The 227417-nt window shown below is 61.1% G+C and carries 213 protein-coding genes, 6 tRNA genes, 1 pseudogene and 1 riboswitch (1 of these 221 cut by a window edge); of the genes and pseudogenes, 140 read left to right on the top strand and 80 right to left on the bottom strand.

Annotated features, from left to right (window positions below; all coding sequences use genetic code 11):
• Positions 1-91: the 5' end (the start) of an ABC transporter ATP-binding protein gene (locus R3O64_RS08560; protein WP_070563153.1), read on the bottom strand. Its footprint begins 902 nt before the window's first position; 91 of the gene's 993 nt are visible here — the first part of the coding sequence; the start codon lies at positions 89-91; its stop codon lies off the left edge, out of view.
• A 111-nt stretch (positions 92-202) separates the two neighbouring features.
• Between R3O64_RS08560 and R3O64_RS08555 the strand changes: the two genes are divergently transcribed.
• Complete coding sequence (locus R3O64_RS08555; protein ID WP_339016686.1) at positions 203-1675, top strand: DNA polymerase IV; 1473 nt, start codon at positions 203-205, stop codon at positions 1673-1675.
• Here the strand turns inward: R3O64_RS08555 and R3O64_RS08550 are convergent.
• Complete coding sequence (locus R3O64_RS08550) at positions 1672-2607, bottom strand: asparaginase (protein ID WP_339016685.1); 936 nt, start codon at positions 2605-2607, stop codon at positions 1672-1674. The genes R3O64_RS08555 and R3O64_RS08550 overlap by 4 nt on opposite strands.
• Before the next feature lie 106 nt (positions 2608-2713).
• Between R3O64_RS08550 and R3O64_RS08545 the strand changes: the two genes are divergently transcribed.
• Positions 2714-3343, top strand: a complete 630-nt coding sequence (locus R3O64_RS08545) for a hypothetical protein (RefSeq protein ID WP_070519893.1) — start codon at positions 2714-2716, stop codon at positions 3341-3343.
• Between the two features lie 125 nt (positions 3344-3468).
• Here R3O64_RS08545 and R3O64_RS08540 read toward each other — a convergent pair whose 3' ends face one another.
• Positions 3469-4407, bottom strand: coding sequence for a DUF6263 family protein (locus tag R3O64_RS08540; protein ID WP_339016684.1), 939 nt, complete (start codon positions 4405-4407; stop codon positions 3469-3471).
• 41 nt (positions 4408-4448) lie between these two features.
• Here R3O64_RS08540 and lspA point away from each other — a divergent pair, with 41 nt between their 5' ends.
• The 4 genes from lspA to R3O64_RS08520 are packed head-to-tail and all read left to right on the top strand — an operon-like array spanning position 4449 to position 6771.
• Complete coding sequence (gene lspA, locus R3O64_RS08535) at positions 4449-4964, top strand: signal peptidase II (protein ID WP_070533290.1); 516 nt, start codon at positions 4449-4451, stop codon at positions 4962-4964.
• Positions 4964-5887: an RluA family pseudouridine synthase gene (locus tag R3O64_RS08530; protein ID WP_046647986.1), complete on the top strand. Its 924-nt coding sequence runs from the start codon at positions 4964-4966 to the stop codon at positions 5885-5887. The genes lspA and R3O64_RS08530 overlap by 1 nt, the downstream gene beginning before the upstream one ends.
• Positions 5884-6483, top strand: coding sequence for a hypothetical protein (locus tag R3O64_RS08525; protein WP_339016683.1), 600 nt, complete (start codon positions 5884-5886; stop codon positions 6481-6483). Before R3O64_RS08530 ends, R3O64_RS08525 begins: the two co-directional genes overlap by 4 nt.
• Before the next feature lie 18 nt (positions 6484-6501).
• On the top strand, positions 6502-6771 hold the full coding sequence (locus R3O64_RS08520) for a type II secretion system protein (protein WP_046647988.1): 270 nt from the start codon (positions 6502-6504) through the stop codon (positions 6769-6771).
• On the opposite strand, the gene rarD is transcribed toward R3O64_RS08520, so the two are convergent.
• Positions 6768-7673, bottom strand: coding sequence for an EamA family transporter RarD (gene rarD / locus R3O64_RS08515; protein ID WP_046647989.1), 906 nt, complete (start codon positions 7671-7673; stop codon positions 6768-6770). The genes R3O64_RS08520 and rarD overlap by 4 nt on opposite strands.
• Before the next feature lie 65 nt (positions 7674-7738).
• Here rarD and dnaE point away from each other — a divergent pair, with 65 nt between their 5' ends.
• Together dnaE and R3O64_RS08505 are read left to right on the top strand one after the other, a co-directional pair.
• Complete coding sequence (dnaE, locus tag R3O64_RS08510) at positions 7739-11314, top strand: DNA polymerase III subunit alpha (RefSeq protein ID WP_339016682.1); 3576 nt, start codon at positions 7739-7741, stop codon at positions 11312-11314.
• A gap of 85 nt (positions 11315-11399) precedes the next feature.
• The gene (locus R3O64_RS08505; protein ID WP_144014611.1) at positions 11400-12596 is read left to right on the top strand and encodes a cobalamin-independent methionine synthase II family protein; all 1197 of its coding nucleotides are present in this window, start codon (positions 11400-11402) and stop codon (positions 12594-12596) included.
• A gap of 87 nt (positions 12597-12683) precedes the next feature.
• Here the strand turns inward: R3O64_RS08505 and R3O64_RS08500 are convergent, their stop codons facing one another.
• A complete protein-coding gene (locus R3O64_RS08500) occupies positions 12684-13310 on the bottom strand; it encodes a hypothetical protein (RefSeq protein ID WP_339016681.1) in 627 nt (208 codons plus the stop codon).
• Between the two features lie 112 nt (positions 13311-13422).
• Positions 13423-15336: a choice-of-anchor I family protein gene (locus R3O64_RS08495; RefSeq protein ID WP_070533384.1), complete on the bottom strand. Its 1914-nt coding sequence runs from the start codon at positions 15334-15336 to the stop codon at positions 13423-13425.
• A 178-nt stretch (positions 15337-15514) separates the two neighbouring features.
• Here R3O64_RS08495 and ilvA point away from each other — a divergent pair, with 178 nt between their 5' ends.
• From ilvA to R3O64_RS08475, 4 genes are read left to right on the top strand one after another with little or no spacing between them, the layout of a single operon-like run.
• Positions 15515-16798: a threonine ammonia-lyase IlvA gene (gene ilvA / locus R3O64_RS08490; protein WP_070533280.1), complete on the top strand. Its 1284-nt coding sequence runs from the start codon at positions 15515-15517 to the stop codon at positions 16796-16798.
• Entirely contained in the window at positions 16798-17436 is a 639-nt protein-coding gene (locus R3O64_RS08485; RefSeq protein WP_070533278.1) for a YigZ family protein, read from the top strand. Before ilvA ends, R3O64_RS08485 begins: the two co-directional genes overlap by 1 nt.
• 34 nt (positions 17437-17470) lie before the next feature.
• The gene (locus R3O64_RS08480) at positions 17471-17707 is read left to right on the top strand and encodes a hypothetical protein (RefSeq protein WP_070533276.1); all 237 of its coding nucleotides are present in this window, start codon (positions 17471-17473) and stop codon (positions 17705-17707) included.
• A gap of 6 nt (positions 17708-17713) precedes the next feature.
• Positions 17714-18100: an RNA-binding S4 domain-containing protein gene (locus R3O64_RS08475; RefSeq protein ID WP_070533274.1), complete on the top strand. Its 387-nt coding sequence runs from the start codon at positions 17714-17716 to the stop codon at positions 18098-18100.
• Here the strand turns inward: R3O64_RS08475 and R3O64_RS08470 are convergent.
• The 5 genes from R3O64_RS08470 to R3O64_RS08450 all read right to left on the bottom strand — a co-directional run bounded on the left by R3O64_RS08470 (position 18097) and on the right by R3O64_RS08450 (position 24157).
• Complete coding sequence (locus R3O64_RS08470) at positions 18097-19101, bottom strand: GTP pyrophosphokinase (RefSeq protein WP_070533272.1); 1005 nt, start codon at positions 19099-19101, stop codon at positions 18097-18099. The genes R3O64_RS08475 and R3O64_RS08470 overlap by 4 nt on opposite strands.
• A gap of 49 nt (positions 19102-19150) precedes the next feature.
• Positions 19151-19759, bottom strand: coding sequence for a hypothetical protein (locus tag R3O64_RS08465; RefSeq protein WP_339016680.1), 609 nt, complete (start codon positions 19757-19759; stop codon positions 19151-19153).
• A gap of 140 nt (positions 19760-19899) precedes the next feature.
• The gene (locus tag R3O64_RS08460) at positions 19900-21285 is read right to left on the bottom strand and encodes an exonuclease domain-containing protein (RefSeq protein WP_070533269.1); all 1386 of its coding nucleotides are present in this window, start codon (positions 21283-21285) and stop codon (positions 19900-19902) included.
• Positions 21286-21374: 89 nt separating this feature from the next.
• Complete coding sequence (glgX, locus tag R3O64_RS08455) at positions 21375-23570, bottom strand: glycogen debranching protein GlgX (RefSeq protein WP_070533268.1); 2196 nt, start codon at positions 23568-23570, stop codon at positions 21375-21377.
• Positions 23571-23590: 20 nt separating this feature from the next.
• Entirely contained in the window at positions 23591-24157 is a 567-nt protein-coding gene (locus R3O64_RS08450) for a TetR family transcriptional regulator (RefSeq protein ID WP_070533266.1), read from the bottom strand.
• Between the two features lie 176 nt (positions 24158-24333).
• Between R3O64_RS08450 and R3O64_RS08445 the strand changes: the two genes are divergently transcribed.
• Both R3O64_RS08445 and R3O64_RS08440 read left to right on the top strand, forming a co-directional pair.
• Positions 24334-25071 carry a hypothetical protein gene (locus tag R3O64_RS08445; RefSeq protein WP_070533264.1) on the top strand — a complete coding sequence of 246 codons (738 nt, stop codon included), beginning with the start codon at positions 24334-24336 and terminating at the stop codon, positions 25069-25071.
• Positions 25072-25220: 149 nt separating this feature from the next.
• Positions 25221-25622, top strand: coding sequence for a hypothetical protein (locus tag R3O64_RS08440; protein ID WP_227485693.1), 402 nt, complete (start codon positions 25221-25223; stop codon positions 25620-25622).
• Here R3O64_RS08440 and R3O64_RS08435 read toward each other — a convergent pair.
• Positions 25619-26542 (bottom strand): YbjN domain-containing protein, encoded by a 924-nt coding sequence (locus R3O64_RS08435; protein WP_070533262.1) that lies wholly within the window; start codon positions 26540-26542, stop codon positions 25619-25621. The genes R3O64_RS08440 and R3O64_RS08435 overlap by 4 nt on opposite strands.
• A gap of 151 nt (positions 26543-26693) precedes the next feature.
• Here R3O64_RS08435 and hisD point away from each other — a divergent pair, with 151 nt between their 5' ends.
• The 14 genes from hisD to pyk all read left to right on the top strand — a co-directional run bounded on the left by hisD (position 26694) and on the right by pyk (position 39139).
• Complete coding sequence (hisD, locus tag R3O64_RS08430; protein ID WP_250224148.1) at positions 26694-28043, top strand: histidinol dehydrogenase; 1350 nt, start codon at positions 26694-26696, stop codon at positions 28041-28043.
• 3 nt (positions 28044-28046) lie between these two features.
• The gene (locus R3O64_RS08425; RefSeq protein WP_250224147.1) at positions 28047-29150 is read left to right on the top strand and encodes a histidinol-phosphate transaminase; all 1104 of its coding nucleotides are present in this window, start codon (positions 28047-28049) and stop codon (positions 29148-29150) included.
• Between the two features lie 56 nt (positions 29151-29206).
• Complete coding sequence (hisB, locus tag R3O64_RS08420; RefSeq protein WP_070533257.1) at positions 29207-29839, top strand: imidazoleglycerol-phosphate dehydratase HisB; 633 nt, start codon at positions 29207-29209, stop codon at positions 29837-29839.
• 6 nt (positions 29840-29845) lie between these two features.
• Positions 29846-30028, top strand: a complete 183-nt coding sequence (locus tag R3O64_RS08415; protein ID WP_070519941.1) for a hypothetical protein — start codon at positions 29846-29848, stop codon at positions 30026-30028.
• Between the two features lie 50 nt (positions 30029-30078).
• Complete coding sequence (locus tag R3O64_RS08410; RefSeq protein WP_250224175.1) at positions 30079-31299, top strand: MFS transporter; 1221 nt, start codon at positions 30079-30081, stop codon at positions 31297-31299.
• The gene (gene hisH / locus R3O64_RS08405) at positions 31296-31931 is read left to right on the top strand and encodes an imidazole glycerol phosphate synthase subunit HisH (RefSeq protein ID WP_143334926.1); all 636 of its coding nucleotides are present in this window, start codon (positions 31296-31298) and stop codon (positions 31929-31931) included. Before R3O64_RS08410 ends, hisH begins: the two co-directional genes overlap by 4 nt.
• A 30-nt stretch (positions 31932-31961) precedes the next feature.
• A complete protein-coding gene (gene priA, locus R3O64_RS08400; protein ID WP_070519945.1) occupies positions 31962-32744 on the top strand; it encodes a bifunctional 1-(5-phosphoribosyl)-5-((5-phosphoribosylamino)methylideneamino)imidazole-4-carboxamide isomerase/phosphoribosylanthranilate isomerase PriA in 783 nt (260 codons plus the stop codon).
• 4 nt (positions 32745-32748) lie between these two features.
• The gene (locus R3O64_RS08395) at positions 32749-33552 is read left to right on the top strand and encodes an inositol monophosphatase family protein (protein WP_070533252.1); all 804 of its coding nucleotides are present in this window, start codon (positions 32749-32751) and stop codon (positions 33550-33552) included.
• Positions 33553-33681: 129 nt separating this feature from the next.
• On the top strand, positions 33682-34446 hold the full coding sequence (gene hisF, locus R3O64_RS08390; RefSeq protein ID WP_250224146.1) for an imidazole glycerol phosphate synthase subunit HisF: 765 nt from the start codon (positions 33682-33684) through the stop codon (positions 34444-34446).
• The gene (gene hisI, locus R3O64_RS08385) at positions 34443-34844 is read left to right on the top strand and encodes a phosphoribosyl-AMP cyclohydrolase (protein WP_070685352.1); all 402 of its coding nucleotides are present in this window, start codon (positions 34443-34445) and stop codon (positions 34842-34844) included. Before hisF ends, hisI begins: the two co-directional genes overlap by 4 nt.
• A complete protein-coding gene (locus R3O64_RS08380) occupies positions 34837-35466 on the top strand; it encodes a TIGR02234 family membrane protein (RefSeq protein ID WP_185963198.1) in 630 nt (209 codons plus the stop codon). The genes hisI and R3O64_RS08380 overlap by 8 nt, the downstream gene beginning before the upstream one ends.
• A 172-nt stretch (positions 35467-35638) precedes the next feature.
• Positions 35639-36466: an indole-3-glycerol phosphate synthase TrpC gene (locus tag R3O64_RS08375; protein WP_070519958.1), complete on the top strand. Its 828-nt coding sequence runs from the start codon at positions 35639-35641 to the stop codon at positions 36464-36466.
• 41 nt (positions 36467-36507) lie between these two features.
• A complete protein-coding gene (gene lgt / locus R3O64_RS08370) occupies positions 36508-37413 on the top strand; it encodes a prolipoprotein diacylglyceryl transferase (RefSeq protein ID WP_144675235.1) in 906 nt (301 codons plus the stop codon).
• Between the two features lie 304 nt (positions 37414-37717).
• Positions 37718-39139, top strand: coding sequence for a pyruvate kinase (gene pyk / locus R3O64_RS08365; RefSeq protein ID WP_070520168.1), 1422 nt, complete (start codon positions 37718-37720; stop codon positions 39137-39139).
• Between the two features lie 160 nt (positions 39140-39299).
• On the opposite strand, the gene R3O64_RS08360 is transcribed toward pyk, so the two are convergent.
• Positions 39300-41690: a glycogen/starch/alpha-glucan phosphorylase gene (locus R3O64_RS08360; protein ID WP_339016679.1), complete on the bottom strand. Its 2391-nt coding sequence runs from the start codon at positions 41688-41690 to the stop codon at positions 39300-39302.
• 142 nt (positions 41691-41832) lie between these two features.
• Positions 41833-43041, bottom strand: coding sequence for an amidohydrolase (locus R3O64_RS08355; RefSeq protein ID WP_339016678.1), 1209 nt, complete (start codon positions 43039-43041; stop codon positions 41833-41835).
• Positions 43042-43077: 36 nt separating this feature from the next.
• Between R3O64_RS08355 and R3O64_RS08350 the strand changes: the two genes are divergently transcribed.
• Positions 43078-43476 (top strand): hypothetical protein, encoded by a 399-nt coding sequence (locus R3O64_RS08350; RefSeq protein WP_154761818.1) that lies wholly within the window; start codon positions 43078-43080, stop codon positions 43474-43476.
• A 33-nt stretch (positions 43477-43509) separates the two neighbouring features.
• Here R3O64_RS08350 and R3O64_RS08345 read toward each other — a convergent pair whose 3' ends face one another.
• Positions 43510-44628: a glycerate kinase gene (locus R3O64_RS08345; RefSeq protein ID WP_257964702.1), complete on the bottom strand. Its 1119-nt coding sequence runs from the start codon at positions 44626-44628 to the stop codon at positions 43510-43512.
• Between the two features lie 172 nt (positions 44629-44800).
• Here R3O64_RS08345 and gdhA point away from each other — a divergent pair, with 172 nt between their 5' ends.
• Together gdhA and R3O64_RS08335 are read left to right on the top strand one after the other, a co-directional pair.
• On the top strand, positions 44801-46147 hold the full coding sequence (gene gdhA, locus R3O64_RS08340) for an NADP-specific glutamate dehydrogenase (RefSeq protein ID WP_070533237.1): 1347 nt from the start codon (positions 44801-44803) through the stop codon (positions 46145-46147).
• A gap of 115 nt (positions 46148-46262) precedes the next feature.
• Positions 46263-47009 (top strand): DivIVA domain-containing protein, encoded by a 747-nt coding sequence (locus R3O64_RS08335; RefSeq protein WP_070519973.1) that lies wholly within the window; start codon positions 46263-46265, stop codon positions 47007-47009.
• A gap of 29 nt (positions 47010-47038) precedes the next feature.
• Here the strand turns inward: R3O64_RS08335 and R3O64_RS08330 are convergent, their stop codons facing one another.
• Positions 47039-47677: a hypothetical protein gene (locus R3O64_RS08330; RefSeq protein ID WP_232755531.1), complete on the bottom strand. Its 639-nt coding sequence runs from the start codon at positions 47675-47677 to the stop codon at positions 47039-47041.
• 133 nt (positions 47678-47810) lie between these two features.
• Between R3O64_RS08330 and R3O64_RS08325 the strand changes: the two genes are divergently transcribed.
• The 18 genes from R3O64_RS08325 (at position 47811) to R3O64_RS08240 (ending at position 70536) form a co-directional block, all read left to right on the top strand.
• Complete coding sequence (locus tag R3O64_RS08325; RefSeq protein WP_070519975.1) at positions 47811-48350, top strand: YceD family protein; 540 nt, start codon at positions 47811-47813, stop codon at positions 48348-48350.
• Positions 48347-49117 (top strand): ribonuclease III, encoded by a 771-nt coding sequence (gene rnc / locus R3O64_RS08320; RefSeq protein WP_070519978.1) that lies wholly within the window; start codon positions 48347-48349, stop codon positions 49115-49117. The genes R3O64_RS08325 and rnc overlap by 4 nt, the downstream gene beginning before the upstream one ends.
• A gap of 14 nt (positions 49118-49131) precedes the next feature.
• Complete coding sequence (mutM, locus tag R3O64_RS08315; protein ID WP_070533235.1) at positions 49132-49965, top strand: bifunctional DNA-formamidopyrimidine glycosylase/DNA-(apurinic or apyrimidinic site) lyase; 834 nt, start codon at positions 49132-49134, stop codon at positions 49963-49965.
• Positions 49966-50014: 49 nt separating this feature from the next.
• On the top strand, positions 50015-51541 hold the full coding sequence (locus R3O64_RS08310) for an alanine/glycine:cation symporter family protein (protein WP_070533234.1): 1527 nt from the start codon (positions 50015-50017) through the stop codon (positions 51539-51541).
• Entirely contained in the window at positions 51542-51850 is a 309-nt protein-coding gene (locus tag R3O64_RS08305; RefSeq protein ID WP_070533232.1) for an acylphosphatase, read from the top strand.
• A gap of 10 nt (positions 51851-51860) precedes the next feature.
• Complete coding sequence (gene smc / locus R3O64_RS08300; protein ID WP_339016677.1) at positions 51861-55364, top strand: chromosome segregation protein SMC; 3504 nt, start codon at positions 51861-51863, stop codon at positions 55362-55364.
• Between the two features lie 74 nt (positions 55365-55438).
• On the top strand, positions 55439-57328 hold the full coding sequence (gene ftsY, locus R3O64_RS08295) for a signal recognition particle-docking protein FtsY (RefSeq protein ID WP_339016676.1): 1890 nt from the start codon (positions 55439-55441) through the stop codon (positions 57326-57328).
• Positions 57329-57516: 188 nt separating this feature from the next.
• Positions 57517-60498, top strand: a complete 2982-nt coding sequence (locus R3O64_RS08290) for a DUF4040 family protein (protein ID WP_143335777.1) — start codon at positions 57517-57519, stop codon at positions 60496-60498.
• Complete coding sequence (locus tag R3O64_RS08285) at positions 60495-60932, top strand: sodium:proton antiporter (protein ID WP_070519992.1); 438 nt, start codon at positions 60495-60497, stop codon at positions 60930-60932. Before R3O64_RS08290 ends, R3O64_RS08285 begins: the two co-directional genes overlap by 4 nt.
• Positions 60933-62474 carry a monovalent cation/H+ antiporter subunit D family protein gene (locus R3O64_RS08280; protein WP_339016675.1) on the top strand — a complete coding sequence of 514 codons (1542 nt, stop codon included), beginning with the start codon at positions 60933-60935 and terminating at the stop codon, positions 62472-62474. It begins immediately after the preceding gene.
• On the top strand, positions 62475-63029 hold the full coding sequence (locus tag R3O64_RS08275) for a monovalent cation/H+ antiporter subunit E (protein ID WP_070519997.1): 555 nt from the start codon (positions 62475-62477) through the stop codon (positions 63027-63029).
• Between the two features lie 14 nt (positions 63030-63043).
• On the top strand, positions 63044-63316 hold the full coding sequence (locus R3O64_RS08270) for a cation:proton antiporter (RefSeq protein WP_029158995.1): 273 nt from the start codon (positions 63044-63046) through the stop codon (positions 63314-63316).
• Between the two features lie 4 nt (positions 63317-63320).
• Positions 63321-63689: a Na+/H+ antiporter subunit G gene (locus R3O64_RS08265; RefSeq protein WP_070519999.1), complete on the top strand. Its 369-nt coding sequence runs from the start codon at positions 63321-63323 to the stop codon at positions 63687-63689.
• Between the two features lie 157 nt (positions 63690-63846).
• Positions 63847-65232 carry an ammonium transporter gene (locus tag R3O64_RS08260; RefSeq protein WP_339016672.1) on the top strand — a complete coding sequence of 462 codons (1386 nt, stop codon included), beginning with the start codon at positions 63847-63849 and terminating at the stop codon, positions 65230-65232.
• A 3-nt stretch (positions 65233-65235) separates the two neighbouring features.
• Positions 65236-65574, top strand: a complete 339-nt coding sequence (locus R3O64_RS08255) for a P-II family nitrogen regulator (protein ID WP_070520003.1) — start codon at positions 65236-65238, stop codon at positions 65572-65574.
• A 3-nt stretch (positions 65575-65577) separates the two neighbouring features.
• Positions 65578-67677 (top strand): [protein-PII] uridylyltransferase, encoded by a 2100-nt coding sequence (locus tag R3O64_RS08250; RefSeq protein WP_339016669.1) that lies wholly within the window; start codon positions 65578-65580, stop codon positions 67675-67677.
• 49 nt (positions 67678-67726) lie between these two features.
• Positions 67727-69331 (top strand): signal recognition particle protein, encoded by a 1605-nt coding sequence (gene ffh / locus R3O64_RS08245; RefSeq protein WP_070596881.1) that lies wholly within the window; start codon positions 67727-67729, stop codon positions 69329-69331.
• Positions 69332-69429: 98 nt separating this feature from the next.
• Positions 69430-70536, top strand: a complete 1107-nt coding sequence (locus tag R3O64_RS08240; protein WP_339017553.1) for a TIGR04053 family radical SAM/SPASM domain-containing protein — start codon at positions 69430-69432, stop codon at positions 70534-70536.
• A 9-nt stretch (positions 70537-70545) separates the two neighbouring features.
• Here the strand turns inward: R3O64_RS08240 and R3O64_RS08235 are convergent, their stop codons facing one another.
• Positions 70546-72807, bottom strand: a complete 2262-nt coding sequence (locus tag R3O64_RS08235) for an acyltransferase family protein (protein ID WP_339016664.1) — start codon at positions 72805-72807, stop codon at positions 70546-70548.
• A 294-nt stretch (positions 72808-73101) separates the two neighbouring features.
• Here R3O64_RS08235 and rpsP point away from each other — a divergent pair, with 294 nt between their 5' ends.
• Positions 73102-73611 carry a 30S ribosomal protein S16 gene (gene rpsP, locus R3O64_RS08230; RefSeq protein ID WP_070520013.1) on the top strand — a complete coding sequence of 170 codons (510 nt, stop codon included), beginning with the start codon at positions 73102-73104 and terminating at the stop codon, positions 73609-73611.
• Positions 73612-73654: 43 nt separating this feature from the next.
• Here the strand turns inward: rpsP and R3O64_RS08225 are convergent, their stop codons facing one another.
• Together R3O64_RS08225 and R3O64_RS08220 are read right to left on the bottom strand one after the other, a co-directional pair.
• Positions 73655-74323: a TetR/AcrR family transcriptional regulator gene (locus R3O64_RS08225; RefSeq protein WP_070562773.1), complete on the bottom strand. Its 669-nt coding sequence runs from the start codon at positions 74321-74323 to the stop codon at positions 73655-73657.
• A gap of 23 nt (positions 74324-74346) precedes the next feature.
• Positions 74347-74745, bottom strand: a complete 399-nt coding sequence (locus R3O64_RS08220; RefSeq protein ID WP_339016659.1) for a cupin domain-containing protein — start codon at positions 74743-74745, stop codon at positions 74347-74349.
• Between the two features lie 33 nt (positions 74746-74778).
• Here R3O64_RS08220 and rimM point away from each other — a divergent pair, with 33 nt between their 5' ends.
• Genes rimM through R3O64_RS08200 form a run of 4 tightly spaced genes read left to right on the top strand, consistent with a single transcriptional unit; the run spans position 74779 to position 78832 of the window.
• Entirely contained in the window at positions 74779-75279 is a 501-nt protein-coding gene (rimM, locus tag R3O64_RS08215) for a ribosome maturation factor RimM (RefSeq protein ID WP_339016657.1), read from the top strand.
• A complete protein-coding gene (gene trmD / locus R3O64_RS08210; RefSeq protein WP_070562779.1) occupies positions 75276-76118 on the top strand; it encodes a tRNA (guanosine(37)-N1)-methyltransferase TrmD in 843 nt (280 codons plus the stop codon). The genes rimM and trmD overlap by 4 nt, the downstream gene beginning before the upstream one ends.
• 1 nt (position 76119) lies before the next feature.
• On the top strand, positions 76120-76488 hold the full coding sequence (locus tag R3O64_RS08205; RefSeq protein ID WP_339016655.1) for a hypothetical protein: 369 nt from the start codon (positions 76120-76122) through the stop codon (positions 76486-76488).
• 40 nt (positions 76489-76528) lie between these two features.
• Complete coding sequence (locus tag R3O64_RS08200) at positions 76529-78832, top strand: Tex family protein (protein ID WP_339016653.1); 2304 nt, start codon at positions 76529-76531, stop codon at positions 78830-78832.
• 215 nt (positions 78833-79047) lie between these two features.
• On the opposite strand, the gene R3O64_RS08195 is transcribed toward R3O64_RS08200, so the two are convergent.
• Positions 79048-80184 carry an HNH endonuclease signature motif containing protein gene (locus R3O64_RS08195; protein WP_339016651.1) on the bottom strand — a complete coding sequence of 379 codons (1137 nt, stop codon included), beginning with the start codon at positions 80182-80184 and terminating at the stop codon, positions 79048-79050.
• A gap of 332 nt (positions 80185-80516) precedes the next feature.
• Here R3O64_RS08195 and R3O64_RS08190 point away from each other — a divergent pair, with 332 nt between their 5' ends.
• Entirely contained in the window at positions 80517-82706 is a 2190-nt protein-coding gene (locus R3O64_RS08190; protein WP_339016649.1) for a YhgE/Pip domain-containing protein, read from the top strand.
• Here R3O64_RS08190 and R3O64_RS08185 read toward each other — a convergent pair.
• The 6 genes from R3O64_RS08185 to thiC form a co-directional block, all read right to left on the bottom strand.
• Positions 82703-83761 carry a ThiF family adenylyltransferase gene (locus R3O64_RS08185; protein WP_339016647.1) on the bottom strand — a complete coding sequence of 353 codons (1059 nt, stop codon included), beginning with the start codon at positions 83759-83761 and terminating at the stop codon, positions 82703-82705. The two genes, R3O64_RS08190 and R3O64_RS08185, sit on opposite strands and share 4 nt — an antisense overlap.
• 25 nt (positions 83762-83786) lie before the next feature.
• On the bottom strand, positions 83787-84566 hold the full coding sequence (locus R3O64_RS08180) for a thiazole synthase (protein ID WP_339016646.1): 780 nt from the start codon (positions 84564-84566) through the stop codon (positions 83787-83789).
• 7 nt (positions 84567-84573) lie between these two features.
• Positions 84574-84771, bottom strand: a complete 198-nt coding sequence (thiS, locus tag R3O64_RS08175; RefSeq protein WP_144675197.1) for a sulfur carrier protein ThiS — start codon at positions 84769-84771, stop codon at positions 84574-84576.
• A complete protein-coding gene (gene thiO / locus R3O64_RS08170) occupies positions 84768-85913 on the bottom strand; it encodes a glycine oxidase ThiO (protein WP_339016643.1) in 1146 nt (381 codons plus the stop codon). Before thiO ends, thiS begins: the two co-directional genes overlap by 4 nt.
• A complete protein-coding gene (locus R3O64_RS08165; RefSeq protein ID WP_339016641.1) occupies positions 85910-86560 on the bottom strand; it encodes a thiamine phosphate synthase in 651 nt (216 codons plus the stop codon). The genes thiO and R3O64_RS08165 overlap by 4 nt, the downstream gene beginning before the upstream one ends.
• The gene (gene thiC / locus R3O64_RS08160; RefSeq protein ID WP_070533188.1) at positions 86553-88355 is read right to left on the bottom strand and encodes a phosphomethylpyrimidine synthase ThiC; all 1803 of its coding nucleotides are present in this window, start codon (positions 88353-88355) and stop codon (positions 86553-86555) included. The genes R3O64_RS08165 and thiC overlap by 8 nt, the downstream gene beginning before the upstream one ends.
• Positions 88351-88465: riboswitch (TPP riboswitch) on the bottom strand. Its footprint overlaps the gene before it by 5 nt.
• A gap of 173 nt (positions 88466-88638) precedes the next feature.
• Between thiC and rplS the strand changes: the two genes are divergently transcribed.
• From rplS to R3O64_RS08115, 9 genes are all read left to right on the top strand, one after another.
• Positions 88639-88983 carry a 50S ribosomal protein L19 gene (rplS, locus tag R3O64_RS08155; RefSeq protein ID WP_070533187.1) on the top strand — a complete coding sequence of 115 codons (345 nt, stop codon included), beginning with the start codon at positions 88639-88641 and terminating at the stop codon, positions 88981-88983.
• A gap of 228 nt (positions 88984-89211) precedes the next feature.
• Positions 89212-89907, top strand: coding sequence for a signal peptidase I (lepB, locus tag R3O64_RS08150; protein ID WP_227485687.1), 696 nt, complete (start codon positions 89212-89214; stop codon positions 89905-89907).
• On the top strand, positions 89885-90586 hold the full coding sequence (gene lepB / locus R3O64_RS08145; RefSeq protein WP_193629157.1) for a signal peptidase I: 702 nt from the start codon (positions 89885-89887) through the stop codon (positions 90584-90586). The genes lepB (R3O64_RS08150) and lepB (R3O64_RS08145) overlap by 23 nt, the downstream gene beginning before the upstream one ends.
• Complete coding sequence (locus R3O64_RS08140) at positions 90583-91233, top strand: ribonuclease HII (RefSeq protein WP_339017552.1); 651 nt, start codon at positions 90583-90585, stop codon at positions 91231-91233. The genes lepB (R3O64_RS08145) and R3O64_RS08140 overlap by 4 nt, the downstream gene beginning before the upstream one ends.
• A gap of 87 nt (positions 91234-91320) precedes the next feature.
• Complete coding sequence (locus R3O64_RS08135; protein ID WP_005528899.1) at positions 91321-91626, top strand: DUF2469 domain-containing protein; 306 nt, start codon at positions 91321-91323, stop codon at positions 91624-91626.
• 221 nt (positions 91627-91847) lie between these two features.
• On the top strand, positions 91848-92285 hold the full coding sequence (locus tag R3O64_RS08130) for a YraN family protein (protein ID WP_193633942.1): 438 nt from the start codon (positions 91848-91850) through the stop codon (positions 92283-92285).
• Positions 92272-93795, top strand: a complete 1524-nt coding sequence (locus R3O64_RS08125) for a YifB family Mg chelatase-like AAA ATPase (RefSeq protein WP_070562816.1) — start codon at positions 92272-92274, stop codon at positions 93793-93795. The genes R3O64_RS08130 and R3O64_RS08125 overlap by 14 nt, the downstream gene beginning before the upstream one ends.
• The gene (dprA, locus tag R3O64_RS08120) at positions 93792-94970 is read left to right on the top strand and encodes a DNA-processing protein DprA (RefSeq protein WP_070533175.1); all 1179 of its coding nucleotides are present in this window, start codon (positions 93792-93794) and stop codon (positions 94968-94970) included. Before R3O64_RS08125 ends, dprA begins: the two co-directional genes overlap by 4 nt.
• A 15-nt stretch (positions 94971-94985) precedes the next feature.
• Positions 94986-95897, top strand: coding sequence for a tyrosine recombinase XerC (locus R3O64_RS08115; protein WP_070562821.1), 912 nt, complete (start codon positions 94986-94988; stop codon positions 95895-95897).
• On the opposite strand, the gene R3O64_RS08110 is transcribed toward R3O64_RS08115, so the two are convergent.
• On the bottom strand, positions 95860-96366 hold the full coding sequence (locus tag R3O64_RS08110; RefSeq protein WP_070686156.1) for a M23 family metallopeptidase: 507 nt from the start codon (positions 96364-96366) through the stop codon (positions 95860-95862). The two genes, R3O64_RS08115 and R3O64_RS08110, sit on opposite strands and share 38 nt — an antisense overlap.
• A 393-nt stretch (positions 96367-96759) precedes the next feature.
• Between R3O64_RS08110 and rpsB the strand changes: the two genes are divergently transcribed.
• The 5 genes from rpsB (at position 96760) to R3O64_RS08085 (ending at position 101246) form a co-directional block, all read left to right on the top strand.
• Positions 96760-97587 carry a 30S ribosomal protein S2 gene (gene rpsB, locus R3O64_RS08105; RefSeq protein ID WP_070533169.1) on the top strand — a complete coding sequence of 276 codons (828 nt, stop codon included), beginning with the start codon at positions 96760-96762 and terminating at the stop codon, positions 97585-97587.
• A 254-nt stretch (positions 97588-97841) separates the two neighbouring features.
• Positions 97842-98654 carry a translation elongation factor Ts gene (gene tsf / locus R3O64_RS08100; RefSeq protein WP_070533167.1) on the top strand — a complete coding sequence of 271 codons (813 nt, stop codon included), beginning with the start codon at positions 97842-97844 and terminating at the stop codon, positions 98652-98654.
• A gap of 244 nt (positions 98655-98898) precedes the next feature.
• On the top strand, positions 98899-99636 hold the full coding sequence (pyrH, locus tag R3O64_RS08095; protein WP_070533165.1) for a UMP kinase: 738 nt from the start codon (positions 98899-98901) through the stop codon (positions 99634-99636).
• Positions 99637-99706: 70 nt separating this feature from the next.
• Positions 99707-100264 (top strand): ribosome recycling factor, encoded by a 558-nt coding sequence (gene frr / locus R3O64_RS08090; RefSeq protein ID WP_070533163.1) that lies wholly within the window; start codon positions 99707-99709, stop codon positions 100262-100264.
• Positions 100265-100391: 127 nt separating this feature from the next.
• Positions 100392-101246, top strand: coding sequence for a phosphatidate cytidylyltransferase (locus R3O64_RS08085; RefSeq protein ID WP_180952038.1), 855 nt, complete (start codon positions 100392-100394; stop codon positions 101244-101246).
• 3 nt (positions 101247-101249) lie between these two features.
• Here the strand turns inward: R3O64_RS08085 and R3O64_RS08080 are convergent, their stop codons facing one another.
• A complete protein-coding gene (locus R3O64_RS08080) occupies positions 101250-101657 on the bottom strand; it encodes a LapA family protein (RefSeq protein ID WP_070562827.1) in 408 nt (135 codons plus the stop codon).
• A gap of 93 nt (positions 101658-101750) precedes the next feature.
• On the opposite strand from R3O64_RS08080, the gene rlmN reads away from it, so the two are divergent.
• From rlmN to R3O64_RS08065, 3 genes are all read left to right on the top strand, one after another.
• Positions 101751-102857, top strand: coding sequence for a 23S rRNA (adenine(2503)-C(2))-methyltransferase RlmN (rlmN, locus tag R3O64_RS08075; RefSeq protein ID WP_070533381.1), 1107 nt, complete (start codon positions 101751-101753; stop codon positions 102855-102857).
• 71 nt (positions 102858-102928) lie between these two features.
• Complete coding sequence (locus R3O64_RS08070) at positions 102929-103750, top strand: ABC transporter ATP-binding protein (protein WP_070533159.1); 822 nt, start codon at positions 102929-102931, stop codon at positions 103748-103750.
• The gene (locus R3O64_RS08065; RefSeq protein WP_246818426.1) at positions 103747-105336 is read left to right on the top strand and encodes an ABC transporter permease; all 1590 of its coding nucleotides are present in this window, start codon (positions 103747-103749) and stop codon (positions 105334-105336) included. The genes R3O64_RS08070 and R3O64_RS08065 overlap by 4 nt, the downstream gene beginning before the upstream one ends.
• Positions 105337-105425: 89 nt before the next feature.
• Here the strand turns inward: R3O64_RS08065 and R3O64_RS08060 are convergent, their stop codons facing one another.
• Positions 105426-105875 (bottom strand): DUF2631 domain-containing protein, encoded by a 450-nt coding sequence (locus R3O64_RS08060; RefSeq protein ID WP_070533158.1) that lies wholly within the window; start codon positions 105873-105875, stop codon positions 105426-105428.
• Positions 105876-106066: 191 nt separating this feature from the next.
• Here R3O64_RS08060 and dxr point away from each other — a divergent pair, with 191 nt between their 5' ends.
• The 5 genes from dxr (at position 106067) to map (ending at position 112532) form a co-directional block, all read left to right on the top strand.
• Positions 106067-107233, top strand: a complete 1167-nt coding sequence (gene dxr, locus R3O64_RS08055; RefSeq protein ID WP_070686157.1) for a 1-deoxy-D-xylulose-5-phosphate reductoisomerase — start codon at positions 106067-106069, stop codon at positions 107231-107233.
• Positions 107234-107248: 15 nt separating this feature from the next.
• Entirely contained in the window at positions 107249-108457 is a 1209-nt protein-coding gene (locus R3O64_RS08050; RefSeq protein WP_339016607.1) for a site-2 protease family protein, read from the top strand.
• Between the two features lie 64 nt (positions 108458-108521).
• The gene (gene ispG, locus R3O64_RS08045) at positions 108522-109685 is read left to right on the top strand and encodes a flavodoxin-dependent (E)-4-hydroxy-3-methylbut-2-enyl-diphosphate synthase (RefSeq protein ID WP_070445607.1); all 1164 of its coding nucleotides are present in this window, start codon (positions 108522-108524) and stop codon (positions 109683-109685) included.
• Between the two features lie 57 nt (positions 109686-109742).
• Positions 109743-111593 (top strand): penicillin-binding transpeptidase domain-containing protein, encoded by a 1851-nt coding sequence (locus tag R3O64_RS08040; protein ID WP_339016603.1) that lies wholly within the window; start codon positions 109743-109745, stop codon positions 111591-111593.
• 69 nt (positions 111594-111662) lie between these two features.
• Complete coding sequence (gene map / locus R3O64_RS08035) at positions 111663-112532, top strand: type I methionyl aminopeptidase (RefSeq protein ID WP_339016601.1); 870 nt, start codon at positions 111663-111665, stop codon at positions 112530-112532.
• Between the two features lie 125 nt (positions 112533-112657).
• Here map and R3O64_RS08030 read toward each other — a convergent pair whose 3' ends face one another.
• The 6 genes from R3O64_RS08030 to R3O64_RS08005 form a co-directional block, all read right to left on the bottom strand.
• The gene (locus R3O64_RS08030) at positions 112658-113092 is read right to left on the bottom strand and encodes a hypothetical protein (RefSeq protein WP_339016600.1); all 435 of its coding nucleotides are present in this window, start codon (positions 113090-113092) and stop codon (positions 112658-112660) included.
• 47 nt (positions 113093-113139) lie between these two features.
• Entirely contained in the window at positions 113140-113493 is a 354-nt protein-coding gene (locus R3O64_RS08025; RefSeq protein ID WP_070562839.1) for a hypothetical protein, read from the bottom strand.
• A gap of 309 nt (positions 113494-113802) precedes the next feature.
• Positions 113803-114201, bottom strand: a complete 399-nt coding sequence (locus R3O64_RS08020) for a hypothetical protein (protein ID WP_070533149.1) — start codon at positions 114199-114201, stop codon at positions 113803-113805.
• Positions 114202-114241: 40 nt separating this feature from the next.
• Entirely contained in the window at positions 114242-114673 is a 432-nt protein-coding gene (locus tag R3O64_RS08015; protein ID WP_070533147.1) for a hypothetical protein, read from the bottom strand.
• Between the two features lie 340 nt (positions 114674-115013).
• Positions 115014-116390 carry a mycothione reductase gene (mtr, locus tag R3O64_RS08010; protein WP_154761834.1) on the bottom strand — a complete coding sequence of 459 codons (1377 nt, stop codon included), beginning with the start codon at positions 116388-116390 and terminating at the stop codon, positions 115014-115016.
• Positions 116391-116457: 67 nt separating this feature from the next.
• Positions 116458-117459 carry an alpha/beta hydrolase gene (locus R3O64_RS08005; protein ID WP_230307821.1) on the bottom strand — a complete coding sequence of 334 codons (1002 nt, stop codon included), beginning with the start codon at positions 117457-117459 and terminating at the stop codon, positions 116458-116460.
• Positions 117460-117760: 301 nt separating this feature from the next.
• Here R3O64_RS08005 and mqo point away from each other — a divergent pair, with 301 nt between their 5' ends.
• Positions 117761-119263, top strand: a complete 1503-nt coding sequence (gene mqo / locus R3O64_RS08000) for a malate dehydrogenase (quinone) (RefSeq protein ID WP_070565585.1) — start codon at positions 117761-117763, stop codon at positions 119261-119263.
• Positions 119264-119552: 289 nt separating this feature from the next.
• On the opposite strand, the gene R3O64_RS07995 is transcribed toward mqo, so the two are convergent.
• Positions 119553-120941: a protein adenylyltransferase SelO family protein gene (locus R3O64_RS07995; RefSeq protein ID WP_339016589.1), complete on the bottom strand. Its 1389-nt coding sequence runs from the start codon at positions 120939-120941 to the stop codon at positions 119553-119555.
• The gene (locus tag R3O64_RS07990; RefSeq protein WP_144014447.1) at positions 120934-121749 is read right to left on the bottom strand and encodes a PhzF family phenazine biosynthesis protein; all 816 of its coding nucleotides are present in this window, start codon (positions 121747-121749) and stop codon (positions 120934-120936) included. The genes R3O64_RS07995 and R3O64_RS07990 overlap by 8 nt, the downstream gene beginning before the upstream one ends.
• 51 nt (positions 121750-121800) lie before the next feature.
• On the opposite strand from R3O64_RS07990, the gene R3O64_RS07985 reads away from it, so the two are divergent.
• Positions 121801-123114, top strand: coding sequence for a DUF4921 family protein (locus tag R3O64_RS07985; protein ID WP_185963332.1), 1314 nt, complete (start codon positions 121801-121803; stop codon positions 123112-123114).
• A gap of 10 nt (positions 123115-123124) precedes the next feature.
• Here the strand turns inward: R3O64_RS07985 and R3O64_RS07980 are convergent, their stop codons facing one another.
• Both R3O64_RS07980 and yaaA read right to left on the bottom strand, forming a co-directional pair.
• Complete coding sequence (locus R3O64_RS07980) at positions 123125-124249, bottom strand: ATP-binding protein (RefSeq protein ID WP_070520090.1); 1125 nt, start codon at positions 124247-124249, stop codon at positions 123125-123127.
• 93 nt (positions 124250-124342) lie between these two features.
• The gene (gene yaaA / locus R3O64_RS07975) at positions 124343-125065 is read right to left on the bottom strand and encodes a peroxide stress protein YaaA (RefSeq protein ID WP_154761837.1); all 723 of its coding nucleotides are present in this window, start codon (positions 125063-125065) and stop codon (positions 124343-124345) included.
• Between the two features lie 32 nt (positions 125066-125097).
• Here yaaA and R3O64_RS07970 point away from each other — a divergent pair, with 32 nt between their 5' ends.
• Together R3O64_RS07970 and R3O64_RS07965 are read left to right on the top strand one after the other, a co-directional pair.
• Positions 125098-126867 carry a proline--tRNA ligase gene (locus tag R3O64_RS07970; protein WP_339016578.1) on the top strand — a complete coding sequence of 590 codons (1770 nt, stop codon included), beginning with the start codon at positions 125098-125100 and terminating at the stop codon, positions 126865-126867.
• Positions 126868-126894: 27 nt separating this feature from the next.
• Positions 126895-127290 carry a DoxX family protein gene (locus R3O64_RS07965; protein ID WP_070520097.1) on the top strand — a complete coding sequence of 132 codons (396 nt, stop codon included), beginning with the start codon at positions 126895-126897 and terminating at the stop codon, positions 127288-127290.
• A 30-nt stretch (positions 127291-127320) separates the two neighbouring features.
• Here the strand turns inward: R3O64_RS07965 and R3O64_RS07960 are convergent, their stop codons facing one another.
• A complete protein-coding gene (locus R3O64_RS07960; protein ID WP_070520099.1) occupies positions 127321-128175 on the bottom strand; it encodes a hypothetical protein in 855 nt (284 codons plus the stop codon).
• A 37-nt stretch (positions 128176-128212) separates the two neighbouring features.
• Here R3O64_RS07960 and rimP point away from each other — a divergent pair, with 37 nt between their 5' ends.
• The 9 genes from rimP to R3O64_RS07915 all read left to right on the top strand — a co-directional run bounded on the left by rimP (position 128213) and on the right by R3O64_RS07915 (position 137506).
• On the top strand, positions 128213-128779 hold the full coding sequence (rimP, locus tag R3O64_RS07955; RefSeq protein ID WP_339016574.1) for a ribosome maturation factor RimP: 567 nt from the start codon (positions 128213-128215) through the stop codon (positions 128777-128779).
• A gap of 3 nt (positions 128780-128782) precedes the next feature.
• A complete protein-coding gene (gene nusA, locus R3O64_RS07950; protein ID WP_070533127.1) occupies positions 128783-129799 on the top strand; it encodes a transcription termination factor NusA in 1017 nt (338 codons plus the stop codon).
• A 120-nt stretch (positions 129800-129919) separates the two neighbouring features.
• Positions 129920-130255 (top strand): YlxR family protein, encoded by a 336-nt coding sequence (locus R3O64_RS07945; protein WP_083304493.1) that lies wholly within the window; start codon positions 129920-129922, stop codon positions 130253-130255.
• Positions 130256-130364: 109 nt separating this feature from the next.
• Entirely contained in the window at positions 130365-133118 is a 2754-nt protein-coding gene (gene infB, locus R3O64_RS07940) for a translation initiation factor IF-2 (RefSeq protein ID WP_339016570.1), read from the top strand.
• 149 nt (positions 133119-133267) lie between these two features.
• The gene (gene rbfA, locus R3O64_RS07935) at positions 133268-133711 is read left to right on the top strand and encodes a 30S ribosome-binding factor RbfA (RefSeq protein ID WP_070520108.1); all 444 of its coding nucleotides are present in this window, start codon (positions 133268-133270) and stop codon (positions 133709-133711) included.
• Positions 133712-134674, top strand: a complete 963-nt coding sequence (locus R3O64_RS07930; protein WP_070520110.1) for a DHH family phosphoesterase — start codon at positions 133712-133714, stop codon at positions 134672-134674.
• Positions 134675-135973, top strand: coding sequence for an MATE family efflux transporter (locus tag R3O64_RS07925; protein ID WP_339016567.1), 1299 nt, complete (start codon positions 134675-134677; stop codon positions 135971-135973).
• A gap of 44 nt (positions 135974-136017) precedes the next feature.
• Positions 136018-136839: a metallophosphoesterase family protein gene (locus R3O64_RS07920; protein ID WP_070520114.1), complete on the top strand. Its 822-nt coding sequence runs from the start codon at positions 136018-136020 to the stop codon at positions 136837-136839.
• Positions 136832-137506: a 4'-phosphopantetheinyl transferase family protein gene (locus R3O64_RS07915; RefSeq protein WP_070533120.1), complete on the top strand. Its 675-nt coding sequence runs from the start codon at positions 136832-136834 to the stop codon at positions 137504-137506. Before R3O64_RS07920 ends, R3O64_RS07915 begins: the two co-directional genes overlap by 8 nt.
• On the opposite strand, the gene truB is transcribed toward R3O64_RS07915, so the two are convergent.
• On the bottom strand, positions 137503-138396 hold the full coding sequence (truB, locus tag R3O64_RS07910; RefSeq protein ID WP_339016563.1) for a tRNA pseudouridine(55) synthase TruB: 894 nt from the start codon (positions 138394-138396) through the stop codon (positions 137503-137505). The genes R3O64_RS07915 and truB overlap by 4 nt on opposite strands.
• A gap of 37 nt (positions 138397-138433) precedes the next feature.
• Here truB and R3O64_RS07905 point away from each other — a divergent pair, with 37 nt between their 5' ends.
• The 4 genes from R3O64_RS07905 to R3O64_RS07890 all read left to right on the top strand — a co-directional run bounded on the left by R3O64_RS07905 (position 138434) and on the right by R3O64_RS07890 (position 143094).
• Positions 138434-139414 (top strand): bifunctional riboflavin kinase/FAD synthetase, encoded by a 981-nt coding sequence (locus R3O64_RS07905; protein WP_339017551.1) that lies wholly within the window; start codon positions 138434-138436, stop codon positions 139412-139414.
• A complete protein-coding gene (locus tag R3O64_RS07900; RefSeq protein ID WP_339016561.1) occupies positions 139415-140332 on the top strand; it encodes a nucleoside hydrolase in 918 nt (305 codons plus the stop codon). It begins immediately after the preceding gene.
• A gap of 80 nt (positions 140333-140412) precedes the next feature.
• A complete protein-coding gene (gene rpsO / locus R3O64_RS07895) occupies positions 140413-140682 on the top strand; it encodes a 30S ribosomal protein S15 (protein WP_010190317.1) in 270 nt (89 codons plus the stop codon).
• 141 nt (positions 140683-140823) lie between these two features.
• Positions 140824-143094, top strand: coding sequence for a polyribonucleotide nucleotidyltransferase (locus R3O64_RS07890; RefSeq protein ID WP_070707995.1), 2271 nt, complete (start codon positions 140824-140826; stop codon positions 143092-143094).
• Positions 143095-143184: 90 nt separating this feature from the next.
• On the opposite strand, the pseudogene R3O64_RS12875 reads toward R3O64_RS07890, so the two are convergent.
• The 3 genes and pseudogenes from R3O64_RS12875 to R3O64_RS07875 form a co-directional block, all read right to left on the bottom strand.
• A pseudogene (locus R3O64_RS12875) lies at positions 143185-143422 on the bottom strand (AMIN-like domain-containing (lipo)protein); the annotation flags it as partial.
• Positions 143423-143642: 220 nt separating this feature from the next.
• Positions 143643-144032, bottom strand: a complete 390-nt coding sequence (locus tag R3O64_RS07880) for a VOC family protein (protein WP_269948076.1) — start codon at positions 144030-144032, stop codon at positions 143643-143645.
• A gap of 257 nt (positions 144033-144289) precedes the next feature.
• Entirely contained in the window at positions 144290-145573 is a 1284-nt protein-coding gene (locus R3O64_RS07875; protein ID WP_339016554.1) for an HNH endonuclease signature motif containing protein, read from the bottom strand.
• 307 nt (positions 145574-145880) lie between these two features.
• Between R3O64_RS07875 and dapB the strand changes: the two genes are divergently transcribed.
• The 7 genes from dapB to R3O64_RS07840 all read left to right on the top strand — a co-directional run bounded on the left by dapB (position 145881) and on the right by R3O64_RS07840 (position 155740).
• Positions 145881-146627, top strand: a complete 747-nt coding sequence (gene dapB, locus R3O64_RS07870) for a 4-hydroxy-tetrahydrodipicolinate reductase (RefSeq protein WP_070524515.1) — start codon at positions 145881-145883, stop codon at positions 146625-146627.
• Positions 146627-147376: an FAD-dependent thymidylate synthase gene (gene thyX / locus R3O64_RS07865; protein WP_339016550.1), complete on the top strand. Its 750-nt coding sequence runs from the start codon at positions 146627-146629 to the stop codon at positions 147374-147376. Before dapB ends, thyX begins: the two co-directional genes overlap by 1 nt.
• Positions 147377-147447: 71 nt before the next feature.
• Positions 147448-148356, top strand: coding sequence for a 4-hydroxy-tetrahydrodipicolinate synthase (dapA, locus tag R3O64_RS07860; RefSeq protein WP_070531446.1), 909 nt, complete (start codon positions 147448-147450; stop codon positions 148354-148356).
• Between the two features lie 2 nt (positions 148357-148358).
• The gene (locus R3O64_RS07855; RefSeq protein ID WP_193634504.1) at positions 148359-150428 is read left to right on the top strand and encodes a ribonuclease J; all 2070 of its coding nucleotides are present in this window, start codon (positions 148359-148361) and stop codon (positions 150426-150428) included.
• Positions 150429-150471: 43 nt separating this feature from the next.
• Complete coding sequence (locus tag R3O64_RS07850) at positions 150472-151113, top strand: TIGR03085 family metal-binding protein (protein ID WP_070562887.1); 642 nt, start codon at positions 150472-150474, stop codon at positions 151111-151113.
• A gap of 77 nt (positions 151114-151190) precedes the next feature.
• Complete coding sequence (locus R3O64_RS07845) at positions 151191-154442, top strand: DNA translocase FtsK 4TM domain-containing protein (RefSeq protein WP_339016545.1); 3252 nt, start codon at positions 151191-151193, stop codon at positions 154440-154442.
• Between the two features lie 179 nt (positions 154443-154621).
• The gene (locus R3O64_RS07840; RefSeq protein ID WP_339016542.1) at positions 154622-155740 is read left to right on the top strand and encodes a TerC family protein; all 1119 of its coding nucleotides are present in this window, start codon (positions 154622-154624) and stop codon (positions 155738-155740) included.
• A gap of 42 nt (positions 155741-155782) precedes the next feature.
• Here R3O64_RS07840 and R3O64_RS07835 read toward each other — a convergent pair whose 3' ends face one another.
• Positions 155783-156073, bottom strand: coding sequence for a YciI family protein (locus R3O64_RS07835; protein ID WP_070524508.1), 291 nt, complete (start codon positions 156071-156073; stop codon positions 155783-155785).
• 47 nt (positions 156074-156120) lie between these two features.
• Between R3O64_RS07835 and pgsA the strand changes: the two genes are divergently transcribed.
• The 4 genes from pgsA to R3O64_RS07815 all read left to right on the top strand — a co-directional run bounded on the left by pgsA (position 156121) and on the right by R3O64_RS07815 (position 158529).
• Positions 156121-156711 carry a CDP-diacylglycerol--glycerol-3-phosphate 3-phosphatidyltransferase gene (gene pgsA / locus R3O64_RS07830; protein ID WP_180952027.1) on the top strand — a complete coding sequence of 197 codons (591 nt, stop codon included), beginning with the start codon at positions 156121-156123 and terminating at the stop codon, positions 156709-156711.
• Entirely contained in the window at positions 156708-157193 is a 486-nt protein-coding gene (locus tag R3O64_RS07825) for a nicotinamide-nucleotide amidohydrolase family protein (RefSeq protein ID WP_070531433.1), read from the top strand. The genes pgsA and R3O64_RS07825 overlap by 4 nt, the downstream gene beginning before the upstream one ends.
• Positions 157194-157238: 45 nt before the next feature.
• Entirely contained in the window at positions 157239-157586 is a 348-nt protein-coding gene (locus R3O64_RS07820; protein WP_070531432.1) for a helix-turn-helix domain-containing protein, read from the top strand.
• A 106-nt stretch (positions 157587-157692) separates the two neighbouring features.
• A complete protein-coding gene (locus R3O64_RS07815; RefSeq protein ID WP_070531429.1) occupies positions 157693-158529 on the top strand; it encodes a PspA/IM30 family protein in 837 nt (278 codons plus the stop codon).
• 2 nt (positions 158530-158531) lie between these two features.
• On the opposite strand, the gene R3O64_RS07810 is transcribed toward R3O64_RS07815, so the two are convergent.
• From R3O64_RS07810 to R3O64_RS07800, 3 genes are read right to left on the bottom strand one after another with little or no spacing between them, the layout of a single operon-like run.
• A complete protein-coding gene (locus R3O64_RS07810) occupies positions 158532-159146 on the bottom strand; it encodes an energy-coupling factor transporter transmembrane component T family protein (protein WP_070531425.1) in 615 nt (204 codons plus the stop codon).
• 5 nt (positions 159147-159151) lie between these two features.
• Positions 159152-159844 carry an ABC transporter ATP-binding protein gene (locus R3O64_RS07805; protein WP_339016533.1) on the bottom strand — a complete coding sequence of 231 codons (693 nt, stop codon included), beginning with the start codon at positions 159842-159844 and terminating at the stop codon, positions 159152-159154.
• Between the two features lie 5 nt (positions 159845-159849).
• Positions 159850-160425, bottom strand: coding sequence for a biotin transporter BioY (locus R3O64_RS07800; RefSeq protein WP_070524504.1), 576 nt, complete (start codon positions 160423-160425; stop codon positions 159850-159852).
• Between the two features lie 228 nt (positions 160426-160653).
• Here R3O64_RS07800 and R3O64_RS07795 point away from each other — a divergent pair, with 228 nt between their 5' ends.
• The 6 genes from R3O64_RS07795 (at position 160654) to R3O64_RS07770 (ending at position 166369) form a co-directional block, all read left to right on the top strand.
• On the top strand, positions 160654-161058 hold the full coding sequence (locus R3O64_RS07795) for a hypothetical protein (protein WP_339016529.1): 405 nt from the start codon (positions 160654-160656) through the stop codon (positions 161056-161058).
• Positions 161059-161296: 238 nt separating this feature from the next.
• On the top strand, positions 161297-162430 hold the full coding sequence (gene recA / locus R3O64_RS07790) for a recombinase RecA (RefSeq protein WP_070524502.1): 1134 nt from the start codon (positions 161297-161299) through the stop codon (positions 162428-162430).
• A gap of 9 nt (positions 162431-162439) precedes the next feature.
• On the top strand, positions 162440-163039 hold the full coding sequence (gene recX, locus R3O64_RS07785) for a recombination regulator RecX (RefSeq protein ID WP_070686205.1): 600 nt from the start codon (positions 162440-162442) through the stop codon (positions 163037-163039).
• Between the two features lie 8 nt (positions 163040-163047).
• Positions 163048-164598 carry a tRNA (N6-isopentenyl adenosine(37)-C2)-methylthiotransferase MiaB gene (miaB, locus tag R3O64_RS07780; protein WP_083304483.1) on the top strand — a complete coding sequence of 517 codons (1551 nt, stop codon included), beginning with the start codon at positions 163048-163050 and terminating at the stop codon, positions 164596-164598.
• Positions 164599-164619: 21 nt separating this feature from the next.
• The gene (locus R3O64_RS07775; RefSeq protein ID WP_070524499.1) at positions 164620-165252 is read left to right on the top strand and encodes a hypothetical protein; all 633 of its coding nucleotides are present in this window, start codon (positions 164620-164622) and stop codon (positions 165250-165252) included.
• Positions 165253-165280: 28 nt separating this feature from the next.
• The gene (locus R3O64_RS07770) at positions 165281-166369 is read left to right on the top strand and encodes an alkene reductase (protein ID WP_339016522.1); all 1089 of its coding nucleotides are present in this window, start codon (positions 165281-165283) and stop codon (positions 166367-166369) included.
• Here the strand turns inward: R3O64_RS07770 and R3O64_RS07765 are convergent.
• Together R3O64_RS07765 and R3O64_RS07760 are read right to left on the bottom strand one after the other, a co-directional pair.
• Positions 166351-167427, bottom strand: coding sequence for a GNAT family N-acetyltransferase (locus tag R3O64_RS07765; RefSeq protein ID WP_339016520.1), 1077 nt, complete (start codon positions 167425-167427; stop codon positions 166351-166353). The two genes, R3O64_RS07770 and R3O64_RS07765, sit on opposite strands and share 19 nt — an antisense overlap.
• An 18-nt stretch (positions 167428-167445) precedes the next feature.
• Positions 167446-168762 carry a DUF349 domain-containing protein gene (locus R3O64_RS07760; protein ID WP_143334822.1) on the bottom strand — a complete coding sequence of 439 codons (1317 nt, stop codon included), beginning with the start codon at positions 168760-168762 and terminating at the stop codon, positions 167446-167448.
• Between the two features lie 131 nt (positions 168763-168893).
• On the opposite strand from R3O64_RS07760, the gene R3O64_RS07755 reads away from it, so the two are divergent.
• From R3O64_RS07755 to dapF, 3 genes are read left to right on the top strand one after another with little or no spacing between them, the layout of a single operon-like run.
• Positions 168894-169526 (top strand): hypothetical protein, encoded by a 633-nt coding sequence (locus R3O64_RS07755; RefSeq protein ID WP_143334823.1) that lies wholly within the window; start codon positions 168894-168896, stop codon positions 169524-169526.
• The gene (gene miaA / locus R3O64_RS07750) at positions 169526-170452 is read left to right on the top strand and encodes a tRNA (adenosine(37)-N6)-dimethylallyltransferase MiaA (protein WP_239249617.1); all 927 of its coding nucleotides are present in this window, start codon (positions 169526-169528) and stop codon (positions 170450-170452) included. The genes R3O64_RS07755 and miaA overlap by 1 nt, the downstream gene beginning before the upstream one ends.
• 11 nt (positions 170453-170463) lie before the next feature.
• On the top strand, positions 170464-171300 hold the full coding sequence (gene dapF, locus R3O64_RS07745) for a diaminopimelate epimerase (RefSeq protein WP_144675119.1): 837 nt from the start codon (positions 170464-170466) through the stop codon (positions 171298-171300).
• 17 nt (positions 171301-171317) lie between these two features.
• Here dapF and R3O64_RS07740 read toward each other — a convergent pair whose 3' ends face one another.
• Together R3O64_RS07740 and R3O64_RS07735 are read right to left on the bottom strand one after the other, a co-directional pair.
• A complete protein-coding gene (locus R3O64_RS07740; protein ID WP_070524492.1) occupies positions 171318-171851 on the bottom strand; it encodes a hypothetical protein in 534 nt (177 codons plus the stop codon).
• 21 nt (positions 171852-171872) lie between these two features.
• Complete coding sequence (locus tag R3O64_RS07735; RefSeq protein ID WP_239249615.1) at positions 171873-172655, bottom strand: hypothetical protein; 783 nt, start codon at positions 172653-172655, stop codon at positions 171873-171875.
• 122 nt (positions 172656-172777) lie between these two features.
• Here R3O64_RS07735 and hflX point away from each other — a divergent pair, with 122 nt between their 5' ends.
• Both hflX and R3O64_RS07725 read left to right on the top strand, forming a co-directional pair.
• Complete coding sequence (gene hflX / locus R3O64_RS07730) at positions 172778-174256, top strand: GTPase HflX (RefSeq protein ID WP_070686213.1); 1479 nt, start codon at positions 172778-172780, stop codon at positions 174254-174256.
• A gap of 34 nt (positions 174257-174290) precedes the next feature.
• Positions 174291-175571, top strand: coding sequence for a uracil-xanthine permease family protein (locus R3O64_RS07725; RefSeq protein WP_339016507.1), 1281 nt, complete (start codon positions 174291-174293; stop codon positions 175569-175571).
• A 362-nt stretch (positions 175572-175933) separates the two neighbouring features.
• Here the strand turns inward: R3O64_RS07725 and R3O64_RS07720 are convergent, their stop codons facing one another.
• Genes R3O64_RS07720 through R3O64_RS07710 form a run of 3 tightly spaced genes read right to left on the bottom strand, consistent with a single transcriptional unit; the run spans position 175934 to position 179352 of the window.
• On the bottom strand, positions 175934-176203 hold the full coding sequence (locus R3O64_RS07720; RefSeq protein WP_010190265.1) for an HPr family phosphocarrier protein: 270 nt from the start codon (positions 176201-176203) through the stop codon (positions 175934-175936).
• Between the two features lie 58 nt (positions 176204-176261).
• The gene (locus R3O64_RS07715; RefSeq protein ID WP_339016501.1) at positions 176262-178358 is read right to left on the bottom strand and encodes a fructose-specific PTS transporter subunit EIIC; all 2097 of its coding nucleotides are present in this window, start codon (positions 178356-178358) and stop codon (positions 176262-176264) included.
• A gap of 22 nt (positions 178359-178380) precedes the next feature.
• Complete coding sequence (locus R3O64_RS07710) at positions 178381-179352, bottom strand: 1-phosphofructokinase (RefSeq protein WP_339016499.1); 972 nt, start codon at positions 179350-179352, stop codon at positions 178381-178383.
• 237 nt (positions 179353-179589) lie between these two features.
• Here R3O64_RS07710 and ptsP point away from each other — a divergent pair, with 237 nt between their 5' ends.
• Entirely contained in the window at positions 179590-181284 is a 1695-nt protein-coding gene (gene ptsP / locus R3O64_RS07705; protein WP_339016497.1) for a phosphoenolpyruvate--protein phosphotransferase, read from the top strand.
• A gap of 98 nt (positions 181285-181382) precedes the next feature.
• On the opposite strand, the gene R3O64_RS07700 is transcribed toward ptsP, so the two are convergent.
• The gene (locus tag R3O64_RS07700) at positions 181383-182165 is read right to left on the bottom strand and encodes a DeoR/GlpR family DNA-binding transcription regulator (protein ID WP_070524475.1); all 783 of its coding nucleotides are present in this window, start codon (positions 182163-182165) and stop codon (positions 181383-181385) included.
• Between the two features lie 366 nt (positions 182166-182531).
• Positions 182532-183254, bottom strand: a complete 723-nt coding sequence (lexA, locus tag R3O64_RS07695) for a transcriptional repressor LexA (RefSeq protein ID WP_070531375.1) — start codon at positions 183252-183254, stop codon at positions 182532-182534.
• A gap of 756 nt (positions 183255-184010) precedes the next feature.
• Between lexA and nrdR the strand changes: the two genes are divergently transcribed.
• A complete protein-coding gene (gene nrdR / locus R3O64_RS07690) occupies positions 184011-184469 on the top strand; it encodes a transcriptional regulator NrdR (RefSeq protein WP_010190258.1) in 459 nt (152 codons plus the stop codon).
• Here nrdR and hrpA read toward each other — a convergent pair.
• A complete protein-coding gene (hrpA, locus tag R3O64_RS07685) occupies positions 184466-188341 on the bottom strand; it encodes an ATP-dependent RNA helicase HrpA (RefSeq protein ID WP_339016492.1) in 3876 nt (1291 codons plus the stop codon). The two genes, nrdR and hrpA, sit on opposite strands and share 4 nt — an antisense overlap.
• Positions 188342-188449: 108 nt before the next feature.
• Here hrpA and R3O64_RS07680 point away from each other — a divergent pair, with 108 nt between their 5' ends.
• Entirely contained in the window at positions 188450-189517 is a 1068-nt protein-coding gene (locus tag R3O64_RS07680; protein WP_339016490.1) for a hypothetical protein, read from the top strand.
• Between the two features lie 140 nt (positions 189518-189657).
• Here R3O64_RS07680 and R3O64_RS07675 read toward each other — a convergent pair whose 3' ends face one another.
• On the bottom strand, positions 189658-190617 hold the full coding sequence (locus tag R3O64_RS07675) for a hydrogen peroxide-inducible genes activator (protein WP_070531365.1): 960 nt from the start codon (positions 190615-190617) through the stop codon (positions 189658-189660).
• Positions 190618-190790: 173 nt separating this feature from the next.
• On the opposite strand from R3O64_RS07675, the gene R3O64_RS07670 reads away from it, so the two are divergent.
• Positions 190791-191384 (top strand): peroxiredoxin, encoded by a 594-nt coding sequence (locus R3O64_RS07670; RefSeq protein WP_070524465.1) that lies wholly within the window; start codon positions 190791-190793, stop codon positions 191382-191384.
• Between the two features lie 43 nt (positions 191385-191427).
• Positions 191428-191961 carry a carboxymuconolactone decarboxylase family protein gene (locus tag R3O64_RS07665; RefSeq protein ID WP_070524463.1) on the top strand — a complete coding sequence of 178 codons (534 nt, stop codon included), beginning with the start codon at positions 191428-191430 and terminating at the stop codon, positions 191959-191961.
• A gap of 109 nt (positions 191962-192070) precedes the next feature.
• On the opposite strand, the gene R3O64_RS07660 is transcribed toward R3O64_RS07665, so the two are convergent.
• From R3O64_RS07660 to R3O64_RS07640, 5 genes are all read right to left on the bottom strand, one after another.
• Positions 192071-192781 carry a VIT1/CCC1 transporter family protein gene (locus R3O64_RS07660; protein ID WP_101735667.1) on the bottom strand — a complete coding sequence of 237 codons (711 nt, stop codon included), beginning with the start codon at positions 192779-192781 and terminating at the stop codon, positions 192071-192073.
• 104 nt (positions 192782-192885) lie between these two features.
• Entirely contained in the window at positions 192886-193263 is a 378-nt protein-coding gene (locus R3O64_RS07655) for a hypothetical protein (protein ID WP_070531451.1), read from the bottom strand.
• A gap of 28 nt (positions 193264-193291) precedes the next feature.
• Positions 193292-194317, bottom strand: a complete 1026-nt coding sequence (locus R3O64_RS07650; RefSeq protein ID WP_232748462.1) for a PTS sugar transporter subunit IIC — start codon at positions 194315-194317, stop codon at positions 193292-193294.
• 167 nt (positions 194318-194484) lie between these two features.
• On the bottom strand, positions 194485-197058 hold the full coding sequence (locus tag R3O64_RS07645) for a DEAD/DEAH box helicase (protein WP_339016482.1): 2574 nt from the start codon (positions 197056-197058) through the stop codon (positions 194485-194487).
• A 101-nt stretch (positions 197059-197159) separates the two neighbouring features.
• Positions 197160-198179 (bottom strand): PAC2 family protein, encoded by a 1020-nt coding sequence (locus R3O64_RS07640; RefSeq protein ID WP_070521987.1) that lies wholly within the window; start codon positions 198177-198179, stop codon positions 197160-197162.
• Positions 198180-198529: 350 nt separating this feature from the next.
• Between R3O64_RS07640 and R3O64_RS07635 the strand changes: the two genes are divergently transcribed.
• Entirely contained in the window at positions 198530-199684 is a 1155-nt protein-coding gene (locus tag R3O64_RS07635; RefSeq protein ID WP_070531347.1) for a DUF4192 domain-containing protein, read from the top strand.
• Here the strand turns inward: R3O64_RS07635 and galE are convergent.
• The 6 genes from galE to R3O64_RS07605 all read right to left on the bottom strand — a co-directional run bounded on the left by galE (position 199641) and on the right by R3O64_RS07605 (position 205385).
• A complete protein-coding gene (gene galE, locus R3O64_RS07630) occupies positions 199641-200624 on the bottom strand; it encodes a UDP-glucose 4-epimerase GalE (protein WP_070596688.1) in 984 nt (327 codons plus the stop codon). The two genes, R3O64_RS07635 and galE, sit on opposite strands and share 44 nt — an antisense overlap.
• A gap of 4 nt (positions 200625-200628) precedes the next feature.
• Complete coding sequence (locus R3O64_RS07625; protein WP_143334833.1) at positions 200629-201309, bottom strand: metal-dependent transcriptional regulator; 681 nt, start codon at positions 201307-201309, stop codon at positions 200629-200631.
• A 283-nt stretch (positions 201310-201592) separates the two neighbouring features.
• The gene (locus tag R3O64_RS07620; protein WP_010190233.1) at positions 201593-202588 is read right to left on the bottom strand and encodes a sigma-70 family RNA polymerase sigma factor; all 996 of its coding nucleotides are present in this window, start codon (positions 202586-202588) and stop codon (positions 201593-201595) included.
• Positions 202589-202726: 138 nt separating this feature from the next.
• Positions 202727-203203, bottom strand: coding sequence for a D-aminoacyl-tRNA deacylase (gene dtd / locus R3O64_RS07615; protein WP_070531341.1), 477 nt, complete (start codon positions 203201-203203; stop codon positions 202727-202729).
• Between the two features lie 79 nt (positions 203204-203282).
• Positions 203283-204824: a DUF7059 domain-containing protein gene (locus R3O64_RS07610; RefSeq protein WP_180952039.1), complete on the bottom strand. Its 1542-nt coding sequence runs from the start codon at positions 204822-204824 to the stop codon at positions 203283-203285.
• A 78-nt stretch (positions 204825-204902) separates the two neighbouring features.
• Positions 204903-205385, bottom strand: a complete 483-nt coding sequence (locus tag R3O64_RS07605; RefSeq protein ID WP_339016470.1) for a DUF3099 domain-containing protein — start codon at positions 205383-205385, stop codon at positions 204903-204905.
• A gap of 48 nt (positions 205386-205433) precedes the next feature.
• Here R3O64_RS07605 and R3O64_RS07600 point away from each other — a divergent pair, with 48 nt between their 5' ends.
• The 6 genes from R3O64_RS07600 (at position 205434) to R3O64_RS07575 (ending at position 210603) form a co-directional block, all read left to right on the top strand.
• The gene (locus R3O64_RS07600) at positions 205434-205685 is read left to right on the top strand and encodes a DUF3039 domain-containing protein (RefSeq protein ID WP_012715089.1); all 252 of its coding nucleotides are present in this window, start codon (positions 205434-205436) and stop codon (positions 205683-205685) included.
• A gap of 94 nt (positions 205686-205779) precedes the next feature.
• Positions 205780-207570, top strand: a complete 1791-nt coding sequence (locus R3O64_RS07595) for a DEAD/DEAH box helicase (protein WP_070522009.1) — start codon at positions 205780-205782, stop codon at positions 207568-207570.
• Positions 207571-207677: 107 nt separating this feature from the next.
• Positions 207678-208679 (top strand): dihydroxyacetone kinase subunit DhaK, encoded by a 1002-nt coding sequence (gene dhaK, locus R3O64_RS07590; RefSeq protein WP_339017550.1) that lies wholly within the window; start codon positions 207678-207680, stop codon positions 208677-208679.
• Between the two features lie 2 nt (positions 208680-208681).
• Positions 208682-209347 (top strand): dihydroxyacetone kinase subunit DhaL, encoded by a 666-nt coding sequence (gene dhaL, locus R3O64_RS07585; protein ID WP_339016463.1) that lies wholly within the window; start codon positions 208682-208684, stop codon positions 209345-209347.
• Positions 209348-209350: 3 nt separating this feature from the next.
• Complete coding sequence (gene dhaM, locus R3O64_RS07580) at positions 209351-210061, top strand: dihydroxyacetone kinase phosphoryl donor subunit DhaM (protein WP_339016461.1); 711 nt, start codon at positions 209351-209353, stop codon at positions 210059-210061.
• A gap of 119 nt (positions 210062-210180) precedes the next feature.
• A complete protein-coding gene (locus tag R3O64_RS07575; RefSeq protein ID WP_070563185.1) occupies positions 210181-210603 on the top strand; it encodes a hypothetical protein in 423 nt (140 codons plus the stop codon).
• Between the two features lie 87 nt (positions 210604-210690).
• Here the strand turns inward: R3O64_RS07575 and R3O64_RS07570 are convergent, their stop codons facing one another.
• Complete coding sequence (locus R3O64_RS07570; RefSeq protein WP_070686229.1) at positions 210691-212163, bottom strand: RNA polymerase sigma factor; 1473 nt, start codon at positions 212161-212163, stop codon at positions 210691-210693.
• Between the two features lie 201 nt (positions 212164-212364).
• Positions 212365-213162, bottom strand: coding sequence for a polyphosphate--glucose phosphotransferase (ppgK, locus tag R3O64_RS07565; RefSeq protein WP_339016458.1), 798 nt, complete (start codon positions 213160-213162; stop codon positions 212365-212367).
• Positions 213163-213481: 319 nt separating this feature from the next.
• Here ppgK and R3O64_RS07560 point away from each other — a divergent pair, with 319 nt between their 5' ends.
• Positions 213482-213772, top strand: a complete 291-nt coding sequence (locus tag R3O64_RS07560) for a DUF4193 domain-containing protein (RefSeq protein WP_070531301.1) — start codon at positions 213482-213484, stop codon at positions 213770-213772.
• 27 nt (positions 213773-213799) lie between these two features.
• On the opposite strand, the gene R3O64_RS07555 is transcribed toward R3O64_RS07560, so the two are convergent.
• Complete coding sequence (locus R3O64_RS07555; RefSeq protein ID WP_144014957.1) at positions 213800-214327, bottom strand: DUF3093 domain-containing protein; 528 nt, start codon at positions 214325-214327, stop codon at positions 213800-213802.
• A 132-nt stretch (positions 214328-214459) separates the two neighbouring features.
• Between R3O64_RS07555 and dut the strand changes: the two genes are divergently transcribed.
• The 5 genes from dut to dxs all read left to right on the top strand — a co-directional run bounded on the left by dut (position 214460) and on the right by dxs (position 220137).
• On the top strand, positions 214460-214936 hold the full coding sequence (dut, locus tag R3O64_RS07550; protein ID WP_070522035.1) for a dUTP diphosphatase: 477 nt from the start codon (positions 214460-214462) through the stop codon (positions 214934-214936).
• Between the two features lie 111 nt (positions 214937-215047).
• Positions 215048-216004: a DUF3710 domain-containing protein gene (locus tag R3O64_RS07545; protein ID WP_339016457.1), complete on the top strand. Its 957-nt coding sequence runs from the start codon at positions 215048-215050 to the stop codon at positions 216002-216004.
• 130 nt (positions 216005-216134) lie between these two features.
• Positions 216135-216845, top strand: a complete 711-nt coding sequence (locus tag R3O64_RS07540; RefSeq protein WP_425248921.1) for a DUF3159 domain-containing protein — start codon at positions 216135-216137, stop codon at positions 216843-216845.
• Entirely contained in the window at positions 216838-218133 is a 1296-nt protein-coding gene (locus tag R3O64_RS07535; protein ID WP_339016456.1) for a class I SAM-dependent RNA methyltransferase, read from the top strand. Before R3O64_RS07540 ends, R3O64_RS07535 begins: the two co-directional genes overlap by 8 nt.
• Positions 218134-218238: 105 nt before the next feature.
• On the top strand, positions 218239-220137 hold the full coding sequence (gene dxs, locus R3O64_RS07530; RefSeq protein ID WP_339017549.1) for a 1-deoxy-D-xylulose-5-phosphate synthase: 1899 nt from the start codon (positions 218239-218241) through the stop codon (positions 220135-220137).
• A gap of 19 nt (positions 220138-220156) precedes the next feature.
• On the opposite strand, the gene R3O64_RS07525 is transcribed toward dxs, so the two are convergent.
• Complete coding sequence (locus R3O64_RS07525) at positions 220157-221380, bottom strand: HRDC domain-containing protein (protein ID WP_070531282.1); 1224 nt, start codon at positions 221378-221380, stop codon at positions 220157-220159.
• A 1-nt stretch (position 221381) separates the two neighbouring features.
• Positions 221382-222047 (bottom strand): DUF3000 domain-containing protein, encoded by a 666-nt coding sequence (locus tag R3O64_RS07520; protein WP_070531279.1) that lies wholly within the window; start codon positions 222045-222047, stop codon positions 221382-221384.
• Positions 222048-222172: 125 nt separating this feature from the next.
• Between R3O64_RS07520 and hemQ the strand changes: the two genes are divergently transcribed.
• Positions 222173-222874, top strand: a complete 702-nt coding sequence (hemQ, locus tag R3O64_RS07515) for a hydrogen peroxide-dependent heme synthase (protein ID WP_070531276.1) — start codon at positions 222173-222175, stop codon at positions 222872-222874.
• Positions 222875-222930: 56 nt separating this feature from the next.
• Here hemQ and msrB read toward each other — a convergent pair whose 3' ends face one another.
• From msrB to R3O64_RS07490, 5 genes are all read right to left on the bottom strand, one after another.
• Positions 222931-223344 (bottom strand): peptide-methionine (R)-S-oxide reductase MsrB, encoded by a 414-nt coding sequence (msrB, locus tag R3O64_RS07510; RefSeq protein WP_070522057.1) that lies wholly within the window; start codon positions 223342-223344, stop codon positions 222931-222933.
• Positions 223341-224537: a glycosyltransferase family 87 protein gene (locus R3O64_RS07505; protein ID WP_339016454.1), complete on the bottom strand. Its 1197-nt coding sequence runs from the start codon at positions 224535-224537 to the stop codon at positions 223341-223343. Before R3O64_RS07505 ends, msrB begins: the two co-directional genes overlap by 4 nt.
• 11 nt (positions 224538-224548) lie before the next feature.
• Positions 224549-225199 (bottom strand): dihydrofolate reductase family protein, encoded by a 651-nt coding sequence (locus R3O64_RS07500; RefSeq protein ID WP_339016452.1) that lies wholly within the window; start codon positions 225197-225199, stop codon positions 224549-224551.
• A gap of 66 nt (positions 225200-225265) precedes the next feature.
• The gene (locus R3O64_RS07495; protein WP_269948106.1) at positions 225266-226153 is read right to left on the bottom strand and encodes a TDT family transporter; all 888 of its coding nucleotides are present in this window, start codon (positions 226151-226153) and stop codon (positions 225266-225268) included.
• Between the two features lie 269 nt (positions 226154-226422).
• Positions 226423-226497: transfer RNA gene (locus R3O64_RS07490), tRNA-Val, on the bottom strand.
• Between the two features lie 356 nt (positions 226498-226853).
• On the opposite strand from R3O64_RS07490, the gene R3O64_RS07485 reads away from it, so the two are divergent.
• From R3O64_RS07485 to R3O64_RS07465, 5 genes are all read left to right on the top strand, one after another.
• A tRNA-Gly gene (locus tag R3O64_RS07485) sits at positions 226854-226929 on the top strand.
• A 59-nt stretch (positions 226930-226988) separates the two neighbouring features.
• Positions 226989-227060 (top strand) — tRNA-Val (locus R3O64_RS07480).
• A 38-nt stretch (positions 227061-227098) separates the two neighbouring features.
• Positions 227099-227174: transfer RNA gene (locus tag R3O64_RS07475), tRNA-Gly, on the top strand.
• 31 nt (positions 227175-227205) lie between these two features.
• Positions 227206-227276 (top strand) — tRNA-Cys (locus R3O64_RS07470).
• 32 nt (positions 227277-227308) lie between these two features.
• Positions 227309-227380, top strand: a tRNA-Val gene (locus R3O64_RS07465).
• The last annotated feature ends 37 nt before the right edge of the window (positions 227381-227417 follow it).

Below are 227417 nucleotides of genomic sequence, written 5' to 3'. Positions count from 1 at the left end.
GACCAGTGTTGTCCGCGAACTCGCGCTTAATGCCGGTAACGACCACGTGGGCCTGGGAGGCAGGTGGTTGGGGCGAGAGTTGAGAAGTCACGGCGGAAAAGGTTAGGGCGATAAAGTAAGCGGATGGGGGCGTTGAAGTTACGAAGGTGGTAAAGAAACATGAATAATGGGTGACGGACATGCGGTGTTTAAACTGGAGCACATGCAGCGCTGGGTTCTTCACATCGACATGGACGCGTTCTTTGCGTCGGTGGAGCAGCTCACCCGCCCTACCTTGCGCGGCCGGCCTGTGTTGGTGGGTGGAACGAGCGGACGCGGCGTCGTCGCCGGTGCCTCTTATGAAGCCCGCGCATATGGAGCTCATTCCGCAATGCCCATGTTCCGCGCGCAGCAGCTCGTGGGTTATAAAGCCGTGGTGGTGCAGCCGCGCCGGGCGGTGTATGTGGCGGCCTCGCGCCGGGTATTTGGAATTATTGCGCAGCATGCGGGGGTCATCGAACAGCTCTCCATCGACGAGGCCTTCATGGAACCGGCCGCACTCGTCGGAGCCACGCCCGCCGAAGTCCGTGAGTGGTCGGAGAATTTGCGCCGAGTGATTCGAGCCGAGACGGGCCTTCCCAGCTCCATCGGCGCCGGTGCAGGAAAGCAAAGCGCGAAGATTGCGTCAGGGGAGGCCAAACCGGACGGTACTTTCATCGTGCCCCAGGAGCGCTTCGATGAGCTCATCCACCCGCTGCCGGTGGGCAAGCTTTGGGGAGCGGGCCCAGTCACCCAGCAGAAGCTCGCAGCTATCGGCGTGGAGACTATCGGCCAGCTGGCGGCGATGAGCCGCAAGGAAGTCGAGGTCTCACTGGGGAACGTGGTGGGCGTGCAGCTGTGGGAGCTCGCCCAAGGGATTGATGAGCGTCCGGTTGCCCCGCGCGCGATTGCTAAACAAATCTCCACCGAGTTCACCTACCCCACGGACCTACGCACGGCGGCGGAGGTGGATGCGGCACTAATCCGCGCGGCGCAGGGCGCGCATTCCCGCCTGCTCAAGGATGGCCGCGGCGCGCGCACGGTGACGGTGAAGCTGCGGATGGCGGATTTCCACATCGAATCCCGCTCGGCCACGCTGCCCTATGCCACGGATGACCTGAAGGTCCTCGAGGCTAAGGCCTTGAGCTTGGCGCGCTACCCGGAGGAGCTCGGGCCCATCAGGCTGGTGGGGGTGAGCTACTCGGGGTTGGAGGAGGCCCGCCAAGACGTGCTATTTCCTGAGCTCGACCGCGAGGTCGTGCGTCCAGCTCCGGATACGGATTACGAGACTGGCGTCAGCGACCACCTGCCCGGCGCGCCGGAAACGGAGACGGAGCCCAGAGCAGAGTCGGAATCGCTGGGAGAAGCGGAATCGGATTCGATGCGCCGCTGGCACGCTACCCAGGACGTCTACCACTCCGAGTTTGGCCACGGCTGGATTCAAGGCGCCGGCCACGGGGTGGTCAGCGTGCGCTTTGAAACTCGCGCTACGGGCCCGGGGTTTGTGCGCTCTTTCGCGGCTGAGGATGAAGACCTCCACCCGGCCGATCCATTGGACTCACTGGCCTGGGAGGGGGCGCTGCCAGGCGACGCCACCGAGGCCGATGATCCTGTGACTGACACCGCTGGGGAGGAACCGCCACGCGAGGATAGCTAGCCCGCGGTATAAGCAGTGGCGGAGGGGGCAGTGCTAAACATCTCTGCCACCGGTGTGTCGGTAGCGAGTGCCGCGGCGAGCATAATGCGGGCTTGGCCGGCTCGGAATCCACCGGAGGCTACCGCACCCATCTCGCCCAAGGTGGCACCGCCACCTGCGCCGCCATAGGCCAGCTTGGTAGTTCCGTAGGGCGTGCGGGTGCTAATCACCACGGGCACGCCCGCTTGCAGCGCGCGGGCAACCCCAGCTCCCATCTCTTCACCCATGTTCCCCGAGCCCATGGCTTCGATGACGAGGCCATGGGTGTGGTTGAGGGAGGCGTCGACAAGCGCGGCGCCGGCACCCGGGTAGGCGGCGATGATCTCAACGGGGTGTTGCGCCATGGGGGAGAGCGGCAACGGCGCCAGAGCGGAGTCACCCACCGGTAGCTCCTCAAAGCCGTTGAGCTGCGAAGTATGCCACTTGCGCGCGCCGCGTCCGGGAATGGTCTTGCCGCCGAATTGCACCCACACGCCGGCCTTTCCGGAACACAGGAGCTCATAGGAATCGCGCAGATTGCGCGGGCCATCACCAGCCGGGTGGTCGAAGGCGCGCTGCGCACCAGTGAGCACGATGGGCCCCTCGCCGAGGTCGAAGAGGGATAACGCCAGCGCGGTTTCCTCCATGGAATCGGTGCCGTGCGTGATGAGGACGCCATCAATCTCTGGGCGCGCAAGGTGCTGGCGCACACACAGCAGTAGCTCATCGAGGTCTGCCAAAGTAATCGAGCTGGAATCCAGCGCACGGAATTCCACCACCTCAATGTCGTGTGTTCCGACTTCAGCGTCGAGGAATTGGGCTAGCTGTTGCCCACTGACGGTGGGGACCAGGGATCCGTCACGGACCGTCGTGCAGGCGATGGTGCCACCGGTGGCGATGAGGGCGAAAGTCATGACAGCAGGCTACTACAGGCACGCACCTGCGCGGGAACCCCAGGGCGGCGGTCGTGGACGCTAAAGTAAAAGGGATAAACCACGATCCCCTACGTGAGGAGTATTTGTGAAATCCTTCAAGCTGAGCGCCGCCGTTGTGGCCCTGGGCGCCGCGACTGCCCTGGCTGCCTGCTCGTCTTCCGAGGATGCAGACACCGAGAACAGCACCGCCGCTAAGCCTTCGGGCGAAACCTCCGCATCGCAGGTGGCCTCCACCGAGATGCCTACCGTGGAGCAGCTCAATGAGATCCTGACCAAGGCCGCCGACCCGAACCTTCCGCAGGAAGAGAAGGTCCAGCTGGTCCAGGGCAGTGAGACAGCGCCGGAGCTTTTCGACGTCATGTCGCAGTCTCAGGCCGAGTCCGGTGCCACCTTCGAGGTTGTTGCCCCGGTCATTCCGGGCCTCGTGCCGGATTCCGCGCTGGCCACCGTCCACATCAATACCCCGGACGGCCAGCAGCAGACCGCTGACCAGGTGGAGTTCATCAACGAGGGCGGCACGTGGAAGCTGTCCAAGACGTGGGCCTGTGTCCTGGTCACCAACATCGTCCCGCCGGAAGAGGTGCCGGAGATGTGTGCTGATTCCGTACCGGAAGGCGCAGAGGCGCCTGCCGACGCCCCGGCAGAAGGTGCCGAAGCTCCTGCCGACGCTCCGGCAGAAGGCGCAGAGGCCCCGGCCGACGCCCCGGCTCAGTAAGACTGGGATTCAAGCTTCAGCGCCCGCCACCACACTGGATTGAGAGCCAGTGGGTGGCGGGCGCTGCGCTGTCCGAAGGTCGGCGCGCGGTTGCCTGATGCGGGGCAGGCTCGGCGCGCAGCGGACTAGTCGGTGGTGAACGTCATATCGGTGGCGCTGGTTTGCACCACGCGAAGATCGGAGCTGTCCGCACCATAAGAAATGGCAGTAGTCACGGAGACATCGCCGGCGGTGGGAAGCGGTTTGGTCAGATCAACGGTGACCGTGCCCTTCGACGTCGACGTGGTGTCCATGACCTTGAGCTCTTTGCCCCGCAGCTCCTCGGGGGCGTCAGCGCCGTCGAAGGAGAGCGCGCCCAGGGACGGCCGCTGCTCAACCTCGACGTTGAGCGTGGCGATATCCCCGTCGAGCTTGTCCAAGGTATAGGTCGTGGTTTGCAGCAGTGTGGACTCGCCGGTAACGCGCGATTCCACGACCCACTGAGCACCGGAGCCAATTTCCTCATCCGGGAAGACGATGGGCAGCGAGGTCAGGCTGGTGATGGCGCGCTCCACAGTGCTGCGGGCCTCGTCGGTTGCGGCCTGCGGGGCGGCAAGGCGCAGCGAGTTCATTTGCCCGCTATCCGTGCCGCGCCACCCAAACTGGAAACCCTCGGCGGAGGAGACGTCCGCGCCTTCGGCCGCGGGTTTGCCCACGGTAACGAAGGCGTTGCGGCTGGCCGGCAACTGGCCCTCAACATCCTCGGTGGCAGCCTCCACCGAGGCCTGCAGCGGAAGGGTGACCTTGTCCTTGGCAGCTGGTGCAGGAGCCGAGCTGCCGTCCTTGCGCAATTGCTGGTCAAAACCCGTGGCGACCTCATAGGTCAGCTCCTGAGTGGCATCGAGATCCTTATACGCCACAACGCGGCTTGCGTCGTCACCGGGTTCTAGGAGGGTGACGCGCGGGGCGTCGAGGGCTAAGCCCACTGGCTCCTCGACTGGCTTGGCCGGCTGGGAATAGGAACAGCCGGCGAGCGCGCCGCTGACTCCCAAGACGGTGGCGGACAGGACTGCTAGAGCTCTCACACGAAACACGCATTCCAAATTACCGGATGAGCCTGTTTAGAATGGAACGGGTGAAAGCAAGGAGTTATATCGGAGTGATGGTTGCGGTGGTGCTCGGTGTGGCCGCCGTCGACCAAGCCGTGAAGGCACTGATGCTGTCCATCCTCACGGAAGGCGAAGCCCTACCGGTAATCGGTGACTGGTTCCGCTTCTACCTTCTTTTTAACCCCGGCGCCGCCTTCTCCATGGGAGGGGAGGGCTCGACGTGGCTGTTTACCACTATCCAACTCGCCTTCGTTGTTGGTGTAGCAATCGCCGCCCCGCGCATTCATGACAAGTGGCAGGCCATCGGGCTGGCGATGATCGCCGGCGGCGCTTTGGGCAACCTCATCGACCGCCTCGTGCGCGAGCCAGGGTTTTGGTTCGGCCACGTCGTGGATTACATCTCCGTGGGCAGCTTCGCTGTTTTCAATATCGCGGATGCGGCCATTACCTGTGGAGTCGTGGTCTTCATCATTGCGATGTTTTGGGCGGAGATGCACGAGAAAGCTGAAGAAAAGGAAACGGGGGGAGAGTAATGCGCGAAAGCCGTAGGTTGCCGGTGCCCGAAGGGCTCGATGGCATGCGCGTGGATGCCGCCTTAGCCAAGCTCCTGGGCATTTCCCGCGCCCGCGTGGCCCAGCTGTGCACGGCGGGTGACGTGGAAATCGACGGTGCGGCCGTGGGCAAGTCCGAGCGCTTAAGCGCCGGTGGCTGGATCGACGTCATGATGCCAGCGCCCGAGGAGCCGCTCATCCCCAAGGAGGAGCTGGTGGAGGGCATGGATGTCCTCTACGCGGACGAGGATGTCATCTGCGTGTTCAAGCCCGTGGGTGTGGCCGCGCACCCGACTTTGGGCTGGGATGGGCCCACCGTCATCGGCGGGCTGCGGGCGGCGGGCTATGCGCTTGCCGACGCCGGCCCTACCGAACGCAAGGGCATCGTCCACCGCCTCGACGTGGGAACCTCAGGCGTCATGGTGGTAGCCGCTAGTGAGCGGGCCTACTCGCAGCTCAAGAACGCCTTCCGCGAGCGCACCGTGAAAAAGACCTATCACGCCGTGGTCCAAGGCCTGCCCGATCCCATCGTCGGCACCATTGATGCGCCTATCGGGCGCCATCCTTCCGCGGGGTGGAAGTTTGGGGTCATTGATGACGGCAAGCCGGCGGTGACGCACTACACGCTGCTCGAGGCCTTCCGCGAGGCCAGCCTCCTCGAAGTCCACCTGGAGACCGGCCGCACCCACCAGATCCGCGTGCACATGTCCGCCACCGGGCATCCCTGCGTGGGCGACCCGATGTACGGCTGTGATCCGAACCTGGCGAAGCGCGTGGGGCTTAACCGCCAGTGGTTGCACGCGGTCGAGCTCGGTTTTACCCACCCCGGAACTGGCAAGTGGTTTGAATGCACCGCACCCTACCCGGACGATCTGAAGCACGCCGTGGAGGTATTGCGCGGATGAGCCCGCAGCGGAGCACGCGCCAGCGCATCTACCGGCGCCGCCGTGCCGCAGCGTTAGTGCTGCTGGCCGTGCTGGCGCTGGTGGTGATTGTCCTTTTCGGTCTGCTTGGCACGCAGCCTCGCTCGGCGTTGCAGGGAGACCAGCTGGGCCCGGATGGAACCGAGACTGCCGCCGAATACCGCGAGCGCGCGGAGGCCTCGCTGGCGCAGGCGGATAAGCCAGCCTATGCGCTGGTGGGTTTTAATAAGCCGCTGAGTCCACACGACGTCTCTGAGGCCCTGCAACCAATCCAGCGGATGGATGCCATTGTGATTGGCTTGGCTGCGCCCATCGCTGTTCCCGAACCCGTCTCAGGAGCCGAGCGCGCCGACGTCATCGAGGCGGTGTTCGCCCGCGTGGCTGCGCAAGCCAATGGCATGGGCGAGGAAGTCCCCACGCACGTTGATGCGGTGGTGGTCTATTCTGCGGGCACCCAACTGCGCGCCCTCGCCGCCGACCCGCGGGTCGAGACGGTCGAGGTTGCCCCCGACGATGCCGCCTGGGGATCCTTCGGCGTGCGCCCGCCCGCTAACGTCGGACAGAACGAGAACCGCTAAAACAGTCAAGGAGAAGACATGCGTTTGTTTCCGAACACCTCTACGTGGCCGCCGAACTACCGCTTTGCTTACCTCTTGATGTGGGCGGGCGCATTCATCGCCTCCGGAGCTGCCATCGCGCAAGGTATCTGGGGTGCCGACAAGCTCACCTTCGGCATTCTCGTCGTGGTGGCCATCTACTGCATCGCCATGGCCATTCTCATGCCGCGGTGGGCGCTGAACGCGCGCGAGGAATCCGCCCGGCGCGCCCAGGCTAAGCAAGCGCGCGAGGAGCTGAAGCGCCGCTAGTCCTCTGCGGTGGCGCGTGACTCGCCAGCGGGGTGGAGGCGGGCGCGGCGTCGAGAAGCGCGGCCCATGCGTACCAAGTCTGCAAGGTAGATGATCACCGCAACCCAGATGATGGCGAAGCCGATCCAGCGTTCGGTGGACATGTGCTCCTGGGTCACGAACAGCGCCCACAGCATCTGCATGATGGGGGTCATGTACTGCAACATGCCGAGGGTAGACAGGCGCAGGTGCTTAGCACCCTGCGCGAAACACAGCAGCGGTAGGGCAGTGACGAGGCCGGAGGTAATCAGCAGTGCGACGTGCCCGGGGCCTTCGGTAGTGAAGGTGGATTCGCCCTGTGCTTGGAGGTAGCCCAGGTAGATGAGTGCGAAGGGGAGCATGACAATTGTTTCCGCGGCCACCGACCCCATGGAGGAGACCGTGATGCGCTTTTTAAGCAGGCCGTAGATACCGAAGCTGAAGGCTAGGGCCAGTGAGTAGTAGGGGGCCTGACCGGTCATGAAGGTTAGCCACAACACGGCGATGAAGGCGATGCTGACCGACGCCACCTGCGCCTTCGTCAGCTTTTCCTTGAGGAAGATGATTCCTAGGGCCACGGAGACGAGCGGGTTGATGAAGTAGCCAAGTGCGGCATCGGCCACGTGGTCGCTGTTGATGGCGATGACGTAGGTTCCCCAGTTGATGGTGATGGCCACGCCGCAGGCGAGCATCCACCCCCAGGTGCGCAAGCTGAACGCGCGTAACTCGCGCCAGCCGCCGGTTACCAAGAGCATTGCGGTGACAAGAACCGCGGTCCACACGATGCGGTGGGCCAAGATCTCGAAAGGGCTGGCGGGGCGCAGCAGCGGGAAAAACGCCGGGAAGAAGCCCCACATGAGATAGGCAGCAATGGTGTAGAACATTTAAGAAAATGTACCTCAGCGAGGACCTACGGGCGAAGTTTGACGTCCCCGCTAAGATGAGCCGCATGGCCAAAAACTCCTCCTTCGTCCACCTGCACAACCACACCGAGTTCTCCATGCTGGATGGCATGGCCAAGGTGGATATGTTGGCGGATGAGGTGGTTCGCCAAGGAATGCCTGCCGTCGGCATGACAGACCACGGCAACATGTATGGCTCCAATGCCTTCTACCAAAGGATGACGAGCGCTGGCGTGAAGCCCATCATCGGCATCGAGGCCTATCTTGCGCCCGAGTCACGCTTCAACAAGAAACGCGTGCTGTGGGGAACCCCGGACCAGAAGCGCGATGACGTCTCCGCTTCCGGTGCCTACCTGCACCAGACCATGCTGGCGGAAAATGAGACCGGCCTGCGCAACCTGTTCACGCTGTCCTCCCTGGCCTCCTATGAAGGCCAATTGGGCAAGTGGCCGCGCATGGACGCGGAATTGATTGCCGAGCATGCCGAGGGCATCATCGCCACCACCGGCTGCCCGTCGGGTGACGTGCAGACCCGCCTGCGCCTGGGCCAGTTCGATGAGGCGCTAGAGGCGGCCGCTATGTGGCAAGACATCTATGGCAAGGACAACTTCTTCTTGGAGCTCATGGACCATGGGCTGGACATCGAGAAGCGCACGCGCGATGGCCTGTTGGAAATCGGCCGCAAGCTGGACCTGCCGCCGCTGGTGACCAATGACTGCCATTACGTGCTGGAAACCCAAGCCCCCGCGCACGAGGCGATGCTCTGTGTGCAAACCGGCAAGACCTTCATGGATCCGGACCGCTTCAAGTTCGACGGCACCGGCTACTACATCAAGTCCGCCGCGCAGATGCGTGAGCTGTGGGATCATATGGTGCCGGAGGCTTGCGATAATACCCTGTGGATTGCCGAGCGCGTGCAGGACTATGGCGCGATTTGGGAGGAGCACACCCACGACCGCATGCCGATTGCCGACGTCCCCGAAGGCCACACCCCAACCTCCTGGCTGACCCATGAGGTTATGGAAGGACTCAAGGATCGCTTCCCCGGTGGAGATGTTCCGCAGGAGTACATCGACCGTGCTGAATACGAGATCAGCGTCATCGATATGAAGGGCTACCCGTCCTACTTCCTCATCGTGGCCGAGCTCATCAAGCACGCGCGGTCCATCGGCATTCGCGTTGGTCCGGGACGTGGTTCGGCGGCCGGTGCACTCGTGGCCTACGCGCTGACGATTACCAACATTGACCCCATCGAGCACGATCTCCTCTTCGAGCGATTCCTGAACCCGGAGCGCCCCTCCGCGCCGGATATCGATATCGACTTCGATGATCGCCGCCGCGGCGAGATGATTACCTACGCCGCCGAGAGGTGGGGCGAGGACAAGGTGGCGCAGGTGATCACCTTCGGCACCGTGAAGACGAAGCAGGCTATTAAGGACTCCGCGAAGGTCCACTTTGGCCAGCCCGGCTTCCAGATGGCCGACCGCATTAACGGCGCTCTGCCACCGGCCATCATGGCCAAGGACATCCCGCTCGCCGGCATCATGGACCCAGAGCACGAGCGCTATTCGGAGGCGGCCGAGGTCCGGCAGATGATTGAGACCGACCCGGACGTCAAGAAGATCTACGAGACCGCCCGCGGTCTTGAGGGCGTGGTCCGCCAAGCCGGCGTGCACGCGTGTGCCGTGATTATGGCTTCGGTGCGCCTCATGGACCACATTCCGATGTGGAAGCGCCCAGCCGACGGCGCCTACATCACCGGCTGGGACTACCCGGCCTGCGAGGCCATCGGCCTGCTGAAGATGGACTTCCTGGGCCTGCGCAACCTCACCGTGATTGGTGACTGCCTGGAGAACATCAAGAAAAACCGTGGCGAGGAAGTGCACCTCGAAGACCTCCACGCCGACGATCCGAAAGCCTCGAAGGTCTATGACCTGCTCTCGCGCGGCGATACCCTGGGCGTGTTCCAGCTGGACTCGGGCGGCATGCAGGAGCTGCTCAAGCGCATGAAGCCGACGGGTTTTAAGGATATTGTGGCCTCGCTGGCGCTCTACCGCCCGGGCCCAATGGGCGTGAACGCGCACTGGGATTACGCGGACCGCAAGAATGGGCGCAAGGAAATCACCCCGATCCACCCCGAACTGGAGGAGCCGCTCAAGGAAATCCTCGATGAGACCTACGGTCTCATCGTGTACCAGGAGCAGATCATGCGTATCTCGCAGAAGGTGGCGAACTATACCGCCGGCGAGGCAGACGGCTTCCGCAAGGCCATGGGTAAGAAGAAGCCCGAAGTCTTGGCGCAGCAGTACGACAAGTTCTGGGGCGGCATGAAGGACAACGGCTACTCCAAGGAAGCGATGGACGCTTTGTGGGGCACCATCGAGCCCTTCGCCTCCTATGCGTTCAACAAGTCGCATGCCGCAGGCTACGGCTTGGTGTCCTTCTGGACGGCCTACCTCAAGGCCTACTATGCGCCGGAATACATGGCTGCGCTGTTGACCTCGGTGGGTGACAAAAAGGATAAGTCCGCCATCTACCTTGCCGACTGCCGCCACCTGGGCATCCGTGTGCTTTCCCCGGATGTCAACGAATCGGTGGAGACCTTTCAGGCCGTGGGCGATGATATCCGCTTCGGCATGGGCGCTATCCGCAACGTTGGTGGGGACGTGGTGGATTCCATCGTGAAGACTAGGCGGGAGAAAGGCGCCTATGCGTCCTTCTCCGACTACCTGGACAAGATTGAGCTGGCGGCCTGCTCGAAGCGCGTCACAGAATCCCTGATCAAGGCCGGTGCCTTCGATTCTTTGGGTCATCCGCGTAAGGGACTCATGCTCATCCACGAAGATGCCGTGGATTCGGTGCAGACGACGAAGAAGGCAGCCGACAAGGGTCAATTCGATCTCTTCGCCGGCTTTGGCGGGGAGGAAGGGCAAGGCGAGTCCGCTTCCGCCTTCGCCATCGATATTCCGGACGAGAACTGGGACCGCAAGCACGAGCTGGCCCTGGAGAGGGAAATGCTGGGCCTGTATGTCTCCGGCCACCCGCTCGACGGATTCGAGGAAGCCCTCAACGCGCAGACCGATACCCCGATTACGAAGATTCTCAACGGTGAGGTGGGCAATGGCCAAGAGCTGGTGATTGGCGGCATCATCTCGGGTGTTGACAGGCGCTTTTCCAAGCGTGATGGCTCGCCCTGGGCCATCGTCAGCATGGAGGACCACAACGGTGCACAGGTGGATATCCTCGTGTTTAACCAGGTGTATTCGTTGGTGGCCGCGCAAATCGCGGAAGATAACATCATCCTGGCCAAGGTGCAGGTGAAGATCCGCGATGAGCGCATGTCCCTGTTCTGCTCCGATATCCGCATCCCCGATCTTGGCCCCGGCAACGGTGCCGGCCTGCCGCTGCGCCTGACCATGCGCACGGATCAGTGCACGATGGACAACATTGCGCGCCTCAAGCAGGTCCTAGTCAACAACAAGGGCGAGTCGGATGTGTACCTCACGCTTGTCGACGGCGAAGAGTCCACCATGATGGTCCTTGGTGACCACTTGCGCGTGGAGCGCTCCAGCAATCTCATGGGTGATCTCAAAGCGACAATGGGTGCCGGCATCCTCGGGTGAATTTATCTTCGCTTTCGCTATGGGTAGACGGGCCTTGACAGCTAGGCTAGACAGCACAGTCTAGAAGAAAGGAACCCCGTTTCCCATGGTCAATAAGATTCGCACCACCCACGTTGGCTCGCTGCCACGCACGAAGGAGCTGCTGGAGGCAAACCTCGAGCGCTCTGCAGGCACCATCTCCGATGAGAAGTTCCACGAGATTCTTCAGCGATCCGTCGCGGACGTCGTCAAGCGGCAGGTCGACCTTGGCGTCGACATCATCAACGAGGGCGAGTACGGCCACATCACCTCCGGCGCCGTCGACTATGGCGCGTGGTGGAACTATTCCTTTACCCGCCTGGGCGGCCTGACCATGACGGATAAGGACCGTTGGGAAATCGGTGACAAGATCCGTTCCGAGCCGGGCAAGATTCGACTCTCTTCGATGAAGGATCGCCGTGACCGCGCTCTGTTCGCCGAGGCCTACAATGACCCGGATTCGGGTATCTTTACCGGCCGCAAGAAGGTTGCCAACCCGGAGTTCACCGGCCCGGTTACCTACATCGGCCAAGATCAGGTGGAAGCGGACGTCAAGCTGCTTGCCGACGCCCTGCCTGATGGCACCGAAGGCTTCGTCGCCGCCCTATCCCCAGGCGCAGCGGCACGCCTTCCTAACAAGTTTTACGAGGACGAGTCTGACCTCCTGCGTGCCTGCGGTGAGGCGCTCAAGGTGGAGTACAAGGCGATTACGGATGCCGGCTTGACCGTGCAGTTCGACGCCCCGGACCTGGCTGAAGCCTGGGACTCGGTGGTTCCGGAGCCGACGGTTGAGGACTTCCAGGCCTTCCTACGTGAGCGAATCGATGTGCTCAACGAGTCCATCAAGGACATCCCGCGCGAGCAGACTCGTCTGCACATCTGCTGGGGTTCCTGGCATGGCCCACACGTGACGGATATTCCGTTCGAGGACATCATTGAGGAGATCCTGCAGGCCAAGGTCGGCGGATTCTCCTTCGAGGGTGCCTCGCCGCGTCACGCCCACGAGTGGCGCTTGTGGAAGGACCACAAGTTGCCGGAGGGCACCGTCATTTACCCGGGTGTGGTTTCTCACTCCACCAATGCTGTGGAGCACCCACGCTTGGTAGCAGACCGTATCATCCAGTTCGCTGAACTGGTCGGCCCAGAAAACGTGATTGCATCGACGGACTGTGGTCTCGGCGGCCGTCTGCACCACCAGATCGCGTGGGCCAAGCTGGAGTCCCTCGTGGAGGGTGCGCAGATTGCCACCGAGGAGCTGTTCTAATCAGCGAGCGGCCATGAACCAGTGAGCAAACTAAATAAACGCGCGAACCTCCTTGGTTCGCGCGTTTAATTTTTGGTGGGGAGGCGGTTACTTCGCAGCCGCTTTCTCGCCTTCCTTCTTCTGGGAGTTATCCCAGTAAAAGCCGTGGCTCTTGAGGAAGGCGCGCAGACCATCGAGAACGGATGGGTCGAATTGTGCGACCACGGTCAGCGCATTAATAGCGACGGCGACCAGAGCGATAATGCCGCCGACCCACGCAAAGACCTCTTCGGCTGTGTCATTGGGGCGGGCGGACTGTACCCATTCGGGCATCTCGTCCCATTCCTTCTCCAACTCGGCGTCCTTTTCCGCTTGGACGCAGTCTGGCTCTGCTGGCATGCCAGAGGAACCATAACCGTTAAGGATGCCGAGCCCCAGCTCCTGCGGCCCCATGAAGGAAGAACCTGCGGTGCCATCAGCCACCGCCTGCTCGTGCTCCTCACGCGCCTTGTGCACAGCGTCCGCACATTCCTTGGAGAGATCGGAGGTGTCGATGTGACCGACGTTCATCGAGCTTCCACCGTTGGGGCCCTGAGAGCTTCCGCCACTAGAGCTTTGGCTCTGGGAGGAAGCGGGGGACTGGCTGCTCTCAGCGGAGTCAGCGGCTGTGGCCAACGGGGTGACCAGGGCCATCGTCGTCGCGCACACTGCGATAAGGGAGGTGGAAAGGCGCATAATCAGGAGTTCTCCTTGAAAGAAGGTGCGAAGGGGGTGCGAGAAAAAGGGGTGGGCTAGCTTGTCCTAAGCCCACTTCAATGTAGCAGCCCGCCCCGAGGGAAGGTAGGGATTACAGGAACTTCTCCAGCTGCTCGCGCAGCGGTGCTGGGGCAAGGCTGAGGACTGTTTCGCGGACACCCGGAGCGTTCAGCAGGCCGACTGCGGCAGCCACCGCAGCGATGACACCGATGACAGAACCGGCGATGATGCTCGCAGTGGATGAGTGGGAGCTGTGGGTATTCTTGTCCTCGTCGTCCTTGTCACCGGTAGAGTCTTCGTCGTCAAGCAAATCTTCAACAGAGTAGACAGTGGTGGTTCCGGAGACTTCGTTGCCCACGATGAGCAGGTGCTCGCCGTTGGGGGAGTCGGCTTTATCGACGAAGGCGAAGCCCTCCGGGCCCAGGTCACCGGCAGCGGCGAACTCATCGGTGGAGAAGTCGCGGTTGTTGACGTAGGTGACGAAGGAGGCATTGGCCGGGTCGGTGACGTCATAGACGAAAACGCCGCCGACGCGCTCGGCGCCAACGAAAGCATAGGTGCGATCCCCAACCTTGCCGATTGTCAGGGCCTCCGGTTCAGGGCCCTTGTTGTCAGAGCGGTCATCAAACTCGGCCGCTTCGTTGTCGGCGTTGTGGTGGAACACTCCCGGTTCATTCAGCTCAGCGGTGATCTTTTCAAAATCGCTACCGGAGTCGAAGACGACCGTGCCGTTGGCGTCGTAGATGCTGAAGGAGCGAGAGCCGAAGGAATAGAGCTCGTCGAAGCAGCCCTTCTCTTCATTCCACCCGGAGGCGTTGCTGAGCTTCAGGTTGCCGGCCTGCTTCTTGTCGGCGAGCTCGTCCGGATTGACGTCGCCCAGCGCGCCCTCGCACACCTTGCCGTCCTCGATGAGGTCCTTGAGCTCGACTTCATCGGTGTAGACGCCGGAACCACCGTCCTTTTCCTTGACACCCCACTCGCGGGCGTCGCCCTCATTCGCGGTGGCGAAGTAGGTCTGGCCGCCGGCGGTGAAAGCACCGATGGAGTCCGGCATGGACAGACCCTTGACCGGGATGGTGCGCAGCTCGGCGGCGTCATCCTTGTTGGAGGAGTCGAGTGCTACCTGCGAGTGATCCGCAATGTGAGCCGGCAGGATCTTCTCCACTGTGGCGGATTCAATATCGATGACCCCAATGGCATTGGCCTCCTGCAGCGTCACGTATGCCTTGCCCGCCTGGGAGGAGATGTACTCCGGTTCGAAGTCAATGGAGGGCTTCGCCTCGTGCCCGGAGGGACCAAAGACGCGCACGCCCTCAGGCAGTGGCTTGCCGTCGAAAGCCGTGAAATCAGCGATGCGGGCATCCGCCTGAGTCGGCGCCGCAACTCCCGCCGGCAGCTTGATAACGGAGACGGAACCTTCTGGGTCGGCGACGTAATCGGTGCCCTCGGCGTTGAGCTCGTTCGACGGCTCGCCCTCGTTGGCCACGAGAGCGTAGCTTCCGTCCGCGGTGAGGTGGACGTTATCCGGCAAAGCACCCACCGCCACGCGCCCCAGCTCGGCGGTGGCTAAGTCCTCGGCCGCAGCGTTGAAGAAGAGCGCCTCGCCGTTCTCGGTCTTGTCCGCCTGCTGGACGGCGGCCACAGCCAGGCCATCAGGGCGTACGGCTACGGAGTTGATCTCTTTGCCTTCACCGGCAGAAATGGAGCCGATCAAGGTGGGCTTGGCTGGGTCAGCGGCGTCGAGGACGTCGATCTGGCCCGCGTGCGCGTTAACCGTAAGGATGCGCTTGGAGGCTGGGTGGAAGGCCACGATTTCCGCGGCTGATTCTGCGTACACGCCGGACTCATAGGTGCCGATCGGGGTCACCTTGAGGCTGGCGTCAGCGGCGGAATGCTCGATGACGTTGTCCACAATCGCGGCCGAGGATGCCGGCACGGTCAGGCTAAGGCTAGTCGCGGTCGCAGCACACAGCGCGAGAGCGCGGCGGGAGAAAGAGCGAGACATTGAGAAAGACTCCTTGAAGCGGAACGAAAAAGTTTCCGAACCACCGTACGTACCGCCCATGGTGCTTTTGGGGAACGCAGCGTTGCAAACAAACGATATCTAGGTAAACGTTGGGTGAATCGGTCGAATGCTAGGTAATGTGCGACGCGAGAGAGCTGGGGCGCTAAAATGAGCCACCATGACAAGCACCCCGCAAGACTTCGAGCCAATCCACGCCTCTGATATCCAACTGGCACAATCGCGAATTAGCTCGGAGATTGCCCCGACTCCGCTGCAGTATTGCCCGCGCCTGTCCCAAGAAACCGGCTATGAGGTGTACTTAAAACGCGAAGATCTGCAGGACGTGCGCTCCTACAAGATTCGCGGCGCTCTGTACGGCATGTCGAATTTAAGCGAAGAGCAGCGGAAGCAGGGGATTGTTACAGCCTCTGCCGGCAATCACGCCCAAGGCGTGGCTTATGCCTGCCGCACCATGGGGATCCACGGCAAGATCTTCGTGCCGGAGCCGACCCCGAAGCAAAAGCGCGACCGCATCCTGGTCCATGGCGGTGACGTCGTGGAACTCGTTGTCACCGGCGCCAACTTCGATGAAGCAGCTGCCGCCGCGCACGCGGATGCTGCGGAGCGCGGTGCCTTCTTTATTGAGCCTTTCGACGCACGCGATACCGTTACCGGCCAGGGAACCGTCGCCGCGGAAATCGTGTCCCAACTGTCGTCCATCGGTAAATCCCTCGACACCGTGGTGGTCCCCGTGGGCGGCGGTGGCCTGATCTCCGGCATCACCTCCTACCTCGCTGACATGGCCCCGCGCACCGCGGTGGTGGGCATTGAGCCGGCTGGGGCGGCGTCGCTCAGCGCTGCATTCGCTGCCGGCGAGCCGGTAACGCTCGACACCGTGGATCCTTTCGTCGATGGGGCTGCGGTCAAGCGCATCGGTGAGCTGCCCTTCAAGATTTTGGAGGCCAATCAAGGACGCTTGCACTGGGATGTCGTCTCCGAAGGTGCTGTGTGCACTGAGCAGTTGGCGCTGTACCAGAACGAAGGCATCATCGCCGAGCCCGCCGGCGCGCTGAGCGTGACCGGCCTGCGCACGCTGAACCTGCAGCCGGGCTCGACAGTCGTCTGCGTTATTTCCGGCGGCAACAATGACGTGCTGCGCTACGCCGAAATCATGGAGCGCTCCCTAGTGCACCGCGGCCTCAAGCACTACTTCCTGGTGAACTTCCCACAGGAGCCAGGCCAGCTGCGCCACTTCCTGCAGGATGTTCTCGGCCCTGAAGATGACATCACGTTGTTCGAGTACCTCAAACGCAATAACCGCGAGACCGGCGCGGCGCTGGTAGGCATCGAACTGGGCAGCGCAGCGGGCATCGATGGCCTGCTGGAGCGCATGGAGAAGTCGAAGGTGAATTGCCAGCAGCTTAAGCCGGGCACCCCTGAGTACGACTTCCTCGTCGCATAATGCTGGAGAGTTATCAGCGCCCGGTCGGAGGTGACGTCGTCGAGCACGAGATTGAGATCAAACGCTCGCGGTTTATCACCCTCATCGGCCGCGCCACGAACGAGGCGGAAGCACGCGCGCTTATCGACGCCGCCCGCGACCGTTACCCCGACGCCCGCCACCACTGCTCGGCGTATATCTATCACGTCGATGGCTCGAATCCGGTGGAGCGCTCCTCCGATGATGGCGAGCCTTCCGGCACCGCCGGTAAACCGATGCTTGATGTTTTGAAAGGCTCGGGGCTGCTTGATATCTGTGCAGTGGTCGTGCGCTACTTCGGCGGTATCAAGTTGGGCGCGGGCGGGCTCGTTCACGCTTATGGCGGCGCTGTGAGCGAGACGATGGAGCAGGTTGAGCATGTCACGCGCGCCTTGCGCGAGCTCTATACCGTCGAGGTTTCCCACGCGGAGGCCGGCCGGCTGGAGGCGGAGTTGCGCAACCGCGGCGTCGACATGGTGGATACCGCTTATGGCCAGGCGGTGACTTTCACCGTGTCCGTTGAGCCCGGCGGTGAGGAGAAACTCGCTGCAACGCTCGCGGCACTGACTCAGGGTGGGGTAGAGCCGAAGGAAGCCGGAACAGCCTGGGTGGAGCTTTAATGTTGCGGGCTTCTGGCTATGTAAAATAAGCCCCATGACTATGCAGCGACGCCCCAACAATCCCATTGAGCAACGCAAACAAGCCGTACGCACCCACGCACGCAACGGCGCAGTGTGTGTCGTGGGAGGCGTCGCCGGCGGCATCCTCCTGGGTTGGGCATTGACTGGTTTCTGGACCTGTATGGCCATTGGTCTCATCGTCGCCGTGGTCGGCGGCGCTTACAACTGGGTAAAGATCCAGAAGATCGTCAACGAAAACCACAACCTTTAAGCGCCTATGGTGAATCAGCCCGACGGGCGGCCCGTCCGCATTGACGTCTGGGTCTGGTCCGTGCGCATGTTCAAGACCCGGTCAGAAGCTGCCACGGCGGTGCGCGCCGGGCACGTCAAGCTCAACGGCAACGCCACCAAGCCCGCGCAGCAGGTTGTCCCCGGCGACCGCGTGCGCGTGTGGCGCAACCACCACGAACATGATCTCGAGGTGCTCGCCACCGTGTCCAAGCGCGTGGGCGCTCCCATCGCGCGGACCTGCTACATCGACCACGCACCGCCGCCACCGCCGAAGGAGTTTTTACCCTCGGTTCCGGTTCGCCCGCGCGGTGCCGGCCGCCCCACGAAGAAGGAGCGTCGGCAGATGGACAAGTTCCGCGGCGGATTCCGCTAATTATTCCGGAAGTTTTTTAAGGCCTTCAGGCGCGCGTTCAGACGACGCTTGCGATCCTTGCGGTCGCCGGCTTGGGCGGTGGCCTCGATGTGCTGGGCGCCGAACTTGTTGAGCAGCAAATCGTCGATAAGCCTGACCTGGCCCGGGCGGAAGCGGTAGCGCATGGCGTCATGCACGTGGGCGATAGCGTCTTCATCGAGGAGCTGCTTGAGCTGGCTTAGACGATTGATGCCGTTGTTTTCTAAAAGCTCCGCTAGGAAGCGATAGTGCTCCGAGCGTGAACGCGGAAAGCGGTTACCCAGAATGATGGCGAGGACGCCGGGGAGGGTCTCTGCCGTGATTTCCACGTCATCGTCCGCCTCGGAGCTGGGGGCCTTAAGCGCCGCAATCTCATCGAACTGCTGGTCCGCCAACTCAATGAGGCCCGCAGCGAGCGTGAAGAGGCGATCCACCTGTGGGGATGGCGGGTTTGGTCCCTGCTTGTACCGGATATCGTGCTCAAATTCCGCCCAGGCGTGCTGCAGCACAGTGCGGATTTGAATCTCAAAGGTCCAGCCAACATAGGCTTCAAGTTCCTCAAGGGCAGCGGCACTATCTTCAGAAACCTTGAGCACTAGGTGGTGTGAACCATAGCCAAAGCCGCCGGAAATCCGCGTTTCTGCTGCCTTGTCCACCGAGCGAAGCACGGTGAAGGTTTCTCCCAGAACTTCGAGGGCCTCCGGAATAACCGTGGAGTGGAAGACGGTAATCCGCACGCCCAAGACATCGTGGATATCCTCCCACGGAGTGGGGTACATGAGCTCGCCGTTGCCGCGACGCTTCTTTGCCTTGGCCTTCAGGGACGGCCATTGCTTCACACGGGTAGCTACGCGGTCGAAGATAATTCCGGCGTCGTTAAGCAAGTCCTCGATGGCATCGCGGAAGTCCTGCGCCGCAGTGGGATGCGCGTGCACCCAGGAATGATACTGGTTGCTCAAGCGGGACATGGATGATTCAGCCATCGTGAAACGTGACTCCTTTCGGCCACGGCGGAAAAGTGCGGGGGTGTGTCTACACCTCCAACGGGAAGCCGTTAGCTAATACTAGCGGTTGCATGCTGAGCGGGGCTCGATGGCGCGGACGCAATTCAGCAGCGCGCCACGCTAACTCCGTGGCGCGATGCGGGCATACGTTGAACAACGCATAAAGAGTGTGCGCATCAGGCACGAGGTACGTGATGCTTCGAGCCTGGCTGAGCCTCTGAAGATGATTGTCTAGGATAACGAAAGCCTGCGGATGGGCCAACCAGGACGATATCGTGCAGCGATGAGCACGCACCTCGAGGCCTGCCTCGGCCCCCATGAAGCCCAGCTCGGCAGGGCGGGTGAAGAACCGCAGTCCCTGCTCCGTCAACGCTCGCCGCTGCAGATTCAGCGCTGCGGAATCCCATGCCTGGCGTACGGTCAAGCCCATATCATCCAGAGCGCGCTGGCTCACACGCTTGGCCTCCGTACCCGTGCCGCGCACTATGGACATCGATAGCGTGCGCGATAACTGGAGGCTAGCAGGTGAGTCCCCAAAACCATCATCACACAGCTTATTTCCGGTCAGCTCTTCGCTCGGGCAGAGCGAGGGGAGAAGGCGATCGACGTGGAGGGAAGTGGATAGCGCGATGGACATAAGGATTTATCTCCGTAACGGTTGGGCAGGTGCAGATTCCTTATGCTTATTGGACTGCGCTCCACGCCCACCGGTTCCCAGCGAAGAGGAGAATTCCTTTGGATTGGGCTTATCGCGGGTGCCTTGAGACCAATCGCGGGTTAAAACGGAGGTGCTTCATCGAGTTGAAGCTCCTCGAGGAGCTTGTCTGTCTGCCAGATCTCAATATTCTGGCCCTTGCCTTGTAGCTCTTCGGCGCGCTTTTCCTTCGATGTCTTGGTGGCCCACTGGCCTACGACGAGGATGGTGGTCTTCTTCGTGACGTTCTTGCCCACCTTTCCACCGCGCTCAGCAATCTTGGACCACAACAGACCTTTATCAAAAGGTTCGAAGTCACCAGTGAGGGTGACATTCTGGCCAAACAATGCGCCTTCTGGATCGGCGTCGGGGTTCGGATCCGGGATGGTGTCTGGCGTGGATACGGACTGCCATGGGGCCGGCCCGCGGCGCTGTGCGGTCCCGGAGCTCTTCTTTTTCGCACCCGAGGTCGTCCCCGCCATGCGCGTCTTGTCGCGGAAATCCGTGCCGGCGCCTAAGTCCGCTGCAGACAACGGAGCAGTGTTGGCGCGCAGAACTGGGATGACGGACTCCTCGCTCAAGGTGCCCAGGGCAAAGTCCCGGGTGGTGAACAAGTCCTCGATGGAACCAGAGTGACCAAAGCGCTGGGCCAGGGCACTAATAATTTCGCCGGCTGCCCGGGCATCCGCTGTGGCTTCGTGGTGGTGGAAGTCCTCGGCCCCGATGTAAGAGGTGACGGTCGGAAGCTTATGATTGGCCACGTCGATGACGCCGGCGCGGGAGGCATCGCGAGCCAGGGCCAGCGAGCACGCCAAGCGAATCTCCGGAACCGGCGCCGCAGATTTCATAAGGCCGCTGCGCAAGGCCGTGGAATCGAACTGTGCGTTGTGGGCCACCATCGTGTCAGAGCCGAGGAAGTCGAAGAGCTCGGCAGCAGCATCCGCAAAGGGCGAAGCATCAGCGACGTCATCTGGCGTGATGCCGTGGATACTGATGTTGACGTCGTCGAAGTGCTCTAGGCCCGGCGGGGGAGTGCACAACCACGTACGGGACTCGGTCTCTTCGCCATCGCGGAAGCGGACCGCGCCGATCTGGCACACCGAACCCCAGTTGTCATTGGCCGTTTCCACATCGACGGCGGTGAAGTTCAATCCCTGAACACGAGTGCTGGCGGCCGGTGCTTCGCCGCGCAAGGCAGCCTCCACCGCCTGCGCGAAAGCCGTGGCATCCTGGCCGGGTGCAAAACGGATGACCGTGTCACCAGCACCACCTTCGGCACCGCTAGTGCCGTGAACGATGACCTGCCCAAAACCCGTTGCCGTCGGCTCCGTGCATTCCACGCCCGTGGCTCCAGCGAGGGAGAGACTCTCGTGGGCTGGTGCGCCGAGGGAAGAAGCAAGCAAAGAGCGGCGGAAAACAAGGGCTTCGGCGGTGACATCAATGACGGCACCGTGGGCAGTGTAGGACACGGATTCCTTTCAAAGCATGGTGTTGGTGGTGGAGAGCAAGCGGTGAAGAAGCAGCCAAAGCTTCAGCTGCTTCTTGCCGAAGCAACCGATTATGCAGATTCGTCGTTGTCGTCGAAGACCGGGGGCTCGGTCTGGCGCAAGATCAGCGTGGAGCGCGGCTGCACCATGATGGTTCCTGCGGCAGCGATCAGCTTTTCCTCGTCCGGGTATCCGCCGGAATCAGAAGTATCGACGATGAGCCGCCAGCTAGCACCCAAGTCCTTCTTCGGCAGGGTGAACTCAATGTCCTCGTGGTGAGCGTTGAAAATCATGATGAAGGAATCATCCGTGATGCGCTCACCGCGGGCGGTGGTCTCCGTAATGGCGTTGCCGTTGAGGTAGACCATGAGGGCCTTGCCGAACTCAAAATCCCAGTCCTCCGGAGTCATCAGCTTGCCGGAAGGCACGAGCCATGCAATATCGCGGTCTTTCACCTCAGAACCAAAGGGTCCACCGGCCAAGAAACGCTGGCGACGGAACACCGGGTGGTTCTTGCGGATGTTAATCAGGCGCTTAGTAAAACCGTGCATGGCGATGTTCTTTTCCTGCTCCAACATCGACCAATCGATCCAGGAAATCTCGTTGTCCTGGCAGTACACGTTGTTGTTGCCGCCCTGGGTGCGGCCTAGTTCATCGCCGTGGCACAGCATCGGGGTGCCTTGGGAGAGCAGAAGGGTAGTGAGGAAGTTGCGGACCTGGCGGCGGCGGAGCTTCTTAATTTCTTCGTCGTCAGTCGGGCCCTCCACGCCGTGGTTCCACGAGCGGTTGTGGGATTCACCGTCGCGGTTGTCCTCCCCGTTGTCCGCGTTGTGCTTTTCGTTGTAGGACACCAAATCACGCAGCGTGAAGCCGTCGTGAGCGGTGATGAAGTTAATGGATGCGGTGGGGCGGCGGCCGTTGTTGGCATACAAGTCGGAGGAGCCGGTCAAGCGTGAGGCAAACTCACCCATCTTCGACGGTTCCCCGCGCCAGAAATCACGGACGGTATCGCGGTACTTACCGTTCCATTCGCTCCAAATGGGCGGGAAGTTACCAACCTGGTAGCCGTTATGGCCCACGTCCCAGGGCTCGGCGATGAGCTTGACCTTGGAGACCACCGGGTCCTGCTGCACCAGATCGAAGAAGGTGGCGAGCTTGTCGACGTCATCCAGCTCGCGTGCCAGAGTAGACGCGAGATCGAAGCGGAAGCCATCCACGCGCATTTCCGTCACCCAATAACGCAGCGAATCCATAATCAGTTGGAGGGAGTGCGGGTGGCGGACATTGAGGGAGTTACCGGTGCCGGTGTAGTCCATGTAGTGCTCGGGATTGTCATCGACCAAGCGGTAGTAGGCATGGTTATCAATACCGCGGAAGGCAATGGTTGGCCCCATGTGGTTGCCTTCGGCGGTGTGGTTGTAGACGACATCGAGGATGATCTCGATTCCAGCCTCGTGGTAAGCGCGAACCATAGCCTTGAACTCAGCCACTGCCTCACCTGGCTTCTTGGCGTAGGCGTAGTCCGCATGCGGAGCGAAGAAGCCGAAGGTGTTGTAGCCCCAGTAGTTACGCAGGTCCAGCTGGCGCAGACGGTCATCCTGGAGGAACTGGTGGACCGGCAGCAGCTCGACGGCCGTCACACCCAAGTCCTTGAAGTAGTTGATGATCGCCGGGTGCGCCATGCCGGCGTAGGTGCCGCGCAGCTCCTCTGGCACATCCGGGTGCGTCATCGTCATGCCCTTGACGTGGGCTTCGTAGATGATGGTCTCGTTATCCGGGGTATGCGGCCGGTTGTCGCCGTGCCACTCGAAGAAGGGGTTGATGACCACCGACAGCATCGTGTGGCCCAAGGAATCATCCTCGTTGCGCCCGGTGCCAGGCTCTTCAGCGAAGATATCGTAGGAGTACAGCGAGGCATCGCCGTCAAAATCACCGTCGAAGGCGCGGGCATAAGGATCGACAAGCAGCTTCGAGGGATCGCAGCGCAAGCCGTGCTCTGGTTCATAAGGGCCGTGGATGCGGTAACCGTAGCGCTGTCCGGGGCTGACGTTGGGGAGGTAGGCGTGCCAGACATGGGCGGTGACTTCGGTCAACTCAATGCGCTCTTCGCTGCCATCGTGGTCGATGAGGCAGAGCTCAACCTTTTCCGCGATTTCGGAAAAGATAGCAAAATTAGTTCCGGCTCCATCGAAGGTGGAGCCGAGCGGGGAGGGGGAACCAGGCCACACCTGGCGAGATGGCGTTAGATCAGCACGGGTCTCAGTCATGAGGCTCAGCTTAGTCAATTCTATTCGCAGCGATCGGTTCGCAGTGACTTTAGACCGGCAACCATGAGTTCCGCGGCGCGCACAGAGGTGGCGTCCACGGGCGCGGTGCCCGGAGAAGGAGAGGCCGTGCTGGGCGACGCCCCACTGAGCTGCTCGCGGGATTGCTCCATGAACGTAGCCCCGAGTGTGTAGTGGATCAGCGTACGAGCGGCGACGGCGATATCCTCCGGTGACGCATCGGGGGCTTCTTTCTGCAGCGTGGTTGTGAATAACTCTTCTAAGTCGGTGCTGGCTGAAGACTCTGGGAAAGCGGCGCCAGCGATGGCTACCTCGGCTCCATCGCGCCAGCGGCGCAGCTCCCGGTGCAGCGAGCTGACCAACTCCGCCGTGGTTTCACCCGCGACGGGGGAGAGGATCTCAGCGGTCATGGCGGCGATGAGCGATTGCTTGTTAGCTACATGCCAGTACAAGGCGCCGGGAGCCACGTCGAGGTTGGTGGCGACGCGGCGCATGGTGACGTCGGCAAGCCCGTAGCGGGTCAAGAGTTCGAGGGCGGTGGAAACGATAGCGTCGCGAGATAGATGCACACGACCAACTCTACGCGGCGCAAGAAACCCCTAGTGGGGCTCACAGGAAGCTTCAAGGTGTAAAATATGATTTCTTCAAACAGCCCTTGTTAGGGTTGTCGGAGATGCCCAAGAGCAACCACCACGCCTAGCGTGGATTTACCTATCGCTCTCTATTTAATTTGAGGAGTTATCCCTTGTCCTTTTTGACACCTGCCAAGAAGTCCCTCATCGCTGTTGCACTCGTTGCACCGCTTTCCTTGGCTGCTTGTGGTTCCGATGACGAGAACGCAGGCGACACCGCTTCCTCTGCGGCAAAGACCACCACGACGACGAAGTCCAAGGAAAAGACGTCTGAGAAGAAGACGGAAGAGAAGACTTCTGAGGAAAAGAAGGAGGGGGAAGAGAATAAGGACGGCGAGAGCGCTGCTCCGAAGCCGGAGGGAGAGAATCCTGAGGGCGGCAACCAAGCCGTGGCCAACCCCTTCGAAGAGGGCGCTGACCCGTTCCAGAACATGCCAAAGGTTGAACCGGTTCAGGGCGAGGCCGCAAGCCAGGAGGATATCGACGGTATCAACACCCTGGTACGTGGCATGTATGAGCAGCAGACCATGCGCTCCTTTGTGAAGTACCTTCCGGAGCACACCTGCGCGGCCGTGCGTAATGATCCGAACTCCGGCCTCGACCAGGTGGACTACAACCAGGTCCCGGATGTGCCGATGAACCAGCTCAAGGACATGATGGCCGCAGCTGGCCAGGACACCTCCCAGATGGAGGGCTTCGACTGGTCCAAGACCGGCGTTGAGTCCATCAACGATGTCGTGGTTAACGGCGATGACGCCTCCGCGACCGTGAACGTCAACACCAGCCAGGGCATGGATAGCTCCACCATGCGCTTCAAGCGCGAGAACGGTAACTGGACCTTCTGCGGCTAGAGATTATCGTGCCTGCACTGCGTGCACCTAGCTTTCATATACCCCGCGCCATTGGATTCGGCGCGGGGTTGCTCGCGTTAGCGCTCCTTGGTTTCTCCGCTGTTGGCGCTGTCTGGGGGCTGTGGCGGCCTACTCTGGAGGGCCATCGCATGGAGGATGGCGGCTATGTCCTGCGCAACGTTGCCGACGTGCAATTCGATTCTTATATCACCTTCGTGCTGATCACCGGAGTCCTCGGTATGGCCTTGGGAGCAATCGCCCACCGCTGGGGAGAGCGCTACCGTGGCGTCGGTGTGCTGCTGTGGGTGGCGCTGGCGGCTTTGGCCGGTGCGGCGTCCTTCTATGTCTTCGGTGGGGCGACGGCCACTGATGTTCCGGAGAACCCCGGGGAATTCGTGGAGTTCGTGCCGAAGTTTTCGCCCGGCATCGCGTGGCTTGTGGGACCATTTATGGCCATGTTTGTCTACTGGTCCGCGCTGTTCTTTGAGCCGCCCAGCGTGGCGCTCGAAAGTGAAACGGAAGAAAATGAGGCAGCGGTCGACGTGCGCTAGGGCCACGCGACGGGGGAGGAGCCCACGGCATCGCGTGAAATGTCATCGATGCCGTGGAGGACGTGCTTGATGCCGCGGCCGAGGGCGGTTATCAGTTGGGCGTCGGAAAGCCCGGCGCCCGTCATGACCGCGTAATCAATGCGCACCTGCAGCCCGTCAACGTTGGAGTGGCAGAAGGCCGAGGCCGAGTGATTGTTCCGGTTCCAATCATTGCAAATAAGGAAAATCCTGGAGAACTCGCTGCCCTGTAGGTTCGGGTCCCAATGGCCTTTGATGATGAGGCTTGGGCCGGAGTCAATGGCGAAGGCAAAGAGGACGTCATTGATCCAGGCATAAACTGCTTCATCGCCATCTGATTGGAAGCGCGAAATTCCCAGAGCGGGTAAGAGGGCTTCGAGGCGGTCCGTATCGACGCTGGCGACGGGGCCGTCGAGTTCTGTCTGTTCTTCCGGGACTGCCGGGCGGGGAAGCGTGAGAACGGGGAAAAGTTTAGCCAGTTCTTCGAGGCAGGCCGCGGCGTTGTGGAGCGCTGGCACTACCGAAGCGGAGAGTTGGGCGCTTGTGGGTTTCTGGTGCACCACGAGGAAGGAGTGACCCCACACTTCGACTTCGGTAGGGGAGGAATAGTTGAGCACGAGGTGCGGCGAGAGGCAGTCGTGGTTCCAGTCGTTGACGAACTCGCTGAGACTGGGGATATCGCCGAAACCAAGAATGCCATGGTGGGTGGTGTAGAAACGCAGGATCGGCTCGCCCTCAGTGTCCATGAAAGCGCGGGTTTCCCCGAGTGGCGAGTGCGGGAAGAGGAGCTCGTGTGCGGTTACCCGTATGCAGTCAAGGTTTTCCCGGCGCGTGAGGCGTTCGACGCGGGCAAGCAGGTCTGACGGGGACTGGCGGTCCAGGCCGTCGGCGCCGTTGCTCATTTCGCCACCTCCCTCTACCGATTCGGGATGCCGGAATGTGTTACTAGTGGCACATTCTATAACCCGCACCTGCCGGTTCGCTGGCTTTTCGGTCCGGGTATAGTAATGGGAAGGTATAGAAACCACTGCATATTATAAAAGAGGTCCCAGCATGCTACGAACCATCGACCTGCGTGGAGAGGCACTTACTACCTCCCGTTTGCGCCGAGTATTGCCGCGAGGGGGCACGGACGTGTCCTCGGTGATGGGCACTGTTATCCCCATGGTGGAGAAGGTCCGTGACGGCGGAGCGGCGGCCGCCCTCGACTTCGGCGAAAAATTTGACGGCATTCGCCCGGCCGCGGTGCGAGTTCCTCAGGAGGAGCTAAAGAAAGCAGTCGATGAGCTGGACCCGAAAGTGCGGGCAGCCATCGAGGAATCCATCGCGCGCGTGCGTGCTGTCCACGCTGACCAGAGGCCGGATTCGCACACGACCACCCTGGCGCCGGGGGCAACGGTCACCGAGGTCTTTCACCCCATCGAGCGGGTGGGGCTGTATGTCCCAGGCGGCAAGGCGGTGTATCCGTCTTCCGTCATTATGAACGCCGTCCCCGCCCAGGAAGCGGGCGCTGAGGCGATGGTCGTGGCCTCCCCACCACAGAAGGAGTTTGGTGGTCTGCCGCACCCGACTGTCTTGGCAACGTGTCACATGCTCGGCGTGGACGAGGTGTGGGCAGTAGGCGGCGGGCAAGCCATTGCCCTTCTGGCCTATGGCGATGATGAACCGGTTACCGGTGAGGAAGCACTGGAGCCTGTCGATATCATTACCGGCCCAGGCAACGTGTTTGTTGCCGCTGCTAAACGCGCAGTGCAGGGCGTGGTGGGCATTGATGCGGAGGCCGGGCCCACGGAGATCGCCATTTTGGCAGACGATAGCGCCAACCCCGTCTACGTGGCCTATGACCTCATCTCCCAGGCAGAGCATGATCCCATGGCTGCTTCCGTGCTCATTACTGATTCAGAGGAGTTTGCCGCCGCCGTGAACGCGGAGGTAGCGCAGCGTTATACCGCCACCGCCAATGCCGAACGCGCCGCCGAGGCGCTGCGCGGTGAGCAGTCGGGCATTGTCGTGGTTGAGGACCTTGAGACGGGAATCGCCGTCGCGGATGCCTATGCCGCCGAGCACTTGGAGGTGCACACGATAAACGCCCGGGCAGTTGCGGAGCGCATTCGCCACGCCGGTGCCATCTTCGTTGGCGACTATTCTCCCGTACCTCTTGGTGATTACACCGCGGGTTCCAACCACGTTTTGCCAACCTCTGGAACCGCGCGGTTTAGCGCCGGCTTGTCGACGCACACCTTCCTTCGCCCAGTAAACCTCATCGAGTATGACCGCGCGGCACTCGGCGAGGTATCAGAGAACGTTATCGCCTTCGCCACAGCGGAGGCGCTGCCCGCCCACGGTGAAGCAATCGCCGCACGATTCGCCGAAGACACAGATGCCCAGAAAGGAGAGGCTTAAACCATGGCTGAGCTGAAGGATCTTCCCCTTCGTGAAGAATTGCGTGGTTCCAGCGCCTATGGCGCCCCGCAGCTGACGGTAACCAACCAACTCAATACCAACGAGAATCCTTATCCGCCGTCGGAGGCGCTGGTGAAGGACATGGTGGAGGCCGTCGAGAAGCACGCACGCCAACTCAACCGCTACCCGGAGCGCGATGCCGTCGAGCTGCGCACGGCGCTGGCGGAATACGTCAGTGAGCAGACCGGTGTCACCGTGGGCGTGGAGAACGTGTGGGCAGCCAACGGTTCCAACGAGGTGCTCCAGCAGCTGCTGCAGGCCTTCGGTGGGCCGGGCCGCAGCGCGCTGGGATTTACGCCGAGCTACTCCATGCATCCGATCCTGTGCGCAGGTACACAGACCGAATTCATTTCCTGCCCGCGCGATGAGGACTTCCGCATCGATGAGGAGGCGGCTTTGGGGGCCGTCGCCAAGCACAGCCCCGACGTCGTCTTCATCACCACCCCGAACAACCCCACCGGTGATGTCACCCCGATCGAACTGGTGGAGAAGATCGCGCAGGCCGCGCCGGGCATCGTCATCGTGGACGAGGCCTACATGGAATTCTCGCCCTCGCCCTCAGCTACAACACTGCTGGCGAAGTACCCGACCAAGCTCGTAGTCTCGCGCACGATGTCCAAGGCCTTCGATTTCGCCGGCGGGCGCTTGGGCTACTTCGTGGCGGATCCCGCTTTCGTGGAAGCCGTGATGCTCGTCCGCTTGCCGTACCACCTCTCCGTGCTATCCCAGATCGCGGCCACAGTGGCTCTTGCTCACAAGGAGGAGACCTTGGGTACCGTGGCGAAGCTTTCGGCGGAGCGGGATCGGGTTGTCGCACGGCTCCAGGAACTTGGCTATTACGTGGTGCCGAGCGAATCCAACTTCGTCTCCTTTGGACGCTTTGCCGACCAACACGCGGTGTGGCAGGGATTCCTCGACCGCGATGTGCTGATCCGAGACAACGGCGTGCCGGGTCTCCTGCGCGCCACGATTGGGCTGCCCGAAGAGAATGACGCCTTCCTTTCGGCCGCGGCGGACTTGGCAGATACAGTAGAGATGACTAACTGAGAACTGAAACTTGAGCCCAGGCAAAGGCTCATGATGAAAAGAAGGAGCGTGGGACAATGAGCGCTGGTGAAGCTACACGCCACGACTTAGGCGACCGCATTGGCCGCGCAGAGCGCGTCACCGGGGAGACAAAGATCTCCGTCGAAATCAACCTCGATGGCACCGGCCAGGCGGATATTTCGACGGGGCTGCCGTTCTTTGACCACATGCTCAACGCTGTGTGTACCCACGGCTCCTTTGACCTTCAGGTGCACGCCGAAGGTGATATCCACATCGATGCCCACCACACGGTGGAAGACACCGCGATTGTGCTAGGCCGCGCTTTCCTCGAAGCGCTGGGGGATAAGTCCGGCATCCGCCGTTTCGGCTCCCAGCTTCTGCCCATGGATGAAACGCTGGTGGAGGCCGTCGTTGACATTTCTGGGCGGCCCTACTTTGTCATGAATGGCGAGCCGGAGAACTTGGAGTGGCAGGTTATTGGCGGGCACTACGCCACGGTGATCAACCGGCACTTCTTCGAAACCTTTGCCACACACTCGGCGACGACTCTGCACGTCAACGTGCGCTATGGGCGCGATCCGCACCACATCACGGAAGCCGAGTACAAGGCAGTGGCCCGCGCCCTGCGCCAGGCTACCGAGCGGGATCCGCGAGTAACCGGAGTTCCTTCGACGAAGGGAGCACTCTAAGACGCTATGAATGTCATGGTTCTCATTCTCTTTCTCGTCGCCGGTCTGCTCGTCGGCGGCGCGTGGGCGGCGTATCAGAACGGTTCAGTATTGCTGACTGTGGTCGCGGGCGCGCTCGCGGCGGTCGCCGTGGCCGCCGCGTTGGTCTGGTTCCTCGACATCTTTTCGGCAGGATTGGCGGCAAAGTGACAGATAACGCCCCTCAGAGTGTGTGGAAGGTTGCCGGCTTCAAGGAAACCATGATCGCGGTGGTTTCCGCCTTCGGCGCGTGGTCAGTCTTGCTACCCGTGGTGCCGTTGGCTGTGTTGGATTCCGGCGGATCGGCCACGCTGGCTGGCGCCACAACCGGCGTATTCATGCTGGCCACGGTGCTCACCCAAATGGCGACTCCGATGCTGCTGCGCATCTTTGGCTACCGGCCGATCATGGCGGCGTCGGCGCTGCTCTTGGGCGTGCCGGCGTTGGGCCACATGCTGGGCGACGCCGCCCCAATCGCCCTAGGCTTTTCCGCACTGCGCGGTATTGGCTTTGGTGCCCTGACGGTGTCAGAAAACGCGCTCATCGCGGAAATCACGCCGCGGCGCTTGTTGGGCAAGGCCACTGGAATCTTCGGCCTTTTTATCGGCGCGGCACAGATGGCCTTCCTGCCCGTCGGCCTTGCCGTCGCCGCAGCGTACAACTATAACGTGGTGTACCTCTTGGCCGCCGGCCTCGGCCTGCTGGGTTTCTTCACCTGCATCTTGGTACCGCAGATCAAGGCTGCCCCAGTGGGAGTGCCGGACCCATCGGATACCACTCCGCGTGCCCCAATGTGGAAGCTTGTGCTCGTGCCCGCACTGGCGTTGATGAGCTTCTCCGTGAGCTACGGCGTGGCTTCGAATTTCATTTCGCCGGCCGTGCGCGAATTGGATCCTGAACGCGGAGCGGTTTTGGGCGGCTTCATGCTGTCCGTGATTGGTGGCGCGGGCATGGTTGCGCGCTACGTCGCCGGTGTCGTGGCGGACCGGGTGGGCAAGCCTGGCACACTCATGATTCCGGCCCAGGCTTCCTCGGTTGTGGGTGTGGGACTCATCGCCGCCGTGCTGTGGCAAGAGTGGTCGGTATGGCTGCTCGTGTTCGGTACGGTCATCTACGGTGCCGGCTTCGGCATCGTTCAAAACGAGGCGCTGCTGTCGATGTTTGACCGCCTCCCACGCGAGCGGCTCTCCGAGGGTTCTGCGGTGTGGAACATCTTCTACGACGGTGGTACTGGCCTTGGTTCGACGGTCCTTGGCGCCGTCGTGGCGATGTCAGGATACAAAGGCGCTTTTTCCGCAGGTGCCGCCATCATTGCGGTGGGCTTGCTCATGACGGCTGCTGACCTAGCTTTGGGTAAGACCCGCGTGAGCGAACTCAATGACATCCAAACGCGCTTGCGCAGGATTAGAAGGCCGAGGAGGCCCGGAAAGGAGCCACGATGAGCTCACACGACGTAGTTGTCCTTGATTATGGTGCCGGCAACGTCCGCTCGGCTGTGCGCGCACTGGAACGGGTCGGCGCCACCGTGACGGTGACCGCAGACCCGAAGCTGGCGGTGGAAGCCGATGGCCTGCTGGTACCCGGCGTAGGCGCCTTCGCCGCCTGCATGGAAGGCCTGCGTGCGGCCCAGGGCCCACGGATCATTGGCCAACGCCTAGCTGGCGGCCGCCCAGTTCTCGGTATCTGCGTAGGAATGCAGATTCTCTTTGAGTCCGGTACAGAACACGGCGTTTATACGGAAGGCTGTGGTGAGTGGCCGGGGGAGGTGACCCGCTTGCAGTCGCCGGTTCTGCCCCACATGGGCTGGAACACCGTTGAGCTTCCCGACGATAGCCTTATGTTCCATGGCGTGAGCGCGCAGGATCGCTTCTACTTCGTGCACTCCTATGCCGCGCGGAGCTGGGAGCTCGAGACTGAAATCACTGAGCCGCCGAAGGTGGCGTGGTCCGAATATGGCGGTGACCGTTTTGTCGCCGCGGTAGAAAACGGTGCGCTATGGGCCACGCAATTTCATCCGGAGAAGTCGGGTGACGTCGGCTCGCAGCTGCTAAAGAACTGGATTGGAACGCTTTAAAGAGCCCACTCGAAAGGTAGACTACCCACCATGAGCTTTACACTGTTGCCCGCGGTTGATGTCGTCGACGGTCAGGCGGTTCGCCTTGATCAGGGAGAGGCCGGAACTGAAAAGCCCTATGGCTCGCCGCGTGAGGCCGCCCTTAAGTGGCAGGCCCAAGGCGCGCAGTGGCTGCACGCAGTAGATCTGGACGCAGCCTTTGGCCGCGGCTCCAACCACGAGCTGCTCGCTGAGATCACCACGAGCGTGGACCTTAACGTGGAGCTGACCGGAGGTATCCGGGATGATGACTCCTTGGCCCGTGCACTCGCCACCGGAGCCCGCCGCGTCAATATTGGTACCGCGGCTTTGGAGAACCCCGAATGGATTGCCAAGGTCTTGGCAGAGCATGGTGACCGCATCGCGGTTGATCTCGCAGTCCGGATGGTGGACGGCGAGTGGCGCACGCGCGGCAACGGCTGGGTTTCCGATGGTGGCGACCTCTGGGAGGTACTCGAGCGCCTCGACGCCGCTGGTTGCACTCGCTTCGTGGTGACGGACGTGTCCAAGGACGGGACGCTGCAAGGCCCCAACATCGAACTGCTGCGTGAGGTTGCGGCCGCCACGGAGGCAAAGGTAACAGCCTCCGGTGGGATTTCCACCCTTGATGATCTGCGTGAATTGGCCCTCTACGAAAATGAGGGAATTGATTCCGCCATCATCGGCAAGGCTCTCTATGAGGAGCGCTTCACACTGGAGGAGGCGCTCGCGGCGGTTGCGGAAGTTACTCCGTTGCCGGGCGAAGAATACATTGACCCGATCGAGGAGAGGTAGGCCAATGGCCCCGATGTCAGGAACCTCCGCGTCGGATCCGCGCGAACTCGTGGCCTTTGCAGAAGCAGCGGTGGACCAGGTTGATGATCTCTTCCGCCGGGGCCTCGGTGCAGCGCCCGCGCGTTTCAAGGGCGAAGGGGACTTTGCCACCGAGGTGGATTTGCTGATTGAACAGCAGCTGCGACTGACGCTGAACCAGCTCACCGGTATCCCGGTACTCGGTGAAGAATCAGGCGGCAGCCTTGAAGAAACGGTGTGGGTTGTGGATCCCGTGGATGGAACCGCGAACTACTCAGCCGGGAATCCATGCTGCGGCATTCTTGTCACGCTTATCCACGAAGCAAAGCCGGTTGTTGCAGTAGCGGATTTCCCTCTGCTACACCGCCGCGTCGTTGCGGCGCAGGGCATGCAGCTGCGAACCAGCGGCGGCCCCTCCACTGGTTTCGGTGGTGGCGAAGAAGCCCAGGGATTCGACGAGGCTCGTGGCCACGTGGGCTGCTCCTCGCACCTGCCGACGGGCCTGTTCAATGATCTCCGGGAGACCGGGCTGCGTCCCCGCATGACCGGGTCCGTGGGTCTGGATAATGCATTTGTGGCTCAAGGCGTGTTTGACGGCGCGGTGAATTTCTCGCCGCACCCGTGGGATAACGCGGCGGGTGCTCTCATGATCAAGGCTGCCGGTGGCCGCGTGAGTGATCCAGAAGGCAACGAGTGGACCGCGCATTCACAGGGATTCGTGGGCGGTACCCCGCAGGTGCATGCCACGATCTTGGATGCCATCGCCCGAAACCCCCGCGGAAGCCGTTGATAGGCGCTTGGCTTGCCTAGGACGCTAGCGCTCGTCGCTAGCGCCGCATACCGGACTTGAATTTCATCAATCGGCAGTTCGATTCGAGCTGCCTTTCATTTCGCTTTGAGCTTTAGGAGGATTGTCACCATGGCTCTTGCCGTGCGAGTGATCCCGTGCCTTGACGTTGATAATGGCCGCGTGGTCAAAGGCATTAACTTTGAAAACCTGCGTGATGCCGGCGACCCAGTCGAGTTGGCCGCCCATTACGACCGCGTGGGTGCTGATGAGCTGACTTTTCTCGACGTGTCAGCGTCGAAGGACGGCCGCGGTACCATGCTTGACGTCGTACGCCGCACCGCCGATCAGGTCTTTATCCCGCTGACCGTTGGCGGTGGAGTGCGGTCTGTCGACGACGTCCGCGAACTGCTGCGTGCCGGCGCCGATAAGGTCTCCGTCAACTCCTCTGCCATCGCGCGCCCAGAGCTACTGCGCGAGCTCGCGGATGTGTTTGGCTCGCAGTGCATTGTGTTGTCGGTGGATGCGCGCCGTGCTGCAGATTTCCCCAGCGGATTCGAGGTCACCACGCATGGCGGAACGCGTTCTGCGGGCCTCGATGCCGTGGAATGGGCCAAGCGCGGTGAGGACTTGGGCGTCGGCGAAATCTTGCTGAACTCCATGGACGGCGACGGAACCAAGGCGGGCTTCGATATCGAATTGATCGAGGCAGTGCGCGAGAAAGTTTCCGTTCCGATCATCGCCTCCGGCGGTGCGGGAAAGGCCGAGGACTTCCCACCGGCTGTTGACGCTGGAGCAGATGCGGTGCTGGCCGCCAGCATTTTCCACTTCGGAGAAGTGGGGATCTCCGAGGTCAAGCAGGCGCTAGCTGCGGCAGGCAAGGAGGTGCGACAGTGACGAGGAACAGCGACAACCCCACCACCGACCCAACGGCTGTCGGGGCTTATGAGCTGAGTGATGAGATTGCTCAGCAACTTAAGCGCAACGAGTTGGGGCTTGTTCCAGCCATCGTGCAGTCGGAGCGCGGTGAGGTGCTCATGTTGGCGTGGATGGATGACCATGCCTTGGCCTACACGTTGGCGACGCGCCGCGGAACCTACTATTCACGTTCCCGCCGCGAGTATTGGATCAAAGGCCTAACATCCGGCAACACCCAAGAGGTGGTCGGCGCGCGCTTGGATTGCGATGGTGACACCATCCTGCTCACCGTTCGTCAGCGCGGCGGGGCATGCCATACCGGTGACCGGACCTGTTTCGATGCACGTGATCTCTTAGGGGAGGAGAATGATGGCTAAGCGCATTGGGCCCTTGTTGATGTTTGTCGGTGCCATCCTATTGTGGCTGTCTTCCCGCATGACGTGGGTAAAGGCTGCGGTTGAGGATGATAAGGCCGGCTCCAGCGTTGCGGAGCTATCGGGTTCCTTGTGGTCCCTCGAGCTCATCGCGTTGAGCGTTGTGGTCCTCGCTGGCGGTGTTGCGGCCTTCGCGCTACGGCGCACCGGCCGCCGAATCGTATCTGGCCTCACAGCACTTGCCGCGGCGGCTGCGGGATGGCGGCCTGTTGCGTTGCTGACCGCCGGCCCGGAGGCGGAGCGCGCCGAGGAACTGCTGCAGGGAGGCACGAATGATACCTCCGTGGAGTCCACGACCATTTCTGACTGGGCCACGGTGCTCTCCGCGGATGCCTCGACTGCCGGCCCTGTCCTCGCCCTCGTCGGCGCTGCACTCGCGCTCTTTGGTGCGGTCATGGTGGCCAGCAATCCGGGAGGCGATAAGCCCCGCTCCGCCAAATATGAGACACCAGCTGTACGGCAGGAGCGCCTGCAGGAAGATCTAGAAACCTCCCAGGATTCTGGCCGCGTGATGTGGGACGCTTTGGACGCCGATATCGACCCCACAGATCCTCGCACCACCTAGGGGAGGTGGCGGCACGAGCCACCGGCTCGTCTCATCTCCACCACGGGGTGTTGCGCTGATAGAAGGGGACCCCGGATTTCTGGTTGGAGGTAAGAGCGCGCTAGCCTAAGTGTGATCTCGAACTCCATCCTGTTTCTTTCATTGAGTTTCCTTCGGGGAAGGGAGGTGCTCCATGCCTACCCCGATTGCCGTCGATCACCTCGTGGCCGGCGTACTAGCTGATGTCGCCGCGCGGGAGGCCCGCGTTCCCTTCAAGGAAGTAAAGGCGCGTTCCCGAGACATGGATGCCCCGCGCGATGCTGCACAGGCTTTGCTGCGTCCGGGATGCTCTATCATTACCGAAATAAAGCGCGCCGTACCTTATGGCGGTGAAATTGCGCATTTGGAGAGCCCGCAGTCCGTGGCAGCGTTGGCGCATAGCCTGGAGGAAGCCGGAGTGCATGTGATGGCGTGTCAAACGGATCGCCGCCGCTTCCACGGTTCCCTCGAAGACATGCGGGCGGCCCGGTCCGCCGTTGACATACCGATGCTATGCCGCGACACCATCGTCGACCCCTATCAGATCCATGAGGCGCGGTGCTATGGGGCGGATGCGATTCCCCTGCAAGTGGAGCTGCTCGACCAGGCTCGCCTCGAGTCTCTCCTAGACCGCGTGGAATCTCTCGGCATGACCGCCATCCTGGAAGTTCGTACGTGCGCTGAGGTGGATCGCGTCATTAAGGCAGGGGGAACTGTCGTGGCGATCAACGCGTGGTCTTTGGCCTCCGATGCTATTAATCGGGAGGCCTTTTCTACTATTTCGCCGGGTCTTCCTGAGAGCATGACGCGCATCGCGGTGGGTGGGGTCAATAGCCCGCGAAACGTGTTGTCTTATGCTTCTCAGGGCGCTGATGCCATCTTGGTCGGTGAGTCCATCATGGCTGCCCAAGACCCCATGGCCTTGGCGCGTTCTTTGGTGGCTACCGGCCAGCATCCGGCGTGCCCTTCGCGCAGGACCTAGACGCGTTGTAGTGGGCGTTATTTTCAGGCACACTGTTTCCCGTGCAAATTTACAATCTCGCCAACATTCCCTCTCCGCCGCAAGGCGTGTGGCATCTAGGTCCGGTCCCAATTCGCGCTTATGCCATGTGCATCATCGTCGGCATCCTCGTTGCGATGTGGATGACGCTGCGCCGCTATACTGCCCGCGGTGGAAACCCGGATGTGGTGTGGGATGCGGCCTTGGTGGTGATACCGGCCGGAATTATTGGTGGGCGCCTCTACCACGTGATTACGGATAACGAAAAGTACTTCTGTTCCACGTGCAATCCAGTTGATGCGCTGAAGATTACCAACGGCGGCCTCGGCATTTGGGGCGCAGTGGCGCTGGGCGCAATAGCGGTGTGGATCATGTTCAAGGTTAAAGGCATCCCATTGGGGCCATTTGCGGACGCCGTCGCGCCCGGACTTGTCTTGGCCCAAGCTATCGGGCGCTTGGGTAATTGGTTCAATCAGGAGCTCTACGGCCGTGAAACCACGGTTCCGTGGGCCTTGGACATCTACTACCGAGTAAATGACAGCGGCGCGTACGCACCAATCAGCGGACGCTCGACCGGGGAAGTAGTGACCTCAGTGCATCCGACCTTCCTCTATGAACTGCTGTGGAATGTGGCGGTGTGTGTGTTCCTGCTGTGGGCGCACAAGGCGTTCAAACTCGGCCATGGGCGTGTGTTCGCGCTGTACGTTGCCGGATACACGGCGGGGCGGTTCGTTGTAGAAAACATGCGCGCTGATGAGGCCACGCACATCTTCGGGTTGCGCGTCAACGTCATCGTTTCGGTGGTCTGCTTCGTTGTTGCGCTCATCGTGTACTTCCGGTTGCCACGTGGGCAGGAGTCACCGGAGGAAGTGGATCCCGCTCGTTCCGCGGAAGTTGACAAGAATGGTGGCTCCGCAGGCTTTAATTAGGTACGGCTTTCGTAGCGTCTGCCTGTTTTAGGCGCTGAAAACAGAAAAAGTAGCCGGGATCACACACGGTGTTTTTGAGCTCTTATTCGGAAGCCTGAGGTTCCGAATGATGAGTACGAAATGCCCAGATGTGCCCGGGTATTCCCGTTTGTTGCCGAATATTTGGGGCTTTGCTCAGTCCTGGAGAGCACTCGGGACGAGGCTTGAAAACGCGCTATGAGCGTCATTCGTAGTGGCCGAGACCAGTAAACCGGGGTAGTTTGGGAACCGTTAGAAGCTCCCGATGTGAGTAAGGCATTCCATGTTGGATAGAAGAACCAAAATCGTTTGTACGTTGGGTCCCGCGGTAGCAAGCAAGGAAGGAATCCTTGGCCTCGTTGAAGCGGGCATGGACGTGGCGCGTCTGAACATGTCTCACGGCGAGCACGCGGATCATGAAGCGAACTATCGCTGGGTCCGCGAGGCCACCGATGAGACCGGCCACGCCGTCGGTGTGTTGGCGGACTTGCAGGGTCCGAAGATCCGTCTGGGTCGCTTCATCAACGGTGAAGAGATGTGGAAGGACGGCGAGATCGTCCGCATCACTGTTGAGGACGTGGAAGGCACGCACGACCGCGTGTCCACCACATACAAGAACCTGGCGAAGGACGCGAAGCCGGGTGACCGCCTGCTTATCGACGATGGCAAGGTCGCCGTCGTGTGCAAGGAAGTCGATGGCAACGACGTCGTCTGTGAGGTCACCGAAGGCGGTCCGGTCTCGAACAACAAGGGCGTGTCCCTGCCGGGCATGGACATTTCCGTCCCGGCCCTGTCGGAAAAGGACATCGCAGATCTCCGCTTCGCCTTGAAGCTTGGTGTCGACCTGATTGCTCTGTCCTTCGTGCGTTCCCCGGCCGACGTGGACAAGGTCCACGAGATTATGGATGAGGAAGGCCGCCGCGTTCCGGTCATCGCCAAGCTGGAGAAGCCGGAAGCTGTCGATGCCCTCGAATCCATCGTGCTGGCATTCGATGCCATCATGATTGCCCGCGGTGACCTCGGCGTCGAGGTGCCGCTGGAGCAGGTTCCGCTGTTCCAAAAGCGAGCCATCCAGATTGCGCGTGAGAACGCCAAGCCGGTAATCGTGGCAACACAGATGCTCGATTCCATGATTTCCAATCTGCGGCCGACCCGCGCGGAGGCGTCCGACGTTGCCAACGCAGTGCTCGACGGCGCCGATGCAGTCATGCTCTCCGGCGAGACGTCCGTGGGCATCGACCCACAGAATGTCGTGCGCACCATGTCCAAGATCGTCGCGAATGCCGAGCAGGGTGGCCGCGTTCCTCCGCTGACGCACGTTCCGCGCACCAAGCGCGGTGTCGTGTCCTACTCCGCACGCGATATCGCTGAGCGCCTTAACGCGAAGGCAATCGTGGCGTTCACCACCTCCGGTGATACCGCAAAGCGCGTGGCTCGTTTGCACTCGCCGCTGCCGCTGCTTGCCTTTACCCCGCATCCGGCCGTGCGCTCGCAGTTGGCTTTGACCTGGGGCGCCGAGACCTTCCTGAGTGAATCGGTGGAGTCCACCGATAACATGATGGAAGCCATCGATGAGGCGCTGCTGGGGATGGATAAGTACAAGGAAGGCGACATGATCGTCGTCATCGCCGGTACGCCTCCTGGAATCTCCGGTAACACCAACATGATTCAGGTCCACGAGCTGGGTCAGACGCTGCGCGATAAGTAGGGCTCTCGCGCAGTAAGGCAACGCCGCCTCACTCGGCCTCTTTCCCGCAATTGCGGAAGGGGGGGAATTGAGTGGGGCGGCGCTTTTGCCTTGAAGGAGTCTTGAAGGACTACCCATCTAAGGGTTAATAGGCACTAGCGCGCCTATTAACCCCGTCTACCTAGACGTTGGCGATGGGAGTCGGGGCCAGCTTCCACACCTCGTTGGCGTAGTCGGCGATTGTGCGGTCAGAGGAGAAGCGGCCGGAGTAGCAGATATTAAGCCATGCCTTCTTGGCCCATGCCAGCTCATCAGCGTCATAGTCGGCTGCCATGCGGTCACGGGTCTCGCGGTAGTCGGCAAAGTCCCCAAGAACGTAGTAGGTGTCCTGGGCGTGCTCGCCAAATCCATCGAGCAAGGAGGAGCGAAGATCTCCAAACATGCCCGCATTTTCAGAGCCCAGCGTGCCATCGGTGAAGGCGTCGAGGACGCGTGCCAAGCCCGGAACCGTGTTGTAGAGCTCACCTGGGTTGTACTCGGCGCGCAGCTGCGGGATCTCCTCGTTGCGGGCACCGAAGATGTAGGCGTTTTCTTCGCCCACTGCCTCGACGATCTCCACGTTGGCGCCGTCCATGGTGCCCAAGGTCAGGGCACCGTTCATCATGAACTTCATGTTGGAGGTACCGGAGGCTTCCTTGCCAGCGACGGAAATCTGCTCGGAGACGTCAGCGGCCGGGATGATGTGCTCGGCGGGGGAGACGTTGTAGTTCTCAACGAAGACCACGTTGAGCACGTCCTTGGTGGCTGGGTCGTTGTTGACCACGTCGCCGATGGCGTTGATGAGCTTGATGATGGCCTTGGCGCGGACATAGCCCGGGGCGGCCTTCGCGCCGAAGATGAAGGTGCGCTTCGGGACGGTTTCGCCGTCGACCTTGATGCGGAAGTACAGGTCCAGGATGTAGAGTGCGTTCATCAGCTGGCGCTTGTACTCGTGCAGGCGCTTAATCTGGACGTCGAAGATGGAATCCGGGTCTACGGATGCGCCTTGGTGCGCGTCAATCCAGGCGGCGAAATCCTGCTTGTTGGCGCGCTTGATATTGATGAGTTGGCGCAGTACCTTCTCATCCTCTGCCAAAGGAGCCAGCTTCGCCAGCTCAGTCAGATCGGTGACCCAGGCATCGGAGCCAGCTTGTTCTGTGAGCAGGTCGGACAGGCGCGGGTTGCACATGCGCAGCCAGCGGCGCGGGGTCACACCGTTGGTCTTGTTGTTGAACTTCTCCGGCCACAGCTCGTGCCACTCGGAGAGCGTGTCCGCCTTGATGATTTCGGTGTGCAGGGCAGCGACGCCGTTGATGGAGTACGCGGCATAGCAGGCGATCCACGCCATGTGGACGTGGCCGTCGGATACCGGGGCCATGTAGTCGATGCGGCCCCGATCCAAGCCGCGTTGGGCCATGTCCTCGCGGAAGCGGCGGTCGATCTCTTCCACCAGTTCCCAGATGCGCCAGAACAGCTTCTGGAAGATGGACACTTCCCAGCTCTCCAGGGCCTCAGCCAGCACCGTGTGGTTGGTGTAGGCGAAGGTCTCGGTGACGACCTTCCAGGCTTCATCCCAGCCCATCCCGTGTTCGTCGAGAAGCAGGCGGAGCAATTCCGGGATGGCCAGCACCGGGTGGGTGTCATTGAGCTGGATGCAGTTGTACTCAGCGAAGCCGGTGAGGTCCTCGCCGTGGTGCTCGATGTAGTTATCGATCATCTGCTGCAGCGAGGCCGATACGAAGAAGTACTGCTGACGGACGCGCAGGACCTTGCCCTCGTAGGTGGTGTCGTTGGGGTAGAGCACGCGGCAGATGTCCATGACGCGCTCGCGCTCCACGATGGCCTCGGTGAAGCGCTGCGAGTTGAAGGCATCGTAATCGAATTCATCGATGGGTTCGGACTTCCACAGGCGCAGGGTGCCCACGTTATCGGTGCCATAACCGGTGATCGGCATGTCATAGGGGATGGCGCGCACGTCCATGTCGTCGAAGTGGACTAGGCGCTGCTCGGAAGCGCGGCGAATGATGAAGTCGTAGCCGTTTTCCATCCATGCATCCGGCTCCTCGCGCTGGAAACCGTTGTCGAAGGACTGGCGGAACAAGCCATAGCGGTACAAGAGACCATAGCCGGTCACCGGGTAGTCCTGGGTGACGGCGGAGTCGAGGAAGCAGGCGGCGAGGCGGCCCAAGCCGCCGTTGCCGAGTGCGGCATCGTGCTCGGCTTCGAGGACATCAGCCAACTCGTGGCCCGCAGCCTTAGTAGCGGCGCGGGCCTCATCGACGAGACCGACGTTGGTGAGGTTGTTGAGCAGGGCACGACCCTGCAGGAACTCAGCGGAGAAGTAGTGCTGCTGACGAGTGGCAGCGTAGGCGCTGCGGGTGGCCTCCCAATTGTCTGCAATCTGCTCCATCACCGAGGAAGACAGACCGGACCAAAACTTGCGGTCGGTCGCACGAGAGGGGGAGACGCCGGCTGCGGCGCGAACGTGTCCAGGAACTGCGGATTGGAAATCGGAGTGCTGGGGTTGGCTCATGAGAATCCCTTCACTTGAGGCATATAAATGCGGAAAAAATACCAACTCCCAAGCTTAACCAGTTCTGTATGCACCTGCAGACCAGGACACTGACCAACGTTTCACGCAGACCGTGACGCCGAGTGGCGTTGGGCACAGAGGCTTAGCGGCCGAGGAAAGACAGAACGGCGGCGGCCCCGGCGCGAGTGGCCGAGCGCATCGTGGGCTCATAGTCCGGTAGGAAGGTGGCCTGGTGGTTAACGGGCGGGTTGTCGAGGAGGTTTTCCGGTGTGGAGCCGATGAACCAGAAGTAATAAGGCACGCCCCAGGCCTGCGGGAGATAGCAAAAGTCCTCGGAGACGGTGGAGGGTGCGGCGGTGACGGAGAGCTTGCCGAAGACCTCGTCGAAGGCGGCGCGAACAGCCTGGTGGGTGGCAGCGTCGTTATCGGTGACCTCGCCGTGAGCGAAGTATTCGAAGGTCGGTGCTGCCGGGCACCCGGACGCCTCGCATTCGGCGCGCACCATGCGCTCGAGGGAGGCGTAGACGCGCTCGGCCAATTCCGGTTTGTAATAACGCGTGTTGAGCACTAGCTCGGCGCCACCTGGAATGATGTTGTTCTTATCACCCGAATGTAGCTCGCCCACCGAGATGACGAAGAAGTCATGGGGAGGAACTTCGCGGCCGACGATGGCCTGCAGACGCGTGACCACCATGGCGGCCACATAGGAGGGGTCGATGGCTTCGTGCGGCATGGAGGCGTGCACCGAGCGCCCCGTGATGCGAATGCGAAGGGAGTCGCAGCCGGCCAGGATGGGGCCGGCGGTGGATTGGACTTGCCCGGCGGGGCCCGGCATGACGTGCTGGCCGAAGCACACATCCGGTGCAGGGACGCGCTCGGTGAGCCCGTCGGCGATCATGTATTTGGCACCCATGGACGATTCTTCGGCGGGCTGGAACAGTGCTAGGAAGGTGCCGCGCCAGGCGTTGCGGTGGGCGTCGAGAATCGCGCACGCGCCGAGCAACGCGGTGGCGTGCACATCGTGCCCGCAGGCATGCATCGCGCCGTTGGTCGAGGCGAAGGGGACGCCGGTTTCCTCGGCTACGGGGAGGGCATCGAAATCGGCCCGCATCAGCGCGGTGGGGCCATCCCCATTGCGGAAGATAGCGACGATACCGTGTCCGCCGATGCCGGTGACGAGTTCACAATCGTAGTTTTCTAGTTGTTCCAGAATCCGCCCGGCGGTGCGTTCCTCTTCATGGGAAAGCTCAGGGTGGGCATGCAGATCCTCGTAGAAGGCCCGTTGCCAGCTGAGATCGACGGAATCGTCCACTAAGAGCTCGGTCAGACGCGAAAGTGTGGGATCTGCCATAGTTACTGTCCTCCAAGTTTGGGTAGGGTTACCTACATGCCATTGATTCACTTTGATGTTCTGGTGCCGGATGCCCAAGCCGAGCGTGTGGCCGAAAACTTTAGTACTGCCACCCACAAGCTGGTGGACAATAACTCGCTGGCCTCTGCTGAGGTTACTCGCGTGCACGAGCCCGCACTCCCGGAGGGGCTGGAAGAGCAGCTGCGCCAAACCTACCGGGAGGAGCATGAAGAACGTGACCTCGAAGACGCAAATGTTTACCGCTACGCCATCGACGTCGATGGCGTGAAGGGGTCCGTTAACCAGCTGACCATGGTCCTCGCGCGCCTGTTAACTCCGCATTCGGTCTTGCCGAAGGATCACGTGTTGCTGGAGGATGAGCTCGCCCACGAGCGTCCGGCCATCTTCCCGTGGGCGGTGCAGGTAACCCCTTAGTCCTGCAGAGAAGCTTTAGCCCCTTGCAGAGAGCTAGCTCTGTAGAAAGCTGTGGACGAGGCGTTCGGCTGCGGAGCTCAAGCGCTGGGCGACGTCCCCGCGTTCATCCCCGTCGAGCTCCTCTAGGAGCGCGCCTTGCGGCGCCGGTGCCGTAGCGGAGCCAGCGATGATGCCCAGCGTCGGCGGCCCGGTCATCTCCGCCAGCGTGCCCACGACTTTTCCGGTGAGCGATTGATCGTCGAAGCGCCCCTCACCGGTGAGGACGAGATCAGCCTCGGCGATGCGCGCGGGCAGGTCGAGCGCCTCGGCCACATAGCGCCCGCCGGGAACGATGCGGCAGTGCTCCGCCGTGCCCCACAGTGTGCGTGAGAGCCAGCTTAAGGCGATGGGGATGCCGCCGGCGGCACCCAAGAACTCCGCTTGCAGGTCGGTATCCGTGACCTCGCATAGCTTCAGCATCGCGCCGGCGAGCAGCGCCACCTGTTCGCCCTCGGCGCCCTTTTGAGGGCCGTACATCGTCGCGGCCTGGATGGGAACGGCGCGCGTGTCGGTGACCAAGGTGTAGTCCAGCATGGCCGCCTTCATGTTGAGCTGTGCGGTGTCAATGTGATCGAGGTTGACCAGCGGGGCGCCGCCTTTGGGCAGGGCGTAGCCGCGGGAATCGTGGGCGGCGGCGCCGAGCGCGGCGAGGATGCCGAGCCCGCCGTCGATGCTGGCGCTGCCGCCAAGCCCCAAGACGATGTGCTTGGCGCCGCGCGATTCGGCGTCGGCAAGCAGCACTCCCGTGCCATAGGAATCCGCGTGGAGCGGATCGAGGGCGTCGGAGACAGCGGGCAGGCCGGTGGCCGCCGCGACGTCGATGAAGGCCGTGTCACCCACGAGCTGGTAGCTGGCCTCGGTGAGGCGCCCGATGGCATCGGTGGTGGGCAGCGTAATGGTCTGGCCCGCCGTACCGTCGCGGTGAACGGCAGCGCTGGCGAGTACCTCCGCGGTGCCCTCGCCACCATCGGCCATAGGGAGAGTGGTTACCTGTGCCGTAGCGGCGTGCGGGGAGGAGCCGAGGGCGCGGCGCGCGCCCAAAGCAATGGCGGCAGCGGCTTCGGCGGCAGTGGCGGTGCCTTTAAAAGAGTCGGGGGCAACAAGTATGCGCATGTTCATGAGTATATGGAAGCGGAAACGGGAAAAAATTTTCGCCCTCTGACCTGCCTTTAATAAATTTCCCCGTACGCTCGTCTTGCAATTTAGGTCGATTGATAGAAAACTAGCGGTTGTTCAACGGAGGACGCACCAGCAGCTAAACACGGTGCCGAATGAAAGGATTGCCATGTCCATCGACCAGCAAATCTCCGACTATTACAGCAAGCTTCTCAAGCGTAATGCTGGTGAACCGGAATTCCACCAGGCGCTCGCTGAGGTCCTGGATTCCCTCAAGATCGTCCTCAACAAGGACCCTCACTACGCTGATTATGGCTTGGTCGAGCGGCTGTGCGAACCCGAGCGCCAGCTCATCTTCCGTGTCCCGTGGGTGGATGACAACGGCCAGATTCAGGTCAACCGCGGCTTCCGCGTGCAATTCAACTCGGCCCTCGGCCCGTACAAGGGCGGCCTGCGCTTCCACCCGAGCGTGAACCTGGGCATCATCAAGTTCCTTGGCTTCGAGCAGATTTTTAAGAACTCGCTGACCGGCCTTCCCATCGGCGGCGGCAAAGGCGGTTCTGACTTCGACCCGAAGGGCAAGTCCGAAGCCGAGGTCATGCGCTTTTGCCAGTCCTTCATGACGGAGCTGCACAACCACATCGGTGAGTACCGCGATGTGCCGGCCGGCGATATCGGCGTGGGCGGCCGCGAAATCGGATTCCTGTTTGGCCAGTACCGCCGCTTAGAAAACAAGCACGAGTCCGGGGTCCTCACGGGCAAGGGGCTGACCTGGGGTGGCTCCCTCGTGCGCACTGAGGCCACCGGTTACGGCCTGGTGTATCTGACCTCGGAGATGATGAAGACCCACGGCGAGTCCTTCGACGGCGCCAAAGTCATTGTTTCCGGCTCCGGCAACGTTGCTATCTACGCCGCCGAGAAGGTTCAGCAGCTCGGCGGAACCGTCGTGGCGATGTCCGATTCCTCCGGCTACATCACGACGCCGAACGGCGTGGACTTGGAGCTGCTCAAAGACATCAAGGAAGTACGCCGCGAGCGCATCTCTACCTACGCCGGCGAGGCTGGCGCGGGCGTGGAGTACCACGAGGGCGGCAACGTATGGGAGGTCAGCGCCGACGTTGCCCTGCCGTGTGCGACCCAAAACGAGCTCGACGGCGATGACGCCAAGCTCCTGGTAAAGAACCACATCCGCTACGTTGCTGAGGGTGCAAACATGCCGTGTACCCCGGAAGCCGCGCACTACTTCGGGGAGAGCGGAATCGCCTTCGCGCCGGGCAAGGCCGCGAATGCGGGCGGTGTGGCAACCTCCGCGCTGGAGATGCAGCAGAACGCATCCCGCGACTCCTGGTCCTTCGAGTACACCGACCAGCGCCTGCATGAGATCATGTCCAATATCTTCCGCAACATCGACAAGACCTCCAAGGAATACGGCCTGGAAGGTGACTACGTGGCGGGCGCCAACATTGCCGGCTTCAAGAAGGTGGCCGACGCCATGCTGGCCCAAGGCGTAATCTAGCCGTTTCCTTATCTCTGTATCCGCGCTTAACCTCCTCGCTTGCCGGGGAGGTTTTCGCCATTTCTTCCCGCGTGGGATACGTCGCAGTGTGCGTGCGCTTGGATAGGCTGGTGCCATGTACCGCGTATTTGAGTCCCTCGATGAACTTGTTCGCAATCTGGAACAGGCCTATGCCGTTCCCATGACCTCCAACTGCATGGTTCCGCGCCACGAAATGCTGGCGCTTCTCGACGATCTTCGCAACGCCCTCCCCGTTGAAATGGATGACGCCCAGGACGTCCTAGACAAGCAGGACGAGATCCTCCAGGGTGCTGAGGAGCGCGCGGAGCAGATTATTTCTGAGGCCACCGCCGAGGCCGATGACACCGTTGCCCGTGCGCGTGAGGACTCAGACGCCATGCTTGCCGACGCTCAACACCGCGCCACCACCTTGGTAGCCCAGGCGGAAGATGAGGCCACCAACCTCGTAGAGAACGCACGCTCCGACGCCGAGCGCACCCGCGCCCAGGCGGATGAGGAGTACCAGCGCGCCGTCGCAGCAGGCCAAGCCGAGCAGGACCGTTTGGTCTCCGAATCCGAGGTTGTGCGCCGCGCCGACGATGAGGCGCACCGCATTGTGGAGACCGCGCACTCTGAGTCCAACCGCCTGCGCACCGAGTGCGATGAATTCGTTGACGCCAAGCTCGGGGAGTTCGAGACCACCTTGTCCGATCTCTTGCGTACCGTCAACAACGATCGCTCCGCGCTGCGGCGGGGCGCCGGCGTGCGTTCCCGCGGTGAATCACATGGTGAGGGACGAAGCGCTGTGCGCGAGACCCGGGAGCCTGTGCGCCGTGCGCCGCGTGCGCCCCGTGATTACTAAGCCGAATTGTTGAATTAAGGTGCGGGCAACTACCTAGTGGTGACGCTTCGGCGTAGCCGAAGCGAGGTCGAGTGAAGCGAGGTAGAGTCCTGCGCCGCAGCGCGCGCCTGTTCCGCGCGGCGAATCCGGGCGGCTTCCTTGGCCGGCATGGTGCTTAAGGCTGCGGCCAATCCCGCGGCGACGAGGCCCGGCAGTGCATAAAGCACCCACATAATGCCGAAGTCCGTGCCCGTGGTGTGAGGCTCGGGGATGGGGCCCCAGGCGGCGTCGACAAGCAACAGCACCACATCGACCGCACCGACGGTCAGCATCATCACACCAATCCCCATGCCGGCGGCAGAAAAGGACTCGCGCGCGCTCCACGCGATGAGCGCGGCACACAGCGAGAACAGCGCCGATGAGAGTATGACGATAGGCCCAAAATGCAGGGGAAGAAAGGACACCGCGCCCACGGCCAATCCCGCAAGGGCGCTGGCGAGGGCCGCGCGGTGCAGGGAGAGGCCGGCATCGCCGAAAATGCTGGGGCGGACTCGCGTGATGAGGTGGCGGCAGGTCACTCCTACGACGGTCAGGACCACGGCGGGGACAAGGCACTGCAAGGGAAAGCTGAGCGCGAGTTCACGTGCCGTGGCGCCCAGAGACGCCGTGTCGGTCGCGGTGTAGCTCATGGAGTTTTAGGCTAAAAGCCACAGGCGAAAGAATCGAGCCTTGTGGGCAAGCGCTTAAGCGGCTATGACCCAACATTCAGGCCCTTGCCAGTCTAGGGCGCGTGGGTCAGCACAGGGTAAGCTGGTGGGCGTTATGAAATCACCATTGAAGTTCGACGTGACGGAATTGCTCCGCAGCCAAGGAGCTGAAGCGCTGCCTGAGCACCGCGTGCAAACCGGACCCGCCCCCGAGCGCATCGGCGTGGAAATGATCGGCATCCCGGAAGGTGCTGAGGTTAAGGTGGACGCCACCTTGACGCCGTTGGGCTCCGGCGTGTTGGTGGACGCTGATATCACCGGCACCCTCAGCGGCGAATGCGCACGCTGCTTAGCTGAGCTACATCCAGCACTAGATCTCCACGTATCCCAGGTTTTCTCCGCGGATGAGTCCTTCATCAGCGGAGATGAAACAGAGGAAGAGGATCGCGGTTCCGGCGATGAGATCCCCGAGATTGAGGACGGTGTCCTTGACCTCCTGCAGACCGTGATCGATGAGGCAGGTTTGGTGCTTCCTTTCGCGCCGACGTGTGAGGATGGCTGTGAAGTAGATGTTCCCGAAGGCGTGACCACGGGGGTCTCCGGGGAAGAAGAGCGCGTCGATCCGCGGTGGTCTGGGTTGGAGAAATTCCTATGAGCAAGAAGAAGAAACTCACCGGCGAGCAGGCACTTGCCGTAGCATTCGCGGAGGTAGACCACGGTCCGCTGCTCAAGGCACTCGGCGTGGAACTCAACGATGAGCTGCTGTGTTTGGCGCTGACGCACCGTTCCTTTGCCAACGAGAACGGTCACCTGCCCAACAATGAGCGTCTGGAGTTCCTCGGGGACGCGGTCTTGGGCTTGTCCATCGCGGCCAAGCTCTACGAAAAGTTCCCATCGCGCCCCGAATCGGACATCTCGAAGATGCGCGCTTCCATTGTTTCGCGCTACGGCTTGTCTGACGTAGCCCGTGAAATCGGGGTGGGCCAACACGTCCTGTTGGGCAAGGGTGAACAATCTACCGGCGGCCGTGACAAGGACTCCATCTTGGCCGATACCACCGAGGCCATCTTGGGGGCCATCTACCGCCAGCATGGTTTCGAAGTCGCCCGCGGGGTGGTGCTGCGGCTGTTTGCCGCCAAGGTTGAGAACGCCGTGGTATCCGGCCGCCACATGGACTGGAAGACGACCTTGCAGGAGCTGTGCGCCGAGCTGAAGGCAGCGATGCCCGTGTATTCGGCCACCTCGACCGGCCCCGAGCACGATCAGACCTTTAATGCCGTTGCCACGGTGGCCGGTTTGACCGTGGGTAGGGGAACGGGACACAACAAGAAGCTTGCGGAGCAGCAGGCGGCGGAAGAAGCCTGCCAGGCGCTGCGTGAGACCCCGTTGCTGGTGCAGGGCACCGCCGGCAAAGAGAACTAACCCACGAGGACTCGATGCCAGAGCTGCCTGAAGTTGAGTCCGTCCGCCGCGGGCTCGAGCCCTACGTCGTGGGGCGATCCTTCGCGGCGGTCGATGTCCTTCACCCGCGCGCCAATCGCAAGCAGGAGGCACCGCTGTCCGCGCTGCTCGTGGGCAGGAGGATCGCCGCGGTGGCGCGCCGCGGCAAGTTCATGTGGCTGGAGTTTGCCGATGAGGACCGCACTGATCCTGCCCGCGATGTGCTCTTTATCCACCTCGGAATGTCGGGGCAGGTGCGGATCGGTGAGGTGGATTCACCCCACGTGCGCATCGCCGCCGTGCTTGACGACGCCACCCGCATCAGCTTCGTCGACCAGCGCACTTTTGGCTATTGGCATCTCGGCCCGTGGCTCACCATGGCGCATATCGCGCCCGATCCCCTCGAAGCAGACTTTGACCTCACCGCGGCGGGGAGGCGCCTGCGCGCAAAACGTACGGCGGTGAAAGTTGCCCTGCTGGATCAAACTGTGCTCAGCGGAGTGGGCAATATCTATGCGGATGAGGCGCTGTGGGCGGCTCAGATTTCTCCGTTGAAGAAGGCCAGCGCCCTGCGGCAGCGCGATGCCGTCGCGGTGATTTCCGCGGCCACCGACGTTATGCGCTCCGCCCTTGAGGTTGGCGGGACCAGCTTTGACGCGCTGTACGTCAACGTCAACGGCGAATCCGGGTATTTTGACCGTTCCTTGCATGCCTATGGGCGTGGCGGGCAGCCCTGTGATCGCTGCGGCGAGGACATCGTGAAAACCGTGTTGGGCGGGCGCGGTACCCACTATTGCCCGTCCTGTCAGCGCCGTGGGGTGGGGAAGTAGTTAGGCTCCAACTAGGCCGATGGCGGGGGTTGTCACTAGTGTGTAACGTATGCAAGAAATCTTCAGCACCGTGATCGGTGTCATTAACGACAGCCTGTGGTCCTATGTCCTGCCATGGCTGCTTATCGCTGCTGGCCTTTACTTCGGTATCCGCACCGCTTTGGTGCAGGTCCGCATGGTGCCGGATATGTTCAAAGCGGTCGTCGAAAAGCCCAAGGGGGTCGGCGTCGATGAGGACGCCGATTACGGCGGTATTTCTGCCTTCAAGGCGTTCACCATCTCGGCGGCGTCGCGTGTGGGCACCGGCAACGTCGCGGGTGTGGCCGTAGCAATTTCTGTGGGCGGGCCCGGCGCTGTGTTCTGGATGTGGCTCATCGCCATCCTGGGTGGCGCAACTGCGTTCGTGGAGTCCACGCTGGCCCAGTTGTGGAAGGTCCGCGAGGGGGATACCTACCGCGGCGGCCCGGCCTACTACATGTCCCGCGGTCTGGGCTGGAAGCCCTTGGCAACCATTTTCTCCGTCGCCATCGCCATTACTTTTGGTTGGTTCTACAACGCTTTCCAGACCAACGCTATCTCTGATTCCTTGGCGGCCTCCTTCGGACAGGATTCCGGTGCCTTCAAGGCGGGCGTGGGTATTGCCGTCGTTGCCGTAGCTGGCCTCATCATTATCGGTGGTGTTCAGCGCATCGCCTCGATGACTCAGTTCATCGTGCCGTTTATGGCCGGTGCCTACCTCATCATGGGCTTCATCGTGGTGGTCCTTAACTTTGACAAGGTGCCGGACATGTTTGTCTCCATCGTCGGCTCTGCCTTCGGCTTCCGTGAGGCTGCTGGCGCGACACTGGGCATGGCCATGCTGAAGGGCATCCAGCGCGGCCTGTTCTCCAACGAGGCCGGCGAAGGTTCGGCGCCGAACGCGGCAGCAACGGCGACGGTCTCCCACCCCGTGAAGCAGGGCCTTGTGCAGACCCTCGGCGTGTACTTCGACACCCTGGTGGTGTGTACGATTACTGCCTTCATCATTCTGCTGGGCACCGAGTTCGAGACCTTTGGCTCCGACGCGATTGAGGGCGTGACCCTCACCCAGAACGCGCTGTCCAATGTGGTCGGCGAGTGGGGCATCCACTTCGTCACGTTCATCCTGTTCTTCTTGGCATTCTCCTCGATTCTGGGTAACTACTACCTTGCAGAGTCCAACGTGGAGTACCTCTCCGGGAAGAAGTGGGTACTGTGGGCCTTCCGCCTCATCGTGTTGGCCTTCGTCTTCTACGGCGCGGTGGCCCCGCTGGGTACCGTGTTCGACCTGGCGGATACGGGTGCCGCCATCATGGTGCTGCTCAACGTGTGCGCCATCGTGCCGCTGTGCGGCGTGGCCATCAAGCTGCTGAAGAACTACAACGAGCAGCGCCGCAAGGGCCTGGATCCCGTCTTCCACCGTGATATGCTGCCGGAACTGCAGAACGTCGAGTGCTGGGATGGTACCGATCCTGTGACGCGCCGCAGCGCGGAGGACCGCCGCCGTCTCGATCACGAATTTGACTTGAGCGACCGCACAAACTTGAGGGAGTACTAGATGGCAGACACGGCAGCAGCCTCTGCGGGTCATGAACGCCTCACAGCTTTCGTACTTGGCCACGTCCAAGGCGTGGGCTTTCGCTGGTGGACGCGTTCCCGGGCCCTCGAACTAGGGCTGGCTGGGCACGCGACGAACCTTCAGGACGGACGCGTCCAGGTGGTTGCTGAAGGCCCGCGAGCTGACTGCGAGAAGCTGCTGTCCTTGCTGCGCGAAGAGCCGTCAACCACGCGCCGCCCGGGCGTTGTGAACGCCGTGGTGGAGCAGTGGGCCGCACCGCGCGGTGAGTCGGGCTTCATCGAGCGCTAAACTAAGTCGAATGCACCTCAAATCGCTCACGCTCAAGGGATTCAAGTCTTTTGCGTCCGCGACGAACCTGAAATTCGAGCCCGGTATCTGTGCCGTGGTGGGCCCGAATGGCTCGGGTAAATCTAACGTCGTCGACGCACTGGCGTGGGTCATGGGTGAAGGCAGCGCCAAGACGCTGCGCGGCGGCAAGATGCAGGACGTCATCTTTGCCGGCGCCGGTGAGCGCAAGGCCCTTGGCCGCGCTGAGGTCACACTGACCATCGATAACTCCGATGGCGCATTGCCCATCGAGTACTCGGAAGTCTCCGTCACCCGCCGCATGTACCGGGATGGCGCGAGCGAGTATGAGATCAATGGGTCAAAGGCCCGCCTCATGGATATCCAAGAGCTGCTGTCGGATTCCGGCATTGGCCGCGAGATGCACATCATCGTGGGCCAGGGAAAACTGGCGGAGATCCTGGAGTCCCGACCAGAAGATCGTCGCGCCTATATTGAGGAAGCCGCGGGCGTGCTTAAGCACCGCCGCCGTAAGGAAAAGGCGCAGCGCAAGCTCACGGGCATGCAGGCCAACCTGGACCGCCTGCAAGACTTGACCGATGAGCTGGGTAAGCAGCTCAAGCCGCTGGCCCGCCAGGCGGAGGCCGCCCAACGTGCAGCCACTGTGCAAGCGGATTTGCGCGATGCCCGCCTGCGCCTCGCCGGTGACCGCGTGGTGCGGCTGCGCGCCACGTTCGAGGATGCCGAGAAGCGCGCTGTGGTGCTCGCCGAACAGGTCGAGGAAGTCACGGCGCAGCTGGAAGAGGCCACGGAGATTCAGCTCGAGGTAGAGGCCGAGTTGGGGGATGTCACTCCGCGCGCGGAGGCCGCGCAGAAATTGTGGTTCGAGCTATCGACGCTGAGCGAGCGGATCTCTGCCACGCAGCGTATTGCGGCCGAGCGCGCCAGCAACGTCGGATCCCAGGTGGCCTATGCCGGCCAGGATCCGGAGGAGCTGGAGGCACGCGCCCAGCGTGCCGACGAGGAGCACGACGAGCTGCTGGCCGCGGCCGAAGAAGCAGCGGAGCGCTTGGAATCGATCCGGGAGGAAGTGGCTGAGCGCCGGGAAGCTTTCGAGGCCGCGGACAAGGAACATATGGCGCAGCTGCGCGCCATTGCGGATCGCCGCGAAGGCGTGGTCCGCCTCATCGCGGCCGAGGAAAACCTGGCGGGCCAGGTAAACTCCGCGGAATCCGAGTTGGCGCGCCAGGAAGAAACCCTGGCGAACACGAAGGCGCGCACCAGGGGAGCGCAGGCGGAGGCCGATGAGGTAGCGGACAAACTAGAGCACCTGGCTGCCGAGCGTGAGCCGCTGGAGGAAGCGCACGTACGCGCGGCCAGCGAGTCCGCCGCGGCCGATAAACGCTTGGAGCAGCTGCGCGATGCCCAGCGGGAGCGCGAGCGCACCGTGTACAGCCTGCGAGCCCGGATCGATACACTGGGCCAGACCGCTCCGGAAGCGCTCGAGCTGGGGGAGGGTTTTAAGCCTCTCGCGGAGTTCATCTCTACGCGTTATGAAACGGCCGTCGCGGCGGCACTCGGCTCCTTCGCGGAGGCGCAGGCCGGTGCGGTGAGCGGGGACATCGTGGGTGAACTCGCTGAGGCGAGCCGCACTCCGCTGATCGACGTCTCCACGGAACCTACTGGTTCAGCCTGGCGCCTTGACGCGGACTTGCCTTCCGGTGCTAGCTGGCTGCTCGACCAGATGGTCTTGGTCCCGGAAGTATCGGCGGCGGTGACGCGGTTGCTCTCCGACGTCGTTCTGGTGGATGACTATGCCGCGGCCCGCGAGCTCATTGCCGAGGATCCGCGCCTGCGGGCCGTCACCGCCGAGGGCTTGCTGGTTGGCGAAGGCTGGGTCGAGGCCGGAACTGGTGCCGTCTCCACGGTCGAGGTGAGCGGCCAGATTACAGAAGCCGAGCAACAGTTGGAAACCGCCACCCACGAGCTGGAGGAGCTATCAGGCACGCTGGAAGGCGCGAAGCTAGCCGCCGATGATGCCCGGGTAGGCGCGGCGAGCGCTAAGGCCGCGCTGCGCGAGCACGATCACGAGCTCGAGGCGTGGAAGCGCGACCACCAGCGCTTGCTCAAGCAGTATGAGGCGAACAAGGCGGAGCACGAAAAGGCCGCCGCTCGCGCCACGGACATCGAGGTGCAGTTGGCCCGCCTGCGCGAAGAACTCGCTGAGGCTCGTGACCGCTTGTCGCGCGTGGACGCTGATAAGCAAGCGGATGAACCTTCCTCGGTGGAACGCGATGCAGCCTCGGCCGCCCTTGAGCAGGTCAAGGCCATGGAGGTAGAGGCTCAACTGGCGGCCCGCAGCGCGGAGGAAAAAGTAGGCCAGGCAGCTGGCAAGGGAGAGGCCCTGCGGCGCCAAGCCCAACATGAGCGCCAGGCCAAGGCACGCCACGATCAGGCGATGGCCCGCCGGCAGGCGCAGGCGCGGTTGGCGGGGGCCGTCGACAAGCATGCCCAGGACCTAGCCGCCCGCACCACCCAGGCACTTGAGCGCGCAGCTGAGGAACGCGATGAGCTAGTGACCCAGCGCGGCGTGCTGCAGGGGCGTGCGCAGTCGGCGAAGCAGGCGGTCTCCGCGACCCGCCAGCAGCTCGATCGCCTGACCGATTCCGCGCACAACTCGGAGATTGCCCGCAGCCAGGCACAGGTGCGCGTGGATGAGGCCGAGGGCAAGATCGTGGAGCAGCTGGGCATATCTATCCCGGATTTGCTCAAGGACTACACGCCGGGCGAGGACTTCGATCGCTCCGCCGAGACCAAGCGGTTGAAGCAGGCCGAGAAGGACCTCAACTCCTTGGGCAAGGTGAACCCGCTGGCCTTGGAGGAGTACAAGGCGCTGGAGGAGCGCTATAGCTTCCTGTCCACGCAGCTCGATGACGTGATTCAGGCGCGCAAGGATTTGGCCGGAGTCATTGAGGACGTTGACGCGCAGATCTTGCAGCTGTTCACGGATGCCTGGCACGACGTGGAGGCGGAGTTTCCCAAGGTCTTCCAAACGCTTTTCCCCGGCGGCGAGGGCCGGCTCATCCTCACTGAGCCGGATGACATGCTGGCCACCGGCATCGAGGTGGAGGCCCGCCCGCCGGGCAAGAAAGTCAAGCGCCTGACGCTGCTGTCGGGCGGCGAGAAGTCACTGACCGCGCTGGCGATGCTCGTGGCTATTTTCCGCGCGCGCCCCTCACCGTTCTACGTCATGGATGAGGTGGAGGCCGCACTGGACGACGTCAACCTGCGCCGCCTCATCGCCCTCTTCGAGGAATTGCGCAAGGATTCTCAGCTCATCGTCATCACTCACCAGAAGCCAACGATGGACGTGGCCAACGTCCTTTACGGCGTGACGATGCGCGGTGATGGTGTCACGCGCGTGATTTCACAGCGCATGACCCGTGCGGGTGAGGCGCCGGGCACGGCTCAGGCGGCGGAGGACGCCACGCGCCTTGGTGTGGACGCTCCGCGCTAACGGCGCGGTGCCAGACCGAGGCTTTCGCCCTCCTCATCGTGCCGGGCGCGAACAACCCTGGCACTATGGAGGGCATGAATACTACTTTTCTGTGGATTGCGATAGCAGTCATCGTCCTGATTTTGCTGGTGGTCTTGTTCGTTGTTCTGGGCAAGAAGCGCGGCGAGTCGAAGAAGGTCTCCTTCGAAAAGCCCGCGGAGGAGCCGAAGGAGCTGACCCAACAGCAGAAGTCCGGCAACTACCAGGCCAAGTCTGGCTTTAACTTTGCCCCTGCTGGTGGCGGTACAACTAAGGAGCCTGTCACCGCCTCGAAGCCCGAGCAGCCCGCGCAGGCCCCGGCTGAGCCCAAGCCTGAGCCGCAGGCGGAGCAGCGTGATGCCACTGAGCTGGCGAATGCGCAGTTAGAGGGCACCGAGGAAACACCGAAGGTCACGAAGCCTAAGGCGGAGCCGGAGGCGGAGGCACAACCAACGGTAGAAGCTAAGCCCGAGGCGGAGGCTAAGGCTGAGGTTAAGCCGGAACCGGCGGCAGAGGCCAAGCCAGTGAGCGAGCCGGAGCCGGCAAAGGAAGAAGAGGAAAAAGACTCTTCCGCTGGCGTTGTCGCGGCAGGTGCCGCGGGCGCCGCAGCCGCTGGTACTGCCGTGACCGGAGCCGCTGCCGCTGACAAGGATGATAAGGACGCTCTAGAAGAAGGCGCGGAGGACGATGCCCCAGCCGCCGAGCAAGAAACCACTGAGCCGGAGCCCGAAGCTCCCGAAGCTGCTGAGGCAGAAGCAGTGGACGAGGCCCCGAAGGTAGAGGAGGAGCCTTCTGCTCAGTCTGAAGCCGAAGAAGAGGCAGCGGAAGAGGTAGAAGTACAGCCTGAACCAGAAGCGCAGCCCGAGCCAGAGGAGGCTGAAGCAGAGGAAGCCGCTGCGGCGGCGGGGGCGCAGGCGGCGTCGGCAAGCGCGGCGCTCGAGGCTGAGCCCGAGGAGCTGGAAGTTTCCGAGGACGCCGAGGTCGTTGAGGCCCCGGCATCTCAGCCGCAGGAGGATATCGCACCGGCCGCCGGCCGCTTGGGCAAGCTGCGTGGGCGCCTGTCCCGCTCGCAGAACGCCATCGGCCAAGGCCTCATGGGCATTCTTTCCGCTGGTGATCTGGATGATGATGCCTGGGAAGAGATTGAAGACACCCTCATCATGGCTGATCTGGGCACCAAGTCCACGATGAAAGTCACCGACTCCCTGCGCGAGAAGATCGCTGAACGCGGCGTGAGCTCCGAGGCGGAAGCACGCGCCATGCTGCGCGAGGCACTCATCGAGGTTGGCCATCCGGAGATGGACCGCTCCATCAAGGCCATGCCGAACGACGGCAAGCCTGCCGTCATCATGGTCGTTGGCGTCAACGGCACCGGCAAGACCACTACGACGGGCAAGCTCGCGCGCGTGCTCGTGGCGATGGGCCACAACGTTTTGCTCGGCGCGGCGGATACCTTCCGTGCAGCGGCAGCTGATCAGCTCGAGACCTGGGGTCGCCGCGTAGGCGCATCGACGGTGCGCGGCAAGGAAGGCGCGGACCCGGCTTCCGTGGCCTTCGATGCCGTCGCCGCTGGTGTGGACCAGGGCGTGGACGTGGTCCTCATCGATACTGCTGGGCGTCTGCACACCTCCGTTGACCTCATGGACCAGCTGGGCAAGGTCAAGCGCGTGGTGGAGAAGAAGACCGAGGTCGACGAGGTCCTGCTTGTCCTGGACGCGACGGTGGGGCAGAACGGCCTGACGCAGGCGCGCATTTTCCGCGATGTCGTCGACATCACTGGTGTTGTCCTGACCAAGCTCGATGGCACGGCAAAGGGCGGCATCGTCTTCCAAGTTCAGGAAGAACTGGGTGTGCCGGTCAAGCTCGTGGGCCTCGGCGAAGGAGCCGATGACCTCGCGCCGTTTGAGGTTGAGGGATTCGTCGATGCCTTGCTGGGGGAGAAGTAAGACCTTATAGATCCCTGGGCTATACCTAAGTTCTTTCGAGACGCAGCGCCTCCTTTGTGAGGCGCTTTCGTCGTCTCCATCCCATTAAAGATGTGCTTTGGGGGAGGTCACAATGGTAGTCTAGGACAGTCCTGTCTATGTGAGGCTGAGTTTTCAGCCCTAACAACGGTTCGTGAGGCTACTCTTTCGTGACACTCTTGTATGTCGTCCTCCTCGCAGCTGTCGCAGTGGCGCTAGCACCGGTAGCCGTCAAGGTTGCTGATCGCGCAGCCGGCTACCCGCTAGCCGGCATTTTTATTATCGCAGCGGCACTGTTGGCTAAAGAATTTCCGGCACTGGCCCGTGGCGAAGAACTGTCCTATTCCGTGACGTGGGTGCGTGATGTCATCGCACCAGGCGTCGACGTTAACCTCGCCTTCCGCGGCGATGCGCTGGGCGTTTTCTTTGCGATGTTGGCTCTCATCATCGGCGCGGTGGTTTTTACCTATTCCGCTGCCTACCTGCCCAAGGGGAAAGGCAACGTCAGCTTTTATGTGCTGATGACCGCGTTTACGCTGTCGATCCTCTTGCTCGTGCTGGCTAATGACGTCGTCGTGCTCTTCCTGGCGTGGGAGCTGGTATCGCTGGCGTCGTTCATGTTGATCGCACGCAGCGGCAAGTCCGGTGAGGCCGGTTCGCAGCGCACACTCATCCTGACCTTCATCGGCGGCCTCACCTTGTTGACAGGTGTGGCGATTGCCGCGACGGCAGCGGGGACGACGAACCTGGAAGACATCCTCGCCTCCGATGTATGGGCCGAGCGCCCAGGCCTGACCACCGGGGTTGCCATTCTCATCGCGGCCTCGGCATTCACCAAGTCCGCGCAGTTCCCCTTCCACTTCTGGCTGCCGGAGGCCATGGCGGCTGCCACGCCGGTCTCGGCCTTCCTGCACGCGGCGGCCGTAGTCAAGGCCGGCGTGTACCTGTTGATTCGTTTCTCTACTATCTTCCATGATGTTGCAGCGTGGAACTGGCTGCTCATCGTGGTCGGCATGGGTACCGCCGTCATGTCGGCGGTCTTCGCCGTGCAGAAGACGGACCTGAAGAAGCTGACCGCGTATTCCACCGTGTCCCACCTGGGATGGATCGTGGCCACGATTGGTGTTGGCACGCCCTTCGCCATCGCAGCGGCCCTCGTGCACACGCTGGCACACGCGCTGTTTAAGTCCTCCATCTTCATGCTCATCGGCGTGATTGACCATGAGGCTGGTTCACGTGACATCCGCCGCCTCGGCGTGCTGTGGAACAAGATGCCGTGGACCTTTGGCTCCATGCTCATCGGCGCTGCCTCCATGGCTGCGGTCCCGCCGCTCTTCGGTTTCGTGTCGAAGGAAGGCATGCTGACCGCTTTCGAGGACGCGCCCATCGGATCGGCCGGACAGGTGCTCTTGCTCATCGTTGCGGGTGTGGGTGCGTTCTTCACGTTTACCTACTCCGCCAAGATCGTCTTTGGTGCTTTCTTCGACGGCCCGCGCGATATGTCCAAGGTCCATGAGGCGCCGGTGCGGTTGTGGCTGCCCGCGGCTCTTCCCGGCGTGATGTCGGTGCCGATCATCTTCGTCATGGGCGCGCTCGATGGGCCGCTTGATGACGTCGTGGCGGCCATCGGCATGGAGGGGCATACTCACCTTGCGCTGTGGCACGGCCTGAACGTCCCGCTGCTTATTTCTGTCGTGGTTCTCATCTCTGGCGTCGTCGGTTTGTTCTTCCGCACGCCGCTGTGGACCGCGATGGAGGAGCGCCAACTGTTGCCGCGCACTGGTAACCAAATCCTGAAGTGGATTCAGGACGAGTGCGCAGCCTTCGGACGTTTCGTCGGCCGCATGTCGGATACCCACAACCCGTCGAAGCTCATCCTGCCGATTGTCCTCCTCGTCATCATTCTTGCGGGCTCCACTCTGGTGTCGACGGGTGTCGACGGCGTGGCCTTGAACCCGCGCGTGGATGGCCTGGACAACCCGTGGGATCTGCTGCCGCTGGGCATCGTGGCGCTGTCGATGTTTGGCTTGGTTCGTACCCGCAACCGCCTCACGGGTGCGGTCATGATTGGTACCGCGGGTACCGGCGTGACCTTGCAGATGTTCCTGCTGGGTGCACCGGACGTTGCCTTGACTCAGTTCACGGTGGAGGCGCTGTCCGTCATCGTCATGATGATGGTCCTGCGCTACCTGCCGGAGAAATTCCACCCAGTACAGAACACCAACCGCAAGGTTGGCTCCATCGTGGTGGCGGTGCTCGCGGGTATCACCGCATTCCTCGGTGTGTGGGCGCTGATGGGCCGCCACGAGCGCTCCGACTTGTCCATGTGGTACCTCAATAACGCCCCAGACATCACTGGCGGCGATAACGTCGTGGCCACCATCATCGTGGAATTCCGTGCGCTTGATACCTTGGGCGAGCTGTCGGTGCTCGGCATGGCCGCCGTGGTGATCGCCGCGGTCACCTCGACGCTGCCTCGCTTCCCGTTTACCTCCGGTACGCGTCCGGCGCCGTTCGGTCAGTCGCAGCTCAACTCGGTTCCGCTGCGTAAGGGAATTTCCATTGCCATCCCGATTCTGGTGGTCATGTCCTTCATCGTGTTCTACCGCGGGCACCAGGCTTCCGGCGGCGGCTTCCCGGCTGCTCTCATCATGGGCGCGGCCATCGGCCTGACGTATCTCTCACGCGGCACCGATGAGATCGTCTTCGGCCGCATGACCCCAATTCACCTCACCGGCGTGGGCATCATCGTTGCGCTGACGGCTGGATTCATCGGCTACATTCCGACTTCGCACGGCTCCGGTGGTTTCTTGACTGCCATCCACGGCCACGCCCTGGGGCAGCACTGGACCACGTCGCTCATCTTTGACCTGGGTATCTACCTGGCGGTCCTGGGCATGCTCACCATGGCCATCAACGCCTTGGGCGGCTACTTGCGCCCGGGCACTGAGCGGGACTTCCTGCCGTGGGTCCACGATGATGACTCGGCGCTGCCGAATACGCCGCGCGTGGTGATGGAGGACGTCGATGATCCGTACCCCGAATCCATCAACCCATCCTCGGATCCACTGGCCTTGCTCAATGAAGCCGAGGCGCGCCACCGCGCGTCTTCGCCCCACCACACTCCGGCTACAGAGGAGAAGAATTCATGATCCTCGCACTGACTATTGCACTGCTCATCGGTAGCGCTGTCTACCTCATTCAGCAGCGCGGCTTGGTCCACATTGTGTTGGGCATGATGGCCTTTGGCCACGGTGCCAACCTCATGCTCTTGGCCACCGGCGTGTACTCCTACCGCGGAGAGTCCTTCCCGTCACAGGTACCGGCAGACCAAATGGCGGACCCGCTGCCGCAGGCATTCGTTCTGACCGCCGTGGTGATCTCCATGGCCACCTCCACGATTCTGCTGACCATGGCGGCGATGGGCGCCAACGATGACACGGATGTCGTGGAGCCCGTTGATGACAACACCATTGACCACGCCTTCTCCACGCTGGGCCGCGATACCCAAAACCGGGAGATTCTGCAGCGTTCGGCCAACAAGATGGACCGTCTGAAGGAACTTGACCACGAGGGGGAGAAGTAAATGTATGACACTGTAAGCGCTCTTCTTCCGCTCTTCCCAGCGGTTCCACTGGTATCGGCGGCGCTGGCGCTGCTCGCGCCGTGGCACCGTGTGCGCGATGCCATCATGCTCATCGTGCCGGGCGTAGGCATCTTCGCCTCCTTCGCGCTGCTGCTCTACACCATGAACAATGGCGTGGTGGCGCACACGGTGGGCAATTACGTGGGCAACGCGGGTATCGCTTTTGCTGCCGACACCTTCTCGGCTCTCATGCTCATCACGACGATGATCGTGGCCTTCGGCGCCAACTGGTTCGCCATCGTTGGCGGTGAGACCAAGTCGCGCTATTACCCGTCGCTGACCCTTATCCTGATCACCGGTGTGTGCGGCGCTCTGCTCACCGCTGACCTCTTTAACTTCTTCGTGTTCATTGAGGTCATGTTGCTGCCGTCCTACGGCCTCATCACGATGTCGGGTACGTGGTCGCGCCTAGCCGCAGGACGCGCTTTCGTGCTGGTCAATCTGTTCGCCTCCACGCTGCTTGTGGTGGGCGTGGGCTACATCTATTCGGTTACGGGCGTGGTCAACTTGGCGGCGCTGACGGGCGCTGCTGCCGGCAACGGTCCGGTGACGGTGGCCTCCGGAATCATCGTTATCGCCATCGCCGCGAAGGCCGGCGTATTCCCCGTGCAGTCGTGGCTGCCGCGCACCTACCCGGGCACGTCGGCTGCCGTCATGGGCCTGTTCTCTGGCCTGCATACCAAGGTCGCGGTGTACATGCTCTACCGCCTGTGGGTGCAGCTCTTTGATATGGACCAGTGGTGGGGGACACTCATCATCGTCATCATGATCATCTCCATGCTGGTTGGTGCTTTCGGCGGCTTGGCTGAAAACTCCATCCGCCGCGTGCTGGGCTACCAGATGCTCAACGGTATGCCCTTCATCCTCGTGATGATGGCCTTCACTACCCACGATGCGCAGCGCGCGTTGGCTGCCGGCATTCTCTACACGATTCACCACATGCTCACGGTGGGCTCCCTCATCTTGGCCTCCGGTGCCATCGAGGAGACGTACGGTACGGGCAGGCTCAACAAGCTTTCTGGCTTGGCGCGCCGTGATCCGATTATCGCGTGGATCTTCGCCGCCGGTGCCTTCTCCGTCGTGGGCTTCCCGCCTTTCTCCGGTATGTGGGGCAAGGTCCTCATCGTCGCGGAAATCGCCCGTACCGGCGGGGGATGGGCCTGGACCGTTATCGCGGTGATTATCATCGCCTCCTTCGCAGCGTTCCTGGCCATGTTGCGCGTGTGGCGCCGCGTCTTCTGGGGCAAGGACCTGCCCAAGGAGAAGGTGCCCGATGAACTTGTGATTCGCAAGAAGCTGATGGCTCCCTCGGCGGCGTTGATCTTGGGCTCGCTGACCATGTTCATCCTGTCCGGTCCGGTCATTAGTGTCACCATGGAGGCATCGGAGGATTTGTTGGACACGGAGGCCTACGCACACGCAGTGCTTGGCGACGACCCCGTAGCCCTACCCGATATCGACTCCCTTCAGGAGGGCCGTTAAATGAAGAGTGCTGTGCATGCCGTTGTTTACGCGTTGTGGCTCATTAAGGAGATCTTCGTCGCGGGCTTTTCGCTCGCCATGGAATCCTTCAAGCCGCATAACAACTATCGCCCAGTGGTGCTTCGGTACCCCTTGCGTGTGACGAGCGCCTGGGAGATCTTCTGGTTCACCTCGTCCATTACCGCAACGCCGGGCACCTTGTCGTTGGGCTTGCGCGAGCCGGTTGCCGAAGGCCTTCCGCGCATCGTGCTGGTCCAAGCCGTGATGGGGGATGACCCGGCCAGTGTCATGGCGGACCTCGCGGACATGGAGGAGCGCTTGGCGCCACGAGTGAAGGGCATCGATTATGGCGTGCCTGGCCAGGGCCCGACGGAGGAGCTCGCCCCGACGTTCTACGAGTATCCGCTGGATACGCTGGGCCGTCATATGCGCGCCCCCGATATCGCGAAGGCGGACGATACCCCGCTGGCAGCGAACGACGTGGAGAAGTATTCCGTGTGGCCGCTGCGTCAGGTCGTGCCGGGCAAGGACGCCCGAAAGGATGATAAGAAGTGATTGATTTTTCCTCGATGAGCGCCTTTCAATGGGTTGTCTTTGTCTGTGTGTTCCTCATTGGCGCATCGGTGTGCTCGGCGTTGGTGCTGGCGTTGCGCTCTCGCGATGAGCTCACCCGCACCGTGATGAGTGACATGGTCTTCTACGGCATGATGTGCATGTACTTTGCATGGGCCATGACCAATCACGCGTCCATCGTCTACGACATCGCGATGCTCGCGGGCATCGCGGCGGGCGTGCTGCCGACGTTGTCGATGGCCCGCATCATCTCGAAGGGCAGGAGGTAAAACCATGACTATCGCGGAGATTATTGCTTCGGTTCTGCTGGTTGTGGCCACGGTCCTGGTTATCGCGACGGCCATCGCTTTGTGGCGCGCGCCCGATGCTCTGACCCGAGTCAACCTACTGGGACCGACGGTCGGGTTGGCCGTTCCTCTTCTGCTCGTGGCGAAGCTGGTCGTTGACTTTGCCGAGAACGGGTTCTCGCTGTGGTCGCTGGTCCGTGTCCTCATTGCTTGTTTCGGCGTGTGGATCATCGGTTCGGTGGGCTCTTTTTACATGGGCCGTTCCATCTACGGCGTGACCGTCACGGATGTGAAGTACGCCAAACGTATGCGCCAGCAAGCGCAGACCGTGGAAGCGTCCGAGGAGGAAATCTAGGGCGCACGTTTAAGTGAGCGGCGAGGGCAACAATGCCCTCGCCGCTTTTTTGGATCCCAAATGTGATCTAGGACTCATCCTTCTTCCCAAAACTATAGAGCTAAAGATATTTTGGGAATTGTACCTATCAAGCTATAGAAAAGGGGTTAGTTGAAGTATGACTCCTGATGCATTCTCTTCCGGTGATGCAGCGTGGATGCTGATCAGCGCATCATTGGTGTTGCTCATGACCCCCGGATTGGCGTTGTTTTATGGCGGCATGGCGGGCAATCGCCATGTCCTTAACATGATGATGATGTCCTTCGGCGCGCTCGCGCTTGTGCCTGTGCTCTATGTCTTGTGGGGCTGGTCCATGTCCTATGCGGGAAGCTCTTTTGCAGGTATCGTGGGCAACCCGTTTGAAGCGTGGGGCTTGCGTGGCCAGATTGCAGGACCTTCCAACGAGTATCTCCTTGGTAGTTCTGGTTACCCCGCCGTCATCGATATCGGCTTCCAAGCCACCTTCGCCATTATTTCGACGGCTATTATCTCCGGTGCCATCGCCGGCCGCGTGAAGTTTTCGGCCTGGTTAACCTTCGTGGGTATCTGGGTAACCTTCGCCTACTTCCCGCTCGCCCACATGGTGTGGGGCGGGGGAATTCTCTCCCACGCCCCGCGCTCGCTCGCGGCGTGGCTCTTCGGTGTCTCGAAAGGTGAGGCGCTCATCGCTCCCATCGACTTCGCGGGCGGTACCGTCGTGCACATTTCTGTCGGCGCAGCTGCCCTAGTTCTGGCCATCGTCGTGGGCCCGCGCGCGGGCTTCCCGAAGCACGTCGATAGGCCGCACAACCTCCCGATGGTGATGCTCGGCGCCGCGTTGCTGTGGTTCGGCTGGTTCGGTTTCAATGGCGGTTCTGCCTTCGCTGCGGATGGCCTTGCAGGTGTGGCGTGGTTGAATACCACCGTTGCTGCGGCCGCCGCGATGCTCGGCTGGATGTTGGTGGAGCGAATCCGTGACCGTGCCGCCACTTCACTCGGCGCTGCATCCGGAGCTATCGCAGGCCTCGTCGCCATCACCCCGGCGGCAGGAGCACTGAATCCGCTCGGTTCCATCGCCCTCGGCTTCCTCGGCGGGATTATCGCCTGCCTGTGCATCAGCCTGAAGTACCGCTGGGGCTTTGATGATTCCCTGGACGTCGTCGGGGTGCACCTGTGCGCAGGACTGTGGGGCACGATTGGCCTAGCCTTCTTCGCTACGGATAACGGCATCCTCACCGGTCACTTCACTGAAGGGCTCAAGCTGCTCGTCGTTCAAACGCTGATTGCGGTTGTGGCGATGCTGGTGTCGGGGCTCGTCACCCTGCTTGCGGCGCTCCTCATCCGCGCCACCATGGGCTGGCGAATCGAGGATGAAGCACAGGGTATCGACCTGGGCGAGCACCGCGAAACCGCATATGATTTCTGCGAATCCGTGGCGTCGCACCGCCGCCACGCCCACGACGCTAGGATTAGTCCTGCACCAACCGTCCAGCCGCGGGTCGACACCGCCGGAGCTAAGGAGTAACAGATGAAGCTCATCACTGCCATCGTCAAACCGTTCACGCTGCCGGACATTCGCGAGGCCCTCGAACAGCACGACGTACACGGCCTGACGGTGACCGAGACCCAAGGATTCGGCCAGCAGCGCGGCCACAGTGAGGTCTACCGCGGCGCCGAGTACGCCACCGATTTCGTTCCCAAGGTCAAGCTCGAGGTGGTGACCTCTGACGAACAGGTCGAGGATATCCTCTCCACTATCGTGGACGCCGCCTATACCGGAAAGATCGGTGACGGCAAGATCTGGATCACTCCTATTGAGGACGTCATCCGCGTGCGCACCGGCGAGCGCGGCGAGGCGGCCCTGTAACACGTGTCTACGGCCGCTCAACTGCGTGAGGACGCTTATGCCTCGGCGATGCGCCTCACGCAGTCCCTGCAGCTTCCGACCGGCTGTGCGCTTGCAGCCACCGGTTCCTTCGCGCGCCGCGCGATGACCCCATTTTCCGATCTCGACCTCATCCTCCTTCACCCGGATGACACGGAGTTGCCCGAGGAAGTCGTTTCCGAGGTCTGGTATCCCATCTGGGACGCCAAGTATCGGCTCGATTATGCAGTGCGCACCCCGCACGAATTCGGCGCCATCGCCGGTTCCGATCCCGCCGCCGGCTTCGCGCAACTCGATCTGGCCTTCGTCGCCGGAGACAAGCAGCTGGTGGACTCCACCCGCGCCCAGGTCTATGCCTCGTGGCGCCGCCTGTTGCAGAGCAATTTCGACGCCTTCGTTGATCTAGCCATTGCGCGCTGGCGCCGTTCTGGCACCTTGGCCACGATGACCCACCCGGACATCAAGAATGGGCGCGGCGGTCTGCGCGATATCCAATTCCTCCGGGCCCTCGCCCTAGGAAACCTCGCGGACGCCCCAGCGCTCGAGGAGGAGCAGGGCCTGCTTCTCGACGTCCGCACGCTCCTCCACGTCACCGCCCGCCGCCACCGCGACATCCTCGACCCAGAATTCGCCGCGGAGATTGCACACGAGATGGGCTTTGCCGACCGTTATGAATTATCAGCGGCCGTCGTCACCTCCGCCGCGGCGGTGGATAGGGCCGTTGAGAGGGCGCTCGCGACGGCTAGGGGAGTGGTGGCCAAGCGCAGCCACAACCGCACCCGCAAGCCACTCGACATCGGCGTCGTGGATGTGGGCGGCGAAATCAGGCTCGCCCGCACCGCAGACCTAGACGAGCCGTGGCTACTCCTGCGCGTCGCCGCCGCAGCAGCACGCTCGGGCAGGAGCGTGCCCGCCCACGTTTGGGAACAACTACGCGAGCTGCCAGACCTGCCGCAGCGCTGGCCCGCAGGAGCAACGGATGCCTTCTTCAGCCTGTTGTCCTCACCGCTCAATACCCCGCGCCTTATCCAAGAGATGGACGCCCATGGTTTGTGGGAGCGAGTCGTTCCGGAGTGGGAGCACATCCGCGGCTTGTTGCCGCGGGAGCGCACGCACTCTCATACCGTGGACTATCACTCCATCCTTACCGTCGCTCGGTGCGCTGAAGCTCGCACGTCCGTAGCGAGGCCCGATCTACTGCTCTTGGTGGGGCTCTACCACGACATTGGCAAAGGTTACGGCCGCCCGCACGAACTCGTGGGAGCTGAGATGGTGGCGTGCGCTGCCGCCAAGCTGGGCCTCGACCTGGCGGATCGCTCCCGCGTGCAAACCGTGGTGGCAGAGCACACGACTCTGGCGCGCATCGTCTCCCGCACGGACCCTTACTCCGACGAAGCCCGCGATGAGCTTCTCGAAGCCGTGCGTTATGACTACCTGACCCTGGCGCTCCTCGTCGTGCTCGCCCGCACCGATGCCGAATCCACCGGCCCAGGCGTGTGGAACCGCAGGCTCGAGAATGGAATCGAGGCGGTCAGCGCCCGCGCTTTTGCGCAGCTGGAGGCCCTGAGTCCGGTGCGGCCGCTGGTGGCCGTTGACCGCGACATCGGCCTGCGCCACAACCCGGAGGATGATAGCTTCACCGTCCTGTGGCGCGGCAGCTACCAGCGGGAGGCTGTGCGTCCGCTAGCGCTTATCGCTGCCTTGGGATGGAACATCCTGTCCTCGCGCTTGGTGCGCACGGAGGAGGGCTACGCCGGCGAGTTCGATATCCGCGCGCTCCACGGCGCCATCGATCTCGCGACGGTGGAGGAGCGCTTGGTGCAGTCTTATAAGTCCGGAACCTATACCGTGCTGCCCGATTTCGTACCGGGACCTGCAACCGCCATGTGGACCAGAGGCGTCTTCGAGCTCAGAATCGATGACTACCCGGGTACCCTCGGACACGTGCTCGCGCTGCTTCCGGAGTGCGAGTGGCTATCCACCACCACACCGGGCGCCACGATGGTGCTTCACGCCGTGCCGCTTGGCGACGTCCCCCGTGCCACCCTCGTCCGGAATGTGACCCAAGCACTGGTCAACGGCTAAGCTGGGGAAGTTATAAATTTATCCACGATAGTTGAGGGAGCACTCTAACGTGTTTGAGTCTTTGTCTGACCGCTTGCAATCAGCCCTGTCCGGCCTGCGCGGCAAGGGCAAGCTGACCGAGGCGGACATCAACGCCACAGCGCGCGAAATCCGCCTTGCGTTGCTGGAGGCGGACGTCTCGCTCAACGTCGTGCGCGGCTTCATCAAGCGCATTAAGGAGCGCGCGGCAGGCGCCGAGGTCTCCGAGGCGCTCAACCCTGCGCAGCAAGTGGTCAAGATCGTCAACGAGGAACTCATCGAGATCCTCGGCGGCGAGACCCGCCGCCTGAACCTAGCCAAGAATCCGCCGACGGTCATCATGCTCGCCGGCCTCCAAGGTGCTGGTAAGACCACCTTGGCGGGCAAGCTGTCCAAGCACCTGGCTTCCAAGGGGCACACCCCGATGCTGGTGGCCTGTGACCTCCAGCGCCCGGGTGCGGTGCAACAGCTGCAGATCGTCGGCGAGCGCGCCGGGGTCGATGTCTACGCTCCGGATCCGGGCACCTCCCTGGATTCCCACGAGCATGAGATGGGTACCTCGCACGGGGATCCGGTGGACGTCGCCAAGCGCGGCATTGAGGAAGCCAAGCGCACGCAGCACGATATCGTCATCATCGATACCGCCGGCCGCCTCGGCATCGATGAAACCCTGATGACGCAGGCCCGCAACATCCGCGACGCCGTCAACCCGGACGAAGTCCTCTTCGTCATCGACTCGATGATCGGCCAGGATGCCGTGCAGACCGCCGAGGCCTTCCGCGACGGCGTGGACTTCACTGGCGTCGTTCTGACCAAGCTGGACGGCGACGCCCGCGGTGGTGCAGCCCTGTCCATCCGTGAGGTGACCGGCAAGCCCATCATGTTCGCCTCCACAGGTGAGAAGCTCGATGACTTCGACGTCTTCCACCCGGAGCGCATGTCCTCGCGCATCCTGGGCATGGGTGACCTGCTGACGCTTATCGAGCAGGCGGAGTCCAAGCTGGATCAGTCCAAGGCGGAGGAAGCCGCCAAGAAGATGGGCTCCGGCGAGATGACGCTCAATGACTTCTTGGACATGATGCTCATGGTCCGCAACCTGGGGCCGATGGGCAATCTGCTCAAGATGATGCCGGGCGGTAACAAGATGAACCAGATCGCCGACATGGTCGACGAGAAGCAGCTCGACCGCATCCAGGCCATCATCCGCGGTATGACCCCGGAGGAGCGCGAGAACCCGAAGATTCTCAACGCTTCGCGCCGCAAGCGTATTGCCCTTGGTTCTGGTGTGAGCGTTTCTGACGTCAACCAGCTCATCGAGCGTTTTACCGAAGCTAAGAAGATGATGTCCCAGATGGCCGGCCGTTTCGGCATGCCGGGCATGGGCGGCGGGCGCTCGGCTACTAAGAAGAAGCCGAAGGGCCGCAAGGGCAAGAACGGCAAGCGTAAGCCGCCGAAGCGTCGCGGTGGCGGCGGCATGCCAGGCATGGGCGGCGGTATGCCGTCGATGCAGGAGCTGCAGAAGATGCAGGAGCAGCTCGGCGGCGGCATGCCCGGGCTAGGCGATATCAAGATGCCGAAGGGCATGGAGAATATCGACCTCAACAACCTGGATTTTGGCCAAGGCAAGAAGAAGTAGGAGATTACCCACGCGACAATATGTCCGACTAAAGTTGGATAAAACTGTTCTCGCGTGGAAAGGTCCTCACTGTGAAGGCCAGCCCTGTGGTGCGCCAGATGCGCCACGACATCACTACCAAACCGTTCATCGCCATCTGGGAGGTCACCCGTGCCTGCCAGCTGGTGTGCCAGCACTGCCGGGCCGACGCCCAGCACGACCCCGCACCGGGCCAGCTCACTACCGCCGAAGGCAAGGCACTGCTGGATTCCCTGGCCAGCTACGACAAGCCACGCCCGCTCGTGGTGCTCACGGGAGGGGATCCGTTTGAGCGCGGCGACCTGGAAGAGCTCACCGCCTACGGCACGTCCCTGGGACTCAACGTGTCGCTTTCGCCGTCGGTCACGCCCCGTTTGACGCGCGAGCGCCTCGAGGGCCTGCGCGCGGCGGGAGGGTCCGCGCTGTCGCTTTCTCTCGACGGCGCGAGCGCTGCAACCCACGATTACTTCCGCGGCTTCTCCGGCATCTTCGACCGCACGATTGAGATGGCCAGCGTGGTCACCGACGTGGGCTTCCGCCTCCAAATCAACTCCACCATCACGAAGAACAACGTCCATGAGGCCCCGCAGCTGTTGGCGCGGGTTATCGAGATGGGTGCCAAGCTCTGGAGCGTGTTCTTCCTCGTGCCCACCGGCCGCGGTACGGGCGTGGAGGCGCTGACCCCGCAGGAGCGCGAGGACGCGATGCAGTGGCTGCACAGCGTGTCCACGCGGATTGCCATTAAGACCACGGAGGGGCCGCAATATCGGCGCATCGTCCTACAAGCCCAGCGGGGAGAGAAGTACGAGGGCGGCGAACTATACCGCTTCCTTACCGCGGAGACCGAGCGGATTTTGGGCCCCGATCCCCACACGCGCCGCCCGCGGCCGCCGATGGCCATCAACGCGGGCTCCGGCTTCGTCTTCATCGACCACGTGGGGGACGTCTACCCGAACGGCTTCCTGCCGCTGCACTGCGGCAACGTCAAGAGTCACCTACTGCCGGACATCTACGCCAACTCGCCAGTGTTTAAGAAGCTTAGGGATCCCAACGCGTGGAGCGGCAAGTGCTCCGTGTGTGAGTTTGCTTCTGTGTGTGGCGGCTCGCGGTCCACGGCTTTTGCCATGACGGGCGACCCGCTCGCGTCGGACCCCACCTGCGCCTACGTGCCCGAAGCTCTGCGCTAGCGGCGGCTACTAGATGGCCTCGCCCGCAGGGAAGGCAGGGTAGGGGACCGGGTTGGCGGGAGTCGGCGCCGCCGCGGTGGACGGCGCTGGGCCCGCCTTCGTCGTGGAGGTAGACGTGGCGGTTTCCGGGGGCTGCTGTTGGACGGTCTCGCCATTGAGGAACGGGGTGATCGCTTCACGGATGAGCGGGATGGCCGAATCCGCGAATGCCGTGGTGAAGTGGTGCATATCGCGATACACCATGATATTGCCGATGATGACCGGGCAATCGCCGTTGGCATCGCAGAACCACTTCGAGGTGTCTACGGCCAGCATGTTCTTGTACTGGGAGAGGACCTCTGCGCCCGGATCGTAGGGCGCATAAACCTCCTCGAAGCGCATACCGCACCCGAGGGAATCCTGGGTGGCCACGTAGCACTCATCAAACTGGCGGCCATTGCCGTGCTCGTCGAATCCCCACGGGTTATCGCGGAAACCGAGGAAAGGAATATCGTGCTTGGCCAGTTCGTCCCAGAAGGCCTGATATCCCGGCGGGACGGCGTCCGGGCCGTGGCCTAGGGCCTGCCCGGGGCGTGTCGAGTTCGACACCACGAGGGCTGGGTCCGCGTCGATGATGCGCTTGACCACTTCCTTGCTCCACTCGGCGCAGGATGGCTTGACGCTGAGCTCATCGCCCAACTCGATGGGGCAACCCACGCGGGTGAGCGGCACCAGCTTGAATCCCATCTCGCGGCCCAAGTGATCCAGGGCTGAGGAATACTGCTCCGCGTGCGAACCGCCCACCAAGTAGACCTCAACGTCGGAGTTGACGTCGCCGAAGACACACGGCGTTACGCCGTCCTTTTGCGTCTCGATGAAATAGTCCGACGGCTCCTGCTCTGGAATGAAGCACCAGTTATCGGCAACCGGTGGCTGGATGCCGCGCGCGAGAATCGGATCGGGCTTGATTTCGACGTTCTCAGGCGGGGTGATGTTCTCAATGAAGGTCGTTGCCCCAGGGTAGAGCTGCGGATCAAGAATCTCTTGGTTTGCCTCCTGGAGGCTGCGCTGCCACAGCGGTTGAACGGCTACGAGCGCAACGGTGCACGCCGCGACGACAACTCCACCGACGCCGCGGATGGCGCCGGTGCGGGTGCGGAGGTCGGCGAGGCCTCGGTGGACGGGGAGGTCGTCGGCAAGCGGGCGCTTGCGGTGCTGGCGCAGGGGCTTCTCGACGAATCTGTGCGTCACATCCGCCAAGCCCAGGGACACCGCGATGATGATGGCTCCGAGCCACCATGGCGGGGTTTCAAAGCCGAGGGCGGCGGTGGAGATGATGAGGAGCGGCCAGTGCCACAGGTAGAGCGGGTAGGCGATATCACCGAGCCAGCGGGAGGGACGAACCGTCAGCACCCGCGAGAAGGAACCACCGGAACCAATAATGATGAGCACCGCGCCGCCGATGGGCAGAAGCGACAGCGGGCCCGGGAAAGCCAAGCTGTCGGAGATGAGCATGCCAGTGCCAGCCAGGGCGGCTAGGCCGAGGGCGGTGGCGACGTTGGACAGGTGCTGCGGCATCTTTAGGCGCGAGCCGTAGATGACGAGAACCGCGCCCAAGGTTAGCTCCCACGCGCGAGACCACGTGGAGTAGTAGTTCTCGGGGGTTCCGTAGAGACCGTCGCGCGAGGCGTAGGCAAAAGAGGCGACGGTGATCACGAGGAGGATCGGGCCGGCGATGGAATTTACGGAGGGGAAGCGCTGCGCTTTAAGCCCCGACTTCTTCGGGCGCAACCGCATAAAAGCGGCCAGGCCCAGGGCGAAAATGATGCCCATGAGATAGAACTGCCCCTGGACCGCCATGGACCACATGTGCTGCAGCGGCGACGTGGTTGCGGAGGCGGCAGCGTAGTCGGCGTTTTGCCGTGCTAGCTCCCAGTTTTGGTAGTAGAAGACTGTCGCCGTGATCTGCTTGGTGAGCTCGGTGTTCATGAGCTTCGGGGTAAATACCCGAACAAGCACGTAGCTCACACCGATGACGAGCACGAGGGAAGGCACCAACCTGCGCAGTGTGCGCCAGATGGGCCACCACGGGTTCAGGGAGGCGTTCGGCCGCGCGGCATAGCGCAGCTGCGAGCCCAGGAAGAAGTACCCGGACAGGAGGAGGAAGACATCGACGCCACCGGAAACACGACCGACGAAGACGTGGTATAAAACAACCAAAGCGATCGCGATGCCGCGGAGGCCATCGAGGTCGTAGCGGTAGCGGAATGTAGATGGGGCTTGTTTATTCATAAAAAGAGGTTTGTGTGGCAGCGAAATAACCGCATTACAGGCTACCCCTTTCGCGGGGTAAGGCCTAACCATGCAAGCGGTAGGGGGGATTTCCTATTTTGCGTGCGTACCGCTAAAATCATTGGGGTTGTCCATGTGCAGCATGGAGGACACCTAAAACTTCATTTCTGCGTAACGCCGGTACCGCCCACGGACGGCCGGCATGTCACGCGCAGGATAAATCCAAGGGTTGAACCGGCGCGCCACCAAGCGGCGCGTGTCTGAACTGCCCGGTGACTAGAAAAGGAGCCAATCATGGCCGTTAAGATCAAGCTGCAGCGTATGGGTAAGATCCGCAACGCTGAGTACCGCATCATTGTTGCTGATGCACGCACCCGCCGCTCCGGCAAGGCTATCGAGAACATCGGTATCTACCAGCCGAAGCAGGAGCCGTCCCTGATCCAGATCGATTCCGAGCGCGCTCAGTACTGGCTGGGTGTCGGCGCGCAGCCGACCGAGCCGGTTCTCGCACTGCTCAAGGTGACCGGTGACTGGCAGAAGTTCAAGGGCCTGCCGGGCGCAGAGGGCACCCTGAAGGTTGCTGAGCCGAAGCCGTCCAAGCTGGATCTCTTCAACGCCGCTCTGGCTGAGGCCAACAATGGTCCGACTATCGAGGCCATCACCGAGAAGAAGCGCAAGGCCAAGGAAGAGGCTGAGGCAAAGGCTGCCGCTGAGAAGGCTGCTGAGGAAGCCGCTGCCGCTGAGGCTGCAAAGGCAGAGGAAGAGGCTGCTGAGGCTGACTCCGCTGAGGAGTCCGCAGAGTAAACTACTCGCCTAACAGAAACTCCCCGCTGGTGCGGGGAGTTTTCTAGTTTTGCGGGGCGGCGGGGCGTGCTTCTAAGGGGTTCTCGAAATCCAAACCGCGGATAGCAGAAGCGATGACCGACTGCGCAATCCTTTCCATCGATTCTTCCGATACTGATGCCAAGTGGCCGCTCAAACACAACACCGTAAAGCCGTGTACCGTGGACCAGCCAGCAAGACAATTTTGCATCATGAATTGCCGGTTAGGCTCCTGCCCAATGTAGCGTGCGTACTGCTCCATGTAGTCATAGAAGTTGAACGTGGCCTGGACCCGCGGATCCTCTCCCGGCCCCTCGGCGGCCGCAGCCAGCGCACCAGGGATGTCAAAGCCGCTCGTGGCCATCATGCACTCAAAGAAGCTTTGCTCCTCCAAGGCATAGTGGTAGTAGGCAAAGCCAGCCGCCATCATCTTGTCGACAATGCTGCCCTCCGTGTCCTGGAAGGCAGCGCTGAGCTTGGTGATGAGTTCGAAGGTGGCGACGTCTGCGACGGCGTCGAGAAGCGCGGCCTGATCCTTGAAGTGGCGGTAGGCGGCGGTGGGGGAGACGCCGACCGCGCGCGTCGCCGCGCGAATCGTTACTGCCTCTGGTCCACCCTCCCGGCCGAGCTTGATGGCCTCCTGGAGGATCTCTTCATGCAAATTTCCATGGTGATACGGCTTTGAACTACTCACAATCTAAAAATAATACTAAAAGTCTAGACATTCACGCCAGTGTTTGGCGTCAACATTGTGAGCAGCATTAGCGCAGGTTGATCGCTGCAGGACACCGCATGTGGGACATACGCTGGAAGGTGTACGATGCGCCCGGGAACGAGCACGTGCTCTTCATCTCCGCAACTAAAAGTCACCGCGCCCTGTAGCACCTGGACGGTGATGGGGTGCGCGGCTTTGTGATCGGGCAGGACCTGCCCGGGCAAGAATGAAAAGAGGATGAGGTTCGCTCCGTCGGCACTGAGGACTCGCTTAACGGCTGGTCTCGGGCGCGATGGGCTCGGCTTAGGGGTCTCATCGAGCAAATTTAGCGTTGTGAGCGCGGCGCTGTCATGGGAGGCGGCACCAAAGGTGGCTGCATCATTGATCGGAAGCTCAGTCATGCCACTCCAGCGTAGCCCGTTAAGCTAGCAGTCATGGAACTACTCATTGGTCGCGTGGTGAAATCCCACGGCATTAAAGGCGAGGTCTCCGTCGAGGTGACCACCGATTCCCCCGAGACCCGTTTCGCCGTCGGCGAGGTTCTCCACGGCAAACAAGGCAAGAAGGAACACGAGCTCACCATCACGGCGGTGCGCGCTCATAAGGGGCGCCTGCTCATCACCTTCAAGGAAATCCCGGACCGCACGGCCGCAGATTCCCTGCGCGGCACCCAGTTCTTCGCCGAACCTTTGGATGATCCCGAGGATGACGGCTTCTATGACCACGAACTGGAAGGTCTGCGCGTTCTCCTCGATGGCAAAGAGGTAGGCGAGGTGACCGGCGTGACGCACGGTCCTACGCAGTCCCTCCTGGAAATCACGCTCACCGGTGGCAAAGAGGCGTTGGTCCCCTTTGTTGAGCAGATCGTGCCCGAAGTCGATCTGGAGGCCGGGACCTGCACCATCACCCCGCCGGAGGGGTTGCTCGACCTATGAGGATAGACGTTCTCACCATTTTTCCGGAGTACCTCGACCCGCTGCGCCACGCGCTGCTGGGCAAGGCCATCGAGCAGGGAAAGCTCGCGGTGGGCGTGCACGATCTGCGCCAGTGGGCCACCGACGTGCACAAATCCGTCGATGACTCACCCTACGGGGGCGGCCCAGGAATGGTCATGAAGCCTGAGGTGTGGGGGCCGGCGCTTGACGACGTCTCCTCCGGCACCGCCTCCACCCAGGACCTCCAAAGCGCGCTGCCGCACCTGAGCAAGCCGCGCCACGACGATATCCATGGCGTCGAGGCGCGCTCCTATGGTGAAAGCGAGGGTTCGGATAAGCCGCTGCTCATCGTGCCGACACCTGCCGGAACGCCCTTTACTCAGGCCGACGCGCAAGCCTGGTCTAACGAGGAACACATTGTCTTTGCGTGTGGGCGCTACGAGGGCATCGATCAGCGCGTCGTCGAGGATGCCGCGCAGCGCTACCGCGTGCGCGAGGTGTCCATCGGCGATTACGTGCTCATCGGCGGAGAGGTCGCCGTGCTGGTCATTGCTGAAGCGGTGGTGCGCCTCATCCCAGGCGTGTTGGGGAACCGGCGCTCGCACGAGGAGGACTCTTTCTCCGATGGCTTGCTGGAAGGTCCTAGCTACACCAAACCGCGAGAGTGGCGCGGCCTGGCAGTTCCGGATGTACTGACTTCCGGGGATCATGCCAAGGTGGACCGGTGGCGCCGCGAGCAGTCGCTGGCCCGGACGTGGAAGCGCCGCCCGGAGCTGCTGGACGCGGCGGACCTGAGCGATGCCGACCGCGCGTACGTGGAATCCTTGAAGGAGGAATGAGATGGACATCAGTACTGACTTGTCAATACTTATGACCGAAACCGAATGGGACAAGGTTCTCAAAGATATGCCGCAGCGTTTGCGCGAAGGCGGCGTCGAGCCGCTCGATATCAACGCAGAGATCATCTCCTTTACCTGCGAGCCCGACAATATCCTGGTCAACGAGTACATGGATAAACACGGCCAGCCGCCGGTGGGTGAGCATGTGTGGAGGGTCATCGTCAACGGCTCCTCTGAGCTGCCGTTGACCAAAGTCACCGCGGCCGTCGCGGACTGCTTGCCGCCGCACACGCTGTGGTACGGCACCTCCGAAATCGGCCACACCGAGTTTGGGTTGGGTACTTCCTGTGCGTGGCAGGGTGGGGTATAGGGTAGGAAGGTCTTTTAGTCCCCGACCAAAAAGAGGTTTTGTGAATATCGCAGCCACCATCGCCGGAGAGCTGGGTGTTAAAGAAGCACACGTTGACGCCGCCCTGAAACTCATGGCGGAGGGCAATACCGTCCCGTTTATTGCCCGTTACCGCAAGGAAGCCACCGGCGGGCTGGATGACTCCCAGCTGCGTATCATCGAGGAACGCTCGACGTACCTGCGCGAGCTGGAAGAGCGCAAGGAAACGGTGCTCGCCGCGATTGAGGAACAGGGCAAGCTCACCGATGAGCTGCGCGCACTGATCCAGGGCTGCGAGACCAAGGCGCGCCTGGAGGATCTGTACCTGCCGTATAAGAAGCGCCGCAAGACCAAGGCGGATATCGCGCGCGAGGCAGGGCTGGAGCCGCTGACGGACAAGCTCATCGAGGACCCCTCGGCGGACCCGACCGAGCTGGCGGGGGAGTATCTCACCGAAGGTTTCGAGGAAACGAAGAAGGCCCTCGACGGCGCCCGCGCTATTCTGGTGGACCGCTTCGCACTGGATGCGGATCTGGTGGGCGAGGTGCGCGAGCGCATGTACACCAGCGGTTCCATGAACGCTGGCGTGGTCGAGGGTAAGGAAACCGAGGGCGCGAAGTTCAAGGACTACTTCGAGTTCTCTGAGCCTTTCGAGAAGCTCCCCTCGCACCGCATTTTGGCGCTGCTGCGCGGCGAAAGCGAGGGCGTTCTGCATCTCAACCTCGACGCCGGCGATGACGCCATGTACGAGGGAATGATCGCAGACCGCTTCGACCTGGACGTGTCTACCTCTCGCTGGCTTGCCGACGCCGTCCACTGGGGCTGGCGCACCAAGCTTTCCATCTCTTCCGGTCTGGACGTGCGCATGCGCCTGAAAGAGAAGGCGGAGGAAGGCGCGCTCAAGGTCTTCGCGACAAACCTGCGCGACGTTCTTCTGGCCGCCCCGGCCGGCCAGCGCGCGACGCTGGGCCTAGACCCGGGATACCGCAATGGCGTCAAGTGCGCGGTCGTTGACCCGACGGGCAAGGTCCTGGCCACCACGATTGTCTATCCGCACCAGCCGCAGCAGAAGTGGGCTGAGGCGGTGAGGGAGTTGGCGTCGCTAAGCGCTGCCCATTCGGTGGACCTCATGGCGATCGGCAACGGAACCGCATCGCGTGAGACGGAGAAGCTGGCGGGTGAGGTCGCCGACCTCATCGCGCAGGCCGGCGGTGCTCGCCCCACGCCGGTGGTGGTTTCCGAGGCTGGCGCGTCGGTGTATTCGGCCTCCCAGTTGGCGGCCGATGAATTCCCTGACATGGACGTCTCCCTGCGCGGCGCCGTTTCGATCGCGCGCCGCCTCCAGGACCCGCTGGCGGAGCTGGTGAAGATTGACCCGAAGGCGATTGGCGTGGGGCAGTACCAGCACGACGTCAACCAGGTCGCGCTCGCCCGCACCCTCGATGGCGTGGTGGAAGATGCCGTCAACGGCGTCGGCGTGGACCTGAACACGGCGTCCGCCCCGCTGCTGGAGCGCGTGGCCGGCGTGAATTCCACGATTGCGGCCAACATCGTGGCGTATCGCGATGAGAACGGCACGTTTGCCTCGCGCAAGGAGCTGAAGAAGGTGCCGCGCTTGGGCCCGAAGGCTTTTGAGCAGTCCGCGGGCTTCTTGCGCATCAATGGTGGCAAGGATCCGCTCGATGCTTCGGCAGTGCACCCGGAGGCCTACCCGGTGGTGGCGCGCATTGCGGAGAAGACCGGTCTGGGGGTTTCGGAGCTCATCGGCAATTCGCGAGTGTTGACGAAGCTGTCGCCGGCGGACTTTGCTGACGATACCTTCGGTGTGCCGACGGTGACGGATATCATCGCGGAGCTGGATAAGCCGGGCCGCGACCCGCGCCCGGAGTTCAAGACGGCTACCTTCAAGGAAGGTGTGGACAAGGTCTCGGACTTGAAGCCGGGGATGATTCTGGAGGGCACCGTGACCAATGTTGCGGCCTTTGGCGCGTTCATCGACGTGGGCGTGCACCAGGATGGCCTCGTCCACGTCTCCGCCATGAGCCACAAGTTCGTCTCTGATCCGCACGATGTGGTCCGCTCGGGCCAGATGGTGAAGGTGAAGGTCATGGAGGTAGACGTGGAGCGCCAGCGCATTGGCTTGTCGCTGCGGCTTGACGACGAGCCCGGCCAGCCCGCCCCCAAGCGCCGCAACGGCGGTGGGCGTTCCGAGGGCCGCGGCGGCCGCTCCGACCGTCGCAACTCCCGCCGCGACGGTGGGCGTGGCCGCTCGGACCGCGGCGGCGGTGGTTCGATGGCCGATGCCCTCAAGAAGGCCGGCTTCTAAAGCTCGCCTAGTTGTGCGCCACAAACCCCTGACTGTTCAAACGGTTGGGGGTTCGTGAGTTTTCAGTGGCTTCTTCTGTACGGACAGTGGGTTGGACAAGCCCGTGGAGTGGAGCGATCGCCGAAGGCGCGGAAGGCCTCATGAACGTTGAGGTTTCCGCGTGGTGCCGAGCTGAGTCCGGCGTGTGGACGTGCACGGCTACGCTGCCGCGAAGATTATCCGGGCGGCGCAGTGCTGGGTGGCGATGGGTGTATGTCCGGTGGAACGGGTGGTTGGCTTGGAGGGGTTCGCGTCGGGCTCGTGGCCTGTCGGTTCAAGGCCTCTTGGTAGGCCGGCTGCGCGGTAATCGGCGTTCCCCAGGGCGGGATGTAGTCAACCGGTCCCTTCAGCCGAAAGACATAACCTCTGCCGGTTGGGCTCGTAGGGTCATCGTCGTTAATGCCATTGTGGTAGGCACACAGCATGGTGAGGTTGGGAGGATTGGTTTCTCCGCCCGCTTGCCATGGGATGATGTGGTGGACTTGGCAGTAATCGGCTGGCTTGTTGCAGTCTTCGATCGCGCAGGTGGGGTGCTCCGCGCTGGCCATGATGCGCTGCTCGAGGCTGGCAAAGCGCGAAAGCCGGTGCAGCCACACCGGGCCGATGGTGGGGTGGACCAGTGTGGCGTAGCCTGTCTCGGCGAATTTGTAGGTCAGAAACTCCGCGCCGCTCATGCGCCCGCCGTTGGTGAGCTCGAGTTCGATGTCATCGCCGTCGTGGCGGATGATCTTGTCGAGTTCGTCGAGTGTCACCACCACGTTTGTTCCCACCGCCGGCCGGGAGCCTACGCCCTCTTTGAAGAAGACCTGGCGGGTGGCGTCTAGGAGGTCGGTGGGGTTAATGGATTCCAGGGTGCTGCGCATGGTGGAGATGTTGAGCGCAGAATCAGTCACCGTGAGCGAGTGCGGGCCGTTCTTGCGGTAGGTCAGCCGCACCCCTGGCGACGGCACGCGTTTCGGTTTGAGTTCCTTCAAGCGTTGTGCCGCCACTGAAGGCACCCGTTCCGAGGGCACGGAGACGAGCGCGACGCGCAAATTCCAGACGTCAACCTGCTTCTTCAGCTTCGCGGTGTAAGACTCAATCAGGCTCAGCGTGGCCAGGTCGTGGCCTTGGCGTTGGGCCGCCTGGCGGGCGGTGCGCTGCTTGCCGGTGAAGCGGGTTTCGCCGAAATAGATGGCATGAAGCGACGCCAGCTCCGCCGCATCGCCGTGTGAGGCGCCCAGCGCGCGCAAGCTTTCGGGTGTGCTGGTTGCTGCTTCCACCAGCGCAATCCCCGAGTTGCGAAGGCGGATGTAGGTTTCTATATCCCCCATGGGCACAGAGAATAAAGCGGGTTAGCCCATCCCGCAACCGGAGAAAGAAACGCCCTGCCTACAGACAGTAAAGGACAGGGGCTTGCCGGATGAAAGCCCGATTCGAATGCACTCGCTTGCCCGTCACAGGGGAGTGCGGGGTGATGTGACTCAGGCGGTGCGCAGCGCGGCACAACATGACGAATGGTTATAAGTTCACAATGCCAACTTATTCGGTGGTATGTTTGTTGAAACAAATGAACTAGTGGCCTCGCTCACGTTTGCGTGCCTAGCTTAAAAGGCTGGATAAACGAATAAAAGCGGACCTCAACCATCACGCTAAGGAGGCGGACATGAGCCGTGAGGCTGAATCCAACTGGGAAGTACGCGCGAATAGCGCTTCGCCCGGCCCGGTGAGTGAGGGGAGCGTGGCTACTCAAAACGCGGCACGCCACGACAGCGAGGCCATGGGGTGGCACCGCGTCCTCGATTGGCGCCCCACCAGTACCTTGTCGCGCGTGCTCATCGTCTTTCTCCTCGTCGCACCCATCGTTATCGCCGGCACCATGATGTGGGCCATGTGGGACCCCTCCAAGTACATGCGCAACATTGACTTGGCGGTGGTGAATGAGGATGCGGGCGTCGAGAAGCAGGGCACCTACACCAACTACGGTGATCAGGTCGTGGAAGGCCTGATGGAGACGCAGTACCTGAACTTTGCCGAGGTCAACAAGGCGGACGGTGATGAGGGGCTGCTCAAGGGCAAGTACCTCATGGTCGTGACCATCCCGAAGAACTTCTCGGAGCAGGCCGTCACCATCATCAGCGATAAGCCGGTCAAGCCGGAGATTCACTTCGCCACCAATGATTACTACGGCACGAATGGTTCGGTGATTTCCTCCAGCCTCATCCCGCAGGTGCAGACCAGCGTGGAGAATGCGATTTCCAAGAAGTATGCCGATCAGGTCATCGAGGGGCTGAATAAACTCAGCGATGGCCTGGGAACCGCAGCCGAGGGCGCGGGCCGGCTCGACGAGGGTGCGGGCAAGCTGCAGGAAGGCGGCGGGCGAGCGGTCGAGGGAATCGCCAAGCTGGACGCCGGTGCGGGCGATCTCAACAACGGTACGGGCCAGCTGCTGGACGGCACGACTCGTCTCAACGAGGGCGTGGGGCGCTTGAGCGGTGGTGCGGCGCAGCTGGATGATGGCACCGCCCAGCTTGCCGACGGCTCCGACAAACTACTCGCCGGCACCGGCCGCCTGGCGGATGGCGCGGGTCAGATCGATGGCGGTGTCAATCAGCTCACCGGGATGCTCATCCCGATGCTCAAGCAGGCGCAGGTTGTGGCCCCGGCGCTGCTGCAGCTTGTCGACGTTCTCCGCGGCCTCGGCATGCACCAACAAGCCGATCAACTCTATTCCCTGGTGTCCAAGCTCGACCCGGCCGCCAGCGGAAACATGGTGGCGCAACTGGAGAAGCTTTCCGCCGGCACCGGCCAGCTCTACTACAACCTGTCCGATCCCAATTCGGAGTACCTGGGCGGCATGATGGCGCTCAATGACGGCGCGCACCGCTTGTCCGATGGATCGCAGCAGTTGCGGGCAGGCGTCGGCGAGCTGAGCAACGGTGCCGCTCAGCTGCAGGACGGAGCATCCCGCCTGCATGAGGGCACCGGCACGCTGAAGGACGGCACGAGCCAGCTGGCTGCCGGCGGCACGGAGCTCAAGGACGGCATGGACCAGCTCAAGGCCGGCTCCAATGCATTGGCCACCAAGCTTGCCGACGGTGCCGCCAAAGCCCCCTCCATCACCCAGCCGGATACGTCGGCGCAGAACATGGCCGTGCCCATCAACTTCACCTCCTCTAACCTCCACCCAGTACAGACGGTGGTCAGCCCGGTTGACCCGACCGAGAAGAACATCACGGGCGGCGCCTCTTTGCTCTTCGTGCTGGTCTTCGGTTTCCTCGTCATGCTGCTCCTGGCGATGACGCTGCCGTATTACCTGGGCCGCCGCGGCGAGGCAGTTACGAGCCCGGTGCGCGGCATCCTCGCGGCCTTCGGCGTGGTGGCGGGCCTGAACTTCCTGGTCTTGGCGTTCATGGGGCTGATGTCCTCCACGATGGGCTGGAGCCCCGCCAGCTGGCCGATGATGCTGCTCGTCATCGCAGCGATTGCCGCCGTCGGTGCGGCGACCTACCAGTTCTTCCTCGTAACCTTTGGTCGCAAGATTGGTGCTGTCTTCGCAGTCGGTGCTTTTGCCTTAGGCGTCATGGTCTTCGGCGGCGTGTGGCCGGTGGCAGCTATTCCGCGGCCGCTGAGTTTGCTGCATCCTTTCCATCCGATGTCCTATGCAAAGAATGCCTTTACCCGCGCTACCGACGGCATCCACGATGGCACCTTCTGGGCGGGAATCGCGGTGCTGTTCATCGTGACCGCCCTGGCGTTGGTGGCCTCCTGCGTTATTTTCCGGGCCCGCCACCATGGCACCGCGCGCATCCTCGACGAGCACCTCTTCCGCAGGCCGGCGGTGGCCGGCGCCTAGAAATCGTGTGCTGCGAGCCCGCCGGGCAGGTTGCGCAGCTCGATGCCCATGTCCGCGGCGAGATCGGCGTAGCGCAGGACAAAGCCCGCGCTGCGCCCGCCGGAGGGGCAGGCCACGTAGACCAATTCGGAGCCGCAGGCTGATAGCGCTCGGCGCACGGAATCGTCATCGGTGACGGTGTGCCAGGGCAGCGACACCGTGGCACGAGGAAAGTTCGGGTCCTCGGAGATATCGAGGAGGGCAGCGCGGCCGGTAATAAGTTCCGGCGGCAGGGTGTGCCGGGCCGGTAGAGCAGTAACGAGGGGGCGGTCGGGATCGGCGCCCACCCGTAGTGTGCGGAAGCTACCGGGGAGCGCGTCGTAGGAGGTTACGCGCCCTACCATGTCCCGATGATCTGGGAGTGCGCCGAGCATGGCGACCGCCGCGGTGGCCATGAGCCCTGCGATCACCGATGTCGTCGCGCCCAGCACCCCGGCTGTCGAGCACTCGAGCGCCTCGCCGCTGGGCGGGGCGGGGAAGAGGTCGCGCAGGCCCACCCCGCGCCCATCTGCGCAGTCTCTCCCAGAGTGCCACAGCGCGGCTTGCCCGCCGTAGCGCAGCACGGTACCCCAGGCCAGCGGGGTAGAGGTGAGCTCGCAGGCATCGGCGACGAGGTATTTCGTGTCGAAGGTATCGGAGCCGTCGAGGACGAGGTCAGCCTCGGAACACAGGTCGAGAACGTTGGAGGAATCGAGGCGTTCCTTAAGAGCGGTGATGGTGAGCTCGGGGGAAATCTCGCGGGCGCGCGCGGCGGCTACTTCCGCCTTGGGCTTGCCGACGTCCCCCGCACCAAACAGTACCTGTCTGTGCAGGTTGCTGATATCGACGCAATCGGAATCAATAAGAGTGATGCGCCCGATGCCTCCTGCGGCGAGCTGTTGGATAGCCGGGCAGCCCAGCCCGCCGGCGCCCACGACGAGCACGTGTGCGGCATGAAGCCGCTCTTGGGCCGCATCGCCGAAGCCGGGCAGGAGGCGTTGGCGCGCGGTCCGGGCAAGTTCGGTCTCACTGAGCATGATGGCAGTCCTTTTAGGAAGTGGGCTACAGGACCTGGTCCGCCCAGCTGGCCAGACCTTCGAAGGTGGAGGAAGCCTGGGCGTGCTCGCGCTGCGGGATGCGCCCTGCACTTCGGGCAAGTCTGCCGGCTTTGACGGCGTGGCGCATGGCGGTGGCCATGGCTTCCGGGTTCTGGCAGCGGTTGACGGCGCTGGCGAGAAGGACACCGGAGCAACCGAGTTCCATGGCGAGGGCGGCGTCGGAGGCGGTGCCGATGCCGGCGTCGACAAGTACGGGTACAGAGGCGCGCGAACAAATGAGCTCGAGGTTGTGCGGGTTGAGGATGCCCAGACCGGTGCCGATGGGGGCGCCGAGCGGCATGACGGCCGCGGCGCCAGCGTCCTCGAGGCGTTGGGCAGTCACGGGATCGTCGCTGGTATAGGCCAGCACGGTAAAACCTTCGGCGCTGAGCAGCTCAGTGGCGTCGAGGGTTTCGAGGACGTCGGGAAGCAGCGTGTGTTCGTCGGCGATGACCTCGACCTTGACCCACGTTGTGCCCAGTGCCTCGCGGGCCATGCGGGCGGTGAGGACGGCCTCGCGGGCCGTGCGGCAGCCGGCGGTGTTGGGCAGTGGAGCGATGTCCAGGCGGCGCAGCAGATCGAAGATGCTCTCACCGTCACGAGTGCCAGCGTGGCGGCGCATGGCCACGGTGGTCAGCTCGGTCCCGGAGGCGACGAGCGCGCGTTCCAAGGCTTCGTGGCTCGTGGCGCCACCGGTGCCCATGATGAGGTGGGAGGAAAAGGTGGTATCGGCGATAGTGAGCATGTAGCTTCTAGCCTCCTTGGACTGCGGTGAGGATTTCCACGGCCGCGCCTTCGTTGAGTGGGGTGGTTTCCCATTGCGAGCGGGGGATGACCTGTTCGGCCACGGCCACCGCAGTGCCGTCAGGAGCGATGCCTTTTTCTTCCAGCAGCTGGGCGACGGTATCGGCCGCCGTGTCATAAGGCTGGCCGTTGAGGATGAGGATCATTGTTGCTCCTTGAGGTGTCGCAATGGGTTACAGGCTGCGAGATCGATGCTGGGATCGGTTCCTTCGATGAGCTCGCGGGCACAGCGCGCGGCCAGGGCCGTGAGCAGGATGCCGTGGCGGAAATAGCCGGTAGAGATGACGAGCCGCTCGCTGACGCGGCCGAGGTAGGGCAGGTCATCCGGAGTGCCGGGGCGAGCCCCCGCGCTGGCCTCGAGGAACTCGCATTCTTCGACGGCGGGGAGGACACGGATGGCGTCGCGAAGCAGTGCGTAGACGCCTCCGGCCTGCGCTGAGGACAGGGAATCCTCGCGGGTCGTAGCGCCGATGGCGAGGGTGCCATCGCCGCGCGGGATGAGGTAGATGGGGCGGTCCTCCACGAAGCCGCGCACCACGCGGGTCAGCAGCGGCTGCAGGTGATCCGGAACCCGCAGGCGCAGGATATCGCCGTACACCGGGCGCAGGTGCAGCGGGGACTGTTCAAGCCCAGCTGAGTCAGCCCACTCGATGTCGCGCGCGCCTAGTCCGGCTGCGAGCACAACCTGTTCTGCTTCGAAGTCGCCGACGGCCGTGGTGACCACTCCCGTTGCAACATCAATCGATTGGGCCGCCGTACGGAAGAAACGCACGCCGAGTCCTTGGGCCGCGCTCAGCAGTGCAGCCGCCCATTGGCGGGGAAAGACCTGCGTGTCGCCCGGGATGCTGACGGCACCGGCCAGACGCGGGGACAGCAATGGTTCCGCGCGCCGGGCTTCACGCACGGTGATGCGCTCGACCGCCATGCCGTGGAGGGATTGATACTCGGCCAGCTCGGTGAGGTGCTGGGCATCCGCGCGATCGGCGGCGACGACGAGCGTTCCCTCGGCACGGTAGCCGGTGGGCACCTCTGTGTGTGCGGCGACCAGATCGATGAGCCCCGGATACCACGCGCCGGAGGCGCGCATGAGCGGGAAGAGCGGATCCTGCTGGTAGACCACCTCCGCGGCGGGGGCGAGCATGCCTCCGGCGAAGTGGGTAGCCCCGGAGGCTGGCGCCGGATCTAGCACCGTGACCTCGTGGCCCCGCGCGGCCAGTTCCACCGCGGTGGCCAGGCCGATGACACCCGCACCGACGACGATGACTGAGGAATCAGAGCTAGTACTCATCGCGTACCTTCATCGAAGCCGGACAGCAGCTTGCGGCAGTAGGCTTCCGGGTCATCGGCATGCATGATGCCGCGCACGACAGCTAGGCCGGCCACGCCGGTTGCCGCAAGATCGGCAGCATCCTCGGCGGTGACATCCCCGATGGCCACGAGCGGTACGCGGGAGAGCTTCACCAAATCCGGGTAGGCATCAAGTCCCAACGGGGTGCGGCCGGAGTCCTTCGTCGGCGTGGCGCGGAACGGGCCGCAGCCGATGTAATCAATCAGGTCTGCTACCTCATTGGCGGCCTCGACTAACTCGCGCGTGCCGGTGGTCAGCCCGATAATCGCGTCCGGCCCGAGGAGCGCGCGGGTAGCGGCCACGGGCAGATCATCCTGGCCGATATGCACGCCGTGCACCGGCTCGCCGGCGTGGCGGAGGGCGGCGGCGACGTCGACGCGGTCGTCGATAAGCACGCGCGTTTCTGGGTTGGCCTCGGCCACCGTGCGGGCTACGTCACGGCCCAAGTGGAAGAGGTCGCGGGCGGAAATCGGCTTGGAGCGCACCTGTACCACCCCGGCGCCGCCGCGCGCCGCTGCGGCAGCGATGCGCACGACGTCCTCATGCGAGCCCGCGCCCGTGACGAAGTAGCAGCGAAGATCAGGCATGTGCGGTCTCTTCTTCCTGATAGAGCTGTGAGCCCTGGGCCTTGAACTCCTCCGACATCTGCTTCTCGCCCGCGCGGGCAGCTGCCACGACCTCCGGATCGATGGCTCCCTTACCCGGGAAGCTTGGCATCCCTAGCGAATCGGAGAAGGTATCCCGGATGTCCTGGCTGATGCGCATGGAACAGAACTTCGGCCCGCACATGGAACAGAAATGTGCGGTCTTCGCCGGCTCCGCGGGCAGGGTCTCATCGTGGTAGGCCTGCGCGGTGTCCGGGTCGAGGGAAAGCGCGAACTGATCGTGCCAGCGGAACTCGAAGCGGGCCTTGCTCATCGCATCATCCCAGGCGCGTGCCCCTGGGTGGCCCTTGGCCACATCGGCCGCATGGGCGGCCAGCTTATAGGTGATCACGCCGGTCTTGACATCATCGCGGTTGGGCAGCCCCAAGTGCTCCTTCGGGGTGACGTAGCACAACATGGCCGTTCCTCCCATGGCGATGTGCGCCGCGCCAATGGCAGAGGTGATGTGGTCATAACCCGGCGCAATATCGGTGACCAACGGGCCCAGCGTGTAGAAGGGAGCATCCGAGGCCCAGTCCTGCTCCAGCTCGTTGTTTTCCTGAACCATGTTGAGCGGGACGTGGCCCGGGCCTTCCACCATGACCTGGACGTCATACTCCCAGGCGCGCCGGGTGAGCTCACCGATGGTCTTGAGCTCAGCGAATTGGGCGGTGTCGTTGGCATCCGCCAGCGAGCCGGGGCGCAGGCCATCGCCCAGGGAGAAGGCGACGTCGTAGCGCGCGAAGATCTCACACAGCTCATCGAAGTTCTCGTAGAGGAAGGACTCCTTGTGGTGTGCCAGGCACCAGCCCGCCATGATGGAGCCGCCGCGGGAGACGATGCCGGTGACGCGGTCCGTGGTCAGCGGGATATACGGAAGCAGGACGCCGGCGTGGATGGTCATGTAGTCCACGCCCTGCTCGCACTGCTCGATGACGGTATCGCGGAAAATCTCCCACGTCAGGTCCTCAGCTACGCCGTTGACCTTCTCCAGCGCCTGGTAGATGGGCACGGTGCCGATGGGCACCGGCGAGTTGCGCAGGATCCACTCGCGCGTGGTGTGGATGTCATCGCCGGTGGAGAGATCCATGACGGTATCCGCGCCCCAGCGGGTGGCCCAGCGCAGCTTCGACACCTCTTCCGCAATGGAGGACGTCACCGCGGAGTTGCCGATGTTGGCGTTGATCTTGGTGAGGAACTTCCGCCCGATGATCATCGGCTCCGACTCCGGGTGGTTCACGTTATTGGGCAGGATGGCGCGGCCGCGCGCGATTTCGGAGCGCACAAACTCCGGGTCGCAGTGCTCGCGCAGGGCCACGAACTCCATCTCCTTGGTGATGATGCCCTGGCGCGCGTAATGCATCTGGGTGACGCGCTTGCCCTCCTTCGCGCGCAGCGGCTGGCGACGCTCCCCCTTCCATTCCTGGGAAGCGGCACCGCGGCGCTCGGCGGAGCGGCCATCATCGGCGAGGTTGCGGGCGCGGCCCTCATACTCGTCGACGTCCCCGCGCTCCGCAATCCACTCAGCGCGTAGCGCCGGCAGACCTACCTCTGGCTCGCACTCCGGGCCGCGGGTGCGGTAGACGCGGAAAGGTTCATTCGGGCCGGAAGGGGAATCATCCAACTGAATCTCGGTCTCGGGTACCTCGAGGCCGTGCTCCCGGATGGGGGAGTAGGAGTGCTTGGGGTGAATCTCGCCGGAGTCAGAATTGTGAATGGGGGTATGGGTAGCCGTCATGGCTGCTCCTCTCTTCCTTCGCTGGTGCTAACCAGACAGGTTCAAACGGTGCAGGCGCGGTATCAGCGCCACTCTCAGCCCACTTCCCGTGGGCACCCGTGGGGTATCAGTGCGCCACCCACCTTAGAGCCCGCAACGAGGAGATGTCAGGCGTTTGGCACAATTTGTTCTGCGGGGGTGGGGTGTGGAAAGATAGCGATGTTCTGTGTAATAGGCACGAACCGGTCAGCCGCCGCGAGGTGGCGCCAGGGTCCTCTGTCTTAAACTGAAAAGGAAAACACCAATGGCAAACCTCATTGACAAGGTTGATGCAGCTTCGCTGCGCGACGATATCCCGTCCTTCCGCCCGGGCGATACCCTTGACGTCAACGTCAAGGTGATCGAGGGCTCCACCGAGCGTACCCAGCTCTTCAAGGGTGTCTGCATCCGCCGTCAGGGCGCTGGCATCCGCGAGACCTTCACCGTGCGTAAGGTTTCCTTCGGCATCGGCGTTGAGCGTACCTTCCCGGTTCACTCCCCGAACATTGCCTCCATCGAGGTAGTCCGCCGCGGCCGCGTTCGCCGCGCCAAGCTGTACTACCTGCGCGACCTGCGCGGCAAGAAGGCCCGCATCAAGGAGCGCCGCTAGTTCTAGCTGCTCTGTAGCCCTCAGCCCTCCGCTTCCCACCGATTCTTGTGGGTAAGGCGGAGGGCTTTGTGCTTTCAGCAGCCTCCGGCCGAGCCGCATACCGGGATGTCGGCGCGCATTGCTAGGATTTAGCCCGTGGAAAAAGAAAACGACATTACTGAAGGTTCCCAGGGCGTGGGGAAAGAGGCGTCGGAAAGCGCAGCACCCCCAGCTGAGGAAAAGAAGCAGATGCCTTGGTTGCTGGAGACCGCACTGGTGGTGGTTTCCGTGCTTGCGGTCGTTGGTGTTTTCCAAAACTTTGTGGGCCGGCAGTACGTCATTCCATCAGGGTCGATGGAGCCGACCTTGCATGGCTGCGAAGGCTGCAATAATGACCGCATTTTTACCGAAAAGGTCTCCTATTACGGCGACAAGAACCCAGAGCCCGGTGATGTCGTGGTGTTCAAAGGAACGCCGGACTGGGACAGGAATTGGGTATCGCCGCGTTCCGACAACCCGGTCATCCACCGCATTCAGGATGCGCTGAGCTACGTTTCGCTCACCCCGCCAGATGAGAACACCTTGGTCAAGCGTGTTGTTGCTACCGGTGGCCAGACTGTGTCCTGCCAGGAGGGTGATCCGGCGGTCATGGTGGATGGCAAGCCCATCGAACAGGACTATGTGCAGGACCCGCCGACGTATCGCGTTGATGAGACCACCGGTTCCTACGCCTGTGGCGGCGCGTATTTTGGCCCCGTGACTGTTCCTGAGGGCAATATCTGGGTGATGGGAGATAACCGCACGGCCTCCGCGGACTCGCGATATCACATGCAGGATCAGTACCAAGGAACGATCCCGCTGGAGAACGTCCGCGGCAAGGTCATGTTCATCTTCTTCCCCTTCAACCGTATCGGTGGAGTCGATGACCCGGACATCCAGTCCTAGGGGGCGCGATGTCCTCACGGCGCTAGCACTCACCTTCGTGGTGCTGGCGCTGATTCAGGCTTGTGTGGGAAGGCTGTATCTCATTCCGTCTTCCTCCATGGAACCCACCCTGCATGGCTGCCCGGGGTGCACGAATGACCGCATCGCCGTGCAGAAGGTGAGCTATTACTTCAGCGATCCGCGCCCCGGAGAGGTTGTAGTCTTTGCCGGTCCGGATTCGTGGAACACGTCTTTTGAGGTCAAGCGGTCCCGCAATGTAGTGGTGCGCGGACTGCAAAACATTGGCGCCGTTGTGGGGTTGGTGCCTAATGGCGACAACATCCTGGTCAAACGCGTCATCGCTACAGGCGGCCAGACCGTGTCGTGTCGGGAAGGGGATCCGGCCGTCATGGTGGATGGCAAACCCACTAACCAAGACTTCGTTCTGGATCCGCCGGAGATTCCGATTGATGAACGCGTGGGATCGCAAGCCTGTGGCGGCGCCTACTTCGGCCCCGTTACCGTCCCGGAAGGCCATCTGTGGGTGATGGGGGATAACCGCACGAACTCCTTGGATTCGCGCGCGCACCTCGGGGATAACCTGCAGGGCACTGTTCCTGTCGAGAACGTGCGCGGCAAGGTCGCCGCTGTTGTGGTTCCGGTCAGCCGCGCGCAAACTATCGACGACATTCCGTTATAACCGCCATGCGCCGACTGAAACAGAAGAGAACCTATGAGGTCGCGCTCTCCAAGGCAGGGCTCGGTCCAGTTGCAGGGGTGGATGAAGCTGGGCGCGGGGCATGCTGCGGGCCAGTGACCATTGCCGCGTGCATCTTGCCGGAGCGCATCCTGCCCGGCTTGGAGCGGCTTGATGATTCGAAGAAACTCACGCCGGCGGCCCGGGAAAAACTGGAGCCGCTGATCAAGTGCCGCGCGCTAGCGTGGTCGGTGGTGCACGTGGACGCGAAAGACATCGATACCTTTGGCATCCAACACGCGAATGTGTCGGGGATGCGCCGGGCGGTGGCACGACTGGGGGTCCGCCCGGGCTACGTGCTAAGCGACGCCCTCTTCGTCCCCGGCCTGCCCGCCCCGCAGCTGCCGATCATCGGTGGGGATACCGCCGCGCGATGCATCGCCGCGGCAAGTGTCCTAGCCAAGGTATCCCGTGATCACCTGATGATGGAGTTGGCCAAGCAGTACCCGGGATATGCCCTGGAAAGCCATAAGGGTTATGGCACGGCAGTGCATCAGGAAGCTATCGCCCGGCTGGGGGCGACTCCCGAGCACCGCATGAGCTATCGCAATGTAGCTGACGCACATGCGCGATTCCTCGCGCGCGCCTGAAGCCTTATTCAGGACGCGGGAACTAAGCTGGTGCTGATTCTGTGACACCGTGAATCCGGGTAATTGTGAGCGAAGGAGAAGCACACCGTGAGCGCTGAGGAACTCGATAACTACGAGGCTGAAGTCGAGCTGTCGCTGTACCGCGAATACCGCGATGTGGTCAGCCAATTCTCCTATGTAGTGGAGACTGAACGTAGGTTTTATCTGGCCAACGCTGTGGAGCTTATTCCGCATACGTCGGGTCCGGACGTCTACTACGAGGTCCGCATGTCTGATGCTTGGGTCTGGGATATGTACCGCTCGGCGCGTTTTGTGCGCTACGTCCGTGTAATCACCTACAAGGACGTCAATATTGAGGAGTTGGACAAGCCGGATTTTGTCCTACCGGAATAGAGCTCTAGGTAAGTGATCTAGATATAAGTGGGTGGGGAACGTCATGTTGGTGACCCCGGACTAGTTATCCACAGATTTGCGGTGGCGAGGCATTAAGTCCTCGCCACAACGCAGTTAATGGGGTGTTCTGGAAGTGCCGTAAGGGGGTGTGCGGCACGGGAATTGTCTTGTGTCGTGCTTGCGGCGTGTTGTGTACACGTTCAATTCCAAGGAGCACCATAGTGACAAGAAATCTAGCAACCACTTTGCATTCACCGACAGTGGGCCAGACCATCCGCCCGGCGGATGCACTGGGAAAAGCGGGGGAGAAATTCGCCGCTGACTTTTATCGTGCGCGCGGGGCGCAGGTCATCGCTGCGAACGTCCACTACCGTGTGGGCGAGCTCGATCTCGTCGTGCGTGAACCCGATGGGACCATTGTCTTTTGCGAAGTAAAGACTCGGGCAAACCGCAACTTCGGCGTCGCGGAAGCGGTAACCCCACGCAAGCTAGCGCGCCTGCGCAAGGCGGCCGCGCAGTGGCTGAGCGCCGCGCGGAGTGAAGGGCAGGCGTTGAACAAGGTCCGTTTCGACGTTCTCGGGCTGGTAGCCACCGGGGCGAAGTCGGGGGAGGCGTTTGAGGTGGACTACTTCCAGGGAGTCGATCATGGCTCTCGGTAGGTGCGACACGATAGCGCTGGATGGGGTCCTGGCCCGGGTGGTCACGGTGGAGGCCAACGTTGGCCCCGGGCTGCCGGGGGTTCACGTGGTGGGGCTGGGGGATGCCGCAATCTCAGAGTCGCGGGATCGCATCCGTACTGCGGTAAGCAATTCGCACTTGCCGTGGCCCAAGACGAAGGTGGTGGTGTCCATGTCACCGGCCTCGCTGCCTAAAGCAGGGGCGCACTTTGATCTGCCGATGGCCTTGGCAATTCTAGGAGCAGGCCAGGCGGAGAAAAGTCGTCTTAGCGGGGCGCTAGTCCTTGGCGAGCTGGGTCTGGACGGGCAGGTACGCCCGGTCTCCGGCATCATCCCTGCCATTCTGGCTGCGCGTTCACAGGGCTATGACACCCTGATCATTCCGGTGGGAAACGCTGCGGAAGCAGCATTGGTGTCCGGCATCACGGTACTCGTGGCCGAAACCCTGTGGGATGCCTTTGCGTGGGCGTGTGGGAGTGACTGCCTGCCGGACGCGCACCTCATTGCGCATGCGGCAGCGCCTGCGTGCGAGCAAGTCGCCGATTTCAGCGAAGTGGCAGGCCAGAAGGAAGCCAAGTGGGCGGCGGAAGTTGCCGCTGCCGGCGGCCACCACGTGATGATGGTGGGGCCACCCGGCTCCGGTAAGTCGATGATTGCCTCGCGCTTGCCGGGGATTCTGCCGCGCCTGAGCACAGAGCAAGCAGTGGAAGCCACGGCCATCCACTCGGTGGCGGGAGCCGTCGGCACCGCTATCTCGCGGGCTCCGTTCATTGCGCCGCACGCTTCGGTAACGAGGGCCGCGCTGATCGGTGGCGGCTCAGGGCGCCCACGGCCAGGAGCAGTGAGCTTGGCGCACCATGGCGTGCTCTTCCTCGACGAGGTCAGTGAGGTGCCTGCGCAGGTACTCGATAGTTTGCGCGCCCCCTTGGAAGAAGGACAGGTGCGCCTGACGCGGGCGAGCCGGGAGGTTATCTTCCCCGCCCAATTCCAACTAGTGCTGGCTGCAAATCCCTGCCGGTGTGGAGCCGAAGAACCGGCGCGTTGCGAGTGCCGAGTATCAGACAGGATGAATTACTTATCCAATCTGTCGGGGCCGCTGCGGGACCGCCTCGACATCATCGTGTCCCTGTCGGGGCAATCAGCGGTGCTCCAAGCGGAAGGTGAAGAGACCTCTGAGGTCATCGCTCAGCGCGTGGCCGCAGCCCGGGAACGCATGAAGGCGCGCTGGGAGGGCGACGGGTTGGGAAGCGTGGTCAATGGAGCAGTTCCGGCTTCATATTTGCGGCGCCACCGCCCAGCAGCGGAGTCTGCGATGATCATGCTCGCCGCCTACCTGGCGGAAGGGGAGCTGAGCCAGCGCGGGGTCGACCGTGTTCTGCGCCTAGCCTGGACGCTGGCAGACCTCGACGGCTCATCTCGCCCTGAGCTCGAGCACGTCAGCCGGGCGCTGGATCTCCGCGGGGCTGGGACGATCGAAAGGCTGGCGGCATGAGTGAGCTCAATCTATCGAGTAGCCGGCATACGTGGGCCTATCTCAATCGCGTGGTGGAGGGTCCTTCACCAACTCTTCACGGGCTGTTGACCCAATACTCGGCTGAGGAGATTGCTCGGGGAATCTACAAAGGAGAGGATTGGATTGGGCCCTTGCGGCAAGCCACGGCTTCGCGGCGTGAGTGGCTGCGGCAAGACGAAGACTTGGCTGTAGCGGAAGCGGAAGGCGCTCGGCTCATTACGCCCGCGGACGCTGAGTGGCCCGGGGAAGAGTTCTCCCGTGCCTTCGGTTTCTATCACCAAGGGGTGGTTGATGCCCCGGCAACGTTTGATGACCAAGCAGTACCACCGCACAGTCTGTGGGTACGCGGTGGAAACCTGCGCGAAGTGGTATCTCAATCTGTGGCCCTCGTGGGCACGCGCGCGGTGAGCAGGTATGGCTGGGAGGCTGCGTCACTCTTAGCGGGTGGCCTTGCGGCTCATCAATGGACAGCGGTGTCCGGCGGAGCGGTAGGCGTTGATACGGCGGTCCATGAAGCGGCCCTCGATGCGGGCGGACTGACCGTCGCTGTGGCGGCCTGCGGCATCGATATCTCTTACCCAGCGCGAAATGCGAAGCTCTTTGACAGAATCGCCGAGAAAGGATGCATCGTGTCTGAGTTCGCGCCGGGCACGCGGCCGCAGCGATTCCGCTTCTTATCCCGCAACCGTCTCGTGGCGGCGATGACGAGTGGCACTGTGGTGGTTGAAGCGGGGTTCCGCTCTGGTGCTCTTAACACGCTGAATTGGGCGGAAGCGCTGGGCAGGGTTGCCATGGCCGTACCGGGGCCTATTACGACATCTGGTTCCTTGGGGTGTCATCAACGAATTCAGGATGGGCGGGCCCAATTGGTGGCGTCTGCGGATGAAGTTCGGGGGTTGGTCGGCAAAGCAGGAGAGGTAGATGTGGTGGGACAGTATGAGCTCGAGTTTCAGCCGACTGCTGTGCAGCGCCTGTCCCGCAATGAGCTTCGGGTGTATGACTCCACTCCACCGGAAAGCGCGGAGGAAGGCGCGAGCGCTGAGGACATCGCGGCGGCCGCGGGAATGCGGGTGGCGTTGACCATTCACCTTCTCGTGGCGATGCAGAAGATGGGGGTGATTACTCGCTCGGGGGCGATGTGGCAGCGCACCTGAGTACACTCATGAGACATGAGTGGTGCAAGTGGTAACGGTGAGCGGCACGTGGGCGGACAGCTGGACGAGGCGATCGAAGACTTCGCGGAATTCCAGCGCATCGTCCGCGGCCGTTCCGATGCGACCGTTCGCGGCTATTGCTCCGACCTGCGCTTGCTGGCGACGGAGGTTCCGGACTTCTCAGCGTTCACACTGAATTCCCTGCGCGAATGGTTGGCCCACGCCGTTTCCGAGGGCAAGTCCCGCTCCACACTGGCGCGCCGCACCGCCGCGGTGCGTGCTTTTTCCACATGGGCTGCGCGTGAAGGCTATTTAAAAACTGATGTGGCGCAGCGTTTGGCCACGCCAAAGGTGGGCAAACACTTGCCGACGGTGATGTCGCCTTCAGCGGCGGGGGAGCTGATGGGCAATGCCGTCTCCGCCGATGAGATCCATTTCCTGCGTGATAGTGCCATGCTCGAATTCCTCTACGCCACCGGTGCGCGCGTGGCTGAGCTCGTCGGTCTCAACATCGGGGATATCGATGTGTCCCGGCGTACTGCCCGCGTCACAGGTAAGGGCAATAAACAGCGCGTCGTCCCGTTCGGGGATGCAGCTCACGATGCGCTTTGTGCCTGGTTGGAAACGGGCCGTCCCCAGCTTGCGGGTGATACGGACGCGGTGTTCGTGGGGACCCGCGGCGGGCGTATCGACCCCCGCCAAGTCCGCCGTGTTGTCGAGCGCGCCGCGCAAGTGACGGGAACGCCGGGTTTGACCCCGCACGGATTGCGTCACTCGGCGGCAACGCATCTGCTCGAGGGCGGAGCGGATTTGCGTATTGTCCAGGAGCTGCTCGGGCACTCTTCATTACAGACCACGCAGGTCTACACGCACGTCTCCGCCCAGCGGCTTAAGGACGTCTACGCCCGCGCCCACCCACGGGCTTGAGGCGAATGACAGGTTCCCCAAGCAAATCCAGCGGATTGATGTAATCCTCGCGTCCTTCAATCGCGCCCCAATGCAGTCCCGGATAGCCGTCCACGGACGGAGCGAGGGTGCCAATCACGTCTCCTTCCTGTACCCGGTCACCTTTCTTGACTCTCGCAAACACTGGTTGATAGGTCGTGCGCAGGCCGTTTCCATGAGCAATTGATAGGGCCGGTTTGCCCGCGATCGAACCGGCGAAGTATACGACGCCATCGCCGGCCGCGAGGACCACCCCGCCGACAGGCAGGTCTAGATCGACACCGCGGTGGCCCGCCATCCAGCGCTTTTCGGGAGGCTCGAAGCCGCGCAAAACACGCGAAGCAACGGGTTCCCCGGTGGTGGGGTCGACGTAAGCGGCGGCTAGGGGGACGTCGACAAGCGCGGCCCAAGCACACAGCAAGACGGATACATAAAGAAGACGGTGACGCATGCCTCCAAGCCTGCGCGCTGACGCCACTTCAGAGAAGAGGCGCAGCCGCTGTTGTGGATAACCTGTTAAAGAAGAGGCCACTGTTGCGGCAGGGGAGAAGACCGTAGAGTCATCAACAATCCTGCTGAGATAAAACAAGCCCGTCGTTTGGAATCACCGTGTGTGCAGTACTAAGCTAGCCCACAGCAGTCTGTGCTCAGGCCTAAAGGCTGGTGCATGGATTGACTACGCGCGGCGAAGCAGCCGCTTCCTGGGTTAAGGAAGAGGCAGTCTGTGGTTGACGTGGTCCCCGCAATAGTGGGGTGTTGACCAGGGCCTTCGTTGCTAGGGTGCGGAATAAAACACCGCACAATTTTTGCAAAACCGAAACAACATATAGAAAGCGAGCGAAACATGGCAGTCGTAACCATGCGCGAGCTCCTCGACGCTGGCGTCCACTTCGGTCACCAGACCCGTCGCTGGAACCCGAAGATGAAGCGCTTCATCTTCACCGACCGTAACGGCATCTACATCATCGACCTGCAGCAGACGCTGACCTACATCGATGAGGCCTTCGAGTTCGTTAAGGAAACCGTCGCACACGGCGGCACCATCCTCTTCGTTGGTACCAAGAAGCAGGCTCAGGAAGCCGTTGCTGAAGAGGCAACCCGCGTGGGAATGCCCTACGTTAACCACCGCTGGCTCGGCGGTATGCTCACCAACTTCCAGACTGTCTCCAAGCGCCTGAAGCGCATGAAGGAGCTGCAGGCTATGGATGCGGCTGAGGACGGCTACAAGGGCCGCACCAAGAAGGAAGTTCTGATGCTGACCCGTGAGCGCACCAAGCTGGAGCGCGTCCTGGGCGGTATCTCCGACATGACCAAGGCTCCGTCCGCACTGTGGATCGTTGACACCAACAAGGAGCACATCGCGGTCAAGGAAGCTCAGAAGCTTAACATCCCGGTCGTCGCCATCCTGGACACCAACTGTGATCCGGATGAGGTTGACTTCCCGATTCCGGGTAACGACGACGCCATCCGCGCTACCAAGCTGCTCTCCGGTATCATCGCCACCGCTGTGGAAGAGGGCAAGAAGGCTCGCGAGGAGCGCCAGCTGGCTCAGGCCAAGGAGGCCGCCGGCGACAGCGCTGAGAAGGACGCCCGCGACGCCGCTGAGGCCGCCGCTGCGTCTGATCCGGCTTCCGCAGAGAAGTCTGAGGACGCTGAGAAGTCCGCAGAGTAATCTGCACACCTTAAGCCCCCGTACCGCACGGCCCACAGTGTCCGCGGCGATGGGGGCTTTTTCTCACGTGTTTTCTTAGCGTGCTAAGACGCGTGGCACATTAAAGGGTTGAAAACACCACGCTGAAGGTCTTCAGATTCTTCGCTGGGGGAGCTGGCGAAAAACTAGCACCCCCTCAACGCGACGTGGTGGTAGTGATTCCGCTACGCTGTTTCAACGAATACCGTTCAATTCCAAGGAGGATCGCTCCAACTATGGCGAATTACACTGCTGCAGACGTAAAGGCATTGCGTGAGGCCACCGGCTCCGGCATGCTCGATTGCAAGAAGGCTCTCGAAGAGTCCCAGGGTGACTACGACAAGGCCGTTGAGTACCTGCGCATCAAGGGCGCAAAGAACGTGTCCAAGCGCGCCGAGCGTGAGGCCACCGAGGGCCTGATCGCCGTTTCCGGCAACACGATGGTCGAGATCAACTGTGAGACCGACTTCGTGGCTAAGAACGAGGCTTTCAAGGCTTTTGCCACCAAGATCGCTGAGGCTGCCGGTGAGGCCAAGGTCAACTCCGGTGAGGAGCTCAACAACCTGGAGATCGACGGCAAGAAGGTCTCTGAGATCGTTGACGAAGAGTCCGCAAAGACCGGCGAGAAGCTGCAGGCCCGCCGCGCAGTCACCATCGAGGGCGACAACGTTGCTGTCTACCTGCACCAGCGTTCCGCTGACCTGCCGCCGGCAGTGGGTGTCCTGGTTTCCTACGAGGGCAACGCAGAAGGCGCTCACGCAGTGGCACTGCAGATTGCGGCTATGAACGCCGAGTACCTCACCCGCGAGGACGTTCCGGCTGAGGTCGTTGAGAAGGAGCGCGAGATCGCTGAGGCTACCACCCGCGAGGAGGGCAAGCCGGAGGCAGCCCTGCCGAAGATCGTGGAAGGCCGTCTCAATGGCTTCTACAAGTCTGTGGTTCTGCTTGAGCAGGCAGCTCTGTCTGACTCCAAGAAGACCGTCAAGCAGGTCGCAGACGAGGCCGGCACCACCATCACCGGTTTCATCCGCTACGAGGTTGGCGCTTAAGCTTTACTAGAGCTTTCGTAGCTAGGGAGTATTGCTCCGTAGCTGCGGTTTCTCCCTCCTCCTCTTCATCCCTGTGGCCGCCTGGCCGGTGGGGAAGAAGCGGGGGAGGGAGTTTGCTGTTTTCTGCCGCCCCTTAGGGTGGGGGTTGTGCGCAGCTGAATATATAAGAGCGGCTTCCTATGGTTAAGATGGAACGGAATTATTCGTGCGCTTAACTGAAGCGTCGCCATGCGTGAAGGAGACGATGAAGACCGTGACTAACCCTGAACCGAAGCGAACCGGATACAAGCGAGTCATGCTGAAGCTGGGCGGTGAGATGTTCGGCGGTGGCAAGGTCGGCATCGATCCTGATGTTGTAGAAAACGTCGCCCGCCAAATCGCCGAGGTGGCCGAACAAGGAACTGAGATTGCCGTCGTTATCGGTGGCGGTAACTTCTTCCGCGGAGCGGAGCTGTCCCAGCGCGGTATGGACCGCGCTCGCTCCGACTACATGGGCATGCTGGGTACAGTCATGAACTCCCTGGCGCTGCAGGACTTCCTCAAGCAGCAGGGCATCGACTGCCGTGTGCAGACGTCCATCAACATGGCACAGATTGCGGAGCCGTATCTGCCGCTGCGCGCCGACCGCCACCTAGAAAAGGGGCGCGTGGTTATCTTTGGCGCCGGCATGGGCATGCCGTACTTCTCCACCGACACCACCGCAGCGCAGCGCGCGCTGGAGATTGGTGCAGAAGTCCTCTTCCTGGCCAAGGCTGTCGACGGCGTCTATTCCGCCGACCCGCGCACGAATCCGGACGCGGAGCTCTACTCCGAGATCACCCCGCGCGAGGTCATCGAGAAGAACCTCAAGGTGGCTGATGCTACGGCGTTCAGCCTGTGCATGGATAATAATATGCCGATTCTGGTCTTCAACCTCCTTACTGAGGGCAATATCAAGCGCGCCGTGAACGGCGAGAAGATCGGCACGCTGGTCCAGTCTTAGTACAAACGGGCCGCGACCTGCTACATTCTTTCCCAGTACTTTTGACTATTTCAAGGGAGTTGTAACCCTCATGATCGACGAGATTCAGCTCGAAGCTGAAGAGCACATGACCGCCTCGGTGGAGCACGCCCGCGAGCAGCTGATCACCATCCGCACCGGCCGCGCCAACCCAGCCATGTTTAACGGCTTGGTCGCTGAGTACTACGGTGTGCCGACCCCGATTACCCAGATGGCAACCATCTCGGTTCCTGAGCCGCGCATGCTGCTCATCAAGCCTTATGAGCAGTCCGTGATGAATGAGATTGAGAACGCAATCCGCAACTCGGATCTCGGTGTGAACCCGACCAATGATGGTCAGGTGCTGCGCGTTACTATTCCGCAGCTGACTGAGGAACGCCGCCGTGAGATGGTCAAGCTGGCTAAGAGCAAGGGTGAGGACGGCAAGATTGCTATCCGTAACATTCGCCGCCGTGCCATGGAGCAGCTGAAGAAGCTGCAGAAGGACGGCGATGCTGGCGAGGACGAGGTCATCGCTGCAGAGAAGGAAATGGAAAAGATTACTTCCGGCTACATCGAGCAGGTGGACAAGCTCGTCGCCAATAAGGAAGAGGAGCTCATGGAGGTGTAGCCTCCACACACGAGCTTTGACTTGCCGCCGCGCCAGGCACCGACCAGCACGGCGGTCTTTTCTGTGTAGAGCTTAAGCACCCACGACTACCTGAGGAGCATGCGTGAGCACTGAGCACCCGAGCCGGATGCCGAAACCCAAGAATTCCGCGGGCCGAGACATGCCCGCGGCGATTGCCGTCGGCGTCGGCTTGGGCGCGCTCGTCGTTTTTGCGGTGTGGGCCGGGCCTTTGGTGTGGTATCTCGTCGTCGCCACCGCAGTGGGCTTGGGCATGTGGGAGGTTCTCACCCGGTTGCGGGAGCACTCCTACTATGTCCCGCGCACCCTGCTGATCGTTCTTGGCCAAGCCATGGTGTGGGTCTCGTGGTTCCTCAACGCCCCGGGCCTCGTTGCGGTGTATGTGGTTGCGGTTCTGGCGCTCATGTTCGGGCGCCTCTTCCACAACGGCAGGCACCGTCCGCCAATTAACTATCTCCGTGATATGTCGATGGGCATCTTCGTGCTGACCTGGATACCCCTCTTTGGCACGTTTGCCGCGATGCTTTCGCGGGTGGAGACGCCCTTTGCTTCGGGGGCGGCGTCGATTGTCGTGTTTATGCTCTGTGTCGTCGCCTCAGACACCGGTGGCTTTATCGCCGGCGTGATGTTTGGCTCGCACCCCATGGCCCCGGCGGTCAGCCCCAAAAAATCGTGGGAAGGTTTTGCCGGTTCGGTTGTTTTCGGAACCCTTACCGGCGCGCTTTCTTTCGCATTCCTGCTTCACCACAAGCCGTGGGTGGGCGCACTGATGGGATTGGGTCTTGTCTTTTGCGCCACCCTCGGTGACTTGGTGGAATCCCAGTTCAAGCGCGAGCTAGGCATCAAGGACATGTCTGCCTTGTTGCCGGGACACGGCGGCATCATGGACCGCTTGGACGGCATGCTGCCGTCCGCGATGGTGACGTGGGTGGCAATGAGCTTCCTTACCACCCTCGCACCTTAAGGCTTAGCGGCGAGCTTGCTTGCGCACCTGGCGGCGTAGCTCGAACATGCGCCAGCCGCCTACTAGGGCCATGATGAGCGCACCGGAGATGGCGCAGATGAGGTAGGTGACGCCGGCAGGGAACTGGACGGTCCAGTTAAGGAAGTTGAGCGGTACCTGGTGCTGGTTCTGCAGGATGAAAATGATGAGGACGATGAGCAGTAGGAAGCCCACGATCAGGGCGATCCACGTGCTGGCTGCGAAGGAGCCCTTCACCTTGCCATCATTTTTCTCCGCATAGTCCGAAGTTGTCGGAACCGGCTCTACTGGCCCTTCGGTCGCGGGGGCTTCCGCGGTGTAATCATTCAGCGGCTCCTCGGCCGGAGTGGTGGAGGGGCGGAATTCCTCGGGGGAGTTTTCTGGATTCGTCATGCATCTATTAAATAGGTTGAGATGTCACTTTCGCCACTCCAGCAGAACTTAGATTGGATAATGTGGCCGAAAACGTGGAAAATGGGCTCTACCATGGCTGAACCACTGAAACTGAATTTCTCCGCTCCGCGGCGCGGGCTACCCCCGAAGCACTTCGCGGACCTGACCGAGGCCGAGCGCATTGAGGCGCTCGCGGAACTTGGCCTGCCCAAGTTCCGGGCAAAGCAGCTGGCCAAGCACTACTACGTCCACCACACCGCCGATGTCTCTGAGATGACGGATATCCCGGCCGCCTCCCGCGAGGCGGTGCAGGAGCGTTTGTTCCCCACGCTCATGGAGCCCATTCGTCAGACCTCTACCGATGATGGGGAAACCACCAAGTCCCTGTGGCGTTTGCACGACGGCACTTTGCTGGAATCCGTGCTCATGCGCTACCCAGGGCGCGCAACATTGTGTATCTCCTCCCAGGCTGGCTGCGGCATGGCCTGCCCGTTCTGCGCCACCGGCCAGGGCGGGTTGGACCGCAACCTGTCCACCGCGGAAATCGTGGAGCAGTTTAGGCACGCTGCCCGCCTCATGGAAGAGGAGGGCGGGCGCCTAAGCAACGTTGTTTTCATGGGCATGGGTGAGCCGTTGGCTAACTACAAGCGCGTGGTTCACGCGGTGCGCCAGATTACCGGCGCTGACCTCACCGGTTTCGGCCTTTCCCAGCGCAATGTCACGGTGTCGACGGTCGGCTTGGCTCCGGCCATCCGCAAGCTCGCGGATGAGGACTTGTCCTGCACCCTCGCCGTCTCCTTGCACACCCCGGACGATGAGCTGCGCGATACCCTCGTGCCGGTCAACAACCGCTGGCCGGTTGAGGAGGTCCTCGATGCCGCTAAGTACTACGCCGACAAGTCTGGCCGCCGCGTCTCCATCGAGTACGCGCTGATCCGCGATAAGAATGATCAGGATTTCCGCGCTGACATGTTGGGCCGGAAGCTGCATGCGGCTCTGGGCTCCAAGGTTCACGTCAATGTGATCCCGCTGAACCCCACGCCGGGCTCGGAGTGGGATGCTGCCCCGAAGGCGCGCCAGGACGAGTTCGTTCGCCGCGTCATCGCGCAGGGCGTGCCGTGCACCGTGCGCGATACCAAGGGCGATGAAATTGCTGCGGCCTGTGGCCAGCTCGCCGCCGACGAGCGTGAGAGCGCTTAAGAGCTCTGCTTACAGTTTCCTAACAATAGTTTCGCCGGAGGAGAAAGCATTAATGGTTCTTGATACCGTTAATGCTTATGACTCATCCTTATCGCGAGGACTTAGCGGCAGATCCACGCACCCAAGCTTTAGCGGTGCGCGATCTGCGCAAGTCTTTTGGTTCTCAGATTGCCGTCAACAGCCTCAACCTGGATGTACCGCGCGGATCCATCTACGGGATAGTGGGGCCGAATGGCGCGGGCAAAACCACGATGCTGACCATGGCGTGTGGCCTCCAGCGCCCTGATGCCGGCCACAGCTTCATCGCCGGCCACAACGTGTGGGAGGAACCCATCCCCGCCAAACAGGCCATGGGGCTGCTCATGGATGGGGCGCCGGTCTTTGACCGTCTCACTGGCGCTGAATACCTTCACTACCTCGGCGCCCTTCACAAGTTAGAGCGCTCCGAGTCGCTGCGTCGTGCGCAGGAGCTTCTCGACGCCCTCTCCCTCTCCGAGGCCGCCGATAAACGCATCGCGGACTATTCCGCCGGCATGACCAAAAAGATCCTCCTGGCCGGGGCCGTCCTGCACAACCCGGAGGTGCTTATCCTTGACGAGCCTCTGGAAGCCGTGGATCCGGTCTCCGGGCGCCTCATCCAGCAGATGCTGCGCGCCTATGCCTCCCGCGGCGGCACGGTTATTTTGTCCTCACATGTCATGGAGCTCGTCGAGGGGCTGTGCGACCACGTCGCCATCATCAACGGCGGCCAAGTCATCACCGCGGGTCACGTCGACGATGTCCGCCAGGGCCAAAGCCTGAGCGATCTCTTTATCGCGGCCGTCGGCGGGCGGGACCTGGATGCCTCGAAGTTTGGGTGGCTGCGTTCGCCAGCGGCAGGTGACGCTGAATGACATCCACTCTGTTCAGCCTTCATCGCACTCTGTGGTGGCGAAGCGTTTCCTCCAACCCGGCGACGCTCATGATGGGGCTCATGATGCTGATTTACGGAGCAATCGGCCTCTTTTCCATCGCAGCCATGGTGTATGCAGATATCACCACGCCCGGACACGGCTACCAAGCACTGACCGTCGGCGTGGCGGGCGGCATGCTCATCTACGTACTCCTCGCTCTCTTTATGCCGGCGGGAGAGAATCAATTGAGCCCGACAACCCTGGGCGCACTTCCGTTGACTCCCCGCGAGGTCCTTCCGGGGCTGTTCTTCTCCGGTCTGCTGACCACCCGCGCCATCATGTCGGTCGTCTTTTCCCTGGTGTATGCGATCATCGGCAGCATTTTCCTCATCCTGACAGGAACCGGGTGGGCTGCGGTGCCCTTCGTCGTGGGCATGGTGCTGTCGTGCGCGACGACCATCATCGTTGGCGAATGTCTTGGCCAAGTGGCTTCCGCTATCGCGGATTCCCAAAAGTCGCGCACCCAAATTGCGGCGATGGTGGTTATGGGCCTGCTGGTCTTTGGCATGCTGCAGGCACAGAGCGTCCTCGAGTCCTTGCCTCCGCTCGATTCGGTGGGCACCATCATGGCCTGGACCCCGTTGGGTGCCGGGGTGGGGTGGGCGCTCGCGCTTGCCGACGGCCACCTCATCACCGCCCTATCCCAACTACTGATCGCGGTGGGCAGCCTTGTCCTGCTGGTATGGGCATGGTCCCGTCAGATAGGCGGCCTCATGCGCAACCCCGGAACAGGCGGTGACGCAGCCAGCGAAGTGACGGGCAAGGGTGTGTCCAAGTTGGAGTTGGGCGCTTGGTCTTATTCCAGCCCGGCGGCGATGGAATACTCTCGCGCACTGCGTTATCTCACCCGCGATAAGCGGCAAACCGGCATGCTCTACACGATGCCTTTGTTTGGCGTGCTGACCCTATATCAGTTGTGGAAGGGCGATGATTTCACCGCATATTTCATGCTGTGCTTCAGCGCGATCGTGCTCTCTTCGCTCTTGGCTAATGATTATGGCTTCGATGGGCCGTCGAATTGGGTCCACATGGTGGCGCCGGTTGCTCCGCGTACCATCCTTCATGCGCGCCACCTCGCACACGTCACTATTCCCTTGATCGGGTTTGTGCTGCTTGCTGTAGTGGTTCTTGTCTTTAGCGACAACTTCACCTTGGGCATGTTGTGCACAGCTGTGGCTCTAGGCGTGTTCATTTCCACGGCGGCGGTGGGCTTGGGACTGACCGTGCTTAACCCTTATCCCTTGTCAGCCCCGGGACAGAACCGGTGGAATGACAAATCCGGCTATTCCGCTGGCGCTTTCTTCACGGCGTTCGTCGGCATGATGCTGGTGTGGGTGCCCGCGCTTCCCGGCATCGTGGTTTCTGCCCTCAGCTATGAGCGCGGCGGCTGGCTGCTGTACGCCGCTGTGATAGTTTCTCTGCTGGTTCCGTCACTTGTCTACGCCGCTGTCTGGCGCTTCGCCGGAAAGAGGGCGCAGGAGCGAACCCCGGAGATTTACGCCACGGTAAACCGTTACGTGAGCTAGGGGTTGAGCAGATAGTACAAAAGCTCCCTTCCATGTGCAGTTCATTCATGAACTGCGGGAAGGGAGCTTTTGTTTACAGCGAAGAAGCTTTAGTTAGCCACCGGCTTGGCAGCGTGGCGGCCGTCGGACACGCCGCGGAGGTGAGCGACGCGGGAGGGCTCAATGTTGAGGGCACGCAGCTCGTCATCGGTCAGGGAAGCGTAGACGTTGCCAACGGTCTTCTGCTCGTATGCCCAGTCCGGCTCCTCGTGGCCCACCGGCTTGTTGCGGGCAGTCAAGGTGCGTACCTGGGAGAGCTTCGGCTGCAGAGCGTAAATGACCAAGCCGAGGGCGATGAGGACTGCCAAGGCGATAAGCCAGACCGTCTCTACGTGGCCCTTGTGGTTACCAAAGTTATAAGCAAGCAGGAACGCGACGGACGTCCAGCCGGCGATCTGTACGCCCGAGCGGCTGATGCGGGACCAACCGAAACCTGCGGACGGGACGTCATCGGTGGATACGCCGTCGAAAACCTGCGATGCCGGCTTGTGGGAAGACACTTGCTCTCCTTTGCGTGTACATGCGGCCCGCCCTGGTTAGAACTAGTTGCGTGAGGCGAGCGCACGAAAATGCCAGTTATTCTGTGTAGTAGTTTAAATGATCCTGCCGGCAACCGCGATTAAACACCCCCGCTTATCGCTATCGGAGCGCACAGGACTCCGACTAGGGTTGACCGGCTAGGGTTGAGAGGGTGAGTACCCAACGCATTCTTATTCTCGGCTCTACTGGCTCGATCGGCACCCAGGCTCTGGACGTTATCGCGGATAACCCGGATAAGTTCACAGTCGTAGGCATTGCCGCCGGCGGCTCCAACCCGCAGCTCATTATCGAGCAGGCTCGTGCCCTCAACCTTTCGTTTGACCACGTGGCCGTCGCCAAGCCCGATGCGGCACGGACCGTCTCCGAGGCCCTCGGCGGCACCGTGCTCTCCGGCCCAGATTCCGCAGAGCAGCTGGTCCGGGCCATCGATGCGGATAAGGTCCTCAACGCGCTCGTCGGTTCAATGGGCCTAGCCTCCACGGTTGCGACTTTGGAAAAAGGCGAGCTTCTAGCGCTAGCGAATAAGGAATCCCTCGTCGCCGGTGGCTCCATCGTGACCCGCCTGGCGGGGGAGGGTCAGATCATTCCGGTGGATTCCGAGCATTCCGCCATGGCGCAATGCTTGCGAGCGGGCAGTGATGTGGAGCTTGATCACCTCGTCCTCACCGCCTCCGGTGGTCCCTTCCGAGGCTGGACCCGCGAGGAGATGTGGGATGTCACCCCGCAGCAGGCTGCGCAGCACCCAACGTGGTCGATGGGGCAGATGAACACCCTGAATTCCGCCACGCTGGTCAACAAGGGCTTGGAGCTCATTGAGGCCACGCTGCTTTTCGACGTCTCCCCAGAGCGCATCGAGGTCACCGTCCACCCCCAGTCCATCGTCCACTCGATGGCGACGTTTACCGATGGCTGCACCATCGCGCAGTGCTCGCCTCCGTCGATGAAGCTGCCGATCTCCCTGGCGCTGGATTGGCCGCGCCGCGTGCCGGGTGCCCAGCCGGCATTGGATTTTTCCACCGCGCATGACTGGCATTTTGAGCCGCTGGATGATGAGGCCTTCCCGGCCGTTCGCTTGGCGCGCGAGGTTGCCGCCGCCGGAGGTACCCACGCTGCCGTGTACAACGCCGCCAACGAGGAGGCGGCCGCGGCCTTCTTGGCGGGGCGCATTCACTTCCCGGAAATTGTTGACGTTGTCAGCCACGTCGTGGATCAGGCCGCGCAGTTCGCTGGTGTACCCTCTAGCGTCGATGATGTCCTCGCCGTGGAAGGCGAGGCCCGCCGTCGCGCCAACGCGATGGTGGATTCGCTCGCTCGTTAGAAAGCCCTACGATCTATGGCAAATGTCCTCGGCATAGTTCTCTTCGCCTTGGGGATCGGCATCACCGTTGCCCTGCACGAGGCCGGTCACATGTTTAGCGCTCGTGCCTTCGGCATGCGTGTGCGCCGCTATTTCATCGGCTTCGGTCCGCGCGTTGCGTCCTTTACGCGTGGACACACCGAGTATGGCCTCGCTGCCTTCCCGGTGGGTGGTTTCTGCGATATCGCAGGCATGACGGCGCAGGATGAGTTCCTCACGGAAGAGGAAAAGCCCTATGCCATGTACACGAAACCGGCGTGGCAGCGCATCATCGTGCTGGCCGGCGGCATCACCGTCAACCTGCTTTTAGGATTTATTATCCTGCTGATCATCGCCATGACGACGGGCTTGCCCAACCCAGACGCGGATGTGCGCCCGCGCGTTGGCGAGGTGTCCTGCGCGGCGAATCAGAAGGCCGATGGCGAACTCGAACCGTGCCAGGGAGTAGGCCCTGCTGGTGAGGCGGGCGTGGAACCTGGGGACATCGTTCTCGCGCTGAACGGCGAGACCATGGACTCCTTTGCGCAGCTTCGCGATACCGTCATGAACTATCCCGGCGACACTGTCACCCTCAAAGTCGAACGCGATGGCGAGCCGCGTGACTTCGACATCACGCTTGCTACAGTGACTCGGCTCAATGCCGAGGGGCAATTGGTGAAGGTCGGTGCCATCGGTATGAGCAACCAGATTATCGATATCAGGGAGACCTACTCCTTCGTCGATGCCTTCCCGGCGACCGCCCGCTACTCGGGCTATGCGCTCAACGCCACGGTCCAAGGAATCGCGCAATTCCCAGCGAAGATCCCGGGCGTGGTGGCCTCCATCTTTGGGCAGGAGCGCGACGTTAACGGACCAATGTCCGTGGTGGGAGCCTCCCGGGTGGGCGGCGAGTTGGTCGAGCGAAGCCTGTGGTCATCCTTCTTCATGATGCTGGCCACCCTCAGTTTCTTCCTCGCGCTGTTTAACCTCATCCCACTCCCGCCGTTCGATGGCGGCCATATCGCCGTCATCATTTATGAGAAGATCCGTGACGCCCTGCGCCGCCTCATGGGCAAGGACCCGAAAGGGCCCGCGGATTACACCAAGCTCATGCCGGTGACCTATGTGCTGGCTTTCCTCCTCATGGCGGTGGGTGCTCTCATCATGATCGCGGACGTGGTTAACCCAATTCGGCTGTTTGGCTAGTGATCCACCTGCGGTGCGCGGTGCTAGAGTAGGGGCGTTAAAACCCAATTAGCAAGGAGCACACATGTCGACCCCTATTGGTCTTGGAATCCCCGACGGCCCGCCTCCCACCCTGGCGCCGCGCCGCAAGACGCGTCAGCTCATGGTTGGCCAGGTGGGCGTGGGCTCTGATCACCCGATTTCAGTGCAGTCGATGACCACGACGAAGACGCACGACGTCAACGCCACCCTTCAGCAGATTGCTCAGCTGACCGCCAGCGGCTGCGACATCGTTCGCGTTGCCTGCCCGAAGACGGTTGATGCGGAGGCTTTGCCAGCGATTGCGCAGAAGTCCCCGATCCCGGTGATCGCAGATATCCACTTCCAGCCCAAGTACATCTTTGCCGCCATCGATGCTGGCTGCGCTGCGGTGCGCGTCAACCCGGGCAACATCAAGGAATTTGATGGCCGCGTTAAAGAGGTGGCGAAGGCCGCCGGCGATGCCGGTATCCCGATTCGCATCGGCGTCAACGCGGGCTCCCTGGATAAGCGCATCATGGAGAAGTACGGCAAGGCCACCCCAGAGGCTCTCGTCGAGTCTGCGTTGTGGGAGGCCGGCCTCTTCGAGGAGCACGGCTACGGCGATATCGCCATTTCCGTCAAGCACAACGACCCCGTCGTCATGGTGGAGGCCTACCGCCAGCTCGCCGCTCAGTGCGACTACCCGCTGCACCTCGGCGTCACCGAGGCCGGCCCGGCATTCCAGGGCACCATCAAGTCTTCCGTGGCTTTCGGCGCCCTGCTCGCCGAGGGCATCGGTGACACCATCCGCGTGTCCTTGTCGGCGGATCCGGTCGAGGAGATCAAGGTCGGTGACCAGATCCTGCAGTCCCTCAACCTGCGCCCGCGCAAGCTCGAGATTGTTTCCTGCCCGTCCTGTGGTCGCGCACAGGTGGACGTCTACAAGCTTGCTAACGAGGTCACCGAAGGCCTCGACGGCATGGAGTTCCCGCTGCGCGTGGCTGTCATGGGCTGCGTGGTCAACGGTCCGGGCGAGGCCCGCGATGCCGACCTCGGCGTGGCCTCTGGTAACGGCAAGGGCCAGATCTTCGTTAAGGGTGAGGTCATCAAGACCGTTCCCGAGTCCAAGATCGTGGAAACGCTCATCGAAGAGGCAATGCGCTTGGCAGAAGAGCAAGGCCTCGAAGCCGTGGAGGGCGCCAAGGCTGAGGTCCGCGTTACCAAGTAGCGCCCCTGCGGTGTGGGGCGGCCGTCTGGCCGCCCCAGACTGCTACGCTGCCCAAGCATGAAGAGGTTCGTGGCGCTGCTCGGTGCGGCAGGTATCGCGGCGTCGTCATTGGTGGGATGCACCCCCAAGCCGGTGTCCGCACGTCCAGTCGCTGAGCAATTCCTGGAAGACATGGAAACCCGCAATAACGAGGACTTGGTGCAGCTTGTCGATGATGGCAGCACAGCTACGAACACACTCGACGCAACCTTCGCGGGCCTGCAAGCGGAGGGGCTCGACGTCGAATTGACCGGGGTTGATCAACAAGAGGCCCAAGCCACCGCGCACTATTCGGTGACGTGGACCCTGCCTCGCAATCGTTCCTTGCGCTATGACACCTCGATGGCCTTAACGCGCAAGGAGAAAGACTGGACGGTGCGCTGGCAGCCCAGCATCATCCACCCCGATCTCGGCGCGCACCAACACCTCGAGTTGCGCTCAATAGCGCCAAAACGCGCCGGCGTGGTCTCCTCCGATGGGGTGGAGCTCATGTCTCCGGGTTTGCAATACCGGCTGGTCGTTGACACCGACGCCGTTTCCGATCTGCGTCCCATGGCGGCAAAGGTGTCCGGTGCGTTGAGCCAAGCTCGTCAAGAGGATGATTCCATCCCGGAGATTGACTCTGGTGAACTTGCCAAGAACCTCGAAGAGGTCGATGGCTCTTATTCGGTCGCCATGCTCAACGAGGGGCAGGCAGCGCGGCTGCGCCCAGTTCTGGAGAACCAGAAGGGGATTCGCTTTAACGAGGAACCGGCGCTCATCACGCGCGATACCGGTTTGGCCCCGGACATCCTCGCCCGCGTGCGCTCCATGGTCTCCGAGGAAGTCGACGGCACAAATGGATGGTCCGTTTCTGTTGTCAACGAACACGGAGCCGCGCTTTCCGACGTCGAGCATCATGAACCCGAGGCAGCTCCGTCCATCAAGGTATCGCTGGACTATGACGTCCAACGTGCCGCGCAAGAAGCCGTCAATCAGCGTGCAGAATACGAGGCCATGCTCGTAGCCATGCGCCCTTCGACCGGCGAGATTCTAGCCGTGGCCCAAACCCCGGAGGCAGATAAGAAGGGCGATATCGCCCTCCAAGGCCAGTTCCCACCGGGTTCGGTGTTTAAGATCATTACGGCCTCGGCGGGCGTCGACAAGCAAGGCCTTTCCCCAGACTCTATCGTTCCGTGCCCCGGCACCATGGAGCTGTATGGGCGCACCGTCACCAACTACAACGGGTTCTCCCTCGGCTCGGTGCCGCTGCGCCAAGCCTTTGCACAATCCTGCAACACCACTTTTGCGCAGATCTCAACGGATCTGCCGAAGGGTGAACTGCGCGATGTGGGCAAACAATACGGCCTGGGTATCGATTATGAGGTGCCGGGCTTATCGACGCTCACCGGCTCCATCCCCGAGGGCGAGACGCCCCTCGAGCGCACGGAAGCTGGCTATGGCCAGGGCCTCGACCTCGTTTCTCCCTTCGGCATGGCGCTTGTCTCCTCGACGGTTGCGGCGGGCAAGACCCCGACGCCGACGCTTATTGAGTCACGTGAGACCAAGGTGTCCGAAAAGGTCCCCGCGCCCAGCGAGGAGACCTTGACTCAGGTGCGGGACATGATGCGCCAGGTGGTGGCAAGCGGTAGTGCATCGGGGATGCAGGCACAGGGCACCGTCTACGGCAAGACCGGTGAGGCGGAGATCAATGGTGGCTCGCATGCCTGGTTCACCGGCTACCGCGACGACGATATCGCTTTCGCAACTCTGGTTGTTCTGGGCGGTGGTTCGACAATTTCGGTCAACATCACGGACAATTTCCTGCAGCGCCTCGACGCCCTCCGAGCGGAAGGCCACGGCGAGGTTGCCCCCGCACAAGAGCAGTAGCGCGTCGAAGCCAGCGCGCCTGTGGTGTCCTTTGTCGGGCGCTGGGGAAGAGGGCTACCATGAGTAGTTATGACTAAGCGCGCGATGCTGAAGCAAGAAAAAGATACTCCAATCCGCAAGGTACCGAAGGACATTGAGCGCCCGGAGTACGTGTGGAAGGACTCGGTCCAGGAAGCCCAGGGCGAGCCATTCGTGCAGACCCCAGAGGTTATTGAGGCCATGCGTGAGGCCTCTCGGATTGCCGCCAACGCCCTTCAGGAGGCGGGAAAGGCTGTGGCTCCCGGTGTGACCACGGACGAGATTGACCGCGTTGCGCACGAGTACATGTGTGACCACGGCGCATACCCGTCGACGCTGGGATACTTGGGCTTCCCGAAGTCCTGCTGTGTCTCCCTCAACGAGATTGTCTGTCACGGTATCCCGGATACCACGGTGATTGAGGACGGTGACATTGTCAACATCGACGTCACCGCGTTCAAGAATGGTGTCCACGGCGATACCAACGCTACTTTCCTTGCTGGCAACGTCACCGAAGAACACAAACTGTTGGTGGAGCGCACCAAGGAAGCGATGATGCGCGGCATTAAGGCAGCCAAGCCGGGCCGCGAGATTAACGTCATCGGACGCGTCATTGAGTCCTATGCTCACCGCTTTGGCTACAACGTGGTCACTGACTTTACCGGTCACGGCGTAGGCCCCACCTTCCACAACGGGCTGGTTGTCCTGCACTACGATTCCATGACCTACCGTGACATCCTCGAGCCCGGAATGACCTTGACCATCGAGCCGATGATCAACCTGGGTTCCCTGGATTATGAGATCTGGGATAACGGCTGGACCGTCCAGAACACCGATGGCAAGTTCACCGCCCAGTTCGAGCACACCATCGTCATCACCGATGACGGCAACGAGATCCTCACCCTGCCGGATGAGGCCTAGCGTTTAAGCGCCGAGCGTTTAAACGTCGAGCGTTTAAACATAGCCGAAACAAAACAAGCCCTCCACCTTCCCCGTGCAATACACGGTGGGGTGGAGGGCTTTGTGCTGCCAGTAAAGAGCGCTAACTAGAAGGAGACGTTCTTCAAAGCCTGGCCAACGTAGTCCGGGATCATGCCGGAATACACGGCGTAGTTGTAGCCGGCGACTGCGGTGGAGACAGCAGCAGCGGCCACCATAGCGATGGTGCCACCACGCCAGAGGTCCAGCCACTGCGGAACCTGGGACTCATTCTTGGTGGAGCCGAAAGCGTCGGCACCATTACCGGTGATGTTGCCATCGGTCACGCTACCCAGCTTGGAGGAGAGGGAGCCCTCGCCCTCAGAGGAGAGAGCGGAGGACATCTCGGAAGAGGTAGCGTCCTTCTGGAGCTCCTCCTGAACCTGCTGCTCGGTCAGGCCGGAGCCCTCAACAGCCTCAGCGGCGGAAGCAACGGTGGTGCCAGCGAAGGCGATGGTAGCGGCGGTTGCAGCAGCAACGGCGGCGGTGCGGAATTTACGCATCTTGAGTAAAGCCTTTCAGAAAGTGGGTTAGAAGGGGAAGGGGAGAACTACATGCCGTACTTGAGGTAGTTCAGTGCCGGGCCAACCAGACCACCGGCGATGGTGATGATGGTGGCGACGATACCGATGCCGGCGAGGGCCTGTGCCCACTTCGGCTCACCGGAGATAGAAGACTTCTGGCCGAAGATGTTCTGGCCGTTTGCTTCCTTCTGGGCGTCGAGTGCCTTGCCCAGCTCGGAGGAGCCGCCTGCCTTCTGGTTGCCCTGCTGCTCGCCAGCAGATGCGGAAGAGTTGGTGGCGGAATCGTTGCTGCTGCCCTCTGCGGCGGAAGCAACGGTGGCGCCGCCGAATGCAACAGCGAGAGCGGTAGCACCAGCAATGGTGGCCTTGCGAATGCGCATAGTGTGAATCCTTTTAAACCTCGTAGGAACTGGAGTAACTAGGGTGTCCCAAGTCACTTGAGCGATTCTAGCGTAAACATTGGAGGGATTCACGGAATCTTCACCACTAACTTTCCCATTTCCCTCTTAGAGAGCTCTAGTTACTTAGCTACGTTCACAGCCACATTAAACCGCTAAGAAATGATCAAGCCAGCATCAAGATTGTCCCGAATCATTAGAAAATTGGGCATGCAAAAGCGCCCATCCTCAAGAAAAGAGGATGGGCGCTAGAAAAAGCGCGCTGAGCTAGTCAGCGTACCCGCAGCTTAATTAGCGGCGGAAGATCGGATCGAGCACGTGCTGCGGAACGATGTTGTTGTACACAGCGAAGTTGTAAGCAGCGATCAGAGCGCCAGCGATAGCGGTGCCGAAAGCAGCGAAGGTGCCATCGCGCCAGATCTCAGCCCACAGCGGGTTGTCTTCAGCCTTCTCCTTGCCGAAGAGATCCTCGCCGGAGACCTTCTTGTCACCCTCGGTAGCGTCGCCCCACTTGGAGGACAGGGTAGCGTCGGAGTCGTTCTCCTTGACCTTGTCGCCAGCGGAGGACAGCTCGGAGGAGGTGGTGTTGGTCTCGGTATCGGCCTCTGCAGCGAAAGCAACGGAGGTACCAGCGAAAGCAACGGAAACAGCGGTTGCAGCAGCAACAGCGGCGGTGCGGAAGTTACGCATGAAATTTAAGCCTTTCGGAAAAGTGTGTGGGGGAGACGTCTTAGAAGGACGGGCCGTGGACGAAGAAGTTGTAAACAACGCCGATCAGGCCAGCCACGGAAGCGACGGCGCTAGCGATGCCCAGGCCGTAGAAGGTCTTGGCCCAGGTCGGCTGATCGCCGAGGGAGGTGCAGTCCTGGTCGGTCTCGTCAGCGTCGCAGTGCTCGTGCTTGGAGGAGCCGAAGATGGCGCGGCCGTCAGCCTCAGTGCCCTTGTTGTCGTTCTCATCAACGTAGAACCAGTCACCAATCTTGGAGGACAGGGAAGCCTCGCCCTTGGTGCCTTCCTCGGAAGCGGAGGAGCCGTTCTCCTGGGAGGTGGAGGAGGCGTTCTCGTCCTGCGGAGCAGCGTCCTGTGCGAAAGCGACGGTGGAGCCGCCGAAGGTAACAGCGAGAGCAGTAGCGCCGGCGAGGGCTGCATTGCGGATACGCATATCAAAAGTCCTTAGTGTCGTACGTGCAAGGCCTCCGGTTGAGAGGTCTTGATTTACAGGGATAGGGATTAGTTTGGTATCCCCAAAACACACTGAGCCGGTAGAGAGTATCGGCTCGTTCCGGTGTCCGTAATTAACCTAGCCAACGGTCAGGCAAAATGCACGTCAGTTTGAGCGTTCTTTCATCGCCTGCCTGTTATCACCCCCGAAATGGGTGATTTTCTTAAAGGTTTCTGGCAGATGTTGTTGGGGTTAAGACGTGCTTGTAGTGGTGTTCAGCGGGAATAGTGAAATTAGTTCACTGCCAATGTGAAAAACGTCACTCATTTCGGTGTAACTTTCACTCTAGCCACTCTAGTCCCAAAACAGCGTTTTCCACTACTTCCGGCAGTGCCGGATGGATCCAATACTGTGAGCGGCCGAACTCGCGCATGTCCAGGTCGTAGCTCATCGCGGTGATCAGCTGCTGAATAAGCGTGGAGGCCTGTGGGCCCATGATGTGGGCGCCGAGGAGCTTGCCAGTGGCCCGGTCGGCCACGAGCTTGCAGATGCCCGTTGAGTCTTCCATGGCCCAGCCATAGGCAACGTCGCCAAAGTTTTGCACCTTTACGGTGACGTCGTAGCCCTCCTCGCGGGCTTGCGCCTCAGTGAGGCCGACCGTCGCAATCTGCGGGTGCGTAAAGACGGCGGCGGGAACGTGTTCGTGGGGCATGGGCTGGAGATCATCCGGGTGCAGCAGATTATGCTGCACTGCGCGTTGCTCCGCATTGGCCACGTGCTTGAGCATGTATGGAGATGAAACATCCCCGAGCGCCCACACGCCTTCACACGTTGTGCGGCCGAACTCGTCGACCTTAATGCGTCCGTCCTCGTGCATCTCGATGCCGCTGGCGGAAAGATCCATCTGGTCGCCGTTGGGTTGGCGGCCGGTGGCAACGAGGATGGCTTCTGCCTCCACGACGTCCCCGCTATCCAAGGTAAGGCGTACTCCGTCCTCGGTTTCATCGAGCGCTGTGGCGGTGCCGATGCGGACGTCGAAGCGCTTGCGTGCGATGTCGTTGAAGCGGGAGCTTAGGTCCTCATCGAGGAAACGGAGGAATTTCTCCGAGCGGTTGACTACGGTGACGTCGGTCCCCAGGCCGTCGAAGACGTGAGCAAACTCCATGGCGATATAACCGCCACCGACAACGATGAGGCTGCGCGGCTGCTTCTCAAGACGCATGATGTCTTCATTGGTGTGAACCGGGGCAGTGGCGCTGGCATACGGCTCGGGTAGCACGGGGCGTGAACCGGTAGCGATGACTATATTGTCACCGGTGATGATGTCCTCACCCGCCTGCAGGGTCTTCGGTCCGATGAACCGAGCGTGCTGATCAAAGACTGTAATATTGGGCGTTTCCTCGCCACGGCGGTACTCTTCGCCGCCCTGGGCAATCTGATCGATTCGGTTGTGGAACACGCGCTTGACGATGCCCTCCCAATCCACAGCATCCACGTGGGCGCTGAGCCCAAGGCGCGTGGCCTCGCGCGCGGCGAGCGCAACGTCGGCGGCGTAGACGTACATCTTCGTGGGGATGCAGCCTACGTTGAGGCACGTGCCGCCGAAGGTTCCCTTCTCAATGATGGCGATGGATTTATCGTCAAACTCGGGAGAGGGGATTGAATTTCCCGAACCTGTGCCGATGATGACGAGGTCAAAGTGCTGTGCGGAAGTCATGCCGATTATTCTAAAGGTTGACTAGCCGCAAACCGTGCAGGCTTTTAGGAGCGCGAGGCGCGGGAGGTTAATCCGTCTCAAGTGGTGCTACTGTGCTCAACCATTCCGCCGTGGCGGAGAGAGCGTCTTGTAGCGGCTCGGGACGCGAGAGAAAGAGATCGTGGCGCCCATTGTTGACAACGTGGAGCGTGTAGCGAGCACTGAGTTCTTTGGCCCAGCGCTGGCTTTGCCGTACATCAACGACAGTATCGGCGGTATTGGAGGACTCGCTGTATGGCCGGTTGAGCTCGGAGCGTCCAGAGGTTATAGTGAGCAGCGGGAGCCCAATGTTGATGCGGCCGGAGTGGATTGCGTCGAAGCCGCGGAAGACTGCTGCAACCCAACCCAGGAACTTGGGGTGTCCGCCCAGCGGCTTCAGGCGAAGATCGAAGTCCCAGTCGCCCTGTTCCCCGGAATGGACCGACTCCCCATAGGTTGTGAGGTCACCGGTGGGTATTTCGAGTCGTGGGGCGATGGCAGCGCCGGCATAGATAACGTGCTTGAGCGTCTCGTAGGTTCCATTCGGTATTCCCATCATGGCTAGCCAGGGGCTGTTGAACACGACACCAGCGATGCGGGCGAAACGCTCGCGATCATGGCGGCGAAGGCGATCGAGCCAGAGCGCGGTGATGGTGCCGGCGGTGGAGTGGCCCATGATGATGACACGCTGGTTGGGGATGGCATCGAGAGCTGCATTGAGATCAGCGTCGTAGTACTGCAAGTCGCTGATGTAGTGCCAGGTCTGACCGTCCCGTCGAGAGCGTCCGCACTTGCGCAGGTCGACAGCGTAAAAGGCATAGCCGAGCTCATAAAAGTAGCGTGCTACGTGGTCGTGGAAGAAATAGTCCGTCATCCCGTGGACCCACAGTAAGGCAGGGCGGTCATCATGGGCGTCGCCGCCGGGGCAGTAGCGCACGAGCGTCGCGCAGACATTGCCTTCGCCGTCAGGGTCGGTGCCGAGTACGAGTGGAGCGGCCTGGAAGTCGGGGCCGAGGATGTCTTCTGACCATTCGAGTTCGTTATGCGTCATGGGATTCATGATAGGTCGCGCGGCCAGATGCATCTGGCAGAGCGGAGCGCTGACGGGAAACACCCTGCACCACAAATGGGGTAACAAATTCGAAATCGGGCATTTATTTTTTCAGGAATGCCTATTTCGCAATAAGGGGCGTAAAGTGGAATTAATGCTTGACGGACCTTCCGCAGGGGTGGTCTGTATGCCAGCTTGGACCCTAGCATCGTCGAGCGCTTTCTCGCCGCGCCCTGTGCACCCACATGTGCGGGGCATTTGACCACATCGAATACATCGACTTAAAGAGGTAATAAGTACAGTGTCCTCCGATAAGAAGACAGCACAAGTAGTAGACGAGGTTGAGGTCGCACTCATTGGTGCAGGTATTATGAGCGCCACCCTCGGCGCCATGCTGCGTGAGCTCGAGCCCAGCTGGACCCAGATGGTCTTCGAGCGCTTGGACGGCCCTGCGCTTGAATCCTCCTCCCCGTGGAATAACGCTGGTACTGGCCACTCCGCGTTGTGTGAGTTGAACTACACCCCGGAGAAGAATGGCCGCATTGATGTTTCCAAGGCCATGAACATTAATGAGAAGTTCCAGGTTTCGCGCCAGTTCTGGTCCCACCAGCTCAACAACGGCATTCTGACGGACCCGAAGGCCTTCATCAACCCAGTTCCGCATGTGTCCTTTGCACAGGGTTCCATCCAGGTTGACTACCTGAAGCGCCGCTTCGATGCGCTGAAGGACAACCACATGTTCCCGAACATGCAGTTCAGCGATGATGACGCTACCTTCCAGGAAAAGCTTCCTCTGATGTCGGAAGGCCGTGACTTCAACGCCCAGAAGGTCGCTATTTCCTGGACCGAAGTTGGTACCGACGTCAACTTTGGTGCCCTGGCGAAGCAGTTCTTCACCGCGGCTAAGGCAGCGGGTACCGAGATCCGCTACGGCCACGAGGTCGTCGATATCAAGCGCGATGGTTCCAAGTGGCGCGTGGTGGCAAAGAATCTGCACACCGGTGACTACGAGGCCGTCCACGCCAAGTTCGTCTTCGTGGGTGCAGGCGGCTACGCGCTCGACCTGCTGCGCAAGGCTGGGGTCCGCGAGGTTTCTGGTTTCGCAGGCTTCCCGGTTTCCGGTCTGTGGCTGCGTTCTAAGAACCCGGATCTGATTAAGCAGCACCACGCCAAGGTTTATGGCAAGGCTGCTGTGGGCGCTCCGCCGATGTCCGTGCCGCACCTGGATACCCGCGTCATTGATGGCGAGCAAGGCCTGCTGTTTGGCCCGTACGGCGGCTGGTCCCCGAAGTTCCTCAAGAAGGGCTCCTACCTGGACCTGTTTAAGTCCATTCGTCCGGATAACATCACCTCTTACCTGGGCGTTGCGGCACAGGAGTTCGGCCTGACCAAGTACCTGGTTACTGAGGTCCTCAAGGACTTCGACAAGCGCGTCGAGACCCTGAAGGAGTACGTACCGAGCGCAGACCCGGCAGATTGGGAGACCGTCATCGCCGGCCAGCGCGTCCAGGTGATTAAGCCGGCGGGTGCACCGCAGTTCGGTTCCTTGGAGTTCGGTACCACCCTCATCAATAACCCTGAGGGCAACATCGCCGGCCTGCTCGGCGCTTCCCCGGGAGCGTCCATCACCCCGGCCATCATGGTGGAGCTGCTCGAGCGCTGCTTCGGTGAGCACATGATCCAGTGGGGCGATAAGATTCAGGAAATGATTCCTTCCTACGGCACCAAGCTCTCCAAGGACAAGAAGCTCTACAACGAGATGTGGGAGTACACGCAGAAGACCCTGCAGCTTGAGTCCAAGTAAATTCTCCTTTCGGCTCGTAGGTGCCTGCCTCGCAGGTAATTCTCAGTAACTGGCAGGGAGCGTCCAGTGCACCGGAACGCTCCACCAAGGAGAGCGCCCCATAATAATGGTGTGCGTTTGAGAGAGCGCATGCGAGAGAGATAGAGAGAACCCCAGCCGCGCGGGGCGGTCGGCCTGAGAAACCGACCGGGAGCGTGGCAGTGAAAGATAGAGACGCACCGCCGCCCCGAGACTCCGTTTCCTTTCCTACGGAGGCCTCGGGGCGGCGGTGTGTTTTCCTTTTCTTCTCTTACGTTCCGCAGTAGGTGAGGTAGCCTTCCGTGCCACCCGGTTGCTCGTATTCTGGTGCGGCAGTAAAGGGACGCGTGGTGGCGTGAAGCAAGCGGGGGAATTCTTCAGCATCGCTCAGTGCGGCCTCGACCAGACGCGGGCGGGGAATCACGCGGGGCACGGTTTGCTTGAGAGACTCGACGTTGGGGCCACTAGCACGGTAGGCATCAACAAATCGAGCGTCACCAAACATCTCATAGGCTTCTGCCGGTTCACCCGCCGCTGCGCTGACGAGACTGCGGTGGGCCTGCGTGAGATCCGGAGCGGACTGTGCAAGGGCCGCACTATAGTCCTGGAAGAGCTCATCGGGAATCTGCAAACGGTTCGCGGCTTCGCGGCGGCGCGCCTTTTCATAGCGCTCGCCAAAGGAATTGATGGCCGCCTGAGCCCAGGTGAGGGCGGCGTTGGGGGAGACGTCGAAAAGCGGCAGCAGTGATTCCGCCAACCGCGCAAGGTTCCAGCCCAGCATGTCGGGCTGGCGCCCAAAGCGGTAGCGGCCCTGCGTATCGATGGAGCTAAACCAGGTATTGAGGTCATAGTTTTCCATGAACGCGCACGGCCCGTAGTCAATCGTCTCACCCGATAGCGTGGTGTTATCGGTGTTCATCACGCCGTGGATGAAACCCACCTGCATCCACCCGGCAACCGTCGCTGCCTGTGCGTCCATGACGCGGGTAAACAGCTCCCGGTAGTCGGCGCCAGGGTAGTGGCGTTCAATGGTGTAATCGGCGAGCCGCTGGAGCAACCCGGGTACCTGCGAGTGCGCGGCGAAGTGGAAGGAACCAACACGGATGTGGCTCGCGGCAACGCGCACGAGAACGCCTGCTTCCTCCACCATCTGGCGCTGAATGGGACGGCCGGTCCCGATGACCGCCAGCGACCTTGTGGTGGGTACACCGAGGGCGTGCATCGACTCGGAGAAGAGATATTCACGCAGCATCGAGCGCAGCGTGCCGCGCCCATCAGAGCCATAGCGCGAATAGGGGGTTAGTCCTGTCCCTTTGGCATGCAGATCCCAGAGGCCCGTGGGGTTGTGCGCAGCGGTGGGGCCGGTGACTTCACCCAAGAGGAGGGCACGGCCATCACCCATTGTCGGGTTGTATTGGCCGAACTGAAAGCCGGCGTAGGCCATTGCGTGGGGAGTAACTGGACCGCGGCCGAGGAGAAACTCCAGGCCGTCTTCGCTGCGCAGCCAGTCCAGGTCGAGGCCCAGTTCGGCGGCTAGCTCTTCGTTGAGCACTACCATTCGCGCCGTTGGCTGTTCTTCGCCCCGGCTCGCCGTGACCATGTGGGAAAGGCGTTGGGCGAACTCGCTGCGTAGCTCGAAAGGGAGGGAGGCATCAGACATCGCGTGACTCCAGGGTTCCGCGCACGCGAACGTGGGCGTTGCCGCCGACCCAGATGTCATGACCATCGTCGTTGATATAGACGCGGCCATCGCGCCCTACCTGGCCGCCCTGTGCCGCGGTATAGCGGGCAGGAACAGCACCCTTGGCGCGCAGGAATTGGGCAGCGCCGCCGTTGAAGGAACCGGTGACGGGATCCTCGAATTGCCCGGTGATGGCGCGGACTACATAAGCGGGGTGATCATTACCGGTGAGCCCGACTACGCCCACTTTGACGCCCGGGGTGGGCGTGGGGCGAAGATTTTGCACGGCCTCGGCAGACTCGAGCTGGACTAGGCGCCAGCCGGGCCCGTTGTCTACCCAGCCGGAGTCAAGGATGCTGTCCTCGCCGATCCCGAGGGCGGCGGCTGCCTCAGCCCGCTCCTCATCACTAAGCGCCCCTTCACGCACCAAGGGCGGGGTAGCGAAGGCGAAGCGGCCCTCTTCCTGGCGCACGGTGACCAACCCAACTCCGCATTCCTGATTCAGGGTGCCGTTCTTTCCGAGCAGTTCCGCCGCCACGCGTGCGCTGCCCAGCGTCGGGTGGCCGGCGAAAGGAAACTCCTCGTACGGGGTAAAAATCCTCACTCGGTAGTCTGCACGTGGATCCGTAGGCGAGCACAGGAAGGTTGTCTCCGAAAAGTTTGTCCAGTGTGCGATGCGCTGCATCTCTTCGGTGCTCAAGCCGTCGGCATCCGCCACCACAGCAAGGGGATTTCCCGTAAACGGCCCAGTGGCAAAGACATCTACTTCAAAGAATCGGTGCTGCATGAGGCTTAAGTCTAGTCGCACCGGTGAGCAGGGAGGTCTACGCTGGGCTGCATGAGCGAAGCACTCTTTAGCCGCGTCGAACCTATCCAGACCATGGCGGATGGGACCGTCAAACAGGTCAACCCCTTCTCCGGAACGGAGGTGTGGACGGTGCCGGGACGTGGAAACCGTCCGCTCTCGCGTCCTGCGAAGGATCCGCAGCCCCTGACGGCCGATGCCATGACGCACAGCTGTGCTTTTTGCTCCGGGCGCATGTTAGACACCCCGCCGGAAAAGTCCCGCATCCTGGCTTCGGGGGAGATCCAGCGCGGGCTCCTTCCACACGAGCTGGACACAACCCAGCCGGTGTTTCGCCGGGTTCCTAACCTTTTTGAGATCGTGTCTTATGACTACTGGCATGAGAACTATGGCTTCACCATGGACCCAGACCTAGCTCAGCACAAGGAGAAATATGAAGCCGATGAGGCCGGGCGCCTGCACGTACTCAACGTGGTGCGCACCAAACTCAAGGCCGCGGGCAAAGACGCCGCGCTGGGCGACGACTCTCTCCTCGCCCTCGCCGATGGCTTCTTCGGTGGCGGGCACGATGTCATCATTTCTTCGCGCCACTTCGTGGAGGGGGCGGTCGACGACAGCCAGCTGGCTTCCTCCGGCACGCTGAGCCCCGATGAGCACTTTCTGCTCACAACCTTCACCGCGGAATCAACGCGCGAGCTCTACCAGCGAAACCGCTATGCCTCTTATGTCGCCGTGTTCCAGAACTGGCTGGCACCGGCGGGCGCGTCCTTCGACCACCTGCACAAGCAGCTCGTCGCGATTGATGCTCTGGGCATGGCAGCCCAGCAAGAAAATGCGATTCTACGTGCACACCCCAACATGTACAACGATTGGGCAGTTGGGTATGCGGCAAAGCGCAACCTTGTTATCGCAGAGAATGACTATGCGGTCCTCTTCGCCGGCTTTGGCCACCGCTATCCCACGCTGGAGATCTTCTCCAAGTCGCCCCGCTGTGAACCGTGGGAACAAACACCTGGCGAAGTCCGTGGAATGTCGGATCTGATCCATGCTGCACACGCCGCAGTGGGGCCGGATGTGGCATGCAATGAAGAGTGGCACCACCGCCCACCCAGCGTGGATCTGCCGCAGCCGTGGCGCGTGATGATCAAGCTCAGGGTATCGACCTTGGCCGGCTTTGAAGGCGGCACGAAGGTCTACATCAACACCATCGATCCATGGGGCTTGCGTGATCGCGTCGTGGACGCCATGTTCCGCCTTCGTGAGCGCGGAAAGATTGCCTCCGGCATCTCTATCGCCACTGAGTGCGAGCTCAAACGCAATAGTTTGCGTTATAACCCGCTGGTGTAATCAGTAACGTTTAGTCCACGTAGGTTTGTTCGCCGCCTGCGTGAAGATAATCGCGGAGGTACGGCAGGGCGAGAGCAACCGTGCCGTGCCGTGGGGCATCGATAAGCCCCTGCTCTAGCAAACGCGCGCGCACTTCACTGAGAGACGTCGTCGTTGTCTTCAGCTCGTGAGCGATAGCGCCAGATGTGGCCGTCCCCGCCTCATCTGCGATATCAGCCAGCGCGTGAAGGTACTCAAGTTGTCGTTGGCTGAGCGCACGTACCGCAGGATCGTGCACTTGGGTTCCCATTGTCGTGATTGCCTCACCAAGAACTGCGTCGACGGTTGTTGAGGAAATGGTCGTCTCACTGGCTTGGGATGCAGCGTTCCAGGCCAAGTACCCGATGAGCTGGATGAGGAAGGGATAACCGTGGCTCGCTTCAGTAGCGCGGTCGGCGGCTTCGTCGTTGAAAGCAATCGAAGTCAAAGCTGCCGTATCTTTGAAAGCGCTGGTCGTAGCTTGCGGGTTAACAGGTCCTAGGTGAAATCTGCGGGCACGGCGCAGAAACGTTGTTCCCGGCAGGTGTAGAAGCTTGTCAACACCGGCAGTAAGCCCTGCCATCACGATGGAAACGTCGAGTTCATCGCGAACAAGATGCTGGAATGCGACTGCGATTATCTCAAGGTCATGAGGATCGGCGTCCTGAATCTCATCGATAGTAAGTAGAATTCCGCTGTCTCGGAGATGAGCGGAGAGTTCGCGCAAGCGCGATTCTAATGTTGGCACTGGTGGCGTACCAATCTCTTCAGTACCAATGCCACCGAGGCCCGCTATACGTATGTCTTTGATTCGACGGGTTGATGGAGAAGCCAGCTGGTTGATCTTTTCTGGGATGATGGAGTCGATGAGCTGAGTGACTGAATTGCTTCGACCACTGACTCGAATAACAGCCCATCCTTGTTGGGCTGCGATGTCCTCGAGCTCAGTCAACAGGACCGTTTTGCCCATCCCACGATGACCGCTAATAAGCATTGCGCGATTAGGGTTGCCAACTCCGCCGTCGAGCCCAACCGTGAAGTCATTGAGGACCGCACTGCGGCCAGCCCACTTAAGTGGGCTGGCACCAAAGGTTGGGCGAAAAGGGTTTCCAGTCATGCTGGAAGTATATAGCAGGCAGATAAATTGATAAATAGATAAATTGATAAATAGATAAATCGGCGGGCGTAGATAAATTGATAAATAGATAAATCAGACCACGAGCACCAGCTCGGTGCCGCGCAGTTCGGTGCTCATGCCTGCCTCTTGGGCTACGCGGGCGGCATCCTCGAGGGTGGAGACATTATCGCCCTGGAGGGCGAGTACGCGAGCGAGTTCCCCCTTGTAGTGCTTGTTGAAGTGAGAGACCACCTTGCGGGAGCCATCCTCCTGCACTGACTCCACGCGCACCGTGGAGGCTTCTTTGAGCTTGCCCAGCTGTTGGTAGGTGCCCGAGCGCATGTCGATGAGGAACTCGCCTGCGTCGATAAGCGCGCGCAGCTCATCGGTGATGGCCGTACCCCAGCGAGACTTGAGAGTCTTCCCTCCCAACTTGGTGCCACCGGAAAGCCGGTAGTGCGGGATGAGATCATCGGCGCGCAGCAACCCGAAGAGCGCATCACCCACAGCGAGGTGTTGACGTGCGGCTGGGGGAAGGGTGGAGGAATCGAGGGCGTCGTACAGCACGCCCGTAAACCGCTCCAGCGCGGGCATGGTGGGGGAGGACGCCAACTCGCGGTTGGACTCGGCTTCCCCACGCAGCTTTTCCGAGAGCTTGAGCACCTTTTGCGCCTCGTCGAGGGGCAAAGAAGACAATTCAGCAGCGATTTCTTGGCGTATTGGATTCAGCGCGGGGAAAGAGAGCTCTTCCCAGTTGAGGGGCGCGCCGCTGCCGCCGTGTGCTTTGGTCTCAGAAGGAGGGAGGATGATCAGCATGGCTACATGCTAGCGATGTAGACTGAGCAACCATGATTACACGTCTTTCTGAGCTTTTCCTCCGCACTCTTCGTGAGGATCCGGCTGATGCCGAAGTCCCCAGCCACAAGCTTCTCGTCCGCGCAGGCTATGTGCGCCGCGTCGCGCCGGGTGTGTACACCTGGTTGCCATTGGGACTGCGCGCCATGCGCAAGATCGAAGACGTTATCCGCCAGGAAATGAACGCCATCGGTGGCCAGGAGATGCTCTTCCCGGCGCTGCTGCCGCGCGATCCTTATGAGCAGTCGAACCGCTGGACGGAATACGGCGATAATCTGTTCCGTCTGAAGGACCGCAAGGGTGCGGACATGCTGCTGGGCCCGACCCACGAGGAGATGTTCACCACTGCGGTGAAGGATATGTACTCCTCTTACAAGGATTTCCCGGTTACGCTGTATCAGATCCAGACGAAGTACCGCGATGAGGAGCGTCCGCGCGCCGGCGTGCTGCGCGGCCGCGAGTTCACCATGAAGGATTCCTATTCCTTCGACATGACGGATGAGGGGCTCGATGAGTCCTATGCCCGCCACCGCAAGGCCTACCAAAACATCTTTGACCGCCTAGAGATCGATTACGCGATTTGCAAGGCCACTTCTGGTGCGATGGGCGGCTCGGCCTCCGAGGAGTTCCTCGCCGTGTCCGAGGTGGGCGAAGATACCTTCGTGCGCGCCACGGAGGGTGACTACGCAGCCAACGTGGAAGCGGTCGTGACCCAGGCACCGGAAGAGATTCCCTTCGACGGTCTGCCGGAGGCGCAGGAGCACGAGACCCCGGACGCCGAGACCATTGAGTCTCTGGTGGAGTGGGCTAAGGGCGCCGGCATTACTGTCGACGGCCGCGCGGTCACCGCAGCGGACACCCTCAAGTGCATGATGATCAAGGTGGCTGCGCCCGCGGCCGTAGAGGAAGAGAAGGAATGGGAGCTCGCCGCCGTTCTCATTCCGGGCGACCGCGAACTGGATGAAAAGCGCCTGGAGGCGTCGCTGGAGCCGGCCGAGTTTGAGCTCGCCGGCGAGGGCGACTTCAAGAAGAACCCCTTCTTGGTCAAGGGCTACGTTGGCCCGCGTGCCCTCAACGCTCACGACGTGAAGGTTTATGCCGACCCGCGCGTAGTTTCCGGTTCGTCGTGGATTACCGGCGCGGATGCCCCGCAGCGTCACGTCGTCGGCTTGGTGGCCGGCCGTGATTTCACCGTGGATGAGTTCATCGAGGCCGCGGAGGTCAAGGAAGGTGACCCGGCGCCGAACGGTCAGGGCACTCTGACCCTGGAGCGCGGCATTGAGTTGGGCCACATCTTCCAGCTGGGCCGCAAGTACACCGAAGCATTCGATGTCCAGATTCTGGATGAGAATGGCAAGCGCGCCGTGCCGACCATGGGCTCCTATGGCATTGGTGTCACGCGCATGCTCGCCGTGCTGGCGGAGCAGCGCCACGATGAGAAGGGCCTCAACTGGCCAGTGGCCGTGGCCCCGTACCAGGTGCACGTGGCCGTGGCGAACAAGGACGCCGCTGCCCTCGAGGCCGGTCAGAAGCTGGTGGAGGACCTAGATCGCGCTGGCATCGAGGTGCTTTTCGACGACCGCCCCAAGGTTTCCCCGGGCGTGAAGTTCAAGGATGCGGAGCTGCTGGGTATGCCCTTTATCGCCATCCTGGGCCGCTCCTTCAAGGACGGCATCATTGAGTTGCGCATCCGTGGCGGCGAAACCCGTGAGGTCCCCGCAGACTCCATCGTGGACACCTTAACGGAGCTCATCCGCGGCTAGGTGCGTTAAGCGCGTAGGCTCGCGGGTATGAGTTCTCACAACCGCGCACTGACATATTCAATGGCTGCAGCACTCTCTGCCATGGGAGTGCTGCATTTTGCTAAGCCGAAGCCCTTCGAGTCCATCATCCCACCACAACTTCCAGGGTCGGTTCGCTTCTACAACTTCACCTCTGGCGCCTGGGAAGTGGTGACCGGTGCACTCCTGGCGAACCCATCGACGCGGCCTGCAGGCGGCCTTTCAGCCCTAGCTTTGCTCGCCGCCGTGTGGCCGGCGAACTTCTACCAGGCCTACAGGGACTTAGAAAGCGGCAAGGCATCAACCGGCAAGAAGATCTACCACGCGGTGCGTCTGCCGTTGCAGATTCCGGTCATGCGCTATGCCTGGTCGCTGTACGCCGAAAAGAACGCCAAACGTCGGTAGCTCAGGAAAATCGAGCCCGCGAGAGAGGAATTAAGCTGCACTGGTGCGGTGAGATTGGGCGGCTACAGAAATAAGCCAGCTTCGCCATTCAGTATTGGGTGCCGCTTGGTCGGGCACCTCCTGTGAGGCGGCGGAGGCCCATGTCACCGCGTCACTATGCGCGACGTAGTCAAGGAACGCGCGCGCTGAGGCGGCGTCTACGGGCAGCTCACCGGAGGACGAGGTGTAGGCCGCTGCGGGCTGTGGCACTGGTCCGATTTTGGCTACTGCTTCTTGGAGCGCGAGGACGCGGTTATCGTGCAGAGCGAGGCGCTCATCAACCAGCTCTTCGACGTCAGGTGTGACATAGGAACGAGCAAAGTCCAAGGCATACACCTGCTGGTATTCCCAGTCCAAGAGTTCGGTGGCGAGGTCAGCGTCATCCTCCGTCAGCTCCGGCACAGCGCCCGGTTCATCGGTGGAGTGGGCCTCCATTGCGATGGCTTGGGCGACGAGCAAGGGCCGAGATTCCGGGGAGACCGCGTCAAGCTGCTCTTTAGTCGATGAAGAAGCTGCGGCAAGCACGGCAGCCGCATCAGTGGCCTCGTGTGCTTCAACCTCACGATTCACTTCGCAGGAGCGCGGAACGTGTCCTTCCTCGTCGCGGCCGCAGAGGCGCTCAATTTCGGAGTAAAGCTCGTCTGCGTGCTGCGCGCGCAGGGACGCGGCATCGGGATCGAGTTTCTGCAGTGCGTGGGCGTCGGCGCTGGCATCGTGAGCCAGAGAGGTCAACGTAGGGTCTGCATGGGGGCCAAAATAATCCACGATCGCGTCGGTGGCTTGGCAGCCGCCCAGCCAGGGGGCGGCGCAAACTAAAAGGGTGGGCACAACTACTCGGCGGTTCACGCGATAGACCCTACCCGGGTGTCCTAGTCTAGAGCGCATGGCATTCCCAACACCCGCGCAACTAACCGAAATCCTGCAGCCTGTCGCCGCCGCGCGCGGCCTCGACGTTGAAGACGTGAAGACCACTCGTGCAGGAAAGAAATCTCAGGTCATCATCCGTGTTGACGGTGACGAACGCCCAAGTTCCGATCTCATTGAGGAGCTCTCGCAGGAGATTTCGGCGCTCTTTGATGCCCAGGAAGAAGCGGGCGCCCTCAACTTTGGCGCGGGATACACCCTGGAGGTGTCGACGCCGGGGGTGGGTTTTCCGCTGAGTGCCCCGCGCCACTGGCGCCGCAACCAAGGAAGGCTCGTGGGCTACGCGCTCACCGACGAACCTGGCACGACCCGCGTCGCCCGCATTGGCGCGCTGTCCGAGGATGAAGAATCCGTGGCGCTCATCACCACTGTGAAAAAGGAGGTGCGCTATCAGGTTGAGCGATTGGAAAATCTAAGCCGCGCAGTGGTAGAAATTGAATTTGCCCAACCTTCAGCCATGGAGCTGGAGGCGGCACAGCAGACGTTCGACTTCGCCGAGCAGAACTCGGCAACCCGAGAGGACTAACAAGTGAATATTGACCTAGAGGCACTTCGCACGATTCAGCGCGAGCGCGGCGTCCCGGTAAAGGACCTGCTCGAAGCGATTGCGGGTGCCCTTTTGTATTCCTACCTGGATCACCGTGCCGAGTCGGCCGAGACCAAGGCGGAAGGTACGAAGTCTCGCGTCGACATCGACGCCGATAGCGGTGCTGTTACCGTCGTCGTGACCGAGAGTGATCCGGAGACTGGAGAGGTCATCAGTGAATACGACGACACTCCCGACAACTTTGGGCGCATCGGCGCGCAGGCGGTCCGCGATGCCATCTTGCGTAAGCTGCGCGAGAATGAGGCGGAACGAACCTACGATTCCTATTCGGAGCTCACCGGAACGGTTGTGTCGGGCGTCGTCCAGCGCGATATTCACGCGAACAAGCGCGGCGTCGTCGTGGTGCAGCTGGGTACCGAACACGACTCGCAGGATGCTTTCCTGCTGCCCGCCGAGCAGCTGCCGGGGGAGAAGCTCGAGCATGGCGACCGCGTTAAGGCCTACGTCGTGGGCGTGAACCGCACCGGAGCCAAGGTGCAGATCACGTTGTCGCGCACTCACCCTGAGCTGGTACGTGGCCTGTTCGAGCTGGAGGTCCCAGAGGTTGCTGATGGCTCGGTTGAGCTCATTGCTATTGCCCGCGAGGCCGGCCACCGTTCGAAGGTATCCGTGCGCGGTCACGTTAAGGGGCTCAATGCCAAGGGCGCGTGCATCGGCCCGAAGGGTTCGCGCGTGAGCAACGTGATGCGTGAACTTGGTGGTGAGAAGATTGACATCATCGATTTCAACGAAGATCCTGCCGTCTATGTGGGCAACGCTCTTGCTCCGTCAAAGGTCGTGCGCGTAGAGATCCTCGACTCGGAGGCGCAAGTGGCCAAGGTGACTGTGCCGGATTACCAGCTCTCGCTCGCAATCGGTAAGGAAGGCCAGAATGCCCGCCTCGCGGCGCGCCTGACTGGATGGAAGATTGATATTCACTCTGATGCCGCTCGCGATTAGCTTTCCGACGGGCCTGCGGTGGGATTAAAGGTTTGGCCCGTTTTCGCGTAGAGTAGACAACGGCCCACATGCAGGAATGCTGTGGCGCAGGAATAGTGGCGATACGACGTAAGGAGTTGGATGTCTCAAGGACAGCGGCTCCGCACGTGTATTGCTACGCGTCAAAAGCATCCCGACACGGAACTGCTCAGGGTGGTCGCCGATAGGGACGATCCTTCAGGACGCCGTGTTGTTCCGGATCCAGGCCGCCGCCTTCCCGGGAGGGGAGCGTGGATTAGACCGGATCTGGAAGCAGTAGAGCTGGCGGAGCGAACCCGTGCCTTCAGGCGCGCGCTCCGATTGTCCACAGACGTGGACACAGGTCACGTACGTGAGTACCTCGCTGCTCAGCAGCAGGTGCAGTCGGCGGGCAATCGCCCGTGCGGCCCAGAGTTAAAAAGGAAGACCGAACACTGATGAGCGCACAACGATGAAGCAGCATCAGCGATGAAAGTCCATAGCCATTAACTAGGGGTCAAGCCGTGTTCCGCGGCCTTGGCTCCTAGAAAGATTAAAGAGGAGACAAGTGCCCGGAAAGCTACGCGTACACGAGTTGGCAAAGCAGCTCGGTGTAACCAGCAAGGAACTGCTCGCCACGCTGAAGGAACAAGGCGAGTTCGTCAAGACCGCATCCTCGACCATCGAACCGCCGGTGATCAAGAAGATGCGCGCACACTATGAAGCAAAGGGTGGCAACGACAAGCCCGCAGACAAGAACACGTCTGCAGCCACCCCTGCTTCCGCTGCCAAGAAATCTGCTGCCAAGAAGACTGCAGAGAAGAAGCCGGCGGAAAAGAAGCCAGCAGCCACGCCAAAGCCTGGCCCCAAGCCAGGTGGTGCCCCGAAGCCAGGTGCTGCTCCGACGCAGAGCGGCGCCCCCAAGCCGGGTGCTGCTCCCAAGCCGGGTGCTGCTCCCAAGCCGGGCGGTGCCCCGAAGCCGGGTGGCGCTCCAAAGCCCGGAGCACAGCGCAAGGGTGGCGAACGCGCAGTTACCCCGCGTTCTATGCCGAAGCCTGGCGGTACCCGCCGCGTGGCCAATAACCCGTTCTCCACGGGTAGCTCCAGTGATCGACCCAGCCCAGGGCCGCGCCCGGGCGGAAGTAAGGGTCAGCGCTCTGGCGGCAAGCCGGGAGATAACCGCGGCGGTAAGGGCGGCGCCCGCCCGCAGGGCGATGGCAACCGTGGTGGACGTCGTCCTTCGCCAGCGATGATGCCTTCGCATCCGAATCCGGCCAGCATGCCGTCGAAGGCCGCAGGTAGCGGCGGTGGCGGTCGCGGTCGTGGCGGCCGCGGTGGTGGCCCAGGCCACGGCGGTCCAGGCCACGGAGGTTTCCGTGGTGGACGCGGCGGACGCCGCGGTGGCACCGCTGGTGCATTCGGACGTCCCGGTGGCGCACCGCGTCGCGGCAAGAAGTCGAAGCGTCAGAAGCGCCATGAGTTTGAAGAGCAGCAGAAGCATGAGGTAGGCGGCGTACGCTTGCCTGATGGCGGCGGTAAGGTTGTTCGCCTTCGCCGCGGTGCTTCCCTGGCTGACTTCGCCGAGAAGATTGGTGCGGATCCCGCAGCATTGGTGCAGGCGCTCTTCAACCTCGGTGAGATGGTGACCGCTACGGCCTCCGTATCTGAGGACACCCTGCAGCTCTTGGGCTCGGAGATCAATTACGAGGTCCAGGTTGTCTCCCCTGAGGATGAGGACCGCGAGCTGCTCGAGTCCTTCGACCTGCAATTTGGTGAGGATGAGGGCGGCGAAGAAGCCCTTGAGAAGCGCCCGCCAGTCGTGACCGTGATGGGTCACGTTGACCACGGTAAGACCCGCCTTCTGGATACCATCCGTAAGACCAACGAAGGTGCGGGCGAGGCCGGCGGCATTACGCAGGGCATCGGTGCTTACCAAACCACGGTGGACGTTGAAGACGGTCCGCGCACCATCACCTTCCTGGATACCCCGGGTCACGAGGCGTTTACCGCCATGCGTGCCCGCGGTGCTAAGTCCACCGACTTGGCCATCCTGGTGGTTGCTGCTGATGACGGCGTGATGCCGCAGACCATCGAGGCAATCAACCACGCGAAGGCAGCGGATATCCCTGTGGTCGTCGCGGTTAACAAGATTGATAAGCCGGAAGCTTCCCCGGACAAGATTCGTGGTCAGCTCACTGAGTACGGACTTGTTCCGGAGGAGTACGGCGGCGACACGATGTTCGTGGATATTTCTGCGAAGAACAACATCAACATCGACGACCTGCTCGAGGCTGTCATCCTGACCGCGGATGCTTCCCTAGAGCTCACCGCTAACCCGGACATGGACGCGCAGGGTTCTGCCATCGAGGCTCACCTCGACCGCGGTCGAGGCCCGGTGGCTACGGTCATCATCCAGCGCGGTACGCTGCGCATCGGTGATTCCATCGTGGTCGGCGATGCCCACGGCCGCGTGCGTCGCATGCTCGATGAATTCGGTAACGATGTGGAAGAAGCCGGTCCGTCCCGCCCGGTCCAGGTGCAGGGTCTCAATGGCGTACCAGGTGCCGGCGATAACCTCTTGGTTGTTGAGGACGACCGCGTGGCTCGCCAGATTGCCGCACAGCGCGATGCTCGCAAGCGTTCCGCTCTGCAGGCGAAGGCGCGCAAGCGCGTCTCCCTCGAGGATCTGGATGCAGTGCTCAAGGAAACCTCGACGCTCAACCTCATCCTCAAGGGCGACAACGCCGGTTCCGTCGAGGCACTGGAAGACGCCCTCTTGGATATCGAGGTCGACGACGAGGTACAGCTCAACATCATCGACCGTGGTGTCGGTGCTGTGACGCAGACCAACGTCACTTTGGCTGCGGCCTCCGACGCCGTCATCATCGCCTTCAACGTTCGCGCTGAGGGTAAGGCAACCGAGGAAGCCAACGCCGAGGGCGTTGATATCCGCTACTACACGGTGATTTACCGTGCTATCGAAGAGGTCGAGGCAGCGCTGAAGGGCATGCTCAAGCCCATCTACGAGGAGCGCGACACCGGTGCAGCGGAGATCCGCGCGCTGTTCAAGTCCTCCGCGGTCGGCACCATTGCCGGTTGTATGGTCACCGAGGGCAAGGTCAAGCGCAACGGCAAGGTGCGCCTCGTGCGCGACGGAAACGTCATTACCTCCGATGCCAAGATCGAGTCCCTGCGCCACGAGAAGGATGACGCCAACGAGATTAACGCCGGATATGAGTGCGGTATGGTTCTGTCCTACCCGGATATCCAGGTAGGCGATATCATTCAGGCCTTTGAAGAAGTCGAGGTCCCGCGCGACTAGCCGCACCTGAGTTCTTCACTCAGTAACAGAGCTCAGTACTAAAGCCCAGCCAGGAGAGATTCTGGCTGGGCTTTACTCGTTTCGGCCGAACGGCGGCGAATCGGTATCCTAGACTAGTTGCCAGCAACCGTACGCAAAGGAGCTTCACCATGGTTGATCACGCACGCGCCGCACGCATGGCTAAGCGCATTCAGACAATCGTTGCGAGTGCGATTGAACGCCAGATTAAGGATCGCCGCCTTGAACTGGTTACCATCACAGATGCCCGCGTTACGGGTGACCTGCATGATGCCACCGTGTATTACACGGTGCGCGGAACGGATATTGATTCCGAGCCGAATTTTGACCAGGCGGCCGAAGCTCTTACGAGGGCCAAGGGCCAATTGCGCAAGATCGTGGGTGATGAGCTGTCCGTTCGCTTTACCCCGACGTTGTCTTTTGAGCTCGACACCGTCCCTGAAGCCTCCGCTCACATGGAGGATGTGCTTGCACGTGCACGTGCACGCGATGCAGAGCTGGCCAAGTTGAAGGAAGGCGCGAAGCCGGCCGGGGATGCGAACCCATATAAGACCTCGGATGAGGAAGAAGACTAAGTGTCACGAACCAACTACGAAGCCGCAGTTGATGCGCTGGTACAGGCCAGCAGCATTTGCATCATCACCCACTTGCGCCCCGACGCCGACGCCGTTGGCTCAGCGGCGGCCCTCACGTTGGCGCTTCGTCAGCGCGGTAAGCAGACCCGCACCGTGATTGGCCAGCGCCGAGACATTTCCGCCAACCTTTTTTCGATTCCCACCGTGGATGAAATCGAGTTGGTAGATGAGCTCCCGCAGGGCTATGACCTTTATGTCACTGTGGACTGCGGATCGATCGACCGGACCGGATCGGTAGCACGGGGCATTGAGGAGATGGCGGCCGTTGGACGCGTCCTGTGCATCGATCACCACGCTTCAAACGACGGCTTTGGTGCGATCAATGTTGTGGATCCGGTGTGCGAGTCCACCACGGTGGTGTTGCTCGATATCTTAGATAGGCTGTCCATTCAGATTGATCGCGTCATCGCGCACTGTCTGTACGCCGGGCTAGTGACCGACACAGGTAACTTCCGGTGGGGCCGCCCAGCGATGCACGATATTGCCGCGCGCCTGATGCTCTATGGGCTTGATACCAAGCAGATCGCGTTGGAGCTTATGGACGCCAGCACCGCCGATGACCTGCAGATGATCGGTCGCGTCCTCTCGGGCCTCAGAATCGAAGCAGCAGGAGAGCACCGCCTCGCTGTCCTCTTCGTGCCACATGAGGAAGTCAGTACGCACGCAGATTCCGCGATCGAGTCCTTCGTCGACTATGTCCGCGCCCTGAAAGGCACAGACATCGGGGTTGTGTTCAAGGAACAGGCCCCCGAAGTGTGGGCGGTGTCTTTGCGCTCCTCAGCAGTGAACTGTGCCGAGGTGGCCCTCACCTTCGGCGGAGGAGGTCATATTCCAGCCGCCGGCTATACCGCGCACGGCACGCCTGAGGAGGTTATTGCGCAGCTGGTAGGTGTGTTGTCTTAAATGGCTTGCGAGCAACCCGTCAAGGTTTCTGCGGCGGAAGTCTTCCGCCTTGCCGTGCCCGCTTTGGGTGTCTTAGCGGCCATGCCGCTGTATTTGCTTCTGGACACCGCGGTAGTGGGACGGTTGGGCGCGCAGGATCTGGCCTCGCTGGGGGCTGCGGCCACGATCCATTCGGTGGTCACTACCCAGCTGACCTTCTTGTCCTATGGCACAACCGCGCGTGCTTCGCGTTTGTTCGGCGCAGGCAAACGTGAGGAAGCTGTAGCCGAAGGCGTTCAGGCCACGTGGGTTGCGGTTGGCGTCGGCCTGGTCCTAGCGGTCCTTATGTGGCTCTTCGCCGGGGGCTTTGCCTCCTGGTTGACCGGCAACCCCGAAACGGCGAAGGGAACCGCACAGTGGCTGCGCATCGCCGCCATCGCGATTCCCTTTACCCTCATCACGATGGCTGGTAACGGTTGGATGCGAGGCGTACAAGACACCCGCAAGCCCTTGTATTTCACACTTGCCGGTATGATTCCTGGCGCTAGTGCAGTGCCTATTTTCGTGCACTTGTGGGGGCTGCAGGGGTCAGCCTTAGCCACGGTGTTGGGGATGGGAATCATCGCGGCATTCTTCCTCAGGGAACTGCGCCGCGAGCATACCGGCTCGTGGGAAGTCCGCTGGCGCGTCGTACGCCGGCAGCTCGTGCTGGGGCGCGATCTCATTGTGCGCTCGTTGAGTTTCCAAGTGGCCTTTTTATCCGCAGCAGCTGTGGCTTCGCGCATCGGAACCGCACAACTGGCCGCGCATCAAATCTTGATGCAGTTGTGGAACTTCTTGTCCCTTGTGCTGGATTCACTGGCAATTGCCGCCCAGGCCTTGACCGGCGCGGCACTGGGTGCAGGCTCAGCGCGCTACGCCCGCACGGTGGGTACTAAGGTGACGCTCTATTCGACGTCCTTCTCCCTTGGACTTGCTGTGATTCTTGCGCTTGGTTCCGGGATCATCCCGCGGATCTTCACCACGAGCCCGGAAGTCCTCGAGGTGATCTCCGGACCTTGGTGGGTTATGACTTTCCTCGTCATCATCGGCGGGGTGGTCTTCGCCTTGGACGGCGTTCTCCTCGGCGCTGGGGATGCAGCTTTTCTTCGCACGCTGACCTTGGCGGCGGTACTTCTAGGCTTCCTTCCCGGCGTCTGGTTGGCTTTTGCTCTTGGCACCGGGCTTAGCGGAGTATGGGGCGGGATCGCCGCGTTCATCTTCATCCGCATGGTAGGCGTCGTCTGGCGCTTTCGCTCGATGCGGTGGGCGCGGGTCTAAGCCTGTGGTAGAAGTAGAGGGAATGTTCGTGTGAAGGAGGCATTATGACCACTCTGTGGGCCGTCTCCGATCTCCACGCGGCGGTGCGAGTCAACGGTGAGCGCATCGATGAACTCGTACCGCCGAATCCCCATGACTGGTTGATCGTCGCAGGGGACGTCGCCGAGCGCATTGACCTAGTGATCAACACCTTGGCGCGGCTGAAGAACCGCTATGCCACCGTCATTTGGGTGCCCGGCAACCATGAGCTGTTTTCTCGGGGACAGGACGCATTTAAGGGGCGCGCAAAATACGACCGGCTTGTTGAAGGCTGCCGTGAGATCGGCGTGATTACCCCAGAGGATCCTTATCCGGTCTTCGGAGGGGTGACCGTCGTCCCGCTGTTTACGCTGTACGATTACAGCTTTCGCCCGCCGGGGACCACGGTCGAACAAGAGCTTGCGAGCGCAAAGCAAAAGCAAATCGTCATGACCGATGAATTCGCCATTGCCCCCTTCGTCGATGTGCGTGCTTGGTGCTGGGACCGGCTGGCCTATTCAATTAAGCGCCTGTCCCGGGTGGAAGGGGAGACCGTCCTCATCAATCACTGGCCATTGGTCCAGGAGCCGACCCTCTACTTGCGCTGGCCCGAAGTGGCCTTGTGGTGCGGTACCCGCCACACGCGTTCGTGGCCGCGGCGCTACAACGCCAAAGCCGTGGTCTATGGGCATCTTCACATGCCAAACCGAGCCAATATCGACGGTGTGGACCACATCGAGGTTTCGCTAGGGTATCCGCGTGAATGGCAGGCACACGGTGGCCTCCAGCAGTGGCCGTATCCGGTGCTCACCATCGATGAGACGACGGGGAGGGCCGAGCATGCTTGAGCCTTCCCTCTTCCCAGAGTCTGCGCGCTACTGCTACGTGCGCACGGATGAGTCGATGACTAATCTCCTCAATTTCCATCACCTATCCCCTGAGGAGCGCGCTGTGGTCTCGCAGGCCGTGGACGTCCGCAAGTCGGAATTTGGGGATGCCCGCTGGTGCGCTCACCGCGCGCTGAAGGAGCTTAATTACACCGGCGAGGAACCTATTCTGCGCGGTGAGCGGGGCATGCCGCTGTGGCCGGAAGGCTACACGGGATCGATGACGCACACCGAGGGGTTGCGCGCAGCGGTGGCAGCGCCCACCACACACGTGCGCTCGATGGGACTCGACGCCGAGCCAGCGGAGCCCTTGCCGGAACACGTGTTGACGATGATCGCCCGGCCAGGGGAGATGCCGCAGTTGTCCCGCCTCCGCGCGGCGGGCATCTCCTGCCCGGACCGCCTGTTGTTTTGTGCGAAGGAAGCCACCTACAAGACGTGGTTCCCCATGACGCGGCGGTGGCTCGATTTCGATCAGGCCGAAATTGACTTGCGCCTCGACGGAACTTTAGTCTCCTACCTCCTAGCGCGACCGACCCCGGTGCCGTTCATTACCGGCCACTGGATTATTCGGGACGGCTATGTCATCGTCTCTGCCGCCGTCCCGGCGCTCAACTTTGAGAACTAAAGAGTGGAGGGGCGAGCGACAAAAACTGTGGCCAGGCGCTTGCCCTTTTCTTTGATTAGGGCGACGGATCGGCCCTGGGGGTCGACGGCCGCGTAGGTGCCTTTCAACCCACGCGGCTCCAGCCACTTACCCATGGCCAAGGCCTGAGCCTCGTCATCGGTGACCTCCAAGACCGGATAGCTACGAGCGAGCGCCTCGTCGAGGCTCAAGGACAGCTTCGGGGAGGTCTCGAGGGCGTCGAGGGGGAGGGCGTCGTCAAGCGTAAAAGGCCCTACCTCCGTGCGGCGCAGCGCGGTGAGATGCCCGCCGACGCCGAGCGCTTCCCCCAAATCCCGAGCCAGCGAGCGGATGTAGGTGCCCGAAGAACAGGCCACCGACACGTCCAGATCAATGAACTCTCCGGTGCGCCGCGTATCGAGGATATCGAAGCGGCTGACCGTGACCGGGCGAGCTGGAATCTCAACCTCTTCGCCCGCCCGCACCCGTTCGTGGGCACGCTTGCCATCGATTTTGATCGCGGACACCGCTGCCGGACGCTGCATAATATCGCCGGTCAAGGCATCAACTTCCTGCGCAATGGCTGAATCTTCCACAGCGGTTGCCGGTTCGCCCCACGTGCTTTCCCCCTCCGCGTCGTCGGTGTGGGTCGCCATGCCGAGGCGAATCGTGGCGTCGTAAGCCTTGGTGGAGGCCACCATGTGGGCGAGGAACTTGGTGCCGCGCTCAATGCCCACGATGAGCACCCCCGTGGCCATGGGATCTAGCGTGCCTGCGTGCCCCACCTTGCGGGTGTGGAAGAAGCGCCGCAGTTTTCCCACGACATCGTGCGAGGTCATGCCGGCGGGCTTGTCGACGACCACGAGGCCAGAACGTTCGAGCGGATCAGTCATGCCCTGCAGTCTAGGGCACCGTCTGCTGTGGGATAGCATGGTGCCCGTGGATATTTGGTACGGAATCGATAGCATCCCCGCTGACCTCGGTCCGACGTCGGTGACAATTGGCGTCTTCGACGGCCTGCACCGCGGCCACCAGCAGCTCGTGACGAAGGCCGTCGAGCACGCGCGCGAACACGGTCATAGTGCGGTCATGGTGACCTTCGATCCGCACCCAGTTTCGGTGTTCCTTCCGGAGCGCGCGCCGTTGTCCGTCATTACATTTGAGCGCCGCATGCAACTGGCGGAAGAAATGGGCATCGAGGCCGTGCTCGTCATCGACTTTACTGAGGAGCTCCGGGGCGTCGAGCCGCGCGAGTACGTGACGGACCTCCTTGTGGGGCGCTTGCATGCGGAACACGTCGTGGTGGGGGAGAACTTCACCTTTGGCGCGGGCGCGGCTGGTACGGCGGCGGCGCTGGCGGAGTTCGGAGCCGAGTTCGGCTTCGGCGTTGACATCGTGTCCTTGCTTGACGACGACGGCGAGCGCATCTGCTCCACCAACATCCGCGCCGCTCTTGCCAAGGGCGATATTGCACGCGCGAATTGGGCGCTGGGCCGTCATTTCACGGTGACTGGGCCCGTCGTGCGCGGTGCAGGACGCGGCGGAAAGGAACTTGGTTTCCCGACCGCCAACCAGTACTTCCCGGAATCCGTTGCCATCCCAGCCGATGGCGTCTACGCGGGCTGGTTCGTGGTCGAACCCACCGGCGCCCCTTTGGAAGGAGACATGGAGGCCGGCGTTCCTTATCCAGCGGCCATTTCGGTGGGCACGAACCCCACCTTCGGCGACGAAGAGCGCTCTGTGGAGTCCTTCGTGCTGGACCGCGACGCCGACCTCTACGGCCACGAGGCCACCGTGCATTTTGTCGATCACGTGCGCGACATGGAGAAATTCAACTCCGTTGGGGAGCTCCTAGCTGCTATGGAGCGCGACGTCGCCCGAGTTCGTGAGATTCTTGCCCGTGAGGCCTAAATGAAGATCATCCTCGACCTCGACACAGGAATCGACGACGCCCTCGCGCTCGCCTATGCCGTTGCGCACCCTGACCTCGAGCTGATCGGGGTCACCGGCACCTATGGCAACGTGCCGGTGGCCTTGGGAGTGCGCAACTCGCTGGCGTTGCTCGAGCTTCTCGACGCCTCGGACGTCCCCGTCTTTTCCGGCCCGACCCGGCCAGGCTTTAACGTGGCTCCCATTTCGGCGTTTATCCATGGGCGCAACGGACTCGGCGAGGTTCTCTTGCCACCGCCGCGCCGCAAGGCATACGAGGATGCGGTGGGCTTTCTTGTCCGTTCGGTCCGCGAGCATGGCGAGGACCTGGTTATAGTGCCGACGGGGCCGTCGACAAGCATTGCGGCCGCCATGCGCGAGGACCCGGACTTTGCCCGCAACGCCCGCATCGTGATGATGGGCGGCGCGTTGACCGTACCCGGAAACGTCACTCCTTATGCCGAGGCCAACGTCTTCCAAGATCCCCAAGCCACGGACTATGTCTTCCACCATGCACAGAACCTCACGATGGTGGGGCTCGATGTCACGTTGCGCACGTTGCTCACCAGGGAGCATACGAAGCAGTGGCGAGGCACGCGGACGGGCCGGATCTACGCGGACATCGTGGACTACTACATCCGCGCCTATAAAACGACGTCTCCGCATCTCGGCGGTTGTGGGCTCCACGATCCCTTGGCGGTGGCAGTGGCAGCGGATCCTTCGCTGGTCACATGCCTCGACCTCAATCTGCGGTGTGAGGAGAACGGGCGCACCATCGGTGACCCTGAGCGCCTCGAGAATCCCACCACCCGCGTGGCCGTTGCTGTCGACGACGCGCGCTTCGTCGAGGATTTGATGTCGAAGCTGGGCAGCCTCTATACTTCTATTTTGGCTTGCTGACTGCGGTCCACAGTAGTCACGGGCAGCGTCTTTCAGGCGCAACATTTCATGTGGACTGAAATACAATAGGAGATTTTTCCATGGCTTTGAGCACCGAGAAGAAGGCTGAAATCCTTAAGGAGTACGGCCTGCACGAGACCGACACCGGTTCCCCGGAGGCACAGGTTGCGCTGCTGACTTCCCGCATCAACAACCTGACCGAGCACCTCAAGGATCACAAGCACGATCACCACTCCCGTCGTGGTCTGCTGCTCATGGTTGGTCGCCGTCGTGGCCTGCTGAAGTACCTGGCTGCTAACGACGTTGACCGTTACCGCGACCTGATTTCTCGCCTGGGTCTGCGCCGCTAAGCGCTCGACTTTTTAGCCCCCGCACCAAGTGTGCGGGGGTTTTCTTGTCCCATCTGCTAAAATCCTTGGGCGTTGTCAGAAAACATCGAAGAAGAGGCGGCACCGAAGATCGCCATGACAGCTCCAAGGAGAGTTTCATACATGAGCGCTAAGAACGCTAAGAATCAAACGAACAACTCCGTCGAGTTCGCAATCGACGAGGACTACGGCATTACCGAGGCCATCGCCACCCTGGATAACGGCGATTTCGGCACCCGTACTATCCGTTTTGAGACGGGCCAGCTTGCCCGACAGGCTGGTGGCTCCGTGACCACCTACCTGGACGAGGACACCATGCTGCTGTCCACGACCACCGCTTCCAACCAGCCGCGTGAGGGCTTCGACTTCTTCCCGCTGACCGTGGATGTGGAAGAGCGCATGTACGCCGCGGGTAAGATCCCGGGCTCCTTCTTCCGCCGCGAGGGCCGTCCTTCCACCGAAGCTATCCTGGCCTGCCGCCTCATCGACCGCCCGCTGCGTCCGACCTTCGTGAAGGGTTTGCGCAACGAGGTTCAGGTCGTTGTCACGGTCCTCTCCATGGACCCGGAGGAGTACTACGACGTCGTCGCCATCAACGGTGCTTCTGCCTCCACTCAGCTCTCCGGTCTGCCGGTTTCTGGCCCGGTGGGTGGCGTGCGCATGGCGCTGATTGCCGATGACAAGCACCCGAAGGGACAGTGGGTGGCCTTCCCGAACAACGAGCAGCACGAGCGTGCTCTCTTCGAGATGGTCGTTGCCGGCCGCATCGTGAAGAAGGGCCGCAAGGACGACGTTGCCATCATGATGGTGGAGGCGGGCGCCGGCGTGAACGTGGCCGAGCGCATCAAGGAAGGTGCCCCGGCTCCGCAGGAATCCACCGTGGCTGAGGGTCTTGAGGCTGCCAAGCCTTTCATTAAGACCCTGTGCGAAGCACAGGCAGGCCTGGCCGAGCGCGCCGCCAAGGAGACCCAGGAATTCCCGCTCTTCCCGGCCTATGGGGATGATGTCTACGCTGCTGTCGAAAAGGCTGCCTCCAAGAAGCTGGAGAAGCTGCTTACTATCCCGGGCAAGCAGGACCGCGACGATGCTACCAATGACTACATGGAGCAGGTTGAGGCACAGCTCATCGAGGACTTTGATGACCTCGATGAGGCCGATGCCTCCAAGCAGATCCGCAATGCTTTCAACGCCGTGATGAAGGCCATCGTCCGCAACAAGATCCTCACTGAAGGGTTCCGCATCGATGGCCGCGGCGTCACCGATATCCGCGACCTCGGCGTTGAGGTCGATCTCGTTCCGCGCGCCCATGGTTCCTCCCTCTTTGAGCGCGGTGAGACCCAGATTCTGGGTGTGACCACCTTGGACATGCTCAAGATGGAACAGCAGGTCGACTCCCTGACCCCAGTGGAGTCCAAGCGCTACATGCACCACTACAACTTCCCGCCGTATTCCACCGGTGAGACCGGCCGAGTGGGTTCCCCGAAGCGCCGCGAAATCGGCCACGGTGCTCTGGCTGAGCGTGCCTTGCTGCCGGTTATCCCGTCCCGCGAGGATTTCCCTTATGCCATCCGCCAGGTTTCTGAGGCCCTCGGCTCCAACGGTTCCACCTCCATGGGGTCCGTCTGTGCATCCACCCTGTCCCTCTACAACGCGGGCGTTCCGCTGAAGGCACCGGTGGCAGGTATCGCCATGGGCCTTGTTTCCGGTGAGGTCAATGGCAAGGAAAAGTTCGTGGCGCTCACCGATATCCTCGGCGCTGAGGACGCTTTCGGCGATATGGACTTCAAGGTCGCCGGCACCTCCGAGTTCATCACTGCGCTGCAGCTGGATACTAAGTTGGACGGCATTCCTTCGCACGTGCTTGCCGACGCCCTCGAGCAAGCCCGCGACGCCCGTGCCGCCATCCTTGACACCATGGCTGAGGTCATCGAAGGCCCTGATGAGATGTCTGGCCTGGCTCCACGCATTACCTCTGTGACCATTCCGGTGAACAAGATTGGTGAGCTCATTGGCCCGAAGGGCAAGACCATCAACGCCATCACCGAGGAGACCGGTGCCGATGTCTCCATTGAGGAAGACGGCACTGTGTATATCTCTGCCGCTACCGGCGAAGCCGCTGAGGCAGCCATTGAGCGAGTAAATGGCATCGCTAACCCGCAGCTACCGAAGGTGGGCGAGCGTTTCCTCGGCACCGTGGTTAAGACCGTGGCCTTTGGTGCCTTCGTCTCCCTGACCCCGGGCCGTGACGGCCTGGTGCACATCTCGAAGCTGGGCGGCGACGAGCGCATCGAAAAGGTCGAAGACGTTGTCAACGTTGGTGACAAGATCCAGGTTGAAATCGCGGACATTGATAACCGCGGCAAGATTTCCCTGGTTCCGGTTGAGGAGGACTAATCCTCAGATCGCCTAGGAACTACTAGGACGAGGGCCCTGCCATCCAGCTCTTAAGTAGCTGAGGCAGGGCCCTTAGCGTTGCCGCGGCCGCTATTCTTGGAAGTCGAGTACCAAGCGCTTGGGGTGCTCAAGGAAAGTCACCGAGTACGGCGTCTTCTTGTTCAGGCCAATGACCAGTTGAGTCTGTGCCTCGAATGAGGTGGTGTATACGACTTCGCTCACCACGCCGGCACCAGGTGTATTTCCCGGCTTCATATATTTTTTCTTCAAGCTCAGGCGTGGAAGGCCGCGGGGTGCCTTCGAATCCCAGGTTGAGAAAAGCGCTTCCTTAAAAGCAGCGGCATTGGCTACCTGCCGGGAAGAGGGAGCCAGCGTGTCATTGGACTGCTGCGGTGCATCGGCGGTGCTTGTGCTCGACGGAATCGTGCTGACCAGCGGCGCCGGTAACGTATCCGCGCCGCGATCCGCGCATCCGCCCAGCGGCATGATACATACAGCGGTGATGATTGCGACGATGGAAGCGGAAGAAACTGGACGCGACAATTTCGCTATCTCTTAAGCTGTACAAGTTGGATGAGGTTTCCTACGGTGTCGTCGAAGACAGCGATGATAGAGGGGCCGACGTCGGTGGGCTCCATAGTGAAATCCACGCCCTTTTCAGTGAGCTCCCTATATTCCTTTTCCACGTCTGCGGACAAGAACTGGGTGGCAGGAATGCCATCGGCCTTGAGCGCTGCTGCGTAGTCCTTGGACGCCGGGTGGGCCTTAGGCTCGAGGAGGAGCTGCGTATTTCTTTGACCTTCAGCATTGGTCACCGTGAGCCACCGAAAGTCTCCGTGGGGCACATCGTCCTTGACTCGAAAGCCGAGCGTATTGACATAGAAGTCGTGCGCGCGAGCAACGTCATCGACAGGTACTGAAGCAATGTAGATCTGCATTCGCCCCATATAAACGAGCATGACGAAACCACGCCGGCGGCCCTGTCTGCAGCAGGGGAGACCTGACTAGGGCTGAGTGATACAGTCGTCGTTCTTTTCGACGGTGGGTGTGTTCTTGGGTTCTTTCCCTTCCGACTGTTTGGAGTGGTGTCGTCGTTTGATTCGACGAGGGCTAGGCCCCTGTTCTTCGTCATCGTCGTCGTTTGAATCGACGGGTATTCTCGCCTTTTTCGTCGTTTGATTCGACGACTCAGGTTTTAGAAGGGGATGTCCTCGCCGCTGTCAGTGTCGGTGTTGGCCTGGGTTTCGGCTTCGGCTTTGGCTTTGGCTTGTTGTTGTGCGTAGTCGTCGAGTTCTTGTTTGAGGTGTTGGGCTTCTTCGCGCACACGTTTCCTGGTGGCGGTGATGTGTTGGGCGACTGTTTGCGCCCAGCGTTTTTGCTTGGGTGCTAGGGGTCCGTCGGCTTCGTTGATGGTCCAGGTACCGTCAGCGAAAAGCCAGATAACATCCCCACTGTAGGGGTCCAGCAGGTACTTTAAGGTGCCATCGGTTTTCATGTTGTGATGTCCTTGGCATAAACATGCCAGGTTCTTCGGATGGGTTGGCCCGCCTTCAGCCCAGTTATGCCGGTGATCCAATTGGGTAAGAAAGGCAGGTTCCTCGCATCCGCCGACCCGGCAGGTTCCGTCGCGGCCTTCGACATGCTTGCGCATAATCAGGCCCGGTTGGTAGCCGTCTGCTTCGGCTACCTCGCCGGTTAAATCCCGGGTTTTATCATGCGGCATGGGCGTTTGGCGCCAGCCGAAGCCTTCGATGAAGGTCGGGGCATCATCTATATCGCAGGCTTGGTAGGTGTGTAAGACTACGGTGGCTGGTGGCTCAATCTCACCGGAAAGCAGTTTTTTGACAGCATCCGGAATCGTCAGATCATGCTTGGCAGCGGTGTGGTGGATGAAGGCATCGAGTTTAATGCCGGTATCTTCAGTAACCTGGAGTTCTAGCCAGGCGGAGGTTCCGTTGGAGGAGAAGCGGTAGGCATCCTTGGGGCGGGTGTCGCGATATGCGATGGAATCATCCAGGGTTTTACATATATCGCGGACTTTGCGTCTGATTTGGCTGCGGGTGGGAAAAGCCTGATTCGCCTTAGTGGGGGTGAAGAAGTCAGCCAGGATGGTGTCGATGAAATCCAGGGTTTCAGCAGTCAAGGCGGTTAGTGCTGACATGGGTTGGTCAATAGCAATCAAGGACTCGATGTCCAGCAGGCAGTGGGTGTCTTGTATGGCTTTGACTTTCGGCAGGCTATCAAGCCGGTGGATGGCACGCAGACCTGCTTTGATGTGACCTTCCGGAAGTGACCAGGCCGCCACTAAAGATAGGGCGGTGGTGTTGATATCAGCCTGCAGGCTGGGCATAGCTGCAACCCAGGTGTTGTAGATAGCGCGGCGGGCTGCCGCGCGGGCTATAGCGTGTGGATTATTCGGATTCGTTGTTGAGAAGAAGAAAGAAGAGGAGGTTGAAGGGTGTGTGGCGGTGGTGGTCATGAATGTCTCCCCCGAGAAACATGAGTTAGAAGAAATGTTCTAACAATGATTCTACCGACCCTCACCGCACATGGCTATAGCCAGTAGTGAATTCACGTCAAGTCGTTACTACAAACGGGGGTAGTCGCGTCACATTAGATTGGATGTGCGATATAAATGTGGCAGGTTGTAAAACCGCCTAAACGCCAGTGAACTACCCAATTGGTCGAGGTTTATGGCGGCCCTCTCTGCCCTGTCCAAAACCCTGCCGGCGGCGGGGATAGACTGGGCACAGCTAACCGTATGAACACGTATGAAGGGATTGTGAATGACTATCAAGGTGGGTGTCCTTGGCGCTAAGGGCCGCGTGGGGCAGGCAATCGTGGAGGGCGTCAACGCTGCAGAAGATCTGGAGCTTGTCGCTGAAATTGATCGCGAAACCCCGCTGGAGAAGCTAGTTGAAGCAGGCGCCGAGGTTGCCGTCGACTTCACTCAGCCCGCTTCGGTTATGGATAATCTTGAGTTTTGTATCGCCAATGGAATCCATGCTGTTGTCGGCACCACGGGCTTCGACGAGGAGCGGCTAGCCAAGGTAGAGGAGTGGACTAAGAAGGAGGGCGCTGGCAACGTTCTCATCGCTCCGAACTTTGCTGTCTCAGCTGTATTGACCATGGTGTTTGCTGCCCAAGCGGCGAAGTTCTTCGATAGCGCCGAGGTTGTTGAATACCACCACCCGAATAAGCTTGACGCGCCGTCCGGCACGGCGGTTCATACTGCGCAGGGAATTGCGAAGGCTCGTAAGGAAGCTGGCCTGGATGCAATGCCGGACAAGACCGAGCAGTCCCTTGACGGTGCGCGAGGTGCAGACGTTGATGGCGTCCACGTCCATGCAGTTCGCATGCAGGGAATGGTGGCGCATGAAGAGGTAATCTTCGGTACCCAAGGGCAATCCCTGACCATCCGCCAAGATTCCTATGACCGCTCTTCCTTTACTCCCGGTGTTTTGCTTGGTGTGCGCGAGATTTCCTCCCACGCAGGTTTGACTGTGGGGCTTGAGAAGTATCTGGGGCTGTAATGGCAAAGGTCTCTGAGCTTGATGTCCAACTCATCGCGGCAACGGCGTTTCATGCACCACGCGGGGTGGATTGGAAGGCGGACGAGGGGGCGTCGGAAAGCGAGGCTTTAGTCGAGTTTGCTGGGCGTGCGTGTTACGAGTCCTTCGATAAGCCAAATCCTCGTACCGCGTCGAACCAGGCTTATTTACACCACATTTTGGAAGTGGGTCACGATGCGCTTCTGGAGCATGCCACCGCGACGCTGTATATAAGAGGGCTGTCGCGCTCGGCAACGCATGAGTTGGTGCGCCACCGGCACTTCTCCTTCTCCCAGCTTTCACAACGCTTCGTACACTCCGACGAAGCAGAGGTAGTGCTGCCCAAGTTCATTGCAGAAGATGAGCAGCTAACGCGGTTAACGCTACAAGCGGCCGATGAAGCGAGGTTTGTCTACGAAGAGCTGCTCGACGTCCTCGAGTCCAAACTGGAAGAGGAACCAAACGCATTGCTTCGTAAGAAGCAGGCGCGGCAGGCAGCGCGTGCGGTTTTGCCCAATCTCACAGAGTCCCGCATAGTAGTGACCGGCAACTACCGTGCGTGGCGCCACTTTATCGGCGCTCGGGCAACGGAGCAGGCTGATACTGAGATGCGCCAATTGGCGGTGACATGCTTGAAGCTGTTGAGAGAGCAATCGCCGGTGCTTTTCGACGACTTCCACATCACCACTTTGTCCGACGGGACCGAAATGGCTTCGAGCCCGTACGCTTAAAGGCTTTGCAGGAGACTCGCGCACGACCCCGATGCGGCCAATAGGGGCGAAAGCGGGTAATCTTGACGCCTATGAGCACAGGTATGACAGCACAGACAGGCGTCGACACCTTCGGACGCGTAGGCGTAGCTATGGTCACTCCATTTGACCAGGATGGCGCCTTGGACGTGCCCGCTGGCCGTCGCCTGGCAGCTCATCTGGTTGATAACGGTATTGATTCGCTCATTTTGGCTGGGACCACGGGTGAGTCACCGACGACGTCATTGGATGAGAAACTGGAGCTGTTTGCAGCTGTAAAGGAAGAGGTAGGCAGTCGCGCTAAATTGTGTGCGGGAGCGGGAACCAATAACACCGCCACCAGCATTTCAGCAGCGCGCGCTTTCGCTGATGCGGGAGCAGACAGCCTCTTGGTTGTAACTCCGTATTACTCCAAGCCTTCCCAAGCCGGTGTGTATGCGCACTTTAGCGCTGTCGCTGACGCCGTGGACCTCCCCATTTGCCTGTATGACATCCCTGGCCGCTCGGGCATTCCGATTGAGACGGAGACCCTTCTTCGCCTCGCGGAAGTGCCGAACATCAAGGCCGTCAAGGACGCCAAAGGCGATCTTGTGGCGGCTGCACCGCTTATCCAGGAAACCGGATTGGCATGGTACTCCGGAGATGACGGGCTGAACTTGCCGTGGCTGGCCCTCGGTGCTTCAGGCGTTATTTCCGTGATTGGTCATATTGCCCCGCGTGCCCTGGCTGATCTCTACGTGGCCTTCGACGAAGGTGATATCGCACGTGCGCGAGAGATCAACGCGAAAACTTTGTCCCCGCTCGTCGAGGCGCAAGGCCGCCTCGGAGGAGCAACTCTTGTTAAAGCTGCCTTGCGCCTGCAGGGCATTGAAGTTGGAGAACCTCGTCTCCCGGTTTCCGCAGCTGACGCGGATGAGATTGAGGTTCTCCGTCACGATTTGGAAAAGGCTGGAGTCCTTTAAGAATGACTGAATCCCGTAACCGTTCCCGCAAGGTGACCCGTAAGGCGGGTCCGCCTTCGGAGACCGAGACCGCCTCGAATGAGGCGGCTTCGCCGGTTTTCCAAGCGCCGAAGGAATCGGCTGCTTCCGGCGCATCCTCTAAGGAGTCTGGAAACTCTGACGACGGCAACCGTCGTTCCCGTTCTCGTGGTTCCCGTGGCGGCCGTGGTCGCGGCCGCGGCGGCAACAATAATCACAACAACGGCAATAACAACAACGGTGGTCGTAACAATCGCAATCGCAACAACAACCGCGGCCGTCGCAACGTGCCTAAGTCCATGCAGGGCGCGGATCTGACCAAGCGTCTGCCGGAGCCGCCGAAGCAGCAGAAGGACTCTCTGCGTATCTATGCCTTGGGCGGTATTTCCGAGATCGGTCGAAATATGACCGTCTTTGAGTACCAGGATGAGATGCTCATCATCGACTGTGGTGTGCTCTTCCCGTCCTCCGGTGAGCCTGGTGTGGACCTGATTCTCCCGGACTTTGGCCCGATTGAGAAGAAGATTCACAAGGTCAAGGCGCTCGTCGTAACCCACGCGCACGAGGACCACATTGGTGCTATCCCGTGGCTGCTGAAGCTGCGCCCGGATATCCCGATTGTGGCATCCCGCTTCACTATTGCGTTGATTGCTGCCAAGTGTAAGGAACACCGCCAGAAGCCGAAGTTCGTTGAGGTCAATGAGAAGTCCGATGTGAATTACGGTCCGTTCCGTTGCCGCTTCTGGGCAGTGAACCACTCCGTCCCGGATGCCCTCGGCGTCATGCTGGGAACCCCGGCTGGCAACATCATCCACACCGGTGATATCAAGCTGGACCAGACCCCGCTGGATAACCGCCCGACGGATCTGCCGGCCCTGTCGCGCTACGGCGACGAAGGCGTGGACCTCATGCTGTGCGATTCCACCAACGCCAACATCCCGGGTGTGTCCGCCTCTGAGGGCGACATTCCGGCAACGTTCAAGCGTCTGGTTTCTGGGGCAAAGCAGCGCGTGATCATCGCATCCTTCGCCTCGAACGTCTACCGCGTGCAGGCTGCTATCGACGCCGCCGTGGCCGCCGGCCGCAAGGTTGCGTTCAACGGCCGCTCCATGATGCGCAACATGGAAATCGCGGAGAAGATGGGCTTCCTGAAGGTTCCGCGCGGCACCATCATCCCGATCGATGAGGCAGCCAAGATGGCTCCGCACAAGGTGCTGCTCATCACCACCGGTACCCAGGGTGAGCCGATGGCAGCGCTGTCCCGCATGGCCCGTCGTGAGCATCGCCAGATCACCGTCCGCGATGGTGACCTCATCATCTTCTCCTCCTCCCTGATTCCGGGTAATGAGGAGGCCGTGTTCGGCGTTATCAACATGCTGTCCCAGATTGGCGCTGAGGTCATCACGAACAAGGAAGCTAAGGTCCACGCCTCCGGCCACGGCTATGGTGGCGAGCTGCTCTTCCTCTACAACGCTGCACGCCCGAAGAATGCCATGCCGGTGCACGGCGAGTGGCGCCACCTGCGTGCAAACAAGGAGCTGGCAGTCTCCACTGGTGTGGCCCGTGATCGCGTGGTCCTTGCGCAGAACGGCGTTGTCGTCGATCTGCGCAACGGCCGTGCTGAGGTCGTCGGCCAGATCCCGGTGGGCAACCTCTACGTCGATGGTGTGTCGATGGGTGATGTCGACGCCGATACCCTCGCGGATCGCACCAACCTGGGTGCCGGCGGTGTCGTTTCTATCACCTGTGTCATCGATAACCGCACGTCGCGCCTGCTTGAGCATCCGACGGTGTCCACGACGGGCTTCTCCGACGATGATCGCGGTATCGTGCCTGAGGTCGCCGAGATGGTGGAGAACACCATGAATGACCTCGCCGCTGAGGGGGAGAACGATACCTACCGCATGGTGCAGAAGCTGCGCCGCAAGGTATCGAAGCTCATGGACTCCAAGTACAAGCGCGAGCCGGTGATTCTGCCGACCATCGTCCCGACGAACTCGGATATCCTGTTGCCTGACGACGACGAAGTTCACGCTTCCCGCGAATCGCTCTAAAGCTAAGGCCGCAAGCGCCCCAGTGTTCCCGCCTCCGGTGGGTATGCTGGGGCGCATGTCGTTTTCTTCAGCAGAGCGCGCCAAGATGGTGGCGTTGTTCCATGAGCTTGGCCCTGATGCCCCGACGTTGTGCGAAGGGTGGACAACCCGGGACCTAGCAACGCATTTGTGGGTGCGTGAGAACCGCCCTGATGCTGTGCTCGGTTCCTTTATTCCAGCGCTGTCCTCTCATACACGGAGCGTCGCGGATGGGGTCCGCGAGGGCATGACGTATGAGGAGCTGGTGGATGCGTGGGGGAGGGGAGCATCTAGGTTTAGCCCTCTGCGCTATGCAGACTCTGTGTTCAACGCGGCCGAGCACTTTGTCCACCACGAGGATATCCGCCGAGCTAATGGCCGCATTGAACCAAGAGATCTTTCACGAGCAGTCAACAAAGAGCTACTGGCGCCGTTGAAACTGCTAGGCACACGGCTGCTGTCGCACTCGCGCCTGCCCGTTGTCCTGGAGCCACAAGGTTTCCCGCCGATCGTGGCTGCGGATAGACACCGTGTGTCTGGACAAGGCGACGCTGTGGTTCGCGTACGAGGTACCGTGTCCGAGGTGCTCTTGTGGGCCTTCGGCCGCGACGTCGCTGATGTCGAGATTGAAGGCGATGAATCTGCAATCGTAAGGTCAAGCCTGTAGGCTGAACTGCTAATTTTCTTCGCCATACGTGTGTGGCGCATGTTGTTAATGGGGCTTTTGCTACTAGAGTGGCAATCATGTCTGTCAAGAACGCTCCGTCTCGCGCCTCCGGCCGAGGTCGCACGGCTAATCGCTCGCGACCGTCGGGCCGCACAAGCTACTCGCTGTCGTCTGCAACCCGCGCTGCCGAGACCTCCGAAGAGAGGACCGGCAGCGCCTTTCGTGCCGTTGGTCACGGACTGGGCACCGTATTTGGCGCTACGGCCCGGGGCATGGGGAGCATGGCGCGGGGAGTCGGGCATGGCCTCGCCGGACTCAAGCCAGCTGAAGCGAGAGATCGGGACGAGGATCTTTATGATCCCGCTTATGATGCGTCCTATGACGAAGAGGCTTTTGATGATTACGACGATGTGAGGGAGCCAGGGGAAATTTCTGGTCGCGCGAAGAATAAGAGAACTAGCAACAGGGCTGAGGGTGGCGCCTCGTCGAAAAGCAAGGTGACCCGTGCCCAGGACGTTGAGTCCGAGATGCCGACGACCATCATGGAGCGCCCCGCCCGGGTAGAGAAGAGCATTCGCGTCTCCAACCCGGATGCGGTCGCGCTCGTGCTGATTGGTGTGGCCATCGTCCTGGCATGCGCCACGTGGTTCCAAGTGGCTGGCATTATCGGTGAGTATCTCACCAATGCTGTGCGCTATGTGATTGGCGCGGGCGCCTATGTTCTTCCTGTTGCGCTCATCGCCGTAGCCATCGCGCTCATGATGGACCTTTCCGGCCCGGCCGGCCACTTCAAGCCGCGCGTGGTTAGCGGCACGGCCCTCATCGTGGTCTGCATGCTGAGCCTTATCCATATCTTTGCTGGGCTCCCAGACCTTACATGGAATAAAAACGCCGCCGGTGAGGCCGGAGGCGCTATCGGTTTTGCTATCGGTGAGCTGCTCGTAGCAGCCTTCTCTAGCTACGTGGCCGTGCCGTTGCTCTTCCTATTGATTGTCTATGGGGCGCTCAACATCACCGGCATCACCCTGCGCGAAGCTTATGACTTCGTGGCTGCTCGATTCTCTGCCCTCGTCGGTGGTCTCCGTGATCGGAAGGACCGCTCGGAGTATGAGCTGCTTGACGACGCCTCCGCAGACGACTACGGCTATGTCAGCGATGACATCGACGCCATCGCCGAGGGGCGCGAGCGCCCCACGCGCCCGGTCCATACCCCGCGTCCGCGCCAGCGCCAGCGCCAGCGCACGCAGCACACGCAGAGCTACCCGGCCGTAGCGCCGGACGAGAACGCCACGGTCTCCTTTGACTCGGCGGCACAGCCCACGAAGCAGGAACCGGTCCAGCACGGCCGCCCCTCCTTTGATGCCGTGCCCGAGCGCCGCGTCGATGACACCGACGAGATTCCCGTTGTTCCGGAGCAGAAGCAGAAGGCAGCACCGACGCCTGTCGAAAAGCCGGTTGAGAAACCTGCGCACAAGCCTGCACAGAAGAAGCATCCCCGCGTGGACGTTGGCGGTGCCGCCGGTGCGGCGCTGGGGGCGGCAGCCGCGGGGGCGTCGGCAAGCGCAGCGTCTGCTGGGGCGGCCGGGGAGGACGTTGTCTCTGCCGCACACTCCGAGGCCGTCCGTATGTTCCAGGAGCGTTCCGGGCGCGATGCGCGCACGGGCGCCAAGGTCGACGAGGATGTTCAAGACGCGGCGCAACAAGCACCCGCGGCCCCGAGCGGTGCGGAAGATACCGCACTGGGAGGCGGTTATGACGTGCCGACGACTGACCTGCTTACGGCCGGCAAGCCTGCGAAGGCTCGCACGGAGGCCAACGACCGCATCATCGAAGCCATCACTGAAGTCTTTGAGGAGTTTAAGGTCGATGCCCAGGTCACCGGGTTTAGCCGTGGCCCTACAGTGACGCGCTATGAAATTGAGCTGGGACCAGGCGTCAAGGTTTCGAAGATTACGAACCTGCAGTCCAATCTGGCTTATGCAGTGGCGACGGATAACCTGCGCCTGTTGACCCCGATCCCGGGCAAGTCTGCAGTCGGTATCGAGGTGCCTAATGCGGACCGTGAAATGGTGCGCCTGCGTGATGTTTTGGATTCCCCGGCATTGCGTGCTGATAACGATCCGATGCTCATCGGCTTGGGTAAGGACATCGAGGGCCAATTCACCTCCTTCTCGGTGAAGAAGATGCCGCACCTTCTCGTGGCCGGCGCAACCGGTTCAGGTAAGTCGGCGTTCGTGAACTCGATGCTGGTCTCGCTGCTGACGCGCGCGACCCCGGAAGACGTTCGCCTCATCCTGGTGGATCCGAAGATGGTCGAGCTCACGCCCTACGAGGGCATCCCGCACCTCATCACCCCGATCATTACGCAGCCAAAGAAGGCTGCTGCGGCCCTGCAGTGGCTGGTGGAGGAGATGGAGCAGCGCTACATGGATATGCAGGCTGCCCGCGTGCGCAAGATCGAGGATTTCAACCGCAAGGTTCGCAGCGGCGAATACCAGGCCCCGGCCGGCTCCCAGCGAGAGATGCGCCCGTACCCCTATATCGTGTGCGTCGTGGACGAGCTCGCGGACCTCATGATGACGGCGCCGAAGGAGATCGAGGACTCGATCGTCCGCATCACCCAGAAGGCGCGCGCAGCTGGTATTCACCTCGTGCTCGCAACACAGCGCCCGTCCGTGGACGTGGTCACCGGCCTTATCAAGACCAACGTGCCGTCCCGCCTGGCGTTCGCGACGTCCTCGCTCACGGACTCCCGCGTCATCTTGGACCAGGGTGGTGCCGAGAAGCTCATCGGTATGGGCGATGGCCTGTTTATCCCGCAGGGCGGGCGCCCTGTGCGCATGCAGGGCGCGTTCGTCTCCGACGAAGAGGTGCAGGCGGTTGTCGACGCCGCGAAGGCACAGGGCGCACCGAACTACACCGAAGGTGTCACGGAGGATAAAGCCAAGGACGCCAAGAAGGAGATCGACGAGGAGATCGGCAAGGATATGGACGACCTCCTCGAGGCCGTCGACCTCGTGGTCACATCCCAGTTGGGCTCCACGTCGATGCTTCAGCGCAAGCTGCGCATCGGCTTTGCCAAGGCCGGCCGCCTCATGGATCTTATGGAATCACGCGGTGTGGTTGGGCCTTCGGAAGGATCCAAAGCTCGCGAGGTGCTGGTCAAACCGGAAGAGCTCGACACCATCATTTGGATGATCAAGGGAGCGGACCCAGCAGAGGCTCCGAAGGAGGTCCAAGAGGCTGAAGGTGCAGACGGAACTGACGAGGAGTCAGCAGATACCCGCACCGTTGAAATCTCTGCCAACCCCTCCACGGGCGCGTTCTAAGTTCCGTGTAGGATAGGACGAGTCTTGGAGGGGAGTACCCCAATCCTTGGCGTCGATCGTCAACACGGCAACTGCGGTGCAGTTCCCGGTCGCGCCGGCTAGCGTTGCTCTGCGTAAGCATCACTAGCGGGGGAGACCTCCGGTCTTTGTTGTCGCGTCGACCGGAGGGATAGCGCATTATGCACGTACCATTGTGGGTTTGGGCCATCACCATGGCGGTGATTCTGGGCTTTTTTATTTTCGATTTCTACAGCCACGTTCGCTCGCCCCATGAGCCTACGCTCAAGGAATCCGGTGGGTGGACGCTGTTCTATATGGCAATCGCCGTTGTCTTCGGCGGAGTTGTATGGGTGCTGTGGGACAGCGAACATGCCGCACAGTTCTACACCGGTTGGGTGACGGAACAGGCGCTGAGCGTGGACAATCTATTCGTCTTCTCGCTCATCATGGGATCCTTCAAAATCCCCCGCAGATACCAGCAGAAGGTGCTCCTCATCGGAATCGTTTTGGCCCTGGTATTCCGCCTCATTTTCATTTTGTTGGGCGCGGCAATTATCGCTGCATGGTCTGATGTCTTCTACATCTTCGCAATCTTCCTCATTTACACCGCAGTGAAGCTGCTCATCGATGAGATCAACGACGCCCCGGAGACTGACCCCAATGACATGCTGGTGGTTAAGTGGCTGCGCAAGGTCGTACACGTAACCCCGCGCTACCACGGAGATAAGCTCACCCACCGTGAAGAGTCCGGGGAGAAGAAGGGGAAGTTCGCGCTCACCCCGCTGTTCGTGGCGCTGGCAGCAATTGGGCTTATCGACGTCATGTTTGCCTTCGACTCCATCCCCGCCATCTACGGCATTACCTCGGAGCCCTTCCTAGTATTCACCACCAACGCATTCGCGCTCATGGGCCTGCGTCAGATGTTCTTCCTCATCGATGGCCTGTTGGACCGTCTGGTTTACCTGCCCTATGGCCTGGGTATCATTCTGCTGTTCATCGGCGTCAAGCTGTTGTTCCACGCATTGCATGAGAATAACTTGCCGTTCATTAATGGCGGTGAGGATGTTTCCGCCGTGCCGGAGATTTCCACGCTGATGTCGCTGTTGGTCATCGTCGGCGTGCTCGCAATCACTGTGTTGCTGTCGGTGTGGAAAGACAAGCGCGACCAAACTCAGGGTGGCGTGGTGATTTCCCACAACCACTACGACTGGGACGATTTTGGCAACAAGATCGTTCGTAACAAGCAGGGAGAGCTTGTGGGTAAAGCAGAGGACCTGCCGAAATCCGAGCTACCCTAACTCCGAGTGCTGCCCGAGTCCCGGGCAGCATGGGGGAAGAGTTTAAAAGGAATTGATAACGGGATTCCACTCGCGGAAGGCACGGCCCGTAACGGCGCCTTCGGTGTAGAAGGGATCCTGGTCCATGAGGGCGATTACCTCGGCCACCTCAATTGACTCGTCCTCAAACTGCAGGACGATGAGAGCCCCACCCTTGGAATCGGTGAAGGGGCCCGATCCGCAGATCTGGCCTTTCTCATGGAGCGCGCCGATGAACTCGCGGTGTTTCGGGCGAACATTTGCGATGACTGGGTTGGATGGATTGTATTCATAGGAGACAGCGAAGTACTTCATATTTTCCATGGTAGTGCTCGCGCGAGGGGTAGGGAGGCCACGGTAGGATGAAGGGCGTGAATGATTCTCAGGCTGCGCACAACCACTCTCAAACCGCGGATGTAAATCCCGAGGTCTCCAATTGGAATCTTCCCAATATCTTGACCAGTTTGCGCATCCTCTTTATCCCCTTGTTCGCCTGGTTGGTTTTGGCCGGACATGAGTGGTGGTCCTTTGTATGCTTTGCGCTCCTCATGCTCACAGACAAGCTGGATGGCGATATCGCACGCTCGCGTGGGCTCATTACAAATTTCGGCAAGATTGCGGATCCCATCGCGGATAAGGCTCTGATGACTGCGGCCTTCGTGTGCCTCAACATCACTGGTGCTCTGCCCGTGTGGATCACCGTCGTCATTCTCTTCCGTGAGTTCGGAATCACTATTTGGCGCTTCTTCTTGCTGCGCCAAGGAAAAGTGGTGCCGGCTTCCCAAGGCGGAAAGCTCAAGACAGCGCTGCAGACCTTGGCGGTGGCGTTGTATCTCTGTCCGCTGCCGGGGTGGATGGACCTTCCGAGCTTCCTCGTCATGTTGGCTGCCGCCTTCGTTACTGTCCTGACCGGCATCCAGTATCTCATTGATGGCCGTAGGGAAAACCAGTGAGCATCGAGGAGCAATTAGTGTCCAGGCTCCGTGAGCGCGGCGAAACCGTGGCGTTCTGTGAGTCCCTTACTGCCGGTTTAGCCGCTGCCACGGTGGCGAGCGTGCCGGGAGCCTCGGCGGTGTTGCGGGGCGGTCTGGTGACGTATGCGACAGAGGTCAAGGCACATTTCCTCAACACCACCGTGGAAGAGCTTGACGATCAAGGCGTGGTGTCCGCAGCAACTGCCGCGCAGATGGCTGAGGCCGCAGTTGTCGAAACGCGTGCGGATTGGGGGATAGGGCTGACTGGTGTGGCCGGGCCGGACCTCCAAGAAGGTAAACCTGCGGGAACCGTGTATGTGGGGCTGTGCGGGAGGGGCGACGGGGGCGTCGCCAAGCGCGGCGTCCTCTATGAGCTTTCTGCTGAGGGGCGCAACGCGATTCGTGCCGCTGCAGTTGAGGCAGCATTGAGTCTTCTCCTATCAACTCTTGAAGAAAAATAGTTGATTGTGGGAACAAGGAGGAGTGCTGGGCCGTTGTACGGAGTGATGAACACTTCAGTTGCATTACTTGATAAGCCCACCCAGACCAGCACGCGGTCGACGCGGACCCCTGAGCCGCTGTTGCGTGAAGCACTCGGACTGACGCTTCGCGCCTTCCGTGCGGATAAGGGCGTGACCCTTCGTGAGCTCGCCGGTGTAGCGCGCGTGTCCCCGGGATACCTTTCGGAGTTGGAGCGCGGCCGCAAGGAGGTTTCCTCTGAGCTTCTGGCATCCGTGTGCCATGCGCTTGATGTCAGTGTTTCCGATGTCCTCATCGAGGCCGCTGGCTACATGGCGCTGCCATCGATGGATGAGGAGCTAGCGTCCACCGCACCCGCAGCATCGGAACTGTAGAACCGCGGCGTAGCACTGCTTGCTTCGCTAATATTAGGCAGGCAGAGAATTCTTTTCGAACACTTTTTATAGACACAACGAACTGCTGAGAAAGGCACCTTCTGTTATGGCGAATCCATTCGTAAAGGCCTGGAAGTACTTGATGGCTCTCTTCGATTCGAAGATCGAGGAGAACGCTGATCCGAAGGTACAGATTGAGCAGGCAATCGAGGAAGCTCAGCGCCAGCACCAGGAGCTCTCGCAGCAGGCTGCGGCGGTCATCGGCAACCAGCGTCAGCTGGAGATGCAGCTCAACCGCCGTCTCAGCGAGATCGAAAAGCTGCAGCAGAACACCCGCAACGCTCTGAACTTGGCGGACAAGGCTCGTGCTGAGGGCGATGCGCAGAAGGCTACCGAGTATGAGAACGCAGCAGAAGCCTTCGCCGCCCAGTTGGTAACTGCCGAGGAGTCTGTTGAGGACACCAAGAAGCTGCATGATCAGGCACTGCAGCAGGCGGAGCAGGCTAAGAAGGCCGTCGAGCGCAATGGCATGGCCCTGCGTGAGAAGGTCAACGAGCGCTCGAAGCTGCTGTCCCAGCTTGAGCAGGCCAAGATGCAGGAGAAGGTTTCCGAGTCCCTCAACTCGATGAATGAGCTTTCTGCCAACGGCAACACCCCGTCCCTGGACGCGGTGCGCGACAAGATTGAGCGCCGTTACTCCAAGGCCCTGGGCCAGGCAGAGCTCGCGGAGAACTCCGTGTCTAACCGTATGCAGGAGATTGAGCAGGCTGGCGTGCAACTGGCTGGCCACTCCCGTCTCGAGCAGATTCGCGCGGAGATGAATAACCCGAAGGCCGTGGAGGGCAACTCCCAGCAGGCAATCGGCTCGGCAGGAACCCAGGCTCAGCCGAACGTGCAGAACGATGCCGTTCAGGCCCGCCTGCGCGAGCTGCGCGGAGAATAGGCTTAGTCGCCGACGCCGCGCGCTTGAAGCGCCTCACCCATGGCGCGTGCGCGGCGGATAGAGCGAATGATAACCGGGGTGCCAAAAGCGGTTAATGATGCCGTGGCGCCCCGGGCTTTTCGTGCGTCTAGCACCTCGACCACGGTTCCCAGCATGAGGGGAAGCAGTCGAATAGTCAGGGACATCGCCAGCGTGATGTTCTCAACGGGGACCCCGAGGCGCCCCAGCGGGGCAAGGGCGCGATCCAGGGAGTCCATCATCTCCGAGACCTTCGTCGTGAGCGTCAGCAGGACCGCCGCGCTAATCGCCGCGTAAATCGTGAGGAACATGATGGCAGCCGCCGTGAAGTCCTTCTGCCACCACTGAAATGCAGCGAGTGCGACGAGGAGATAGAGCGGCGGCGCGAGCTGGCCGAGCGCGACGCGAAAGGGAACCCGGGCAATGGGGAAGAGGGCAAGGGGGAGAGCGAGGCTTAGCGCTGCCCAGCTAATCGTGTGAACAGCCAGCGAAGTCACGAGGATGAAGCCGATGAGTACGAGGAATTTCACCGCGGCGGGGATGCGGTGGATGATGGTTTCGGCGTCGACATAGAAGCCGAGTGGGATGTTCTTGGGCATGATCGCTAGAGGGGGCGGGATTCCATGAGCTTCGTATAGAAGGGAATGACCTCGTCGGGTGTTCCATCGGCGGCTACGTGGTGGTCGTCAATGCACAGAACGCGGTCAAAGTCGGAGAGGAAGTCGAGGTCGTGGGTAACCACGATCAGCTGCTGCTCCAGGTTGGCGAACTCGCGGCGAATGCGGTCACGGTTGCGCAGGTCCAGCAGGGTCGTCGGTTCGTCGGCGATGATGACGGTCGGTTCCATGACCAGTACCGCAGCCAGCGCGAGGAGCTGTTTCTGCCCGCCGGAGAGCGAGTGCGGGGATTGTTCGGCCAGGGCCTCGAGGCCGAAGCGTTCGAGGGCGGCATCGACACGCGCGGTGCGTTCCTCCCGAGGCAGCTTGAGGCGCCGCAGGGAGAATTCCACATCATCGCGTACCTGCGGCATGACGATTTGGTTCTCGGCGTCTGAGAATACGAATCCCACGCGGCGCCGGATTTCTTTGCCGTGCTTGGCGACGTCCATGTTGTCCACCAAGACCTCACCGCGTGAGGGCTCACCGAGACCATTGATGAGCCGGACGAGGGTTGACTTGCCGCCGCCGTTGGCGCCGATGATGCCGATGCGTTGTTCGCTCAAGTTGAGGGAAACGTCGTTAAGCACCGGCGTCTCGTCGAAGGTGACGGACACGTTACGGAATTCAATGAGCGGCACGGGAGCTACTTCGCCTTAGCGGTGCGTCGGCCCATTAGGTCTGGGAACGCTGCGTGGACGCCGACCGCAATGACAACCATCACGGCGACCTTGATGAGATCGGGGATGAGGAATGGCCCTTGGGCGATGGTGGCTGCACCGAAGGACATGTCAGAGCGGTACATCAGGCCGAGAATTCCGCAGAAGTACTGGACGGCGAGGCCAACGACGCCGGCGATAGCGAGGATGAGCGTCATTCCACCCTTGTTGCGCGGGGCGCGGTAGGCGATGAGTCCGGCGATGGCCGGGGCGACCACATAGCCAACGAGGTAGCCAACCGTGGGGCCGGCGAGAGCACTCAACGCGCTACGTCCGCCGGCGAGGATGGGAAGGCCGACGAGGCCGAGGGCAATGAAGAGCAGGCCCACGAAGAGGCCGCGGCGGCCGCCGAGTACCAGGCCCGCGAGGATGATAACCGCGTTTTGAAGAACGATGGGCACGCCCGCGGTGGGAGTGGGGATAGAGACAAAAGCAAAGACTATGATGAGCGCGGTAAAGACCGCGACGTACGCGATGTCAGTCGCGACGGAATTCTTTTTCATGGGCCAAAGTTTATCCAGTGGGATAACTGTGCAGCAAATAGCACCTTTTGAACAGTGTTCAAGCACGCAATTTAGGACGCGCATCCACCCCGAACGGGGTATCTTTGGTGCATGGAAATTGGGCAGAAACAAGCGTGGCTTAAGGGTTTAGGGTGCCTTAGGGCGCGCTATGGGGCAGTAGCACTTCTTTCCGGTGTGGCCATAGGCGGCTTAGCTGGATGTTCGTTGGTGAATTCCGCGAATGTCATCGAAAATATCGATGAGGCCGCTGGGGTCGAGGAAGGGGAGCCGGGAAGCGTAGACATACCGATCGGTGACATCTTCGATTCGGAGTATGAACGGGTGATCATTATTTGCCCTGGCGCTACCGAAAGGGATGTCCTCGCCGCCAGCGATGGAACCTGGCAGGGAGGTACAGATGAGGACGATGAGTGGGTGCCGCCGGCGGCGGGTAGCGTTGAGCTCTACCGTGATGCGCAAGGGCCGGGGTATTCCAAGTATATGAGTAGCAGGGCTAACCTCGATGACCTGGATCTCTGCAGCTCGTTAGGGGAGGAGGTGGCCGTTCTTCAGACTGCTGAGAAGGTGACCTTCTCGCGGCAAGAGCAGGACGGTCCTTGGGTGCTTCAGTAGTGGAGGCTGTCGCTGGGACACGCGCTTGGGCGAAATGGAAAATCGAACACTTGTGTGTGTATTGTGGGACGTGGTCCGGCGGGCACGTTAGGGTGACTTCGTGGCTTGAGGAGAGGGCGCTAAGGCTGTTTGAGTCGCGCCAGGGAACCTCAGCTGCCACGTGGCAGTCTAATTAGGTGCCACTTTTAATTAACGCGTAAGAACGCACTACAACTGACGCACGATAGTGAGGAAATGAATGGCTACGAAGAAGAAGTCCTCGGCAGCAAGCAAGGGCGATGATCGTCAAAAAGCCCTTGACGCTGCCATGGCGATGATTGAGAAGGATTTTGGTAAGGGCGCCGTTATGCGCCTGGGTGATGATGATCGCCCGCCAATCCAGGCTATTTCCTCCGGTAATACGGCCATCGATATCGCATTGGGCGTCGGCGGCTTCCCGCGTGGCCGCATCGTGGAGATTTATGGTCCGGAATCCTCGGGTAAGACCACCGTTGCCCTGCACGCTATTGCATCGGCGCAGAAGACTGGCGGTATTGCGGCCTTCATCGATGCTGAGCACGCTCTCGATCCGGAGTATGCACGACTGCTTGGCGTTGATACCGATAACCTGCTGGTCTCCCAACCGGATACTGGTGAGCAGGCTTTGGAAATCGCCGATATGCTCGTGCGCTCTGGCGCCATTGACATCATCGTGATTGACTCGGTTGCTGCCCTGACCCCCAAGGCGGAGATCGAAGGTGAGATGGGTGATAGCCATGTTGGCCTCCAGGCTCGTCTCATGTCCCAGGCGCTGCGCAAGATGACGGGTGCTCTGTATAACTCGGGGACCACCGCCATCTTCATCAACCAGCTCCGTGAGAAGATCGGCGTCATGTTTGGATCGCCGGAGACCACGACTGGTGGTAAGGCGCTGAAGTTCTATGCTTCGGTGCGCTGCGATATCCGCCGAATCCAAACCTTGAAGGACGGCCAGGATGCCATCGGTAACCGCACCAAGCTCAAGGTTGTAAAGAACAAGGTCTCCCCGCCGTTCAAGATCGCTGAGTTCGACATCATGTATGGCGAAGGTATTTCGCGCGAGTCTTCCATTATTGACTTGGGCGTCGAACACGGCTTCATCAAGAAGTCTGGTTCCTGGTTTACCTATGAGGGTGACCAGCTGGGCCAAGGCAAGGAGAAGGCTCGTAACTTCCTCAAGGATAATCCGGATCTGGCGGATGAGATTGAGAAGAAGATCTTTGTCAAGCTCGGTGTGGGTGCTGCCGCTGCCGAGAGTGGCGACAACGTGGCCATGGATGTGCCAGGAGCAGATGATCCGCTGACGGATGAGTCTGTGGATCTGGTTCCGAACGTCGATTTCGACGACGACTAAACGGGATCAATGGCACAACCCTCACCGGAGAAGATTGCGAAGCTGCGCCAGGCCCTCGAATCCTATGAATCAGGTGACGCGGGCGGGCAGCTGGTTGATGCAGCAGCCGAGGCAGCGAAGGCTCCCGTGCGTTCTCGTGCGCTGGGTCTGCTGGATCAGAGAGCGCGTTCCCGCAAAGAACTGCGTGACCGCCTCGTTGCTGCGGACTTCGAGCCCGACGTGGTCGAGGAAGTTGTTGATGACCTCGCAGATGTCGGCCTTGTTGATGACGCGAGCTTTGCCAAGGAATGGGTTCGCCAGCGTCATGCGCGGCGCGGCAAGTCGTCCCGAGCCCTCAACGTGGAGCTCAAGGAGAAGGGCGTTGATGCCGCTGATCGGGCCGCAGCCTTAGAGCAGATTACAGAAGAATCTGAAGAGGCTGTCGCCCGCCAGGTCGCGGAGAAGAAGGCGCGGACGCTTAAAAAGGTTCCGGCCGACCGGCATGAAAGGGACAAATTCCTGCGCCGCATCGTGGGAACGCTCGCGCGGCGCGGCTACAACCAGGAACTTGTCATGCGCATATCCATCGAGGCTCTTGATGCGCGCATCGCCGAATTAAAGGCATTATGAGTAGCCGGATGGGCCAGTTAGAATGTCCCCCCGTGAGCTCCCCCGAAATCAATAGCCAGCCCCGCACCTATGAGGTGCGGACTTTTGGCTGCCAAATGAACGTTCATGACTCCGAGCGCATCTCCGGTTTGCTTGAGGAAGCCGGCTACTCGGCGGCACCGGATGGCGCCGAGCCTGACCTCGTAGTCTTTAACACCTGTGCTGTGCGTGAGAACGCCGACAAGCGTTTGTATGGAACCCTAGGTGCGCTGAAGAAAACGAAGGAAAACCACCCCGGCATGCAGATCGCTGTGGGCGGCTGCTTGGCGCAAAAGGATAAGGACACAGTCCTTGACCACGCGCCGTGGGTCGATGCGGTATTCGGCACCCACAACATGGCGGCTTTGCCGACACTTCTCGAACGCGCCCGCCACAATGATGAGGCCCAGGTTGAAATCGTCGACGCGCTTGAGGCTTTTCCCTCCGTGCTGCCGGCCAAGCGCGAGTCCGCCTATGCCGGGTGGGTATCGGTCTCCGTGGGCTGCAATAACACCTGTACTTTCTGCATCGTTCCTTCCCTGCGCGGCAAGGAAGAGGACCGCCGCCCTGGCGACATCCTCGCAGAGGTTCAGGCCTTGGTGGAGCAGGGAGTGTCCGAGGTGACGTTGCTGGGCCAAAACGTCAATGCCTATGGCGTCAATTTCGCTGACCCGGACCTGCCGCGAGACCGCTTCGCCTTTTCCAAGCTGCTGCGGGAAGTGGGCAAGATCGAGGGGCTTGAGCGCCTGCGCTTTACTTCCCCGCACCCGGCAGAGTTCACCTCCGACGTCATCGATGCCATGGCGGAGACTCCGGCTGTGTGCCCACAGTTGCACATGCCGCTGCAGTCTGGCTCCGACAAGGTGCTCAAAGACATGCGCCGTTCCTACCGCACGAAGAAGTTCCTAGGCATCCTCGACGAAGTGCGCGAGAAAATGCCGCACGCCGCCATCACCACCGATATCATCGTGGGCTTCCCCGGTGAGACGGAGGAGGACTTTGAGGCCACCCTGGATGTGGTGCGTCGCGCCCGCTTTGCCTCCGCGTTTACCTTCCAGTATTCGCCGCGTCCGGGAACCCCGGCTGCGGTCATGGAGAACCAGATCCCGAAGGAGGTAGTGCAGGAGCGCTTCGAGCGCCTCGTAGCGCTCCAAGACTCCATCCAGGCCGAGGAGAACGCGAAGCTCATTGGCACCGACGTGGAGCTCCTGGTCCAGGCGGAAGGCGGCCGCAAGTCCGCCGATACCCACCGTCTTACCGGTCGTGCTCGCGATGGCCGCCTCGTTCACTTTGCTCCCGTCGATGGTGAGGGCAAGGACATCTCCGCGGAGATTCGCCCTGGCGATGTCGTGCACACCACCGTGACGGATGCGGGCTCTTTCTTCCTCATGGCCGATTCCGGTGTCAGTGAGCACCGCCGCACCAAGGCCGGCGACATGTCGGCTGCGGGGCAGACCCCCACCACGGCACCGATTGGGGTGGGGTTGGGCCTGCCGGGCGTCGGCAAGCCCAGCGCTCCCGCTGATTCCTGTGGCTGCTAGAAGGGAGTAGGCTCCGATTCTATGAGTGATGACTTGAAGCAGGTGCGCGATGCTGTCGCCGCAGAAAAGCGCGCGGCGAAGACCATCGAACTGGGAAAGCACAAATATGCGCTCATCGTGTCTGTTGTGGCGTGGGTAGCGTATCTGGTTCTGCCTTATGCCGGTGATGCCCGTGGATGGGAAGCACTCTTCGTAGGCGGAACCGCCGAGGGAGTGCGAATTTCACTTATGGAGACCGTTAGCGCCTGGTTAGCGTTGGGTGGCGTGGGAATTCTGACTACCGCTACGATCCTTACGCGGCGGACGTCTGTGGCTCTCGCCGCATGGATGATGGTGACCATCTCCTTTTTCGTTAACTTGTGGGGATTCTGGTACCGCGGCGGTGCCGCTGAGGGGGCATCTATTGGCATGTACGTGGGCGCTGTGTCTACGTTGGTGGCCTTCCTGGTGTACTGCCAAGTGGCGTTGCGCCGCAGCCCTGAGCAGCTAGCCGCCGCGGAGCGCGTGCGGGAAGTCTCGGGGCAGCTTGACCACGTGGGAGTCCTGCAGAACGAAGCCGCGACCGCGCTTCCAGCGGAACAGAACCCGCTGCTTATCGACGATCGCCGCTCACGCGCCGCCTCACGCCACCGGAGCCAGCAGGGCGAGGAATAAGCGTTCCTAGATTCGTGTTGTGGAGTGCATGGCTACACTCTTTGACTCTTTAGAATTGGGACGACTAACGCTTCCAAACCGCGTGACGATGGCGGCTTTGACTCGGTCGCGCGCAGGTCGCGACGGTGTCCCCACGCAGTTGCACGAGAGGTACTACGCGCAACGCGCCTCCATGGGGCTTATCGTGACAGAAGGCGTGTTCCCAGCGGTGACCAGCCGTGCCTTCCCAGGCCAGCCTGGTATCGAGACACCAGAGCAGATAGCTGGGTGGCGTCGCGTGGCGAAGTCCGTTCACGATTCCGGCGGGCGCATCTTCATGCAGGTAATGAATGGCGGGCGTTTGTCTCATACCACCCTTCTTGAAGGAGCGGAGCCGGCAGCTCCCTCCGCGCTGGCCTCCGGCACTGCGGTGAGAGATTTCGAATCCCGTAAGGAGTGCCCAGTGCCCCGAGCACTCGATAGTGAAGAGATGCCGCGCATCATCGATGAGTTCCGGCAAGCCGCACGCAACGCTATTGACGCAGGCATGGATGGCGTAGAGATCCACGGTGCCAACGGCTATCTCCTGCATCAATTCCTTTCCCCGAGCTCGAATCACCGCGACGATGCTTATGGCGGAAGCCCGCAGAAGCGCTATCGCCTTGTGGAGGAGATCCTGCGTGCGGTGGCTGAAGAGATTGACGCGGACCGCCTTGCGCTGCGCCTATCGCCGCAAAACAATATTCAAGGCATTGAGGAAAGCGACACTGAGGATGTGCGCGCCACCTACGGTGGGCTGCTTCGCGCCATCGAAGACCTCGGCTTGGCCTATGTTTCTTTCCTTCACGCAGAGCCCACTGGTGAGCTCATCACCGAGCTGAGCACTCATGTTCGCGCCAACGGGAAGACACGCGTCATCCTCAACTCAGGCTTTGGTCGCATCACCCAGCGGGAGGAGGCCGAGCAGTTGGTGCAGCACGGCGATGCCGTGGCGGTGGGGCGGCTGGCCATCTCGAATCCGGACCTAGTCCGCCGCTGGCAGGAGGAATTGCCTGTCACCGCGCCGGATGAGAGCACGTTCTACACGGGAGGGGAGCGCGGCTATACCGACTACCCCGTTTACACGGTGAGCTCGTAGGCGCTGCTGGCGGAGATGACGTGCGCCCCAAGGCGGGCATACAGCGCGTTCATCGCTGGATCGGCCTGGGCCACTGAGCAGTACGCACGGTGAACGGTTGGCCAGTGGTGCGCTACTGCGTACTGAGCATGCTGTTTGGCGCGCGTGGCTAACCCGCGGCGTCGGTATTCACGGTCGGTGACCGTGAGCGTCCACTCGCACACCTCGGGGTCTGCATCGCCGTGGCGGGAGAGCTCCGTGAGGGCGACGACTTTACCTTGGTCGAGAATGCCCACCAGCAGAGTGTGCGCATTGCGGGAGCGCAGCCGGGCGTGGGCCTCCTTGAGGCGCTGCCGCGTCCACACGATGGGCTCGACGCTCAAGTCACCGTAGACCGCGTCGGTGGAGGCGAGGGTGAGCAAGCGGAGGACGTCGTCAAGCAACGCGTCCGGAATGTCGTAGTCCGGCCAGACGTGCGCGCCGAGGACCGGGGAGGTGGCAGCGATGTCGATGTACATCTGGCGCTCGGCGTGCTTCTGGCGAAAGCCCAGTTCGAGGTAGGCCTGCGACATCGGGTCGTATGAGCGGTCCGCGTCCGGCGGGTACAGCATGCCAACCTGGGCATTCTTGCGGCCTAGCTGGCGGGTAAGGCGGAGGGCTTCGCGCGCCAAGGTCCGCGTGACCTCGAGGGCTTCCGGCTCCAGCTCTTCCCCGGGCAGGGGGAGGAGATCGGCGGCGAGGACGCACTCGATGTCGGCGTTATCTGTCTCTTCCAAAAGCGGAAGCGAGATGTGGATGAAACCGTCGAAGTCAATTTCTGGGCTGGGCTCGGCGGCCGAAATAACCGGCAAGCCCAACTCTCCAGCTGGGCCCAAGACGGAGTCTGTCAGACCAACGAGGTAGGTACGCGACTCCGTAGAACCTTGGAGACGCTGGAGCACGCGACGCGGAGAGCCACTGGCCGCGGGATCACCGCTGGCCTCTTGCGCGGCAAGGTTAGCGTCGAAGACGAAGCTGCGGAGACAGTCAGCCGGCTCAGCGTGGGCCGAGCCCGGCGGGGCGACGATGTGAACGAACACTCAGGCTATGCGGCGCGCTTACTTGCCGTTGACAGCAGCCGCGGCGGCATCCGCGAACTCCTGCCACTGCTTGGCCTGGGCGCGCAGATCCTCTGCCTTCTTGGTATTGCCCTTGGCCTCAGCTGCTTCTGCTTGAGCGGTGAAGTCATCCACCTTGGCCTGGAACTGAGCCACGCGGGCCTGGGCCTCTGGATCCGTCCGGCGCCACTCTGAATCCTCGGCATCGCTCACGCGCTTTTCCAGAGCGGAAATCTTAGCCTCGAACTCACGTACCTGATTGCGCGGGACGAAACCAATCTCTTCCCACTTTTCCTGCAGCTCTCGCAGCTTGGCCTTCGCCGCGTCGAGCGACTTGGTGGGATCAATCTGGGAGTCATATTCCGCAATGAGTGCGTCCTTGGCGGCGGCGTTCTCAGCGAACTGCTTGTCGCGCTCATCGTTGACGGCGTTGCGGGCGTTAAAGAAGTGGTCCTGCGCGGCGCGGAAGCGGGCCCAGAGCTTGTCATCGATCTCGCGCGGCGCGCGGCCAGCAGCCTTCCACTCCGTCATGAGGTCGCGGTAAGCGCGCGCCGTCTCACCCCAGTTAGTGGATTCCTTGATAGCTTCTGCGCGCTCAACCAATTCTTCCTTCTTGGCGCGGGAAGCAGCGCGGTTGCGGTCGAGCTCAGCGAAGTGCGAGCCTCGGCGGCGGTTGAAGGAATCCCGGGCGCGGGAATAGCGCTTCCACAGGGCATCATCCGTGTGGCGGTCGATGCCGCGGATCTGCTTCCATTCCTCGAGGATGTCGCGGATGCGGTCGCCGGCGGCCTTCCACTCCGTCGAGTTAGCGGCGATGTCCTCGGCCTCTGCGGCGAGCTTCTCCTTCTTTGCGATTGCCTCCTCGCGGCGGCGGGCCTTATCGGCCTGTGCTTGCTCGCCGGCTTCGACGGAATGCTCGATGACGGTGCCCAGGCGCTGATCCAAGGCTGCAATATCACCAATCACCGCCTGCGTGGGCAGGGATTCCCGCAGCTCTGCCGCGGTAGCCTTAATCGATGCTGCATCGCCCGGATGTGCATTTAGGCGGGATTCCAGCAGCTCGATCTCAGTAGACAAATCATCGTAGCGTGCGCCAAAATGCGCTAGGCCTTCTTCAGGAGTACCCGCCTGCCATTCACCGATCTTGCGTTCGCCCTCGGGTGCTTTGACATACACCGAACCATCAGCATCAACGCGGCCCCACTGAGTGGGATCGTTCTTCACAGGCTGCACCGGGCGAGCTGCCGGGGCGGAAGGAGTTGGGCCGGGGCGAGAACCCTTGCGGGGCATGGCTCCAGGGGAAGGAATAGCGGACATGGTAGGAAACCACCTTCGGTACTATCGCGCCGCGCGACACGGCTGCCAGAACTTATGTCACACAACACTACCGTTTCAGCCGCGCAGCCGCGTGTTAACCCCGAAAAACTAACCTTATAGGATGGGAGTCGATGCAGAATCTCATGATTATGCCAGCCTCACCGGCCTTGGCGGAAGAACTCTCACCCAGCGATGATGCCTCGCGTGCGCTGCTCAGTGCTGCGTGCGAGTTGGCCCGTGATGCCGCACGCGTGAGCGGCAGCAGCCCCCTCCAGGTGGACATTGTGGGATCGCGCGACGTGCGTTGGCGTACCGAGCACACAGGGAGCTTGAAAGCATGGGGAGCACCACAGGTCAATGTCGGCGGCGGGAATTTCCTTCCGGAAATCATGGCCCGCTACGTGCTTAGCCGCGCGCTTAGCCATACTCCCGATGAACCGGGCTTCGTGGTGGAGGATTCCCGCGCTGAGCTCGGTGAGGTCCGCCCCGGGCGCTTGACTGTGGTCTGCGTTGACGGTTCGGCCGGCCTGACCGAGCGCGCGCCGCTTGCGCTTGTCGATGGCGCACGGGATGCACACCTGTGGTGCGAAAGCATCCTTGCGGGAGGGGAAGGCCACTGCGACGAAGAGCGCCTCCGTGCTGCCGGTGTGCTCGAGACGAGCCTCTGGGCGCAGCTGGCAAGCGTGCACCCACGTCACGCGGAACTGCGGGCGGCGGATTCAACCCTCGGGGTAGGGCGCTATGTGGCGGGGTGGCAGTGCTAATGCCTGAAGTCCAAGCACCCGGCCCAACCCCTATCGCGGTGGTGGGCCCGACGGCCTCCGGGAAATCAGCGCTCGGTGTAGCTCTTGCGCACGAGCTCGACGGGGAGGTTGTCAACGTTGATTCGATGCAGCTCTACCGGGGCATGGATATCGGCACAGCCAAGCTGACAAAGGAGGAACGCGAAGGCATTCCGCACCATCAGCTGGACGTGTGGGACGTGACGGAAACGGCGTCGGTAGCGCGCTATCAGGCCTCCGCCATCGCGGATATTGACGGCATCCGTGCACGCGGTAAAACCCCGATTCTGGTGGGCGGCTCCATGCTGTATGTCCAATCGCTCGTGGATAACTGGCAATTCCCACCCACTGACCCGCAGGTGCGGGCCCGCTGGGAGGCCCGGCGCCAAGAGATCGGTACCGATGCCCTGCACGCGGAGCTGGCCGCTGTGGACCCAGCGGCCGCAGCCATCATCGAGGACAAAGACCCGCGCCGCACCGTGCGCGCGCTGGAGGTTATCGAGCTTACTGGGAAGCCCTTCAAAGCCAGCCAGCCACCGAAGAACGCCCCGCCCCGGTGGGGGACGATAATCCTCGGTCTGCGCACGGAATCCAACTGGCTGAACCCACGCATTGAGCTGCGCAGCCGCCTCATGTTCGATAAAGGGCTCGTGGAGGAAGTTGAAAACCTCCAAGCCCACGGTCTGAAGGCTGACTCCACAGCAGGCCGGGCGATCGGCTACGCACAGGTGCTGCAAGCCCAGCGCGGCGAGCTGACATGGGAAGAAGCAGTGGAGCGCACCATTACCGGAACCCGCCGCTATGTGCGCCGCCAGCGCTCCTGGTTCAACCGCGACAAGCGGATCCAGTGGCTCGATGCTGCGGCCGAGACGACGCCGCAGGCATTGCGCATCGTGGAAGGACAGTAGACTTTAAACCTATGAAGTTTGCAAAAGGCCACGGAACTGGGAACGACTTCGTCATTGTGGAAGGAACAGAAGCGCTGCCGCCGGAAAAGGTAGTGGCTCTGTGTGACCGTCGTGCGGGAATCGGTGCGGACGGCGTGCTGCGCGTTATCCGCGCCGGTCAGCTGCTTGCCAATGGGGAGATTGAGGAACTCGCGCCGGGTATCGCTGCGGAGGACTGGTTCATGGACTACCGCAATGCGGATGGCTCGATTGCGGAGATGTGTGGCAACGGCACCCGGGTCTTCGCACACTGGGTCCGCTCACGGGGGTTGGTGGATACCGACGCCTTCACCGTGGGCACTCGCGCAGGGGCCAAGCAGGTGACCGTGCACTCCTTTAACGACACAGCGGCCGAAGTCAGCGTGGAGATGGGCCCAGTACAGGTGCTCGGCGTCTCCACAGCGTCGATGGCGGGGGAGAGCTTTGCCGGCCTTGGCGTAGACGTGGGAAATCCCCATTTGGCGGCGGTTATCCCAGGCCTTAGCGCAGAGGAATTGGCTGGAAAGCGCCTTGAGCAACCGGTATTTGATACGGATTTCTTCCCGGCTGGCGTCAACCTTGAGCTGGTCACGCCCTTGCGGGATGGAACGGTTCACATGCGCGTCTTCGAGCGCGGCTCGGGTGAGACTCGTTCGTGCGGCACCGGAACGGTGGCGGCAGCGTGCGCCGCGCTTGCCGACGCCTCCCGCATCACCGGCAGCGTCCGCGTCATCGTCCCCGGCGGCGAGGTCCAGGTAGAAATCACCGAGGACGGCTCCACGCTGACGGGCCCTTCGCGCATCGTGGCAACTGGTGAAACGTCACTATAGGGCTTTCAGGACGGCGTTTAGCGTCCGTCCTCCTTTTCGTAATTGGTACCCAAGGCCAAGGCAGCGCGGCGGGCGGCGAGCCAGGCTTCTTTGAGCTCGGCGGCGCGTTCATCGGCTACCTTGAGCAGGGATTCAAGCTCACTTGTCTCGGCATTCGGCGAGTTTACTCGAGCGTCGAGGCGGCGTAAGAAGCGTTGCGCGCCATGCATCTCGTAGTGGAACGCTTCGATGGCGGGGTTGGCGCAGTCGGCGTCGACAAGCGCCGGGCGGTGCAACGTGCGGTCGGCGAGGGACTCTGCGTCGTCGCTCGTGGCAAACGTCGCGTAATCCTCAAGCACTCCCGTGATGTCCTCCACCGTGAGCGCAATAGAAGCCCGCAGTGCCGCATGTTCAGAGGCGTTGGGGCGGGCGTCGGCAAAGAGCCACAGCGCTGCGCACACAAACGCGGCGAGGATAACCCCCGGCAGCTTCAGCGTCAGAATCAACACCGCAGCGGTAACCACGGCGAGAAGCAGCGCAAGGCCGCGACGCTGAGATGCGGAAAAACTCATGTGAACTACTCTACGGAAGTTCTAGTGACCGCCGCAGCCGCCGGAGCCGCAGGCGCACCCGCCTTCGCCGCCGCAGCCGCCGGTAGGCAGCGCGATCGAGGCGGTCAGCATTGCCGAGCCCGCAAGAACGGAATCCTTTACCGGGAGGTCTCCAAAGCTCTCGGGCAAGCAGAGATCGAAGGGGAACGCACCATCCATGACCAGATGCATGAAGCGTTCATCGGTGAGCTGGTTGTGGCGCCACTCGGATTCCATGACCCGTGCTGCAAAGGTGCAGCCCGGGGTGGGGGTTTCGGCGCCGGAGCCAGCCGCGACAATGTCCGCGCCCGCGGACTCAAACGTGGCCGGGTAGCTTCCTTTCGCTGCTTCGTAGGCATCTGTGCTGTCGAATGCGGAGACGTTGAGACCCATCGCAGTGAGCTCTACTTGCTGCCACTGCTGGGTGTCTTCGTCAGCGAGGAGCGGGCCCTGCGCCAGATTTGCCGTCGCCTGCGCGAGCACGTTGCCGAAAGGATCAATGATCTCCAGGAAAGCCAAGACATCATTAATCATCGACACGTGGGCGAAGCCCTGGGTAACGCCCTCGAAACCAATGAAGGTGGCGAAAGGCTCGACGGCGAGGATATTGAGTTGCGCGCCGGAAGGATCCGCGAACTGGATAAGTTGTCCCCCGCGAACCTCCCCGGTCACTGCCAGTTGATTGGTGGAAATGGCTGCCTCAACGGCGTCCTGCCAGCGCTCGTAGTTAAGGCCGATGGCCTGCATCTCTGGGTGGGAGGTTTCTTTCACGGTCATGTGCACCATTGTATCTGTCGCAGAGGGGACTCAAAAACCATCGCTGATACGTCACCGCGCTGCGGCAGTTCGTGGGAACAGGAAGCGGAGATTCCCAGTTGAGAGCGGCAACGTGCAAGAATAGGGAGCATATGACAAAAGAAACCCATGATGATCTCCTCGCGCAGGCTTTTGGTGAGCCCGCGCCCAAATCACAGGAGCCAACTACCGGTGATCTCGACCTTGCGGAGCGCAACGCCTTCCGGCGAGTAAACCGTGAGACCACCATCCGCGCGGAAGACACCACTGATGGCTACGAGGTGGAGTATCGAAAGCTGCGCCTTGAGCAAGTGGTGCTCGTGGGAGTGTGGACCGAAGGTACCGTGGCCGAGGTTGAGGCCACGATGGCGGAGTTAGCCGCTCTGACGGAAACCGCGGGAGCCGAAGTCGTCGAAGCCTTGTACCAGAAGCGAGATAAACCGGATCCAGGCACCTATATCGGTTCGGGCAAAGTGAACGAGCTCAAGGACATCGTGGCTGCTACTGGCGCGGATACCGTGGTGTGCGATGGCGAGCTAACCCCAGGCCAGCTCTCTGCCTTGGAGCGTGCGCTCAACACCAAGGTCATTGACCGCACCATGCTCATCCTGGATATCTTTGCGCAGCACGCCAAGTCCAAGGAAGGCAAGGCCCAGGTCTCGCTCGCGCAGCTGGAATACCTCTATACCCATACCCGTGGTTGGGGTGGAAACCTCTCGCGCCAGGCGGGCGGCCGCGCCGGCTCCAACGGTGGCGTGGGCCTGCGTGGTCCGGGTGAGACCAAGATTGAGACGGACCGCCGCCGCATCCGCACGCAGATGGCCCTGCTTCGCAAGGAGCTTAAGGCGATGAAAACGGCACGTGAGATTAAGCGTTCGCGCCGTGCGTCATCGACGATCCCTCAGATCGCCATCGCCGGCTACACCAACGCTGGCAAGTCCTCCCTCATTAATGCAATGACGGGTGCCGGCGTGCTGGTGGAGGACGCGCTCTTCGCGACCTTGGATCCCACCACTCGCCGCGCCGAGCTTGCCGATGGCCGCCAGGTCGTCTTCACCGATACCGTTGGGTTCGTGCGCCATCTACCCACGCAGTTGGTGGAAGCCTTCAAGTCCACCTTGGAGGAGGTCCTCGCAGCAGACCTGATGCTGCACGTGGTGGACGGGTCGGATCCCTTCCCGCTGAAGCAGATTGAGGCCGTCAACCAGGTCATTTATGACATCGTGAAGGAGACCGGTGAGGAGGCACCGCCGGAGATCGTCGTGATCAATAAGATTGACCAGGCCGATCCGCTGGTGCTGGCGGAACTGCGTCACGTCCTCGACCGCGACAACGTTGTGTATGTCTCCGCCAAGACGGGGGAGGGCATTGATGAGCTCACCACGCGCGTGGAGCTGTTCCTCAACTCTCAGGATGAACACGTGCGGCTTCTCGTGCCGTTTACCCGCGGGGACGTGATCGATCGCATCCACACCCAAGGCACCGTGCGCGGCGAGGACTACACGGGGGAGGGCACGCTTGTCGACGTCCGCCTGCCAGCTTCCGTCGCCGCCGAGCTCAAAGAATTTCGAGTTTCTGACCAAGATGCTTAGGTTTCGGTGCTCGCGTGAGCCATAATTAAGGCTCGTGAATAGTTTTGGCTGGGCCGTCCACGGGGACGGAAAGACGATTAAGCCGGGCGCGGTTGTCGCACCCGAAGAACGATTGAGCTGGGGCCGCACCATCGGCATCGGCATGCAGCACGTGGTGGCCATGTTTGGTGCGACGTTGCTCGTGCCCACCCTGACCGGATTCCCGGTCAACACGACGCTGCTGTTTTCGGGTTTGGGAACGATTCTGTTCCTCCTGATTACCCGCAACCGCTTGCCTTCCTACCTGGGCTCCTCATTCGCGTTCATTGCGCCGCTGAGCGCCTCCCAGCAGTACGGCATTGGCGCGCAGGCAGGTTCCGTCCTCGTGACTGGCCTGGTCTTGGTGGCCATTGGTCTCGCGGTGAAGGCGGCGGGCCGAAAGGTCCTCGACGCTGTCATGCCGCCGGCCGTCACCGGTGCCATTGTTGCGCTGATCGGCCTCAACTTGGCTCCCAATGCAGCCACCAACTATTCGAGCCAGCCGCTGGTTGCCACGGTGACGCTGGCGGTCATCATCCTCGCCACTGTCGCTGGGCGGGGCATGGTTTCGCGTCTGTCGATTCTGATTGGTGTCGTCGTCGGCTGGGCTTTCGCGGCCGCCACGGGCAACCTCGGTGAGGGCGCGGTGGAGTCTATCCGCGAGGCGGCTTGGATTGGCTTCCCGCAGTTCCATGCGCCGGAGTTCCACGTTTCAGCCATCGCGGCAGCACTTCCGGTGTTGGTCGTTCTGATTGCTGAAAATGTCGGCCACGTTAAGGCGGTCTCTGAGATGACCAAGCGCGACCTCGATGATCTCGCTGGCGATGCTCTCATCGCGGACGGCCTGGCTACCTCCCTGGCCGGTGGTTTCGGTGGTTCCGGCACCACAACCTACGCGGAGAACATTGGCGTCATGGCCGCCACCCGCGTCTACTCGACGGCCGCCTATTGGGTGGCTGCTGTTACCGCTATCGCGCTGGCTTTCATCCCGAAGTTTGGCGCGCTTATCTTCACCATCCCCACCGGCGTGCTGGGTGGTGCTTGCATCGTCCTCTACGGCCTCATCGGCATGCTTGGCGTGCGCATCTGGATGGACAACAAGGTCAACTTCAACAACCCGGTGAACCTCACTGCGGCGGCAGTGGCGCTCATCGCAGGCATTGGCAACCTCACCCTCGACGTCTTCGGAGTGACGCTGGAAGGTATTGCCTGGGGCTCGGTTGGCATCATCGTGCTCTACCCGGTGATGAAGAAGCTCTACGGCACCATTGGTGAGGGACGCGGCGCGAAGTACTAGAGGCGCTTCCGCCGATTAGCGAGGATAAGGGACCGGAGTAAAGGCACCTTCTGGACGCGTATTTACGCAAAACCCCAGGTGAATGTGTGCAGAAATCTGCATAAGGTGCTTTTACTTCGGTCCCTCTGCGGTATGAGGCAGCGCATCCACATGGTTCTACTCACATGGTTCGGGTCAGAAGGTTTTCTTGGGGTCAAGTGAACCTTATAGGCACCTCTATATGGTTTCCTTGCCCCCAGCAAAACCGTTTGAGTAGAGCCCGATGACTAGAACCTTTTGCTAGACAACCAAGCAACGAAAAGCTCCCGCCACCCTCATCAAAGAGGGAAGCGGGAGCTGCCGTTCTATAAACGGAAAGTGCTTTAGGAAGCGTCGAGGTCCTGCTCGATAAGGCCAGCAATCTTCTCGACAGCTGCCTCGTTCTCGGAGGTCACGGTGACTTCGTCGCCCTGCTCGGCGCCGAGAGCCATGATCATGAGGGAGGAAGCAGCATCGGTCTCATCCTCGTCCTCATCGCCAACGAGGGTGAGGAAGATGTCCTCATCGAACTCAGCGGCAGCGTCTGCGATGATGGAGGCCGGACGTGCGTGCAGTCCGACGGAGGAACCAACCTTGACGGTCTTAGAAGCCATGATGATAATCCTTTCGAATTACGGTATTTCGTGCTTACAAGTGTACGCGGGTTAAGGGTTAGGCGGCAGCCTTGGCCATGTCGGCCTTTGCTGCAGCCTCTTCAGCAGCCTTGTTGGGCCAGAATCGCTTCATCGCGATGACCGCGATGGTGGACACGATGACGCCGGCAAGGATGGCCACGAAGTACGCCCACGCAGGTTCGATGGCGAAGATAACGAAGATTCCGCCGTGCGGGGCGCGAGACATGACGTCAAGGGACATCGACAGCGCACCAGTGACCGCGCCACCGAGCATCATCGAAGGGATGACACGCAGCGGGTCGGCGGCAGCGAACGGAATGGCGCCCTCGGAGACGAAGGACAGGCCCAGCAGCCACGCGGACTTACCATTCTCCTGCTCCGCAGGCGTGAACAGGTTCTTGCGTACGAAGGTAGCGATCGACAGCGCAATCGGCGGAACCATGCCGGAGGCCATGACGGCGGCCATGATTTTCATGGAGGCCTCGTCGCCCGTGGACAGGCCAGCGGTGGCGAAGAGGTAGGCAGCCTTGTTGACCGGGCCACCCAGGTCGGAGCACATCATCAGGCCGAGGATGATGCCCAGAAGGACAGCGGAGGAACCAGACATCGAGGACAGCCAGTTCTGCAGGCCCTCCATGATGGCGGCCAGCGGGGCACCGAGAAGCAGGTACATGAGCAGGCCAGTGATCATCGTGGCGAGCAGCGGGATGATAACGACAGGCATGAGGGAGCCGATCCAACGCGGTACCTTCCACTTGCCAATCCACAGCGCAACAAAGCCAGCAATGAGACCTGTGACGAGACCGCCGATGAAGCCAGCGCCGAGAGTCACGGCAATGGCACCACCCGCGAAGCCCGGCGCGATGCCTGGGCGGCCTGCCAGCGCGAAGGCGATGTAGCCGGAGAGCGCCGCGACGATGAATCCCATCGATGCTTGACCGATGGCGAAGAGCACGGCGCCGATGTACAGGGCGAACCCTGCCTTCTTGAAGGTCATCATTTCGCCGTCGACCATGACGTCATGGCCCGGCAAGTTGGTCAGCGAGTAGTCGGTGGTGATGGCCTGCCACCCATTAGCCATGTCATATCCGCCGAAGAGGAATCCCAGTGCCAGGAGGAGGCCGCCCGCGGCAACAAACGGAACCATGTAAGAAACGCCGGTCATGATGGCTTGCTGAATACGCTTGCCCCAGCCCAGACCCTGGCCATCTTCCTCAGCGCTAGAGGAGGAAGCGCCGGCAGTTCCTGCCACCTTGTGCGCGTTGGGGTTCTTCGAGGCGGCGATGGCCTCATCGATCATCACGCCCGGTTCGTTGATGGCGCGCTTGACGCCAGATTCGATGACCGGCTTGCCGGCGAAGCGCTCACGGTCACGAACGCCCACGTCGGTAGCGAAAATCACGGCGTCGGCAGCCGCAATCGTGTCTGCCGAAACAGAGGTGTTGTTGGAGGACCCCTGGGTCTCCACGGTGAGCTCGACGTCGTCGCGTTCCTCGGCGGTTTGGGTGAGGGCGTCGGCAGCCATGTACGTGTGAGCAATGCCGGTCGGGCATGCGGTGACGGCCACGATGCGCGTCTTCTTCGACTCTGCAGCCTTGCTCGAAGCAGGAGCCGCTGCCGCTGCACTCGCACCTGCAGTGGGTGCTGATTCGGTGGCCGCAGCCTTTTTCTTCGGCTTTTCTGCGTTGACAACGTCGAGGACGAGGGAGACGATCTCTTCTTTGGTCTTCGCAGTTCGAAGGGCTTCCAGGAAGTCCTTCTTCACCAGCGCGCGAGCGAGCTTCGAGAGAATCTTCAGATGGGCCTTGCCGCCGCCTTCCGGAGCGGCGATGAGGAATACCAAGTGGGCGTCCCCGTCGGGGCCCGAGAAGTCGACCCCGCGCGAGAGACGGGCGAAGGCCAGGGTGGGTTCAGACACGGCAGCAGAGCGGCAGTGTGGGATGGCAACGCCGCCGGGGACACCGGTGCCGGCTTTGGCTTCACGCGCGATGGCCGGGCCTGCCAGCTCGTCCACGGAGGTAGCGCGGCCGGTGTCGTGAACAAGCGAGGCCAGATTGGTAATGACTGATTCGATGCTGTCACCGAAGTCGGCGTCGAGCGCCACGAGGTCGGTGGTGATGAGTCGTGATGACATCGGTAGGTACTCCTCAGTACTACTAAAGGTCGGTGACGGCAGAAACCGTCGTGTGTTCGATATCTAGTTCTTCGGGGGTTGGAATCTGGGTTCCCGGGAGTGCTGCGGCTGCTGAACCGTAGGCCACAGCCTGGCGCAGGGCCTCGGGGTACGAGGCGCCGGAGCGGCGGGCGAGGATATAGCCGGAGAGCGAAGAATCGCCGGCACCCACGGTGGAGCGCAGGGTAATCGGCGGGGGAGTAGCAGCCCATGCTTCATTGGCCGTGACCAGCACCGCGCCAGCGCTGCCCAGGGTGACAAGAACCTCGGGGATGCCGCGCTTGACGACGACCCTCGCGGCCTCAACCACTCCGCTGAAGTCGCCGTCTTCGGCGGCGGCCTCAAGGGCCTGACCATCGACACCTGCAAGCTGGCCCAGCTCGAGGCCGTTTGGCTTTATGAGGTCGGGGCTGGCTACTTCGAGGTTGTCACCGAGAGCCACCATGGGCGCATCAGAGGTATCGACGGCTATGCGCAGATCAGGGTTGGCTTCGCGGGCTACCCGGATGAGCTGCGTGTACCAGTCGGTGGGAACGCCTTGGGGGAGAGAGCCTGCCATGACTAACCACTCGGCGTCGGCGCAGTGTTCTGCGAGTTCCTGTGCAACGGCTTGCTGCACGTCCGCATCGAGCGTGGCGCCGGGGCCATTGAGCTTGGTCGTGCGGCCATTCGGCTCTGTCAGAGTGGTGTTGGTGCGCACCGCGCTGTGAGTGGGCACGGCCTGCACGGGTATCGATGCCTCGGCCGCGAGGGCCAAGAAAGGATCGGAGGCAACGGCGGGGAGCAGCGCCAGGCTGTCGACGTTGGCGAGCGTTACCGCGTGCGTAACGTTGACGCCTTTACCACCGGCAACGCTGGAGACGGATCCGGCGCGGTGAACAGCACCAGGTTCGAGTTCCTCGTTCAAGCGCACGGTGGCGTCGATGCTCGGGTTGGGGGTCAAAGTAAGGATCATCGTGGAGAATGTCCCCTTTCGCGGAGTGCGTATATTTGGGGCAAACGCGCCTCAGCGGCGTGAACAAGAGCTTCGGTGCGGATTGCCCGTTGTCAGCGTGAAATTAATGTTGCTTAATGTTGATTATTGCCCGTATGTGTCCGAATGTCAATGGAATCACTGTGGGTTTCGTTGCATTTTTGGCCGACTTGTGATGATCTGGAAAGAGAAAACATCGTCTCCGTAAGGAAATGTGTCATGGAAAACGCATCCCCATCCATCATTAAAGGCACCGGCGTCGTCGCTGGCGTTGCATACGCTGAGGCGGTGTGGGTCCGCCCACGCCCAGAACTGCCCACGGCTGGAGAAACCGTGGCGGAAGAGCAACGTGATGCCGAATACGATCGCTTCCTCGAAGCGGTAGATATGGTTGCTAGCCGGTTGGAACAGCGTGCAGCTGGGGCCGAAGGCCAAGCGGCTGAAGTTCTTGGCGCAACCGCCGGAATGGTCAAGGACCGAGGCTGGCACAAGGCAGTGCGCAAGGGTATTCGCGGCGGTAAGAACGCCGAGTATGCAGTTGTGGGGGCCACGGACAGGTTTGTCACCATGTTTGAGGCCGCCGGTGGCGTCATGGCTGAGCGCACGACGGACCTCAAGGACGTGCGCGATCGAGTGATTGCTCAGCTGCGCGGTGAGCAAGAGCCGGGTCTGCCCATGGTCGAAGGGGAGGCTGTACTGCTGGCTGACGATCTAGCCCCGGCGGATACTGCTACCTTGGACACCACCCACATCAAGGCGCTCGTGACCGAGCTTGGCGGGCCAACCAGCCACACCGCGATTATTGCTCGCCAGCTTGATCTTCCCTGCATCGTGGCAGTGGGCGCTAAGCTGCGAACGATTGAGGCAGGCACCCAGCTCTTCGTTGATGGCTCCGTAGGATCGGTGTCCCTCGGTGCAGATCGTGCCTCCGCGCTGAAGGCCGTGGAGGAATACCGTGAGAAGGCGGCACGAGTTGCCCAGTGGCGGGGACCAGCCCAGACCAAGGATGGCCATCGCGTGCAGTTGCTGGCCAACGTTGCTGACGGAAACGCAGCCCGCATCGCCTCTGACTCGCAGGCAGAAGGCATTGGCCTATACCGCACGGAGTTGTCCTTCCTCTCTGCCAGCGAGGAACCGACCGTCGAGGAGCAAGCGCGCATCTACGGCAAGGTTTTCAACGCTTTCCCGGAGTCCAAGGTCGTCGTTCGCACGCTCGACGCCGGTTCGGATAAGCCGATTTCCTATGCCACCTTGGACTCGGAAGAAAACCCCGCATTGGGCGTTCGTGGTTTGCGCATCGCCCGCGACAACGAGGCGCTGTTGACTCGTCAGCTCGACGCTATCGCCCAGGCCGCGGAAAAGCGCGGAGATGGGGCTACGACGTGGGTTATGGCGCCGATGGTGGCTACCGCAGTGGAAGCGAAATGGTTCGCTGGTCTGTGCCGCGAGCGCGGTTTGACCGCCGGCGCGATGATTGAGGTTCCCGCCGCAGCCTTGATGGCGGATACCATCATGCCGCATCTCGATTTCGTGTCCATTGGTACCAATGATCTGACGCAGTACACCATGGCCGCGGACCGTCTGTCGCCGCAGCTGGCCTACTTGACCGATCCATGGCAGCCTGCTGTCCTTCGCCTGATTCAGCACACCTGCGTGGTGGGGCGCGATAACAACGTTCCGGTTGGCGTCTGCGGCGAAGCCGCAGCTGATCCCATGCTTGCCTGCGTGTTGACTGGCCTCGGTGTGACTTCGCTGTCGGCGGCGTCGACTGCGGTGGCTGGCGTCGGTTCGCAGCTGGCTGAGCTCAGCCTTGAGCAGTGCCAGAAGATGGCAGAGGCGGCTGTCAACGCCGAAAGCCCAGCGGACGCTCGTGCCGCAGTGATTGCGCTGCTGGAGGAATACCAGTCCGCTTAGAGCGCTGAATTGCACAGGAGGTGTGCGCCCTCATCATGCGGGGTGCACACCTCCTGAATTGATCTATGGGTGCTGAATTGATCTATTGGTGAAACCGCCTACTTGTCCGCGGCGACAATCACTTCGATGCCGTGCTCGCGCAGAGCCTCAACGTAGGAATCGGGGGCGGCGGCGTCGGTAATGACGACATCAATCTCATCGAGTGATGCAAAGCTGACCAAGTAGTCATTGCCCAACTTCGATGAATCACACAGCACGACAACGCGGTGTGCATTGGTGACGAATGCTGACTTGATAGCCGCCTCTTGCGAATCGGCCGTAGAGAGCCCGTGGTCAATGGTTAGCGCATTGGTTCCGATGAAGGCGACGTCGGCACGCATCAGGGCCATGGTGCGAAGCGCAGTGTCACCGACGACGGCCTGGGTAATCGCGCGCACGGTGCCACCCAGCAGCTGGACGTCAGATACCCCGTTGCTGGCTAGTGAAAGAGCGATCGGGAGACTATTCGACACAATGCTGAATTGCCCGGCCGAGTAGCGCTGGCCTATGAGATCGGCAAGCGCATTCGTGGTGGTTCCGGCATCGAGAAAGATGCTGCCGCCGTCGGGAAGCTGCTCCAGTGCGGCGCGTGCGATTGCCATTTTGGCGCCCGTGGCCGAACGTTGGCGAGTATCAAGGGTGAATTCGGCGGTCTGGAAGGATTGGGAGGCGACTGCACCGCCATGAACTCGGTGCACAACTCCCTCTCGGTCCAAGACTGCGAGATCGCGGCGAATCGTCTCAGCGGTGACATCGAAGCGCTCGGAGAGCTCGGTGACATTGACTCGTCCTTCTACAGCGGTCAATGACGCAATTTGTCGGCGACGCTCTTCTGCGTACATGGTTCCTCCAAATGAAGTCTGCCTGTGGTGGTCACTGCGCCCGCCGGTGAAGGAAAACGGGGCTGGGGCATGTGAACGAAAAGAACAACGGATGTTGTGTCGATACTTCTATTGTCCCACTGAATGCGAACAAAACGGAACTAAACAAAGAAAAGCTCACATCGAACGCGTGCCTTAGTCACTAAAACCTACGGTTGTACTGCAAGTATCCGAATGTGTGATCTCGGACGCTAAAACGGTCGAAATCGGGCATGTACACACACAAGGGGGTAAAAAGAAACAATCCCCCAGTCCGGTTCGCCCGCACCGAGTGGGTGATTGGTGTGGAGCGGGGAAGGCCTGAGGGAGCGCTGAGGTGGATGGTTTCTAGAGTTTGCGGAACACGGATACTACTTTGCCCATGATTTCGGCTTCATCGCCCTTGATGGGTGAGTAAGCGTCATTGTGGGGGAGGAGCCATACACCGGAGGAATCTCGGTGAAATTCCTTCACGGTCGCTTCTTCGCCATCCAAAAGTGCGGCTACGAACTCGCCTTCTTCTGCAACAGACTGCGAGCGAATAATAACCCAATCCCCGTTGAGGATTCCTGCATCCTGCATTGAATCTCCCACGACTTGCAGCATATATAGTTCGCCGCTGCCTAGGATTTCACCCGGCATGGGGAAGTAGGCGTCGATGTTCTCCTCGGCGGTGATGGGGGAACCAGCAGCAATGCGGCCCACAACAGGAATGTAGTTTGGGGTGGCGGCGTCTTCGGGTGCGTCAGGGGTGGAGGTTCCCGATGGTGCGATTGCCTGCCCGGTCTTTCGTCCGGGCTTTTTGGGGTCGTCGGCGCCGGGGAAATGGCGCACATCAACAGCTCGTGGCTTGTTTGGATCGCGGCGAAGGAAGCCCTTCTCTTCCAGCTGCTTTAACTGATAGGCCACGGACGAGGTGGACTGGAGGCCTGTTGCGTCACCGATTTCGCGGATGCTTGGCGGATAGCCGCGCAACATTACGGCGTCATGGATTACTTCCAAGATGCGGCGTTGGCGAGGGGAAAGTGAATCGAGGGAAGGGTGGTCGCTTCGCTTCGGATTGCGGGCCATTCTTGCTCCTAGGAACTGTCGGGATGTGCAGAGTTGATGTGCGCGGCTTTGGCGTGCCGGACATAAGTGGGAGTGGGCTGCTGGTGATACTTCCGCTTCCCTTTTTAGCACGGAAAGAAAAAATGTTCGACTAACGCCGCCCGAGTGTGGACAAATATTCGAAGGCCTGCTATAAATCGAACATACACACCAAATCGAACGGTTGATCGAAGGTGATGTTCGAAGATGTCGGGCTTGGTTCGTACACTTCGGGCATTGTCTCAATGAATAAGGAAGACCTAGAAAGGAACCGTCATGGCTATCGCATTAAACAATGCCTCTGTACTGCGCGGGGTGGCCCTCGAGAAGTCTAGCAATCGGACTGTGCTAGTGCCGCCAGCGGCGGTCTGGGATCCCGCTCAGTCTCGGTCGCTCACGTCTGATGCCCCGCGCAACCTTCCATATGGGCCGTCTCGTGTTCGAACTCTTGCCGTAAACGATAGAACACAGTGCCGTCCAGAAATTCCGGTGAATTCCCAGGTTTCGGCCGCCGGGGCAACATCGGGCAGCCGTCGTAGTCGGTCGAACGTAGGTAACTATGTGCTCGGAGCAGTCTTTGGCGCCGCGGTATTCATCGGCACAGTATGGGGTGGCCTCAGTATCGATAGTGAGGTTGACAGTGCGAGCACCTCTTCGACCACGACGGTCGTGTCTTCGCGCTAGAATTCCTTGGGCCAGCAGCATGTGCGCATTGGTCGAAAGGAAGGATACGGCACTGTGTATTGCCCGTTCTGTCACAACGAACAATCACGCGTTATTGACTCGCGCGTAATCGACAGCGGAACCTCGATCCGGCGGCGTCGCGAATGCGCCGCGTGCAAAGGTCGCTTCACCACCATCGAGAAGGCAGTCTTGTCAGTAGTCAAGCGAAATGGCTTGGCTGAGCCTTTCAGTCGCGACAAGCTGATCCGAGGCGTCAAACGCGCATGCCAGGGGCGCGACGTTAGCGATGATGCTTTGAAGAAGCTCGCTCAAGAAGTTGAAGAGACCGTGCGCAGTCACGGCTCCTCGCAAGTCAACGCCAATGACATCGGCCTTGCCATCCTGGAACCTCTGCGAGATCTCGATGAAGTGGCCTACCTGCGCTTTGCGTCCGTGTATAAGTCTTTTGAAAGCGCCGACGACTTTGAATCAGAAATCCGCCTCATGCGTCGGCGCGACCGCGATAGCTTTTAGCGTAATTTATCCACTGCCTTTTGGATTCTCCTCAAAGACACCGCGTGGGCAGTGCCCAGGCGTTGTGCGAAGAGCGATACGCGCAGTTCCTCAATCATCCAGTAGATGTCTTTAACCTCTCGCGTCTTTTCGCGGCCAGGAGGCAGGGAACGCAACCGATTGGCCACATAGGCTTTGGCCTCGTCGACGTCTGCCTGCCGGTCAGCATCGCGGTCCGGATCCACGTTCATTTCCTCAAGCCTGATGCGCGCGGCCTGGATATAGCGCGGTAAATGGCGCAGATGTTGGATTCCGTGGACGGTGATGGCGTGCGCGGGCAACAGGAAATTGAGCTGGGCCCGAATATCATCGATGGCCGGCCCCTCCCAGTGCTTCAGCTCAGCATCCAGATTGGAATACTCTGCCAGGCCTGGCGCAATTGCAACGACTGCCTGGCGCACTCTGCCCGGGACCTCCGGTTTGACCGCGTTGAGCAATGCATTGAAGTCACCGGGGGTGCGCACGGGGCCGCCCTTTTCCATCATGATGTCGCGTACTGCGGCAACCCGGGCATCACTGACAAGTCCTTCCGCCCCGCCGTGGGGGTAGGAGTCGACGGCTACCCGCTGCTGTAGAGGAAGCCCTTTGACCATCTGCTGCGTATTCACCGTAATTTCCCGGAGCAGCAAGGTTAGGGTGGTGGTGATCATGGAGGCGTCGGCAGCCGCCTTGGTGGGATGGACCTTGAGCGCCACGCCGTCCTTGGTCGCTACGAGCGCGGGGTAGGCGGTGACCTCGTGTCCATCAACGACGGTTACCACTTCCTCATCGATGGCGCCGAGTGTATCCTCCGTCCATTCCTTGACCGCAGTGGATTCGGCGGCGCGGCCAACGCGTGAGACCGAGGAGGAAATGTGGCCGGCTTGGCGTTGGACTAGAGCCTGCAGGTTGCGGTCTGAGTCGATGACCTTGCCCCGCTTGTCCACTGCGGCATAGTTCATGCGCAGATGCGGAGGGAGCTGGTCGGGGCGGAAATCGCCGGCGTTGATTCCTTGGCCGCCCATCTCTTGCAAAACCGCAGCGAGTTGCTCGGTGAGTGTGCCCTCATAGGGCAAGAGCTTGGGCAGTGCGCGTTCAGCGAACTCGGGTGCCGGAACCACGGTGCGTCGAAGAGCCTTCGGCAGCGAGCGAATAAGCTCAGTTACGAGCTCTAGGCGTAGGCCCGGTACCAGCCAATCGAAGCCTTCTGTATCTAACCCCGCGAGGAGCGGGACGGGAACCATGAGTGTGACACCGTCGAGCGGGTCTCCCGGCTCGAACTTGTAGGACAAGTCGTAGTCGATGCTTCCCTTCAACCAACGGTCGGGGAAGGCATCCTCGGTGACATCGTGGTCCTCCTCGAGGAGAGCTTCGGGGTCGAAGTCCAAGGAATGTTTGTTCTTCTGCTTTTTCCACCAGGAATCGAAATGCCGGGCGGTGGTGACAGACGCAGGGATGCGCTGATCGTAGAAATCGAAGAGAGTGTCTTCGTCCACGACGAGTCCGCGCCGGCGGGCCTTCTCCTCATATTCGGAGGCCTCGGCGAGTTTGCGTTTGTTGTCGTGGAAGAAGTGGTGGTGAGTGGTCCAGTCGCCGTCGACTAGCGCGTTACGGATGAACATATCGCGCGCTGCCTCAGGATCCACGCGGTGATAGGGCACGGTCCGGTCGGCGACAACAGTGACGCCATAAAGCGTCGAGCGTTGGGTGACGACCGCAGAGCCGCGCTTTCGCGACCACGTCGGGTCAGAATAGTTGTGCTTCAGCAAATCCTTCGCCAGCTTTTCAACCCATGCTGGGTCGATGGCAGCAACGTCGCGCGCCCACAGGCGCGACGTTTCCACCAACTCAGCCGCCATGACGAACTCGGGCGGTTTCTTTGCCAGTGCCGATCCGGGGAAGACGAGGAAGCGGGTATTGCGGGCGCCAATGAACTCCTTAGAGTTGCCATCACGCGCGCCGATATTAGACAACAGTCCAGAAAGCAAGGCCATATGGATGTCATCGGGGCGACGCTCTGTGCTTTCCTGGGCTTTCCACCCGAGCTGCTTGGCGACATCCCGCAGCTGCCGCACCAGATCGAACCACTCGCGGATGCGCATATAGTGCAGGAAGTCGGCCTTCATCCGTTTGCGGAAAGCATTACCGCTCATCTCATCGCGAGCTTCCTGGACAAAGTCCCACAGGTTGAGCATGGCCACAAAGTCGGAGGTTTTATCCTTGAAGCGGGCATGTGCCTGGTCGGCTTGAGCTTGCTTGTCGCTCGGCCGCTCGCGCACATCTTGGATCGTCATGGCAGCAACGATGACCATGACGTCGTGGAGACACCCGGAAGTCTTGGCCTCGACCAGCATGCGGGCCATGCGTGGATCTACGGGGATGCGGGCAAGATCGCGGCCTATTCGGGTCAGGACAGGTAGTCCGTCTTTTTCTTTGCCCTCTAGGGCGCCCAGTTCGTGCAGAAGAAGTAGGCCGTCTCGTACGGCCTTCGGCTCAGGGGCTTGGACGAAGGGGAAGTCAGCAATGTCCCCAAGGCGCAGCGAAATCATCTGTAGGATGACGCTGGCCAGGTTGGTGCGCAGAATCTCGGGATCCGTAAACTCCGGGCGGGATAGGAAATCCTGCTCGCTGTACAGGCGGATGGCGATGCCATCCGCAACGCGGCCACAGCGGCCCGAGCGCTGGTTGGCGCTTGCCTGGGAGATCGGCTCGATGGGGAGGCGCTGCACCTTGGTGCGCGTGGAATAGCGCGATATACGCGCCGTTCCCGTATCCACGACGTAGCGAATGCCTGGCACCGTCAACGAGGTCTCAGCAATGTTGGTGGAGAGCACGATGCGCCGTCCGCGGTGCGAGCGGAAGACGCGATGTTGTTCCTGGTTGGACAGGCGTCCGAAGAGCGGAGTGACCTCCACGTTGCGCCAGTGGCGCCCCTCGATGGCCTCCATGGCGTCGCGGATATCGCGCTCTCCGGGGAAGAAGCACAGAATATCTCCTTCGCCTTCGGCCATGAGCTCCTCGATGGCTTCGCAGAGGGCGTCGAGAGGATCGAGGTCGATGGTCTTGCCACCCGATTCGACCTCGAGCGGACGGTAGCGGATCTCCACGGGGTAGGTGCGCCCGGAGACCTCGATGATGGGGGCAGGATTGCCCTCAGCGTCCGCGAAGTGTTCGGCGAAGCGCTCGGGATCAATCGTTGCTGAGGTGATGATGACCTTCAGATCCGAACGCTTGGGAAGCAGCCGCTTGAGGTAGCCCAAGAGGAAGTCGATGTTGAGTGAGCGCTCGTGTGCCTCATCGATGATGATCGTGTCGTAGGCATTGAGGAAACGGTCGCGCTGCATCTCTGCCAGCAGGATGCCGTCGGTCATGAGCTTCACGGCGGTGGTGGAGGAGACTTTGTCATCGAAGCGAATGGCATAGCCGACTGTCTCCCCGATCGACTGATCAAGTTCTTCTGCAATGCGCTCGGCGACGGTACGCGCTGCTAGTCGCCGCGGCTGGGTATGGCCAATGAGCCCCCGCCGGCCGCGGCCGAGTTCCAGGCAGATTTTTGGAATCTGTGTGGTCTTTCCCGAACCGGTTTCACCAGCGATGATGACCACCTGATTCTTTTCGATCGCCGCGGCGATATCGTCGCGGCGTCCGGTGACGGGAAGCTGCTCGGGGTAGGTAATCGGCGGCACGTTGGCATCGATGGTGCTCACCTTGTCTTGGGCGGCTGTGATATCGGCCTGGATCGCAGCAAGGGCCTTAGGAGAGCGAGCCTTGCGCAGGCGGCGACGGAATGCGCGCTCATCACTCAAAGAAACTGTTGTGAGAGCGCCGTAAAGATCTTCGCGAGTAGCAGTCATAGTTGACCTAAAAGTCTACTCGGAAGGCTATTCGCTCACAGGTCCAGGTAGAGAAATTGGTACCCTCGTGGTGACTGTGTGAACAATGATTAAAGAAGGGCACAATCAATGACTAATCCTTTTGGTTCGAATCCGGAGGACAACGGCTCCAACGGAGGGTTCGGAAGCAACCCGCAGAACGGCCCCGGTAATTCCTCCGGGAACACTGGTGGGCTTCCAAAGTATGAACCCACCAGCCACCCAGAAGACCAGGCTGGTTTCGGTCAATCCGGCAACTATGGCAACTATGGTGGCGGAGCTTATGGCTCTCAGTCCTATGGTGGGTACGATGCTGGCCAGCCGGGTTATGCCGGTGCGAGCTATGGGAATAGCTCCGGCCAAGAGGGCCTCGGCCCAGGTGCCGGTCCGGCCTATACGGGTCCAGTCAGCGCTATCGAAGCGATCAAATGGGGATTCAAGGCCGCGCTCGGCAACGCACTTTTGTGGGTGTTGGGCGCCGTCGTTGTGTTTGCTATTCAGTTCGTCCCACAAATCGGACTCAGCGTTGGTGCGCAGAGTGCCGATGGGGCGGAAACCTCTGTCATGGTGGACCTCTTCTCCTTCGTGGTGTCCATCCTGTCCTTTGTCATTTCTCTGGTTGTTTATCGTTTGGCCTACCGTGAAATCGATAAGCCGAGCCCCACATGGGGAACCCTGTTCCAGGGAGTTCGCTGGGTGCCGCCACTCGTAGTGAACCTTGTTTTGGGTGTTCTTGTCGCGATTTCCATCGTCATCGTGGTCGTCGTTCTGTTTGTTGTCGGCCTGGGTGGAGTCTCTTCGATGGATCTCCAGAATCCGGAGCAACTCAGCCAGAGCGATGTTTTCGCGCTCGTTGGCTCCATCTTTGGTGGGCTCCTAGTAGTGATGCTGATTGCGCTGTTTATTCAGCCCTTCTTTACCCTCATGCCCTGGTTGGCAGCCGATACCTCCTCGATCGGCGAGGCTTTCTCCCAGGGACTCAAGCTGGGCAAGGAAAACTACAGCCACCTTTTGCTGTTTATTGTCCTGTCTGGCCTCTTGGGTTTCGCGTCCCTTATTACCTTGGGCTTGGCTCTGATTATTATCGCGCCGGCCCTTCAGCTGGCGACAGCGCACCTGTGCCGCCAGTGCCAGGGGCGTTATGCTCCGGCAGCTTAAGGCTTAAGCCAAACCTATAACGCAACGCCGCCTAAGCTTTCCTCTTGTTTAGCCACCGCCTATCGAGGCGGGTCGCACTAAAAGGGGTAAGCCAAGGGCGGCGTTGTAGTTTTTAACGCCATTAGAGTCGGGGGCTTGAATTATGAGGCCGGGAAGAGGGCTCGGGAGCGTTCCGCAGCGTCCTGGAAGGCGGCGGTGACCAAAGAGCCAAAGGCGCGGAATTCATCAGCGCGGGCTGCAGACGATCGGAAAACGAGTCCAACCTGGCGCTCCGCCGTTACCGTGGGGGCGAAACGGGCGACCGCAAGCTGCGGGTTTTGGCATTCCGTTGCGAGTGCTGATTCAGGGGCAAGGGTAGTGCCTAGATTCCCCATGACGAGCTGCAGGATAGTGGTCAGCGATGATGCTCGGGTGACGGCATTGGTGGCTTCGGAGGGGTTCACCTTGGCGCGACGGCATAGGTCGAGGACTTGGTCGCGGAGGCAGTGGCCGTCGTCAAGCAGCAAAAGGTCAAGGTCTGCAAGCTCTTCGAGCGTGAGATCCTCGCGCCCCGCGAGCGGGTGCCCTGCCGGTGTTACGACGGTAAAGGATTCGCTATAGAGAGGAGTCTCGACCATCCCGGTGGCCTCGGTGGGCAGTGCGGCCACAGCGAGGTCTAAGCTGCCCTCGCGCAGCTTGTCTAACAGGTGTTGAGTCTGCTCCTCGACGAAGCGTGGTTCTAGATCGGGGTAGGTTTCGCTGATGGATTTCAGCAGCCCCGGCAAAATATAGGGCGCGATGGTGGGGATGATTCCGATGGTGAGGGGGCCAGTTAACGTACCGCTTGCACCGTGGGCTTGGCTGAGGAAGGCATCGGAAGCTTCGAGCGTTGCCTTGGCGTAGGGGAGGAGCGCCTCGCCGGTGGACGTCACGATGACTTTGCGGGTAGAGCGCTCGATGAGCTGGACGCCCAAGCCTTGTTCGAGGGCGACGAGTGCTTGGGAGAGCGAAGGCTGGGAGATATCGAGTTTGGCGGCCGCGGAGCCAAAGTGTTTGTTCTCCGCAATCGTGACGAAGGTGCGCAACTGGGCGAGGGTTGGGCGATACTCCTTATTGTTCATGCCTATAACTCTAACATCTCTAATTCGTCAGGCCTATTGACGTGTGAGAGGGTTCGTGGCATACTTAACAAGCGAGCGGCTGCGTACCAGCTAAAAGGCAAAATGGTGTGTGGTCGTAGAGATTTACATCACTTTTGTGCATTGTTGTGACTATTGAAGGAGTTGAATCTTCTATGCCTATCTTGACCGTTGGTGAGAAGTTCCCAGAGTTCGAACTGACTGCGCTGAAGGGCGGCGACCTCCACGACGTCAACGCTAACCAGCCGGAGGATTACTTCGAGCAGGTGTCTTTGGACAAGTACCAGGGGATGTGGAAGGTTGTATTCTTCTACCCGAAGGACTTCACCTTTGTGTGCCCGACTGAGATCGCAGCCTTCGGCAAGCTGGATGAGGAATTCCAGGACCGCGATACCCAGATCCTCGGCGGCTCCACCGACAATGAGTTTGCGCACTTCAACTGGCGTGCAACCCACCCGGAGCTGAAGGAAGTCCCGTTCCCGATGTTCTCTGATATTCGCCACGACCTCATCCGAGCCCTCGGTGTGGAGAACGCCGACGGCGTTGCTGACCGCGCAACTTTCATCATTGACCCGGACGGTGTTATCCAGTTCGTGTCCGTGACCCCGGACGCTGTGGGCCGCAACGTTGATGAGGTTCTGCGCGTGCTCGATGCGCTGCAGTCCGAAGAGGTTTGTGCCTGCAACTGGGAGGCTAATGACCCGACGAAGAACATCGACAAGCTCGAGGTCGTTCAGTCCGCACTGTAAGACATCGCTAAGCACAACCGTCCAACCATAAAGGAGTTACTCAGTGTCCATCGACAACCTGAAGTCCGCACTTCCGGCGTATGCCAAGGATCAGAAGCTCAACATCGGTACGCTGACGCGTACGACCGAGCTGAATGAGGAGCAGCTGTGGGGCAGCTTGGTCGCTGCTGCGGCCGCCACCCGTAATGATCTGGTCCTGAAGGAGATTCTTGAGGAAGCCCGCGAGCACCTCAGCGAAGAGGCAGTTGACGCAGCTCTCGGCTCCGCCACGGTGATGGCTATGAATAACGTGGCCTACCGCGCAAAGAGCTGGTTGGGCGATGATTTCGCGCAGGTCAAGTTCGGTCTGCGCATGAACATCATTGCTAAGCCTGGCGTAGACAAGGCAACGTTTGAGCTGTGGAGCACCGTTGTCTCTGCTATCAATGGCTGCGAGCACTGCCTGACTGCACACGCCAATACTCTGTTGGAGGAGGGCGTGACCAAGGAGCAGATTTGGGAAGGCGTCAAGGTCGCAGGCGTTGTTCAGGCTGTGGCGCAGGCGCTGCAGGCTGAGGCTGTGCGCTCCGCTGAGTAGATAAACAGCATGCCTTCTTAGGCGCACGATAGAAAGTCCCACTCCCGTGATTATGTACAGGGGAGTGGGACTTTTTGTGCCTCAAAGGGCTGGGGAGGTTTGCGGCCTTCTAGCCGATGACCCCGCCGAAGGCAACGCCGATGCCATAGGTAATGGCTAGCCCGAGCGCTCCACCAATGACGAGGCGGAAGACGGAACGTGCGGCATTTGTACCGGCGAGGCGAGCAGACACGTAGCCCGTAATCGCCAGGGCAATGAGAGTGATCACGGCGACGACTGCTGCGGCCATGCTCATCGGGGCTATAAAGATTGACAGGAGGGGTAGCGCTGCACCGGCAAGGAAAGATGCTGCCGACCAGAAAGCGGCGTGCCAAGGGTTCGTCAGGTCCTCACCATCGATGCCCATCTCCAGCCTCAGGTGTGCCTCCAAGAGCCTATCTTTGGCGGCGATCTCATGTGCGGCGGTGTCTGCGGTAGCGGTGTTCATGCCGTAGTCAGCCAACATGGATACGAGTTCGGCGTGTTCTTGTTCAGGAAGCTCCGCCAGTTCGCGAGTCTCCTTATCTATCATCATCCGTTCGGAGTCACGCTGCGCTGACACCGAGACGTATTCTCCCAGCGCCATCGACGCGGCTCCCGATACGGTTGCGGCCAAGCCGGCGGTGAGGATGGCGCTTGCCGACGCCCCCGACCCCACGACGCCGAGCAGAAGTGCAGCGACGGAGACGATGCCGTCATTGGCGCCGAGAACTCCCGCCCGAAGGGAATTTAACCGCGCGTTGTGTGAATCGCCATGGGGCTCGTTGACATGGTGTGCCATTTCCAGCTCCTTGAATCCTAGAGAACTGCTCTTACTCCAGTATCGTCGCTGGTCAGAGTCCTGTGAAGCGTGTATAGGCTTCGCTGTGTGTAGGGAGTGAAGGCTTAGGTAATCGTTCCCGTCCACTCACCGCAGGGGATGCCGTCCACTGACAGGCCCATCGTGAAGACTTCCTCTTTGAGATCAAAGTGGGCGGTGGGCAGCGTGATTGCGAGTGCCTCGGGGGAGTAGTTGTATTGATAATCAACTGGACGGTGGGCGTCCCTCGTGTCTTCTCCGTATGAAGCGATCTCCATCGAGCTGAGGTTGGCTTGCTCGAAGTGGGCGATGAGCTGAAGGTCGAGGGTGTGCAGCTTAAAGACGACGTCACGGTGGTGGGGCATGCCTCCGAGGAGCCAATGCACAGTGACTGAGTCCTCATGCGTCTCAAAACTAACGCCGGCAAGGTGGATGCTGGTGGCTGGGGATTTTGGGTTAGTCATAGTGGCGCCCACTGTACTCCCCATGTCGCTACTTGAAATCGAGGGAAAAGTATTCAGATTTGGTTAAGTGCAGAACCTTTTCAAAGAGCCAGCAAAAGAGCAGCGCAAGGGCGAGGGGAAGTACGACATAAACGAAGGTAATGATCATCACGTTGCCGGCGCTCCATCCCCACCCTTCGTAATTGAGAGCCGCCAGCGGGCCCATGAGTCCGGAAATTCCGAAACCGGCGGAGATTGGTGTGCCCGAGATCCCTAGAGCGCCACCAACTGCGCCCAGGATTGCGGCGGAGCAAATGACGGGAAGGAAGGTGACCGGCTTGGACAACATATTGGCCATCTGCACTTTGGGAGAGCCCAGAACATGCAGGATGGAGGTGGCGAAGCCGTTTACGCGCCAGCCGGCAACGAGGAGCGTGAAACCTGCGGCAACGGCCCCGAGGTTGGCGGTGCCAGAGGCGATGCCGTCGATAAAGATGGCGGTAGCAATGCCGACGGTGGAGACTGGGGAGACGATCATGACTGCAAAAAGAACGGCGAGGACTATGCCCATGAGGACCGGCTGCAAAGTTGTCGCACCGTTCACGAGGTCACCAAGCCACAGCGTAAAGACCTTGACGATGGGGAAGGTGACGACCCATCCGATGCTGCCCGCAACGAGCGTCACGATGGTGGAAAGCAACAAGATGGAGTAATTCTTGAGCCTATCGCCGATGAAGAGGAGCAAACCAACTGCCATGGCTGCGGTTAATCCAGAGTTGATGACGAGCCCGGTGCCTTTGAGGAAGAAGCCGCCTTCGGGATTGACGGTGGCCACCCCGGAGCCGCAGAAGGAAGCAATGCCCACGGCTGCGGTCTGAATCGGTGTCATCTTGAATTCGATGCCTACGAGGACACCAATCATCACAGGTAAAAGGCTGGCGGCTAGACCCGTCAGCGCTATTACGGTGGACGCGCCGGACCAGAAGGGGAGCAGCGCCTTGGCCAACTCGCCGAGCAAGGCCTGCGGGACGAGCGACACGACGACGGCGATCGAGATGCCGTTGAGAACCTTCATGGTGAAGGATCCGAGAGCGAGATGCTCGGCCGCGGGCGCGGCGCTGGCGTGGGGGATGGGGGAAAGCTGGCGTTCGTCGATCTGCTGTGGCGTGCTCATTCCCCAATCATACGCATAATATGCGGTTGACGGAGAATAATAACAAAGGAAGGGTGTATTTAAATTCCCTAGTATTCCACGCGTAGTTCGGACAGCCGGACTTCACCAGCCTCATCGGAGGCATCCAAATCGACAGTGCCAACGATGTGGTAGGAGTTGTCCCCCTCTGGGTCCTTGAGGATCTGCCGGACGGTCCACGATCGTGAACCCCCGACGCCACGAGCCCCTGAGCCCTTGTCGCCCTTGTCCAGGACAAAGTACTCCGGCCCCCGTGCTGCTGGCCCAGTATCGATGTCATCGTAGTCATCGAAGTAGTCATCGAGAGCTTGGCCAAAGTCGGGGATCTCCTCCAAATAATCCAACAAATCTGCCAAGCGATCTTCCTTCTCCAAGGCAAAGAGCTGCGCGAGCCGGAAGAAGTAGTTGCGCACCATGATGCCAAAGGCGCGCTGATTGGCTGTCAAGGCGGTGGGATCCTCAACGCCGAAGGCCAATTCGCGGTCCAAATCCGCCTGGGAAATGGGGGAGTCCTCGCCGGCCATTTCAGCCCACTCGTCGACGAGCGAAGAATCAACCTGGCGGATAAGTTCTCCGAGCCAGACGATGATGTCTTCGAGCTCCTCGGTAAGGAACTCGGCAGGGATCGACTGCTTGAGCGTGCGCCAAGCATCAGTGAGGTAGCGCAGGATGACGCCTTCAGAGCGGGCGAGTCCGTAGGTGGCGACAAGGTCGGAGAAGGTCATGGCGCTCTCTAGCATGTCGCGAACCACAGACTTAGGACGCAGCTCAAATTCCTTGGCCCAAGGATTGGTTTCGCAAAAAGTGTCGTAGGCCTGCTCCAAGAGCTCTTCGAGTGGCTTCGGCCAGGTGATGTCTTCCACGATGGCCATGCGTTCGGTGTAGTCCACCCCGTCTGCTTTGAGCGCCGCGATCTCCTCGCCACGGCGTTGCTTTTGCTGAGCAATTAGGACTTGGCGAGGATCATCGAGCACCGCCTCGAAGACCGAGATGACGTCGAGGGCATAGGTGTCCGATTCCGGATCCAGCAAGGTGAGTGCCGCCAACGCGAAGGGCCCCAAAGGTTGGTTCAAGGCGAAATCGCGCGGCATTTCCCGCACCACGTGGTACGGGCGTCCATAGATGTCGAGACCCTTGGTGGATTTTTGGACCACGCCTGAATTGAGAAGCCCTCGAAACAGGCTCAGCGCCGTTAAGATGTCTTCGTTCTGGCGCGCACGCGTGTTGTGACTCGTACGCAGCAGGTGTTTTAGGTGTTCGTAACCGTTGCCGTGGCGGGCGAGCACATTGAGCAGCATGGAATTGGAGACCCGGAATTGGGAAGTGAGCTGCTCCGGTTCGGCGTCGATAAGCCGGGCATAGGTCTGCTCCGACCAAGAGACCTCACCGTCGCGCGCGGACTTCTTCTTCAGTTTCTTTAGGCGCGCCGGGTCATCGCCCACGCGCCGCCGCGCTTTGGCGTTTTCGATCTCGTGCTCCGGCGCCTCTACGACGACCGTGCCTTCCGTGTCATAGCCTGCGCGGCCGGCGCGACCGGCAATCTGGTGAAACTCGCGGGACTTGAGGATCCGCTGACGGGTTCCGTCATACTTGGCCAGGCCCGTCATCAACACCGTGCGGATTGGAACATTGATGCCAACACCTAAGGTATCCGTTCCGCAAATGATCTTGAGTAGACCCTTTTGGGCCAGCCGCTCCACCAAGCGCCGATACTTCGGCAGCATGCCGGCATGGTGCACACCAATTCCCTTGCGAAGCAGCTTAGACAGGTCCCTGCCGAACGTCGTGGTGAATCGGAATCCCGCGAGCTCAGCGGCAATGGACTCCTTCTCCTCTGGGGTGATGATCTTTGACAGCGACGTCAATGCTTGCGCGCGCTCTGAGGCCTCGCGCTGGGAGAAGTGGACAACGTAGACAGGAGCCTTGCCACCAGCGAGCAAATCCTCGATGGTTTCATGGACTGCGGAAAAGACGTAAGAGAAGTCCAACGGGACTGGGCGGGTTGTCCCAGCCACGAGCGTCGTCGTGCGTCCGGTGCGCTCAGTTAAGTCCTTCTCCAGCCACGTCGTATCGCCCAAGGTCGCGGACATGAGCAAGAACTGTGCTTTCGGCAATTCCAACAGCGGAACCTGCCAGGCCCAACCGCGATCCGGCTCAGAATAGTAGTGGAACTCATCCATGACCACCTGATCGATGGCAGCTTCTGAGCCATCGCGTAGCGCAATATTCGCCACAATCTCAGCGGTCGCAGCAATGATGGGAGCGGAACCGTTCACGGTGGCATCGCCGGTCATCATGCCAACGTTTTCTGGGCCAAAAATCTCACAGAGAGCGAAGAATTTCTCGCTCACCAAGGCCTTGATAGGTGCGGTATAAAAACTGCGCTGCCCTCGCGCTAAAGCTATGAAGTGGGCGGCATTGGCCACCATGGACTTACCGGACCCGGTAGGCGTGGCCAAGATGACGTTATCCTGCGCGAGGATAGCTAAAGAGGCCTCTTCCTGCGCCGGGTACAGCGAGATTCCACGGCCGGAGGTCCACGATAAAAACGTGTCCCAGATGGCCTCATCAACCATCGGCTCGGGGACTTCGGCGAGATCGGGCAACATCTGAGAAAGGTTCACCCGTCCCACCTTAGGCGAAAGCCTTAGAGTATAAGTCTCCGCCCTGCGGCTGTGAACGACCGAGACCCTCGACAGCCGCGGCGTGTTGAGCTTATCTGAGGTTAGACGTCATCGTCCATGTCTGAGCCGGGGCCCTCGTCTCGCCCGTAGTTATCCTCGCGGTCGTCGATGTCTTCAGAGAGGATATCCGGGTTGTCATCGAGCCCGGCAAGGAAAGCCTCGAAGTCAGCCCCGATCTCCTCGCCCGTAGGCATGTGCTCTTCACCCGGCATAATGGCCTGCGGATGGCGGGAACGGTAGCGCTCCATATAAGCGTCGTACTGCTCTTCCAACTGGCGGACCACGCCCGCGATCTCTTCAGAATCCGTCACCTGCTCCTCGAGCTGCTGGTTGACGCGAGCCACGTCTGCCTCCAAGCTACCCAAGGGAATGTTGAGGTCGACGGCTGAGGCAACCGAATCCAGAAGACGGAGCGTGGCCGCTGGATAAGGCGAGGCCGCCAGATAATGCGGCACATGCGCGGTATAGCCGGCCACGCGGCGGCCCTTCTTATCCAAGGCACGCTCAATATACAGGGCGGCTGCGCCGGGGACCATCATGGTGGATTCCATGCGCACCATAGAGTTAAGGAGTTCCGGGGCATTGCCGTGCGCAGTGACCACCGTGGGGCGGGTGTGTGGCACCGGCATGGGCGCGGAGTAGAGCATGATGGTGTTCTTGATATCGAACTTTTCAACCAAGTTCACTACCGCATCCGTAAAGGCCTCCCACCGCAAGTCCGGTTCCGGTCCGGACAGTAGCAAGAAAGGCGTGCCGGAATTATCCCGCAATACCTTGATGCCCAAATCCGTGTTCTCAATCTCCACGGTGCGGTCATGGTCGATAGTGACGGCAGGGCGGCGTGAACGGTAGTCAATGAGTTCGTCGTTATTAAACGAGGCCAGCTGGCGGTTTTCCAACGCGGCTTTGAGGTGATCAGCGCTGGCTTCAACGGCCTGGCCTGCATCGGCGTAGCCATTCATGGCAACGATCATTGTGGGGCCTGCGCCTGGAGTGGAATCATCCTTGACCACTGGAGCGGGGTACTCCAGCTCGTACATGCGGCGCTGTTCTTCCTGCATGGTTGTGACTCCTCCTTCTAGCCGTGTGCTTGTTCTCGAGCGTACGACCTCAATCAGTGTTCTGTGACATGCAACGCTTAAGGCTTACCGCCTATTCCCAGAGGCGACTGGGCGTCCGGGGCGAACGCGAAGCTGGTCTGTACGCGCGGGGGCTCCCGCAGGGAACCAGTGATGATCGTTCAAGCATGCCATATGGAGGCTGGTTGTGCCAGGTTTCCACTTGCTGGGTGTGGAAAACCGGGCTACTTCCAGTGGACTGCGCACTAGCCCGGACTCGTTATCCACAGATGTGCCGTGGACGGTCTTAGTGCTCTAGCGAATCGAGGTAAGTGTGGTTCAGGCTACAAGGTATGAACACACACTCAACGCATACAGACCGCACTCCACCAATAACGACCCCAGGTCACCTCCTCGCAAACATCCCTGGCCTCCTAGGCTTCTATCCCACTGAATCGGTGGTTTTCATGGCTATCGATACCACCCCGCGGGGCCCAGCAATGGGCCCGCTTGCACGCGTCGACATCGCAGATGCCCAAGGGGCAGTAGTGGACATCTCGCCGTTACTGGCCGAGCACGCCCGCGAAGGTGTGTTTGCATTCCTTATTTCGAAGCGTCCCCTCACCGAGCTCAGGGAGGTGGCTCACTGGCTATATGGCCTAGACCGCGCCGAGGACGGGCTGGAGGTCGACGCTGCGTGGCATACCCGGGAAATCACCAAACATGAGGCTTATGTCTTGCTTCATGGAACCGTCAACGCGGATGGAAGCGGGCCAATGAAGAAGTGGGTTGAGGGGACAATACCGGCGCTGACCGACGCCCCCTCGATGCGCTCTTGCGTCGACCACAATGTTGTACCGGAGCTCAATAGGGAGGAGTTCTTTGCTGTCTTTGCCGCAGGGAACCAGTATCTGGATGCTGCCGAAGCCGATGCCTTGGCGCGGCAAGCGCAAGATGCGGCGACGCAGTATCGTGCGCAGGTAGCAGCTGCGCGGGGAAAGAAACGAAAGGACCTCTTGGATCACTTCCTCGACGATGCTCGGTGGGCGCTTCGCCAGGTGGCGTCGGTGGAGGAGGCTGAGCAGGACAGTGAGCTGCTGGCAACCTGTGCTGTGTGGCTGTCAACGACGTGGACGCGTGACCTCGTCGTGAACGTGTGCGCGACGTCGGGCGAAACGGGAGCGCATCTCCTTCTGGCGGCGGCGCGGACATTCGGCGGCGAGTTGCGGGCAAACGCGCTGACTCTCTTTGCGCTGGCGCAGCTGGAACAGGAGTGGGATATCCTCGCCGGCCCTGCATTGCAGCTCGTCGTGGAAGAATTTCCCAGCCACCGCCTAGGCTCACTCCTGTGCCAGGCATACCGTCATGGCCTGCACGAAAAGATTCGGGACTCAATTCATACAGGCGCCCTCAAAGCCTATGAAAACGCTATAGGGGAAGGGGAGGAGCATTCAGAGGATGCGGCTAGCGATGCGCAGAATGTGCCCGCTCGCCGAGCTGCTGGGTGAAGTTCCACGCGTCTGTCACGATGGTGGTTAGATCGGTGCGGCTGGGGTTCCACCCGAGCTCGGATTTGATCTTTTCCGAGGAGGCCACGAGTGTTGCGGGATCCCCAGCGCGGCGAGGTGCAAGCTCAGCCGGGATGGGGTGACCGGTTACTTCGCGGCAGGCCTCAATGACCTGTTTGACGGAGTAGCCATCCCCGGAGCCAAGATTGTAGATGCGGTGCGTTCCTGCGGCGTTGCTCTCCAGCGCTAGGACATGGGCCTCTGCCAGGTCTCGGATGTGGATGTAATCCCGGACCGCGGTGCCGTCGGCGGTGTTGTAGTCATCGCCGAAGATGAAAATCTTGTCGCGGTGCCCCAGCGCTACCTGCAGGACGAGGGGAATGAGGTGGGTTTCTACTTCGCGGTTTTCTCCAATGGTGCCGTAGGCTCCGGCGACATTGAAGTAGCGCAAGGAGGTCGCCCCAAGGCCGTAGGCAGTGGCATACGACGTGATCATGTAGTCAATTGCGAGTTTGGAGGCGCCGTAGGGATTCGTTGGCTGCGTAGGCATCGACTCCGTAATTGGCACTTGCGCCGGCTCGCCGTAGGTTGCCGCGGTCGAGGAAAAGACGAGGTTTGTGACCTCGAATTCCCGCATGGCGTTCAGGAGCGTCAGCGTGGTTACGACATTATGCTGCCAATAGTCAGCGGGGGCTTCAACGGATTCACCGACGAGGGAACGCGCCGCAAAGTGCAGCACGCCGTCGAATCCACCTTCAGACAACACCTCACGGGCGACATCAGCGACGTCGCCTTCAACGAGACGTGCCTGCTCTGGGATGGCCTCGCGGTTGCCGGTAGAGAAGTTGTCGATGATGGTGACGTCGTGGCCTTTTTCGACCAAGACTGCCGCGCACACACTGCCGACATATCCGGCACCACCGGTAACTAATAGCTTCATCGTATTACTTCTCCTTAACTCGGATGGCGTGGGCGAGTTCGTCGACAAGCTCGACGGTATGCCCAGATTTCGTCGTCAGCGTAATGGTTCCGCTCTCATTGACCACCGTCACCTGCGAACCGATTTGGATTCCGCAGGAATAAAGATCATCGAAGGTCGAGCTATCGGCCTGCAAAACCTCATTGATTTGCACGATGGTGGCTTCAGTTTCTTGTCCCGTAGGGAGGTCGATGGCGCGGGTTCCCAAGTCGAGCTCCACCGGGGTCGTACCCAACTGTGCCAAGCCTGGGATGGGGTTGCCGAATGGTGAGCGCGAGGAATCCTCCAATACCGCGACGACGCGCTTTTCTACCTCTTCACTCATGACGTGTTCCCACCGGCAGGCCTCGTCGTGGACCTTGTCGATATCCAGTCCAAGGACGTCTGTGAGCAAGCGTTCAGCTAGGCGGTGCTTGCGCATGACGTTGGTTGCCAATTCGCGGCCCTGTTGGGTGAGGTCGAGGCTGCGATCAGTGCGCACGTGGAGCAGGCCATCGCGCTCCATACGAGCCACGGTCTGAGATACGGTTGGCCCAGACTGCTCTAAACGCTCTGCGATCCGCGCGCGGAGGGGAGTGATGCCTTCCTCTTCGAGCTCGTAGATAGTGCGCAGATACATTTCCGTGGTGTCAACTAGGTCCCTCACGTGGGCTTACCTTTCTGCGTTGTGGGCGGTGCGTAGCCACATAGGTTTAGACGCGGTAATAAGGATGTATTAAGAGAATATCTTAAACAATAGCGCATTCGTCGAAAGTATTGAGCGCGCAGCGCTGTGCCTCCGGCGGGGTTCGACGGGGCACGGCAACCTCGCGGGACCTTGTGGAACGACGAAAGCCACCGAGCACTGACCGCCAAAGCCCACAATGCTGTTTCAGCTGGGCTAGCAGGTAGCTGGCTCGATGGCTCATGCCAGGATTTGAATAAGAGATTTAAAGTGCGTATTCGCGGAGGCGATCGGCGCGGTTGCCTTCGCGCAACTTGGCCATGACCTCACGTTCAATTTGGCGAACGCGTTCGCGGGAGAGACCGAACTTGCGGCCAATCTGGTCGAGGGTGCGCGGAACCCCATCATCCAAGCCATAGCGCAAACGGATGACGTCCTGCTCGCGCTCCTCCAAAGAACCAATGACGGAGCGGATATCGGAGTGGCGCATCGAAGCAACCACGGCGGTTTCGGCGTCCGTTGCTTCGGCATCCTCAATGAAGTCTCCCAGTGGAGCCTCTTCATCGGTGCCCACCGGCATATCCAAGGAGACAGGATCGCGGGACTGACGCAGCAGCATTTCGATCTTGGACTCTTCGATTCCCGATTCCTCTGCGAGCTCCTCGTTCGTAGCCTCGCGGCCTAGGGATTGGTACATCTCGCGCTTGATGCGCGAAAGCTTATTAACCTGCTCAACTAGGTGTACAGGGAGGCGAATTGTCCGGGACTGGTCAGCCATGCCGCGGGTAATGGCCTGGCGGATCCACCAGGTTGCGTATGTGGAGAACTTGAAGCCCTTGGCGTAGTCAAACTTCTCCATAGCGCGAATCAGGCCCAAGTTACCCTCCTGGATGAGATCCAGTAGCGGCATGCCGCGGCCGGTATAGCGCTTAGCCAGGGAGACCACGAGGCGCAAGTTTGCTTCCAAGAGGTGGGAGCGTGCCTTCTTACCTTCGCGGGCCAAAATCTTCAGGTCACGCTTCTCCGCGCGAGTCAACTTCTCAGCATTGGCAAGCTTGTACTCGGCGTAGAGGCCAACCTCAATGGTCTGCGCCAATTCAACCTCGTCCTCGGCGCTCAGCAGCGCAGTCTTGCCGATTCCATTGAGGTAAACGCGGACCAAGTCCGCGGAGGGATTGTCATTGGTCTGGTTACGGCGTGAGCCGCGGTCAACTTCCTGTCCGTCCTCGTCCTGGACGCTAGCAGCGGATGATGTGGCCATCTCATGCCTCCTAAGTTGCGGCTTGGTTCATCCCCTACAACGGGCCTTCGCGTCAGATAGTTCCCACGGGCCCAAAAATGTTTAATCACCCGGGATGTGCGAGAGGTTTTAGGCCATTTTGGGGGAGGCGCGCCGAAGCTAGACCTCAACGAGCACGGTAAACGGTCCTTCATTGATGGAGGACACGCGCATCATCGCTCCAAAGCGGCCTTCTTCCACAGTGATTCCGCGCTCGCGAAGGCGAGCGACAACTCCCTGGATAACCGGCTGCGCGGCTTCACCCGGTGCGGCATCTGACCACGATGGGCGCCTGCCTTTGGCCGTTCGTCCGTAGAGGGTGAACTGACTTACCACCAGAACAGGCGCACCGCTGTCGGCCACGCTCGTCTCGCCTTCTAGGACGCGCAGCTCAGCGATTTTGCGCGCCATCGTGTCCATCCGCTCTTCCAAGGTTGGTCCTTCGGCAGTGCCGGAGTCAGAACCTGCCGCGACGTCCTCGCGGGAAATACCGACGAGCGCTAAGACGCCGCCGGTATCCGGGCAGGAAATAGAGCCGACAACGTCGTTGTCTACGGTGACGGTAGCTTCGGAAACGCGGGTTAAGACAGCACGCATGGAAGGGAGTACACGACCTTTCTGGTGAGGAGTTCTTTCTCAGATGACAAACGCGAGGGGCTTGAGGGAAAGGAGGGGACTACTCAGTGTTGCTAAATGCCAACAATTCCGTAGGGATGAGAAGCCCATGGCGGATGAGATCCACAATGGCTGGAAGCGCGGCGCTAACCAACTCGGATTCCTCAAAGCCCTGCGCGGCGGCATAGAGCTCGATGGTCTCCCCAATGCTCAGCCCGTGGGGATTGAGCCCGGCGACGATCGCCGCGAGGTGCTCGTCGACGTCATGCTGCCAGCGCGGACCGTCCGTGCGGCTGAGCCGTAATGCTGCGCGCTCAAAGCCCATGCCAAGCTCCGTGTCGGGCAGTGAAACGTCTTCGCGGGCGACACCTGGGCGCAGCTGCACATGCTTTGTTTCCAGCTCACCCGGCACCAGGTTGCGTAGCCATTCAATGCGAGCAAAGTATTCCTCCACTTCGGGCCCGAGCGGATCGATGACCGGCTGCGCCATGGTTTCTGCCAAAATATCGGAGGGCTCGCCGTCTGCAATGCGCTGGATAGCCACGAAACCAAACCCGATGCCGGTGACATCATGATCGCGGAAATGCTCCAGCCAACGGCGTGAACGCTCCTGGCCTTCGGCACTGCGAACATCCACGGATTCATCGCTCAACCACGTGGAAACATAGAGCGCAGGGTCCGCCACATCGCGCTGAATGATCCACGCGGCCACGCCGGTATCCGGCAGCCACGAGGCAACCCGCTGCTGCCAAGACTTGTCGCCTTGGTGTACCCACGCAGCGAGAATGTGTGCGGTGCCCCCAGGATTGAGGTGCTCCACAGCTTGCGATATGACAAGCTCACTTGCTCCATCCAGATTGAGGCCGGAATCCCGGTACACGTGGCCCACCTTGGGCAAGCCCACCACGAACGGAGGGTTAGCAACGATTCGGTCGAAGCTCTCGTGCTGCACGGGCTCGAACCAAGAACCCTGGCGAAGCTCAACACGGTTTTCTGCGCCTGCAGCAGCGACAGTAGCGCGGGCAAGTTGGAGGGCTCGCTCGTGAACGTCGGTCGCAACAATTTTTTCAGCAGACTCCAGTTGCCCAAGGATTTGTACGCCAGAACCCGTGCCCAGGTCTAGTACTGAGGACACGGGTGTGGTCGGGGTCGAGTGCAAGAGGGAGAGACTGGCAGAGCCTACTCCCAACACGTGCTCGGAGCCGGGCACGTGATCCACTAGGGAAGCATCAACATCGGAAAACACGATGCGGTTCTTACCCACGATGACGTGTGGCCGAATGTCATAAGCCACGTAGGCGGTGCCGTGCTCGTCGGTAAGCACTGCGCCGCAGTCGAGCAGCCGGGTGGCTAGGCGTGCTCCGAGGACGTCGGAAAGCAGCGTGGCCGGTACGTGTTCGTGCAGCAGGAAGATCCGGATGAGGTGGTCCAGGCGGGAATCACCGTTGGCTCCCAGTGCCACGGCGGCTGGCTCGCCGCGATGTAGCGCTTCGGTGTACTCCGGCCCCAGGTGTCCCGCGATACCGTCCGCGCTCAACCCTGCCTCAGCAAAGACGTGGGCTAGTTCTTCCGCAACGTCTGCGATGGGGTTGTCCGGGTTCATCGCCGGGCCGAAAGGGGAGGGCTGTTGGGTGCTCACAAAAATATCCTTTGATAGTTGGGGGAAGGAAACGGTGACTTCTTAATCTTCGTGCTCAATTGTGTTGGTCGTTGAACTCTCCGCGTCCGTGCCCGAGGGGGAAGTGTCCGATGAGGGCGCGCCGGGAAGTTCGCCGTGAGCACCGCTGGTGATTTGTTCGCGCCGTGTCTGCGCCATCTGTCGGGCGAGCGCGGGCTTGTAGACCGCTTTGTCGCGTTTGTCCTTCTTCTGCCCCCGCCCGTTGCCGATGACCACGGCTATCCAGGGAAGCGGGAAGGTGACGCCCACGACGATGGCGGCGGCAATCCACCAATGCCAGGCATACACCATGACACCAGCTAGAAGCAGCGAAGGGATGCGCAGAAACTGCAAAATTGAGTAGATAACTTCGCGGCGATGCCGGTCCTGGCCGGGAGCGAGTTTGGCGGTTGTAATGAGATAAGCCTTGCGCCCGAATCGACGCCCACGCCGCCGCCCCGATCGTGGGGTATGGCGGGCGTTATCGCGCGAGTTCGAAGGGGTCATGCCCACCAGCGTAGCGGTAGGACTCGCCAACTTCGATACCGATGCGGCATGATAGTGGGCGTGAGTACGACGACTAAGACTATTGAACGCCCTGATGTCCGCGAGGATACGTCGACCAACGACGACACCCCGAAGTTTTTCCACTATGTAAAGAAGAACCAGATCCTCGATTCCGCGGTCAACGGTAAGTACGTCGTTGCCCTCTGTGGTGAGACCTTCCCTGTCACCAAGCAAGCCAAGCCTGGTTCGCCCGTGTGCCCGGACTGCGAGCGGGTATATAAGAGCCTGCGCCGCCGCTAAGCGTGCCGTCGACGCGTAATGTTGCGTCGACGTAAAACGAAGACTTTCACAAGAGCGGGATGTTGGGATAACTAGAGGGGGATAGTCGCTGACCGTGTCTACACAGACTCCAGCACAAAGATTTGCCAATAATGGTTCGCTGCGTGTGTGGCAACGCGCGGCCTTGGATAAATTCCTGGCCACCAAGCCGAAGGATTTCATGGCGGTGGCAACGCCAGGCGCAGGTAAGACTACCTTCGCCCTGCGCGTGGCCACAGAGCTCATGGCGGACCGTACCGTAGAGCGCGTGATCGTGGTGGTGCCCACCGAGCACCTCAAAGTGCAGTGGTCTGAATCTGCCTCCCGCGTGGGGCTCGCGCTGGATCCGAAGTTCACGAACTCTTCTGGAGTCAACCCCGCCATGGATGGCGTGGTGGTGACTTACGCCCAGGTAGGGATGCACCCCTTTAAGCACCGCGCGGTGGCCTCAGCCCGGCGCACCTTGGTGATTCTCGATGAGATCCACCACGCCGGCGACGCCAAGAGCTGGGGTGACGGCGTGCGCGAGGCCTACGACGACGTGGAACACCGCCTGGCGCTGACCGGTACGCCCTTCCGCTCGGATGATTCCCAGATTCCTTTCGTGCGCTACGAGGAGGACGGTGAGGGGCACTTGGTCTCCCGCTCCGATCACACGTACGGCTATGGCGATGCGCTTGCCGACGGCGTCGTGCGCCCCGTGGTCTTCCTCAGCTACTCCGGCGAGTCTCGCTGGCGCGATAGTGCCGGCGAGGAGCATGCGGCCCGCTTGGGCGATATCCTCAATCCGGAGCAGACCGCCCGCGCGTGGCGCACTGCTCTGGACCCCAAGGGCGAGTGGATCCCCACCGTCCTTCAAGCTGCCCACACGCGTCTGATGCAGATGCGCCGCAACATGCCGGATGCCGGCGGCCTCGTACTCGCTACCGATACGACGACGGCGCGCGCCTACGCGAAGATCCTCAAGCAGATTTCGAACACTCCGGTATCCGTCATCCTTTCCGATGACCCGGGTTCCTCCGCGCGTATCGCAGAGTTCTCCGAATCCACCGACGAGTGGATGGTGGCCGTACGCATGGTGTCCGAGGGTGTCGACGTTCCGCGCCTCGCAGTGGGTGTTTATGCCACGTCTGCCTCGACCCCGCTCTTTTTTGCTCAGGCCATCGGCCGCTTCGTGCGCTCCCGTATGCCGGGAGAGACCGCCTCGGTATTCCTGCCGTCTGTCCCGGTCCTGCTGGGGCTGGCGGAGAACATGGAGAAGCAGCGCGACCACGTCCTCGGAGGGGAGAAGAACCCCGACAAGGAGGGCTGGGACGATGAGTTGCTCGAGGACGCCAATAAGAAGAAGTCCGAGCCGGACATGCTCGAGCCTTCCTATGAGTCCCTCGGCGCGGAAGCAGAATTCTCCGGCCTGCTCTACAACGGCTCGCAGTTCACCACGGGCAATATCACCGACGAAGAAGAAGACTTCCTCGGAATTCCCGGGCTTCTCGACGCAGACCAGGTCAAGGACCTCCTTCGCAAGAAACAGTCCGATGAGATGGATCGCCGTGAGGCAGAGGAGAAGGCGCGCCGGGCTGCTGAGGCGGCGGAGGAACAACGTCGCAAGCTCTACGGCACCCCGCATGCGCCCAAGCGTGGGGCGGAGGCGTCGGCAAGCAGCACCGGATCCCAGTCAGGCGTGGTGGATGAGATTTCCGCGCTGCGCAAGGAGCTCAACACGGTGGTCTCCATCACCGCTCAGCGCACCGGCCGCCCGCACGGAGCCATCCACACCGAAGCGCGCAAGGCCTGCGGCGGACCTCCTACCGCGCTGTGTAACGCTGAGCAGTTGCAAGAGCGCATCGATTATCTGCGCAAGTGGTAGCTGCGCGGACGCAGTAGAATCCGGCACAGTATCCGGTGGCGAAGGGTAGGCTCGGCAGCATTGTGAGAAGAGTGCTCTAGGCCAAAGAAAACCTAAGGAGAAAGATGATGAAAAAGCTCATCAACTCACCGGACAACGTAGTAGCCGAATCAGTAGAGGGCTTCGCGTTAGCCCACGGTGACATTGTCACTCGCAACACGAACCCGCTGTTTGTTTTCCGCAAACAGAAGAAAGAACACGGCAAGGTTGCCATTGTCTCCGGCGGTGGCTCTGGGCACGAGCCGCTGCATGCCGGTTTCGTCGGCCATGGAATGTTGGACGCGGCCGTGCCCGGCGCTATGTTTACATCTCCGACGCCAGATGCCATCCAAGCAGCCACCGAGGCAGCTAATGCTGGGGCGGGAGTGCTCTACATCGTGAAGAACTACACCGGCGATGTGCTCAACTTCGATACTGCGGCAGAGCTGGCTGAATTCGATGATGTTGAGGTCAGCCAGGTCATCGTCGACGACGATGTCGCGGTGGAAGATTCTACGTTTACAGCCGGTCGCCGCGGCGTTGCCGGAACGCTGTTGGTGGAGAAGCTGGCCGGTGCGGCGGCCGAGCGCGGCGATGATCTCGTTGCGGTGACCGCTGTGGCGAAAAAGGTGGTAGAAAACACCGCGACTATGGGCGCGGCGCTTTCCGCCTGCACCGTGCCCCATGTGGGCAAGCCTTCCTTTGACCTCGGGGAAGACGAGGTTGAGTTGGGCGTGGGCATCCACGGCGAGCCGGGCCGCAAGGAGATTCCGCTGGTTTCGGCCGACGACGTAACGGACCACTTGCTTGATCCCGTCCTGGCAGACCTTAAGCTGAGCGAAGGCGAGCGCACCATCGTCGTTGTCAACGGCATGGGAGCCACCCCGGCCTCTGAGCTTTACGTGGTTTACCGTCGGGTAGCTCAGCGCTTAAAGGAGGCGGGGGTGAGCATTGAACGCTCCCTTGTGGGCAACTTCGTCACGAGTCTGGATATGGCCGGGTGCTCCGTGAGCGTTATGCGCGCCGACGACGAAGACCTGGCGCTTTTCGACGCCCCCTGCCACACCGCCGCACTACGCCAAGGAGTGTAACTATGACAAATGATGTAACTCTTTCAACCGACTGGGCATTAGCGTGGATGAATAATTGTGCTGCAGCTGCGCATGAATACCGCGAGGAGCTCATCGAGCTTGACCGCGCCATTGGAGACAGCGACCACGGTGAAAACGTCGATCGCGGCTTCCGCGCCGTCGTGGAGAAGATGGGCGCGGAAATCTCCCCAGAGGATTCTACCGTCGCTGATGCTCTGAAACTGACGGCAAAGACACTCATGTCCACCGTTGGCGGCGCCTCCGGGCCGTTGCTAGGGACCGCTTTCTTGCGTGCGTCTAAGGCTGCCGGTTCCGGGGCGATTGATGCGCCCACGGTGGCCGGTCTAATCGAGGCTGCGCTTGAGGGGATTACTGCGCGCGGCAAGGCCGCGGAAGGGGAGAAGACGATGGTCGACGCCTGGGCGCCGGCCGCACGAGCTGCCCGTGAAGCGGCGGATGCCGCGCTGAGTCCCGCTGAGGTTGTGCGCGCGGCTGCTGACGCCGCAGCAACCGGCGCGGAGGATACCATTCCGATGGTGGCAACGAAGGGCCGCGCTTCCTATCTTGGGGAGCGCTCTGCTGGGCACAAGGATCCGGGTGCTACGTCCTCGGCTCTGTTCCTCGCCGCGGCTGCCGACGCTGCCGAGACTTCAACGAAGGAGGCATAAAACATGACACAACCGCGCGTTGGGCTTGTCCTTGTATCGCATTCGGCCAAGCTCGCTGAAGGCCTAGCAGAGTTTGCCGGACAAATGGCCGCTGATGTGACCATCCTTCCCGCCGGCGGCTTGGAAGACGGCGGAATCGGAACTTCCTACGACTACATCGAAGGCGCCATCAGCCATGCCCTCGGCCAAGGTCTCGGCGTTGTCGTCCTCACGGACTTGGGCTCGGCCACGATGACCGTTGAGTCTGTTCTTGAGTTCCTTGATGAAGAACAAGTCCGGTTTGTGGACGCCCCACTAGTCGAGGCTGCCGTTGCCGCAGCCACCGCCGCCCAACAAGGCGATGACCTTGCGGCCGTCGTCAGAGCTGCGGAACGGGCCATCGAGGTCTTCGTGCCGAAGCAGTCTGCCGCCGCTGATCCAGTGGATAAACAGGAACCCGAGACTAACCCAGATAGGTACTCGCTGACAGTGACCGTGGCTGATGAGGCGGGACTTCACGCCCGTCCAGCCTCCAAGGTCGCGGAGATGGCCGCAGAGGCAGACGGTGTCATTGTCCTCTCCTTTGATGGCGAAGAGGTGGAAGCAGACTCTGCAATGATGCTGATGTCTCTTGGAGCTTGTCAGGGTGCTTCAGTGACTATCAGCGGTGACGCTGCTGATAAAGAGGTCATTGACCGGATTGCTACGGGCATTGAGCTGGGGCTCGACGGCTAAGGCGCCTGGGAAATCGATGAGCAGCGGGCAATGACCCCCGTACGCGGGGATTGCGCCCGCTGCCTTCGCATAAGCTATCGGGCAGTGACCTAGCCGAGTCTTCGCGAAAGTGGGAAGTTATGACCCAGCCCGACTATGTGGAACCTAACTACTACGCAGCGGATCCGCACCAGGCTCCGTACCCGCAGGCTTATCCGAATTCCTATGCGGGTTCCTATGCGCCGGTGCCTTATGAAAGGCCATCCACTCCGAACCCGCTCGCCCCATGGGCACTGGGCTTCGCTATCGTTCCGCCACTTATCGACATCGCGCTGACACTCCTCATCAGCCCCGTTGGCTTCGTACTGTCGATGTTGACCACCATCACTGGGTGGTGTGCAGCAGGGCTTGGCGTTGCTGCGCTCATTCTCGGATCGGGGCGACGCCCTGAGCACAGGGGGACCGGCATGGCGGTGTGGGGAATGCTCATTGGTTTGGGCTGGAGCTACATTGCTCCTTTCGTTTCCATGGCACTGATTTTTGTCGTGGGGCCAAATTATTAGCCATCCAATGCGCATAGAGCGCGCAGAGCACAGAAGAAGCGGCGAGGAAGGTTAAACCTCCTCGCCGCTTAAATCTTTCTGCTCTCCCTAGTCTAGGTAGTCGCGCAACACCTGAGAGCGTGATGGGTGGCGCAGCTTGGACATCGTCTTGGACTCGATCTGGCGAATACGCTCGCGGGTAACGCCGTAGACTTGGCCGATTTCGTCTAAAGTGCGCGGCATGCCATCGGTCAGGCCAAAGCGCAGACGAACCACGCCGGCCTCTCGCTCGGAGAGGGTCGTGAGCACGTCCTGGAGCTGATCCTGCAGCAAGGTAAAGGACACAGCGTCGACAGCAATGACCGCTTCGGAATCCTCAATGAAGTCACCGAGCTGGGAGTCGCCCTCATCACCGATGGTCTGGTCCAGAGAAATGGGCTCACGAGCATACTGCTGGATCTCCAGCACCTTCTCTTCGGTGATATCCATTTCCTTCGCCAGCTCCAGCGGGGTGGGCTCGCGGCCCAAGTCCTGCAGCAGCTCGCGCTGAATGCGGCCCAACTTGTTGATGACTTCCACCATGTGCACCGGGATGCGGATGGTACGAGCCTGATCAGCCATGGCGCGAGTAATGGCCTGGCGGATCCACCAGGTGGCATAAGTGGAGAACTTATAGCCCTTGGTGTAGTCGAACTTCTCAACGGCGCGGATTAGACCCAGGTTGCCTTCTTGGATGAGATCCAGGAAGGCCATGCCGCGGCCCGTGTAGCGCTTAGCCAAGGACACCACGAGGCGCAGGTTTGCCTCGAGGAGGTGGTTCTTCGCCTTGCGGCCGTCACGAGCGATGGCGCGCATGTCGCGCTTTTCCATGGGGGAGAGCTTGGCGGCCTTGTCGCCTTCGGCGCGAGCCTTCTCCATCTCGTCCATACGGTACTGAGCGTAGAGGCCTGCCTCGATGCGCTTGGCCAGGGAGACCTCCTGCTCGGCGTTGAGCAGGGCGACTTTACCGATCTGCTTGAGGTAGGCGCGGACAGAGTCGGCCGAAGCAGTCAGCTCCGCGTCTTTACGGGCCTGACGCAGGGCAGCGGATTCATCCTCATCCCAGACGGAGGAGCCATCCTCCTCTTCGTCCTCGGAGTCCTCATTCTCCAAATCGTCATCATCGTCACCGAACTCGTCGTCCTCGTCCATCTCCGCGTTGTCCGGATCGAAGTCGATGTCGGCGTCATCGGACGTCTCGGCGTCCAACTCATCGGTCTGATCCTCTGCGAGGTCCTCCGAAGACTCGGCGCTTTCCGGCGAGGTTGCCTTCTTTGCCGCCGACTTGCGCACCGTCTTCTTGGCCGTCTTTTTCGCGGCCTTCTGGGCGGACTTGCGAGTAGTTTTCTTCGTTGCTTTCTTGGCCGTCTTCTTAGCCGTTTTCTTGGCGGTCTTCTTCGCAGTCTTTTTCGCGGTTTTCTTGGCCGTCTTCTTAGCGGTCTTTTTTGCCGTCTTCTTGGCGGTCTTCTGTGCAGGTGCAGATGTCTCGGAGGTGCTCTTGTCCTCGCCGAGTACCTGGTCTGAAGAATCAGTGGCTGCCACGTACGCCCTTTCGACTTGCTCTCTGAGTGGAAAATATGGGGACGCGCAAGTTTGTCGCGACTAGTCCCCGATGCTAGCCCGCCTCCGAGATGAGCGAGGGAGGCGCGCCGCTGGATATTCGATAATCGACAGCCCAGTATAGATCATTTTTGTCAACAGGCGGTGACTGGGGTCAACTAGGGAACGCTGGGACGATATAGATTAGGGGCGAATTCCTTCCTTCGCCGCCATTGCCGCGCCCACGATGCCCGCGCGATTGCGGAGCTGAGCAGCAACGACCGGTGTTTCAATTTTGAGGTGCTCGCCCCACTTGTCGAACTTGCGGGAGATTCCGCCACCGATCACAAAGGCTGAAGGGTTAAACAGCGCCTCATACTCGTGGAGTACGCGGTTGACGCGCTTTGCCCACTGCTTGGACTTGAGACCTTCACGTTCCTTGACCGCGGATGACGCCTGGTGCTCTGCTTCCTTCTCACCAACGATAAGGTGGCCAATCTCCGTATTGGGGAAGAGCTGGCCGTCCAGAAGGAATGCGGAGCCGATGCCCGTGCCCAGGGTCAGGAAGATGACGGGGCCCGAACGTGCAATGTCATCACCGTAGGCCACTTCGGCGAGGCCGGCCGCGTCGGCGTCGTTAAGCACGGTGAAGGGCGCGTCGAGGTATTGGCTCAACAAATCCTGCGCATCCACGCCAATCCAAGACTTATCAATATTCGCCGCGCTGCGAATCACTTGGCCTTTCACCACAGCAGGCATCGTGATTCCGACGGGGCCGTCCCAGCCTTTCTCGGCGACGATTTGGGCAATTACTTTTGCTACGGCTTCCGGCGTAGCGGGCTGGGGAGTAGCGATCTTCAGACGGTCACCGACGAACTCGCCTGTCGCGAGGTCTACCTCGGCGCCCTTGATGCCGGAGCCCCCAACATCAATGCCAAAGGAATGGCCCTGGTGCTCAAGGCTCAATGTCGTGTCCTGGTACTGTGCTTCTTGCGCGGTCATACTGACAGTCTATGTTGAGCGCGGCGTTGATGTGGCAACAGTGTGAGTTTCGTATCGCTGGCGGAGTCGGCACTGTGCCGTTCCCGTATTAGTGACCGCATTGTGGGTGGGTGTGAGGAGCGATACTCAGAAAAATATCCAGCACTCCAAGAGCGGTGAATGCCCAGCTCATCCTGTTAAAAGTCGCAGGGTAGGGGGTAGAGGGGTGGGGCGGTTGGTGCCCCCATCGCGGGGCGAGTGTGACATGGGGGCTTGCGTGGTTTACGATGCCGTCGATAAATAGACGTACCAATCAATCTGACTCACAGGGGCAAGCATTATGGCCACCGATTACGACGCACCGCGTCGCCGCGCAGAAGACGACCTCGAGACCGATTCCCTCGAGGGCCTGAAGGCGGCTGAAAACGACAACAACGGCATGGATGACGATGGTGAAATCGTCGAGGCTTTTGAGCCGCCGTCAGTGGACCTGACCGGTGAGGAACTCAATGTCACCGTCGTGCCGCGTAAAGAAAACGAATTCACTTGTTCTGTGTGCTACCTGGTGCAGTCCAATAAGCGCCTCGACCACGAAGAGGATGGGCAGCCAGTCTGCATGGACTGCGCCTAGCGCAGCAGTTTATCCTGCGCGCGATGTTTAGCCCTCGGAGGCTGCTGCCTGTTCTGGAAGGAAGGCCGCGAGGAGCTTTTCGGGGTTGGTGGAGCCGATGAGCCAATAGGGGGTGGGATCCTCTGGGTCGTCGAGGACGAGCATGACGTGCTCAGGAACCCAGCCATGCGTGACAAGGAAAGCAGCCGGATCGAGCTGTGGTCCCAGCGCATTGCGCCGCGCGGTGGCCGGCACCGCGGTACTGCGGGAGACAACATCGCTAGGCAGCTGTGCGTCCTTCACGGTGAGCCACCGGGTGCCATCGGCATCCTGCTCCACTTGAACTACTGTGTTGGACCACGTCACTAGCACCCACACGGCGATGGCACTAAGCAGAATGGCGGGAATAATGACCCACATGATGCCGCGGTTGAGACTGACCGTGGCCGTGGAAATCGCCACGACGAACGCAGCCATAAACCACCAGTACCACGGCACCCATTGGCGCTCGCGATAGAGGATGACGGGGGATTCAGCAGACGCTGTGGGGGAAACAGGCGATGAATTCGAAGTCATGGCCTCTGAGTCTAGTCGTCGGGGAAGGGCAGAACCCAACGCAACCAAAGGTGCCGGGTAACCGCGGTAGACGCGGCACGAAGCTCCATCCCTCGGGGTAGGGGATGGTGAGGACAAGGTAGGCTGGGCCGCGTGAATGAGCAACACCCCCTTGTAGATCCGGTAAGTCCATTCGGAGACATTCAGATCAAGCGCCTTGATAAGGAGCTTCCGCTGCCGCAGCGAGCCCATCGTGGCGATGCTGGCGCGGATCTCTACGCCGCGCATGACGCTACTCTGCGCCCCGGAGAGCGCGCGCTCGTCGGCACTGGCATTGCTCTTGCCTTGCCAATCGGCACGGTAGGTTTGGTCCACCCGCGTTCGGGCTTGGCGGCCAAGCACGGGATTTCCGTGGTCAACACGCCGGGCACCATCGATGCGGAGTATCGCGGTGAGATTAAGGTGTGCCTTATTAATCACGATCCCGATAAGACCTTTGAGGTCGAGCGCGGGATGCGAATTGCCCAGCTTGTTGTCCAACGAGTGGAGCTCGTGGGCTTCCGCGAAGTCGAGGAACTCGATGACACCGCTCGCGGCGACGGCGGGTACGGATCCACTGGCGTCAACTGAATCAGTTGCACGTGGCAAAGCCTGCGCGTGCGCGGGCCATACCGAGCAACCCCACATCCGACAAGCACAAGTTATCCGGCACAAGACACAAAACGAGGAAGGCGCAAAACCATGGCGATGTGGCCCTTTGGCAAAAAGAAGAAAGATGCTGGCAAGGACGAAAGCCAGGACAAGAACACCACCGTCCGCACTGATGCCGCAGACAAAGAAGTAAAAGAAGCAACGGCCGAACCAGCGTCGGCGGAGAGCTTGGCAACGAAGGCCGGAGAAAGTTCGACCGCTGAGGGGCCTGCACAAGCCAGTGCAGGGCTGGTCCGCGAGGATCAGGATGACGTCGAAGGTGTTGCCGGGGTAAAAGCCGTGGCGCACGACGCCATCAACGGTGAGATGGGCCCCTACGACGGCGACAACGTGGATATCGCTGAGTTCAACTTCGAGGACTTTTCCGTCGGCCTTTTGGACCTGGGCTCGATGCGCATCCCGCTGCCGAAGGGCTCTCAGGTTCAGGTGGAAATGGGCCCAGACGGCCCTCGTATGCTCCACATTCTTACGCCGCACGGACGCATGACGCCCGTGGCCTTCGCCGCGCCGCGCACGCCGGGGCAGTGGGCGGAATCTGCCAAGGACATCGTCAAGGGTTTGGAAGCAGATGGGTTTACAGCGCATCCGGAGGATGGTCCTTGGGGTTCTGAAATCGTCGGCACCAGTGATAAGGGTGGAATCCGAATCATTGGTGTGGAAGGGCCGCGGTGGATGTACCGTTTGACCTTGGCCGCTCCTGCGGGCAAGGAAGAGGAGCTAGCGCAGCTGGGACGCGAAGTCGTCGCGCGCACCTTTATTTATCGCGGCGAGCAGCCAATTCTTGCCGGAAGTTCACTTCCCGTGATGCTGCCGCAGCAGCTCGCTGAGCAAGTCCAGCAGGCGCTTCAGGAGCGCCAGCAACAGGCAGCGCAACCATCCAGCGCTCAAAACTCCGCGCCAGCGGATAATGCTGCGGGCGCCGAAAGCGGCGCGGAGGCCGAGGCTCGCGAACAATTGCGCAATCTCGACGACCACGAGAACAAGTAGCGCGCCCTAGGCCATTGGCCGTGACCCTCCCGGCTACTACCGAAAAGGATTGTTGAAACACGTGACCACCCCTATGCCCGAAGGGCGCGATACCACCGAACACGGCACTACGCCCGCCTCTGAGGCCTCCATGGACTCCACGACTACTGAGACACCACAACAGACTGCAGCAGCGACCCCAGCGCCTGAGGCAGAACCGTCGCTGCTCGAACAAATGGGAGGCCTGACCGGTCTGGTGTCTGCGACCCTGCCCGTGCTGGTGCTCATTCCGGTTAACAACATGTGGGGCCTGGGGCCTGCATTGGCCGCAGCGCTCGGTGTGGCGCTGGCCATCAGCCTGTGGCGTTTGGCGCGCAAAGAGACGTTGCAGCCAGCATTTTCCGGGTTGCTGGGTGTCGCCATCTGCGCTGGTATCGCGTGGTTTACAGGAGACGCCAAGGGCTACTTCCTTTATGGAATTTGGATGTCGCTCGTGCTGTTTATCGTGGCGGTTGTCTCCATCATCGTGCGCTGGCCGCTTGTCGGCGTGGTGTGGAAAGGCCTCAACGGCGATGGCATGGGGTGGCGAATCGTGCCGAAGGCACGGCGAGCCTATGCCTTGGCAACGGCGGGTTGGGCCGCGGTCTTCATTGCCCGTTTCGTGGTGCAGCGCGCGCTTTACGACGCCGATGCCACCACCACCCTCGGCATCGTTCGCATCCTCATGGGGTGGCCGCTAACCGGCATCGTCACCATCTTGACCGTCTGGATGGTTCGCCGTGCCAACGCCGCGGTGGAGGAATCACAGGGCGTAGAAGGAGCACACAGCTCCGAAGCCACCAAGGAGAGGATCCATGACTGAGAGTGCTCACAACGCTGCTGATTCAAGCGTTGTCAAAGGGGCGTCCTTCGACACCACCATCGAACGCATGGGGCACGGCGGTGTCGGAATCGGTCAGGCGCCCGACGGGCGCGTGTGTTTCGTCCCCAGTGCTTTCCCGGGCGACCAGGTGAGGGCGACAGTTACCAAGACGAAGAAGACCTTCGTGGAAGCGGAGATAATATCCGTCCTCCAGCCAGGTGAGTACCGCGTCGAGTCTTCGTGTCCCGCGGCACAGCGCGGTGCAGGTTGCTGCGATTTCGCCGAGCTAAATCCTGCGGCGGAACCAGGAATCAAGGCCGCCGTCTTGCGCGATCAACTACATAGGGTGGCCCGGCTTGAGGATGTGCCCGAGATTGAGGCTATCGATGTCGCACCGCAGCGCGGGTGGCGCACGAGGGTACGGCTGGGCGTCGACAAGCAAGGCCGTGCCGGTGTGCGCAAGCGCGGCTCCACTGAGCTGATTACAGACGTGGCGTGTAGCCAGCTGGTGCCGGGGCTCGTCGCAGGTCTGGTGGGGCCTGGTGCCCGCACCTTTAGTCCTGGTGCGGAGGTTATTGCGGTCCTGGACAGCGATGGCAACCGCCACGTTGTCGAGACACGGAAAGCACCGCGCGGACGGCGCATTGAGACTATCCGGGAAGTAATCGAGGCCCCGACAGAGGACGTCGTGCAGCGTGCCGACGGTCACGAGTTCCGTTTCCCAGCCACCGCTTTTTGGCAGGCGCACGTGAGCGCGCCTGACGTGTACACCAGTCTCGCACGCGAGTGGCTTGCTGCGGAGGCGGGAGAAAGCACTGCCGCAGATGAATCCGCGGTCGACGCAGTGGCTTGGGATCTCTATGGAGGGGTAGGGCTTTTCGTTCCTGCTCTGGCTGAGGTCACGGCGCCCCAGGGCGGGCACACCACCGTGTTTTCCGTCGATTACTCGCCGGCGGCTGCGGCGGCACAGCCGGGTCTTGCAGAGTATGACGTGCACTTTCGTACCGACAAGGTGGAGCAGGTAGCGAGCCAATTGCCAAAGCCAACGACGGTAGTTTTGGATCCGCCGCGCACCGGTGCTGGCCGGGATGTGGTGGCCGCAATTGCTGAGGCAGCGCCGCAACGCGTCCTGCACATCGGATGCGATCCCGCTACCTTTGCCCGCGATATCGCCGCGTGGTCTGAGCGCGGCTACCGCATACAGCGCTTAGCAATGGTGAATGCTTTTCCCGGAACGCACCACTTTGAAACCCTGGCGCTATTGGTCCCCGCGGCACAGGTGGCATAGCTTTCGCTTCGAGTGCTGCCGGGGCAATGATTGACGTGTCACGTGTGTTAGCGGGTACGGTGGTAGAGAAGAAAACGATCGATGAAGGGGTTTAAGGCAAGCTCTATGGGCATTCTGGATTCCATTCAATCACCAGGCGATCTCAAAGCCCTGAGCAAGACGCAACTGGTTGAGCTCGCGGCGGAGATTCGCCAGCGCTTGATTGAGAAGGTGTCCGCTACCGGCGGTCACCTTGGCCCTAATTTGGGTGTTGTGGAGCTCACTGTGGCGATCCACCGCGTCTTCGATTCCCCGCGAGATCCCATCGTCTTTGACACCTCCCACCAGGCATATGTGCATAAGATGCTCACAGGCCGTGCCGGTCAATTCGATACGCTGCGCCAGAAGGGCGGCTTGTCTGGCTACACGGACCGCGGGGAGTCTGAGCACGACTGGACGGAATCTTCCCACGCCTCGGCGTCACTGTCCACGGTGGACGGCCTGTCCAAGGCCTTCAAGATTCGCGGTGAATCGCACCGCAATGCCGTGGCGGTTGTCGGTGACGGCGCCCTGACGGGTGGCATGTGTTGGGAAGCGCTCAACAACATTTCTGCGGATAAAGACCGCAACGTTGTCATCATCGTGAATGACAATGGCCGCTCCTATTCACCGACCATCGGCGGACTCTCAGAGAACCTTGGGCGCATCCGCGCGCAGCATGGCTATGACGAGTTCATGGCGCTGGGCAAGAAGCGCCTGAAGTCCATGGGCTGGGTAGGTGAGCGCACCTTTGACGCTTTGCATGCGGTCAAGGAAGGCGTGAAGTCCACCGTCCTGCCCACCGAGATGTTCCCAGAACTGGGCATCAAATACATTGGTCCGATTAACGGACACGATATCGACGCCGTGGTCCGGGCACTGAGCTACGCCCGCGACTATGACGGCCCCATCATCGTGCATACGGTCACGGAGAAGGGCCACGGCTTCGCACCAGCGGTCAATGAGCCGAAGGACCAGATGCACTCCACAGGGGCTATCGATCCAGTCACCGGTGTGTCCAAAGGACAGAAGCAACCGGGATGGACTGCGGCCTTCTCCGAGGAACTCATCAAGGCCGGTCATGCCCGCGAGGATATTGTGGCGATAACCGCCGCTATGGCAGGCCCAACGGGATTAGCTCCATTCCAGGAGGAATTCCCAGAGCGCTTCTTCGATGTCGGAATTGCAGAACAACATGCCATGGCCTCTGCGTCAGGCCTGGCGCTGGCAGGTATGCACCCGGTGGTGGCGGTGTATTCAACCTTCCTCAACCGCGCAGTGGACCAAGTGGTCATGGACATCGCGTTGCTGAAGCTGCCCGTCACCATCGTTCTCGATCGCGCCGGTGTCACAGGATCCGATGGTCCCTCGCACAATGGTGTCTGGGACATGGCGCTGATGAGCATCGTCCCGGGTATGCGCATCGCCGCACCGCGCGATGGTGCCCGCTTAAGGGAGCTCTTCAACGAAGCAATCGCCATCGAGGATGGCCCGACGGTAGTGCGTTTCCCTAAGGGCAACCTGCTGGATGATTGTGAGGAGCTCGAGCGCCTCGATGATGGCGTCGATATCCTGCGTTATTCCGATGCTGCTGAATCAGCGGCCGAAGCAACGGATGTTCTGATCGTCTCCATCGGCGCCATGAGTGCTCGGTCCTTGGGGGCCGCCGAGCGGTTGGAAGCCGAAGGCTTCAACGTGACCGTCGTTGATCCGCGTTGGCCGGTTCCGGTCCCACAATCCATTATCGCGCTGGCTGCGGATCATGACCTCGTGGTCACGGTGGAGGACGGGATCCTGCGTGGCGGCGTGGGTTCCATGGTGGCCGAAGCACTCGATGCTGCCGATGTGGATACCCCTGTGCACCGACTCGGCGTGCCGGGCTGTTTCCCCAAGCACGCCAGCCGCGGTGAGGTTCTTGAGGAATTCGGGCTGACTCCGGAGGGAATCGCGGAGTCCGTCAGCGAGTGGGTAGCTGCTCGCAGCTAAGAACGCGGGCGAGTGAGCGCTACTGCTCCAGCCCGTGGCGCAAAAGCGGGGAGGCAAGCTCGATTTGCCACTCGCGCGCGCCCTGGGAACGTAGGAAATCGGGGATATCCGAAGCATCTGTGATTTCCCCGGCGACGCCACCCTCTGGGCCGCACGCCGCCCACACGGCCATGCGCAGCAGGCTGGGTTTGAGAATGAGCTCGTAGCTCATGCCGAGCTCATCGCCGAGGTCCTCGAAGTCACTACGGATTTCGGTGTAGAGCTGCCACAGTTCGGGGAACTCCCGGCTAAAAACTGATTTGGAAGGAACCGGGCGCGGGCTGCGCAGCACCTTCGGCCATTGCTGGCGCGGGCTGGCCAGTGCGGTTTCAACCGCGTCGAACCACCGCAAGGTCGCACCCCCGCGGCGTCGGGGAAAACCTTTGATTTGGTTGATTTCGCGTGGCGAGCGGGGCACGCGGCGAGCAATGTCCACCAACACGCGGTGCGGTAGTACTCGGTTGGGGGCCACGTCCTGGGTGCGCGCGATAGATTCGCGGCGCTGCCACAGCTCGCGAGCCACGGCGAGCTGCTCGCCGGAGCGAAGCGAGGACACGCCCTTGAGATCCCGCCACGAGCGGGGCTCGGGGCCTTTAATGCGCGCGTGGTCGTCGACTATCTTCTCAAACTCCTCATAGGCCCAGTCGAGTTTTTCCTCCTCCGCGAGGATATCGCGCAAGGTCACAGCGAGCTCATTGAGTAACTCCACGTCAAGCGCCGCATAGTTGCGCCACGACCGGGGAATGGGGGTTTCGGACCAGTCGGAATCGCCGTAGCCCTTTTCCAATTGGACGTCGAAAAGCTCCAGCACCATTGCTGCCAAGTTGGGGTGGGCAAAGCCGGCGAAGCGAGCGGCCAGCTCGGTATCGAAGAGCCTGCCTGGGTACAAGCCCAGCCAGGCTAGGCAAGGAAGATCGGAGGGGGCCGCATGGACGACCCAATCTTGGCCGTTGAGCACCGGTGCTAAGGCCGCGCGGAGCTCAGCCCTGTGGTGTTCCGGGGCGAGCAAAAAAGTGCCCGCACCTTCTCGGCGAATTTGTACAAGGAACGCGCGGTCGTCATAGCGGTAAGCTGACGCGCGTTCGGTGTCGATGGCGAAGGGGCCAGTTCCAGCTGCCAGGCGGTCGGCGGCGGCGTGAAATTCACGGGGAGAAAGCAGGACCTTTGGCGTTCCGTCAACCGGTACCTGGCGCAGCTCAGCCATGTTAGCGCCCGAGCTCCGCTACGCCTTCTGGTGGCAGCCCCGCAACGAGGGAAAGAACCTGCGCAAAAGCTTCCACGTGTGGGGCGAGATCTAGGCCGGCGGCGGTCCAGGAGGCGCGCATTTCTAGTTGGTAGGCGCGCGGCGGGCCGCCGATCTCGCCGAAACGGACCGAGGCGGTCGACGTGACGGTGCCGCCTAGGTTGGTGTGGGTAGCCTCGCGCACGTCGAGGGATTCGGTAAGCCACTCCCAGGCGACGTCGGGAAGCAGCGGATCCCCAGCGACGGCATCGTCCAAGTCTGCTTGGATGTAGGCCACGAGGCGCATTGCGCCTTCCCAGGCCTCCTCAGCGCCGGGATCGTGGAGCAGGATGAGGCGGCCGAAGGCATCGCCGTCAGAGTCAGTGGGGATGTTGTCCCCGTGCTCGTTGCGCTCAACTTCCAAGCCGATGGCGTGGCTGAACGGCGCTAGCCGCTGCGGTGGGCGGATGGTGCCCAACGTGATTTCTGGGCGCAGCTGTGCGGCATGGAGGGACTCAACGGCCTCCGTGAAGGCGGCCGGGGTGCTCGGCTCCGCAGGGCGCGAATCGGCGGGGGAGGCGGCGGTGCGATCGTGCAGGTTGGTCGGTGCCCCTGCGAGGTTGCGCGAAGAAACGTCGGAATTGCTCACGGGGAACAACGTATAAGCTCCGCCCTCGTGGCGGTGGAAGGCGCGCCGAAAGGCTAGTGGCGCGAGGGGTCGTCTCCAACTTATGATGGATGCGAAACTCTGTCGGTTGAAAGAAGGAGAAAGGCATGTCGAAAGTCAACTTCGCCGAGCTCAATAAGGTCCAGCGCTATTCGCAGCACGCGGTTTTTCAAGTAATCCCCGGTGCGCTGGGCACCGAGCGCGAGGAGATCGTGGCGCAGGCACAGAAGTTCTTCGCGGATTTGGAGGAAGCAGGCGTGGTTACCGTTCGCGGTATCTATGATCTCTCCGGGATGCGGGAGAGCGCTGACTTCATGATCTGGTGGCACGCTGAGGAATTCGCCGACATCCAGAAGGCCTTTGCGGACTTCCGCCGCGAGACCACCCTGGGGCAGGTTTCCGAGGTGACCTGGGTGGGCAATGCACTGCACCGCCCAGCGGAGTTCAACAAGTCCCACCTGCCGTCCTTCATTATGGGCGAAGAGCCCGGCGAGTGGATTTCCGTCTACCCCTTCGTGCGCTCTTATGACTGGTACACCATGGATGAGGAAAAGCGCCGCCGCATCCTCATGGAGCACGGCATGCAGGCACGTGATTATCCGGACGTACGCGCCAACACCGTGCCAGCCTTCGCGCTGGGTGACTACGAGTGGATCCTGGCCTTTGAGGCCCCGGAGCTGCACCGCATCGTGGACCTGATGTACCTCATGCGCTACACCGAGGCTCGTCACCACGTGCGCGAGGAGATTCCTTTCCACACCGGCCGCCGCGTGAAGGACGTGGCTGAGCTCATCGCGATCCTGCCTTAAGAACCGCGATGATTCGCGCTAGCTGCCGCGAAAAGCGCCGGAAGCCGGTTGAGGGTTTAGTCCTCGACCGGCTTTTCTTCTAGATCCAGGCAGATGGAATTGATGCAGTAGCGCAGGTCCGTCGGCGTATCGTAGCCCTCACCTTCGAAGACGTGGCCGAGGTGGGATTCACAGTTAGCGCACAGTACCTCGATGCGGCGCATACCCAGTGAATTGTCTTCGCGCTCAATGATGGCGTCACCGGCCAAAGGGGAGAAGAAGGACGGCCAGCCGCAGTGCGACTCAAACTTTTCCGTGGAGCGGAAGAGCTCGGCACCACAGGCGCGGCAGGAGTACACGCCTTCGGTAGTCGTGTTGGTGTACTCGCCGACGTGCGGTGCTTCCGTTCCGGCCTCACGCAGAACGTGGTACTCCTCGGGGCTTAACCGCTTGCGCCATTCGGTATCTGCAATGAGCTTGAAATCAGTCATGCAGGGAGTTTATCGCTAGCCTGAGGCTTTGGGCTAGTGCCTCGCTCCGCGGACCACCAGCCGGCCACGGTGGTGGCGGTCACCACGATGAGCAGTCCCCACCCGATGGTGGCGATGAAGACGCTCATCCAGTGTGCGGCGGTGGGCATGCTTGTCGACGTCCACTCGAGCGGCGCCAAGAATAAAAATGCGGCCAACCATGCTCCCCACGTGTGGAAGACCGAGCGTCCGAGCATCACCGTAAACAGCATGGGGATAAGCCACATGGAGTAGTACTGCTGACCCAGGGAGGAAAGGAAGAAAATGCCGACCATGATGGCACCACTTGTGCTCAGTGCCCAGAAGGTGGGCTCGTTGTCGCGCCAGCGTAAAAGCCCAAGGATGCCCACTGCCGCTAGTGCCGCGAACAGGATCCAGATGGGGTAGTAGATAATGCCGGGCAGATCGAAGTAGGCGCGCACGCCCGGCCATGAGGCGTTGGCATAATCGCGCGTTGTGGCCAGGTAGGGAAGAAGGTTGGCGCGGAAGCCTTCCACGCCCGGAACGAACGGCCAAGCCGCAAGGTTGGCTACCAGCGGTATAGCCACGCCCAAACCTAAGGTGAGCCAGCGCTTGCGCACCAAGGCGAGGAAGAGCAGCGGGGCAAATTGCGGCTTAACCAGAATCGCCAGACCGATGCACAGCCCGGCGGCCCATCCGTGTTTATCCAACAAGACCAGAAACGCCACCATGGCGAGTAGAAGCACGCCGTTGATATTGGTAAAGACCAACGTGTTGATGACTGATTCGGTAGCGAAGGCAGCAGCGATGCTGACTGGCCACAAGGGGCCTCGCAGGCCGTGGCCTACGAAGCGAGTCAGTAGGGCCAAGGCGGCGACGATGGCCGCGGCGTTGGCCAGGATGAAGGCGATGCGCGCGTGTTCCTCGGAAACAAGCCCCAAGGGGGATAGGAGGAGCGTTGCGCCCGGGTTGTATAGGTAGAGCGGCTCGACGAAGGAATAGTTCTGTTCGTAGACCGGGTTGCCCTCCCACAGGTTCCGGATTGCGCGGTAGACGGTGCCGAAATCATCGGTCACCGTGCCGTTGAAGGCGAGCACGAACACGCGATGGAAAACCAAGACTATGGCGGCGGGCCACGCGGCGGCCGTCCACAGTCGCGCGGAATCTGAGGTTGAGGGAGCCGGAGAAGTCACGGCAGCACAGTTTACGGTGTTTGGGTTCGTTGATAGCGCAGAAACACCGTGCTGTCGACAGCAGCAACGTTCTCCAACTCGAGCTTGAGCGCAGGGGAGGTGGCTTTGCCATCGACGACGGGCTTTTCGACGGAGGGCGATAGGTGCGGGTCGAGCGTCAAATAGAGCTTGTCCACAAGCCCTTCGGCGATTAAGGCGGAATACACGGAAGGGCCGCCCTCACAACTGATGCGGCGCGCGCCCCGGGCGCGAAGGGCTGAGATTGCCTCGCTCATGGTACCGGTGCCAATGCTTAGAACGTCGGCACCGGCCTCGACGAGGTGCTGGGCCTCGGGCGAGGATGCGCGTTCCTCCGGGGTAAGAACAATGGGGCCGGAGGCTATAAACTCTTCGAACCCGGCAAAGTCAAGGGAGTGACTGAGTACGGCGAGGCGCGTGCTTGTCGACGGCCCGTATTCCTCCGCCTTCACCGTGGCTGAGCCGACGACGGCAATATCGGCCCATTCGCGCAGTGCGGCGAAGAGTTCACCGTCGGTGGCGTTGCCCATTGGCCCTGAGGTTCCATCGATGGTGGCGGAGCCGTGGAGCGTACTCACCGCAATCAAGCGGATTCCTTCTCGGTCGGGCCCCATGAGGTGGTTTATCAGAGCAGTGTCACTCATGGCGCCCCACGGTACCTGAAATGTCGACGACGGCTTAGGGCGTGGGATTGGCCGGAGCGTATGTGATCAGGCGCGTTGGAACCGCCATGTGCCGAAGCGCAGCGCAGAGGCTCCCCAATGCAATAGCAGGAGCACCAATAAAGCAAGGGACAACCGGTGCCAGCCTTCATCCCAGGAGCCAAGGCACAAAGTGCCGACAGGGAATGTGGAGCCCCACCAGCCTGGGCCATAAGGGGCCCACGCGACTACCGCTTGGTAAAAGCAATACATTGCGAATACTACGCAGGGCGCACCAATGATGAACACGATGATGCCGTAGAGGTGGGCGTCAAAAAGCAGCGTCGAGGCCGCCGTTGACTGTCCAACCACGCCGAGCGGGATCCATGCCGTACCCGCAGCCGCCTCGCGCGGCCTATCTTGACGGCGTGCTAAAGACCAATAGCAATAAGCGAACAGCGGAATTGCGGTGATGAACGTGAGGAAGAAGCACAGCTCGCCGGCATAGCGGTAGAACTGCCCGTGATTGATAGCCAGTTGACCCGCGGAAGTCGCCGCCACCATGGGGGAGACCAGCGCCAGCCCCCAAGGAAACGCGGGCTTGTCGTAGTGGTGCTGCTGTTTGAACAACCCCCACAGCTGCCACAGACAGACCACGACCGAAAGCGGTGCGCCAATCCACCAACTTGCCAACTGGAAGGCATCGGTTCCGGTCAGCGCGGTCCATGCCGAGCCGCACGCCAGCAGGCCCATCGTGTACATGCCCCACCCAGCCATATTCTGGTGCCGAGGCGGTTCATTTTTCGTTCCCACGGTAAAAATCACCAGCAGAACAGCTGCGATAAGAGCAAAAACGATTTGGCCTATGCGTAGACCATGCAAACCCGACAAAGTTGACGCAATTGAGGTTCCCATCAAGGAGCCTGCCCAGGCTGGGCCGTACTTTGGCAACTGCACATCTATCACCCTATGCCTGCACGTGTTGCTATTGAACCATTATGGAGTTATCGGGTAACTACGCGCGGGGGCAGGTCCAATATCGTGCAGGCTTTATCAACCATGCCGTGCCCCAACGGGTTGAGCTATCGTGTCTGGCTTTCTTGGCCAGTTTCAGGAACAATGAGAAAATACCCCCGCGTGAACAGATAAATGCGGATTCGTTTTCCACTTAGTATCCACGCGGAGGCTTGTGTTATACGCTGCACGTCTTTTACCTGCAGCTTTAATGGTGGTCCTAGCTGGGATTGAACCAGCGACCTTTCCGGTGTGAACGGAACGCTCTCCCACTGAGCTATAGAACCTCGGTGCAGCACTTAAGGTACACCGCGCGTATGGAAACCCCTAATCGTCCAGCTCAACCGTGCTTTCATTTACTCTGCGTGCATTTATTCTGGTTGGTTGCTCGCGACTGTAAGGGTGTAGTGGCTACTCAGGGCTGTGCGAGAACGGATGGATCTTGGAGTTCTCCCGACAGTACTAGTGTGTTCCTAGTGCAATCATGCGCAATCACTGTAACCGCAGTCTCAATCACATTAATGTAATCCATGCGCTGTTGGATGGTTGGGGATTAGTGCTGTGGGCTGCGGATTTGGAAACTGGGTCGGTGCACGATAAAGTTTCTTCTCGCACCACGGCATACCAGCCGGGAACGTGCAATGCGGATGTAGCGCAGTTGGTAGCGCATCACCTTGCCAAGGTGAGGGTCGCGAGTTCGAGTCTCGTCATCCGCTCCAAGGCTTTCTTGATGCTAGAGGGAATCTTGAGCAAGTAAATAGCCTTGATAAATGGATAAGCGCGATTAGCTCAGTGGGAGAGCGCTTCCCTGACACGGAAGAGGTCACTGGTTCAATCCCAGTATCGCGCACAAGGACTTAGTCCTAGAAACCGGGCCTGGTTTCGAATGCGGATGTAGCGCAGTTGGTAGCGCATCACCTTGCCAAGGTGAGGGTCGCGAGTTCGAGTCTCGTCATCCGCTCCAGCACATGTAGTGTGTGAGGCGGTATCGCCACGGTGGAATGGCCGAGTGGTGAGGCAACGGTCTGCAAAACCGTGCACACGGGTTCGATTCCCGTTTCCACCTCAAAAGCTGGCGCCCAACTTCGGGTGCTGTGAGCGCGTTTAGCTCAGCGGGAGAGCGCTTCCCTGACACGGAAGAGGTCACTGGTTCAATCCCAGTATCGCGCACAGGGAGTTCCTTACGGACTCCGTGACAAACTCCGGT

It is taken from the genome of Corynebacterium hesseae (genome assembly GCF_037850265.1).
Taxonomy (GTDB): Bacteria; Actinomycetota; Actinomycetes; order Mycobacteriales; family Mycobacteriaceae; genus Corynebacterium; species Corynebacterium hesseae.
This window is presented reverse-complemented; position numbering and strand designations above follow the sequence as displayed.

Bases quoted from the DNA above. Each gene is read 5' to 3' on its own strand.
- R3O64_RS08355 (WP_339016678.1), bottom strand. From the start codon at position 43,041: ATGGCAGATCCCACACTTTCGCGTCTGACCGAGCTCTTAGTGGACGAT.
- R3O64_RS08030 (WP_339016600.1), bottom strand. From the start codon at position 113,092: ATGCGTAAATTCCGCACCGCCGCCGTTGCTGCTGCAACCGCCGCTACC.
- thiO (WP_339016643.1), bottom strand. From the start codon at position 85,913: ATGAGTACTAGCTCTGATTCCTCAGTCATCGTCGTCGGTGCGGGTGTC.
- R3O64_RS08360 (WP_339016679.1), bottom strand. From the start codon at position 41,690: ATGAGCCAACCCCAGCACTCCGATTTCCAATCCGCAGTTCCTGGACAC.
- R3O64_RS08265 (WP_070519999.1), top strand. From the start codon at position 63,321: ATGACTATCGCGGAGATTATTGCTTCGGTTCTGCTGGTTGTGGCCACG.
- R3O64_RS08025 (WP_070562839.1), bottom strand. From the start codon at position 113,493: ATGCGCATTCGCAAGGCCACCATTGCTGGTGCTACCGCTCTCGCTGTT.
- R3O64_RS07840 (WP_339016542.1), top strand. From the start codon at position 154,622: ATGCACGTACCATTGTGGGTTTGGGCCATCACCATGGCGGTGATTCTG.
- R3O64_RS07850 (WP_070562887.1), top strand. From the start codon at position 150,472: ATGCTGGGGCGCATGTCGTTTTCTTCAGCAGAGCGCGCCAAGATGGTG.
- R3O64_RS08335 (WP_070519973.1), top strand. From the start codon at position 46,263: ATGTACCGCGTATTTGAGTCCCTCGATGAACTTGTTCGCAATCTGGAA.
- hisF (WP_250224146.1), top strand. From the start codon at position 33,682: ATGGCTCTTGCCGTGCGAGTGATCCCGTGCCTTGACGTTGATAATGGC.
- R3O64_RS08115 (WP_070562821.1), top strand. From the start codon at position 94,986: ATGAGTGGTGCAAGTGGTAACGGTGAGCGGCACGTGGGCGGACAGCTG.
- ispG (WP_070445607.1), top strand. From the start codon at position 108,522: ATGTCGACCCCTATTGGTCTTGGAATCCCCGACGGCCCGCCTCCCACC.
- R3O64_RS07925 (WP_339016567.1), top strand. From the start codon at position 134,675: ATGGCTTGCGAGCAACCCGTCAAGGTTTCTGCGGCGGAAGTCTTCCGC.
- R3O64_RS07605 (WP_339016470.1), bottom strand. From the start codon at position 205,385: ATGACCCCTTCGAACTCGCGCGATAACGCCCGCCATACCCCACGATCG.
- R3O64_RS07635 (WP_070531347.1), top strand. From the start codon at position 198,530: ATGAACACACACTCAACGCATACAGACCGCACTCCACCAATAACGACC.
- R3O64_RS08260 (WP_339016672.1), top strand. From the start codon at position 63,847: ATGACTCCTGATGCATTCTCTTCCGGTGATGCAGCGTGGATGCTGATC.
- R3O64_RS08125 (WP_070562816.1), top strand. From the start codon at position 92,272: ATGGCTCTCGGTAGGTGCGACACGATAGCGCTGGATGGGGTCCTGGCC.
- R3O64_RS08500 (WP_339016681.1), bottom strand. From the start codon at position 13,310: ATGCGCCTTTCCACCTCCCTTATCGCAGTGTGCGCGACGACGATGGCC.
- ptsP (WP_339016497.1), top strand. From the start codon at position 179,590: ATGGAAAACGCATCCCCATCCATCATTAAAGGCACCGGCGTCGTCGCT.
- R3O64_RS08550 (WP_339016685.1), bottom strand. From the start codon at position 2,607: ATGACTTTCGCCCTCATCGCCACCGGTGGCACCATCGCCTGCACGACG.
- R3O64_RS08505 (WP_144014611.1), top strand. From the start codon at position 11,400: ATGGTCAATAAGATTCGCACCACCCACGTTGGCTCGCTGCCACGCACG.
- lepB (WP_227485687.1), top strand. From the start codon at position 89,212: ATGCCTTGGTTGCTGGAGACCGCACTGGTGGTGGTTTCCGTGCTTGCG.
- R3O64_RS08235 (WP_339016664.1), bottom strand. From the start codon at position 72,807: ATGAATAAACAAGCCCCATCTACATTCCGCTACCGCTACGACCTCGAT.
- glgX (WP_070533268.1), bottom strand. From the start codon at position 23,570: ATGACTGAGACCCGTGCTGATCTAACGCCATCTCGCCAGGTGTGGCCT.
- R3O64_RS08065 (WP_246818426.1), top strand. From the start codon at position 103,747: ATGACATCCACTCTGTTCAGCCTTCATCGCACTCTGTGGTGGCGAAGC.
- R3O64_RS08435 (WP_070533262.1), bottom strand. From the start codon at position 26,542: ATGAGCAACGGCGCCGACGGCCTGGACCGCCAGTCCCCGTCAGACCTG.
- pgsA (WP_180952027.1), top strand. From the start codon at position 156,121: ATGAAGGGCGTGAATGATTCTCAGGCTGCGCACAACCACTCTCAAACC.
- R3O64_RS07575 (WP_070563185.1), top strand. From the start codon at position 210,181: ATGACCCAGCCCGACTATGTGGAACCTAACTACTACGCAGCGGATCCG.
- msrB (WP_070522057.1), bottom strand. From the start codon at position 223,344: ATGACTGATTTCAAGCTCATTGCAGATACCGAATGGCGCAAGCGGTTA.
- hisB (WP_070533257.1), top strand. From the start codon at position 29,207: ATGAGCGCTGGTGAAGCTACACGCCACGACTTAGGCGACCGCATTGGC.
- smc (WP_339016677.1), top strand. From the start codon at position 51,861: ATGCACCTCAAATCGCTCACGCTCAAGGGATTCAAGTCTTTTGCGTCC.
- R3O64_RS07815 (WP_070531429.1), top strand. From the start codon at position 157,693: ATGGCGAATCCATTCGTAAAGGCCTGGAAGTACTTGATGGCTCTCTTC.
- hisH (WP_143334926.1), top strand. From the start codon at position 31,296: ATGAGCTCACACGACGTAGTTGTCCTTGATTATGGTGCCGGCAACGTC.
- R3O64_RS07980 (WP_070520090.1), bottom strand. From the start codon at position 124,249: ATGACTGGAAACCCTTTTCGCCCAACCTTTGGTGCCAGCCCACTTAAG.
- dapA (WP_070531446.1), top strand. From the start codon at position 147,448: ATGAGCACAGGTATGACAGCACAGACAGGCGTCGACACCTTCGGACGC.
- R3O64_RS07820 (WP_070531432.1), top strand. From the start codon at position 157,239: ATGAACACTTCAGTTGCATTACTTGATAAGCCCACCCAGACCAGCACG.
- map (WP_339016601.1), top strand. From the start codon at position 111,663: ATGACTAAGCGCGCGATGCTGAAGCAAGAAAAAGATACTCCAATCCGC.
- yaaA (WP_154761837.1), bottom strand. From the start codon at position 125,065: ATGCTGATCATCCTCCCTCCTTCTGAGACCAAAGCACACGGCGGCAGC.
- R3O64_RS07720 (WP_010190265.1), bottom strand. From the start codon at position 176,203: ATGGCTTCTAAGACCGTCAAGGTTGGTTCCTCCGTCGGACTGCACGCA.
- R3O64_RS08080 (WP_070562827.1), bottom strand. From the start codon at position 101,657: ATGACGAATCCAGAAAACTCCCCCGAGGAATTCCGCCCCTCCACCACT.
- R3O64_RS07905 (WP_339017551.1), top strand. From the start codon at position 138,434: ATGGTGCCCGTGGATATTTGGTACGGAATCGATAGCATCCCCGCTGAC.
- R3O64_RS08255 (WP_070520003.1), top strand. From the start codon at position 65,236: ATGAAGCTCATCACTGCCATCGTCAAACCGTTCACGCTGCCGGACATT.
- R3O64_RS07610 (WP_180952039.1), bottom strand. From the start codon at position 204,824: ATGAACCCGGACAACCCCATCGCAGACGTTGCGGAAGAACTAGCCCAC.
- R3O64_RS07700 (WP_070524475.1), bottom strand. From the start codon at position 182,165: ATGTACGCAGAAGAGCGTCGCCGACAAATTGCGTCATTGACCGCTGTA.
- R3O64_RS08440 (WP_227485693.1), top strand. From the start codon at position 25,221: ATGGAGGATGGCGGCTATGTCCTGCGCAACGTTGCCGACGTGCAATTC.
- gdhA (WP_070533237.1), top strand. From the start codon at position 44,801: ATGTCCATCGACCAGCAAATCTCCGACTATTACAGCAAGCTTCTCAAG.
- recX (WP_070686205.1), top strand. From the start codon at position 162,440: ATGGCACAACCCTCACCGGAGAAGATTGCGAAGCTGCGCCAGGCCCTC.
- R3O64_RS08350 (WP_154761818.1), top strand. From the start codon at position 43,078: ATGCCATTGATTCACTTTGATGTTCTGGTGCCGGATGCCCAAGCCGAG.
- R3O64_RS07755 (WP_143334823.1), top strand. From the start codon at position 168,894: ATGCAGAATCTCATGATTATGCCAGCCTCACCGGCCTTGGCGGAAGAA.
- R3O64_RS08395 (WP_070533252.1), top strand. From the start codon at position 32,749: ATGGCCCCGATGTCAGGAACCTCCGCGTCGGATCCGCGCGAACTCGTG.
- R3O64_RS08345 (WP_257964702.1), bottom strand. From the start codon at position 44,628: ATGCGCATACTTGTTGCCCCCGACTCTTTTAAAGGCACCGCCACTGCC.
- R3O64_RS08415 (WP_070519941.1), top strand. From the start codon at position 29,846: ATGAATGTCATGGTTCTCATTCTCTTTCTCGTCGCCGGTCTGCTCGTC.
- R3O64_RS08085 (WP_180952038.1), top strand. From the start codon at position 100,392: ATGCCGAAACCCAAGAATTCCGCGGGCCGAGACATGCCCGCGGCGATT.
- R3O64_RS08280 (WP_339016675.1), top strand. From the start codon at position 60,933: ATGTATGACACTGTAAGCGCTCTTCTTCCGCTCTTCCCAGCGGTTCCA.
- rpsP (WP_070520013.1), top strand. From the start codon at position 73,102: ATGGCCGTTAAGATCAAGCTGCAGCGTATGGGTAAGATCCGCAACGCT.
- thiC (WP_070533188.1), bottom strand. From the start codon at position 88,355: ATGACGGCTACCCATACCCCCATTCACAATTCTGACTCCGGCGAGATT.
- R3O64_RS07655 (WP_070531451.1), bottom strand. From the start codon at position 193,263: ATGACTAACCCAAAATCCCCAGCCACCAGCATCCACCTTGCCGGCGTT.
- R3O64_RS08285 (WP_070519992.1), top strand. From the start codon at position 60,495: ATGATCCTCGCACTGACTATTGCACTGCTCATCGGTAGCGCTGTCTAC.
- miaB (WP_083304483.1), top strand. From the start codon at position 163,048: ATGGGCCAGTTAGAATGTCCCCCCGTGAGCTCCCCCGAAATCAATAGC.
- lspA (WP_070533290.1), top strand. From the start codon at position 4,449: ATGGAACGGGTGAAAGCAAGGAGTTATATCGGAGTGATGGTTGCGGTG.
- rimP (WP_339016574.1), top strand. From the start codon at position 128,213: ATGGCATTCCCAACACCCGCGCAACTAACCGAAATCCTGCAGCCTGTC.
- R3O64_RS08070 (WP_070533159.1), top strand. From the start codon at position 102,929: ATGCTTATGACTCATCCTTATCGCGAGGACTTAGCGGCAGATCCACGC.
- R3O64_RS08020 (WP_070533149.1), bottom strand. From the start codon at position 114,201: ATGCGTAACTTCCGCACCGCCGCTGTTGCTGCTGCAACCGCTGTTTCC.
- R3O64_RS08375 (WP_070519958.1), top strand. From the start codon at position 35,639: ATGCCTACCCCGATTGCCGTCGATCACCTCGTGGCCGGCGTACTAGCT.
- R3O64_RS07545 (WP_339016457.1), top strand. From the start codon at position 215,048: ATGGCGATGTGGCCCTTTGGCAAAAAGAAGAAAGATGCTGGCAAGGAC.
- R3O64_RS07650 (WP_232748462.1), bottom strand. From the start codon at position 194,317: ATGAAGGTTCTCAACGGCATCTCGATCGCCGTCGTCGTGTCGCTCGTC.
- R3O64_RS07735 (WP_239249615.1), bottom strand. From the start codon at position 172,655: ATGGTGCACATGACCGTGAAAGAAACCTCCCACCCAGAGATGCAGGCC.
- R3O64_RS07880 (WP_269948076.1), bottom strand. From the start codon at position 144,032: ATGCAGATCTACATTGCTTCAGTACCTGTCGATGACGTTGCTCGCGCG.
- hisD (WP_250224148.1), top strand. From the start codon at position 26,694: ATGCTACGAACCATCGACCTGCGTGGAGAGGCACTTACTACCTCCCGT.
- dprA (WP_070533175.1), top strand. From the start codon at position 93,792: ATGAGTGAGCTCAATCTATCGAGTAGCCGGCATACGTGGGCCTATCTC.
- R3O64_RS07760 (WP_143334822.1), bottom strand. From the start codon at position 168,762: ATGTCCGCTATTCCTTCCCCTGGAGCCATGCCCCGCAAGGGTTCTCGC.
- R3O64_RS08410 (WP_250224175.1), top strand. From the start codon at position 30,079: ATGATCGCGGTGGTTTCCGCCTTCGGCGCGTGGTCAGTCTTGCTACCC.
- lepB (WP_193629157.1), top strand. From the start codon at position 89,885: ATGACCCGGACATCCAGTCCTAGGGGGCGCGATGTCCTCACGGCGCTA.
- R3O64_RS08380 (WP_185963198.1), top strand. From the start codon at position 34,837: ATGGCTAAGCGCATTGGGCCCTTGTTGATGTTTGTCGGTGCCATCCTA.
- R3O64_RS07915 (WP_070533120.1), top strand. From the start codon at position 136,832: ATGCTTGAGCCTTCCCTCTTCCCAGAGTCTGCGCGCTACTGCTACGTG.
- ilvA (WP_070533280.1), top strand. From the start codon at position 15,515: ATGACAAGCACCCCGCAAGACTTCGAGCCAATCCACGCCTCTGATATC.
- R3O64_RS07875 (WP_339016554.1), bottom strand. From the start codon at position 145,573: ATGACCACCACCGCCACACACCCTTCAACCTCCTCTTCTTTCTTCTTC.
- R3O64_RS08470 (WP_070533272.1), bottom strand. From the start codon at position 19,101: ATGGCTGAATCATCCATGTCCCGCTTGAGCAACCAGTATCATTCCTGG.
- dtd (WP_070531341.1), bottom strand. From the start codon at position 203,203: ATGCGTGCTGTCTTAACCCGCGTTTCCGAAGCTACCGTCACCGTAGAC.
- frr (WP_070533163.1), top strand. From the start codon at position 99,707: ATGATCGACGAGATTCAGCTCGAAGCTGAAGAGCACATGACCGCCTCG.
- R3O64_RS07835 (WP_070524508.1), bottom strand. From the start codon at position 156,073: ATGAAGTACTTCGCTGTCTCCTATGAATACAATCCATCCAACCCAGTC.
- R3O64_RS08050 (WP_339016607.1), top strand. From the start codon at position 107,249: ATGGCAAATGTCCTCGGCATAGTTCTCTTCGCCTTGGGGATCGGCATC.
- R3O64_RS08270 (WP_029158995.1), top strand. From the start codon at position 63,044: ATGAGCGCCTTTCAATGGGTTGTCTTTGTCTGTGTGTTCCTCATTGGC.
- dapF (WP_144675119.1), top strand. From the start codon at position 170,464: ATGAAGTTTGCAAAAGGCCACGGAACTGGGAACGACTTCGTCATTGTG.
- R3O64_RS08110 (WP_070686156.1), bottom strand. From the start codon at position 96,366: ATGCGTCACCGTCTTCTTTATGTATCCGTCTTGCTGTGTGCTTGGGCC.
- ftsY (WP_339016676.1), top strand. From the start codon at position 55,439: ATGAATACTACTTTTCTGTGGATTGCGATAGCAGTCATCGTCCTGATT.
- mtr (WP_154761834.1), bottom strand. From the start codon at position 116,390: ATGACTTCCGCACAGCACTTTGACCTCGTCATCATCGGCACAGGTTCG.
- R3O64_RS07500 (WP_339016452.1), bottom strand. From the start codon at position 225,199: ATGAGTGACACTGCTCTGATAAACCACCTCATGGGGCCCGACCGAGAA.
- R3O64_RS08425 (WP_250224147.1), top strand. From the start codon at position 28,047: ATGGCTGAGCTGAAGGATCTTCCCCTTCGTGAAGAATTGCGTGGTTCC.
- R3O64_RS07540 (WP_425248921.1), top strand. From the start codon at position 216,135: ATGGACTCCACGACTACTGAGACACCACAACAGACTGCAGCAGCGACC.
- R3O64_RS08485 (WP_070533278.1), top strand. From the start codon at position 16,798: ATGCTGGAGAGTTATCAGCGCCCGGTCGGAGGTGACGTCGTCGAGCAC.
- R3O64_RS07845 (WP_339016545.1), top strand. From the start codon at position 151,191: ATGTCTGTCAAGAACGCTCCGTCTCGCGCCTCCGGCCGAGGTCGCACG.
- R3O64_RS08040 (WP_339016603.1), top strand. From the start codon at position 109,743: ATGAAGAGGTTCGTGGCGCTGCTCGGTGCGGCAGGTATCGCGGCGTCG.
- hemQ (WP_070531276.1), top strand. From the start codon at position 222,173: ATGTCGAAAGTCAACTTCGCCGAGCTCAATAAGGTCCAGCGCTATTCG.
- R3O64_RS08475 (WP_070533274.1), top strand. From the start codon at position 17,714: ATGGTGAATCAGCCCGACGGGCGGCCCGTCCGCATTGACGTCTGGGTC.
- miaA (WP_239249617.1), top strand. From the start codon at position 169,526: ATGCCTGAAGTCCAAGCACCCGGCCCAACCCCTATCGCGGTGGTGGGC.
- R3O64_RS07775 (WP_070524499.1), top strand. From the start codon at position 164,620: ATGAGTGATGACTTGAAGCAGGTGCGCGATGCTGTCGCCGCAGAAAAG.
- R3O64_RS07890 (WP_070707995.1), top strand. From the start codon at position 140,824: ATGAGCGCTAAGAACGCTAAGAATCAAACGAACAACTCCGTCGAGTTC.
- galE (WP_070596688.1), bottom strand. From the start codon at position 200,624: ATGAAGCTATTAGTTACCGGTGGTGCCGGATATGTCGGCAGTGTGTGC.
- recA (WP_070524502.1), top strand. From the start codon at position 161,297: ATGGCTACGAAGAAGAAGTCCTCGGCAGCAAGCAAGGGCGATGATCGT.
- R3O64_RS08190 (WP_339016649.1), top strand. From the start codon at position 80,517: ATGAGCCGTGAGGCTGAATCCAACTGGGAAGTACGCGCGAATAGCGCT.
- mutM (WP_070533235.1), top strand. From the start codon at position 49,132: ATGCCAGAGCTGCCTGAAGTTGAGTCCGTCCGCCGCGGGCTCGAGCCC.
- R3O64_RS08555 (WP_339016686.1), top strand. From the start codon at position 203: ATGCAGCGCTGGGTTCTTCACATCGACATGGACGCGTTCTTTGCGTCG.
- R3O64_RS08495 (WP_070533384.1), bottom strand. From the start codon at position 15,336: ATGTCTCGCTCTTTCTCCCGCCGCGCTCTCGCGCTGTGTGCTGCGACC.
- R3O64_RS08330 (WP_232755531.1), bottom strand. From the start codon at position 47,677: ATGAGCTACACCGCGACCGACACGGCGTCTCTGGGCGCCACGGCACGT.
- pyrH (WP_070533165.1), top strand. From the start codon at position 98,899: ATGAAGACCGTGACTAACCCTGAACCGAAGCGAACCGGATACAAGCGA.
- R3O64_RS07660 (WP_101735667.1), bottom strand. From the start codon at position 192,781: ATGGCACACCATGTCAACGAGCCCCATGGCGATTCACACAACGCGCGG.
- R3O64_RS07600 (WP_012715089.1), top strand. From the start codon at position 205,434: ATGATAGTGGGCGTGAGTACGACGACTAAGACTATTGAACGCCCTGAT.
- dxs (WP_339017549.1), top strand. From the start codon at position 218,239: ATGGGCATTCTGGATTCCATTCAATCACCAGGCGATCTCAAAGCCCTG.
- R3O64_RS08525 (WP_339016683.1), top strand. From the start codon at position 5,884: ATGAGCCCGCAGCGGAGCACGCGCCAGCGCATCTACCGGCGCCGCCGT.
- tsf (WP_070533167.1), top strand. From the start codon at position 97,842: ATGGCGAATTACACTGCTGCAGACGTAAAGGCATTGCGTGAGGCCACC.
- R3O64_RS08195 (WP_339016651.1), bottom strand. From the start codon at position 80,184: ATGGGGGATATAGAAACCTACATCCGCCTTCGCAACTCGGGGATTGCG.
- R3O64_RS07715 (WP_339016501.1), bottom strand. From the start codon at position 178,358: ATGTCATCACGACTCATCACCACCGACCTCGTGGCGCTCGACGCCGAC.
- R3O64_RS08015 (WP_070533147.1), bottom strand. From the start codon at position 114,673: ATGCGTATCCGCAATGCAGCCCTCGCCGGCGCTACTGCTCTCGCTGTT.
- R3O64_RS08005 (WP_230307821.1), bottom strand. From the start codon at position 117,459: ATGACGCATAACGAACTCGAATGGTCAGAAGACATCCTCGGCCCCGAC.
- R3O64_RS07970 (WP_339016578.1), top strand. From the start codon at position 125,098: ATGATTACACGTCTTTCTGAGCTTTTCCTCCGCACTCTTCGTGAGGAT.
- R3O64_RS07770 (WP_339016522.1), top strand. From the start codon at position 165,281: ATGGCTACACTCTTTGACTCTTTAGAATTGGGACGACTAACGCTTCCA.
- dapB (WP_070524515.1), top strand. From the start codon at position 145,881: ATGACTATCAAGGTGGGTGTCCTTGGCGCTAAGGGCCGCGTGGGGCAG.
- R3O64_RS07640 (WP_070521987.1), bottom strand. From the start codon at position 198,179: ATGCAGGAAGAACAGCGCCGCATGTACGAGCTGGAGTACCCCGCTCCA.
- R3O64_RS07965 (WP_070520097.1), top strand. From the start codon at position 126,895: ATGAGTTCTCACAACCGCGCACTGACATATTCAATGGCTGCAGCACTC.
- ppgK (WP_339016458.1), bottom strand. From the start codon at position 213,162: ATGACCGCGCAAGAAGCACAGTACCAGGACACGACATTGAGCCTTGAG.
- thyX (WP_339016550.1), top strand. From the start codon at position 146,627: ATGGCAAAGGTCTCTGAGCTTGATGTCCAACTCATCGCGGCAACGGCG.
- dnaE (WP_339016682.1), top strand. From the start codon at position 7,739: ATGGCCAAAAACTCCTCCTTCGTCCACCTGCACAACCACACCGAGTTC.
- priA (WP_070519945.1), top strand. From the start codon at position 31,962: ATGAGCTTTACACTGTTGCCCGCGGTTGATGTCGTCGACGGTCAGGCG.
- lexA (WP_070531375.1), bottom strand. From the start codon at position 183,254: ATGGCCCGCAATCCGAAGCGAAGCGACCACCCTTCCCTCGATTCACTT.
- truB (WP_339016563.1), bottom strand. From the start codon at position 138,396: ATGACTGATCCGCTCGAACGTTCTGGCCTCGTGGTCGTCGACAAGCCC.
- R3O64_RS07525 (WP_070531282.1), bottom strand. From the start codon at position 221,380: ATGGCTGAGCTGCGCCAGGTACCGGTTGACGGAACGCCAAAGGTCCTG.
- R3O64_RS07670 (WP_070524465.1), top strand. From the start codon at position 190,791: ATGCCTATCTTGACCGTTGGTGAGAAGTTCCCAGAGTTCGAACTGACT.
- R3O64_RS07680 (WP_339016490.1), top strand. From the start codon at position 188,450: ATGACTAATCCTTTTGGTTCGAATCCGGAGGACAACGGCTCCAACGGA.
- rpsO (WP_010190317.1), top strand. From the start codon at position 140,413: ATGGCTTTGAGCACCGAGAAGAAGGCTGAAATCCTTAAGGAGTACGGC.
- hrpA (WP_339016492.1), bottom strand. From the start codon at position 188,341: ATGACTGCTACTCGCGAAGATCTTTACGGCGCTCTCACAACAGTTTCT.
- rimM (WP_339016657.1), top strand. From the start codon at position 74,779: ATGGAACTACTCATTGGTCGCGTGGTGAAATCCCACGGCATTAAAGGC.
- rpsB (WP_070533169.1), top strand. From the start codon at position 96,760: ATGGCAGTCGTAACCATGCGCGAGCTCCTCGACGCTGGCGTCCACTTC.
- R3O64_RS07800 (WP_070524504.1), bottom strand. From the start codon at position 160,425: ATGAAAAAGAATTCCGTCGCGACTGACATCGCGTACGTCGCGGTCTTT.
- R3O64_RS07855 (WP_193634504.1), top strand. From the start codon at position 148,359: ATGACTGAATCCCGTAACCGTTCCCGCAAGGTGACCCGTAAGGCGGGT.
- R3O64_RS08325 (WP_070519975.1), top strand. From the start codon at position 47,811: ATGAAATCACCATTGAAGTTCGACGTGACGGAATTGCTCCGCAGCCAA.
- R3O64_RS07985 (WP_185963332.1), top strand. From the start codon at position 121,801: ATGAGCGAAGCACTCTTTAGCCGCGTCGAACCTATCCAGACCATGGCG.
- R3O64_RS08520 (WP_046647988.1), top strand. From the start codon at position 6,502: ATGCGTTTGTTTCCGAACACCTCTACGTGGCCGCCGAACTACCGCTTT.
- R3O64_RS08310 (WP_070533234.1), top strand. From the start codon at position 50,015: ATGCAAGAAATCTTCAGCACCGTGATCGGTGTCATTAACGACAGCCTG.
- R3O64_RS08465 (WP_339016680.1), bottom strand. From the start codon at position 19,759: ATGTCCATCGCGCTATCCACTTCCCTCCACGTCGATCGCCTTCTCCCC.
- rarD (WP_046647989.1), bottom strand. From the start codon at position 7,673: ATGTTCTACACCATTGCTGCCTATCTCATGTGGGGCTTCTTCCCGGCG.
- R3O64_RS08480 (WP_070533276.1), top strand. From the start codon at position 17,471: ATGACTATGCAGCGACGCCCCAACAATCCCATTGAGCAACGCAAACAA.
- R3O64_RS07560 (WP_070531301.1), top strand. From the start codon at position 213,482: ATGGCCACCGATTACGACGCACCGCGTCGCCGCGCAGAAGACGACCTC.
- R3O64_RS07900 (WP_339016561.1), top strand. From the start codon at position 139,415: ATGAAGATCATCCTCGACCTCGACACAGGAATCGACGACGCCCTCGCG.
- R3O64_RS07620 (WP_010190233.1), bottom strand. From the start codon at position 202,588: ATGGCCACATCATCCGCTGCTAGCGTCCAGGACGAGGACGGACAGGAA.
- R3O64_RS07995 (WP_339016589.1), bottom strand. From the start codon at position 120,941: ATGTCTGATGCCTCCCTCCCTTTCGAGCTACGCAGCGAGTTCGCCCAA.
- R3O64_RS07810 (WP_070531425.1), bottom strand. From the start codon at position 159,146: ATGCCCAAGAACATCCCACTCGGCTTCTATGTCGACGCCGAAACCATC.
- R3O64_RS07990 (WP_144014447.1), bottom strand. From the start codon at position 121,749: ATGCAGCACCGATTCTTTGAAGTAGATGTCTTTGCCACTGGGCCGTTT.
- R3O64_RS08240 (WP_339017553.1), top strand. From the start codon at position 69,430: ATGCGCCACGACATCACTACCAAACCGTTCATCGCCATCTGGGAGGTC.
- R3O64_RS08530 (WP_046647986.1), top strand. From the start codon at position 4,964: ATGCGCGAAAGCCGTAGGTTGCCGGTGCCCGAAGGGCTCGATGGCATG.
- rbfA (WP_070520108.1), top strand. From the start codon at position 133,268: ATGGTTGATCACGCACGCGCCGCACGCATGGCTAAGCGCATTCAGACA.
- dhaL (WP_339016463.1), top strand. From the start codon at position 208,682: ATGACAAATGATGTAACTCTTTCAACCGACTGGGCATTAGCGTGGATG.
- R3O64_RS07920 (WP_070520114.1), top strand. From the start codon at position 136,018: ATGACCACTCTGTGGGCCGTCTCCGATCTCCACGCGGCGGTGCGAGTC.
- R3O64_RS08275 (WP_070519997.1), top strand. From the start codon at position 62,475: ATGAAGAGTGCTGTGCATGCCGTTGTTTACGCGTTGTGGCTCATTAAG.
- dhaM (WP_339016461.1), top strand. From the start codon at position 209,351: ATGACACAACCGCGCGTTGGGCTTGTCCTTGTATCGCATTCGGCCAAG.
- R3O64_RS08180 (WP_339016646.1), bottom strand. From the start codon at position 84,566: ATGCTCACTATCGCCGATACCACCTTTTCCTCCCACCTCATCATGGGC.
- rnc (WP_070519978.1), top strand. From the start codon at position 48,347: ATGAGCAAGAAGAAGAAACTCACCGGCGAGCAGGCACTTGCCGTAGCA.
- R3O64_RS08205 (WP_339016655.1), top strand. From the start codon at position 76,120: ATGGACATCAGTACTGACTTGTCAATACTTATGACCGAAACCGAATGG.
- R3O64_RS08165 (WP_339016641.1), bottom strand. From the start codon at position 86,560: ATGCCTGATCTTCGCTGCTACTTCGTCACGGGCGCGGGCTCGCATGAG.
- hflX (WP_070686213.1), top strand. From the start codon at position 172,778: ATGACAAAAGAAACCCATGATGATCTCCTCGCGCAGGCTTTTGGTGAG.
- R3O64_RS07945 (WP_083304493.1), top strand. From the start codon at position 129,920: ATGTCTCAAGGACAGCGGCTCCGCACGTGTATTGCTACGCGTCAAAAG.
- trmD (WP_070562779.1), top strand. From the start codon at position 75,276: ATGAGGATAGACGTTCTCACCATTTTTCCGGAGTACCTCGACCCGCTG.
- thiS (WP_144675197.1), bottom strand. From the start codon at position 84,771: ATGATCCTCATCCTCAACGGCCAGCCTTATGACACGGCGGCCGATACC.
- rlmN (WP_070533381.1), top strand. From the start codon at position 101,751: ATGGCTGAACCACTGAAACTGAATTTCTCCGCTCCGCGGCGCGGGCTA.
- R3O64_RS07535 (WP_339016456.1), top strand. From the start codon at position 216,838: ATGACTGAGAGTGCTCACAACGCTGCTGATTCAAGCGTTGTCAAAGGG.
- R3O64_RS07740 (WP_070524492.1), bottom strand. From the start codon at position 171,851: ATGAGTTTTTCCGCATCTCAGCGTCGCGGCCTTGCGCTGCTTCTCGCC.
- R3O64_RS08185 (WP_339016647.1), bottom strand. From the start codon at position 83,761: ATGCTCAGTGAGACCGAACTTGCCCGGACCGCGCGCCAACGCCTCCTG.
- rplS (WP_070533187.1), top strand. From the start codon at position 88,639: ATGGCAAACCTCATTGACAAGGTTGATGCAGCTTCGCTGCGCGACGAT.
- R3O64_RS07675 (WP_070531365.1), bottom strand. From the start codon at position 190,617: ATGAACAATAAGGAGTATCGCCCAACCCTCGCCCAGTTGCGCACCTTC.
- R3O64_RS07710 (WP_339016499.1), bottom strand. From the start codon at position 179,352: ATGATCCTTACTTTGACCCCCAACCCGAGCATCGACGCCACCGTGCGC.
- R3O64_RS07555 (WP_144014957.1), bottom strand. From the start codon at position 214,327: ATGACTTCGAATTCATCGCCTGTTTCCCCCACAGCGTCTGCTGAATCC.
- R3O64_RS08220 (WP_339016659.1), bottom strand. From the start codon at position 74,745: ATGACTGAGCTTCCGATCAATGATGCAGCCACCTTTGGTGCCGCCTCC.
- R3O64_RS08305 (WP_070533232.1), top strand. From the start codon at position 51,542: ATGGCAGACACGGCAGCAGCCTCTGCGGGTCATGAACGCCTCACAGCT.
- dhaK (WP_339017550.1), top strand. From the start codon at position 207,678: ATGAAAAAGCTCATCAACTCACCGGACAACGTAGTAGCCGAATCAGTA.